Here is a 227,680-nt window from a genome sequence, read left to right on the forward strand (position 1 = left end):
GCGCCGGCTCGGTCACGGCCACTGACTCCGCCGGAAACAGTTGGCCGCTAGAGTTCGGCCATGATCCCGTTCGAGAACCTCGTCGCCTTCGTCGTGACGTCGGTGGTGATCATCGTGATCCCCGGGCCCAGTGTGCTGTTCGTCATCGGGCGCTCGATCGCGCTCGGGCGTCGGGCGGGCGTTCTCAGCGTCGTCGGGAACGCCCTCGGCACGGTGCCCGCGGTCGTGGCGGTCGCCTTCGGCGTCGGCGCGATCGTCGCCGCATCCGTCGTCGCGTTCACGATCATCAAGATCGCCGGTGCCGCGTACCTCGTCTGGCTCGGGATCCAGGCGATCCGCCACCGCCGCGCCCGCGTGGACGGTATCGACCGCGCCCCGGTCTCGACCTTCACGCTCCTGCGCCAGGGGTTCGTCGTGGGGCTCACCAACCCCAAGACGATCGCGTTCTTCGTGGCGGTCCTGCCGCAGTTCGTCGACCCGGCGGCCGGGGCCGTATGGCTGCAGCTGCTGCTGCTGGGGCTCATCTTCCAGACGCTCGCGCTCGTGTGCGACAGCGGGTGGGCGCTCGCCGCGGGGACGGCGCGTGCCTGGTTCGCCCGTTCACCGCGCCGTATCTCCACACTCGCCGGCGCCGGGGGCGTCATGATGATCGGCCTCGGCGGAGTGATGGCCGTCAGCGGCTCGAAGAGCTGAACCGCGCTCACTACTCGTTCTCGAGCACCATTCCGAGCGAGGTCGCACAGGCGTCGCCGCGCCATGCCTCGACGCCCTCTCGGACGGCGAACGCGGCGATCGTGAGGCCCGCGACCGCGTCGGCCCACCACCCATCCGAACGCACTGTTGAGAACGAGCCCGAGCAGCACCGCGGCGGAGAGGTACGTGCACAGCAGCGTCTGGGTCGAGTCGGCGACGGCGGTGGCGGAGCCCGCTTCCCGACCGGCGCGTCGCTCGGCGAGCGAGAGGAACGGCATGATTACGACGCTGAGCGCCGTGAGGATGATGCCGATGAGGGAGTGCTCCGCTTCGACGCGCGTCGTCAGTGCCCACGCCGACGAGGCGGCGACGTACGCCGCGAGCGCGAAGAAGGCGACGGCGATCACCCGCAGTGTGCCGCGCTCCCAGCGCTCCGGGTCTCGGCGGGTGAACTGCCAGGCGACCGCCGCCGCCGAGAGCACCTCGATCGTCGAGTCCAGGCCGAACGCCACGAGCGCCGCCGAGGAGGCTGCGGCACCGGCGGCGAGTGCGACGGCCGCTTCGACGACGTTGTAGGCGATCGTCGCCGTCACGATCCAGCGGATGCGGCGCCGGAGCACACGGAGGCGTCCGCTGCTGGGCGGGGCCGTCGTGCTCATGCGCAGGTGCAGCTCTCGCCCGCGCAACAGCCGGGTTCGACATAGAGGACGACCTTGAGCATCTCGTCCAGCGCGGGGGTCAGGTGGCTGTCGGCGAGGCGGTACCAGGTGCGACGCCCCTCAGGGATCGCTTCGACCAGGCCGCATCCACGGAGACATGCGAGCTGGTTGGACATCACCTGGCGCGAGACGCCGAGGGCGTCGGCCAGGTCGGACGGGTACGCCGGGGCCTCGCGCAGGGCCAAGAGGACGCCTGCCCGCGTCGGGTCCGAGAGGGCGTGTCCGAGCCGTGCCAGCGCGGCGGTGTGCGTCGCGGTGGCACGGTTGAGCACGGAGGTCATGGAAGGGATAGTACACGCATTCGTGAACTATAGAGAAGGAGGGGCGCGATCAGGCCCGAGCGGTGAGCCATTCGTCGAGGATGCGCCGGAACTCGTCCGGCTTCTCCACCCAGGGGTAGTGCCCGCAGCCGCGGATCATGACGAGCTCGGCCCCCAACGCCGCGGCGTATTCCTCGACGGGTCGCCGACCGGTGAGCAGGTCGAGGTCCCCGCCGACGACGAGCGTGGGTGGCAGCGACGCGTCGCGGATGAGATCGAGGGCGTCGGCGGGGATGTCTCGGAACCAGGCCTCGGCCGCTGCGAGGTTCATGCGTCCGATGCCGGCGTGGGCCTGCTCTGTCGCCGTCCACCGTGCATACGTGGCAGGGGCCTGCCGGCGGAACACCTCCTCGAACGCGTCCTGCGTCTCGGGCTCGTCGGTCAGGATCGATGCGTAACCCGCGATCCCCTCGGCGTCCTCTCGCATCGCGGCGATGTCGTCGCCGTCGTGCGCGGTGCCGGTCAGCCAGGTCGCGGGCGGCGTCACGAGGGCCAGGGAGCGGACACGGTCGGGGAAACGCGTCGCGACCGCGAGCGAGAGGCGCGTGCCTGCGGAGTGGCCGATGATGTCGGCCGCGTCGAGGCCGAGCGCGTCGATCGCCGCGACGACGTCTTCGGCATCGGTCCACCAGCCGCGCGAGACGCCGCCGGATGCGGGCGTGCCTCGTGGGTGGAGCACGACGAGGGGATGCTGTTCGCCGAGGTCCGCGAGGTCGGTGAGGTATTCCGGCGGGCGGCACGGTCCGCCCGGGATGACGAGTGCCGGGCGGCCATCGGCGGTCCCGAGCGGGGTGAGGGCAACGGGCAGAGAGGCGGGGCGGAGATCCACCCGGTCAGTTTCCCAGCTGCCATGCATCTCATCGCATACGACCTGGGGTTGAATCGATGAGGGCGAGGCTGCTCGCCGCGAACGCCGGCGACACCCGCTCATCCGACCTCATCCGAGACGAGAGAAGTCCATCGTGACCTACGGTTCGATCACCACCTTCCCGCAGGCCGCGGACGTCGCCGCCGAGGCCGCCCGCGACGCGGTTCGCACGCTGGGCGCTGCGATCGAGGCGAACGGCAGCGCCGTGTGGGTACTCGCCGGCGGAAGCTCGCCGATGGCGGCCTACGCGATCCTCGCAGCCCAGGATGCGGACGCGATCGACTGGTCGAAGGTCACCGTCTTGATCGGTGACGAGCGCTCGGTGCCGATCAGCGACCCGCAGTCGAACTGGGGCACGATCGCTCCCGCGCTCCTGGATCAGCCCGGCTTCGACACCATGGTGCAGCTGCGTCCCGACACGGACGTCGACGAGCACGAATCCGCTCGTCGCTACGCTGCGGCGATCGCTGCGCTGCCCAAGACGGATGCGGGTGCTCCGCGCCTCGATCTGGTCTGGCTCGGCGTCGGCGAAGACGGTCACACGCTGTCGCTGTTCCCCGGGCACCCCGACTTCCGACCGGTCGACGAGCTCGTGATCCCGGTCCACGACTCGCCCAAGCCGCCGCCCACACGCATCACGCTCACGCTGAAGGCGCTGGACGGCGCGCAGCATGTGGTCGTCTTCGCGACGGGCGCTGGCAAGAAGGATGCGCTGGCGGAGGCGCTCACCGATGGCGCGCTGCCCATCGCGGTCGTCGCGGCTCACGTCACCGCCGCCGGAGGGTCCGTGCAGTGGCTGTTCGACGAGGCAGCGGCCAGCTGAGCCGCACGCTGCGCACGGGAGGAATGGACATGACCGCGGACACGATCTCCGGCTCGCCGCTGGAGTCCCGCCCCTGGATCGCTTCCTACGCAGAGGGAGTGCCCGCCGAGATCGAACCCGTCACCGAGACGCTCGTCGACCTCCTCGACGCGTCCGTCTCGCGTTACGGCGACCGCGTCGCGCTGGAGTTCTTCGGCGCCGAGACGACGTACGCCGATGTGGGCGAACAGGTCTCCCGCGCCGCGAACGCCCTGCGCAAGCTGGGTGTGCAGGCCGGCGACCGGGTCGCGCTCATCCTGCCGAACTGCCCCCAGCACATCGTCGCGTTCTACGCGGCTCTGCGCATCGGGGCGATCGTCGTCGAGCACAACCCGCTCTACACGCCGCGTGAGCTGCGCCACCAGTTCGAGGTGCACGGCGCGGTGGTCGCGATCGTCTGGGACAAGGTCGCCGACACCGTCGCCGAGTTCCCCGAGGACGTCGCGCCCTCGGCCATCGTGTCGGTGCGGATGCCGGATGCGCTGCCCTTCGGCAAGCGCCTGGCGCTGCGGCTTCCGGTGGCCAAGGCTCGCGAGACGCGTGAGGCGATGACGACCCGCCCCCGCGCCCGCGGCCTGCTCGAATGGTCCGATTTCGTGCGCGTGCGCAAGCTCCCGCGCAAGTGGCCGAAGCCGCGTCTGGACGACACCGCGCTGCTGCAGCTGACCAGCGGTACGACGGGCACGCCCAAGGCGGCGATCCTCTCGCACCGCAACCTCCGCTCCAACGCCGCGCAGGGGCGCGCGTGGGTCCCGGGGCTCACCGAGGGTGGCGAGGTGTTCTACGCCGTGCTGCCGTTGTTCCACGCGTACGGGCTCACCCTCTGCCTCACCTTCGCGATCTCGCTGGGTGCGCGCGTCGTGCTCTTCCCGAAGTTCGACGTGGATGCGGTCGTCGCCGCCTCCGCGAAATCGAGGCCGACGTTCCTGCCCGCCGTGCCGCCGATCTACGATGCGCTCTCGCGGGCGAGCACCCGCAAGGGTGTCGATCTCTCCAGCATCCGCTTCGCCATCTCCGGAGCGACCAGCCTGCCGGTGCCGACGGTGACGCGCTGGGAGGAGGCGACCGGCGGACTGCTCGTGGAGGGCTACGGGATGACCGAGACCTCTCCGGTCGCCCTGGGCAATCCGATCGGGCCGTCGCGGCGCCCCGGCACGGTGGGTGTGCCCTTCCCGAGCACCGAGATCCGGGTCGTCGACCCCGACGATCCGCGCGTCGACCGGCCGGTCGGGGAGGCGGGGGAGCTGCTCATCCGCGGCCCGCAGGTGTTCCAGGGCTACTGGCAGCAGCCCGACGAGACGGCGGCAGTGCTGCTTCCCGGAGGCTGGCTGCGCACCGGCGACATCGTGACGGTCAGCGAGGACGGCTTCGTCACCGTCATCGACCGGGTGAAGGAACTCATCATCACCGGTGGCTTCAACGTCAGCCCGACCGAGGTCGAGCAGGTGCTGCTGCTGCACCCGGATGTGGCAGAGGCGGCCGTCGTCGGCATCCCGCGCCCTTCCGGTGGAGAGGATGTGGTGGCCGCGATCGTCACCCGCGAGGGCGCGGTCTTCGACGCGTCCGCGCTGCGGGACTTCGCGCGCACGCACATCACCTCGTACAAGGTGCCCAAGCGGATCGTGGAGGTGGAGGATCTGCCGCGGTCGCAGATCGGCAAGGTTCTGCGCCGGGTCGTCCGCGAGCGCCTGTCGGCCCGCTGAGTCAGCCGCGCGAGAGGGTCACCAGGCCGCGGCGCGAGGTGGTCTTCTCGAGCCCTTCCGTCTCGGCGAGGCGAAGGGTTCGCCCCGGGAGCGGGGGAAGCTCGGAGGCGAGGCCGTCCGCCTGCTTCGCGATGCCCACCAGCAGCGCCAGATCGATCCCCGGTGCGGTGACCTCGAGCCGCGCGTAGTCGCTGCTCATGCCCCATCGCAGCCGCTCGATCTGGTTCAGGCGCAGCGCGTGCGTCGTCTCGCCTGCGGTGATCCACATCCGGTCGCGCGATACGCGCACGGCAGCGTCGACCGAGCGCCTGCGCAGCAGCGCGGTGACGATGAGATACGCGGGCAAGCCGAAGAGCGCCCCGAGCGCGAGGATCAGCATGCGGGGTCCGAGTCGCTCGACGATGGTGCTGAACATGATGAGCGCCGTCGTGACGATCGCTCCCGTCGCGACGATTGTGGCGACCATCCACAAGGTGAGCTCCCGCATCCGCATCGGGATCGCTCGGAAGCGAACGACGACGGCATCGCCGTCGTTCTCCCACGCCAGCGGCGCCCGCACCCGGGGCTTGCCCGGCAGGAGGTTGATCACCCGGTTGAGCAGCGTGATCCACACCCAGCCGGCCGCGGGCGGCAGTGCGAAGAGGACTCCCGTGTAGATCGCGCGCGGCGCGCCGGGTGTCAGCAGCTGCGGAACGACCTCGATCGACGCATACAGCGCCGGTACGAGCGCGACCGCCGCGAGCAGATGGACGATCGCGCCGGTCGGATGCGGCATGCGCACCGTGAGGCTCACGAACCACATCCCGCACAGCGCACCCGCGATGATCGACATCAGGTACGAGAAGAACCCGCCGTCCGTGAGGTATCCGGGCAGCGCCGCCAGCGTGCAGGCGGCCGCCCAGACCAGCGGATTCAGGGCGATCCTCCGCAGCAGAGGCGGCTTCTTCGCCGTCTCGGCGGGGTGGTTCACCCGCCGATTCTATGAGGTCGCCGACATGCTCCAGAGGGGGTCTGTGAGAACTAGCACTCTCGATAGGAGAGTGCTAATCTGTGATTGTTGAGTCAAGGGGGCTCAACTTAGGGACTACGGGTCGGATCCCGCATCCGATCCCGCTCGAGAGGAGACGACTATGGCTGCATACGACTCGCTCCGTGACCTGGAGCGCATGGCGAACACGTTCTTCGACACCGCGCGGCGCGGGCCTCGGCAGATGCCGATGGACCTCTACCGTGACGGCGACCACTACGTCCTGACCGCCGACCTGCCGGGCATCGACCCCGGATCGGTCGACGTCGACATCGACGGTCAGCTACTCACCATCCGCGCCGAGCGCACGCTGTCGGCCGGTGACGGAGTCACCTGGATCACGCGTGAGCGGACGTCGGGCACGTTCCTGCGTCAGCTGAGCCTCGGGCAGGGGCTCGACACCGAGAAGATCTCGGCGAGCTACCGCAACGGCGTACTGAGCGTCACGATCCCCGTCAGCGAGAAGGCCAAGCCGCGCAAGGTCGAGATCGCCACGGGTGACGACGCCCCCGCGCTGCAGGTTTCGGAGTCGCAGAGCTGACGCACCGCGGACAGCAGTAAGGGCCGGTCGGAGAGGCTTCCGACCGGCCCTTGTCCCTTTGCACCAAGAGTGTCCTGCAATCACATGTCGGTAGCTGCCACAGCAAAACAACTACCGTGCGAGCACTCTATAACGGTGCGATAACGGAGGGGAAGAGGTTTCCGTTACCTTTTCGTGATTCTTTGCCGACGCATAGCCGACTACCGGGTCAGCTCTCGCGGACGGGCGTGATCAGCACCCCGCCGAAGCGCGCCTCGGAGTACTCCCACTCACGTCCGTCGACCCACACCCGCGCCGAGGCGCACGGGAGGGACTCGTGCTCGCCGTCCGGCCAGTGCAGGACGAAGCCGCCGCCGAAGGAGGCGTTCGATCCGGTGACGCGGGCGCCGTCCGCATCCACGGCGCGAGCCTCGCACTCGCCGCAGAGATACTCGGGGTACCGGTCCGACTGCGCGACTTCGGCGCCGCAGTTGGGGCAGGGTTGCGTGCCGCGGGAACCGGGGAGGAAAGCACTCATGGCACGAGTGTAGGTCGGGAGCTCACGCCGCCGGCGGGAGCCACATCGTCAGGCGCACGGCGTCGTCCGGCAGGTGGAGGATCTCGTAGCTCCGCTCGACGACGATGCCGTCCCGCCCCCGGATGCGGGTGGTCGCGCCCCGGCGCCGCTCGACGATGTGCCCGCCCCACCACGCGGCGAACTGCGGACTCTTCGCCCCGAGCTCGCGTACGAGATCGTCCAGTCGAGGATCGTCGAGGCGGTCGACGTTCGCCGCGCGGAGGTGGGCGACGGCGCCGCGGGCGAGCTCCTCCCAGTCGAGGAACGTCTCGCGGGCGCGCGGGTCGGTCAGCAGGTAGCGGCACGTGTTTCGCTGCGCCGGCGGAAGCTCGGCGAGCCCGGCGTACAGCGACATGCCCTCCTCGTTCGCCGCGACGATCGTGCTGAGCCGGTCGAGCACGTACGCGGGCTGCGGGCGGACGGCTGCGACGAGCGCCGACATCCGCGGGACGAGATCCGCGTCGAAGGTCGGCTCCGCCGGAGCGGGGTCGACGTCGCGAAGCCGCGCGAGGTGTCGCGCCGCATCCTGCGACAACGCGAGCGCGTGGGCGAGGGCGGTGATCACGGCGTCGCTCGGGTGGGATTCGCGCCCCTGCTCGAGCCGGATGTAGTAGTCGACGCTGATCCCGGCGCGGGTCGCGACCTCTTCCCGACGCAGGCCCGGGGTGCGTCGGGCGCCGGGGGAGCCGTGCCCGGGCGCGAGCGCGCTGTCCTGACGGCGAGCGCGGAGGAAGTCGCCGAGTTCGTTCGCGATGACCGGCTCCTCTCGGCTGGGTGGGTGGACCGCTCCTATGAACAGTACGGTCTTCCGCCGGGGCGGCTCGAAGTCCGAACGTGGAGGCATGTCCACCTATACCCACGGTCACCACGAATCAGTCCTGCGATCGCACCGCTGGCGTACCGCCGAGAACTCCGCCGCCTACCTCCTGCCGTTCCTCGGACCCGACGACCGGCTGCTGGATGTGGGCGCGGGCCCCGGCACGATCACGGTCGATCTCGCGGACCGCGTGGCCCACGTGACCGCCACCGAGATCGGCGAGGACGAGGCTGCGCTGACCCGTGCGACCGTCCGAGAGCGGGGAGCCGGGAACGTCGACGTGCGGATCGCAGACGTGCACGCTCTGCCCTTCGACGACGACTCGTTCGACGTGACGCACGCCCATCAGGTGCTGCAGCACATCGCGGATCCGGCGCAGGCGCTGCGGGAGCTCGCGCGGGTCACCCGGCCCGGCGGAATCATCGCGGTGCGCGACGCCGACTTCTCCGGGTTCGCGTGGTGGCCGCAGCTGCCCCAACTGGAGCGCTGGCTGGAGTTGTATCAGGCGGCGGCGCGTGCCAACGGCGGCGAGCCGGATGCCGGCCGACGCCTCCTCTCCTGGGCGCGGGCGGCAGGACTCACCGACATCAGCGCGTCGTCGAGCACGTGGTGCTACGCGCGCGCCGACGAGCGGATGTGGTGGGGCGATCTGTGGGCGGACCGCATCCGCCAGTCCGCTCTGGCGCGTCAGCTGGAGAGCGGCCCCGACACCGACGCCGACGAGCTCGACCGGATCGCCGCCGGGTGGCGTGAGTGGGCCGCATCCGATGACGGCTGGTTCTCGCTCCTGCACGGCGAGATCATCTGCCGCGTGTCCTGACGGGATCCGACGGGGTACGGTGGCACTTCCGACCCATCGATGCCGGAGGGCGACATGAGCTCAGCCCAGCGTGGTCGCCCGCGTCCTCCGCAGGCGTTGAATCTCGTTCTCGCGTACCTCGCCTTCGTGCCCTTGGCGATCATCTGGGCGTCGTTCTCGTGGATCATGCTGACCACGAGCGGAGCGAGCAGCATGGCCGCGCTCATGCCGATGGCGGCGTTCCTGTTCACCTCGTGGCTCTGGGTGCTGCTGGCGATCATCGCTCTGGCGCGCTCCGCGCGATACGGGGGCAACGCGCATGCCCTCGTGGTCTCGCTCGCGGCGCTCCTGCTCGCCGTGCTCGGACTCTTCTTCATGCTGCCTCGCTAGCAACGAGGACTAGGCTTTCGCGAGCTACGGCGAAGGAGGCCTCATGGCGGGCAAGACGATCGTGATCACCGGCGCGAGCGACGGCATCGGACGGGAGGCTGCGCGGGTGCTGCACGCGCAGGGGCACACCGTCATCCCCGTCGGGCGCAATCGGGAGCGCACGGCGCAGATCGCCCGGGAGATGGGTGCGCGAGTGCACCTCGCGGACTTCGCCGATCTCGCGAGCGTCCGGGAACTGGCCGACGATCTGCTCGCGCAGTACGACCGCATCGACGTGCTCGCCAACAACGCCGGTGGCATCTTCGGCAAGGTGCGTGAGAGCACGATCGACGGACACGAGATGACCTTCCAGGTGAACTACCTCGCGCCGTTCCTGCTCACGCAGCTGCTCATGGAGCGGCTCATCGCCTCGACGGCCACGATCATCAACACCTCCAGCGTGGGCGCACGACTGTTCGGTCAGCTGGATATCGACGACCTCGACAACGAGCGCTCCTTCAGCGCCACGCGCGCCTACGGCACCGCCAAGCTCGAGCAGATCCTCCACGTGAAGGAGCTCGATCGTCGCTACCGCGCGCAGGGCATCGGCGCCGTGGCGTTCCACCCGGGCAACATCGCCACGAGCTTCTCGAACGCGCCCAGCTCACCGATGCGCCTGATCTACCAGACGCCCCTCAAGAAGCTCTTCCTCACGAGCATCCCGAAGGGTGCCGACACCCTCGTGTACCTCGCGGAGGGCGCTCCGGGCCGCGACTACGCGACGGGCGAGTACTACGTGAAACGCAGGCCTGCGCGCACTCATGCGCAGGCGGCCGATCCCGCTCTGGCCCGTGAGCTCTGGGAGCGCAGCGAGCGCATGCTCGCGCTCTGAGGCGGAAAGCTCAGAGCGCGATCGTTGCGAGCAACGTCTCGAGAATGCGGCGCTGGCCCACGAGAGTCGGGTGCACTCCGTCGGGCAGTAGCTTGTCGACGGGATCGTCCGCGAGAGTGGAGTGCACATCGACCACGACGCCTCCGTGACTGCGCACCGCATCCGCGATCTCAGCGACGTCCTCTTCGCGCCAGGTGATGAGTTCTTCGCGGAACGGCTCCCACGCGTCCGCATCCGCTCCGGCGACGGGCGGCGGAGTCAGACAGATGTGCTGGGCGGCGAGTTCTTCGTCGACCAAGCGGGCGAGCAGGTCGAGGTTGCGGCGCGTCTCCTGGATCGACTGCATCCGCACCTGCGTGCGCCCGTGGCGCCGTGCGTCGTTCGTTCCGAGCAGCTGGATGACCCAGGAGGGGCGTTCCGCGCTCAGGCGATCGATGCGCGCGATGGCCTCCTGCGTCGTGTTGCCGGTGATCCCGGCGTTCACGACTTCGATGTCGTCGTGGGGACGATGCGTGTCGAGATAGGACTGCAGGTGCGATGCCCATGACAGCGAATCGTCGGTGATCGAGTCGCCCAGGGCGAGAATGCGCTCGCCCGGACGGAAGGGTAGGTGTGCGGCGAACCCGGGCTCGATCTGTGAGGCCGATACTGCGACGGCCGCGGCGAACTCGGCGTGATAGCGCGCCAGTTGTCCCGGTGTGACGCCGGCCAGCTGTGCGGCGAAGATCGAGGCGGCGGCGTCGTCGACTCTCGCACGCTGCACGAACGCCTGCTTGTGCGGATGGACGAACCGCGCTGCGAGTCGCCGGGGATCCGCCACCTCGTCGTGTGCGGCGTCGGTGCCGGCGTGTGCGGGGACATTCATGGTCGGTTTCTCCTTTCTGACGGACGGATGCCGGTCGCGTTCAGGCGGAGCGGACGGCGAAGCGGCGCTTGCGACGCAGGTGATCGACGGCGACGGCGGTGACGAGGATCACCCCGGTCGCGACGTTCTGCCACTGCGGGTTGGTGTTGGTCAGCGCGAGCGAGTTGTTGATGACGGCGAACAGCAGGGCGCCCAACGCCGTTCCGGGGATCGTGCCGACTCCTCCGAAAAGGCTCGTCCCGCCGATGATGACGGCGGCCAGCACCTGGAACGCGAAGCCCGTTCCGCCTGCACCCGGATCCGCCGTGGCGACGCGCGACGCGAGGAGCACGCCGCACAGCCCCGCGACGACCGCGCTGATCACGTAGAGGGAGATGTTCATGCGGGAGGCGCGGATGCCGTTGGCCCGCGCCGCGGCTGCGCTGCCTCCGAACGCACGAATGTTGTATCCGAACACCGTGTGCTGCAGAACGACGTGTGCCGCCACGCCGATTCCCAGCGCGTAGAAGACCAGAAGCGGGACGCCGAAGAGGTTGAGCTGCGCGAGGTCGGTGAAGCCCGTGGGAAACCCGAACCGGGGCACGCCGCCGGTGACGACGATCACGATGCCGCTCGCGGCGAAGAGCATACCGAGTGTCGCGATGAAGGGCGGAACGCCCACCCACGTGATGAGGGCGGCGTTCACGAAGCCGAGGACGGCGCAGATGAGCAGCGCGAGCAGGATGGCGAGTGGCCATGGCACGCCGACGTTCATCGCGATGCCGGCGGATACGCCGCCGACGGCGAAGAGCGAACCGATCGACAGATCGAGCCCGCCTCCGACGAGGACGAGGGTCGCGGCGCTGGCGCCGATGAAGTACAGCGCGCTCGAGCGCAGGATCTCGACGATGTTCGCGGGTGCCAGGGCCTGTGGGTTGGCCGCCTGGGCGATGAGGATGAGCGCCACGATGATGACGATGATCCCCAGTTGCTGGGCGCCTGCCACGCGGCGGACGATGTTCTTCACGAACGGACTCGCTCTCTGGGGTGGGGCGGGGCCCGGCCAGCCGACCGGGCCCCGGGTCGGTCACTTCGCGGGAAGGTTGCTGAGGTCGTAGAACGTGCTCGTGGTGGGGATGAATGCGGGAACCGTCTCGCCCTCGGACAGGCTCTTGACCGCTTCGACGGACTTTGTGCCCGCCTCGCACCAGCCCTGCTCGCCGACGCCGAGCAGGGTGCCGTCCTCGATCGAGGCGCGATGGTCGTCGGTGAGGTCGTTCGCGACAACGTTGACCTTGCCCGTGAGTCCACGCTCCTTCACAGCGGTGATCGCCGCGGCGACCGACGTGCCCTCGATGGGGAACAGCGCGGTGATGTCGGGATGCGCGGTGAGCATGTTGCTGAACAGCTCGGGAGCCTTCGTCGGGTCGCCGTTGGTGTAGTCGCTCGCGACCACCGTCATCCCGGGGAAGTGCTCCTTGGCGTACTCCGTGAAGCCCTCGATCTCCTGCACGTGCGGCGTGGTGCTCGCCGAGCCCGACAGGATGCCTACCTGGGCGTTGGGATCGGTCTTGCCGAGGCCTTCGGCGATCAGTGCGCCCAGTTCCTTAGCATCGGTGCCCACCTGCGTCTGCTGCCCCGTGCTCGGGTCTCCTGCGTTCTGGGCGACGACGTAGATGCCCGCATCCCGCGCCTGCTTGATGACGGGGGTGAAGAGTTCGGGGATGGTCGGGAACACGACGAGCGCGTCGGTGCCGTTCGCGATGGCCTGTGATATCAGGTCGATCGCGCCCTGATTGTCGACGGCGCTGCCGGAGGTGCCGACCTCGACCGCCTTCCACCCGTTCTTCTCGGCGGCCTCCTGGAAGCACCGGCCCACATCGTCGAACGCGGGGTAGAAGGGGGCGGGGTTCACGTATGTGATGGTCTTGACCTCGCGCAGGGTTGCTGAGGCGTCGGGGCTGGCAGCGATCGAACCGCCGGAGAGAGCCCCGCAGCCGCTGAGAGCGAGGGTGAGAGTGGCGGCAGCAGCCGCCGTGGCGGCGATGCGCCGCGTCGTGATGAAGGACATGTCGGTGACCTCGTTGTCGGGTGGGTGGATGGGTGGGTGGGGGAGCGAGCCTTCGGGCAGCTCAGCCGAGGTGCGCCTCGGTACGTCGGGTGTCACCGGGCACGGCGCCGGTGATGAGGCCGATGATCTCGTCGCGGGTCGTCTCGGCGCGCCGGCGGACACCGGCGACACCGCCCAGACGCATCACCTGGATCCGGTCGGCCAGTTCGAAGACGAGCGACATGTCGTGGCTGACGATGATGACGGTGTTGCCGCGCTCCCGGAGGGTGCGGATCATGTCGGCGGCCTGCGCCGTCTCGCGCACGCCCAGGGCTGCGGTCGGTTCGTCGAGCAGGACGATGTGACCGCCGGTGCGCATCGCGCGCGCGATCGCGACGATCTGGCGCTGGCCGCCCGAGAGCATGCCAATCTCGGTGCGGACCGAGGCGACGGAGACCCCCAGCTCGTCCAGGAATGACCGGGTCTCGCGTTCCATCGCCTTGCGTCGGACGAAGGGCCCGCGTCGGGGGTACTGGCCGATGAACATGTTGGTTGCGACATCCAGGACCTCGACGAGAGCGAGGTCCTGGAATACGGTCGCGACGCCGGCGGCTCGTGCGGCGGCCGGGTTCGTGAAGACCTGTTCGCGCCCGTCGACGCGCAGCATTCCCTCGTCGGGGCGATAGATGCCGCTGATCGTGCGGATGAGGCTCGACTTGCCGGCCCCGTTGTCGCCGACGACGGCGAGAATCTCGCCCGCGTAGGCCTCGAGGTCCACCTCGCGCAGCGCCGATACGTGGCCGAATCGCTTCGTGATCCCGACGAGTTCCAGGGACGGATCGTGCGCGGTCATGGCTGCCTCTCGAGCGCGGGCGGCGCCGTCGATGCACATCGGCGTGCCACCGGATGGTTTTACCGGAGTGCGGTCAGTAAATACTTCGGCAGCAGAATATGTCAAGCAAAATCTGGGGAGAAAAATGGTCATGAACTTCGCGAGGCGAAGAAAATCCTCGCCCTGGCGTGGGCGGGGAGGTATGGTGTGCGGACATGAACACGTTTGGGGACGTCGCTGGCGAGGATGCCGCGAGTACGAGGCGACGCGTGCTGGCCGCCGTCCGCGACGACGGGCCGATCAGCCGCGCCGACCTCGCTCGCGCGACAGGCCTGGCCGCATCCACCATCACGGCCGTGACGAAGGCACTGGTCGCCGAGGGAGTCCTGCATGAGTCCGGAGACGGCGGCGAGGGCGGTCGGATCCGTACGGGGCCCCGCAGCCGAGGCCTTGTCATCGCCCCGCGCCTGGCCTCGGTCGCCGGCGTCGATTTCGGCTTTCGGACGGTCCGCGTGGCGATCTGCGACCTCGACGCGCAAGTGCTGGCGCTGCGCGAGAGCAGACTGACCGAGCGGTACTCGAGTGACGAGGGGCTGTCGGCGGCGGCCCGACTCTACGCCGAAGCGCTGGAGGAGGCAGGACTGCCGCCGAACGACATCGTCACGATCGGCGTGGCGCTTCCGGGTCCGATCGACTCGGTGGCGCAACGGATCATCGGCTCCTCTGTGCTGCCGGGATGGTCGGACACCACGGTCGAGACCATTTCCCAGGCCTTCGGTGCTCCGACGGTGATCGAGAACGACGCCAATCTCGCCGCTCTCGGCGAGCACACCTTCGGCGCCGGTCGTGATGTGCAGGACTCGCTCACAGTGAAGTTCCACAGCGGCGTCGGCGCCGGGCTCATCATCCAGGACCGACTCGTCACCGGCGCAGGGTCGGGCGAGATCGGCCACTTCACGGTGTCGGCACAGGGCAGTATCTGCCGCTGTGGGAAGCGCGGCTGTCTCGACACGTTCGCGGCGATCCCCGCGCTGCTCGACGCGATGCCAGCCGAGGGCGCCGCGGATGTACGGACGCTCCTCGCGCTCGTCGCAGACGGAGACGCGCGGGCGCGTCGTGTGGTCTCCGACGCCGCCGACCTCGTCGGAGACGCGGCCTCCCGCGCCTGCCTGCTGTTCGCGCCACAGCGCGTGATCATCGTCGGTGCGATGGCCCAGGCGGGCGATGCGGTGATCGACCCGCTGGCGCGCGCTCTGCGCCGCGGCTTGATCCCTGACGCCGAGGCCGGACCCGCGGTCGTGCGCGGGGAACTGGCGGAACGGTCGACGCTCATGGGAGCGATCGCCCTCGCCCTCGCGTCGTCGGGATGGCTGCCGCTGTCCGGCTGAACGTCCTCAGCGCGCGTCCAGCGCCTCGGCCCAGGCATCCGCGTGCTCTCGTACGTAACGGGATGCGGCAAGCCAGTGATCGCCGTGACCCGACAGGAACATGGATCCCCAGGGTTCACGGCCCTCGGCGTGCGACGACCGCAGAAGCTCGTGCATCGCCTGAGCACGCGTGGCCATCGCCGCGGGCAAGGCCGCGCGCAGACCGGTGTCCGCGCCGTAGCCGTCCGCGAATGCGGCCAGATCGGCCGCGGCATCGGCGGGTGAACGCGACGGATCGTTGAGCGTGAACGCCTGTGCGGCGTAGGCGAGATCCCACAGTCGAGTGCTGGGAGCCGCTGCATCCCAGTCGATGAAGACCCACCTCTCGCCCGTCACGAGATTCCACGGCGCGAGGTCGTTGTGGCAGATCAACTCGGCCCCCGGTGCCGGGATCGCCGAGTCCCACACCGCATCCGCCGGCAGCGCGAATCCCGCGCTCGCCTCATGGATCGCCCGCACCATGGCACCCACACGATGAAGCTCCGACGGCGTCAGAGCTTCGCCCGCCAGCGGGCCGGGGACGAACTCCCACACCTGACGGCCCCGCTCGTCGCGGCCGAGAGGAGCAGGAGCGTCGACACCCGCTTCGCGCAGCGCCGCGACATACGCGTGCACGTGCGGGGAAGCCGGCGTCCAGGGCTTGCGGACCGTTTCGCCCGCGCGGAAGACGGCGCCCGCCGAGTTCCCGCCCGAGAGGGATCGCTCGTCGTGCATCCTTCGAGGCTATCGCCTGGATGCGGCTCCCCCCGGAGCAGTGGGCGATTCGCCGCCGCGCACCTCGTGGTGCCAGGTGTCGCCCTGCCGCGCGTACATGATGCGCGTATGGCGGCGGTCGGGAGAGCCCTGCCAGAACTCGACGTGCCTGGGCGCGAGCCACCAGAGCATCCAGTCCTCGGGCGTCCGGCCGGCACGCGCAGACTCCGGGCGAGCCTCGAAATCCGCCGCGATCTCGGCGGCGGTGGCGGACTGCATCCCGCCGCGCAGCCGCACGGCGCGGACGATCGGCTGCCACCAGAAGCTGAGCGCTGCCACCGGGTGCGCCGCGAGCTGCTCGGCCTTCGCGGACGACCGAGGTCCCGCGACCGCCCACCCGCGCGGACCGGCGTCCTTGAGGATGAGCGCGCGGGCGTCGGGGAGCCCGTCCTCGTCGACGGTCGAGAGCGTCGCCACATGCGGCTCGGCGACGCCGGCGGCCGCCGCACCGCGCAGCCACTGTTCGAAAAGCACGTGAGGCTCTTCGGGAAGACTCGCCGTGTCGAGACCGGGCGCCGCCCCGGCGAGTGACGGCTGCGCGCGCAGCCACGAGGCGAAGGAAGAAGACGTCACACCCCCATCATCGCCCCGCGCTCGCCGAGTGAGCACGCCTAGTGCGGGTGAGCACCCGATCGGATGCTCACCCGCACAAGGATGCGCTCTCGCGCCTAGCCGTTGTCGCGGAGGGTCACATCGCCTGCGGAGACGCGGACCTTGACGGGGATGCTGGGGCCGCTGCCGGCGGAGAGCCGGTTGTCGACGCCGCCCGCCTCAAGGTTGGAGCGGACGTCGTAGTTGCCGCGCGGCACAGTGACATCCGCGGATCCGGCGCTGACGCCGATGTCGATGCTGCGGGGGGCGTCGCCGGTCAACTCGGCCGTGAGATCGCCCGCCGAGAGCTCGAACTCGGCCTCGGTGACACCGGACAGGCGGATGTCGGAGCTTCCGGCGCTCATGGAGGTGTCGATCGTTCGGGCCTCGCCGGAGACGATGAGGCTGCCGGCGGAGAGGTGCGTGTCCAGATCGCCGAACGTGCCCGTGGCGCGAAGCTCTCCTGCGGAGAGGGTGAGCGACGCATCGACGCCCTCGAGCGAACGCGGGAGCGTCAGGAGCACCCGCGGCTGCTGGCCGATCCAGCCGATGCCGAAGAACCCATCGGGAGCGGTGACCTTCAGCTCGTCACCGTCACGCTCCATCCGCCATGCGGACCGGCCGGAGGTGACTTCGAGTCGTGCGTCGTCGACATCGTCGAACCGCAGCTCGAACAGCGCCGCGCTCGCATCCACATCGACCTCGGTGACGCCGGCGGTCGAGACGGTGAGGTTCTGCGAGGAGGTGGGCAGCGAGGACGTGACGGCATTGGCGGCGCCCGAGACCACGGTCCCGCCGAGGATCACGGCGCCGATCACGATCGCGGTGATCGCGACCGCTCTGCCGCCCGGGTGCCGGGGCGGCGTCGCCGGGCTCGAGGGGGCCGCTCCGCTGGGAGTCGCGGGGGGAGGGGTGAGCGTTGTCATCGTGCTGCTCCTGTCTGAGGTGTCTGAGGGCCGGCGTCGCCGGCGCCGTGCTCGACGTGAGCGAGCGCGGCGAGGACACGGCGGTTGCCCGACTCTCCGGGCTCGAGTTCGAGCTTCTGGAAGATGGCGGTGATGTGCTTCTCGACGGAGGCCTCCGAGAGGAAGAGCGTCGTTGCGATCGACTGGTTCGACCGCCCCTCGGCGATGAGAGCGAGGACCGTCGACTCGCGTTCGGTGAGCCGCCGCATCCGTTCGTCGCGCGTGCGACGGTTCAGCAGCTGCGCGATCACCTCGGGATCGAGCACGGTCGCTCCGCCGCCGATGCGGCGCACCGTGTCGAGGAAGTCGGCGACATCCGCGACGCGATCCTTCAGCAGATAGCCGAGCGCTCCGCCGTTCGCGGCGATCAGCTCGCTCGCGTACCGCTCTTCGACGTACTGCGAGAGCACGAGCACCGGCAGCTGCGGGTGCGCCGCGCGCAGGCGCAGCGCCGCTCGGATGCCCTCGTCGGTGTACGTCGGGGGGAGGCGCACGTCGAGGATGCACAGCTCCGGGTCGGTGGTGACCACGCTCTCATCCAGCTCGCTCGCATCCGGGAGGGCTGCGACCACGTCGTGTCCGGCGTCCGCCAGCAGTCGGACGAGTCCTTCGCGCAGGAGGACGGAGTCCTCGCAGATCAGGATGCGCACGGCACACTCACCTCCAGAGCGGTCGGCCCGCCTTGCGGGCTGTCGAGGGCGGACGTCGCCGCCGGCGGCGAGGATGCGGTTCGAGATCCCGTCGAGGCCGCCGCCGGGCAGGACTCGCGCTCCGCCGATGCCGTTGTCCTCGATGCGGGCCCAGAGGGTGCCGCCGTCGCGGACGCGCACGACCACGCGGCACTCGGCGGCGCGCGAGTGCTTCGCCGCGTTCGTGAGCGATTCGGCGATCGCGAAGTACACCGCCGTCTCGGCCTCTCGGGAGCATCGGCCGTCTACGCGTACGTCCAGCGCCACCGGCACGTGCGAGCGGGCGGCGAGGGCGGAAAGAGCCGCATCCAGTCCACGGTCGTCGAGGACGGAGGCGTGGATGCCGCGGGCCAGCTGACGCAGCTCGGTGATCGCGGCCTTCGTGGAGGTGTGCGCCTCCTCGAGCAGCGCCTTGGCGGCCGCGGGGTCGTCGTCGATCTTCTGCTGGGCGAGTCCCAGGGTCATGCCCACCGAGACGAGACGCGGTTGGACACCGTCGTGGAGGTCTCGTTCGATGCGGGTGCGTTCGACGTCGGCGGCGCGGATGGCTCCGGCCCGCTGCGCGTCTGAGGTGCGTGCCGCCTGCGCCAGCATCGCTGCGCGGGAGCGGCCGAGGATGGCGCGGCTGATCACGCCGTGCAGCAGTCCGAGGCCGATCGTCGCCGCGATCGCAGCCAGCGCGGTGGCGATGCCCACCACGGGTGCCCAGCCGGCGGGGATCATGCCCACCCCGACCCACACCTCGTCCACTCCGGAGAGGGGCGCGAAGGCGACGCCGATGGCGCCGGTGGCGATCGAGACGAGGCTGATGACCGTGACGCCCATGACGGTGGCGATCGCCGTGTTGGCCAGCGCCCGCCACATCGAGGGATCGATGAACTGGTGCCAGAGCGAGACCAGATAGCCGCCGAAGCCCGGTCGGAGCCGAGGGCTGAAGCTCGGCGCGGGAAGGCCGAGTCCGTACAGCCCGTCGACCCGCGCGATCTCCAGCCACCCGACCGCGTACATGACGTAGACGAGCCCGACGAGCACGACCAGACCCACGCCGAGGGCGGGCACGAGACCGAGTCCGGTGCCGAGCAGGCCGAACAGGGTGCTCAGGATGAAGGGGCCGATGAGGCCGAGCGCGGCGAGCTGGGCGATCGCCCCGGCGGTCTGCGCCGGGGCGAAGCGCCTCGCGCGTCGCGCGGTGGGAGCTGCGGAAGTCATGTCTCCAAAGTAGGGGCGCGCGGGGCGGGCCACATCGGAGCAATCCCGACGACCGGGTTCGGGAAAACCCGAACCCTCGCGCATGTCGGCGCCCGGCGTCATGATGGACCCACCATCCAGCGAAGCGGAGCCCGCCATGCTCGAAAGCCCCGACACGGCCGAGCACGCCCGCACCTCACGCATGCGCAGCTTCTACCAGGTGCTGGCCAACACGCTCGTCGCCAATGTGACCACCAGCTACCTCTGGTTCGCGCTCACGTTCTGGGCGTATCTCGAGACGCGCAACGTGCTTGCCACATCGATCATCGGCGGCAGCTACATGCTGCTGGTGGCCGTGTTCGGCGTCGTCTTCGGGGCGATCGTCGACCACATGAAGAAGAAGGCCGTGATGGTGCTCTCCAGCCTCATCACCCTGGCCGCCTATCTGCTCGCGGGCGCCCTCTTCCTCGCGCTCCCCGCATCCGCTCTCATCGACTGGGGAGGCCCGTGGTTCTGGCTGTTCGCGGGGGTGATCCTGATCGGCGGAGTCGTGGAGAACCTCCGCAACATCGCGTTGTCGACGACGGTCACCCTCCTCGTCCCCGCGGAGCGTCGCGACCGTGCGAATGGGCTCGTGGGTACCGTGCAGGGCGTCGCGTTCATGGTCACGAGCGTGTTCTCGGGGCTGTCGGTGGGTCTGCTGGGGATGGGGCCGACCGTCTTCATCGCGATCGTCGCGACCGCCGTCGCCTTCACCCATCTGCTGTTCGTGCCGATCCCCGAACGGGGCGTCGCGCACGATCTCGACGCCCCGCCGCGGCGCCTCACGTTCCGCGGGGTGCTTCCCGCCATTCGCTCGGTGCCAGGGCTCATGCCGCTCCTGCTGTTCACGACCTTCAACAACCTCGTCGGCGGAGTCTTCATGGCCCTCATGGACCCGTACGGGCTCACGCTCTTCAGCGTGGAGATCTGGGGCGTCGTGCTCGGCGTCACCAGCATCGGCTTCATCATCGGTGGCGGTCTCGTCGCCAAGTTCGGCCTCGGCAAGAACCCCGTGCGCACGCTCCTGTGGGTGAACGTCGGCGTCTCGGTGCTGGGACTCACCTTCGCCCTCCGCGAGTGGTGGTGGCTGTACGCGGTGGGGATGTTGGTGTTCATGGCGCTCATGCCCGTGGCCGAGGCGGCCGAGCAGACGATCATCCAGCGGGTGGTGCCGTACGAGACGCAGGGGCGCGTCTTCGGATTCGCCGCGAGCATCGAGTCCGCCGCGGCGCCCGTCTCCGCCTTCCTCATCGGCCCGCTCGCCGAGTTCTGGCTCATCCCCTACATGCGCACCGACGCGGGTCGCGACGGGTGGCGCTGGCTGCTGGGCGACGGCGAAGCGCGCGGGATCGCGCTCGTGTTCGTGGCTGCGAGCCTGGTGATGCTGGTGATCGTCGTCATCGCATTCCTGTCGCCGCAGTACCGGCGTCTCTCGCGCAGTTATGCCGAGACGCCGGCCCCGCTCGCAGGCCAGGCGGCGGCGACCGCCTGAGCGCCATCTCGGCTCCGCCGGATCGGGGAGGATGGAGGGATGAGCGAGCCCGCATCCGACATCCGCCTGGTCGCCGTCGACATGGACGGGACGCTCCTCGACGGCGAGGGCCGGGTCCCGGAGGGGCTGTGGCCGATCCTGGAGCGGATGCGGCGCGCCGGTGCCCTCTTCGCGCCGGCCAGCGGCAGGCAGTACGCGACTCTGCGCCGCGAGTTCGAGGATCACGCCGACGGGATGGTCTTCATCGCCGAGAACGGCACGTATGTCGTGCGCGACGGCGAGGAACTGGCATCCGACACCCTCGACCGTGCCCTCGTCGCCGACGTCCTCGGCCGCGTGCGGGGGATGAGCCACGATGTCGGTGTCGTGCTCTGCGGCAAGCGGTCCGCCTACATCGAGCGCGACGATCACGCGTTCCGAGCCGAGGCGGAGAAGTACTACGCCCTGCTCGAGCGGGTGGGCGACCTTCAGCAGATCGACGACGACATCCTCAAGATCGCCGTCTACGACTTCGGCGATGCAGAGACGGGCGCGGCGCCGGCGCTGTCTGAGATCGCCCGCACGCACCAGGTCGTCGTCTCGGGGGCGCACTGGGTCGACGTCATGAACCGCGGCGTCAACAAGGGCGTCGCGCTCCGGCGGCTCCAAGAGGTGCTGGGCGTCTCGGCAGAGCAGACCGCGGTCTTCGGCGACTACTTGAACGACCTCGAGATGATGGATGCGGCACACCACTCCTACGCGATGGCCAACGCGCATCCGGATGTGGCAGCCCGCGCCCGCCTGCGTGCACCCTCGCACCTGGAGCACGGCGTCGTCCGCGTGCTGGAGGAGCTCTTCCCGGCCTGACGATCGACACGTAGAGGGCCCCGGAGCGTGCGCTCCGGGGCCCTCTACGTGGTGTTGCGGTCAGGCGCCCTTGAAGCTCTGCAGCTGCGCGAGGAGGGCAGGCGCGTTGCGGTCGAAGACGCGTCCGCCCACCAGCACCCCGACGATCGCGAACACGACGCCGAGAACGAGGCCCGCCGCCAGCGCAACGAATCCCCACACCGCGTCTCCCGTCACACCGGCCAGGATCGCGGGGATGAGGGAGGGCAGCGAGAGGATGGCGATGCCGATCCAGATCAGGAACATGAGCAGTGCCGTCACGACGCTGGCCCCGGGAACCCGCTTGAACGGGCTGTCGCCCGGCGCAGGAACAGGCTGCACGATCGACGCCGAGCTGACCGCGCACACGCCGTATCCGGTCAGCAGCAGGCCGAGACTCGCGCCGAGCACCGGAAGCAGCAACGACCACTCCGTGGACAGTCCGACCGTGATGACGGCGATCACAATGGTGACCGGCACCCCGAGCGCCGCCGCCGCGAGCAGGCGCCCCGCGCGGTCTTGTCGGCCGCGCACACCGGTGGCGAGCACGGTCGCGAAGGCGGTGCCGTCGTACGACACATCCGCGTAGGAGACGATGCTGAGCACGAAGGCGACGAGCACGGCGGAGTACGCGAACATCGGACTGCGCACGTCGCCGCCCGAGTAGAACAGCATGAGCACCGGGAACACCGGCACCACCAGGAGCTGACGGAGGTAGCGCGGGTCGTGCAGCCAGTACGTCAGCGCACGGGCCCACGTCGCTCCGGTGCCGCCGGTGGGCATGCGCCCGAACCAGCCGATCTTGCCCGCCTTGACCGTGGCGGTGCGCGCACGCGGCGGTGAGACCAGGGCCGCAGCCAGCGATCGTCGCCACAGCCACCAGAGGAGCACCAGGGTCGCGGACCCGATCAGCAGCTTCAGGATGCCCCCGAGGATGTCGCCCGACGCCAGCGTCGCCGGCACTGCCCACGCGGCCGCGATCGGGGTCCACGAGGCCGCGGAGATGATGCCGCCGATGCGGTCGGTGGGATTGCCTGCGGCGCTCACTCCCGCGTCGAGCAGGTTCATGATGCCGATCGTGATGGGCCCGGCGAGCATGATCACGAGAAACGCGAGACCCCCGAGGAGCTCCCGCGTGCGGCGGTTCCCGCCGGCGCTGCTGCTGAGCGCGGCGATGAGCCGCGACACGACGACGCACGTGAGGATGCCGAGCGGGATGCACACGAGGGCGGCGACGAGAGCGATGGGCCACCGCCAGAGCGCAAGGAAGAGGCCGAGTGCGCCCGCGATCGAGGCGATGCCGGGGATGCCGGTGAGTCCGGCGGCCGTGAGGGCGACCATCATCTTGTTCGTCGTCAGGGGGAACGGGGCGAGCTTGACGGGATCGAGCGTCGTGTCGACACCCGCGACGAACAGCGGTCCGAGAGCCCAGCCGAGCACGAGGATGCCGCCGCCCGCGGTCACCACCATCGTCACCACATCGAGGCCGGCGAAGCCCGCCGCGAACAGCCCGATCCACACGCCGATCAGAAGCCCGACGGCCCAGAGCCCGCCGAGGATGAACCCGACGAGCTGCCAGGGGTTGGCGGCGAGGGTGTTGCCGAGGACGCGGAAGCGCAGCTTCAGGAGAGTCGCAACCACTGCGGTCCCTCCGAATGGTGACGGCCGCCGACGAGGTCGACGAAACGGTCCTGCAGGCTCTGGCCGGCCCGCACCTCGTCGATCGTGCCCGCCGCGAGCACGCGTCCGCTCGCGATGACCGCGACATGGTCGCACATACGCTGCACGAGGTCCATCGAGTGGCTCGAGACGATGACCGTGCCGCCGCTGCCGGCGTAGCTGCGCAGCACGTCCTCGATGTTCGCCGCGGAGACGGGATCCACCGACTCGAACGGTTCGTCGAGCACCAGGATGCGGGGCGCGTGCACGAGGGCGCAGGCGAGCGCGACCTTCTTGGTCATACCCGCGGAGTAGTCGACGACGGCGGTGCCGGCGGCTTCCGTCAGGTCCATGAGGGTCAGCAGGTCGGCGGTGCGAGCGGCCACCTCGTCGCGCGCCAGGCCGAACATCATGCCGGTGTACGTGATGAGCTGCTCGCCGGTGAGGCGGTCGAACAGGCGCACGCCGTCGGCGAGGTTGCCGATCATCGCTTTCGCGGCGACCGGGTCGCGCCACACGTCGACCCCGTGCAGGACGGCGGTTCCCGCATCCGGGCGCAGCAGACCCGTGGCCATCGACAGCGTCGTCGTCTTGCCCGCGCCGTTGGGGCCGACGAGCCCGTAGAAGGAGCCGGTCGGTACGTCGAGGTCGATCCCGGCGACGGCCACCTTGTCACCGAAGCGCTTGGTCAGGCCGCGCAGCTGCAGAGCAGGTCCGGATGCGGCGGGGGGATCGATCGGTGGCAGGGCAGGATCTGTGGTGGTCACGCGCCCCATCCTAGGAGCGAGCTGTGCGCGCCCTCCAGGGGTGGCGCGCGATTCGGCCCGCGGCTCTCACTCCAGCGAGACGATCCATTCGGCGAAGCTCTGGCGCCCGATCGTCGCGCCGGCCGAGGGCAGCAGTCGACCGTCGCGCATCGCTCGTCCGAACGATCCGGGCAGAGACACCGCGGGGATCCACCCGCGATGACCTGTGGCGCGTGCATAGCGTCGGATCATGTCGACGAGGTTCTCCTCGTGCGGCCCGGCCAGGTCCGGAACGCGTCCGCACGCCGGCATCTCGGCGAGATCGACCAGGTGACTGGCGACCTCGTCAGCCGCGATGGGCTGCGTGCGCATGCGCGGCGCGAGGTGGATCCGACCGCGGGCGGCGACGGTGAACATCTGCGCCGCGAACTCGTGGAACTGGGTCGCTCGGAGGATCGTCCACGGAACGGGGCCCTCGTGCACCGCGCGCTCCTGAGCCACCTTGCCGGCGTAGTAGGCGGTGGGCGCCCGGTCGACGCCGACGATCGAGAGGGCGATGTGGTGGCCCACCCCCGCCCGCCTCTCGGCGGCCAGCAACGCGCGCGTCGTGGACTCGAAGAAGGCGATGGAGGCCGCATCGTTCTGGGTGCCGATGCTGAGGACGTCGATGACGGCGTCGCAGCCCTCGATCTGTGCAGCGGCGGAGACAGCGCCGTCGGGTCGTGTGAGGTCGATGCCGGTCGCGCGCGAGAGTAGCCGCACCTCGTGTCCTCGTCCCTCGGCCTCGTGCGCCAATCTGCCGCCCAGCAGCCCGGTTCCTCCCGCGATCGCGATACGCATGTCCGTCCTCTCCGCCCCGTCTTCCGGGTGCTTCTGTGTGGTCGACGACGTAGCGGGGCAGAACGTGAGGTCACAATCGGAGAGGTTGTGTCGTCGAACGGATGAGAGGGGTGCAGCCATGCGCGATGTCGAGGACGAACGGGTGTCGTTGGTGGCTCTCGCCTACCGGATGCTGGGCGACGTGGGCGAGGCCGAGGACGCGGTGCAGGAGGCCTACCTGCGCTGGGTGTCGCTGAGCGAGCAGGAGCGCGCCGGCATCGACAGGCCAGGAGCGTGGCTCAATCGCGTCACCTCGCGCATCTGCCTGGACGTGCTCGGTTCCGCTAGGTCTCGTCGGGAGCGCTACGTCGGCCCGTGGCTCCCGGAGCCGGTGCCGGCCCGGGGGCCGATCGGTGCGGCCCGGCCGGCGACGGATCCGCTCGATTCGGTCACGCTGGATGACTCCGTGAGTCTCGCGCTGCAGATCGTCCTGGATGCGATGACGCCCGCTGAGAGGGTGGCCTTCGTGATGCACGACGTGTTCGGCGTCCCGTTCGCCGAGATCGCCGAGACGGTCGGACGTTCGCCCGCAGCGGTGCGCCAGCTCGCCGCATCCGCCCGGCGCAAGGTCGGCGAGGAACGGGGGCGACGCGCGTCGCGTGCCGTGCACGATCAGGTGGTCGCAGCCTTCGCCGCGGCGTGTGCGAGCGGAAGGCTCCAGGAACTGGTCGTCGCGCTGGATCCGGAGGTCGTACTGACCTCCGACGGTGGAGGCCGGGTCTCCGCCGCGCGTCGCCCCGTCGTCGGCGCGGACAACGTCGCGAGGTTCGTCCTCGGGATCCTCACCAAGCAGCCGGATGCGAGCCTCGAGCCCGTCGAGACGGCGGACGGTCTCGGCTATCTGCTGCGCCAGGGTGGCGAAGCCATCGGGCTCGCCGCTTTCGGCGTCGACACCGCCGGGAGGATCGTGGACGTCTGGCTCGTGCGCAATCCCGACAAGCTCAGCCTGTGGGCGTGAGTCTCAGAGCTGGGCGCCGTCGTCGTCCCTGTCGTAGATGCCGACGTTGCGACCCCGCCACGACTCGTAGGCGATGAGCCATCCGATGGACACGATCAGAGCGAGGAGCAGGCCGATCCAGACCGAGCCCAGGGCGATGCCGACCACGACACCCGCCGCGAACAGTGCCAGCGTGCCGAGGATCCACATGGTGCGACCGCGCGGCCAGCCCGTTCTCGAGTTCGTCATGCGCCCAGCGTAGGGGGTGGAAGACTCAGCGCGAGCGGTGGTCCTCGGGCGCCAGGCGCGCACCGCGGCGCTGCTCGTGCACGCCGCTCGCTGCCAGCAGCCGGATCACCCGCTGACGCTGCCCCGCCCACGGGGCGAGCAGCTCCAGCATGGCGTCGTCGTCGACGCGGTGACCGGTCAGCGCGTGCCCGACCTCGTGTGCGAGGTGGTAGTCGCCCACGCTCACCGCATCAGCGTCGCCCCAGGCGCGGATGCGGGTCTCGGCCGAGGTCCACGGCCCGATGCCGGGAAGGCTGGTGAGGATGCGGTCGCGCCGGGTGTTGTCCGAGGTTTCGTCCAGCGCCCGCACGATGCTGTCGCCGTGTGCAGCGGCCTTGACCACGGCGCGCGACTGCGGCGGCTCGAGTCCTGCGCGGTGCCACGCCCAGGAGGGGATGCGTCGCCACTGGTCGATGGTGGGAGGCGCGAACATGGGGCGCGGGGTGGGGCCGGGTGCGCGCTCGCCGAACCAGGTGACGATCCGGCGCCAGGCTCCGAACGCCTGCAGGCCCGTGACCTTCTGCTCGAAGATCGCGCTCGCGAGGGCGTCGAAGACGAGATCGGTTCGGCTCAGGCGCAGTCCGGGATGGCGATGGTGCGCCGACGCGATGAGCGGATGCCGGGATGCGTCGAAGTCGCCGCGGTCGTCCTCCGCGCCGCACAGAGCGGGTGCCTGGTCGAGCGCCCATCCGGCGCCGGGGCCCCAGGCCGCCAGGCGGATCCCGATGCCGCTCGCGCGGAGGGCGAGGGTGGCGATGCCCTCGGGAGTTCGGCTCGCGCGCCAGATGACGTGGCCGTCCACGACGAGGGTGGGATCGTGAGCCCCGCGCCGTTGGAACACGACGGTGCGGTGCAGGTCCAGCTCGAGGCGAGGGCGGTAGAGGCTCTCGCGGGATCGCGGGTGCGCCGATGGGTCGGACCGCGGCGGACGGCGCCCGATCATCGACGTGCCCGCATCCATGTGCACACCCTACGTCGGCCCGCCGACAGCGGGCCGACCGGCTCAGAACCGGTCGGGGGAGGGCGTGCCGTGGCCGTATCGGATGGCGACGTCGGCGTGCCGGTCGAAGCGGTAGCCGACTCCGCGGACCGTGCGCACGATGTCCTCGAAGCGCCCGAGCTTGGCGCGCAGGCGACGCACGTGCACGTCGATCGTGCGCTCGCCGGGAGCGTCCGCGTCGCCCTGCTGCCAGAGCGAGCCGACGAGCTCCGCGCGCTCGATCGTGCGGCCCTCGCGCAGCACGAGGTACTGCAGCAGCTCGAACTCCTTGAAGGTGAAGGCGGCGGACTCGCCGTCGATCAGGACGCGCTTGCGCGAGATGTCGACGACGACGCCGGCCTCGGCGCGCTCCTCGACGTCGATCTCGGGCTTCGTGCGTGCGACGGCGGAGGGCTCGTGCAGTGCCAGGCGCACCACGTCGACGTCGCGGCCGCCGGCGCCGACGGGGGCGAGAGCGACGGTCGCATAGGTCTCTGCGGCGGGGGCGAGATCGTGCAGCGTGCGGCGGAGCGCCTCGACGATCGTGCCGAGGGAGACGCCGGAGGCGGCTGCCTTCGCCTCGTCGAAGCCGACGTAGAGCGCGAAGCCCCGCGGCGCGGTGCCGGCGGGCAGGCTCCGCTCGGCGGCGACCGGCGCAGGAGCAGGCGCTGCGGGAGCGTCGGTGACCAGGCGCAGGGCGGGGCGGGCGGTGGAGCGGTCGTCGAGAGCAACGGGAGTGGACATGTGCGGATTCCTTGCCGGAAGAGGAACCGGGACTCGTGCCCGATTCGCGTGTTGTCAGTCGCGGCCCAGGGTCAGGGCCGGGTGCGCAGCATCACGGAGCGGATGCAGAGGACGCGCGGCGTTTCAGATACGCGGCGACGTCGGACGGGGTGACCGAGTCAGCGGCACATTCGACAACACATGACAATGCGGCCGGCCATCATGGAGCCGGCAGTCCCGTTCGCCTCCCAGGCGGACAGAGAACGTGCATTGTCAGTCATGTGGCCGATTATGACGTGTCGGGCGTGCCTGCGTCAAACGGGCCGTGGCGGCGATTTTGTTGTTTTCTCCGCGAAACATGTTGCGCTGCCATCCGATCGTGTTCTACAGTCCTGGACGAAGCAGCGTCGAAGCGCTTCGACCAACCCGGCGAAGAGGATGAGATGGTCACGATCAACGAGGTGGCACAGGCCGCCGGTGTGTCGATCTCGACCGTCTCCTACGCGCTCAGCGGCAAACGACCCGTCGCCGTTGACACCCGCCGGCGCATCGAGAAGGCCGTCGCCGAGCTCGGCTACAGCCCGAACGCCGGCGCGCGCATGCTCGCCGGGCGGCGGACGCAGATCTTCGCGCTCACCGAGCCGCTGCGCATCGACACCCACGCCCCGACGCACATGGCGTTCGTGCTGGCCACGGCTGTCGCGGCACGGCGCAACGACTACGACATCCTGCTCCTGACCGACGAGGACGCGCAGGCGGGGATGCGGCGGGTGGCCGCCAGCGGCTTGGTCGATGCGATCCTGGTGCTCGACGTCGCCCCCGACGACGCCCGCGTGGCGTTGTCTCGCGAGATCGCCCTTCCCAGCATCTTCATCGGGGTGCCGAACGATCGGGAATCGCTCGTGTGCGTGGACCTCGACTTCGAACGCGCCGCCGCTCTCGCGGCCGATCGGCTGATCGATGCGGGCCATCGCTCGATCGGCATGCTCGGCCACCCCGAGATCTCCTACGAACGCTCGAACTTCCCGCCGCGCGTGCGCGCAGGCTTCGAGCGAGCGGCCCATCGCCGCGGGGTCACGACCGCCTTCCGCTACGCCGGGCAGTCGCGTCCGACGACCGCGACGATCCGCGACGCGGTGCGGGGCCTGCTGGCCGAGGGTGTGAGTGCGATCGTGCTGCACTGCGCGGAAGACGTCCACCAGGGCGTGCTCGACGCGCTCGCGGATGCGGGACTGAGCGTTCCCGGCGACATCTCGATCGTCTCCGTGGGCTCCTCGTTCGACACCGCAGCCCTGAGCACGCCGCTCGACTCCATCCCTCTCGTTCCCGCCGAAAGCTGCGAGCTCGCCGTCGAGCTCGCCGTCGCCGCCCTGTCCGGATCCGCTCCGGAACCGGGCGTGCACCTCATCGCCCCTCACTACCTCGACGTCGGATCCGTCGCCGCCCCGTCGAGATGACCCACCTCTCTCCGTCCCTTCTCCTGTGCGTTATCGAAGCGCTTCGATAGGTCGCTTCGCCCGTCCCGCAACACCTGACCACCGACGGTCACCATGAAAGGAGTGCCGAAGATGGCACGCATCACATCACGCACCACACACCGCTCCCTCATCCTGCTCGGCGGCGTCGCCGTGGCTGCCCTCGCCCTCAGTGCCTGCTCGGGCGGCGGCGGCAGCCCGGAGGACTCCAACACCCTCACGCTCTGGCACTACGAGGGTGAAGACAGCGCCATGGGCAAGGCCTGGGACGAGGCGATCAAGGTCTTCGAAGACGAGACCGGCGCCAAGGTCGACTTCGAGGCCAAGGGCTTCGAGCAGATCCGCTCCACTGCCAGCCAGGTGCTGAACTCGGACGAGGCGCCGGACATCATGGAGTACAACAAGGGCAACGCGACCGCCGGTCTCCTTGCCAGCCAGGGTCTGCTCACCGATATCACGTCGGCGGTCGAGGAGAACGGCTGGGCCGACAAGCTCGCCCCGTCGCTGCAGACCACGGCCCGCTACAGCGAGGACGGCGTCATGGGCGGCGACGCCTGGTACGGCATCCCGAACTACGGCGAGTTCGTCACGGTCTACTACAACAAGCAGGCCTTCGCGGATGCGGGTCTCGAGGTGCCGACGACCTACGACGAGTTCGTGAAGGTGCTCGACGCGTTCGTCGCCAAGGGCATCACGCCGCTCGCCGAAGCGGGCGCGGAGTACCCGCTCGGACAGCTCTGGTACCAGTTGGCGCTGAGCAAGGCCGACCGCTCGTGGGTCGACGACTACCAGCTCTACAAGAACCCGGTGGACTGGAACGACGAGCCCATCACCTACGCGACCGACACCCTCAAGGAGTACGTCGACGCCGGCTACATCTCGCCGGACGTGGCGGGCATGAAGGCGGAGGATGCGGGCACCGCGTTCATCGCCGGCAACTACCCGATCTTCGTGTCGGGCAGCTGGTGGTACGGCCGCTTCACCGAGGAGATCAGCGGGTACGACTGGGGCATCTTCAACTTCCCCGGCAGCAAGCTGAGCCTCGGCTCCTCGGGCAACCTCTGGGTCGTTCCGGAGAACGCGAAGAACAAGGATCTGGCCTACAAGTTCATCGACATCACGCTGCGCCCCGAGATCCAGGCGATCATCGGCAACAACGGCGGCGTTCCGGTGGCGGCGAACGAGTCCGACATCACGGATGAGAAGAGCAAGGAGCTCATCACCGCGTTCAACTCGATCCTCGACTCCGACGGCCTCTCGTTCTACCCGGACTGGCCCACGCCGACGTTCTACGACACGCTCGTCGCCCAGCTGCAGAACCTCGCCAACGGCAGCTCGACGCCCGAGCAGGTGCAGACCGGACTCGGTGACGAGTACGAGTCGTACGTCTCGAGCCTGCGCGGCTGACCTCCGGTGGCGGAGGGGCGACCGCCCCTCCGCCACCCCCATCCCTTCGACCAAGTGAGGAGACGGTCATGTCCGCCGTCCCGTTCGTGCGGCCGCCCAGAGCGCGGCGCACCAAGCCCCTGCCCGAGGAGCCGCTGATCCCGCAGCGCGGGCGCGGATCCGCCGGCTACTGGCTCTACCTCATCCCCGGCCTGATCCTGCTGAGCGTCGTGATCCTGATCCCGCTCGTCTGGAACATCTACCTCTCCTTCACGAGCTGGCGCGGCATCAAGCCGCCGGAGTGGATCGGCGTCGAGAACTGGGTGCGCCTGTTCGGCGACACCAAGTTCTGGACCTCGTTCGGCAACAGCATCTGGATGATCGTCGCCATGGTGATCCTGCCCACGGTGCTGGGCCTCATCATCGCCGCCCTCCTGTTCGACGTCGTCGGCCGCAAGTACGGCGGGCGTCTCGCGAGCTTCCTGCGCGCGACCTACTACCTCCCGCAGATCCTCCCTGCGGCCATCGCCGGCATCGTCATCGGCTGGGTGCTGCGCCCCGACGACGGCGCGCTCAACACGATCCTGGAGAGCATCGGTCTCGGATCCCTGGCGCACAACTGGCTCGGCAGCCCCGACACGGCCCTCGGCGCGATCATGGTCGTGCTCGTCTGGGTGCAGCTCGGGTATCCGATCGTCGTCTTCATGGCGGCCCTGCAGCGCGTCGACCCCGAGCTCTACGAAGCCGCCGAACTCGACGGTGCGAACTGGTTCCAGCGCTTCCGCTCGATCACGATGAGCATCATCCGCCCGGAGATCTTCGTCGTCACCCTCACCTGCACGATCGCCGCCCTCAAGGTCTTCGGCCCGGTCTACGTGCTGACTCGCGGCGGGCCCGGCACCTCGACGATCGTGCCCGCCTACTACGCCTATAGCGAGTTCTTCCAGGCTCAGCAGGTCGGGTACGGCGCCACCATCGCCACCGCACTCACCATCGTCATCGCGATCGTCGCCGTGCTCTTCATCCGCGCGCAGAACGCGGCGGAGCGCAAGGAAAGGGAGGGTCGCTGATGGCCGTCACCATGGCTGTGACCACCACGAAGGGCGAGGGGCGTCGCGCCCCGCGCACGCCGCGTCGCGGTCGCGGGGGCATGACCCGCCCGCGCGGCATCGACTGGCTGATGCTCGCCTTCGTCATCGTCGGGGCGATCGTCGTGATCGCGCCGTTCTACCTGATCCTCGTGAACTCGTTCAAGTCGCCCGCCGACTACTCGAACGGGGGACCCCTCGCGCTGCCCAGCCAGATCGACTTCACGGGTCTCGCCGCGTTCTGGGAGCGCGTCAACTTCCCCGAGAAGGTGTGGAACTCGTTCTTCATCTCCGGGATGGTGGCGCTGCTGGCCGTGCTCATCTCGGTACTGAACGCGTTCGCGATCGGCATCGGCCGGGTGCGCGGGCGCAGCTGGATCGTGCTGCTGTTCCTGCTCGCGAACCTCCTGCCCCAGGAGGCGCTGCTGTACCCGCTCTACTACCTCTCCAAGGCGGTCGGGCTCTACAACAACGTGTGGTCGGTGATCATCATCTTCACGGTGATCCAGGCCGCCTTCGGCACCTACCTGCTCGCCTCGGTCTACGGCACCTTCCCCAAGGAGGTCCTGGAGGCCGCGGCGATGGACGGCGCCAGCCGCTGGCAGATCCTGTGGCGCGTCGTCTTCCCGATCAGTCGTCCGACGCTCTCGGTGCTGGTCATCTTCTTCTTCATCTGGACGTGGAACGAGTTCCTCATCCCGCTGACGTTCCTGGTGTCCAACGCCAACCAGACCGTGCCGGTCGCGATCAGCGTCCTGCAGGGCGATCGGCTCATGGACGTCACCACGACCAGCGCCTCCGCACTGCTGGGTCTGATCCCCACCCTCCTCTTCTTCCTCATCTTCCAGCGCACCCTCACGCGCGGCATCACCGCAGGAGCAGTCAAGTAATGAAGTTCACGGATGGTTTCTGGCAGCTGCGCCCCGGGGTCACGGCCCTGTACGCACAGGAGGCGTACGACATCTGGGAGACCGAGACGCTGGACGGTCCCGGGCTGGTGATCACCGCGCCGACGAAGGTCATCGAGCGCCGGGGAGACACCCTGAACCGCGCGACGCTGACGGTCACGCTCTCCTCGCCCGCCGAAGGAGTGGTGCGCGTGCGCATCGTCCACCACGACGGCGGTACCCCGCCGCTCGCCTTCGGCATCGCGGCCGTGGCGGGTGCCGCCGAGGTCGAAGCGGATGCGGCAGGTGCGCGCCTGCGCACCGGATCCCTCACCGCGCGCATCGCCGCGGGGGCGCCGTGGTCGCTGGAGTTCTTCTCCGGCGACAAGCGCCTCACCGGCAGCGGGCACAAGGCACAGGGGTACATCACCCTCGCCGGCGACGCCCAGGTCGATCCGGGGATCGTCGACAACGCCAGGGCGGGCGGCAGCAGCGCCCGCGCGCACACGTTCGTGCATGAGCAGCTCGATCTCGGCGTCGGTGAGCTCATCTACGGTCTCGGCGAGCGCTTCGGTCCCGTCGTCAAGAACGGGCAGAGCGTCGAGATCTGGAACGCCGACGGCGGGACCTCCAGTGAACAGGCGTACAAGAACGTCCCGTTCTACGTGTCCAGCCGCGGCTATGGCGTGCTGGTGAACGATCCCGGACACGTCTCCTACGAGATCGGGTCCGAGACCGTCGAACGGGTGCAGTTCTCCGTGCCCGGCGAGGTGCTCGAGTACTTCGTGATCGACGGCCCGACCCCCAAGGATGTGCTGACGCGCTACACCGCGCTCACCGGGCGTCCGCCGATCGTGCCCGCATGGTCGTACGGACTGTGGCTGTCCACGAGCTTCACGACGGACTACGACGAGGCGACCGTCACGTCGTTCATCGACGAGATGGCCGCGCGCCAGCTGCCGGTGTCGGTCTTCCACTTCGACTGCTTCTGGATGCGCGAGTTCAACTGGTCGGACTTCGAGTGGGACCCGCGGGTGTTCCCCGATCCGGACGGGATGCTGCGGCGGCTGCACGAGCGCGACCTCCGCGTGTGCGTGTGGATCAATCCGTACATCGCGCAGCGCTCGCCGCTCTTCGCCGAGGCGGCCGCCCAGGGCTTCCTCGTGCGGCGCGCGGACGGCTCGGTCTGGCAGTGGGACCTCTGGCAGGCGGGCATGGGGCTCGTGGACTTCACGAACCCCGACGCGACCCGGTGGTACCAGGACAAGCTGCGTGCTCTCGTCGCGCAGGGCGTGGACTGCTTCAAGACCGACTTCGGCGAGCGCATCCCGCTCGATGTCGTCTACGCCGACGGCAGCGCTCCCGATCGGATGCACAACCTCTACACCCACCTGTACAACGCGGCCGTGCACGAGGTGCTCGTCGAGGCGCGCGGCGCGGACGACGCGGTGCTGTTCGCGCGGTCGGCGACGGCCGGCGGGCAGTCCATGCCGGTGCACTGGGGCGGCGACAGCACGTCGACGTTCGTGTCGATGGCGGAGACGCTCCGCGGCGGTCTCTCGCTCGCGTGGAGCGGCTTCGCCCACTGGAGTCACGACATCGGCGGGTTCGAGGGCACCCCCGACCCCGAGGTGTTCAAGCGCTGGACGGCCTTCGGCCTGCTGAGCTCCCACAGTCGCTTCCACGGCTCGGAGTCCTACCGCGTGCCGTGGAACTTCGATGACGAGGCGGTCGAGGTCACGCGCATCTTCACCCAGCTGAAGATGCGGCTCATGCCGTATCTCTTCCAGCGCGGCGTGGAGGCCGCATCCGACGGCGTGCCGCTGCTGCGCCCGATGGCGATGGAGTTCCCCGACGACCCGACCTGCGCCCACCTCGATCGCCAGTACATGCTCGGCGGCGACCTGCTCGTCGCGCCGGTGTTCTCGGCGGACGGCGACGTGGAGTTCTATCTGCCGGAGGGCGAGTGGACCCATCTGCTGACCGGGGAGAGCGCCGGGGGCGGGTGGCGCCGCGAGCGTCACGGCGTCGATTCCCTGCCGCTGTACGTGCGTCCGGGTGCCGTCCTGCCCTGGGGCGCCCGGAGCGACCGGCCTGACTACGATTACCTGGAGGGGCTGACGCTGCGGGTGTTCCCCGGCGGAGAAGGCGTCGCCGAGGTGGTCGTGACCACGCCCGACGGACGCAGCCAGACGCTGCGCGCAGACCTTGCGGAGGTGACCCGATGAGCACGGGCAACGCGGATTTCCGAGACAGCGGCCTGGTGTTCCCTCCCGGATTCACGTTCGGGTCGGCGACGGCCTCGTACCAGGTGGAGGGGGCCGCCGCAGAGGACGGTCGCGGCCCCTCGATCTGGGACACCTTCAGCCACACGCCCGGCCGGGTGTGGAACGGCGACACCGGTGATGTGGCGTGCGACCACTACCACCGCTGGGAGAGCGACCTCGACCTGATGGCCGAGCTGGGCCTGGACGCCTACCGGTTCTCGATCGCGTGGCCGCGGATCATGCCCACCGGAACGGGCGAGGTCAACCGAGCCGGCATCGACTTCTACTCGCGACTGGTCGACGGGCTCCTCGAGCGTGGCATCCGTCCGGTGGCGACCCTCTACCACTGGGACCTGCCGCAGCCGCTGGAGGATGCGGGCGGGTGGCCCGTGCGGGCGACCGCCGACGCCTTCGAGCGCTACGCCGAGGTCATGGGTGCGGCCCTCGGCGACCGGGTGCACACCTGGACGACGCTGAACGAGCCGTGGTGCTCGGCCTACCTCGGCTACGGACAGGGCGGTCACGCGCCCGGCCGCCACGAGCCCGCGGCGGCTCTCGCCGCCGTGCATCATCTGAACCTCGCCCACGGGCGCGCCCTCCAGGCGCTGCGCGCGACCTCCACGGGCGACCCGCAGTACTCCGTCACCCTCAACTTCCATGTCCTGCGTGGCGTGGGCGAGCGGTCGGGGGAGGCGATGCGCCGCATCGACGCGCTCGCGAACCGCGCCTTCACGCATCCCATGCTGAAGGGCGAATACCCCGCCGATCTGCTGGAGGACACCGCATCCGTCACGGACTGGTCCTTCGTGCGAGACGGCGACCTGGAGCGGATCAACCAGCCGATCGACGTGCTCGGCGTCAACTACTACTCGACGGCGACCGTGCGTCTGTGGGACGGCTCCTCGCCGCGCCAGCAGAACGACGGGCACAAGGCGAGCGCGGGCGGGACGGCCTGGCCCGGCAGCGACCAGCTGGTGGAGTTCGTCGAGCAGCCGGGCCCCTACACGGAGATGGGCTGGAACATCGCGCCGGAGGGACTCGAAGAGCTGCTGCTCGCGCTTCGCGACGAGTTCCCCGCGCAGCCGCTCATGATCACGGAGAACGGTGCCGCGTTCGCGGACGACGTCGCGCCGGACGGCGCGGTCCACGACGCCGAGCGCGTCGACTACCTGCAGCGCCACCTCACCGCCGCGCACCGTGCCCTCGAGCAGGGCGTGGACCTGCGCGGATACTTCGTGTGGTCGCTCCTGGACAACTTCGAGTGGGGTTACGGCTACGCCAAGCGGTTCGGCGTGGTGCGGGTCGACTTCGACACCCTCGAGCGCACCGTCAAGGACTCGGGACTCTGGTACCGGCGTCTCGCGCGCACCCGCGCGATCCCGGCCGCCGACGAGCTCGGGTGAGACGGCCTCGGTCACCTCGTCGACGGCGTAGCCTGGCGGGGTGACCGAGTTCCGCTTCGAAGACCAGACGGATGCATCCCGCTACGCGCTGTACCTCGGCGACGACCTCGTGAGCGTCCTCGACTACCGCGACGACGGGCGCAGCGTCTCGATGACGCGGGCCTTCACCGTGCCCAGCTTCCGCGGCCACGGTTACGCGGGCGAGATCGTCGAGCGCGCCGTCAGCCTGCTCGAGCAGGCGGGCGACCGCCAGATCGTGCCGATGTGCTGGTACGTCGCCGACTGGTTCGCCGCTCATCCCGAGCGTGCGGGCATCCTTCAGCAGCGCGTCTGAGCGCCCTACCGTCGCGGTCAACGGGCGTCAATCCCCTGAGCGTGCTCTCGTCGGTTCCGGGATGCTGAGACCCGACGAAAGGGAGTGCGCCATGGACGATCGCGATCTGCCCGAGGGCGTGATCAACGCCGACCCGCCCGGCGGCTGGGAGGGCACCTCCGACGAGGAGGCCGCCGAGCAGAACGAGCGCGCCGAGGCGTCGCCGGAGCTGGTGGAGTCCGACGAGCCGTCGCAGGGCGCCGACCCCGACCTGGCGACGGGAGACGCCGAATGAGCACCGAATCGTTCCCCGAGGGCACGCAGGACGAGCCGGTCATGGACCAGCACATCGCGACGCGTCAGGACAAGGTCGACGGGATCATCGCCCAGACGCGTGTCGACGTGAGGGGCCTGCCGATCGAGCGCGTCATCGACGTGCTGCGTCAGCGCTTCGACGACGCCGCCATCGAGACCGACGACGAGGAACTCGCGCGCCTCGCGGAGCAGGTCAACGCCTGAGCCTCACGCGGCGGGCGTGCCCGGCGACTCGGCTGCGGTCTGCGCGACGCGACGATCGGCGCAATAGCGCTCGATGAGATCGAGGATCCCCTCGAGCCCCTGCACGAGCAGCGCATTCGAGAGGTCCGGATCGTCGATGGCGCGCGAGAGCTGCAGCGTGCCGATCATCGATGCGAACAGTCCCGCGGCGCGCACGCGTGCATCCTCCGAGGGGAGGAATGCGGCGACGTCGTCGATCATCGCGAGCATGCCCTCGGTGTAGTGGTGCCGCGTCCGTGCGTCGCTGTGGACGACATCCTCGAGCATCGCCGCGGAGGGGCAGCCGCCCTCGTGGTCTGCGCGATGCTCAGGCGACAGGTAGGCGCGGGCGAACTGCTCGAAGCGCTCGCGCGTGAAGGGCGTCCTGCCGTAGGCGTCTCGCTGTCGCTGCAGCTGGTCGCTGATCACTGCGCAGACGAGATCCGCCTTCGATTCGAAGTGGGCGTAGAACGCGCCATTGGTCAGCGACGCGTCGGACATCAGCGCGGATATCCCCGCCGCGTCGACACCTTCGCGTTTGAATCGGCGGCCGGCGCGATCGATGATGCGCTGCCGCGTGGCTTCCTTGTGGGCGCTGTTGTACCGGGCCATCAGATCTCCAGGATCGCACCTTCCGGGTGAAATCCGCATCGCGCGGACTCCGTGCCAGCATGATTAGATTACGATCGTAATCCAATCAACCGGCAGTGATCCAGAGGTGGAACGGAATGAACGAGCGAATCGATGCGGAGCGGCGTGTGGCAGTGGTCACCGGAGCGAGCGGAGGCATCGGGCAGGCGAGCGCACGCGCGCTCCGCGAAGCCGGCTTCATCGTGGTCGGTACCAGTCGCAACAGTGACTCGGACACGGCGGCCGACGGCGGGGGGCTCGCCCGCCTGGATGTCGCCGACGACAGGTCGGTCGAGACTCTCGTCGCCGACGTCATCGCACAGCACGGCCGAATCGACGTGCTGGTGAACAACGCGGGCGCGGGGCTGGCGGGCGCAGCGGAGGAGGCGTCGATCGCGCAGGTTCAGCAGACGATCGACATCAACCTGACAGGGGTCATCCGGATGACCAATGCGGTTCTGCCCCACATGCGTGACGCGGGCCGTGGACGCATCGTCAACGTCTCGTCCGTGCTCGGCGTCATCCCCGCTCCGTTCATGGCCCTGTACGCGGCGACGAAGTTCGCCGTCGAGGGATACTCGGAGTCCCTCGACCACGAGGTGCGCACACACGGCATCCGGGTCTCCCTCGTCGAGCCGGGCTACACCAAGACCGGGTTCGAGGCGAACACTCGTTGGGGTGACTCGCCGCTTCCCGCCTACGAACAGCAGCGCGCATCCGTGCGCAAGGTGCTCGCCGAGGCTATGCGCACCGCCGATGCGCCGGAGATCGTCGCCGAGGTCGTCCTGACAGCGGCGACGGTTCTCCACCCGAAGGTGCGCTACACCGCCGGCCGCACCGCGAAGGCCGCCAGCCTTCTGCGACGCGTGGCGCCCGCATCCTTCTTCGATGCACAGATCCGCAAGCTCAACGGGCTGACGGCGTAGGGCGAGGACACCTGAGTCTCACGCGGCGGGCGTGCCCGGCGACTCGGCCACGACGGTCGCGAGGTCGTCGCCGAACGTGTAGCTGCCGTACGCGGTGCCGCCGCGAAGCACCGCGGGCAGCCACCGGCGCGCGTCGTCCCACATCCGCTCGTAGGGCACCTCGTCGAGGCCGAACCAGGCCGGCACGATCTCTTCCGTCTCGACGGGCTCGGTCACCGGCGCTCGGTAGACGAAGACGTGCGAGCGCTGCGACCAGCTGTCACGGGAGGGGAAGCGGTAGACGAGCCGGCCCACCGGCTCCAGCAGGGCGGGATCGATCGCGAGTCCCGTCTCTTCGCGCACCTCGCGCACGGCCGCATCGACGATGCTCTCGCCGGGTTCTGCGTTGCCGCCGATGCCCACGACACGACCCAGGCCCATGCCGGTGCGCTTGTAGCCCAACAGCACCTGCGCATCCGACGCGTGCCCGCGCAGGATGTAGACGACGCAGACGTCGCGGATGGCCATGCCCGCCACCTTACGGCGGCAATGTTTCGGAACTGTGGCGAGCGTCCGACGCCGTGTCCGAGGCCGCCCGTACCGTGAATGCATGCGGATCCTGCACACCTCGGACTGGCACATCGGGCGCACCTTCCACGGGTACACCACGATCGACGCCCTGCGCGGTGTGCTGAGCGAGATGGTGTCGATCGTGCGCGAGGAGGCGATCGATCTCGTCATCGTGGCCGGCGACGTCTTCGACTCGGCCGCCCCTGCCCCCGAGTGCTACACCGTGCTGACCGATGCGCTGGTCGGACTGCGCGAAACCGGAGCGCAGGTTGTCGTCACGAGCGGCAACCACGACTCGGCCGCGCGCCTCGGCTTCCAGGCGCGGCTGCTGCGCGACGGGATCCACGTGCTCACCGATCCCGCCCGTCTGGCCGCGCCCATCACGGTCGACGACCGGCACGGCCCGGTGCACGTCTACGGCATCCCTTACCTCGCCCCGGCACAGGTGCGTCACCTGTGGCCGGAGGCCGAACTGCGCACCCAGGCGCAGACCCTGCAGCACGCGATGGACCTCGTTCGCGCCGACCGCGACGAGCGCGGCGGTCGCTCGGTCGTCGTCTCGCACTGCTTCGCCGCGGGGATCGAGGCGACGCCGGGGCTCGAACGCGAGATCCGACAGGGTTCTCTCGACGTCGTGCCGCTGGCGGTGTTCGACGGTCCCGACTACGTCGCGCTCGGCCACATCCACGGACGCCAGCAGCTCAGCGACCGCGTGCGCTATGCGGGCGCGCCGCTGCACTACGGCTTCGGTGAGAAGGGGCGCCGTCGCGGCGTCTGGATCGTCGATCTCGATGAGGCGGGGCTCGCGTCGGTCGCCTGGCGTGATGTGAGCGTTCCGCGCCGCCTCGAGGTGCTGCGCGCACCGCTGGACGACCTGCTGGCCGATCCGCGCTTCGCCGACGCCGAGTCGGCATGGGTGAGCGCGGAGTACACCGATGCGCTGCCGCAGCGCGACGTCATGCGCCGGCTGCAGCAGCGATTCCCGTTCTGCGCGAGCGTGGCGCACGTCCCCGACCGCGCCGATGCCGGGGTGGTGTCCAGCTACGTGCAGCGCGTCCGCCAGGCACGCAGCGACCGGGAGCTCATCGACGCCTTCCTCGGCCACGTCCGCGAGGGCGAAGCCGCGTCGCCCGCCGAGGCCGAGCTGCTGCGCGCGACGCTCGCCGAGAAGCAGGACGCCCTCGTCGAGGCCGGGGCGTGAGGCTCCACCGGCTCGAGCTCGCGGGTTTCGGTCCGTTCCGCGATCGGCAGGTCGTCGACTTCGACGCGTTCGCCGACGACGGCATCTTCCTCATCACCGGTCGCACGGGCGCCGGGAAGTCGAGTGTTCTCGACGGCGTCGCATTCGCCCTCTACGGCAACGTGCCGCGTTACGACGGCCCCGACAAGCGCCTGCGCAGCGATCACTGCGCGCCCGACGACCCCACTGAGGTGAGTCTCGAGTTCACGATCGGCGATGTGCGCTGGAAGGTCGTCCGCTCGCCCGACTATGCGCGCCCGAAGCTGCGCGGCGGTGGGATGACGACCGAGCCGGCGCGCGCCGAGCTGTTCGAACTCGTCGACGGCGTCTGGATCGGCCGCGCCTCGCGTCCGCGCGATGTCGGCGAGATCCTCGATCGGGTGCTGGGATTGAACCTGCAGCAGTTCCAGCAGGTCATCCTGCTGGCGCAGAACAAGTTCTCCCGCTTCCTGCTGGCCCGAAACGACGAACGTCAGGCGCTGCTGCGCACGCTGTTCGGCACCCGGCGCTATGAGGATTACGCCCGCGAGCTCGACGACCGGCGGCGCGAGACGCAGCAACGGCTGCGGGAGCGGGCAGTGCACGCCGATGCGCTGCTGGCCGAGGGCGAGCTGCTGATCGACGACGAGGCCGAGCCGCCCGCATCCGACGACCTCGCCGCGCGGCGCGAGGCGGTGCGCACCGCGACGGAGCGGGCACGCTACCGGGTCGAGACCGCGGAGATCGCGCGGGCGAACGCCCACGAGGCCTGGACCGCCGCCGCCGCCGACCTCACGCTCCGCGAGCGCCAGCGACAGGCCCAACGCGCCCGCGACGAGGCGGCTGCACGCCTCGCGGCCCTCGAGGCCGAGGCGGACAGCGTCGCCGACGCACGCGTCGAACGTGATCGCGCGGTCGCCGCCGAGGCGCTGCGCGGCGCCATCGAGCGCGCCGCGCGGACGGGTCTCGCCGCCCGCGCGGCCGAGACCGAGTCCGCGGCGGCCGATGAAGAATGGCTCGTCGCCGGTGAGGACCCGGCGGCGGATCTCGAGGCGACCGACGAGGAGTTGACGGGCGAGCTCGCCCGCGTGGATGCGGCGGCCGAGAGCGAGCGTCAGCTGCACGACCTGGATGCGGAGCTCGCGCTCGCGAACGGCGCCCTCGACGATGCGGGCGCGACGCTCCGACGCCTGACAGCCGAGACGACCGAAGCGCCGGCCCGCCGTGAGGCTCTTCTCGCCGCCCGGACCGAAGCCGCCGTCGATGCGGGCCGTATCCCCGAGGGGGAGAGCGCTGTGGAGGGCGCGCGGCTGCGGCGGGAGGCAGGGAGGCGGGCAGCGGATGCGGATGCGAGGCTCACCGCAGCCGAGGCCGCCTACACCGCAGCGCTCGACGCGTCGGCGGCGGCATCCGCGACGCTCGCACGTCTGATGCGTCGACGTGTCGCGGAGCGCGCGGGCGAACTCGCGGCTGCGCTGGTGCCCGGCGAGCCCTGTGCCGTGTGCGGTTCCACCGAGCATCCTCATCCCGCGCCGCGCGCGCACGACGCCGTCACGGACGACACGATCACCGACGCCGAGGCCGCCGTCGTGCGCGCCCGGGCGGAGGAGACGCGGGCCGCGGATGAAGCGCGCCGTCTGCGTGACGAGCTCACCGAGGCCCGCGCGGTCGCGGGGGGCGCCGGCGCCGAAGCGCTCGACCGGGCTCTCGCCGACGCCGAGGAGGCACTGCAGCGCGCACGCGACGCGCAGGCGCATCTCGGCGGTATCGAGCGCGACCTCGCGCGCATCGACGCGCAGCAGGCCGAGCTCGCTGCGGCGGTCGAGGGCGCGATCCGTGACGAACGGGAGACCGCGACGCGCGTCGCCGCGCTGTCGGCGCGCCGGGAGGAGATCGTGCAGACCGTCGAGCGTGCGCGCGAGGGGTTCGAGAGCGTCGCCGACCGCCGCGCCGCCCTCGTCGCGCGACGCGAGCGCGCGCGTCGCCGACGCAGCGCGCAGGCGGCGCTGATCATCGCCCAGCAGGCGGCGGATGCGGCGGTGACCGAGGTCACAGAGGCTGCCGAACAGGCGGGCTTCACGGATCCGCTCGACGCTGCCGACGCCCTGCGCTCGCGCACGGACATGGCGGCGCTCGTCGAACGGGTCGAGACGCACGAGCGCGATCTCGCGCTGGTGCGCGCACAACTGCTCGAACTGCAGCTCGAGCTGGCGGGTGTGCCGGAGGCGCCGGTCGAGCTCGACGAGGCGCGGCAGAAGGCCGAGGAGGCGGACCGGGCGCGCGGCCATGCGATCGCGGAGCTCAGCCGGGCACAGTCCACGGCGGATCGGCTGAGCGATCTCGTCGTGCGCATCGACGAGGCCTACGCGGCGGTGGCCGAGCTTGCCCAGGAGACGGCGGTTGTGACGCGGCTCGCCGACACCCTGCTCGGGCGCGCGCCGAACACGCGGCGCATGACGCTCGAGACGTTCGTGCTGGCGGCCGAGCTGGAGGAGATCGTCATCGCGGCCAACGGTCGCCTGGCCGAGATGTCGGCGGGGCGATACAGCCTTCACCACTCCGATGCGCTGGCCGCGCGTGGCGCCGCATCCGGACTCGGGATCGAGGTCATGGACGCCTTCACAGGCCAGCTGCGCCCGCCGCAGTCGCTGTCGGGCGGCGAGACGTTCCTCGCATCGCTGTCGCTCGCGCTGGGGCTGGCCGAGGTGGTCACCGCGCGCGCCGGCGGGATGCGGCTGGACACCCTTTTCATCGACGAGGGATTCGGCTCGCTCGACGCCGAGACTCTCGAGCTCGCGATGAGCGTCCTCGACGAGCTCCGCGCGGGAGGCCGCACGGTGGGGGTGATCAGCCACGTCGAGGCGATGAAGGACCAGTTGCCCGCCCAGCTGACGATCGAGGCGACGCCGCAGGGGCCGAGCATCATCCGGCAGCGATGACGACGATCGACGAATCCTCGTCAGACGCAAGCCGGGACCCCGCATCCGCACGCGCGCCTAAGGTGGAGGAGTGAGCAAGAACACCCTGTGGACGGTGCTGGCCGTCATCGCGTCGATCGTGATCGGCTGGTTCCTCGTCAACCTGCTGTTCTCGGTGATCGCCTTCGTCTTCAAGCTCGTCATCGTCGCCGCTGTCGCGCTCGTCGTCTTCCTCGTGCTGCGCTCGGCCCTCAGCCGCAGCGGGGACTGAGCGTGGCGGCCGACGGCGCATCCGAGGCGCACCCGGTCACGACCGACATCCCGCTGAGCTCCGCCGCACGTTGGCGGGCCTTCTGGGTGTGCGTCGCGGTCGCCGGTCTCACGATCCTCGACCTGTCGAAGGTCAATGTGGCTTTGCCGTCGATCGAGACGGCCTTCTCCGCAGGGGCGACCGAGCTGCAGCTCATCGTCTCCGGTTACGTCCTCACGTTCGGTCTGTTCCTCGTGCCGATGGGACGCATCGGCGACCAGCGCTCCCGTCGCGCCCTCTTCCTGATCGGGCTCACGCTGTTCACCGCCATGAGCGTGGTCTGCGCGATCGCGCCGAACTCCACCGTGCTCCTGATCGCCCGTCTGCTGCAGGGGGCGGCGGCCGGCATCCAGATGCCCCAGGTGCTCGGTCTCATCCAGCAGCTGTTCCAGGGCAAGGAGCGCGGCCGCGCCTTCGGCTTGTTCGGTGCCACGATCGGTGTGGCGACGGCGTTCGGGCCGACCCTCGGCGGGCTTCTCATCGCGGTGGGCGGTCCTCAGGACGGGTGGCGGTGGATCTTCTGGATGAATCTGCCGCTCGGACTGATCGCCATCCTGCTGGCAGCCCTCCTGCTGCCCGCCACACGCACCCGCTCGCACCGCAAGCTCGCCCTCGATCCGGTCGGCGTCATCCTGTTCGCCCTCACCGTGATCTCGCTCATGTGGCCGTTCCTGTTCACCACGGGTGCGCCGGGGGACGACCCGCGACGGTGGTGGCTGCTCGTGTTGTTCGTGCTGTTCGCGGCCGGGTTCGTGGCGTGGGAGCAGCGCTACACCCGAGTCGGCAAGCAGCCGCTCATCCCGCTGAAGCTCTTCCGGATCGGCTCGTACCGCAACGGCACGCTCCTGCAGACGACCTACTTCGCCGCGGTCCCGTCGATGTTCCTCATGACCACCCTCTACCTGCAGAGCGGTCTGCACATCGAACCCGTCTTCGCTGGCATGGTGACGATCGGCTTCGCGCTGGCCAGCGCCGTCTCCTCCTACATCGGAGGGTCGCTCGTCGTGCGGTTCGGCAGGCCCGTCGTGGTCGTGGGGCTCGGGTTGATGCTCGCCTGCGTCGCCGGCCTCGTCGCCACCGCGCTCTACGTCCCCGACTCCGTCACGCCGTTCGTCATGGCGGGCGCTATGCTCCTGGGCGGCATCGGCGGCGGCCTGGTGGTCTCGCCGAACCAGACCCTCACCCTCGCCGACATCCCCGTGCGCGAGGGCGGGCTCGCGGGCTCGGTCGGACAGCTCGGCCAGCGCATCGGCACCGCGGTGGGAACCGCGGTCGCGCTCGCTCTCTTCTACGCGACGGTCTATCGCGAAGACGGCCACGCGGCGGAGGATGCGGTCGTCTTCCACGACGCGTACGGCTTCGGGATGGTCACCGTCGCGCTGTTCCTCGCCGTCGCCTTCGTCATCGCCGTCGCCGACCTCGGCGCGAGACGTCGCTCCCAGAAGGTCGCCGACGCGGCATCCTGAGCCGGGGTCAAACTCCGTAGTCGGCGCGGATGCGCTCGCGCAGGATGTGGCTGCAAGCGGTGACGGCGGCATCCCAGTCGGTCATCGCATCGTCCTGGGCGTTGTCGGAGACCGCCTTGAGGACGCGGATGGGCACACCGAACTCGGCGGCCACCCAGAAGTACGCGTACGTCTCCATATCGACGAGGCCCGCGCCCAGCGACCGGATGAGCGTCACGGTCTCGGCGTCGTCGACGAACGAGTCGCCCGTCGCGATGACGACGCCCTCGCGGTCGTGGCCGACCCGCGCGGGAAGCGACAGATGCTGACCGACGACGCCGTCAGGGTCTGTCACGTCGTGCTGGATCGCACCGGCGATCTCGTGCAGGTCGCCCTGCAGCAGCGGATCGATGCAGCCGGCGGTGCCGACCACGACGATCTCCTCGTAGTCGGCGGCGCTGAGCGCACGTGTGAGGTTCACGGCGGCCGGCAGCTTGCCGGGGCCGGTGATGAGCCGATCGAAGCCCTCGAGCTCCGCGGGAAAGGCGACGACCTCGCTCTCGAGCGCGGCGACGAGCAGGCGCATCAGTTCCCGCCCCCGCTGACGATGCCGATGATCCCCGAGATGAGGAAGAAGACGCCGACGCCGGCGACGGCGATCCAGATGCCGATACGGGTGGCGGAGGGCTTGCCCTGGTCGTCGCTGGGGCCGGAACCGAAAAGACTCACCCTGCGAGCGTAGACGAGCCCGCGGTGATCGTGGTCGTCGCGGGCTCGACAGGCGTGCTCAGGAGGTGGGCTGCCAGGTGGAGAGGCGGTCCAACTCGGCGATCTGCTCACTGGTCAGCACCACGCCGACACTCGTCAGCAGATCGGGGACCTGCGACGCGCGAGAGGCGCTCGCGATGGGCGCCACGACGGTGGGTCGCTGGCGGAGCCAGGCGAGGGCCGTCGCCGCGATGGACGCGCCGTGCTCGCCGCCGATGCGCTCGAGCGCGTCGATGATCGCGAGGCCCTGGGGTGTCGCATACTTGGCGGCGCCCTCGGCGCGCGGGGAGCTCGCCCCTGCCGCATCCGCCGAACGGTACTTGCCCGTGAGGAACCCCGAGGCCAGGCCGTAATAGGGCACGAGCGCGAGGTCGAACTCCTCGGCGACGGGGATGATGTGCTCCTCGACGTCGTTACGGTGCACGAGGTTGTAGTGGGGCTGGACGGCGATCGGGAGCGGCCCGCCTGCGGCCTGCGCGAGCTCGATCCACTGACGGATGCGCTCGCCCGAGTAGTTGGAGACGGCCGTGTAGCGGACCAGGCCGTCGTTGACCAGGTCGGTGAAGGCGGCGACGGTCTCCTCGAGCGGCGTCTCGGGGTCGTCGAAGTGGGCGTAGTAGAGGTCGATCGTGTCGACGCCGAGCCGCTTCAGCGACGCCTGGGCGGCCGCACGGATGTTCTTCGCGGACAGACCGCGGAACTCCGGGTGCTGGCTCACCTTGGTGGCGATGACGAGGTTGCGGGGCTTGCGTGCGGCCAACCACTCGCCGATGAGCGTCTCGCTCTCTCCTCCTCTGTTGCCCGGCACCCACGCGCTGTAGGCGTCGGCGGTGTCGATGAAGTTGCCGCCGCCGTCGTGGAACGTGTCGAGGATCTCGAAGGAGGCGTCACGATCGGCCGTCCAGCCGAACACGTTGCCGCCGAGGGAGAGGCCGAAGACGTCGAGGTCGCTGCGTCCGATACGGGTCATGATGTCCTTTCGTCGCTGCCGCGCACGGTCAGTGTGCGCGCACTCCTTATGAACAAGACGGGGATGCCGCCGCCCATTCCCATTACTTCCGGGATCGACCGGTGGCCGCGCGGCGGGGCCGGGCTAGGGTCGAAGACAGGGCGCAGACGGTTGTGCCCGCGATCTCGGGAGGCAGCGATGGAATCGGTCGTTCTCGACACACCGGCGGGAATCGACGCTCGACTCGGGTGGGACCCCTCGGTCACCGCGCACGACCGCAAGCGTCTGCTGGCCCGGGCGATCATCGGTGCGCGACTCGGCGTCGACCCGGCAGCCGTGCGCATCGAACGCGAGGCGCCCACGACGTTCGGCCATCACACGCGCCTGATCGCCTCGCTCGACGGCGAGGAGCTCGATCTCGTCGTGACCGTCGCCGAGTACCGCGCGGCCAACGTCGTCGCGGTGAGCGAACCTGGCGTCCGCGTCGGGATCGACCTGCGCGACCTGCATCCCGACACGCACACCCGCGCGGTGATGCGGGCGCAGAGCCAGCTGTGGGAGGGAGCGACCGACCTGGATCTGCTCACGCACTGGAGTCGGGCTCAGGCGGTGCTCGCCGCCGACGGGCGCGGACCGCGGCTGTCGGCCACATCCGTCAAGCTCGACCAGGGCGGCCACCGCGGATGGGTGCGGGATCGGCCGACGAGCTACACGATCCAGGATCTCTCCCGGAACGCCTTCGTGATCACGCTCGCCTGGGCTCCCGAGGAGGACTGAGCATCCTCGGCCCGCTCAGTCCTCGAGCGCGGCATCCAACTCGCTGAGCCAGGCGGCGGCGTTCCCGTCGCTCGGCGCTCGCCAGTCCCCGCGCGGCGACAGCGATCCTGCGGGGGACACCTTCGGGCCGTTGGGGATCGCGGTGCGCTTGAACTGGGCGAACCCGAAATAGCGCCTGAGGAACACCCGCAGCCACTGCACGATCGTCTCGCGGTCGTAGACGTACCGCTCGTCGTCGGGGAATCCGGCCGGCCAGAGTCCCGCCTCCGCGTCCGCGAAGGCGACCTCCGCCAGGTACGCGATCTTCGACGGCCGCATCCCGAAACGCAGGACGTGGAACAGCGTGAAATCATGCAGCGCGTACGGGCCGATGGCGTCCTCCGTCGACTGCACCTTGCCGTCCTCGCCCGCGGGAACCAGCTCCGGGCTGATCTCGGTGCCCAGGACCGCCTGCAGGACGGCGGCCGTGCGCTCGTCGATCCCGACGCCGTCTGCGATCACCCAGCGGATGAGGTGCTGGATCAGCGTCTTGGGAACGCCGGCGTTGACGGCGTAGTGGCTCATCTGGTCGCCGACGCCGTACGTGGCCCAGCCGAGCGCCAGTTCGGACAGGTCCGAGGTTCCGATGACGACGCCGCCGTGACGGTTCGCGAGGCGGAACAGCAGATCGGTGCGGACCCCCGCCTGCACGTTCTCGAACGTGACGTCGTAGAGCGGCTCGCCCTCGGCGGCGGGGTGGCCGATGCCGCGCAGGATCTCGGTGGCGGCGGGGCGGATGTCGATCGTCTCGATCGTCGCGCCGATCGCCTCGGCGAGTTCGATCGCGTTGGACTTGGTGCCGTCGCCGGTCGCGAAACCGGGCATCGTGTAGGCGAGGATCTCGCTGCGCGGACGCCCCATCCGGTCCATCGCACGGGCGACGACCAGGAGCGCGTGGGTGGAATCGAGACCCCCCGAGACACCGATGACGGGGCGCGGGGATCCGATCGCCCGCATCCGCTGCTCGAGTCCGGAGACCTGGATGCTGAAGGCCTCGTAGCAGTCCTGCGCGAGGCGCGCGGGGTCGGCCGGCACGAAGGGGAACCGCGCGACCGGGCGGCGCAGGCCGGAGAGCTCGGCGGGCGGGTCCAGACGGAAGTGGATCGTGCGGAACGCGCCTACGCGGTCGGCGAGGGAACGCCGATTGTCGTCGAAGGTGCCCTGGCGCAGGCGGTCCTGGCGCAGGCGGTCCAGGTCGACGTCGGCGACGCTGCGGCGAGCCGCGTCCGGGAACCGATCGGTCTCGACGAGCAGCTGGCCGCCCTCATAGATCATGGTCTGGCCATCCCACGAGACGTCGTTCGTGGACTCGCCCTGGCCCGCCGCCGCATAGGCGTAGGCGGCGAGGCAGCGCAGCGACTGGGACTGCGAGAGCAGCTTCCGGTCGTCGGCTCGGGCGATCGTGATCGGGCTGCCGCTGAGGTTCAGGAGCACCGTCGCCCCGGCGAGCGCCGCCTCGGACGAGGGCGGGACGGGAACCCACATGTCCTCACAGACCTCGGCGTGAACGACGAGCCCGTCCACGTCCAACGCCTCGAACAGCAGGTCGGGTCCGAAGGGGGCGTAGAGGTCGCCGATGCGGATGTCGCCGCCGCGCTGGTCGTCGCCCGGTGCGTACCACCGGCGCTCGTAGAACTCCCGGTAGGTGGGGAGCATCGACTTCGGGGCGACCCCGAGGAGCTCACCGCGGTGGATGACGACCGCGCAGTTGTAGAGGCGGTTGCCGTGGCGCAACGGCGCGCCGACGACCAGCAGGGGCCGTAGGTCGACGGATGCGGTGACGATCCGCTCGATGGCCGCGGCCACCGCATCCAGCAGAGGTTCCTGCAGCACGAGGTCCTCGATCGCGTAGCCGCTGAGGCTCAGTTCGGGAAAGAGCGCGACGGCGACGCCGTCGTCGTGGCAGGCGCGCGCCTCGGCGAGCACGGCCTCCGCATTCGTCGCGGGATCGGCCACGCCGACCGGGATCGTGACGGCGGCGACGCGGGCGAAGCCGTGCCGGTAGGGGTTCGTGAAGGGCAGGTGCGTGCTCACGTGTCCAGTCTGGCACCCGTACGCGGGCGCAGAACGGGGTTGCGTCGCCGGGAGGCGCTGTCGGCGGCCGCAACTAGGGTCGATGAAGGAAAGGGAGCTGATGCGATACATCGAGCCTGCGGGGTCCGACAGCGGGCGCCTGGTGTGGAGCGCGAGCGACCTCAAGGCCGCCGCGGAGTGCGAGTTCGCGTGGCTGCGCCAGCTCGACGCGCGGCTGGGCCGCATCCCCGCGGTCGTCGAGCCCGAAGACGTCATGCTCGAGCGGGCGGCCAGGCTCGGCACGCGGCATGAGTTGGCCGTGCTGCAGCGCTATCGCGACGAGTTCGGCGACGCGGTCGTCGAGATCCCCGACACCCGCTCGGGCGATGAGGCGGCGATGTCGGATGCGGTCGCCGCGACCGTCGCCGCTCTCGCCGACCCGCGTGCTCACGTCGTCTACCAGGCGGCGTTCCGCACCGATGAGTTCGTGGGCTTCGCCGACTTCCTGGTGCGCGCAGACGACGGCGCGTGGATCGTGCAGGACACCAAACTGGCCCGCCACGCGCGCGTGACCGCCTTGATGCAGCTTGCGGCATATGTCGATCAGCTCGACGCGGCGAGGGTTCCCCGTGCCGACCGTGTGGAGCTGCTGCTGGGCGACGGCTCGGTCAGCACCCATCGGGTGCGCGATCTCCTGCCGGTGTACCGGCAGCGTCGCGCACGCCTGCGTGCGCTCATCGCCGACCGCGATCTGGCCGCCGGTGCCGCCGGCGAGCCGATCGTGTGGGCAGACGGCCGCGGAGCGCTGCGTGTCGTGGCGTGCGGGCGTTGCGCGACGTGCGTGACGGAGGTGGCCGCGCATCGCGACCTGCTGCTCGTCGCCGGTATGCGCCCCGTGCAGCGTGAGCGTCTGCGCTCCGCCGGCATCACGACGATCGATCAGCTGGCGGCGGCAGCGGGGGCGCCCGAGCGCATGAGCGACGACGTCTTCGCGTCGCTGCGGACGCAGGCCCGTCTCCAGCTGGAGAGTCCCGCGGGCGTGCCCGGACCCGACGGAACGGTGCCCGCCGACGCCGTGCCGCGCTACGAGGTCGTGCTGCCGCAGGCGCTCGCCGCCCTGCCACGACGCGACGCGGGCGATCTCTTCTTCGATTTCGAGGGAGACCCGCTGTACACCGAGGGGGCCGGCGACTGGGGGATCGACTATCTCTTCGGGTGGATCGACCCCGAGCAGCAGTACACGGCGCTGTGGGCGCACTCGTTCCCCGACGAGAAGGCGGCGCTCGAGACGTTCATCGACTTCGTCGATCTGCGTCGGCGCGCGCATCCGGGCATGCACATCTACCACTACGCGCCCTACGAGCCGACACACCTGCTGGCGATGGCCGCGCGTCACGGCACCCGCGAGGCAGAGGTCGACCGTCTGCTGCGCGACGGCGTCTTCGTCGACCTGTATCCGATCGTCCGCCGGGCGCTGCGGGTCGGGTCCCGGTCGTACTCCATCAAGAAGCTCGAGCCGCTGTACATGGGGGCCCAGCGCCGTACGAGCGATGTGCAGCGCGGCGACGACTCGATCGTGCGCTACGTCGAGGCGCGTGCGCTGCTCGAGGCGGGGCAGGGTGCCGAGGCTCAGCTCGTGCTCGATGATCTGGCCGAGTACAACCGCGATGACTGTGTCTCGACCCTCCGCCTGCGCGACTGGCTCGTCGACCGCGCGCGCGAGGCGCAGCTCTTCCCGTCCGCGGATCCCGTCGTCGGCGAGGACGTCTACGAGCCGTCGTTCCGTTCCGTCGCGCTCCAGCGCCGCGCGGCCGTCACCGACGACGAGGCGGACGCGGCGGCTCTGCGTCTCGGGGCTGCGGCGATCGACTACTACCCGCGTGAGGCGAAGACCTTCTGGGCCTCGCACTTCCTCCGGCTCCGCGAGCCGGTGTCGCTGTGGGAGGACACCCGCGACGTCGTCGTGCTCGACGGCGCGCGCACGCGTGTCGTCGACGACTGGCAGCCGGGTCAGGGGCGCCAGCGCGCCCTGCGACGCCGCCTCGAGCTTCGGGGGGAGCCCGCACCGGGCACGCGGCTGAGCGTCGGCACTCAGCCCTTCCTCGTGTATGCCACGCCGGCGCCGTTCGGCGAAGCATCCCCGCGATGGATCCACGCGGCGCGCGCGGTGCGCATCGTCGAGGCGCTCGATGACGGTGCCGTCGTAGAAGAGCTCGCCGCCGACGGCGAGACCTGGCCGGATCTGCCGATCGCCCTCGCGCCCGCAGCTCCGCCCGCGGCCGGCAACCAGCAGGCAGCGATCGACGCGTGGGCGGACGCGCTGATCGACGCCGATCCGCACTTCCCGCTCGACGCGGCCACCGACATCCTGCGTCGCGTCGCGCCGCGCACCACGACGGACGCTCTGACACCCTCTGCCGGCGACGACGTCGCGGCCATCGTCCGCAGCGTCGTCGACCTCGATGACAGCTATCTCGCCGTCCAGGGCCCTCCCGGCACGGGCAAGACCTACGTGGGCTCCCACGTGGTCGCGCGCCTCGTGGCCGAGCGTGGCTTCCGGGTGGGTGTCGTCGCGCAGTCGCACGCCGTCGTCGAGCACATGCTGGATCGGATCGTGGCTGCGGGCCTGGCGTCGACGCTCGTCGGCAAGGCGCTCAAAGACCCGAGCCAGGCGGATGCCGTGTCGTTCACCGTGTTCGAGAAGAACGCTCTCGCGGCGTTCACCGAGGACCGGCCCGGCGGTTTCGTCGTCGGTGGAACCGCGTGGGACTTCAGCCACGCCGGCCGCGTTCCCCGTCGCAGCCTCGATCTGCTCGTGATCGACGAAGCGGGACAGTTCTCTCTCGCATCGACGATCGCCGTGTCCCGGGCCGCTCGCCGCCTGCTGCTGCTGGGCGATCCCCAGCAGCTGCCGCAGGTCAGCCAGGGCACGCATCCCGAACCCGTCGACGAGTCGGCGCTGGGGTGGGTCATGGACGGCGCCGCGGTGCTGCCCCCATCCCACGGCTACTTCCTCTCACACACCTGGCGGATGCATCCCGCGCTCGCGAGCGCCGTGTCGGAGCTCTCCTACGACGGTGAACTCGCCTCCGCGCCCGTGACGGCCACTCGCCGGCTGGACGGCGTCCAGCCGGGCGTGCACCCGGTCCCGGTGGTGCACGCGGGCAACGCCGTCGCCTCACCCGAGGAGGCGGCGGAAGTGGTGTGCATCGTCCGCGACACGATCGGCCGCACGTGGACAAGCCGGGATGACGGCGAGGCGCTCGCACGGCCGCTCACCGCCGCGGACGTCATCGTCGTGACGCCCTACAACGGCCAGCAGGTCGAGGTGGAGAACGCGCTGGAGGCGGCGGGTCTCACCGGCATCCGGGTGGGCACGGTGGACAAGTTCCAGGGTCAGGAGGCAGTCGTCGCGATCGTGTCGCTGGCCGCGTCGTCGGGTCGCGAGGCTCCGCGCGGACTGGAGTTCCTGCTGCTGCAGAACCGGCTGAACGTGGCCGTCTCTCGCGCGCAGTTCGCCGCGTACGTCGTCTTCTCGCCCGACCTGCTCGACGACCTGCCGCGCACCCCCGAGGGGGTGGCGCGGCTGAGTGCGTTCGCGCGACTGGTCGGCGAGGACGAGCCGTCACCGGCCACGGCGACACGGATGCGAAGCGGTCACCCGGGAGAGGTATGATCGCCCGGGCCCGCTGAGCGGGCGGAGCGCGGGCACGTCCCGCGCGGAGATCTCACCCGAGAAGACCGAGAGGCGGTGATGGCCATGGCCGGCGATAGTTCGTGCGCCACGGCGCACACCGCCGCATCCCTCCGGTAGCGACGGGATCCGGTGGCCGCGCCCTGGCGAGAGCGCAACCACATCCCCTGGCGCCGTGTCGCGCCCGCAACATCGGAGAATCTCATGACCCTGATCGACAACGCCATCTACGTCCAGGGGCACCGCGTGGAGACCCCGCGCAGCCTCGACGAGACCTACGAACTGCTCGACGCCCACGACGGCTTCGCCTGGATCGGGATGTATCGGCCCGGCCCCGCCGAACTCGCCAGCGTCGCGGGTGAGTTCGGCCTGCACCCTCTGGCGGTCGAAGACGCGCTGCAGGGCCATCAGCGTTCCAAGGTGGAGCGGTACGGCGACACCCTGTTCGTCGTCCTGCGTCCCGCGCACTACGACGACGAGCTCGAGCACGTCGAGTTCGGCGAGCTGCACCTGTTCGTGGGCCCCCGTTTCGTGGTGACCATCCGCCACGCCGAGTCTCCGAACCTCGCGGCCGTCCGGCAGCGGCTCGAACGCCAGCCGGAGCTGCTGGAGCTGGGGCCGGAGGCCGTGCTCTACGCGATCCTCGACCGTGTCGTCGACGAGTACGAGCCGGTCGTAGCCGGTATCGAGAACGACATCGACGAGATCGAGGATCAGCTCTTCGGCGACAGCGACGACGATGCGCTCTCGCGCCGCATCTACGAGCTGTTCGGTGAGGTCATCAGCTTCGGGCGTGCGGTGCAGCCGATGTCGGGGATGCTGGAATGGCTGCGCCGCGGCTACGAGAAGTACGACGTCGACCTCGAAGTGCAGCGCAACCTTCGCGACGTGCTCGACCACGTCATCCGCATCGCGGATCGCATCGAGGGGTTCCGTGCGCTGCTGGACAAGGCGCTGACGGTGCACTCCGCGCTCGTCGCGCGCCGTCAGACCGAGGCGAGCCTCGCGCAGAACGACGAGATCAAGAAGATCTCGTCGTGGGCGGCGATCATCTTCGCGCCGGGGCTCATCGCGGGCATCTACGGGATGAACTTCGAGAACATGCCCGAACTTCACTGGGAATACGGCTACCCGCTCGCCGTCGGCGGCATGGGGGTGTTCGCCGTCGCCCTGTGGGTGATCTTCCGCAAGAAGAAGTGGCTCTGAGCTCTTCTCAGACCGTGCCGTAGAGGCGGTCGCCCGCGTCACCGAGGCCGGGCACGATGTAGCCCTTCTCGTTGAGGCGCTCATCGAGCGCACCGAGAACGAGGGTCACATCGCGGTCGCCGACGAGTTCCTCGATCTTCGCGACGCCCTCGGGTGCACCGAGGATGCAGATCGCGGTGACGTCCTGTGCTCCGCGGGCGAAGAGGAAGTCGATCGCCGCGCCCAGCGATCCGCCGGTGGCCAGCATCGGGTCGAGCACGAAGCACTGGCGGTCGCTGAGGTCGTCGGGCAGGCGCTCCGCGTAGGTGTACGGCTGCAGGGTCTCCTCGTTGCGCGCCATGCCGAGGAAGCCGATCTCGGCCGTGGGCAGGAGCTTCACCATGCCGTCGAGCATGCCGAGGCCCGCGCGCAGGATCGGCACGACCAGCGGGCGCGGCTCGGAGATCCGCACGCCCGTCGTCGAGGTCACCGGCGTCTCGATCTCGAGCTCCTCGACCCGGACGTTGCGCGTCGCCTCGTAGGCGAGGAGCGTCAGCAGCTCCTCCGTCAGCTGACGGAACACCGGGGAGGGGGTGTTCTTGTCGCGCAGCACCGTGAGCTTGTGCGTGATGAGCGGGTGGTCGGCGACGTGCAGGCGCATGGGTCCAGATTACGTCACGCGGATGCGGGCCGCGGAGCTAGTCTGGCCGGGTGAATCTGCCCACCCGACCCGCGGACGACGCTGCCATGGCGCGTGCGCTGGAGCTGGCGCGGCACGCCTCGGCGGACGGCGACGTCCCCGTCGGAGCGGTCGTGCTCGATGCCGAGGGGCGAACGATCGCCGAGGGGCGTAACGAGCGCGAGCTCACGGGGGACCCCACCGCCCACGCCGAAGTCGTCGCCCTGCGCCGGGCGGCAGCATCCACCGGGTCCTGGAACCTCAGCGGCTGCACGCTCGTGGTCACGCTCGAGCCCTGCGTCATGTGCGCGGGCGCGATCCTGCAGGCGCGCGTCGACCGCGTCGTCTTCGGCGCGTGGGACGACAAGGCGGGCGCTGCGGGATCCATGTACGACCTCCTGCGCGATCGCCGCCTGCCCTATCGCGTCGAGGTCATCGGCGGAGTCGCGGAGCGGGCCGCATCCGCGCAGCTCCAGGAGTTCTTCACAACCCGGCGCTGACGCGATCGCGCAGCGCGCTACGCTCGAGTGGCCTCGTCGCAGAGGCACGGGTACGGGGTTGTTACCGCAAGGGCAAGACCTGGAGACCGACGATACGCATCGTCGTGCTCCGGGTCTTTTTTGTTGTCACCCCGGCCTCCGTCATCACTGAAGAGAGGGAGACTCCATGACTGAGTACCGCACGTTCCTGCGTCGCGGCGTCGCGTTGACCGTCGTGGCACTGGCCGCGCTCGCCGCCGCCGGCTGCGCGGCCGACGCCCAGTCCGACGCCGTGCAGACCCCGTCGGCTGCCTGTTCGCCGGCGTGGGAGCCCGGCCGCACCGACGTCGACTACACGTTCGAGGGCGCTGAGCGCCACGTCTCGGTGTTCATGCCGGAGGGGGCGGACCCGTCCGCGGCGGTGTTCGCGCTGCACGGGTCGAACAACAACGTCGATCTGATCCTGGGCGTCAGCGAGCTGGAACAGACCGCGGACGAGGAGGGCTTCGTCCTCGTCGTGCCACAGGGGTCGGTGCCGGGCAACGCCGATGGCCTCTGGGCGTGGAACGTGCCGGGCGTGGTGACGACGGCCGAGGTAGGTGCGCCGACCGCGAGCGCCGACGACGTGAGCTTCCTCGCCGATCTGGTCGACCGGGTGAAGACGGAGGGATGCGTGGACGCCGTGTTCGCGACGGGCTACTCGGGCGGTGGTCGCATGATCTCGGCGATCGCATGCGAACGGCCGGGCCTGTTCGACGCGATCGCTCCCGTCGATGGGCTGCGCGCCGGAGTGCCGATGCCGCAGAGCGATGGCAGCTGGGTGCCGGATCCCGCGACGTGCGATCCCGCCGAGGGCACTCCGGTGCTGGGCTTCGCCGGCACTGCCGACCCCATCAACCCCTATGACGGCGGCGGTGCGGGCTATTGGCAGTACAGCGTGCCGACAGCTGTCGAACGGTGGGCTGCGATCGATGGATGTGGCGAGCCGAGAGTCGATTCACCCGCCGCGGGGGTGAGCGTCACGACCTACACCGAGTGCGTGGACGGGCCCGTGGTGTCGTATGTGGTCGATGGCATGGGACACACCTGGCCCGGTCGCGCGCTCGAGACGCAGGCGGGCTACGCGTCGGTGCTCGGTGCGACCACCGACCTCGTCGACGCGAACGCGATCATGTGGGACTTCTTCTCTGCGCAGCTGAGCTGAGCCGGATGAGGGTGGCGACCCGCGCGGCCGCCACCCTCATCGAGGCAGCAGCGGCAGCGTCTCGGAACCCAGCAGATCGAGGTGCGCGAGGTCGCGCATGTCCATGAGCTGGAAGTAGACGCGATCGGCGCCCAGCGCACGCAGTCGCTCGACCCGGCCGAGCACGGCGGCCGGATCGCCGATGATGTTCGCTCCGTTGTCGAAGCTCGTCGCATCCGTCCCGATCGCGGCAGCGCGTCGTTCGCGTTCGGCGGCGGTGCGCCCGACGATGGTGGGCAGTGCGACCGAGAGCTTGAGGCTCGCGGGGTCGCGCCCGATGCTCTCGCAGGCGGCGCGCACCGTGCGGAACTTCTCCGCGATCACCTCGTCCGTCGCGAACCCGATGTTGAACTCGCTCGCGTAGCGCGCCGCGATGGCGGGCGTCCGCCGCGGTCCGCCGCCGCCCACGATGACCGGCACGCGCTCCTGCGCCGGCTTCGGAAGCGCGGGGCTCTCGTCGAGCCGGTAGTGCTCGCCGTCGAAGGAGAACGTCTCGCCGACGGGGGTCTGCCACATCCCGGTGAGGATCTCGAGCTGCTCCTCCAGCAGCCCGAACCGCTTCTCGGGAAACGGAATGCCGTACGCGGCATGTTCCTCGGCGAACCAGCCGGTGCCGAGGCCCAGCTCCACCCGACCGTCACTCATGTCGTCGACCTGCGCGACCTGGACGGCGAGCACGCCCGGCACGCGGTAGGTGACCGAGGAGACGAGCGTGCCGAGGCGGATGCGGGAGGTCTCCCGCGCGAGGCCCGCGAGGGTCGTCCAGGCGTCCGTCGGCCCGGGCAGCGGATCGCCGGGGGCCATCCGCATGTAGTGGTCGGAGCGGAAGAACCCGTCGAAGCCGAGCTCCTCCGCGCGCTGCGCGAAGGCCAGCTGGTCCCGGTAGCCGAATCCCTCTTGCGGTTCCGTGAAGACGCAGTACTCCATGGGGTCAGTCTGCCCCCTCGCGGCGCTCAGTCCGAGGACTTGAGCACGATCGTCTCGGTGGGAGGTGCCGGGTTCGGGGCATGCCCGATGTATCCGATGACCTCCAGCAGCGCCTGCCGCACGGCGGCGGGGCGCTCGAGGTGCACGAGGTGGCCGGCCCCCTCGACGATGAGCTCGCGCACATCCGCCCCGGTCGCGGCGTCCGCATCCAGCACGGCACGCGTCTGCGACACCATGGGCTGGCTCGGTGCCGCATCCGCGCCCGGCCAGTCCGGCAGGATGCCCAGTGAGCCGAGGTGCGCCGGGTCCAGGAAGGAGGCGTCCGACACGATCGCGTCGAGCGCGCCGTGGATCCACAGCACCGGCGTGCGAGCGCCGAGGTGCGCGAGTGCGGACTGGTCGAAGTGGGTGGGGGCGAGCGCGTTGAGCACGCCGAGATCGCCGGATGCCGCGCCCGGCCAGTTGGGGCTCGGCACGGTGTCGCCCGGGTAGTTGCCGCCGGCCGTGGAGGTGGAGAGCATCGCGTCGATCCAGACATCCTCGCGAGCCGTCCGATACGACTCCGAGACGAACTCGGCGCGGAAGACGCTCCGAGGCGATGCAGGCGACTCGTCGCTCTTGTCGCGGGCGGTCAGTCGGCGCACGAACTCCGCGTTGGCCGTGGCGGCACCGGTTCCCGCGCCGTCGTCGCTGAGAAGGGTGCCGTCGAGGCGGGTGCCTCCCAGACCGTAGGGGGAGATGGGCGCCTGCAGGGTGAGTGACAGGGCGCCGTGGCCGTCGAGCGCATACTGCGTAGCGATCGCTGCACCGAGATCGGTGCCGACGAGGTGCGCCGCACGGATCTCGAGCGCGTCGAGCACGGCGTGCAGGTCGTCCACGAAGTCGCCGACCCCGCGCGTGGCATCGACCGGCAGCGACTCCGTGCCCCCGAAGCCGCGCAGGTCGATCGCGACGACGCGCAGGTCGCTCGGGAGGTCCTCCATGAACTCCTGCCAGATCAGCGACGACGACAGCAGACCGTGCAGGAGCACGACGGTGCGGTCGGCGGGGGTGTCGCTGCGATCGCCGTCGCGCAGCAGAACGCGCGCGGAGATACGGGCGGTGTCCACCTGTCGGGCGGTGATGCCGTCGAACAGGGGGCTGGTGGGTTCGATCATGGACGCCTCCAGGAGGGGGCACATCACGGCCCCGGCCGTTTCGATGATAGCCGGGGCACCTGGAGCGGCCCCGGGTCGTAGGGTGGAAAAATGAGCCAGCTCCCCCCTCTCGCGATCCTCGGCGCCGGCTCCATGGGCGGCGCCATCGCCCAGGGAGTCGCCGCCTCACCTCTTGCCGGCGAGGTCGTCGTCACCAACCGCAGCCGCACCAAGGCCGAGCTGCTGACCGGTCCCGGCATCCGCTCGCTCGCGCTCGAGGACGACGCCGCCGCGAACGTCGAGGCGGCGGCAGCCGCCGACGTCGTGCTGATCGGTGTCAAGCCGGGAATGGTCCCGGATCTGCTCGCCGAGATCGGCCCGCAGCTGCGTCCGGGCACGATCGTGGTGAGCCTCGCCGCGGGCGTGACCATCGCCACGTTCGAGCGGATCCTGGGACCCGCCGCGATCGTCGTGCGCTCCATGCCGAACACGCCGGCCGTGGTCGGCAAGGCCGTCACGGGGCTCGCCGCGGGCTCGCTCGCCGACGATCGCGTGATGGGCGTCGTGCGGGCGGTGTTCGAGACCGTGGGCGCCGTCGTCGAGGTGGCGGAGGAACAGATCGACGCCCTGTCGACCATCTCCGGCTCCGGCCCCGCCTACGTGTTCCTGCTCATCGAGAAGCTCACCGAGGCGGCGGTCGGAAAGGGCTTCGACTCCGCCACGGCCCGGCTGATGGCGGAGCAGACCTTCGTCGGGGCCGCGGCGCTGCTCGATGCCACGGGCGAAGACCCCGCCGAACTGCGCCGACGTGTCACGAGTCCGAAGGGGACGACCGAGCGGGCCGTCGCCGTGCTGCAGGACGCCCATCTCGACCGCGTCTTCGCCGAGGCGACGGATGCCGCCCTCGCCCGGGCGAAGGAGCTCGCCGCCGGCGGCTGAGGCTCAGCGGTCGGCGCCGGGTGTGATTCCGAACCGCTCGCGATAGGCGCGGTGGAACGTGCCCGCGTCCGCGAATCCGTTCGAGCGCGCGATCGCTGCGACGGATCGTGCACGTCCCGCGCCGCGCAGCTCCTCGCGCGCCCGGTCGAGCCGCTCGGCCCGGAGCCATCCCGAGAACGTATCGCCGTCCTGCGCGAACGCGTTCTGAACGGTGCGCGGGGTGCAGCCGAACGCGCGCGCCACGGCGGCGATGTCGAAGCGCGGGTCCACGAGCCGGGAACGCGCGTAGATGCGCAGCGCGTGCGCCCTCACGGGCGTTGAGGGGTCGCGATCATCGACCGCGAACGCGTCGAGCAGGTCGATGACGCAGCTGCTCATCGATGTGGCGACTCGCGCCAGGTCCGCCTTCGCGGCCTGCGCCAGCAATCCCACCTGCGTGCCCAGCTGTGCTCCGAGCGGCGTGCGCGCGAGGCGGTCGCCGAGCGAGGGGAGCGCCCGCACGGTGCGCGGCGAGAGGTGCTCCCGTGGGATGCGAACGGTCACGAGGTCGAGCCGTCGGCGCTTGTCGGCCAGCACGTCGAAGGGCAGCCCGTTCTCGAGCACGGTGGCGGAGCGGGCGGCGACGTCCCACGTCCGACCGCGCTGTGAGAGCCCCCACGGCTTGAGGCTGTGATTGATGAAGACGGCGTCGTCGGGCACCCGCGCGATCGATGCGCGGTCTCGGCGGGCGTCCACGCCCGGTGTGGAGATCATGCCGACATCCGTGAGGCCCGTGCGGTACAGCGAGAAGTCCGCGTCGAACGGACCGAGTCTGGGGCGACGCGGCTGCACACCGACGTACACGTCGGCGAGGCTGGCGCAGAAATGGTCGTAGTCGGCACCGGGGGGAAGGCCGCGGGTCGTGCCGCGCACGCGCACGCCGGAGGCGTTTTCGCCCATCGATACCTCTTTTCGCCGAGCGCCAGTGCTCGGTCTCCGCGGGTGCTCCTATCGTGAGCCTCGTCTGCGGCGCGGTCAAGGATGCGCCGACCCGAACGAGAGCGAGACGACGATGTCCGTACGACCGACCCTGCTCCTGGTCCACGGCGCCTGGCACGGCGCCTGGTGCTGGGAACCGCTCATCCGCGTGTTGACGAACCGGGGATGGGAGGTGCGGGCGATCGATCTTCCGACCGTGCACGCGCCGCACAAGGAGAATCTCGGGATGCAGGACGACGCGGATGCGGTTCGCGCGGCGATCGACGCCGTCGCCGGCCCTGTCGTCGTCGTCGCCCATTCTTACGGCGGCGTCCCGGTGACGCAGGGAGCCGATGCGCCGAACGTGCAGCACATCGTCTACGTCGCGGCGTTCGTGCTCGACGCGGGGGAGTCGTTGCTCGCCGCGGTCGGCGGACTCGAGCCCGACTGGTGGCACGTCGACGGGCTGCTCGCGACCGCCGGTGACGAGCTCCGTCCGCCACGGGAACTCTTCTTCGCCGATGTCGCGCCCGATCTGGCCGCCGCCGCGAGCGCCAGGCTCCTGCCCCAGGCAGTGCGCTCGTTCCACGATCCGGTCACCTCGGTGGCCTGGCGGAACAAGGAGACGACCTACGTCATCACCGAACAGGATGCGATCTTCCCGGTGCCGGCCCAGGAGGCGTTGGCCGCACGGTCAGGTTCCGCCGCACCTCGGCTCGACACGAGCCACTCGCCGTTTCTCTCACAGCCCGACGCGCTGGCCGACATCATCGAGCTCGCCGCCGGCGGCTGAGGCTCAGCGGTCGAGGGAGGCGAAACGCTCGATGTCGCTGTTCGTCCCCGAGACGATGATGAGGTCGTGGTTGGTCACGACCGTGTTGGCCTCGGCGTAGCGGAACGGCTTGCCGGGGCTCTTCACGCCGACGACCGTCACCTTGTACTTGGTGCGCACGCCGGACTCGTTGAGGCCGACGCCGCGAATGAAGCGCGGCGGGTACATCTTCGCGAGCACGAAGTCGTCGTCGAAGCGGATGAAGTCCAGCATCCGACCGCTCACCAGGTGCGCGACGCGCTCGCCGGCCTCGCGCTCCGGGTAGATGACGTGGTTCGCGCCGACGCGGGCGAGGATCTTGCCGTGCGACTGCGAGACGGCCTTCGCCCAGATCTGAGGAACCTTCAGGTCGACGAGGTTCGCGGTGATGAGCACGGACGCCTCGATCGACGAGCCGACCGCGACGACCGCCACCTGGAAGTCCGCGGCGCCCACCTGCGTCAGCGCCTCGATGTTGCGGGCGTCCGCCTGCACCGTGTGGGTGACCCGCTCCGACCACTTCTGCACCAGATCGAGGTTGTCGTCGATCGCCAGCACCTCGCGATCCAGCCGGTCGAGCTCGCCCGCGCAGGCGGCGCCGAAGCGACCGAGGCCGATCACGAGCACGGGGGCGTCGTTGCGGAGCTTCTCAACCATGGGCAACAGATTACGGCGATCACTCAGCCCGCATCGACCGTGATCCCCATTCGGATCGTGCCGTTCAGCCGACGATGGGGCGCTCGACCGGCAGCGAGTAGAGCTGCGAGCGGGAGGATGCGGCCACCGCCGCCGCCAGGGTCACGGTGCCGACGCGGCCCATGAACATCGTTGCCGCCAGCACGTACACCGCCGGATCCGGAAGGTCGCTGGTCAGCCCCGTCGACAGCCCGACCGTGGCGAAGCCCGACACGACATCGAAGAGCACCTTGTCCACATCCGCCTTCGTGATCTGGGCGATGGTGATCGTGGAGAGGGCGACGATCGTCGCGCCCCAGGCCACGACCGAGAGCGCGACGCGCTGCACGTCGCTCGGGATGCGGCGGCCGAACGCCTGCACCGACGGACGGCCCTTGGCCTCCGACCAGACGCTGAGGGCGAGCACCGCGAGGGTCGTGACCTTGATGCCGCCCGCCGTCGACGCCGACCCGCCGCCGACGAACATGAGCATGGAGCCGACCAGCAGCGAGGAGCCGTGCAGGTCGCCGATCTCGACGACCGAGAAGCCGCCCGAGCGTGTCATCGCCGACAGGAAGAACGATTGGAAGGTCGTGTCCCAGGCGTCCATCCCGCCGAAGGTGAGGGGGTTGTCGTACTCCAGGCTCACGAACACCACGGCCCCGGCGAAGAACAGGATGACGGTCGTGATGAGGGTGAGCTTGGTGTGCAGCGACCAGTGGCGCACGTGCCACTGATGCCGCCAGAGGGTGAAGATCACCGGGAAGCCGATGGAGCCCAGGAACACGCCGATCATCAGCACCGTCATGAACAGGTAGTCGTGCGAGAACGGCGCGAGGCCGTCGGCGTTCGGAGTGAAGCCGGTGTTCGTGAACGACATCGCGGCGAAGTACGGCGCCTCCCAGAGGGCCGTGATCGGGTCGACTCCGCCGGCGAGCAGCGACGGGTAGAGCAGGACGGCGAGACCCGCCTCGATGACGAGCGTGGAGAGGGCGACGGTGCGAAGAAGCGCACCGACCTCGCCGAGGCGGACGGTCTGCCCCTCGTTCACGGGGCCGCCGTGCACGCGCATCGGGTTGCTGTCGCCGGCAGCGATGAGCTTCGCGCGCAGCCCCAGCCTGCGGGAGATGATGAGCCCGAGGATCGAGGCGAGGGTCAGCACACCGAGCGCACCGACGTTGACGCCGATGTAGATCACGACCTGCCCGAGCGGCGACCAGTGCGAGCCCATGTTGACCGTCGACAGGCCCGTGACGCAGATCGTGGAGACGGCGGTGAACAGGGCGTCCGCGAGCGGGGTGACCCGGCCGTCCGCCGCCATCGCGGGCAGCGACAGGAGCGCCGTGAACACCAGGATCAGACCCGAGAAGATCAGGACCGCGAAGCGCGCCGGCGACGAGGTCGTGAAGGTCTTGGCCGCATCGCTGATGCGCTCCCACGCGGTGCTGAGCCGACGCCGCGTCGCCGAACTCGCGGAGTCGGACGTCATCCGTGGGACCCTTCGGAGATGCGGAGCGGTCTGCGACCGGAACGCGTGTCATGGTACTCCGCTCGGAGCCCGACTAACCTAAGGCGCATGGCGGACATCTTCGGCGTGATCGCGGACGCGACCCGGCGCGACATCCTGCGCCTTCTGCTGGATCGTTCGACGTCCGGCGAAGACGGCACGAGCGTCTCGCACATCGTGAGCGAGCTGGGCGTGAGCCAGCCGACGGTGTCGAAGCACCTCAAGGTGCTCCGCGAGAGCGACCTCGTATCGGTGCGCGAAGAAGGCCAGCACCGCTACTACAGCCTCTCCCGTGAGCCGCTCGACGAGATCGACGCGTGGCTCATGCCGTTCCTCACAGAGGACGAGGATGCGACGGCCGCGTTCGTCTCGACGCTGCCGGAGCCGGCCGCGAACGCGGCTGCAGCCGTCGGCCGCGCGGCCGCATCCGTCAACCGCGCGGTCGCGGCGGCGTTCGGCAAGCGCGGTCGCTGACGCCCGCCACGTTCGTCACACAGGTCACTCCGGTTTACACGCGTCTATGCGTCGCCCTAGAGTGTGCTGAACCCCGGGGAGGATGGGACATGGCCGAGTTGCCCGACGTGCGCTTTCTCACCGTCGCCGAAGTGGCGCAGATCATGCGCGTGTCGAAGATGACGGTGTACCGTCTCGTGCATGCGGGCGAACTGCCCGCTGTGCGCTTCGGGCGCAGCTATCGGGTGCCCGAATCCGCCGTCACAGAGGCCGTGCAGCGGCCGATCGCCGACGTCGGCTAGACTTATCCGAGGCATTTTTTCGGTGCCTCGTTCCCGGGAGCAGGTCATCCTGCGCCCAGACCGCCAACCAGTGAGGTTTTCCGTGGGTTCTGTCATCAAGAAGCGCCGCAAGCGCATGGCGAAGAAGAAGCACCGCAAGCTGCTTCGCAAGACTCGCCACCAGCGCCGCAACAAGAAGTAAGCGGCATCGACACAAGCGCCTGTCCCCTGGACGGGCGCTTCGTGTCTGCGGTCTAGCCTGGTGACATGAATTCGATCACGGTGCAGCAGCTGCGCGAGCGCGAGGGCGTTCCTCTCATCGACGTGCGAGAGGTGGAGGAGTTCGCCTCCGGCCACGTGCCCGGCGCGGTCAACGTTCCCATGTCGACCATCGGCGACAACCTCGATCGTCTGCCCGAGGGGCCCTTCGACGTCATCTGCCAGATGGGCGGTCGCTCGGCGCGCGTGGTGCAGGCGCTCGAAGCCCGCGGATACGAGGCCACGAACGTCGACGGCGGCACGGGCGAGTGGATCGCCGCGGGCTACCCGGTCGAGTCCTGAGGTCGTATACCCGATCTAGGATGTGAGCGTGAGAACCATCACGCTCATCGGCAAAGAAGGCTGCCACCTCTGCGACGTCGCCCGCGGGGTGATCGAGCATGTCCTCGCCGAACTCCCCGACGAGGCGGCCGACCGCATCCAGCTCGAGGAGAAGTCCATCCTGGACGACCCGGCGCTGCATGAGCAGTGGGCCGAGAAGATCCCCGTCGTCATGATCGATGACGATCTGCACGCGTACTGGCGAGTGAACCCCGAGCGGCTGCGTACCGCGGTCGAGGAGGCCACCCGCCCCGAAGGAGCATCACTGTGACCATCCGCCACATCGTCGCCTGGAAGCTCGCCGCCACCGATGCCGATCAGCGCGCCGAGCACGCGGCCGGCATCACCACGCGGCTCCTCGCGCTCGAAGGGGTCGTCCCCAGCATCCGCGCCATCTCCGTGGGCGCCGACGTTCTCGGCGGCGAGAACTGGGACGTGGCGATCGTCGCCGACTTCGACGACCTCGACGGTCTGCGCGAGTACATCGACCACCCCGCCCATCAGGAGGTCGTCACCTACGTGCGCTCGGTGGTCTCCTCGCGCGTCGCGGTGGACTTCGAGCTCTGAGCCTGCGCGTCCCCTGAGACGACGGGGATCGCCTGCGTGAAGGTGTCGGCACGGGCCTCGGCCTCGGCGCTGCCGGTGAACAGCCCCGCATCCTGCGGCGTCGGCTCATGCGTCTGCGCCGCCGTGTCCTCGGGCTCCGTCATGAGCAGACGCTGGACGGGCAGGGCCGCGGGCATGGCTGCCTGGGTCCACGTCACCATCGCCTCCCGCACGAGGCAGCGCAGATCGAACAGCGTCGGAGCGTCCCGTGCGGTCACGAGGATGCGCACGCGCACGTAGCCGCCGGTGGCCTCGGTCACCTGGAGGACGCTGGCGCGGCCGTCCCAGAGGTCGGTGTGCGCGAGCACCTCGTCGAGGTGTTCCCGCATCCGGGCGGGGGAGACGCGCCAGTCCAGGTCGAGTTCGACGGCACCGAGCAGTTCGGAACCGCGACGGGTCCAGTTCTGGAAGGGCGTGGTCGTGAAGTACGTGCAGGGCAGCACGAGCCGTCGCTCGTCCCACAGATCCAGCACGACGTAGCTCAGGGTGATCTCGCCCACGCGGCCCCACTCGCCCTCGACGACGACCACGTCATCGACGCGCAGGGCGTCGCTGAAGACGATCTGCAGGCCGGCGAAGATGTTGGCCAGCACCGACTGCGCCGCGAGTCCGGCGACGATAGACGCGATGCCCGCCGAAGCCAGCACGCTGGCGCCCACCGCCCGGACGGCGGGGAAGGTGAGCAACGCCGCGCCGATGGCGAGCACGACGATCAGCACGATCGCGAGGCGCTTCACGATGAGCGTCTGAGTGCGGATGCGGCGAGCGAGCCGATTGTCGGGCACGTCGATGCGGTAGCGGCCCAGAGTGAGATCCGTGCTGAAAGCGACGAGAGCGCCGAGCAGCCACGCCGTCGCGCCGATGACGAGGATCGTGAACGCCTGGTCGAGCATCGGACGCCACTCCCGCAGCGGGAAGGCCGCCGTCACGGCGATCCACGTCGCGACGAGGAAGGCGAGCGTGCGAAACGGCGCGCGAGCGCGGCGGACGAGGCCGGCAGGCCAGGATTTCCGCCGTCCGGTGAGTCGGGTCGAGACGGTCGCCGCGACCGTCACCAGGGCGGCGGCGACCAGGGCGATGGCCAGGATCAGGGCGAACTGCGCCCAGGGGTTGTCGAGCATGGTCCTCCTTCGGGTCCGACCACGCTAGAGGGTGCGCCCGAACCCGCCCCTCGACTCGACAGCCGGTGCCGGCTCGGGTGATACTTCGTGGCCTCGGCGACCGTGGGGTGCCGGCGACCCCTGGGTGCGGTGGTCTCCGCATCCGCATCCGCACTCCGTCGCGTGGCGCCGCACTCTTCCGCATCCGCGCTAGAGATTCACTGTCGCGGATGCGGAAAGCTGTGGCAGCTGCGCACCTGCGTCGCAACTCGGGCAGGGACAGGTGTGGTCGCGGCGGGCGGTGGTACCGGCTCGTTCCGGTCAGTCGCGCGGGCGCGTGGCGACCGGCACGGGATAGAGGGTGATCCGCACGGCGTCGCCGTACTGCACGCGCTCGCCGGCGTCGTGCTGCACGTTCAGCAACGTGCCGTCCGCCGTGCGCACGACCGATCGCCGGAAGCTGCCCAGGAAGGTGCTCTCCTGCACGGTCGCATCGATGCCCGGGGCGTCGGACGCGGTGAAGCGCACGTTCTCCGGGCGCACGAACACGTCGACCGAGCCCGCATCCGCCGGGGTCTGCAGCGGGAGGCGTTGACCCCAGACATCGACGAACTCACCGACGACGGTGCCCGGGACCAGGCTCGAGACGCCGACGAAGGCCGCCACCTGCGCCGTGGCGGGCTTCAGATACAGCTCCTCCGGCGTACCGATCTGGTCGATGCGGCCCGCGTTCATCACGGCGATGCGGTCGGACACCGCGAGCGCCTCCTCCTGATCGTGCGTCACGAACACCGTGGTGATCCCGAGGCGCAGCTGGATGCGGCGGATCTCATCGCGCAGCTGCACGCGCACCTTCGCGTCGAGCGCCGACAGCGGCTCATCGAGCAGCAGTACCCGCGGCTCGGTCACAAGCGCACGCGCGAGCGCCACACGCTGCTGCTGACCGCCCGAGAGCTGGTGCGGGAACCGGTCGGCGAGGTGGCCGAGGCCGACGAGTTCGAGCGCGTCCGCCGCGCGCCGGGCGGCCTCGGCCTTGCCGACGCCGCGACGCCGGAGGCCGAAGGCGGTGTTCTCTAGCACCCGCAGATGCGGGAAGAGGGAGTACGACTGGAACACCATGCCGATGTCGCGCTTGTTCGTGGGCACGCCCGACACGTCGTGTCCCGCGAGGAGCACTGCGCCGTCGGTGGCGCGCTCGAGGCCGGCGAGGACGCGCAACGCGGTGGTCTTGCCGCAGCCCGACGGCCCCAGCAGCGACACGAACTCGCCGGGCGCGATGTCGAGGTCGACGCCGTGCAGCACGCGCGTCGCGCCGTAGTCCTTGACGACGTCGCGGAACTGCACGCGGGTGCCGGCGCCCGCCTCCGCGAGCAGCATGTTGTCGGAGGTCGAGGGGAGCCCCCGCAGCGGGGTGTCTGCCGTGGTCATGAGTTCTTCCTTCCGGCGCCCAGGCGCCCGGCCCGGCCGATGATGAGCAGCAGCACGAACGCGAAGGCGAGTGCCAGCAGGGTGAAGATGGCGGCGGCCCACGCATCCTGTCGGTTGATGAGCACGAGCGCCGTCTGGAGCACCTGGCGGTTCAGCAGAGAGGCGATCGTGAACTCGCCGAGCACGACGGCGACCGAGATGAGGGATGCGGCGAGCAGCCCCTGTCGGAGATTGGGGACGATGACCCGCACGAGCACGGTGAACCATCCCGCACCGAGGGTGCGCGCGGCCTCCGACAGCGTCTTGATGTCGATCGCGTCGATCGAGGCCTGGACCGAGCGGTACGTGAACGGCAGCACGAGGACGCCGTACGCGAAGGCGAGCGTCCACGCGCCGGTGCCGAGGGTGCGGCCGATCTGCAGGTAGATCGGGGCGAGACCGACGACGAGCACGATCGCGGGGATCGAGATCGGCAGCAGGGCCAGGAACTCGAAGCCGCGACGCAGCTGCGGGAACTTCAGGGCGACGAGCACCATCGTGGGCGTGAACAGGAACAGCACGAGGGCGACCGTCACCGCCGCGAGCGAGAGCGAATTGCCGAGACCCGTCCAGATCGGGGCGTACTTCGCGGCGTTGGCGGGATCGAAGACGGCCAGCCACCGCGTCGGGGTGAGGGCGTCGGTGCCGGGCAGCGGCGCGAGCGTGAACAGCACCGTCGCGGCGAACGGCACGGCGAAGACGACGCCGACGACGACGCCGATGATCCAGCGGGTGAGGGGCGAGGGGGCGAAGGTCTTCATGCCTGCCACCTCGCTGCCCGACGCTGGATGAGGGCGTAGACGCCCATCACGACGGCGACGACCACGATCATGCCGAACGCGAGCGCACCCGCGAGGTGCTCGCGTCCGAGCAGCGTCTCGCTCGTGAGCGCCGTGCGGATCTGCAGCGGCACGATCTGCGAGCCCTGGCTCGCCAGCGCCGCCGCCGTCGCGTACGACGAGAACGCGTTCGCGAACAGGAGCAGGAGGCTCGCGAGGAAGGACGGCGCGAGCACCGGGAACCCGATGTGCAGCCAGAAGCTACGCGGCGTGCCGCCGAGGGTCTGGTGGGCCTCGGCCCACTGGGGCTTCAGCGCCGCAAGCGCCGGCATGAAGGTGATGATCATGAGCGGCACCTGGAACACGATGTACGCGGGGATGAGGCCGGGAACGGAGTAGATCCACGCGCCGTCTGCGTAGGGGTCGATGCCGAGCACGTTCTTCAGCAGCAGCGTGACGACTCCCTGCGTCCCGATGGCGGCGACCATGACGAAGGCGAGCATCACGCCGCCGAACTGCGCCAGGACGCCGGATGCCGCATCCACCGTGCTGCGCACGAATCCGGTCTCGGCAAGCCCCAGCATCGCGTAGCAGACGACCGCGCCCACGACCGCGCCCAGCACCGCCGTCAGCAGCGATACCCAGGTCGAGTTCCAGAAGGTCATGAGGATGACGGGATCGCCCAGCGCCGCGACGTTGTCGAGCGTGAACGCACCGCGAGCGTCGAAGAGTCCCGAGCCGACGGCGAGCACGGTGGGCAGAGCGAGGAAGAGGGCGATGTACGCGGCGAACGGGGCAAGGCCGAGCCACGAAAGGTCACGGGCGGCGCCCCGCCGCCGGGAAGCCTGGGGCTCCTCGGCGACGGGGCGCGCATCCTGCGTGTCGCGGTCGGCCACGACGGATGAGATCACGAGACGGCCGCGGCCCACTTCTCGCCGAGCAGGGTGCCGGCGTCGGTGCTCTGCTGCTCGGTCGGCACGACGGTCTTGTCGGGCGTCGCGGGCAGGGATGCGGCCAGCTTCTCGTCGAGCGTTCCGGCGGTCTGCATCGCGTCCATGCGGGCCGGGCGGGCGCCGCCGGCGAGCCACAGGTTCTGCACCTCGTCGCTGTAGAGGAACTCCTGCCACAGACGTGCCGCTGCCGGATGCGGTGCGTTCTTGTTGATCGCCTGGTTGTAGTACCCGGCGTAGCCCGTGCCGTCGAAGACGACGACCTTCCAGTTGGGGTTGCTCTGGGTGTGGGTCGCGTTGAGGTAGTCCCAGTCGAAGACGACCGGCGTCTCGCCGCTGGCCACGGTCGCGCTGGTCACGTCGAGCTTCAGCATGTTGCCGGCGGCGTTCAGCTTGCTGAAGAAGTCGATGCCGGGCTGGTAGTCGTCGAGCGTGCCGCCGGACTGCACCGTTGCCATGCCCACCGCGGCGAAGGCCGCGCCGGCCTGCGTCGGGTCGCCGTTGATGGCCACCGCGCCGCGGTACTCGTCGCCGAGCAGGTCGTCCAGGCTCTTCGGGGCGGGGAAGCGCGACGAGTCGTAGCCGACCGACATGTACCCGCCGTAGTCGCCGACGAACAGGCCCGTCGGCTCCTTGACGGCGTCGGGGATGTCATCCCAGGTCTGCACCTTGTACGGCGCGAACGACGCCGTGTTCTGCAGGGCGACGGTGAGTCCGAGATCGAACACGTCGGGGGCGGTGTCCAGGCCCTCGTTGGTCTTCGCGGCCTGGATCTCCTCGGCGCTTGAGATGTCGGGCGACTGCTCCTCGATGGAGATCTCGGGGTAGCGCTGGGTGAACAGGTCGATGATCGCGCCGTAGTTGGCCCAGTCGCGAGGCAGGGCGATCACATTGAGCTTGCCCTCGGCCTTCGCCGCGGCCTCGAGGTCGGCGAAGGTGCCGAAATCGGCGACGCTCGTGGCGGACTGGGCCTTCGAGGAGTCGTCGGAGGACGCCTCGGCGTTGCCTGCGCAGCCGGCGAGGACGACGGCGGCGATCGCCGTCAGAGCGATCCCAGCGGCGGCGCGGCCGCGGCGGGTGGAGCGGATGGTCATGCGGATTCCTCTCGGGTGATTCGATGCGCTCGCGCGCGAAGCGCGCCACACATCGGGACGAGAGGAAGTTATGAGGGGGCGGTGACGGGGGTCGGCAGCAGCGGTGAACGGGCCGTGTACGCAGCGTGGCGAGTGCGGTGGGCCCCGGCGGCGGGGTCGCCGCACCCTGTGGTCGCCGCATCCTGTGCTCGCCGCATCCGCCGCATCCGCCGCATCCGCCGCAATGCACGAGCGCCACCTCTGCGCACCTGCCACAGGATCAACCTGTCGCGGCTGCGCAGAAGTGGCGCATCTGCTCACATGCGTCGCAACTCGGGCACCGGGATGGGGCCGAGCGCGGCGCCGGGTCAGGGGGCGAGGCGCGTGGGCCCGCGGAAGAGGAAGGTCACCTCACGGATCGAGTCCTGGCCGAGCATCAGCATCAGCACACGGGCGAGACCCATGCCGAAGCCGCCGTGGGGCGGGATGCCGTAGCGGAAGAAGTCGAGGTAGTGCTCGAGGCCCTCGAGCGACAGGCCCTTCTCCAGCGCCTGTGCCTCGAGCACCTCGATGCGGTGCTCACGCTGCGCGCCGGTCGTGATCTCGGTGCCGTTGAACAGCAGGTCGTAGCTGTTCGTGAGCCCGGTCTCGGCGTTTCGCATGTGGTAGAACGGGCGGATCTCGGGGTGGTAGTCCGTGATGAACACGAACTGGTGGTCGTACGTCTCGCGCACGTGCGCGGAGATCTGACGCTCGCCCTCCGGGTCGAGGTCGCCGTCGGTGCGCGGGATGTCGTAGCCGCGCGCCTTCACGATCTCGCGCGCCTCGGCGAGCGGGATGCGGGGGAACGGGAGCGTCGGCACGACGACGTCGATGTCGAACAGCTCCTTGATCTCGTCGCCGTGCTTCTCCTTCACCGCGGTGAAGGCGGCCACCAGCAGCTCCTCCTGCATCGCGGCGACATCCTCGTAGGAGTCGATCCACGACAGCTCGGCGTCGACAGAGGTGAACTCGGTCGCGTGGCGGCTGGTGAAGCTGGGGTCGGCGCGGAACACGTCGCCGATCTCGAACACCTTGCCGAATCCGGCGGCCTGCGCCATCTGCTTGAAGTGCTGCGGGCTCTGCGCCAGGTACGCCGTCTGGTCGCCGAAGTACTCGAGCGCGAACAACTCCGCGTTGCCCTCGGCGGGCGTGGACATGAGCTTGGGCGAGTGGATCTCGACGTAGTCGTGCTCCACCCAGTAGGTGCGCATGGCGTGCTCGAGGGTCGTCTGGATGCGGAAGATCAGGTTGTTGCGGCGCTGACGCAGGTCGATGAAGCGCCAGTCCATGCGCTTGTCGAGGCCGCTGTCGGCGGCGATGGGCGTCTCCGGGAGCGCGGCCGCCGCGATCTCCAGCGACGCGATCTTGATCTCGACGCCGCCGAGCTTGACGCGCTCGTCGTGCTTGAGCTCGCCGGTCACCGTCAGGAACGTTCCGGTCGCGAGGTTCGAGATCGTCTCGGTCAGCGCGAGCGCCGCGGCCTGCTCGCTCGTCGCGTCCTCGGCGAGCTCACGGGTCGCGGGGTTCACGAGCTGCACCGCGCCGGTCTCGTCGCGCAGGATGACGAACTGCACCTTCTTCTGATCGCGGACGGTCTCGACCCATCCGGACACCGAGACACCTCCCGCGGGGAGGGACTTCAGCTGCTTGACCAGAACGCGTTCACTCACGAGAGAGCAGTCTACGGGCCGTGCCCTGCGCCCGTACGATGGCCGCGTGAGCAGTGAGCGCCCCGGCGAGGAACCCGCGATCTTCCGGTTGCCGCCCGAGTCGTTCCGCGTCGGCTCCGACGAGGCGCCGGCCGCCGACCGTACGGATGCGGCCCCGCGCCCGGAGCGCGCCGCCCCGCAGCCGCAGCGCGACGCGGGGAGCACGTCCGCCCGTCGGCGGCGGAAGGCGTGGGACGTCGCCCTGACGACCGTGCTGCTGGTCGCGACCGCCGCCGTCGCTGCCGTCGCGTCGACGCTCGCTCTCCTGCTGGCCGATTCCTCCACCGGATGCGGTGCCGACGGACGCGTGTGCCGCACGGAACTCCTGCAGGGCGGAGTGTGGACCATGCTCACGGTGCCGTGGATCGTCTTCGTGCTGACCGCATTCTCCGCCGTGCTCCTGCTGGTCGTGCGTCGCCGTGCCTTCTGGGTGCCGTTGGCGGGAAGCGTTCTCGCCGCACTGAGCTGGCTCGTAGGCGCCTTCCTGCTCTGGGCCGCGGTCTGAGGCGGCGGCGATGAGGCCGCGGGCTGTTTCCCAGCCGCGGTTCACCGGGGACGGATACCGTGTGCGCGACGCACGACATCCTTCGCCCGATCACCGAGAGTCTCGAGGACCCCGATGACCCAGGTCGCCCTGCCTGTCCGCGCCTCGTCGAATGAATCCTGGCTCAGTCAGCTGATGGACGCGCTGGTCGGGCTGATGGAGTGGATCGGTCCGATCGGAGCCGGGATCGCCATCGCCCTGGAGAGCGTCTTCCCCCCGTTGCCGAGCGAGGCGATCCTGCCGATGGCGGGGGTGACGGCCAGTCGCGGCGGCTTCACGCTCGCCGAGGCGCTCCTGTGGACGACGGCGGGCTCCGTGGTCGGTGCGCTCGCCCTCTACGGCATCGGTGCCTGGCTCGGCGTCGAGCGGTTGCGCCGGGTCGCGGCGAAGGTGCCGCTGCTGCATCCGGAGGACATCGACCGCACGGTCGCCTGGTTCCACAAGCACGGCGGCAAGGCCGTGTTCTTCGGGCGGATGGTGCCTCTGTTCCGCAGCTTCATCTCGATCCCTGCGGGCGTGACCCGCATGCCGCTGTGGCGCTTCGTGCTGCTGACGGCCGCCGGCAGCCTGCTGTGGAACGCGATCTTCGTGCTCGCCGGCTACTTCCTCGGCGAGTCGTGGCACATCGTCGAGCAGTACGCCGAGGTGTTCCAGGTGATCGTGATCGTGGGCGTCGCGGCGGGCGTCGCGTGGTTCGTCTACGCGCGGGTGCGGTCGCTGCTCGCGCACCGGCGCCGCGTGGACGCCCGCGAGTGACCGCTACCAGCTGACGCTCAGTCTCTTCATATCCGGCATCCACGTAAAATCGGGGGGTGCCCGCCGAACGCCTCCACCTCGTGCGCCATGGCGAGGTCCACAATCCCGGCCGTGTCCTCTACGGTCGGCTGCCCGAGTTCCGGCTGAGCGCGGCAGGTCGTCGGATGGCGCGCCAGGCCGCGGAGCACGTGCAGGCCGAGGGTCGTCCCCTCACCGCGCTGGTCTGCTCGCCGTTGCAGCGCACGCGGGAGTCGGCTGAGCCGTTCACCGAACTCTTCGGTTTCGAGCCCGTCGTCGACCCCGATGTGATCGAGCCGTGGAACGTGTTCGAGGGCAAGCGGATGCGGCGGGCACTCGCCAACCCCCTGAACTGGCGACACGTGACGCGTCCCTCCGTTCCGAGCTGGGGAGAGCCCTACGCCGAGGTCGTCGCGCGGATGCAGCGGGCCATGGCCAAGGCGCGGAACTCTGTTCCCGCGGGCGACGTCGTCATCGTCAGCCACCAGCTGCCCATCTGGGTGACCCACCTCGCGATCGCCGGTCTGCCTCTGCGCCACGACCCGCGCGCCCGGCGCTGCGCGCTGTCGAGCGTGACGAGCTTCGAGGGCGGCCCGGGGGCCTGGCGCGAGATCGCCTATGCGGAGCCCGCATCCGCCGAAGGCGCCGTCGATGTAGGAGCAGTATGAGATTTCGTCCCCGCCGCCTCGCCGCAGCACTGATCGCCGGCGCGCTCGCGGTCAGCCTCGCCGCCTGCTCGGCCAACGATTCCCTCGCCGACCAGTACCGGGAAGGCTCGAACAAGGGCTACATCGGTGCCGACGGGGTGCCGATCGTCGAGACCCCGCCGGCGGAGCGCTCCGACCCCATCGTGTTCACGGGGGTGAGCGACAGCGGCAAGACGGTGACGAACGAGGACTACGCCGGCCAGGTTCTCGTCGTGAACTTCTGGTACGCCGCGTGCGGTCCGTGCATCGTCGAGGCGCCGCGCCTGGAGAAGTCGTACGAGGACCTGAAGGGCGAGAACGTGTCGTTCCTCGGCATCAACACCTACGACCAGGCGCCGACGGCCGCATCCTTCGCTAAGGACAACGGCATCAGCTACCCCAGCCTGATGGCGGTCGACGACAGCAAGCTCAAGCTGTCGTTCGCCGAAGCCACCCCGCTCACCGCGACGCCGACGACCCTCGTGCTCGACAAGCAGGGCCGGGTCGCCGCACGCATCGTCGGCGAGCTCGGCGATGCCTCGATCCTCACGACGCTCGTGCGCGACGCGCTCAAGGAGGGTTCGTGACCGGCATCGTCGCCGAAGGAGCGCTCTGGGTCGCGATCCCGGTGGCGCTCGCCGCGGGGCTCGTGTCGTTCCTCTCGCCCTGCGTGCTCCCGCTCGTGCCCGGCTACCTCGGCTTCCTCGGCGGGGCGGCGGGTACCGCATCCGGTCGCAAGGGGCGCGGGCGCCTGCTGCTGAGCGTCTTTCTGTTCATCGCCGGGTTCACGGTGGTCTTCATGGCGATGACGGTGCTGGGCGGCTCGCTGGGCCGGTTCTTCCTGGAGTACTCCGGCATCATCACGCGCGTGCTCGGCGCGGTCGTGATCATCATGGGGCTCATCTTCATCGGCCTGTTCGGCTTCGCTCAGCGCACCTTCAAGCCGAACGTCCGGGGCAACCTGGGACTCGTGGGTGCGCCACTGCTGGGCCTCGCGCTCGGCATCGGCTGGGCGCCGTGCATCGGCCCGACGCTGGCGACGATCCTCGCCCTGTCGTGGAACATGGGCGACCCCGGCCGCGCCGCGGTGCTCGGACTCGCATACTCGCTCGGGCTCGGCATCCCCTTCCTCCTGCTGGCGGCCGGCTTCGGCTGGGCCAGCAAGTCGGTGTCGTTCCTGCGTCGCCACATCCGTGCCATCAACATCTTCGGCGGCGTCCTGCTCATCGTTCTCGGTGTGCTGATGGTCACCGGCGTCTGGAGCTCACTCATGTCGCAGTTGCAGGGGGTGCTGGTCAATGTCCCGCTCCCCATCTGATCGAGCCGACGTCTCGGAGCCGCTCCGGCCGTCGGACCACGTCGACGGCCGTCCCGCTCCGGCGCGCGACGACGATGTGACGTCGCCGCGCCTCGGGCCGATCGAGTGGATGCGGTGGGGATGGCGGCAGCTGACCAGCATGCGCACCGCCCTCGTGCTGCTGCTGTTGCTGGCGATCGCCGCGGTTCCGGGCTCGATCTTCCCGCAGCGCTCGGCCGACCCGAACGGCGTGACGCAGTTCCGGTCCGACAACCCGGACCTCTTCCCGGTGCTCGACTGGTTCAAGCTGTTCGACGTCTACAGCTCGCCGTGGTTCTCGGCGATCTACATCCTGCTGTTCATCTCGCTCATCGGATGCGTCATCCCGCGCACGCGCCACCACTGGAAGGCGCTGCGCGCGCGCCCGCCGCGCACGCCCGCGCGCCTTTCGCGCCTCGACGACCACCGCGAGATCGTGGTGCGCCTGCCCGAGGGCACGGACGTCGACGCCGCGGCGGAGGACGCGGTCGCCTCGGCCTCGGCGCAGCTGCGCACCGCCCGCTACCGCGTCGAGCGCTACGACGGCCGCGGCGCGCTGTCGGTGTCGGCCGAACGTGGATACCTCCGCGAGACGGGCAACCTGCTCTTCCACATCGCCCTCGTGGGTGTGCTCATCGCGGTGGGCGTCGGCGGCGCGCTGACCTACACCGGTCAGCGGGCCATGGTGCAGGGCACGAGCTTCGTGAACGCCCTGACGGACTACTCGTCCTTCAACCCCGGACGCTTCGTCGACGCCGACCAGCTCTCGCCGTACTCGATCACCCTCAACAAGTTCGACGTGACCTATCAGCCTTCCGGCACCGCGGCAGCGGGGCAGGCCGGCGACTTCGTGGCGCACGTGACCACGCAGCTGCCGGGCCAGGAACCGCAGGACGGCGAGGTGCGCGTCAACCACCCGCTCGACATCGCCGGAGACCGCGTGTACCTGATGGGCAACGGCTACGCACCCATCGTCACGGTGCGCGACGCCGACGGCGACGTCGTGTTCCGCGACGCCGTGCCCTTCCTGCCCCAGAACAACAACATGACCTCGCTCGGCGTGGTCAAGATCGCCGACGGGATGCCGCAACAGCTCGGGCTCGTCGGGTTCTTCTATCCGACCGCGCAACCGCTGGACACCGGAGCGTACACGTCGGTCTATCCCGATCTGATCTATCCCGTGCTGAGTCTCGACGTCTACGAGGGAGACCTCGGCATCGACGACGGCACGCCCCGCTCGGTCTACACCCTCGATCCGACCGGGATGACCAAGCTCACCGGCATCGACACGGACAAGTCCTCGATCCAGCTGCTTCCGGGACAGACGACCGATCTGCCGAACGGCCTCGGCACGATCACGTTCGAGAACGCGGCCGACCCGGGCCAGAACGAGGTCACCGACGGCACCCTGGACTCTGGCTCGCCGGGCGCCGACTACTCCCAGGCCGTACCGCGATTCGTCTCGCTCTCCATCCACCACGACGTCGGCGCGCCCTGGGTGCTGCTGTTCGCGGTGATCGCGCTCGCCGCGCTCCTGCTGGCGCTGTTCGTGCCCCGCCGCCGGATGTGGGTGAAGGTCACCCCGCGCGATGGCGCGCTGCTGATCGAGTACGCGGGCCTCGCACGCGGCGAGGACCCGCAGATCGCCGTCGCGGTCGACCAGCTCGCCGATCGGCACGGACGTGCCTTCGCCGAGGCTGCAGAGGGCGAGATCATCGACGCGAATCGGCCGACCCCCGACGCACACCCGAAAGTAGACTGACCCCATGCCCGAACAGCTCTCGCTCGACGCGGTCTCGCTGCTCACCGTCTGGACGGCGGTCGCGATCTACGCCCTCGCGTTCATCGCGTACACGATCGACCTCGCCCGCCGCTCCGCCGACGCCGTCGACCGGCAGGACGCCCACGTGCGCGAGCGTGAGCTCGTCGGCGCCGGCGGCGAGACGATCTCGCAGGTGCGCGCGAGCGAAGAGCGCGCCGCCGCATCCCTCTCCGCACGCGGACGCGACCGCTCGCGTCCGGTGTGGGCGCGCATCGGCACGTCGCTGACGTGGCTCGCGTTCCTCTTCCACGTGACCGGAGCGGTGCTGCGCGGCATCGCCGCCGAGCGGGTGCCGTGGTCGAACATGTACGAGTTCGCTCTGACGGGCACGGTGCTCATCGTCGCCGTGTATCTGGGTGTGCTGTTCCGCTACGACCTGCGCTTCCTGGGCGCGTTCATCACGGGACTGGTCGCTGTGCTGATGGGCTGGGCGACGCTGCTCCACGTCGATGTCGTGCCGCTGGCCGACCCGCTGAAGAGCGTCTGGCTCGTGGTGCACGTGTTCGTCGCCTCACTGGCGACGGCGTTCTTCGCGCTCGCCTTCGCGCTCTCGGTGACCCAGTTGCTGCAGGCGCGACGCGAACGCAAGGCGGCCGCCGCCGACGCGAAGACCGGCCCGCGGTTCCTGCGCATCCTCCCCGGTGCCGACGCGCTGGAGTCGCTCGCCTACCGGTTCGCGATCGTCGGGTTCATCTTCTGGACCTTCACCCTCATCGCCGGGTCCATCTGGGCCAACGACGCGTGGGGTCGGTACTGGGGCTTCGACACCAAAGAGGTGTGGACCTTCGTGATCTGGGTGCTCTACGCCGGTTACATCCACGCCCGCGCAACGCGAGGATGGCGCGGCACGCGCTCGGCGTGGCTCTCGATCATCGGCTTCAGCGCCGTGATGTTCAACTTCACGATCGTGAACCTCTTCTTCAAGGGCCTGCACGTCTACAGCGGCCTCAGCTGACCCGCATCCCCTGCACCTCGTGCCCCGGCGCCTTCGGGCGGCCGGGGCACGCTGCTGTGCGGCGCGGGGCGCTGCCCGCATCCCCGCGTCTGGGCGTCCCGCGCCCCCGCGTCGGAGAATCGGCCGAATGTCGGAGGATGCGGCGCTGATTCTCCGACGGGGGTGCGTTTCTCCGACCGGGCGTGGCGGCCGGCTCAGGGGCACGCGCGGGCGGCGCCCCGCCACCGGTGACCGCCCGTGCCGGCCGGCCCCGGGTCAGGCGAGGGCGGCGCGGGCCGAGACGGTACGGCGACGGGAGACGACGATCGTCGTCGCCACGAGCGACAGCAGCAGCCACACGACGAGGACGGTGATTCCGGCCGTCACCCCGCCGGCGCTCGTGAGAGCGCCGAGCATCGCGGCGTAGGCGGGTTGCACCGGCAGCACCGAGGCGATCGAGGTCAGCACGCCCGGGACCGTGGAGACGACCCCCGTCGCCACGACGAAGGCGCCGATGATGGCGCCGATCCACCGACCCGCGCCGCCGAAGACGGCCACGAGAGCCTGGTTGACAGCGGCGAAGGCGACGCCGGCGACCACGCAGATCGCCGCGAAGATCGACCAGTCCGCCCAGTCGTAGCTCGCTGCGAGCTGCACGACGCCGGCCACGAGCAGACCTTGCACGGCGCCCAGGACGGCACCGGGTGCGAAGGCGCGCAGTGCGAGCGTCACCGAGGATCGGCGGCTCGTGAGTGCCCGGGCGGACACCGCCTGGAACGCCACGTACGATCCGAGACCGCCGAACCAGAGCACCAGGGCGGTCAGCAGCGGGATGGCCGCCGCCCCGAACAGGTTCGAGCCGATTCCCTGCGCCGAAACCGGCTCGGCGACGACGGATGCGGTCTGCTGCGCCTGCTCGTCGGTGTAGGTCGGGACCTGGTCGACCGCGGTGTCCAGTCCGTTCGCGAGCGAGCCTGCACCGCTCGAGAGCTGGTTCACGCCGTCGGCGAGCGACACGGCGCCGGTGGATGCCTGGTCTGCACCGCTCGCCAGGGCGCTCGCCCCGCCGGCCAGCTGCGAGACGCCGCCCGAGAGCTGGGCAGCGCCCGCCGCGAGCTGGTCGGCGCCGGTGGCGAGACCGCCGGCACCGGACTGCAGATCGCGCGCACCGGCGGCGGCCTGTGCGATGCCCGCGCTCGTGTCCGTCATCAGCTTGTCGATGCCGTCGGCCGTGCCCTGGCCGTAGCCCGCGGCGGTCCCCGCGGCCGTGCCGATCCCCGCCACCGTGCCGGGGGTCGGGTTCTTGGCGTCGCCGATGGTCGCGGCGAGCTCGGCGCACAGGGGCGCCGTGGGGCCGTACGTCACGGCGCACTCCTGGACGAGGCCGCCGAGTGTCGTGCCCAGGGTCTGCGTCTGGGTCAGCGCGCTGTTCGCGGCCGTCGTCGTGGCGGCGGCCGCGTTCTTGAGGTCCTGGTTCACGACGGCGCGGGATGCGGCATCGAGGCCGACCGCGAGGGTGCCGGCGCCGTCGGAGAGCTGGCGCGCACCGGATGCGAGCTGCTGCGCGCCCCCGGGCAGTGCGGCCGCTCCCGTGGCGGCCTGCGAGGCGCCGGAGGCGAGCTGGTCGGCGCCCGTGGCAAGCTGACCGACGCCGCTGGACAGCTCGCTCGCGCCGTGTGCGGCGCTCGCGGAGCCGTCGGCCAGCTGCTGCGCGCCGCTCGCCGCGTCACCCAGCTGGTCGTGCAGGGTCGTGAACCCGAGCAGCACGTTCGTGAGGTACTGCTTCGAGACGGCGCTGCCGAACACGGATGCGGCCGTCTGTGTGATCTGCGCCGTGATCGCCTGGTCGACCACGCGTCCGTCCGGTGCGCTCTCGACCGAGATCGTCGCTTGCTCCGGGGTCGAGCCGGGGGCGGTGGAGGTGGCGGCGGCGGAGAAGTTCTCGGGGATCGTGATGACCGCACTGTAGGTGCCGTCGGCGAGACCCGCGGCCGCATCCTCGTCGTTGGAGATCGTCCAGTCGATGTTGCTCGGTACGTCCGACGAACCCTCGACGAGACCCGCGGTGAGCTGGCGTCCGAGCGGCGCCAGCTGCCCGTCGATCTCCACCGGCTTGTCGTCGTTCACGATCGCGGCCGACATGTTCTCGAGTCGTTCGACCGGGTTGTAGAGGGCCGCCACGAGGAGCCCGCCGATGACGACGGGCAGCAGCACGATCCCGAGGACCGTCAACCAGGTGACGGGACGTCGGGCGTGGGAGCGTTCGATGGGGACGGTCATGCGAGCACCTCCGCGGGAGCCGTGGGAAGGGTGACGGGTTCGCCGGTGCGGTACCCGGCGTCGGTGAGCAGCGTGCGTGCGGCGGCGATGTCGGATGCGGACCCCACGGCGGTGGCGACGAGCGTGAGCTGTCGCGCCGCGGCGTCGCGCAGCAGCGCCAGTGCCGTGTCGCGTTCGGTGTGGGGCAGTCGCTCGAGGCGGTCGATGCCGTCGATCACGACGACCGCGGGCGAGCCCGACAGCGCGTGTCGGAGGTCGTCGACGGGGTCGGATGCGGTGGCCAGCAGCGCCATCCCGGCGCGCGCCCGCACCCAGGCGCCGCGTTCGGGCAGCAGGTGGCCCGCGACCCGGAGGCGGCCGCCGCTCGGGCTCAGCCGGCCCGCCAGGACGAGCGTCAGCGCGTGCGTCGCTGCGGGATCCTCTGCCGCGACCACGAGCGCCTCGCCCGGGCCGACGGTCGCATCCACCGGCCCGAACACGGGCCTCGCCTCGGTGCGCAGCGCGAGCTTGTCGGCGACGACGACGGCCGAGCCGCTGCTCGCCCACTCGCGCAGCGACAGCTCCCGTTCGACGGCCTCGCCCTCGATGTCGAAGTGCGGCAGGACGCGCTCCAGCCACTTCGGCATCCACCAGGCCTTGTCTGCGAGCAGCGCCATGACGGCGGGCACGAGCGTCATGCGCACGAGGAACGCGTCGATGGCGATTCCCGTCGCGAGCCCGAGCGCGATCGGTTTGAGGTTCGAGTCGCCCTCGGGGACGAAGGCCGCGAACACCGCGAACATGATGATGGCGGCGGCCGTCACCACGCGAGCGGATGCGGTGTAGCCGCTGCGCACGGCCTCGAGTGCGATCTCTCGCGCCGGACGATCGGGGTTGTCGCGGCGGGCGTGCACGAAGTCCTCCCGCATCCGGGAGACGAGGAACACCTCGTAGTCCATCGCGAGACCGAACAGCACGCCCATCAGCACGATCGGCATGAAGCTGATGACGGGCCCGACACGCGCCACGTGCAGGAGGTCGGCGAACCAGCCCCACTCGAACACGGCCGCGACGACGCCGAACGAGGCGGCGACCGAGAGCAGGTAGCCGAGAGCGGCCTTGACCGGTACCCAGATGGAGCGGAAGACGATCATCAGAAGGATGAGGGAGAGTCCGACGACGAAGATGCCGAAGGGCAGCAGAGCCGCCGACAGGCGGTCGGAGATGTCGATGGCCACGGCCGTGAAGCCGGTGACCTGGAGATCGACGCCGTATTCGTCGAGGAGGCGGTCGTGCTGGGCGCGGAGCTCCCGCACGAGCTCGGCCGTGGCCGGGTCGTCGGGGGCGGTCTCCGGCACGATCTGCACGATGCCGGTGTCGGCGGCCTGGTTCGGGGTCGCGAGGGCGACCTCCTTCACGCCCGGGATGCGGGAGATCTCGTCGCCGAGGTCCTTCATGAGGGTGAGCGGGTCGGTCGAGGTCACGATCGTCCCGGTCATGATGAGCGGCCCGTTGGCGCCGGGGCCGAAGTGCTCGCTCGTCAGGTCGTACGCGACGCGTGCCGCGTCGCCCTTGGGCAGCTGACCTGCGTTGGGGAGGGCGAGCGCGAGGCTCGTCGCCGGGATGGCCGCCACCCCGAGCGCCGCCACGACCGCGACCGTCGTCACGACGGGGTGGCGTGTCACCATGGCCACCCACCGCGCCGAGAAGCCGCGTCGGGCGGGGGCGGCCGCATCCACAGCCGGGCGCCGGTCGCGTCTGCTCCAGCCGCGCACGCGGCCCTTCACGAAGCCGAGCATCGCCGGGGTCAGGGTGACGGCCACCAGCACGGCGATCGCGACGGCCACCGCGGCCGCGACACCCATCGTCGTCAGGAACGGGATGCCGGCGAAACCGAGGCCGATGAGTGCGATGAGCACCGTCATCCCGGCGAAGAGCACGGCGGAGCCGGCCGTGCCGGTGGCCCGGGCCGCGGACTCCTCGGGGTCCGCGCCCTCACGGACCTGATCCTGATGCCGGGAGATGATGAACAACGCGTAGTCGATGCCCACCGCGAGGCCGAGCATGAGTGCGAGCAGCGGCGTCGTCGAGGACACCGAGGCGAATGCGGTGGCCACGAAGATGAGCGCCATCGACAGGCCGACCCCCAGGATCGCCGTCATCAGGGGAAGCCCCGCGACGACGAACGAGCGGAAGGTCACGATCAGCACGACGAGCGCGATGAGCAGGCCGACGAGCTCGGTGACGGTGACGCCCGGCAGTGAGACGGCGAACAGGTCGCCGCCGAGCGCCACCTGCGATCCTGCGGGGAGCTCGGGCTCCAGCGCGTCGACCGTGGACTGCAGATCGGTGCGTGTGGATTCCGGCACGTCGGTCACCTGACCGTTGAACTGCATCCGCACGATCGCCGCACTGTCGTCGTCGGAGATGCTGCCGGTGATCGACGCGTCATAGGGGTCGGTCACCGCCAGCACGCCGTCGAGCTTCTCGATCGTCGAGATCGTGTCCTCGATGCGCGTGCGGTAGTCGTCGTCCGTGATCTTCGTGCCATCGGCGGCGACCACGACGAACTGGGCGTTGGTGCCGCTGACCTGGGGGAAGGTGCGCGACAGCTGTTCCAGGCCCGCCTGCGACTCGGTGCCCGGGATCGAGAAGCTGTTGTCGGTGCCCTGCGAGAACACCGCGGCGCCGCCGCCGGCCAGGGCGAGCAGCAGGAGCCACGCGATCAGGACGCGCCACGGGCGACGGTACGACCAGCGGCCGAGCGAGTACAGGAGCGTGGACACCAGCGCCTCCGTGGGTCGAAGTGATCGGGCGGGTTCGATACGGGAGTGTATCCGATACAACTGTGTATCCTAGAGTCGCCTCCGTGGTGAACCTGGGCGATCGATGAAAGCCACATGGATGTGGTGGAAGGAGAGATCGTGACGCAGCCTGCCGTGCCCCGCAGCCGCGAGAACACCCGTGCGCGGCTTCTCGCGGCCGCATCCGAGGTCTTCGCCGAACTGGGCCTGGAAGGTGCATCCGTGGAGGCGATCTGCGAGCGCGCCGGCTTCACGCGTGGTGCTTTCTACTCCAACTTCGCCTCGAAGGAGGAGCTGCTGCTGGGGCTCATGCAGCAGGTCGCCGATCAGAAGCTGGAGCGGGTCACCGAGCGGGTGCGAGAGCTCGGCGAGGACGCGTCGGTTCACCGGACCGTCGCCGAGCTGGTCACGAGCATCCTCGACGTCGGAACCGACGGGCCTACGGGGGTCGTGCTGATGAGCGAGATCCGCACGAACGCGATGCGCGACGAACGGCTCGCCGCGGCCTACCTCGCCTGGGAAGCCGCCATGGCGGAGCGGGTCGCGGAGCTCGTCGCCGATGTCGCGGATGCGTACCGGTTGCGGCTGCGCATCCCGGCGATCGAGTTCGCGCGCCTGGTGCTCGATATCTGGGACGCCACCTGCGCCTTCGCGGTGATCTCGGGCCTCGCCCCCCTGGCCGCCAAGGATCTGCTGACCCAGCGCACGGCGACGCTGGCGGCGGCGGTCACCGACTCGGAGTGAGACCGGACCCGCTCGCAAGCCCGAAGCAGCGCTCGAGGCGCTCTACCCACCACTCGCGGCGGGCGGGCGGAGCGGCATACCTGCCCAACAGGTCGGCGTCCGGCACCGCGCGCCGCACCTCGATCGCCCCGTCGACGGCGCGCAGCGGCTCGGCGGTCACGTCGGCCGCCAGCAGAGAAGCGGTCCCCAACCCGCAGTCGTGATCCAGCTCGGGCAGCGCCGCGGCGAGCGCGAGCCCCATGCCGAGCCCCACCGAGGTGTCCAGCGCGCTGGAGACCACGGCGGGGAGCCCCGCATCGGCGACGATCCGCAGCGCCCGGCGCACACCGCCGAGCGGCGCGGCCTTCACCACCAGGAGATCGGCCGCCTGCTCGCGGGCGACGAGCAGCGGGTCCGCGGCCTTGCGTACGCTCTCGTCGGCCGCGATGTCGATGCCGGAACGATGCACGCGCCAGCGGAGCTCGGCGAGTTCCGACACGCTCGCGCACGGCTGTTCCGCGTACTCGAGGTCGTACTCGGCCAACTCGCGCAGTGCGTGCTCGGCCTCGTCGACGTTCCAGCCGCCGTTCGCGTCGATGCGGATGCGGCCGGCCGGCCCCATCGCCGCGCGCACGGCGGCGACGCGTGCGATGTCGTCGGCCAGGGTCTGGCCTGCCTCGGCGACCTTCACCTTCGCGGTGCGGCAGCCGTCGAAGTGGCTGAGGACCTCGGCCACCGCGGATGCGGCGACGGCGGGAACGGTGGCGTTGACCGGGATGCGGGTGCGCACCGCATCCGGTTGCGGGTTCTCGGCGAAGTCGATCGCCGCGGCCAGCCAGGTCGCCGCCTCGTCGTCGCCGTACTCGGCGAAGGGGGAGAACTCCGCCCACCCGGCGGGCCCCTCGAACAGGAGCGCCTCGCGCACCTCGATGCCGCGGAAGCGGGTACGCAGCGGAAGGGCGACGACGTGGAGGTTCGAGCGGATGTCGGCGATGGTGAGTGTCACCGCTCCATTGTGCTGGCGGTCGTAGGCTGACGGCATGCCTCTTCTCGATACTCCGGTCCGCCTCGGCCTCCAGCTCCAGCCGCAGCACGCCACCTACTCCGACATCCGCGACGCCGTGGTGCGGTTCGAGGACATGGGCGTGGACATCCTGTTCAACTGGGACCACTTCTACCCGTTGTTCGGCGACCCGGACGGCGCGCACTTCGAGTCCTGGACCATGCTCGCCGCCTGGGCCGAGCAGACCGAGCGCGTCGAGTTCGGCGCCCTCGTGAACTGCAACAGCTACCGCAACCCCGACCTGCAGGCGGACATGGCCCGCACGATCGACCACATCAGCGCCAAGGGCGGCGAGGGACGATTCATCTTCGGCACGGGCTCGGGCTGGTTCCAGCGCGACTACGACGAGTACGGCTATGAGTTCGGCACCGCCGGCTCGCGGCTGAACGACCTCGCGGACGGCCTCGGGCGTGTGACGACCCGCTGGGACAAGCTGAACCCGGCGCCGACCCGCCGCATCCCGATCCTCATCGGCGGTGCGGGCGAGCAGAAGACGCTGCGCCTCGTCGCGCGTCATGCCGACATCTGGCACAGCTTCGTCGCGCCGGAAGACATCGCGCACAAGATCGGAGTGATCGAGAAGTGGGCTGAGACCGAGGGCCGCGATGTCTCGAATCTGGTGATCTCGAACGAGCTCAAGGATCGTGACGAGGAGTACGCCGACGCGCTCTTCGCCGCGGGCGTGCGCACCTTCACGCTCGGTCTCAACGGCCCCGACTACGACCCGGAGATCGCTCGCCGCTGGCTGCGCTGGCGCGACGCGAAGAACGGCTGAGCGTGAGCGTCTCCGAGCTGTTCGACCCGGCGGAGTGGGAACTCGCCCCCGGGGCGGATTCCTACACCGACATCACCGCGCACGTCTCGCGCGACGGCCGCATCGCGCGCATCGCGTTCGATCGACCCGAGGTGCGAAACGCCTTCCGCCCGCACACGGTGGACGAGCTCTACCGCGCGCTGGATGCGGCGCGCCAGAACCCCCGCATCGGGGTCGTCCTGCTCACGGGCAACGGCCCGAGCCCGAAGGACGGCGGGTGGGCCTTCTGCTCCGGCGGCGACCAGCGCATCCGCGGGCGCGACGGCTACAAGTACTCCGACGACCAGGCGACGGTCGTCGACCCCGCACGGGCCGGGCGCCTGCACATCCTCGAAGTGCAGCGCCTGATCCGCTTCATGCCGAAGGTCGTCATCGCCGTGATCCCCGGGTGGGCGGCAGGCGGTGGACACTCGCTGCACATCGTCGCCGACCTGTCGATCGCCTCGGCCGAGCACGGACGCTTCAAGCAGACGGATGCGGATGTGGGCTCCTTCGATGCGGGCTACGGGTCGGCGTACATGGCCCGCCAGGTGGGGCAGAAGATCGCGCGCGAGGTGTTCTTCCTGGCGGAGGAGTACTCGGCTCAGCGCGCCTACGAGATGGGCGCGGTCAACCGTGTCGTGCCGCACGCCGAGCTCGAACGCGAGGCCATCGCGATGGCGCGCACGATCCTCACCAAGTCGCCGACGGCGATCCGGATGCTGAAGTTCGCCTTCAACGCCGTCGACGACGGGCTCGTGGGCCAGCAGGTGTTCGCCGGTGAGGCGACCCGTCTGGCGTACGGTACCGACGAGGCTGTCGAGGGCCGGGACGCGTTCCTCGAGAAGCGCGAGCCGGACTGGTCGCCGTACCCGTGGCACTACTGACCGCCCGGCCCCCGTCGGCGCCCGGCGCCCGCGGGGTGCTGGGCGCGGTGCGGGCGGCACTCGACGGTGCCGGCCCGGCCGTGCACCTCGGTGGCGCAGCGTCCGTGCCGGTGCCGGCGGGGGTCGCTGCGGTCGTCACGACCTCCGGGTCCACCGGTTACCCGAAGGACGTGCTGCTCAGCCGCAGCGCGCTCATCGCGAGTGCGAGCTCCACCGCCGCGCGGATCGGGGAGGGTGCGTGGTTGCTGGCGTTGCCTGCGACCTATGTGGCAGGGCTGCAGGTGCTCGTGCGCTCGCTGCTGGCCGGCCACGAACCGGCCATCCTCGAGGGCCACTTCTCGGTGGAGGGCTTCATCGCCGCCGCGCGGGGCATGGCCTCGGCCGCGGGCGGCGCGCGCACGCCGACCTACACCTCTCTCGTTCCGGCGCAGGTGAATCAGTTGATCGCGGCGGCCGACGCTCTGGAGGTGCGCGCCGCCCTCGCCTCGTTCGAGGCGATCCTCGTCGGCGGACAGGCGCTTCCGGATGCCGTTCGCGAGCGGGCCGCGTCGCTCGGGGCGCGCATCGTGCGCACCTACGGGGCGAGTGAGACCAGCGGCGGATGCGTGTACGACGGCGTGCCGCTGGACGGCGTGCGCGTGCGGATCGCGGACGGCGAGGTGCAGCTGTCGGGGCCGGTGCTCGCCGAGGGGTACCGCGACGACCCCGAGCGCACGGCTGCCGCTTTCGTGCGCGACGATGCCGGGATGCGCTGGTACCGCACGGGAGACGCCGGCTCGTTCGAGGCCGGACGCCTGCGGGTCACCGGCCGTCTCGACAACGTCATCGTCTCCGGCGGGGTCAACGTCTCGCTCGACCGGGTCGAGCGCGTCGTGCGCGGGCTCTCCGGATTCGCGGACGCGGTCGTGGTGGGCGCGGCGCACGAGCGCTGGGGCGAGTCGCCCGTCGTCGTCGTGTCGCCGGATGCGGCCGCATCCGCACGTCTGGACGAGGTGCGCTCGGCGGTCGGCGCCGAACTCGGAGCACCGGCGCGACCCGATCGCATCGAGATCGTCGAGAGCATTCCGCTGCTTCCCAGCGGCAAGCCGGACCGCCGCGCACTGCGGGCGCTCGTCGAGCGCTGAGAGCGTCGCAATAGGATTACTGCTCGTGGCCAGTAAGACCAGGAAGAAGCGACCCGGCGTCTCGGGCAACCCCCAGAAGGCGCGCGCGCAGGTCGGTCCGCGTCCGGTGCGGCGTGCCGGCGTGGGGGATTGGATCGAGGGCGCGAGGCTCCGCACGCTCCCGCTGGCCGTCTCGCCGGTGCTGTTGGGCACGGGGGCGGCCCTCGTGATCGACAACGCCCTGCACTGGCTGCTCGCGCTCGGCTGCCTGGCCGTGGCCGTGCTCCTGCAGATCGGCGTGAACTTCGCCAACGACTACAGCGACGGCGTCCGCGGCACGGACGACTTCCGCGTCGGCCCCGCTCGCCTGACGGGCGCAGGCAAGGCCAAGCCGCGCACGGTGCTGATCGTCGCCCTGACCTTCTTCGCTCTGGCCGCGCTCGCGGGGCTCGCGCTCACCATCCGCACGCAGCAGTGGTGGTTCCTGGCCGTGGGCGCCGTCTGCATCGTCGGGGCCTGGTTCTACACCGGCGGCAAACGGCCCTATGGATACGCCGGTTTGGGTGAGGTCGTCGTCTTCGTGTTCTTCGGTCTCGTCGCGACCCTCGGCACGACCTGGGTGCAGGTGCAGGCGCTGCCGCAGGAGGCCTGGTTCGGTGCGGTCGCCGCGGGTCTGTTCGCCTGCGCCGTGCTGCTGGCCAACAACCTGCGCGACATCGAGCCCGACAAGAAGGCCGGCAAGAAGACGCTGAGCGTGCGGATCGGCAAGCGGGCGACGCAGGTGCTGTTCACCGTGATCGTGCTCGTGCCCTTCGCGATCTCGATCTTCCTGGCGCTGTTCTACCCGCCGGCATGGCTCACGCTGCTCGTGCTGCTGCTGGTGCTTCCCGCGGTGCTGATCGTGTGGACGTATCGCGAGCCGAAGGAACTGGTCGTTGCGCTGAGTCTCACCTCGCTCGGCTCGCTGGCGTACGCGGCGCTCGTGTTCTGGGCTCTTCACGGCTGAGCGGCGGACGCAGATGGTCTTCGTCGCGGATGTCGATCCGGCACGGCTCGATCGTGCCTGGATCTGGCGGATGCTCTCGAGCGAGGTGTACTGGCATCGGTGGCGTTCGCGGGAGCAGATCGAGCAGCAGATCGACGGGGCGTGGCGCGTGGTCGGCGTCTACGACGAGGCGACCGGGGCGCAGGTCGGCTTCGCACGCGCCGTCTCTGACGGCGTCAACGACGCGTACCTGGCGGATGTGGTGGTCGATCCCGCCGCTCGTGGCGCCGGCGCCGGCAAGATCCTCGTGCGCACGATGATCGACGAGGGGCCGGGGGCGGAGTTTCGCTGGACCCTCTTCACCGGAGACGCGCACGGCCTGTACCGGCAGTTCGGCTTCGACACCCCTGACGCGACCGCAATGGTCAGGCCCGGCTCGCGTCAGGTGCGCGAGAGCTGAGGACTCAGTCGCCGGATGCGGCGTCTTCAGCCTCGGCGTCGTCGGCACCGAGCGGGCGGCGGGGCTCGCGCGGCTTGCCGAGATCGGCCGTCGCCTCGGCCAGGGGCCGGCGCAGGAAGAGGATCGACAAGCTCAGCCCGATCAGGGCGGCGAAGATGGCCGCGAGCCAGTACAGCTCCTGGAACACGGGCAAGAGCATGAGGATCGCGAACGGTACGAGGAACGCGAGAACGCGCAGCACCGAATAGACGATCGCGGGACGGGCCTTCACCCCCTCATCCTACGCGTGGACCGTCGGCGCTCTCGGGGCCCGTGCAGGCCACGCGGCCTAGGATGGGGGAATGGTCCGGCTCCTGCTCATTCTGGCGCTGGTTGCCGTCGTCTTCTGGGTCTACACGGTCGTGGACTGCGCGGTGCAACCGGCCTCGCGTCACCGCGGCGTCAGCAAGGGCACCTGGATGGTCATCGTGATCCTGCTGCCCGTCGTCGGCGGCATCCTGTGGTTCGTGACCGGGCGCACGCGCAAGAACGCGGCGCCGGTGCGCCGGGCACCCGACGACGATCCGGACTTCCTCCGCACGATCGGCTCGATCAGCGATCAGGACGAGCGCATCCGCCGTCTGGAGGAGGAGCTGGCTCAGCTCGACTCCGACGAGCAGGCGCCCGGTGCGCCCGAGCGGCCCGCGCCGCATCGGCCCGACGAGGACGAGCCGCGCTGAGATGACGATGTCCGAGGACGCCGGCCGCGCGCCGGCGACGGATGCGGCTGCGGCGCTGATCGCACGGTTGATGGAGCGTGGCGTCGAGCACATCGTCGTGAGCCCCGGTTCGCGATCGCAGGCGCTGGCACTGGTCGCCGCAGCCGCCGAGACATCGGGTCGGGTGCGGGTTCACGTGCGTATCGACGAGCGCGTCGCAGGTTTCACCGCCCTGGGGATCGGGCGGGAATCCGGTGTCCCTGCGGCCGTCGTGTGCACATCCGGAACCGCTGTCGCGAACCTGATGCCGGCAGCCCTCGAGGCGCACCACGCGGGTGTTCCGCTACTGCTTCTCACCGCCGATCGACCGCCGGAGCTGCGCGGCGTCGGAGCGAACCAGACCACGCGGCAACCGGGGCTGTTCCAGCCCGCGACGCGTCTCGACATCGACGCGCCGGTGCCCGACGCGATCGACGCCGACGGTTCGTCCGAACAGAGCCGGATGTTCCGCCGGCTCGCCGATGACGCGTTCGACGCCGCCCTCGGTGCCGGCACCCGCCCCGCCGGTCCCGTGCACGTCAACCTGCCGTTGCGCGAACCGCTCGCGGGTGCTCTTCCCGCGTGGTTCGCCGTCTCCGGCGCCGACGAATCGTCCGCCGCGCGGGAGGAGGAGCCCGTGTCCGGGGCGCTCTACCAGGGCGGCGGCGGGATCGGCGAGTCCGACGTTCCCGAAGAGCCCGGACCCGCTCCGCTGCTGCTGGCCCGCGGGCCGCGCACGGTCGTGATCGCGGGGGCGGATGCGGGAGGCGATGCCGAGCGCGTCTCGCACGAGGGCGGCTGGCCGCTCATCGCCGAGATCGTCAGCGGGGCCCGGTTCGGGCGCCTGCTCGTGCACGGCTACCGCCAGGCGCTGTCGGATCCCGAGCTCGGCGGACGCGTCGAGCGTGCCGTCGTGTGGGGACACCCGACGCTCAGCCGCGAGGTCACCGCTCTGCTTCGTCGCGATGACGTCGAGGTCATCGCGGTCCGCGGGCCGGGCGAGCCGCTCAACCTCAACGGCCGCACGACCGCCGTCGATGCGGTCGCCGTAGAGCCCGGCGACGCCGACCGCGCGTGGCTGGGGGAGTGGATGCGTGCCTCCCGCGCCGCATCGGTCGACCTTTCGCCACCCGCGCCCGACGCGGACGGGCTCGCTTCCGCCGTCCCGCGCGAGCGGCTGTCGGCGGTCTCTGCGGAACTCGACGTGCTGCGCGCCCCGCTCGATCGCGCGGCGCTCGTGGATGCCGTGTGGCGCGCGAGCTGGCCCCACGACCGGCTGGTCTTCGGGTCCTCCCGACTCGTCCGCGTCGCCGATCAGGTGCTCGGCGGCAAGAAGGTCCCGGTGCACGCCAACCGCGGGCTCGCCGGCATCGACGGCACGGTGGCGACCGCGACGGGCGTGGCGATCGCGAGCCAGGACGAGGGGCGTCCCGGCGTGACCCGCGTGCTGCTGGGAGATCTCGCCCTCCTGCACGATGTCGGCGCCCTGCTGCTGCCGGCGGCTGAGGCGGAGCCGCGCATCCAGGTCATCGTGGGCAACGACGGCGGCGGCACGATCTTCGACGGGCTCGAAGTCGCGAGCGTCGCGGATGCGGCCGCGATCGACCGCGTGCAGTACACGCCGCAGTCGGTGCGACTGGAGCATCTGGCTCTCGCCTACGGGTGGGAGTACCGCCGGATCACGACGCGTGCCGCGCTCGATCAGGCGCTCACCTCTCCCGCCGGCGGCCGGCAGCTCATCGAGGTGCCGCTGGAGCGCTGAGCGCTCAGGCCAGCGCTTCGACGATCGGACGGAACTTCACCCGAGTTTCGAGCAGCTCGGACTCGGGATCGCTCGCGGCCACGATGCCCGCACCGGCATATGCGGTGAGGGAGACATCGCCGTCCGAGTCGGGGGTGTCGAACTGTGCGCAGCGCAGGGCGATGGCCCACTCGCCGTCGCCGGCCTGGTCGATCCATCCCACCGGTCCGGCGTAGCGACCGCGGTCGAAGGGCTCCAGGCGGCGGATGACATCGAGCGCCGCCTGCGTCGGCGTGCCGGCGACGGCGGCGGTCGGGTGCAGTGCCGCGACGAGATCCAGCGACGACGCCGTGTCGGAGAGCGTGCCCTCGACGTCGGTCGCCAGGTGCCAGACGTTCGGCAGCTTGAGGGTGAACGGCTGCTCGCTCGATCGCAGCGCGCGGGTGTGGGGGTCGAGCGCGGCCAGAACGCTGCGCACCGCGAACTGATGCTCGTCCTGATCCTTGGTGCTCGTCGCGAGGGCGAGGGCGGCCGCCGCATCCGTGTCCGGATCCGCGCCGCGTGCCGTCGTGCCCGCGAGCACGCGGGCGGTGACCGTGCCCTGCTCGACGGTCACGAGGGTCTCGGGGCTGGCGCCGATCAGCCCGTCGACGGCGAAGGCCCAGGTGTCGGGGTAGCCGGATGCGAGGGCGCGAACGAGGCGGCGCAGGTCGGAGCCGGCGGGAACGGTGCCGGCGAGGTCTCGCGCGAGCACGACCTTGCTGACCTCGCGCGCCGCGATCGCCGCGACGGCCTCGCGCACCGACGCGATGTAGCCGGCGGGATGCTGGCGGCCGGGGCCGAGGGTCGCCGACCAGTGGGCGCCGTAGGGCGTCGCCGCGGGAGCGAGGGCGGCATCGTCGCTCCAGCTGATGCGGGTGAGCCACGAGCGCCCGTCGCGGCGTCCGATGACGACGGGAGGAACCAGCAGGGCGCCCGCTCGTTCGGAGCGGCGGTCGAAGGGCAGGGCGCCGAAGGCGACGAGGCCCGTGCCGGGGATCTCGAGCGGGTCGTCGACGACGGCGGCGGCGGCGAGCTCGCGCCAGCGGTCGGCGCGCGCGCGGGCGTCGGAGGCGAAAGGCAGGGCGAGCGGCTCGCCGAGACCCACCATGCCCTCGCCCCGGCGCTGCCACACGAGCGGGCGCGCGGGGTCGGTGAAGGCGAGCAGATCGTCGATCGGGTCGATCTCGCGGGTCTCGACCAGCAGCCGAGGGCGCGAGGCACGAATCACCCTCCCAGCCTAGACTCGCCCCGCTCGAGGAGGGCTCAGCGAGAAGGCTGCAGGGTCACGCCTTAGGCTGGTGGCGTGAGTGAGAGCCCTGACCAGCACCGCGCCGACCTCGGCAAGGATCCGGGCCGTGTCAGCGGCATGTTCGACGAGGTCGCCGCCGGCTACGACCGCACCAACACGGTGCTCAGTCTCGGCAACGACCGGTTGTGGCGCGTCGCGGCGACCCGCGCCATCGCGCCACGCGCCGGGCAGCGCATCCTCGATCTCGCCGCCGGCACCGGCGCGAGCGCCGTGGCGCTGGCCCGCAGCGGCGCAGAGGTGGTCGCCGCCGACTTCTCGCCCGGGATGATCGCCGAGGGCGTCAGGCGTCACGGGCACATCATGAACCTCACCTTCCAGGAGGCGGATGCCACCGCCCTCCCGTTCGAGGACGCGTCGTTCGACACGGTCACGATCTCGTTCGGCCTGCGCAACGTCAACGACCCGCACGCGGCGCTCGCCGAGATGCGACGCGTCACCAAGCCCGGTGGCCGGCTCGTCGTCTGCGAGTTCTCACACCCGCCGCACCCGCTTTTCGCCGGCCTCTACCGCTTCTACAACGACCGCGTCCTGCCCGTCGTGGCGCGTGGCGTCAGCTCGAACGCGGACGCCTACGACTATCTCAACGAGTCGATCAAGGACTGGCCCGACCAGCGCACGCTCAGCGGCTGGATCCGGGATGCGGGGTGGGTCGATGTCGCGCACCGCGACCTGACGTTCGGCATCGTGGCGCTGCACCGCGCGCGCGCACCGTTCGCCGAGTCCACACAGAACTGAGGGTCCGCAGCGGGGCGAGCCTCTCCGGCCCGCGGGTAGGCTAGAAGAGTGACACGGAGCCCCTCTGCGCCTGGCGCGCACCTCGCGAGCAGACTCGGCCTCGCCGACCGTGTCTTCGCCGGTCCGGTCTCCCGCCGACTGCAGAAGACCGTCGAAGACGGCCTGGCCAAGGTCGAGACCCACCTCGCCGACGAGCTGCACGTGGCCGACGCGCTCGCCGATGCCACCAGCCGTTACCTCTACGAGGCCGGCGGCAAGCGCGTGCGCCCGATGCTGACGGTGCTCACCGCCCAGCTGGGCGACGGCGTCAACGAGCAGGTCATCGACGCCGCATCCGCTCTCGAGCTCACCCACCTCGGATCGCTCTACCACGACGACGTCATGGACGGTGCGGACGTGCGCCGAGGCGTGCCCGCCGCGCACTCCGTGTGGGGCAACAGCGTCGCCATCCTCACCGGAGACCTGCTGTTCTCCCGCGCGAGCCAGATCATGTCGCGCCTGGGCGACAAGGCGATGAAGCTGCAGGCCGACACCTTCGAGCGGCTCGTTCTCGGGCAGATGCACGAGACCGTCGGCCTCCAGGCGGGCGATGACCCTGTCGACTTCTACCTGCAGGTGCTGAGCGACAAGACGGGCTCGCTCATCGCGGCCTCCGCGCAGGCGGGAGTCCTGTTCTCGCACGCGCCCCTCGCCTACGAGCAGCCGCTGCTGACCTTCGGCGAGAAGGTCGGCGTGGCCTTCCAGCTGCTCGACGACGTCATCGACCTCTCCGCGGATGCGGCCGAGACCGGCAAGGTGCCGGGCACCGACCTGCGCGCGGGCGTGCCGACCATGCCGTATCTCCTGCTCGGACGCCTCGACGATGCGGCATCCGTCGACCTGCTCGCGCGCATCGACGCCGGCGTGGCGCAGATCGCCGACGGGGCCGACCCGGCGCTGCTGGACGATCCGCTGGCCGAGCTGCGCGAGCACGCCGCCACCGAGCAGACCCTGGCGCTCGCACACGAATGGTCGGACGCGGCGGTCGCAGCCCTCGAGCCGCTCCCGCGCGGTGCGGTGCGCGAGGCGCTCACGCGCTTCGCCGACGCGGTCGCCGACCGCAGCAGCTGATCCTCGCGCCTGCGACACAGAGCGCCCGAGGCGTCGCCACCGACGCCGTCGTACCCCTCGAAAGGACTCCCATGACCAAGCTCCGGCTGGCCATCGTTGGCGCAGGACCCGCGGGTATCTACGCGGCCGACATCCTGCTGAAGGCCGAGCGGGCGTTCGACGTCTCGATCGATCTGTTCGAGCACCTCCCCGCCCCCTACGGCCTCGTGCGCTACGGCGTCGCCCCCGACCATCCCCGGATCAAGGGCGTGATCAGCGCGCTGCGCGACGTGCTGGACCGCGGCGACCTCCGCCTGTTCGGCAACGTGCGCTTCGGTGAGGACATCACCCTCGACGACCTCAAGAAGCACTACAACGCCGTGATCTTCGCCACCGGCGCGATCCGCGACGCTGACCTCGACATCCCCGGGATCGACGCTGCGGGCTCCTACGGCGCCGCGGACTTCGTGAGCTGGTTCGACGGGCACCCCGACGTGCCGCGCACCTGGCCGCTGGATGCCTCCTCGGTCGCCGTCATCGGCAACGGCAACGTCGCCCTCGACATCACGCGCATGCTCGCCAAGCACGCCATCGATCTGCTGCCGACCGAGATCCCGGAGAACGTGCACGCGGGGCTGGAGGCCTCGACCATCACCGACGTCCACGTGTTCGGCCGCCGCGGCCCCGCGCAGGTGAAGTTCACCCCGCTCGAACTGCGCGAGCTCGGCGAGCTGCGCGACGTCGACATGGTCGTCTACGACGAGGACTTCGACTACGACGAGGCGTCGCTCGCCGCGATCGCCAGCAACAAGCAGGTCAAGGTCATCGATCGCGTGCTGCAGGAGTGGCGCACCCGCCCCGGCGCGAACGGCGCTGGCGGTGAGGCTTCTCGGCGCCTGCACCTGCACTTCTGGGCGAAGCCCGTCGAGGTCAAGAAGGATGCGGCGGGCCGCGTCGCCGCGCTGGTCTACGAGCGCACGCGTCCCGACGGAGAGGGCGGTGTCGCCGGTACGGGCGAGCTGCGCGAGGTCCCGATCCAGCAGCTGTACCGGGCGGTCGGCTACTTCGGCTCGCCGCTTCCCGGTGTCCCGTTCGACGAGCGCCACGGCGTCATTCCGAACCTCGAGGGCCAGGTGCTCCACCCCGACTCGAACGAGGTCGTGCCCGGTGTCTATGCCACCGGGTGGATCAAGCGCGGACCGGTGGGCCTGATCGGACACACGAAGTCCGACGCCATGGAGACCGTGCGCCACCTCAACAACGGGCAGGCGTCGTGGTGGCAGCCCGAGGACGCGTCCCCGGAGGCCATCCCCGCCCTGCTCGCCGAGCGCGGCGTGCGCTGGACCGACCTCGAGGGGTGGCATCGGCTCGACGAGCACGAGATCGCCCTCGGTGCCCCGGCCGAGCGCGCACGCATCAAGGTCGTGCCGCGCGACGAGATGGTGGCGATCTCGCGCGGCGAGTGAGGTCATGGCCGTTCGGTCATTTCCGGGACGCGCGTCGCTAGGCTGACGGCATGAACGCCTGGGTCCCCGACATCCTCGGGCCCGGGTTCGCGCAGCAGACTCTGCCGCTTGACCTGGCTGCGGACGACGGCCCGCTGGTGGCCACCCTGGTGCGGCACCTGCCGCATCCGGTCGGACGGCTGGTCGCACCGCTTCGCGACGTCGACGTGCTGTACGTCCACGGCTGGTCGGACTACTTCTTCCAGACTGAGCTGGCGCGGTTCTGGGCCCGCCTCGGGGCGCGCTTCTTCGCCCTCGACCTGCACCGCTACGGTCGGAGCCTGCGCGAGGGTCAGGTTCCCGGCTACGCCGACAGCCTCGACGAGTACGACGCCGACATCGCGGCGGCGCTCGCCGCGATGGGGCCGCGCGGCAACAGGCGTCTCGTGCTCCTCGGGCATTCCACGGGCGGGTTGACGCTGTCGCTGTGGTCGGCGCGCCACCCGGGCACCGCATCCGCCCTCGTGCTCAACAGTCCCTGGCTGGAGTTCCAGATCGGCTCGTTCGGGCGTCAGGCCATCGCGCCCCTCATCCAGGCGAGGGCCCGCGTGCAGCCCCGCGGAGCACAGCCCGTCGTCGACCTCGGGTTCTACACGCGGGCGCAGACCGAGCTCGGCGTGCTGCCGGTTCCGGGCTACCGCGAGCAGTGGCGCCCCGCACAGGGGTTCGCGACGCATCCGGGCTGGCTGCACGCCGTGCTGGAGGGGCACGCGCGCATCGCCGCGGGCGTGGATGTGGGAGCGCCCGCGTTCGTCCTCCTCTCCGCGCGCTCGTCGTCGCCCATCCGCTGGAGCGATCAGATGACCTCGACCGACTCGGTGCTCGTCGTCGACGACATCGCGCGCGCCGCGCTCAAGCTCGGTCCGCTCGTGACGATCGCGCGCATCGAGGGGGCGGTGCACGACGTGTTCCTCTCGGCGCCCGAGCCGCGACGCATCGCGTACGCGGAGCTGGAGCAGTGGGCGCGCGCACGCTTCCACTGATGTTGGGGAAGCCGAAAAGCTGACAATCGCGCGGTGGAGTTGAGTTCGGTTTTCCGAAATCGGCAGGCTGGAGGATGCAGGCTGTCGCCCGCATCCTCCCACCACCCCCACCAGGAGCGTCATGTCGTTCTGGGCATTGCCTCTGCTCGCCGTCGGCGTCTCCGCCGACGCCTTCGCGGTCGCCCTGGGCAAGGGGCTGCAGCTGCGCTCGCAGATCGTGCGCAACGCCCTCGTGCTCGCGCTCGCCTTCGGCCTCGCGCAGGCGCTCATGCCGCTGCTCGGATACCTGCTCGGCAGCGCGTTCGCCGCGTTCATCGAGCCCTTCGACCACTGGGTCGCGTTCGCCCTGCTCGCCGCCGTCGGCGTCAAGATGCTCTGGGAGGCGCTGACCCCCGACAAAGACGGCGCAGAGGCCGCAAGCTCCCGCCTCTCGACGCGCGAGACGATCGTGCTCGCCGTCGCCACCTCCATCGACGCGCTCGCGGTGGGGCTGAGCTTCGCGTTCCTCAACTTCCCCGTGTGGATCGCGGTCATCGCGATCGGTCTGGTGACCTTCGTGCTGTCGTTCGCCGCGGTGCTCATCGGGCACCGCATCGGCACCCGCTTCCGTCGTCCGGCCGAGATCGTGGGCGGCCTCGTGCTCATCGGCATCGGTACGCAGATCCTGATCTCGCACCTCACGGCCTGACGGTGCCGTCTCCCCTCCCGTCATAGAAACGGGGCGGGGCGATGCGGATGTGACCCGCGGACGGTTGGCTGGAGGACATGCAGCGTCGTACCTCCCTCTCTCTCGGGCTTGCCGCCATCCTCCTCGCGGCGGGGACGGCGCTCAGCGCGTGCAGCGCTCCGGTGGCACCCGCCGTCCCTTCCGCGGCCGTCTCGTTCGCCGAGATCGAGTCGATGAGCGCAGCCCAGGCGATCGACGCACTGCAGGCGGTCCCGGTCTCCGATCGGGCGACCGACTACTCCGCATCGGTGCGCCCGGACGCACTGGTGCTGACCGCCGACGACGGCCTCGAGGTCGACAAGCCCCTGCCCGAGGATGAGTTCCACCTGTCGGTGGCCCCGTACGAGGTCTCGACGCACGAGTGCTTCTTCCACAACCTGACGAGCTGTCGTGGCGAGCTCGCGGGCCGCACGTTCGAGGTGACGGTGGTCGATGACACCGGCGCCACCATCCTCGATGAGACGCTGGTGGCGGCGGACAACGGCTTCGTCGGCTTCTGGCTTCCCCGCGGCATCGAGGCGACGCTGACCGTCCGCAGCGAAGGCGAGGTCGCCGTCGCGTCCATCGCGACCGGGCCCGAGGATCCGACCTGCCTCACCGATCTGAAGCTGCAGGCCTGAGCCCGGCAACGAGAAAGCCCCTCCCGCGAGGGGAGGGGCTACACGACACGACATCGCGCTTCACACGACGACGATGACCCGAACATCCCCGGCGCGCGGTGTTGCTTCGCCCCAGGCTCTCATCCCGCGCCGGATCTCGGCAGAATGTGAAACGACTCTCATGACGTTCTCACGCGGGTCGCGCGCTCGCCCGTCCCGGCCCCGGTTCACGCCTGCTCAGTCCTCTTCCTCCATGCCCGCCTTGCGGCACGCGGCGAGTGCCTTGCGGGCGCGGGCCACGCGCTGACGCGCGGCGGCGGCGGTCAGGCCCAACCGCTCGGCGATCTGGGTGCTGGACAGGCCGTCGACGACGCTCAGCAGAAGCGGCCGGCGGAGTTCGTCCGGGAGGTCGTTGATGGCCGACAGGGCGCCGGCGAGCAGGAGCCGCGTTTCGACGTCGATGGCGGTGTCGGCGTCGTCGCTGCGGTCGTCGGCGATCGGAACGACCGGATGCCGGCGTCGCTGTCGGGCGAGGTCGTAGGCGGCGTTCCGGGCGATCGTGTCCAGCCACGAGCACATCTGTCCGGGCTCGGGCGAGTGGATGCGTTCCACCGCGCGCCAGGCGCGCATCACCGCATCCTGCGCGACGTCGTCCGCATCGGACGGGTCGATGCCCAGCGAGATCGAGCGCCGGCGCAGTCGCTGCGGGTCGGAGCGGATCATCGCTTCGAGGGCGGCGTGCGTTCCGGAGGGGCGGGAGGACGCTGACGGCATAGGGGAGTTCATTCGTTCGGGAGGATGTCGCAGAATCCTACCGACGCGACCGGTGAGCTTGAGCGGGGACGGCGACCGAGCACCATCCCCGCTCCCTCGCACTCAGGCGGTGCCGAACGGGTTGTCGATCGCGTAGCGCCAGCCGTGCTCCTCGTCGTACACGGCGACGTCGGCCGTGCTGCCGCCGAGCGAGACGCGGTTGCCGTCGGCGGCGGTTCCCTCGAGCTTCCAGTCGGCGATCGCGAGGCCGACGGAGCCGTTGACGAACACGTTGCGCACGGTCATCGAGATCGGCAGGCCGATCGCGAGGAACTGCTCCAGGGCGCCCGCGACCGCCTCGTCGCCCGTGACGGGCTGCCCCGGTGCGGGCACGAAGACGGCGCCGGGGGCGTTGAGTGCGGTGAGAGCAGCGAGATCGCGTGCGTTGAAGCGGCGGGCGAACTCGGCGGGCAGTTGGTCGAGCGAGGTGACGGGAGCGGTCATGGTCTTCCTTTCGATACGACCGTGAAATGCGGTCACCGAGGAAGACGTCGCAGCCGCCCGGCTGTGACGAGAAAGCTCGTCAGCGGTGGCTTACCGGTAGTTGGTGAACTGCAGGTCGACGTCGAGGTCCGCGGCCTTCAGCAGCCGCTGCACCTCCTGGAGGTCGTCGCGGGACTTCGACTGCACGCGCAGCTCGTCACCCTGGATCTGGGACTTGACGCTCTTGGGGCCCTCGTCGCGGATGATCTTGCCGATCTTCTTCGCGATCTCCTGCGAGATGCCTTCCTTCAGCGTCGAGACGATGCGGTACTCCTTGCCGCTGGCGGTGGGCTCACCCGACTCCAGGCTCTTGAGCGAGATGCCGCGCTTGATGAGCTTGGTCTGGAACACATCCAGCACCGCGTTCGCGCGGTCTTCGCTGTTGGCCTTGATGAGGATCGTCTCGCCGCTCCACTCGATGGAGGCATCCGTGCCCTTGAAGTCGTAGCGCTGCTCCACTTCCTTGCGGGCCTGGTTCAGAGCGTTGTCGGCCTCCTGCCGATCGATCTTGGAAACGATGTCGAACGAGGAATCTGCCATGCCGCGATTCTTCCATGGGCGGATGCGGCCCGCATCCGGCGTCGCACCGATTCGTAGACTGATCCCATGCGGGCTCTGACGGAGGAACAGGTGCGCGAGTCGTTCGTGAACGCCGCGCCGGATGAAGTCCGGGTGGCTGCCATGCCCCACGACTTCTTGCTCACCGACTGGGACCACCTCGACTTCCTCGCGTGGCGCGATCCGCGTTCGCGCGGCCGGGGCTACCTCGTGACCGAGTCCGAGGGCCGTCCGGCGGGTGTGGTGCTCCGCGCCGCGGAGGGCAATGGTCGCGCGCGGTCGGCGATGTGCAACCTGTGCCACACCATGCAGCCCGGAGATCAGGTCGCGCTGTTCACCGCGCGCCGAGCGGGCGAGGCGGGGGAGAGCGGTGACAGTGTGGGCACGTACATGTGCGCCGACCTGTCGTGCCACGAGACCGTGCGGTTGGCGGCCCCCCTCGCGCCGAGCGAGATCCGGGCGAGCGTCGATCGCCGCATCGACGGCACCCGCGCACGGGCTGAAGCGTTCGTCGGGCGTGTGAAAAGGGGAGCAGGCATGACTGCAGCAGGACGGGTCGCCGTCGTCGGAGACGCGCTGATCGACGAACTCCGCGACGACACCGGCGTGCGCGAGTTCGTCGGGGGAGCGGCACTGAACGTGGCCGTCGGATTGGCCCGGCTGGGGCTTCCGACCACGCTGATCGCCATGGTCGGCGACGACGAGCCCGGCGACCGTATCCGCGCCTACCTCGACGACTTCGGCGTGGAGCTGGTGGCGACGCCCTCGCCGCACGGCTCGTCGCGCGCGGTGAGCACGCGCAACGCCCATGGTGAGCCGGTCTACGTGTTCAACGAGGCGGCCTGGAACCGCCGCATGCACTTCGGCGAAGAGGAGCGTCGCGTGATTGCGGATGCGGCGATCACGGTCGTCAGCTGCTTCCCGTTCGACGACGCGGCGCAGGCCGCCGCGCTCGCGGATGCGGTGCGCGACGCCGACGGGCTGCTCGCGGTCGATCCGAATCCGCGCGAGGGGATGATGCACGACCGGGCCGCCTTCGTCGAAGGCTTCGAGGCGCTCGCCGCGCTCGCCGACCTCGTGAAGGTCGGCGACGACGACGCGGAGCTTCTGTACGCGGCGCCGCTGGACACCGTGCGCGACCGGATGCGGGAGCTCGGTGCGGTGGCTGTGCTGACGACGCGCGGTGCGCAGGGTGCGGGCGTCGTCACGGATGCGGTCGCGATCGAACGTCCGATCGCCTCGGTCCCCGGCGTCATCGTCGACACGATGGGAGCGGGAGATGCGGTGCTCTCCTCCGCCGTCGCGTCGCTGCTGTCCGAGCATCCGAGCGACGCGGCCGCCTGGGCGACGCTGGTCGACACGGCGATGGAAGTCGCGGCCGCGACCTGCCGTTTCGAGGGTGCCCTCCTGCGCTTGCCCTCGGCGCTGTCGGGGCTCGACCAGGGCTCCTGAGCCGCCGCGCGCGGGCCCGCCGCGGATTTCTGAGTACGTCGGCGAGGGGGTAGTATCGGAGATCGCGCCTCTGGTCGACTGTACAAGCTGGGCAGGTGCGCACTTGGCGAGTTACCCAAGCGGCCAAAGGGATCTGACTGTAAATCAGCCGGCGTAGCCTTCGGGGGTTCGAATCCCTCACTCGCCACCACAAAAGCCGAGAGCCCCCGCATGGGGGCTTTCGGCTTTTCCGTGCTCTGCCGGTCTGATGGAAGAAGACACATGACGCGCGACACCTTCTCCGTTCGAGCGCTACGCGTCGAGGAGCTGGACCGCGCCGCAGAAACGCTCGCTGTGGCATTCGAGGATTACCCCTGGATGCGCCAGGCGATCCCATCAAGCGGTTACCGCGACCGCCTGCGAAAGCTCCAACGTCTCTACCTCGAGTACGCGTTGGAGCACGGGCTCGTCGCTACAGCGGGCGAGTCCGCCGGGGTGATCGCTCTGTTGCCGCCCGACGCGCCTCCTCCCTCGGCGCCGATGGTCCAGCAGATCATCGATCTTCACGGCGGGCAGGTCTCCGCGTCCGGCGCATCGCATCATTGGCCGACGGCGTGGCGCGTGGAGACGTTGGGCGTTCGGCCTGCGGATCGCGGCCGGGGCATGGCCGGCCGACTGATCGAGCATGCGCTGACGGCCATTCGAAATGCGGGGGCCAGTGCGGTCGTCTTGGAGACCTCGGATGAGCGGAACTGTCGGCTTTACGCGCGTCATGGCTTCGGGGTCGTCTCCAGGGACGATGTGAGTGACCCGCTGTCGGTGTGGACGATGCTTCTGCGACTGGACGACGTGGTCGAGCCGGCCTGCTGAGAGCGATCCGGAGCGTGTGGTGCTCCCCTGTCTAAGATCGACGGATCCTGCGCAGTCTGCGACAGGTGAGCAGAGGGAGCGCTTGCCGCCGCCCACAACCCTCCTCGGCGGATCGGCGCGGCATGCCAGGATGAGGGGGCGGGCGAGGGGCGCCCGCGAAGGGAGCCGTGATGTCCGCGCCGCAACCGCCCGTCGCACCGTCCGCTGCGCCGACCACCGAGTCGTCGAGCCCGAACCGTCTCGTGCGGGCCGGCATCTGGGTCGCCATCGGCGCTCTGATCGCCGCGGCGCTCGTGAGCGTCGTCTGGGTGCTCATCGGCTCTCAGAACGGCATCGTCGGGCGTGCCTTCCTCACGATCTTCCTGCTGGCCGCCTTCGCCGGCGTCTCGATCCTCGACGCGCATCTCGCTCCGCGGCGTCCCGGATGGTTCGTGCTGACCAGCATGATCGCGTGGGTGCTGATCCTCATCGTCGGCGCCTTCCTCATCTGGATGCCGGAGCGGCCCTCCTTCGACGCGTACCGCTACGGAGAGGGGCTCACCAGCTTCACGCGCTTCTTCTCGTTCCTGTTGATCGTGCTGATCGTGCAGCTCGCGGTGCTCCACGTGCGTCTGTACACCAAGGCCATCGTGCGCGTGCCCACCCTGTTCAACCGCATCGTCGGGTACGTGACCGTTGGCCTCGTCGCAGCCCTCGTCGTGCTGCTCGTGCTGCCGCTGACGATCCAGGAGTGGGTCGACTTCTTCGACGTGTACTGGCGCATCGTCGTTGCCGTGACCATCCTGGCCGCCGTCGGCACCGCCCTGGTGCCGCTGGTCAACCTGCTGTTCGGCCCCAAGACGCCGCGCCCCCAGGCGGCGCCTGCGACCTGGCCGGTCGCCGCTCCGCAGGCGTGGCCGACCTACGCCGACCGCGTCACCCCGCTGCCGGCCCTCCCCGACGGCTCGCCCGACTGGCAGGCGTACTACACGGGATACCCGACGGGTTGGCACCAGGCGCCGCCGGCGGTCTCGCCCACGGCGGAGGCGGCGTACGGCGCCCCGCCGCCCGCATCCGCAGCGCCGGTGACGCCGTCGGAGCCGCCCGCGGCCCCCGGCTACGAGGGCTTCCCGCCTCCGCCGCCGCTGCCCCCGCGCTGAGCGTACGCGGTCGACGCAACAGCGCAGCGGCTCGTGCTGCGTTGCGTGCTGAGCAGCCGTACCCCGCAGCCCAGGGCGTCAGCCGGGCAGCAGCGCCAGCGCGGCCATCGCCGCGTTGTGACCGCCCAGCCCGCTGACGGCACCGCCCCGCGCGGCGCTCGAGCCGCAGCGGAGGATGCGGGAGTGCGCCGTGTCGACGCCCCACGCCTCGGCGGGGGAGGCCGCATCCGTCTCGTCCTCACGCCACGGCCACGACAGCGGACCGTGGAAGATGTCGCCGCCGGTCATGCCCAGCGACTCCTCGAGGTCCGCGGTGGTGCGCGCCTCGATGCAGGGCGCCCCGGTGGGGGTCTCCCAGATGCAGCCGGCGAGCGGCTCGGCGAGCACGGAGTCGAGTGAGCGCTGTGCGGCCGCCAGCAAGGTGGCGCGCATCGCGTCGGGGTCCGCGCCGTTCAGGAGTCGGTGCGGCACCTGAAGCCCGAACAGGGTGAGCGTCTGTGCGCCCGCCTCCCGCAGCTCCGGCCCCAGGATCGAGGGATCGGTGAGCGAGTGGCAGTAGATCTCGGCCGGCAGCGGATCGGGGATGCGGCCGGCGACCGCTTCCGTGTACGCGGTGTTCAGCTGGGTCATCGTCTCGTTCACATGGAACGTCCCCGCGAACGCCGCCGCCGGTGCGACGTGGCGGTCGTGGAGTCGGGGGAGCCGTCGCAGAAGCATGTTGACTTTGACCTGCGCGCCCTCGGGTTCCGGCCGTTGCGGGGCGTCGGCCCCCGCCGCGGCGAGCAGGTGGTCGAGCACGGCCGGCCCGACGGCGGAGAGCACGAGCCGCCCGGTGACGACCCCCGCATCCTTCCCGCCGTAGCGAACCTCGCCGTCGGGGCTCACGCTCGTGACCGTGGCGCCGGTGCGGATCTCGGCGCCCGCGTTGCGTGCGGCACGTTCGAGTTCCGCACTGACGTGACCCATTCCGCCGACCGGGACGTCCCAATCACCCGTGCCGCCGCCGATCACGTGGTACAGGTAGCAGCGGTTCTGCCGCAGGGAGGCATCGTCGGCGTGCGAGAACGTGCCGATGAGCCCGTCGGTGAGCGCGATGCCGCGCACGAGATCGCTCTCCAGGCTCTCTCGCATCAGCGTTCCCATCGGCTGCGCCGTGACCGCATCCCACAGTGCGTCGTCGCCGAGCGCTGTGCGCAGAGCGGATGCGGTGGGCAGCGGCTCGGTCATGGACGGGAAGACCGTGCGCGCCAGCGGTGCGAGCCGCGCATTCAGCCTTCGGTAGCGATCCGACTCCGTGTCGCTGCCCGTCGTGCGGCGGAAGCTCGCATCGGTCGCCTGCGCGTCACCGGTGTCGACGAGCACGCCGCGCGCCGGGTCGGCCGGGTCGGGTGTGTACGAGGAGTAGCGCCGGCGCCGCAGGGTCAGGCGCAGCCCGAGGTCGTCGACGATGCGGGCGGGCAGCAGGCTCACGAGGTAGGAGTATCGCGACAGGCGGGCGGAGACTCCGGACCACGGAGACTCGGAGACGGCCGCTCCTCCGGTGTGGTCGAGGCGCTCCAGCACCACGACCGAATGCCCGGCGCGGGCGAGGTAGGCGGCGGCGACGAGGGCATTATGGCCCCCGCCGACGATCACGACGTCATGGGTCGGCGCGATGACGGTCATGCGGCCACGCTAACGGCCGACGGGCGACCCGCGCGAGGGTAGCGTGGGGGCATGCCTTCCGCTCTGGATCTGCAATCGCTCGCCATCGAGGTCGCGAAGGAGGCGGGGGCGCTGGCCGCACGGCGGCGCCGCGAGGGCGTCCAGATCGCCGCGACCAAGTCCGCGCTGGCGGACATCGTGACCGATGCCGACCGCGAGGTCGAGCAGCTGGTGCGCGAGCGCCTCGCGGCAGCGCGCCCCGACGACGGTTTCCTCGGCGAGGAGGGCGGCGTGGCCGCATCCGCCTCCGGCATCACGTGGGTCGTGGACCCGATCGACGGCACCGTCAACTACGCCTACGGCATCCCGGCCTACGCCGTGAGCATCGCGGCCGTGTCGGGGGAGCCCGACCCGCAGAAGTGGGAGGCGCTGGCTGGTGCCGTCTACAACCCCGCCGTCGATGAGCTCTTCACCGCGGCGCAGGGCGAGGGTGCGCGTCTCGTCTCGGCGATCGAGGGCGAGCGGATGCTGCGCGTCGCCGAGCCTTCGAACGCGGGTGCGCTGCTGGCCACGGGGTTCGGGTACGACCCTGCGACCCACGCGCCGGCGCTCGAGCGACTCGCCGGGGTGATGCCGCTCGCGCGCGACCTGCGCAGGATCGGTGCGGCCTCGCTCGATCTGACGGGTGTCGCGGCCGGCCGCATCGACGGCTACTACGAGAAGGGCCTGTGGCCGTGGGACCACGCGGCGGGGGGCCTCATCGTCACCGAGGCCGGCGGCGTCGTGGCGGGACTCGGCGGCAAGCGCGCCGACCGTGAGATGACGATCGCGGCGGCACCGGGGCTGTTCGCAGCTCTCCTCGCCCGTCTCGAAGACTGATGCGTGCGCATGGCATTCTCAGGCTCCGGGTTGTAGTGTTTACCTATTCGTTATCTTCGTCACCCGAGCGAGGATGAGCATCTCCTTCCGTTTTTCCTGTCGCTGCCCGTGCGACCGAGACCGAGGCTGACTACGTTTTGACCCCCCTAGATCCTCAGGCCGAGACCGCTTCCACGCGACGCTCAGGCCGGAACCGCGCTGCTGAGGCGGCTTCTTCGGGGACCTCGGATGCGGTCGCTCCGCTCACGCGCGCCGAGCTCCGGGCTCGTGCGGCGTCTATGCGCCCCGCGCCGGTCTGGTCGGCACAGCGCGCCGAGACCCCCGTCGCTGAGCCCGAGCTGGTGCTCGAGGTCGTGCCGGAACCGGTCGCCGCCGCCGAGGTCACCCTGTCGGTGCCCGCAGCGCCGGTCGCCGCCGCCGAGGTCACGCTGTCGGATCGTCAGGCGCCCGTCGCCGAAGCGCCGCTGACCCGCCGCCGCGCGCGTTCGCTCGCCCAGGCCTCCCTCGCCGCAGCGACGCCGATCGACGTCGCACTGGACGCCATCGACGACGAGCCGGTCGCGCTGCCGGTCGTCGACACCGTCGCGGTGGTCTCGGAGACCGAGACGGGCCCGGCCGAGCTGCCCGTCGCGGATGTCGCGGCGGATCTCCACGACGAGGCACGCGTGTTCGCCGAGGCGGTTCTCGCCGACGAGGCCGATGCGCACGCCATCGCCGACGAGTTCGAGGCCGCCGCCCGGTTGTTCTCGTTCACGGGTGAGACCCCGATCCAGGTCGCCGCGGCCGCGATCGCCGACGAGCCGGTTGTGGCGCAGGATGCCGCCGAGGCCGCTCCCGCGAAGCGTCGCCGCTTCAGCGGTGCGGCGTTCAAGCGTGCGACGGCCGCATCCGCCACCGTCGGTGCCATGGGAATCGTCGGGCTGCTGGCGATCGGCATGACGACGCCGGCTGAGGCCGTCTCGGGCGCAGGTAACTCCGCCGCCGCATCCGTCTCGATCGCGACCGGCTCGAAAGCCGGCACCTCCAGCGCGCTGTCGAGCGACGAGATCCAGGCGTACGTGGCTCCGGCCGATGCGCAGGTCACGGCTCTGAACCGTAGCGACTACTCCACAGCGTCGACCGCGGAGCTCGCGGCCGAGTCGGGCATCACGCACTACTCGAACTTCTTCACCAACAACGCGAACAGCCCGATCCAGTGGCCGTTCAAGGTCGGCGTCTCGATCAGCTACGGCTTCGGGATGCGCGACGGCACGATGCACGAGGGTCTGGACTTCACGCCGGGCGAGGGTGCCGAGATCCAGGCCGTGGCCGACGGTGTGGTGCGCACCGCGACGGAGAGCGGCGGCGGATACGGCGTGATGATCATCATCGATCACGTCATCGACGGCAAGCTCGTCTCGACCCGCTATGGCCACATGCAGTACGGCTCGTTGCAGGTGAAGACCGGCGACACCGTGAAGGTGGGTCAGTTCATCGGCCGCGTGGGCGACACCGGGCACTCGTTCGGTGCGCACCTGCACTTCGAGGTGCTCGACAACGGCACGACGGCGATCGACCCGCTACCGTGGCTGCGTCAGCACGCCGGCGGCTGACCGGCCGTGTTTCGTCGGGGCCCTCGGCTCTGATATTCTTTTCTGGTTGCCCGGATTGCTCCGGGCAGCGCCCCGATAGCTCAGTGGCAGAGCACTTCCATGGTAAGGAAGGGGTCGTCAGTTCAATCCTGACTCGGGGCTCGCAGCATCCGGTGGTCCGCCGCCGGAACGTCGCGGCAGGGTAGCTCAGTTGGTGAGAGCGCACGACTCATAATCGTGAGGTCGCGGGTTCAAGCCCCGCTCCTGCTACAGGCAGAAACCCCCGGTTCCGCCGGAGGTTTCTGCGTTCCGGGCTCGGTCACGCGTCAGCCACGCTGCACGACGAAGAGCGCAGCCGCCTCCGCAGCGACGCGATCGTGGATGCGCCGCCGTGAGATGCCCGGTCTGTCCGCCACGAAGCGCCGGGCGATGAGCCGCCCGGCGAGGGTGCCTTCGCTGAGAAAGGTGTAGTGCCCGGCGCCGTCGATGATGGTGAGCTCACCGCTCGGCAACGAGCGGACGAGCGGTCGGACGTCTGCGTCGAAGGTGCTCTGATCGTCATCCGAGGCGGCGAACACGTGTACCGGGGCGGTCACCGTCGCCAGCGATGTCTCCTCCAGCAGGGGAACGGTGACGGGCGCGATCGCCGCGACTGCTTTCACGCGTTCGTCCCGGTAATCGAGGTCGGCTCGGGTCAATGATTCGATCGCGAGCGGATCGTTGTCCAGGAAATCCCACACCTCGTCGATGCGGAACCCGGCCTCCGGCGGGACCCGGCACAACGAGGAGTCTGCGCCGTGGGCGCCGCAATACGGCCGCCACCGATCGATCTGCAAGCGTGCGCCGGCGACAGCGAGGGCGGTGTACGCGCCGATCGAGAATCCCGCCACGGAGATCCGTGTCGGGTCGATGCGGGCGCCGAACGCGGGGTCGGCGAGCACCCTGTCGAGCACGCGTGAGAGGTCCGTGGCACGCTCCCACCACAGGACGGCGCCCGGGAGCGTCAAACCTCCGTGCTCGGCGGCCGTACCGCCGTGGTGATTGACGGCGGCGGCGATGAACCCGGCTGCGGCGAGCCGCCGGCACAGCCAGGCGATGCTGGCGGCGGAGCCGCCGGTGCCGTGCGAGACCACGACGAGCGGATGCGGCCCGTCGGCCAACCGGGGGACATCGCGATCCACGGCGTACCGACCGGTCCGAAAGATCGCGATGCGCTGCTCGGTGACGCGCGCCTGACCGTGGGTCGGGTACCAGATCATCGTTTGCAGGGGACGGGTGGGCGCTCCGTTCCAGGCCGGCCGGGTCGGATCCGACCACTGTCGCACGATCGCTCCGACGGGACGGGGGCTGGCGTGCATCGCGTTCATGCGACGCGGGGTGCGCCCGCCGGGCCGAGCGCCGTGCGGGCGGCGGCGACGAACGCCTCGACGTAGCGCTGCTCCACCGGCAGCAGGCGTTTCGGACCCGCGTGCGAGAAAGCGATGTCGTAGATCGTGCCATCTGTGAAGGTCAGCCTCGCAAGGGGGTTCATCACCCCTCCCAACATGCGCAGAACCGTCACGCGCTCGAGGCCTCCTGCGCCGTAGGCGGCGGCGAGCTGCGCACGGCGTCCCGTGCGGATCTCGAACGATCCGGCCGTCAGGCGTACGAAGCCCCGACGGATCCGCTTTCCGGTGCGCGGCTGCGTTCCCGCGGGCCAGCTGCGTGCTCCGAGGATGAGGTACCGCTCGCCGTCGAACTTCTTGGCAGCGTGCCTGATGAGGCTCAGATGGCTCAGCCAGCAGATCACCGGGACGCCGACGAGAAGGGTCGACGCGGTGAAAAACAGGACGGGTTCGACTGTCCTCTCCCAGGCGATGCCGAGTGCACCGAGCGCGGCGCAGACGAGAGCCGCGAAGAACGCGACCGCGATCGCGACGAGGTCTTGACCCCGGAGTCGGATGGGGGCGTGAGAGTACGGCGCCTCCTCGACTTCGACGACTTCCGTCACCACGCCCCCCGTTCCGCCTGGTTCCGCACGAGCCCCCTACCCCAACACTTCTACACCGAAGCCGGACACCACCGCGCGTACTTCGTCGAGGTAGCGCTGCGCCTGCTCGGTGAGTCCGAGGGCGGCCTGACCGATCCAGCCGATCTCGATCCTCACGTCGACCTCGAGGGGGACGGCGACGATCTCGGGATCGAGGTCGTCGCTGATGATGCCGGTGGAGATCGTATAGCCGCCGAGACCGATCATGAGATTGAAGATGGTCGCGCGGTCGGACACCCGGATCTCCTGCTTCGCGGAGAGGGTCGAGAGGATCTCCTCGGCGAGGTAGAACGAGTTGTTCGCGCCCTGATCGAACGTGAGCCGCGGCAGGTCGGCGAGGTCGTCGAGCGTCGCGCGACCCCGTGCGGCGAGCGGGTTCTTCCGCGAGATGAAGATATGCGGCTCGGCGAAGAACAGCGGATGGAAGGCGAGCCCGGCGTCGCGGAGCAGCTTGTTGATCACGTTCCGGTTGACGTCGTCGCGGTACAGGACGCCGATCTCGCTGCGCAGGGTGCGGACGTCCTCGATGATGTCCCACGTGCGCGTCTCGCGCAGCGAGAACTCGTACTCGGCCGCGCCGAAACTCCTCACCATCCGCACGAACGCGTCCACGGCGAACGAGTAGTGCTGCGTCGAGACTCCGAGCAGTCGCCTCGCCGGCGGCCGGCCGAGGTAGCGCTGCTCGAGGAGCGCGACCTGCTCGACGACCTGCCGGGCGTAGCCGAGGAACTCGGTGCCGTCGGCGGTGAGAGTGACACCTCGCGCCGACCGGATGAGGAGGGCCCGTCCGACGCGCGCCTCGAGGTCCTTCATCGCCGCCGACATCGTGGGCTGCGAGACGTAGAGCAGATCGGCCGCAGCCGAGATGGAGCCCTCCGCCGCCACCTCCACGAAGTAATGGAGCTGTTGCAGCGAGATGCCCGCGTGGGTCTTTGCCATAGGCCAAGACTATAGGAGCGCATAGTCACGCCGAATTACCCGATGGTCGCAGATTCTCGGCACCATGGCACGACACCCCGCGACCCACCCGCCGCGCGAGACCCAGATTGGCTGCGCATGACGAACGAGCTCACGTTCCGCATCTCCACGACACCGTTCGACGAGGACTACTCGCCCTCCGCCGACTCCCGCGCCACGACGAACTTCGCCAACCTCGCGCGCGGAGAGGACCGGCAGCAGAACCTCCGGAACGTGCTGACGATGATCGATCGCCGGTGCAACGACCTCGCGCGGTGGGACAACCCGAACGGTGACCGCTACACCGTCGAGCTGGAGATCGTATCGGTGGATGCGGCGCTGACCGCCGACGGCGAACAGCGCCACTTCCCACTGCTCGAAGTGCTCGACGTCCACATCCGCGACTCGCACACCGGCGTCCGCCATCACGGGATCGTCGGCAACAACTTCTCGTCGTACGTCCGCGACTTCGACTTCAGCGTGCGCTTGCCCGCCGCCACTGCGGATGCCGGCGCCTTCACCGTCCCCGACGACTTCGGCGCCCTGCACGGTGCGCTGTTCCAGGCGTTCCTGGACTCGGACGCGTACCGTGAGCGCTTCGAGGCGCCGCCGGTGATCTGCATCAGCGTCTCGACGAGCAAGACATACCGTCGCACCGACAACACGCATCCGGTGCTCGGTGTCGAGTACCTCCAGAGCGAGTACTCGCTGACCGACGAGTACTTCGCCCGGATGGGGCTGCGGGTGCGCTACTTCATGCCCGCGGGCAGTGCGGCGCCGCTCGCGTTCTATTTCCGCGGCGACCTGGCCAACGATTACACGAACCTGCAGCTGGTCGGCACGATCAGCACGATGGAGAGCTTCCAGAAGATCTACCGCCCGGAGATCTACAACGCGAACGCGGCTGCGGGCAGCGTCTACCGCCCGAGCCTGGAGCACGGCGACTTCTCGCGCACGCAGGTCGACTACGACCGCGTCGAGCGCGCGCAGCTGGCGATCACCCAGGGCACGTACGCGGCCGAGCACTTCCTGACGCCCTACGGCGATGTGCTCGCACGATGGGCCGGCCTCGAGCCGGCGCTCGCGCTATGACCCGCGCCGACGCGCCGACCGCGCCCGTGCTGCTGCCGACCGCCATCGTCGGGAGCCTGCCCAAGCCCTCGTGGCTCGCGAAGCCCGAGGTGCTCTGGTCGCCGTGGGAGCTGGAGGGCGCGGCCCTCGTCGAGGGCAAGCAGGATGCGCTGCGCATCGCCGTCCAGGAGCAGCAGCGCCGAGGCATCGACGTCATCAGTGACGGCGAGCAGACTCGGCAGCACTTCGTGACGACGTTCATCGAGCACCTCGCCGGGGTCGACTTCGCGCGGCGGGAGACGGTGCGCATCCGCGATCGTTACGACGCCAGCGTGCCGACCGTCGTCGGCGCCGTCAGCCGAACGAAGCCCGTCTTCGTGGACGACGCGCGGTTCCTCCGCCAGCAGACGGACCGCCCTCTGAAATGGGCGCTTCCCGGCCCCATGACGATGATCGACACGCTCGCCGACCGCCATTACCGGAGCCGCGAGAAGCTGGCGTGGGAGTTCGCCGTCATCCTCAACGAGGAGGCGAAGGAGCTGGAGGCGGCGGGCATCGACGTCATCCAGTTCGACGAGCCCGCCTTCAACGTCTTCTTCGACGAGATGCGTGACTGGGGCGTGGCCACGCTGGAGCGTGCGGCCCAGGGGCTGAAGGCCGAGACCGTTGTGCACATCTGCTACGGCTACGGGATCGAGGCGAACACCCGGTGGAAGCAGACGCTGGGGTCCGAGTGGCGCCAGTACGAGGAGTCGTTCCCGCTCCTGCAGCGCTCGGCGATCGACATCGTCTCCCTCGAGAGCCAAGGCTCCCGCGTGCCGATGGAGCTCATCGAACTGCTGCGCGGCAAGAAGGTCATGCTCGGCGCCATCGACGTCGCCACCGACGAGATCGAGACGCCCGCGGAGGTCGCCGGCACCCTCCGTGACGCGCTTCGCTACGTCGACGCCGACAAGCTGATGCCCAGCACCAACTGCGGCATGGCGCCGCTGCCTCGCGATGTGGCGCTCGCGAAGCTCAGCGCGCTGACCGCCGGCGCCGCCATCGTGCGCCAGGAGCGAAGCTGACCCGCGCCGTCACGCGTTCGCGCGACCCGAACCCTCCCGCTTCGCGTCGGCCGCCGCGGCGGCCTCTCGCCGTGCCTGTTCGAGGAACACCGCGGTGAGAACCGCGCCGATCCGCGCCGACCCCGGCTCGAGGGGGCCGAGGACGCCGGTGATGCGCTCGAAGCGCTGGTAGAAGGTCTGTCGATGGATGCCGAGGGATGCGGCCGCATCCGTCTTGCTGCCAAGGTTCGCCGCCAAGGCGCGCAGCGTGTCGAACAGCTCGCCGTGCGAGACCGCGTCCCGATCGAGCAGGGCTCCGATCTGCTCGTCGATGAACTCCGCGACCGGCTCGATCTGCGCGAGCAGCGGCCAGAGTCGCGTCACGGCGATGCTCGCCGCATCCACCACCGGGTCCGCATCCGAGGTGTACGGCACGCTCTCCCGCGCGGAGCGCACGGCGCGTACGGCCCGGTCCACGCTCGCGCTGGTGGGTCCGACCGCGGCGCGCACGCCGCCGCGAGAGGCGAGGCGTCGCAACGCATCCGTCACCGCGTCGCGCACGTCCTGCGCGTCCCATGACGGCGCGAATCCCACGATGCCGACGTACTGGCCGTCGGCGAACTGCCCGGTCGAACGCGGCGAGATCGAGGAGATCGCCTCCTGCACCGCCGTGACGGTCGAGGCGTCGTCGAGTTCTGCGACGAACGGGATGAACCGATCGTCGGACTCGAATCCCAACCGCACGGCCAGCGTCGTCAGCTCACGCGCGTGCTCGGCGGCGGAGGTGCGCGGCCCGCTCGACGCCAGCAGTGAGATGAAGCGGCTGCGGCGCCGATCGTGAGGAGAGAGCGGATGCGTGCGCAGCAGCGCGATGGCGAGGATCTCGGGCGCCCGCGACAGCGCGCCCGAGATGAGGTGGATGTCGGCGTCCGCCGCCGGGCGCAGCGTCAGCGTCGCAACGACCGTGCCTCCGAACGACACCGGTGCGGTGTACTCGATCCCGAGCGAGGACGTGTCGGCATCGACGAGCGCGACCCCCAGCGTCTGCCCGGACAGCGACGTGAGCTGCGCCGACGAGTTCGCCTGATCCCGGATGAGGGCGAGCAGCTGATCGATGCTCGCCAGGTTCTCGATCGCCTCGGAGAGTGCCAGGGAGATCTGATCGGCGATGCGAAGGCGCCGAAGGCTCACATCGGCGAGCTGGCTGTTGATGCTCTCGCAGATCTGCACGAACGGCACGCGGCGCCGCAGGTGGATGACAGGCAGGCCGCTCGCCTCCGCGTGCTCGACGAGCGCCTCGGGGATGCGGGGGAGCCGGGGTGTCGTCTCCACGGCGAGCGCGGCGATGTCGCGCGCGACCAGGGTGTCGACATACGTGCGCAGCTGCGCCGCATCCGCCGTGACGAGGTTGACCCCCTCCATGAGGATGAGCTCCCCGCCGCGCAGGAGCGGCGCGATGTCGAGCTGTTCGCTCGCGTGCACCCAGCGCACATCCACCTCGGATGCGGCGCCGCAGACGAGTTCGGGTTCGGTCTTCTGGACGACGGCGTCCGCGAGGATCTGATCGAGCAGGAGAGGCATACATTCTGTCCATTCGCTGTGACCGCGAGTTTACAGAGCGCCGCGAGTGCGGAAACACCGTCGCCGCATGCTGGGTGGCGACCCGCTCCACTGATCGCTCCACCTCGCGAGAAGGACACCCCCATGTCTTCTGCCAGTCCGCACGATATCGAAGAGACCCTCCAGCCGATCCCCGAGTCCGCCCGCACCACCCGCGTCTCCGGTCAGTTCTGGATCTGGATGGGCGCCAACATCGCCCCCATCAACTGGGTGCTGGGAGCGCTCGGTATCAGCATGGGACTCAGCCTCCTCGACACGATGCTCGTGCTCGTGATCGGCAACCTGATCGGCATGGGCCTGTTCGGCATCTTCGTGCTGTTCGGTCAGAAGACCGGCGTCACCGGCATGCTCCTCGGCCGCGCCGTGTTCGGCCGCCGCGGCAACTACCTGCCCTCGGCGATCCAGGCGGTCGTGGTCATCGGATGGTGCGCCGTCAACACGTGGATCGTCCTCGACCTCGTGACGGCGCTGCTCGGCGAGCTGGGCTGGCTGGATCCGACCCAGGCGAACATCGGCTGGAAGATCGGCATCGCCGCCCTGATCATGGCCATCCAGGTGGGCGTGGCGCTCGCGGGATACAAGGCGATCGCGGCGTTCGAGCGGTGGACGGTGCCCCCGACGGTGCTCGTGCTGGTGATCATGTCGATCGTCGCGTGGTTCTTCCTCGACATCGACTGGGGCTACTCCGGCCCCGCGGGCGCGGAGCTCTCCGGCGGCGACCGCATCGTCGCCATGTCGGCGGTGATGACCGCCATCGGCATCGGCTGGGGCATCACCTGGCTGACCTACGCGGCGGACTACTCGCGTTTCATCAGCACGAGCGTGCCCCGTCGCAAGCTCTATCTGGCAAGCGCACTGGGCCAGTTCATCCCCGTCATCTGGCTCGGTCTGCTCGGGGCCTCCCTCGCCACGAAGAACGGCACGGTCGATCCCGGCCAGCTCATCGTCGAGAACTTCGGCGCCCTCGCGATCCCGGTCCTGCTTCTCGTGCTGCACGGCCCCATCGCGACCAACGTGCTCAACATCTACAGCTTCAGCGTCGCCGCCCAGGCGCTCGATCTCAAGGTCGGCCGCAAGGCGCTCAACATCCTCGTCGGCGTGCTCTCGCTCGCGGCTGCCGTCTTCTTCATCTTCCAGGAGGATGCGGCCCAGACCCTCGACGCATGGCTCGTCGGCGTCGTCGGCTGGGTCGCCACGTGGGGCGCGATCATGCTGGTGCACTACGGCATCTTCGAGCGCCGCTCGCGCCGGTTCGATCACCTGTTCGACGCCGTCGGCTCGAAACGTCTGCCCGACGTCAACCCGCGCGCGATCATCGCCTTCTTCGTCGGAATCCTCTTCACCTGGCTGTTCCTGAACGGCATGGTTCCGGCGCTTCAGGGCATCGGGTCGCAGGCGCTCGGAGGCCTCGACATCTCCTGGCTCACGGGCGGCGTCGCCGCCGGCCTCACCTACTGGCTGCTGGCCCGCACCAGCCACAGGCGATGGATCGAGATGCAGCAGTTCACGGCGACGCCGGAGCCCCGCGAGACCGTATCCACCCGCTGAGGATTCCCGCAGCACCCGCCCCGCCCCTCGACGGAGAACCACCATGAGCACCTTCATCCGCGACGCCCACGTCATCACCATGGACCCGATCTCGGGCAGCACACCGCTCGTGCGCAGCATCCGTATCGCCGACGGCGTCATCGTCGCGATCGGCGAGCACCTGGCGCCGGAGCCCGGCGACGAGATCATCGAGGGGCGCGACCGCCTTGTCGCGCCCGGTTTCGTGAACGCGCACACCCACTCGTGGGAGATGTTCTACAAAGGTCGCTACGACAATCTGCCGCTGGAGATGTGGATGGCGATGTCGTATCCGATCCTCGGCGACAGTCGCGTCGCTCCGGAACTCGTACGTCTTCGCACGACTCTCTTCGGGATCGAGTCGCTCAAGGCGGGCGTCACGACGCTCGTCGACGATGTGCTCGAAACTCCGGGGCAGGATCACGAGCAGCTCGCCGCGGTCTTCGACGCCTACGAGCAGCTGGGCGTGCGGGCGAACATCTCGGGTCACGTGATCAACCGCCCCTTCCTCGACACGGTGCCCTTCGCCGAGGAGTACCTGCCCGGCGACGTCGTGCGCGAGATCCGTTCCGCGCACGTGCCCTCCACCGAGGAGTACCTGAGGTTCGCCCGCGAGGCCTTCGCCGCCCACCACGGCCGCGCGAACGGCCGGCTGCGGTTCATGGTCGCACCCTCCGCCCCGCAGCGGTGCGAGCCCGCGCTGCTGACCGGGGCGACCGAGATGGCGCTCGAGTTCGGGGCGGAGTGCCACATCCACGTGCTCGAGACCAAGACGCAGCTGGTCACCGGGGACGAGTCGTACGGCGGGAGCCTCGTCTCCTACATGGCGTCGATCGGTGCCCTCTCGCCCCACACGACGCTCGCCCACGGGATCTGGCTCACGGATGCCGACATGCAGACGGTCGCTGCGGCGGGAACCTCGATCTCCCACAACCCCATCTCCAACCTCAAGCTCGGCTCGGGGATCGCCGCGTGGCGCACGCTGCAGAACGCGGGCGTCAACCTCGGGCTGGGCACGGACGGCTGCTCGAGCAGCGATTCGCCGCGGATGCTCGATGTGGTCAAGACCGCGGCTCTGCTGCACAAGGTGACCGGGCCGGACATCGACCAGTGGCCGACGGTCGCCGAGGTGCTGGCCGCGGCCACGATCGGGGGAGCGCGCAGCGCCGTGCTCGACGACGTGGTGGGCTCGCTCGAAGTCGGCAAGCAGGCGGACCTGGTGATCTACGACCTCGAGACCATGGCCTTCACGCCCCGTCAGAAGCTGGACCTGCAACTCGTCTACTCCGAGAACGGCTCCTCGATCGACATCGTCATGGTGCAGGGGCGCGTGGTCGTCGCCGGCGGCGAGGTGATCACGGTCGACGAGCGTGCCGCGCGTGCCGAGCTCGCCGAGCGCCTCGACGAGATCATCGAGCGCCAGGACCGCCTCGACGAGCGCAACCAGGCGGTGATGCCCGGCCTCGCGCGCATGTACGAGCGGGCGACGTCCATGCCGGGCGCCGTCAATCGCTTCAGCGGCGACGAGCGCGCCTGGCTCGTCTGATCGCGCAGCGGGTCGGGGGTGAGCGGTAGCCTGCCGGAATGGCCGCCCCCGTCCCGTACCTGCAGTTCGCCGGCATCGCCGCGGACGCGCTGAAGACCTACCGCGACGTGTTCGGCGGAGAGCTGGAGCTTCACACCTTCGCCGAGTTCGGGCGCCAGGACGGCGCGCCGTCCTGGATCGCGCACGGCGAGCTGCGCGGCCCCGTCGACCTGTTCGGCTCGGATGCGGCCGACGGCGCCGCATCCGTCCAGGTGCGCGGCGTGCTCTTCGCGCTGCTGGGCGCCGGCGACGCGGCGACGTCCCGGCGATGGTTCGACGCGCTCGCCGCGACGGGAACCGTCATCGAGGCCATGGGCGAGCGTCCGTGGGGCGACGTCGACGGGCAGGTGCGCGACGCGTTCGGGGTGACCTGGTTGATCGGCTACTCGCCCGCCGCCTAGTCGCGGGCTCTCGGCCGTACGGATGCGCGCACGACGACCGGCATCTCCACGAGGTGGATGCCGGGCGGCGGCCCGTCCGGCTCGAGCAGGAGCTCGACCGCACGGCGGCCCATCTCCTCGTGCGGCAACCCGATGGTGGTGAGGCCCGGACGCAGGTAGGCCGCGAGCTCGTCGTTGTCGAAGGAGACGAGCGACACGTCATCCGGGATGCCGAGGCCCGCCTCGGCCAGCGCCTGTGAGGCGCCGAAGGCCAGCCGGTCGTTGAGGCAGATGATCGCCTTCGGACGCTCGCCCTCCGCCACCAGCCGCGAGATCACCTCGTGACCGCTCGCGGGCTCCCAGAGCCAGATGGACTCCGAGCGCGCGAGGCTCATACCGCGCTCGCGGAGGGTCTCGGACATGCCGCGGATGCGGGAGGCGACCGTCTCGGAGCGGAACACATCGCGTTCCGCCTCGGCGTCGTAGCCGAGCAGCACGATGCCCTCGGTGATGCCGGCGTCGGCGAGCAGCTCGACCGCCCGCCGCCCGCCGGTCTCCTCGTCGGGGAGCACGCTGCAGGTGTGCACGTCGTTCGTCGCGTTGAGCATCACGATGCGCGTGCGGGAGGGCAGGGGCGGCACGAAGGTCTCCCGCGCCCGCATGGAGGCGAAGATGATGCCGTCGACCTGACGATCCAGCAGCGCCGAGACGGCTTCGACCTCGCGTTCCGGCTCGCCCGCCCGTCTCGGCGACCAGCACGACGTGCCCCGCAGCCTCCGCCGCTTCGAGCGACCCCTTGATGAGTCCGCTCGCAAAGCGGGTCGTGGCGACATGATCGGAGACGAAGCCGATCGTGTGGGTCGTGTCGGTGCGCAGCGCCCTGGCGGCGACGTTCGGCCGATATCCGAGCTCGGACGCGGCGGCGTGCACGCGCTCATGGGCGTCGGCCGACAAGCGGGTGTCGGGGCGGCCGTTGAGGATCATCGACGCCGCGGACGGCGACAGCCCGGCTCTGCGCGCGACATCCGCAAGGGTGACTCGCTTGCCCACGCACACCTCCTCGAATGCTCCTCCAGCGTACGCGGAGCGGACATTGACACTGGGGACCCAGTATGCGCACAATGTGCGTGCTAAATCCATTCAGCACATGGATCGGCGAGAACATGACCCGATGTTCCCGTCATCCGCAGCCGTGTTTTGCACCACAGACAAAGGAGTCGCCCCATGATCACGACACCGCACCGCCGCCTGCGTCGCTCAGGGCCGGTCGCCCTGCTGGCGATCACCGGGCTCGCCGCAGCCGCGCTGACGGCCTGCGCCCCGGGGGCTGCCGCGCCGGCCGCCCAGAACGACGTCACCGTCTCGACCGAGCTCACCTCCGACCCGGTCGAGCTGACGATCGCCGACGAGACGGGCTTCCCGGTCACCGACAAGCTGACCGAGGAGTTCACCAAGCAGCATCCGAACGTGACCTTCACCATCACCCGTGACACGTTCCAGAACCTGACGGCCAACGCCCCCAAGCTGCTCGCGAGTGCGACACCGCCCGACCTCATCCGCCTCCCCACCCTGGGCGACACGGTGCGCGACGGTCTCGTCGCCAATCTCGACCCGTACTTCGACGCCTACGGCTGGGATGCGTGGCCCGCCTCGCAGCTCGCGCCGCTGCGGATGAGCGAAGACGGCATCCGCGGCTCGGGTTCGCTGTACCAGCTCGGGCTCGGCTACAGCATCACCGGCATCTACATGAACGACAAGCTCGCCGCCCAGCTCGGGATCGACGCACCGCCGCAGACGCTCGCCGAGCTCGAGGACGACATGGCCAAGGCCAAGGCCGCCGGCATCCTGCCGATCATGGCCGGCGACAAGGACGGCGTCGTCAACTTCGTCGTCCAGGCGGCGATGAACCAGTACGTCGACAAGGACCAGTTCCTGTCGTGGATGTTCAACGAGCCGGGCGCCCGCTACGACGAAGAGGGCAACGTGAAGGGCGCCGAGCTCGTGCGCAAGTGGGCGGATGCGGGCTACTTCCCGTCCGACATCAACGCGATCGACTACTTCACCTTCACGAGCCGGTTCGGTGAGGGCGAGGGCCTGTTCACTTTCAACGGCAACTGGGAGGCGGCGAACTACCAGAAGGCGCTCGGCTCCGATGTGTCCTTCTTCCTCGTCCCGCCGGCCGAGGCCGGCGGCGACCACGTCGCGATGGGCGCGGCGAACTCGTTCTCCGTGGCGGCAGGGTCGGCGCACCTGAACGAGATCGTCTACTTCCTCAACTGGGTGCACACCGACCCCACCGCGCGCCAGATCATCGTCGATGTCACCGGTGCCTCGCCCGGCGGTGACCCCTCGCTCGAGCAGCCCAAGGTCGAGTCCGGCTCCCTCATCGAGGATGCGCTCGCGATGTCCGCACAGATCGGCGCCGAGAACGGCCAGGTCGACTTCATGGCGAACACGACCGCCGGCATCTACGCCGGATCGATCATCCCCGAGTCCCAGCTGCTGGTGACGAGCCAGATCACGGGCAAGGAGTTCGTGGACCGCGTTCAGGCGTTCTACGAGAAGGAGGTCGGCGGCAAATGACCGACCGTGCGGTCGCCGCTGTGGCGGCACCCCGACCCGACGGCAAAGCCGCGGCGACGACCGCACCCCCGCGCCGGGCCGCCGCCAAGGCGGCCGCCCGGCGCGGGACCCTCGCCGGTTGGCTCCTGCTGGTTCCGGCGCTGGCGGCTTACGTGTCGTTCGTCGTCTGGCCCCTCATCCAGGGGGTGCAGTACTCGTTCTACGACTGGAACGGCATCGGCGTCGCCCGCTGGGTGGGCGTGGACAACTACCTCACCGTCTTCACGGACCCCGACCTGCTCGGTGCCATCCGCAACGCCTTCGTGCTGATCGCGTTCTTCACGATCATCCCCGTGGGTGCGGGGCTCGTGCTCGCGACCCTCATCCGCGGACTGCGCTCCAAGGCATTCGCCGCTTCGGCGCAGACAGTGCTCTTCCTGCCGCAGATCATCCCGCTCGCCGCGGCGGGTATCGCCTGGTCGTGGATGTACGCGCAGACCGGCGCCGTGAACCAGATCCTGGGATGGCTGGGCCTCGGGTGGATCACCCGCCCCTGGCTCGCCGACTACGGCACCGCTCTTCCCGCTGTCGGTCTCATCGGATCCTGGGTGCTGACCGGGCTGTGCACCGTGCTGCTGCTCACCGGCCTGGGCAAGATCGACGTCTCGCTCTACGAAGCGGTCCGGCTCGACGGGGCCGGGTGGTGGCGCGAGTTCTTCACCATCACCCTCCCGGGGCTGCGCCAGGAGATCGCCGTTCTCGTGACCGTCACGGTCATCGCCGCGCTGTCCAGCTTCGACATCATCTACACCTCGACGCAGGGCGGGCCGGGCCGGGCCACCCTCGTGCCGGGCCTGTCCATCTTCCGCATCGGGTTCACCCAGAGCGACGTCGGTCTCGCATCCGCCTTCGGCATCGTGCTGATGGTGCTGGTGCTGGTCGTCGTCCTGCCCATCCAACGACTCTCGAGAGCGAGCGACGCGTGATCGCCAGCCGCACCGAGCGAGTGCTCGGCTACCTCCTGCTCAGCATCGCGGTGATCGTCACCGTGCTTCCGCTGGTCAGCATGTTCTCCGCCGCTCTGCAGCCCGCCGATCGCAACCCGACCGGCCTCACCTGGCCGAGCGACCCGCAGTGGGGCAATTTCGCCACGGCGTTCGAAACGGGCCATGTCTGGCAGCTGATGGGCTCCAGCATGCTCATCGTGCTCGGAGTCGTGCCGGCGAGCCTGATCGCCGCCACCCTCGCCGGGTTCGCGCTCGGATCGCTCCAGGTCCGGTTCGGCCGCGGTGTGCTCGTGTTCTTCATCCTGGGCCTGACGATCCCGTTCGAAGCCCTCATCATCCCGCTTTATTACCAGGCGCAGTCGCTCGGCACCGTGAACACCCCGTGGGCCGTGATCTTCCCGCTCATCGGGTTGTACATGCCGTTCGGCGTGTTCTGGATGCGGGCTCACTTCATCAATGTGCCGAGGGAGCTCTCCGAGGCGGCCCGGGTGGACGGGGCATCGCTCTGGCGCGAGTTCCGCAGCATCCAGCTCCCGCTCGCGATGCCCGCGCTCTCCGCCCTCGCGATTCTGTTGTTCATCTGGACGTGGAACCAGTTCCTGCTGCCGGTCGTGCTCATCGCCGACCCGCTGCAGCGGACGGTCGCGGGTGCGCTGACCTTCTTCCAGGGGCAGTACTCGCTCAGCATCCCGCTGCTGAACGCGGGAGCGCTGATCATCATCACGCCTGCGGTCGTGCTCTTCCTCATCTTCCAGCGGCAGTTCATCCGCGCGCTGGTGCAAGGCGCCGTCAAGGGCTGAGCCGCCCTTGCCCATTCACGAGGAGAACTCTGTGACGTTCACGCTGCCCGACCACTGGGTCTGGGACTTCTGGTTCGCCCGCGACGGCGACACCCACCACATGTACTACCTGCAGGCGCCGACCTCGCTCGGCGATCCGGATCTGCGCCACCGCAATGCGACGATCGGTCACGCCACCTCCACCGACCTGCGCACCTGGGCCGTGCACGGCACGGTGCTGCGGCCATCGGGCGGGGAGACGCCGGACGCGACGGCCACGTGGACGGGCAGCGTCGTCCGCGAGGCGCACACATGGCGCATGTTCTACACGGGTTCGCGCTTCCTCGATCCCGCGGCGCAGACGAACGTGGAGACGGTTCTGGCCGCATCCGCGTCGGAGCCGGGCGCATGGACGAAGGACGCCTCGGTCGTCGTCGCTGCGGATCCGCGATGGTACGAGACGCTCGGCGACGGTACCTGGCACGAACAGGCGTGGCGCGACCCCTGGGTCTTCGCCGATCCCGCCGGGGACGGATGGCACATGCTCGTCACCGCGCGCGCCCTGGGCGATGGCGACCGCGACACCGGGGTGATCGGCCACGCCCGCTCGGATGACCTGTCGCACTGGCAGGTGTGTCCGCCGCTCAGCGTCGCGGGCGCGGGCTTCGCGCACCTCGAAGTCCCGCAGCTCGTGCAGATCGACGGCCGATGGGCGCTCATCTTCTCGTGCGATTCCGCACACCTGGCCGGTGCGCGCAGCGGTGCGCGGGGCGGGATCTGGGCGGTGGCCCTCGACGATCCGCTCGGGCCCTACCCGGTGGAGCGGGCCGTGCTCGTCGCGAGCGAGAAGCTCTACAGCGGCCGCATCACGCAGGATGCGGCCGGGCGCGACGTGATGCTCGCGTTCGAGAACATCGGCACGGACGGCGCCTTCGTGGGCGCTCTGTCCGATCCGCTTCCGGTGCGCTGGGAGAACGACCGTCTCATCGTGGAGGAGACCGCAGCATGATCGAGATCAACGGGCACATCGCCCCGGGCTTCGAGGCGATCGGCGACGCCTTCGCGGCGGCGTTCGACGGGCTTCCGCGGATGGGGGGCGCTCTGGCGATCCGCGTGGATGGTCGCAGCGTCGTCGACCTCTGGGCCGGCTCCGCAGACGCGCGTATCCACCGGCCCTGGGAACGCGACACCCCGTCGGTGGTCTTCTCCTGCTCGAAGGGACTGATGTCGATCCTCGTCGCGCGGCTCGCCGCATCCGGACAGGTCGATCTGGACAGCCCCCTGGCCGCTCTGTGGCCGGAGTTCGGCCAGCACGGCAAGGACGCGGTGACGGTCGGTGACGCGCTGGCCCACCGCGCGGGGGTGCCGGCGCTCAGCCGGGACCTCACGACCGAGGACCTGCTCGACTTCGACCGCGTCGCCGCGCTGCTCGCGGCGCAGGAGCCGCTGTGGAAGCCCGGCCAGGCATGGGCGTACCACGCGTTGACCCACGGCTGGATCTCGGGTGAGATCGTGCGCCGTGCGAGCGGTGTCGCCCCCGCCGACGCGTTCCGCGAGATGGCCGATCTGCTCGGTGCGGATGCGTGGCTCGGGCTGCCGGCCGAGCGCGCCGGCTCGGCCGCGCACCTGTTCGTCGGTGCCACCCTCCAGGGGCTCGTGGCGCAGCAGGCCGCTCAGCGCGCACCCGGAGCCGTCGACTGGGGCGACCGCGCCATGACCCTCGGCGGCGCGTTGCCGCCCACTCTCGTCGGCGAGGCGGAGGGCTTCAACACGCCGGCGGTGCAGGCCGCCGTCATCCCGGGCGCCGGGGTCGTCGCGACGGCGCGCGCCGTCGCCGCGATGTGGTCGGCGACCGTGGCGGAGACCGACGGGGTGCGGCTGATCGATGACGACACCGTCGTGGCCGCCACGCGCGAGCGCACGGCGGGCGCGCCGTTCTTCGACGCGCCGGCGCCATGGCCGCGCTGGGGTGCCGGGTTCCAACTCGACTCCGAGGCGCGGCGCTACCTCGGACCGTCGAGCTTCGGTCACGACGGCGCGGGCGGGCAGGTCGCGTTCGCCGATCTCGACAGCAGGGTCGGATTCTCGTTCGTCACCAACTGGATGGAGGCCGTCGACGATCACCGGGCGACGCGGATCGTGGACGCGCTCCGCGAGGTCGTGGCCTAGTCGCCGCCCAGCTGTCCCGGGTGGGTGAGCCGCCACCACTCGGTCGGCGGCTCGATGTCGCCCGACACGACGACGTCGGCCGTCGTGGTGTTCGGCCCCGCGGTCCAGGTGATGGTGCCGACGACCTCGCCGTCGGTGTACGTCGTGGGCTCGGAGACGTCCATGTCGACCGTGATCGCGGTGTCCGACCAGGTCAGGATGCTGGGGGTCGAGGCGACGACCAGCGCCGCACGTGAACCCCAGCGGGTGGAGAGGGTGCCGATCTGCTGCCCCTCCTCGGCGAGCTGCACCGCGTGGAACCCCTCACGGATGCTCTGCAGCTGCGCACGCACGACGCTGTCCACGGTGCTGCGGGAATACACGCCGAGCACGACGCCGGTGATGTGCAGCGGCTCGCCGATTCCGACATCCAGGGTCGACGTGTACAGCAGGTTGTAGTTGTCGGGCCCCAAGTTCCCCGTCTTGAGGCCGGTGATCCCATCGACGCCCAAGAGGTTGTTGGTGTTGCTCACGGTGCCGAGATCTCCCAGCGAGGCGGACGGCATCGCCGTGATCGCGGCGATGGTGGGCTCGGATGCGGCCAGCTTGCCGAGGGTGATGAGGTCGCCGGGCGTGCCGGTGTTGCTCGCGCTGATCCCCGTGGGCTCCACGATCGTGGTGCCGGTCATCCCGTGGGCGTCGAGCCAGGCGCGCGCGGCCGCGACGAATCCGCTGCGCGAGCCGAACGCCCAGGTGGAGACGGCGTCTGCGTAGTTGCTCGCGGAGGGAAGCAGCATCGCGGTGAGCGCATCGCGCAGCGACATCGAACTGCCGGTCGGCATCGCGAGGATCGTCGCGCCCTGCACGTAGTAATCGTCGTACAGGTCATGGTCGGCCTTCGAGAACGTGATCGTGGGCCCGGGGTCGTCCGGCCCGCTCAGCGGTGACGCGTCGAGCACCACGAGCGCCGTGATGAGCTTGCTGACGCTCGCCAGCGGGCGGGCGTCATCACCGCCGCTCGAGGTCCAGATGCCGCTGGCTCCCGCGCCGAGGTAGGCGTCTGCGCCCGATACGCTCAGCGCCGACGCGCCCTCCGTCGGCATCGCGATACCGGTCGGTCCGGGCGTCGACACCGAGGGCTTCTCCGCCGTCATCACCGGGGCGGGCAGGGGCGCAGTCAACGCCCAGATCGCGTATCCGCCGCCCGCCGCGAGGGGGAGCGCCACGAGGATCAGCAGCACGATCGCCACGATCCAGCGGCGCCGGCGACGCGCCCGGCGATCGACGGGGAGCGGCTCGTCCGCGCCGGCGTCGAGCAGCTCGGCGAACGGGACCAGCTGATCGGTCGGGTCGTCGTGCGTCGTCATCTCGGGCCCCCATCCCTCGCGCGCAGCACCATCCTGCCGCATCCGGCGCGGGAGCGGTGCCGCGCACTCAGCCGCGGACGGCGGCGCGCAACGGGTCGGTCACGCCGTCGATGCAGGCGTAGCGCGCGATGTCCCACCCGGCCAGCTCCGCGCCGGCGCGATACGCGGCCTCGAAGAAGTCGAGCGCGGCCTGTTGCGCGTCACCCGTCTCCTGGGCGCGCGCGAGCGGATACACGGCGAGGTGCGAGGTGCCGCGGTCCAGCCACTGCGCTCCGTCCGGGAGCGGGCGCTGGGCGATGCCCGCCGGCTCCGGTGACGTGTAGGAGTAGAACGCGGGCTCCGGCACGCTCGCATCGCCGAACCAGAAGCCCGACGAGACCACCTCTCGCGAGTATGCCTCGCGAGTGACGCTGTCGGCCTGGTCGGTGTGCGGCACGACGGTGTCGGAGAAGCGCGTCGCGGCGATGTCGAACGTGTGCCAGAAGTGATGCACGGGACTCGTCTTGCCGCTGAAACGACCGCAGAACTCCTCGAGCACGAGACCGGCATCCGACAGCAGCCGCCAGTATGCCGTGACGGATGCGGGGTCGTACGCGTCGTGCTCGGTGTCGTCGCGGAACGGGCGAGCGGCGTCGGGCAGGTCGAACGGCGTCGCCGCGAGGATCGGCGTGGTGTCGATGCCGGCGCCCTCGAGGGCCCGGACGACGTGAGCGTGGAAGTCTGCGACGGAGAGCCCCGGCAACGAGAACGACGTGCGCACGCCATCGCTCGTCGCCACTTCCAGGCGGTGATCGATGAAGTCGAAGTCGACCGCGAAGGCCGGGTCCGTGCCCATCGGACGCGTCGTGATCCCGGTGCCGGTGAGGTGGAACGGGACGTTCCACCAATGGTTGCGTCGCACGCTACGCGCGAGTCGCAGTTTGCCGACGAGCTGCACGAAACGGTGCAGAGTCTCTTTCGTCGGCTGCCAGTGGTCGTAGGGCAGACGCGCCTCGAGCATGCGGACCCCTTCCGGGGGACGGATGCGGCCGCCGTGGCCGCGATGTCGTGCTTCGAGCATGGCATCCCGGCCGTGCGTCACGGGTGGAGGACGCCTCGACACCTGTCGGAGCAGTGCGGCCCCATCCGTTCCTATCGTCGTCGCACAGGCCACGTCTCGCGATCTCGGAAAGGACATCGGACATGCAGGAGCGACTGCGGATCGGCATCGCGGGCGGATCTCTCGGCGGACTCGGCGTCGCAGCGCTGCTCACTCGCGCCGGGCACGACGTCGCCGTCTTCGAACGTTCGGCGAGCGGCTTGTCGGGCCGCGGGGCCGGCCTTGTCGCCCAGGATGAACTCCTCTCGCTCCTGCGCGCGGCGGGACGCCCGGATGCGGCCCGCGGCACCGTGACCTCCGAGCGGATCGTCCTCGATCGCGCGGGGCGGATCGTCTCCCGCGACCCCACGCCGCAGACGCAGCTCTCGTGGGACGTGCTCTACGAGACCCTGCGCTCGACGCTCCCGGACGCGGCGTACCTCACGGGGACGCGCGTCGCGGGGGCGGGGTGTTCCGACGGCGCTGCGTACCTCGATCTCGGCCCGCGGGGTCGGCGCGAGTTCGATGTCGTGGTCGGAGCGGACGGTCTGCACTCGGCGGTGCGTGGATTCGTGGCGCCCGAGCAGAAGACGAACGCGTACAGCGGCTATGTCACGTGGCGAGGGCTCCTGCCCGAGACGGCGCTGCCGACGGAGGCCGCCGAGGTGCTGCTCGGACGGTTCGTCTTCTTCACGGGGCGCGGAGGGCACGCGCTCGGCTACCTCGTGCCCGGGCCGCGCGGCGAGACCGAGCCGGGCCTGCGGCGCTACAACTGGGTCTGGTACCGCACGCTTGCCGCCGGCGCGCTGAGCGAGATCCTCGCCGCATCCGGAAGGCGCCGCGACGCGGCCTCGCTCGCACCGGGCGAGCTCCCGGTCGGTCTACGCGAGAGCCTGGTGGATGACGCGGAGCGGCTGCTCCCGCCACCGTTCGCCGATGCGGTGGCTGCGGAGCCTCATCCCTTCCTGCAGGCCATCTACGACTACGTCCCGCCGCGGATGACCGCCGGCCGTGTCGCGCTGCTCGGCGATGCAGCCGTGGTCGTGCGCCCGCACACCGCGATGGGTGCGGCGAAGGCCGCGGCTGATGCGCTGGCCTTGGCGAGCCTGCTGGACGAACGGAAGCCCACTGAGGCGTTGCGTGCGTACGACGCAACGCGGCTCCCGGTAGGGCGATGGATCGCCGACTACGGGCGCAGGCTGGCAGCCGCCCTGCCGTTGTGAGCGGAGCGAGTCGACATGGTCGGGCGGGGGCGTTCAGAACGGCGGGTCGCCTGGCGGCGAGGCATCCGGAACGAAGGCGGGCGTGCGGCGCTCGGGCACGACGGTGTAGATGCGGCCCGTCGGACTCGTCCATTCGGTCGACGCATCCGCGAACTGCCGCACCTTCCATCCGCCGTGGTGCTTGACGGTGTGGTGCCCCTTGCAGAGCGGGGTGAGGTTGTCGGCGGTGGTCGAACCCCCGTGCTCCCACGCGATGGTGTGGTCGATCTCGCACCGATTCGCCGGAACCATGCACCCCGGAGCGCTGCACCGCGCGCTGCGCCACCGTGCGAGCCGTCGCAGGCTCGCCGGCGGACGGTACTGCGTGCGCCCGACCGACAGGACGAGGCCCGTCTCGGGGTGGGTCAGCACGCGCATCCATCCGTCTGCCGCGCCGCACAGCTCGCGAGCCTTCGCGAGGGGGATCGGGCCGACGCCGTCGACGACGGCCGGCACCTCGCTCGCGCCGAGAAGGGTGAGCGCAGGTACGGTGACCGCGACTGTCGCGCGGATGCCGCGCGCCTGCTCGCCGTGCTGCGGCACTTGGCCGTCGATCAAGAGGTCTGCCGCGACATCGGCGCGTGCCTGATCGAGCGTGCGCCGCGGATTCGCCTCGTCGCCCACGGAGCTCTCGGCGGCCTCGGATGCGGCCGGCTCCGCGGCGATGAGGGCTGCGGCGGTGCGGGTGAGGCGGTCGAAGATCGCCCTCGCCTCGACGGCGGGCAGGTACACCGTGAGCCACGCCATCCCGTCGCGGTCGTCGTCGACCGCGACGCGACGCGTGTCGAGCGCCTCGCGCTGCCGCTCGGACAGCGTGGCGGCACGGGCATCGTCGACGAGACGGCGCACGGCGTGCCGGAAGACACCGATGGGGAGGCGCATGGCGAGCTCGAGCGCGAGCGGGGCCAGCTCTTCGCGCAGCCACGGCTCGGCGCGATCGACGGCGTCGACCAGAGCCTCGGCGTGCCGCTGGGTGATCTGCGCGCGGCTCAGCGCGGTGAGGGTCTCGGGGTACCGCTCGACGAGCGCCACAGCGTGGGAGATCAGGCGGTCTGCCGCAGCCTCGGTGGCCCCGATCGCCTGCGCGAGCTCGAGGCGCAGCGAGCGCTCCACGATGCCCCGATCGTTCCGGCCCGCGCGCTTCGCCTCGGCGTGCGCGTCGGCGCGCATCTCGGAGATCGCCCACACCTGCTCGGCGGCGAAGACGGACAGCATCGCGGAGACCTCGACCACGCGATCGATCGCGTCTTCGGGCTCGAGCGGCGCCCTCTCGACGTCGCGCGCGAACGACGCGTCGGGGTCCTCTTCGAAGAGGGGCGCATCGTCGGACATACCTTCACAGTAGGCAGGGCCTCCGACATCGCCGGCGGGCGCGACGGCCGAGAACGCGCCGTGCGGCTCACCGCGTTCCGGCGGCTCGCAGCGGGGGCAGATGACCGGTCGCCGCCGCGAGCGCCCGCGCGACGACGAGCGGCGGATCGACGATGACCCCCTGAGAGATCAGTGCATCCAGCTCGACGAGCGGCATCCGCGCCAGCGCTACCTGCTCGGCGGGATCCGACGCGTCCGGGCGCGCCCAGGTGAACCCGGCTCTGGAGATGAACAGGTGAGTCGGCCAGGCGGCGCGGCCGGGGTTCATGAAGAACGTGTGCAGGTGCCGAAGGTCGTCGGGCACGATGCCGAGCTCTTCTTCGAGCTCGCGCTGCGCCGCTGCGAGAGGGGTCTCGTCCGGCTGGCCGCCGCCGCCGGGAAGGTCGTAGATCCAGCGGTCGATGGCGTAGCGGTACTGACGCGAGAGCAGAACGTCGGATCCGTCGACGACGAGGGTGGCGACGGAGAAGGGCACGCTCTCATCGACTTCATAGGAGGTCTGGGAACCATCCGGAAGCAGGACGGTGTGCTCAACCAGCCTCACCCGCCCGTCGTAGGCGACGGAACGACCGATCGCTGTCCAGCGGGGTTCGGAGTGATCGTCCATCTCCCCACCCTACGAAGGCCGCGGCAGCGATGATGGAGTCATGGTCGACGTCACCTTCCGCCGCTTCTCGGACGACGAGTTCCCCGCGTGGATCGCCGTTCAGCATCGCGCGTACGCGGAGGAACGCGTGCGCGCCGGCGATGACCGTGCCACCGCCGAGCGCATCGCAGCCGAGTCGTACACCGAGCTGTTCCCCGGCGGGCTTCCCGCCGCGGGGCACGACGTGCTCCACGTCGAGGCGGCGGGACGCGCCGTCGGGGTGATGTGGCTGGGTCCGCATCCGCGGGGCAACGAGGGCGTGTGGTGGGTGTGGGACGTCGAGATCGACGAACCGCATCGAGGACGCGGCTACGGGCGGGCGGCGATGATCCTGGCCGAGCGGTATGTCGCCGAGAGGGGAGGGCGAGAGCTCGCGCTCAACGTCTTCGGCTTCAACGAGCGCGCCCGCCGACTCTACGAGTCGCTCGGCTTCGGCGTGACGGCGGTGCAGATGAGCAAGCCGGTGCGGGCGGAGTCCTGACTCTCAGGCGTGATCGCGCCAGGAGTGCTGCGGCGCGTAGCCGAGCAGGCGCTGCGCCTTCGCCGTGGAGAACAGGCTGTCGTTCACGCCCATCTCGCCGCGCACCTCGGTATCCGGGAACACCTCGGCGACCAGCTCGGCGTTGGGGCGCGACATGACCGTGTCCGCCGCGGCGATGAGGAAGTGATCGAAGCCGGTCGGAGCCGTCTCGAGCGCCCGGAGCACGGCCTGCGCTCCGTCGCGGGCGTCGATGTAGCTCCACAGATTCCACTTGCGCGCCCGTGCGTCGCCGTCGAAGGAGGGGAACTCGGCGTAGTCCTCGGGAACCATGACGTTCGAGAAGCGCAGCGCCGTGATCGAGAGCTCCGGATGCCAGCGCACCAGCTCGATCGCCATCCGCTCCTCGAGGTGCTTGACGAGGGAGTACACCGACTCGGGCCGCGCGGGGTAGTCCTCGTCGACGGGGATGTAGGGCGGCGGGACGTCGAAGGGCAGCCCCTGCACGGTCTCGCTCGACGCGGTGACGATCCGGTGGATACCGAGCCGGGTCGCCGCGTGCAGCACATTGAACGACACCGTCATGTTGTTGTGGAAGACGGCGACGTCCGCGCGCAGACCGGGAGCGGGGATGGCCGCAAGATGCACGAGTGCGTCGACGCCGTCGTGCTGGTCGTTCACCGATCCGAGCGCGTCGACGACCTGGCCGTAGTCGGTCAGATCCACCTGCACGAAGCCCGGACCGCGCTCGCCGACGACATCCAGGCCGATGACCTCGTGTCCGGCCGCGGCCAGTTCGCGAACGACCACGCGTCCGAGCTTTCCCGATGATCCCGTCACTGCGATCCGCATGTCTCCAGCGTGCCACAGGGAGCGCCGGATAGCGGCCGCAGCCGTGGAGGGCAACCCCGTCGGAGCCGGCAGCGAACGCGCTTAGCGTGGCGCAACGACGATCGGAGGCCCGCCCATGTCACGCAATGTCCGTCGCATGTCCTGCACGCCCGAGGATGTCTTCGCCGTGATGGCGGACGGTTGGCTGTACCCCTCATGGGTCGTAGGGGCCTCGCGGATGCGGTCGGTCGACGATGCCTGGCCGGCCGAAGGGGCGCAGTTGCACCACTCTTTCGGCGTGTGGCCCGTGCTGATCGATGACACCACCGAGGTGCGCGAATACGACGCGCCGCGGCGGATCGTGCTGCGTGCGCGCGGTTGGCCGATGGGGGAGGCGCGCGTCGTGATCGAGGTGCGGCCGAGCGATGACGGATGCGTGGTGCGCATCACGGAGGACGCGGTCGCCGGTCCCGGAGCGTGGGTTCCGCGTTGGATCATGAACCCGCCGCTGCACCTGCGCAACGCCGAGACCCTGCAGCGATTGGCGTTCCTGGCGGAGGGCCGGGCCGCGAGAGGGGGATGATCGAAGAGTGAGCGATCTCGACGTCATCGTGGTCGGGTCGGGTCCGAACGGACTCGCCGCCGCCGTGACCCTCGCCAGGGCCGGACTCTCCGTCCGTGTCTACGAGCGCGCCGCGACGCTCGGCGGCGGCGCGTCCTCGGCGGGCCTGACGCTGCCCGGCTTCCTCCACGACGTGTGCTCGGCCGTGCATCCGCTCGCCTTCGAGTCCGCGTTCTTCCAGGCCTTCGGCCTCACCGAACGCGTCGACTTCGTCGTTCCCGAGGTCTCGTTCGCGCATCCGCTCGACGGCGGGCGTGCCGGCCTCGCGTACCGGGACCTCGACCGCACGAGTGAGGAGCTGGGGCGCGACGGCGCCGCCTACGCGCGACTCATGCGCCCGCTCGCCGAGAACACCTCCCGGCTCGCCGAACTCACCGGCGGACCGCTGCTGCGCTTTCCCGCCGACCCCGTGTTCGCCGCGCGATTCGGCCTGCGCGTTCTCGATCAGGGATCGCCGCTGTGGGGATGGAGGTTCCGTGAGGATGCAGCGCCCGCCCTCGTCACCGGCGTGGCCTCGCACTCGATCCTGCCGCAGCCGAGCCTCGCCGCCTCCGGGGCCGGGCTCGCCCTGGGCGCCTACGCACACGCGCACGGCTGGCCGATCCCGATAGGCGGCAGCCAGGCGATCATCGACGCGATGGTCGCGGACCTGCGCGATCACGGAGTCGAGGTCGTGCGCGATCACGAGGTCCGCTCGCTCGCGGAACTGCCTCCTGCCCGCGCAGTGCTGCTGGACGTCACGCCCGCGGCGCTCCTGCGCATCGCCGGCGACGACCTGCCGCCCTCGTACCGGGCCGCGCTCGGCCGGTTCCGTTACGGCGCCGCCGTCGCCAAGGTGGACTTCGCGCTCTCCGCCCCGGTCCCGTGGGCTGATCCGGCGGTGGCGCAGGCCGGCACGGTTCACCTGGGCGGCACCCGTGCCGAGATCGTCGCCGCCGAGAACGACGTCGTCCGCGGGCGGATGCCGGAACGCCCGTATGTGCTGATCTCGCAGCCCTCGCTCTTCGACCGCACGCGCGCCCCCGACGGCGCACACACCCTGTGGGCCTACACGCACGTCCCCGCCGGCAGCGACGTCGACCGGGAGGAGGCCGTCGTCTCGCAGATCGAACGGTTCGCCCCCGGTTTCCGCGACACGATCCTCGCCGCCCGCTCGCGTACCGCCGTCGACCTCGCCCGCCACAATCCGAACTATCCGGGCGGCGACATCGCCGCGGGCAGTCCCGACGTCGCGCAGCTGCTCAAGCGTCCCGTCCTGCGCAGCGACCCCTGGCGCACGCCGCTTCCCGGGGTCTATCTGTGCTCGGCCTCCACCTCGCCCGGCCCGGGTGTGCACGGCCTCGGCGGGTGGTGGGCGGCGCGGAGCGCACTCAGGCACGTGTTCGGCATCCCGGAGGCACCGTCGCTGTCACCGCGTTGAGCGCAGCCGTTCCCAGTCCACGTCGATCGTGCGGGGAAGCGCGCGGGAGAACCGCGCCGGCAGGACCCGGCCGGGCTCCGGCCAGTAGCGTGTGTCGATCACGACCTCGGCCGACGCCGTCGCGCCCTCGAAACCCTCCGCGGCCAGAGCCAGCTCGACCGTGCAGCTCTGGTAGCGCCGCCGAGACGTCGGCGGGGTCGCCGACAGGATGCGGGCGGTGCCGATCCAGGGTGAGCCGAGCCCCGACTCGGTCAGCCTGTCCAGCGCCTGGGCTGCTTCCTCGGTCCAGTCCTCCATGTCACCGACGATAGCGACCGGCCGGTGTGCGCCGACGCACACCGACACACGGATCGGAGCCGCGCCGAGCGGCCGGTAGGCTGCGGGAAACCCGCATCCCCCCTTCGAAAGGGCCCTCATGGCCGACCGTGAATACGGCTTCCGCACGCGCGCCATCCACGCAGGCAACATCCCCGACGCCGTCACCGGTGCTCGCGCGCTTCCGATCTACCAGTCCTCGGCGTTCGTCTTCGACGACACGGAGGATGCGGCCGCGCGCTTCGCGCTGCAGAAGTACGGCAACATCTACAGTCGCCTCGCGAACCCCACGACGGCGTCGTTCGAAGAGCGCATCGCCTCGCTCGAGCAGGGGCTCGGCGCCGTCGCCACCTCCAGCGGACTCTCTGCGCAGTTCATCACGTTCGCCTCGCTCGCGGGGGCGGGCGATCACATCGTGGCCAGCGCCAATCTCTACGGCGGCTCGATCACCCAGCTCGACGTGACGCTGCGCCGCTTCGGAGTGGAGACGACGTTCGTCGCCTCGGCGGACCCCGCCGACTACGCCGCCGCCATCACGGACCGCACCAAGGCGGTCTTCGCGGAGACCGTGGCCAACCCCTCCGGCGAGGTCGCCGACATCGAGGGGCTCGCGGCCGTGGCGCACGCCGCCGGTGTTCCGCTCGTGATCGATTCGACGGTCGCCACTCCCTACCTGTGTCGTCCGATCGAATGGGGCGCCGACATCGTCGTGCACTCCGCCACCAAGTTCCTCGGCGGCCACGGCACCTCGCTGGGAGGCGTCGTCGTCGAGTCGGGTCGCTTCGACTGGTCGGGCGAGCGGTTCCCGCTGTTCACCGAGCCGGTGCCGAGCTACGGCGGTCTCGAGTGGTCGGGCAACTTCGGCGAGTACGCCTTCCTCACGCGCCTGCGCGCCGAGCAGCTGCGCGACATCGGCCCGGCGCTCGCGCCGCACTCGGCGTTCCTGCTGGCGCAGGGCGTGGAGACGCTGCCGTACCGGATGAAGGCGCACGTCGAGAACGCCCGTGCCGTGGCCGAATGGCTCGACGCCGACCCGCGCGTCGAGTACGTGACCTGGGCGGGGCTGCCCGGCCACATCCACCACGACCGGGCGAAGAAGTACCTGCCCGAGGGGCCCGGCGCCGTCTTCAGCTTCGGGGTCAAGGGTGGCCGTGCGGCCGGTCGCACCTTCATCGAGTCGGTCGATCTCGCCAGCCATCTCGCCAACATCGGCGACGCGAAGACGCTCGTCATCCACCCCGCGTCCACGACCCACGCGCAGCTGACCGAGCAGCAGCTCGTCGACGGCGGTGTGCTGCCGGGGCTCGTGCGCATCAGCGTCGGCATCGAGGATGTCGACGACATCATCTACGACCTCGACCAGGCCCTCGCCGCGGCGCAGGAGGCATGATGAACGACGTGACCGCCCTCGAGGAGACCGTCGAGACACGCCTGCCGAACGGGCTGACGTGCGCCCTGCCCGCCAGCTCGCCCCTCGCCAAGCTGCTGCGCTCGCAGCGCACCTGGGAGGGGCCGGGTGCGAAGGAGCGCCTCGCGATCCTCCGCGCCGCGAAGAGCATCGCGATCGTGGGCGCCTCAGCGAATCCCGCGCGATCCAGCTACTTCGTCGGGACGTACCTCCTGCAGTCCGGCGACTACCGGGTGTACTTCGTGAATCCCAACGCCACCGAGATCCTCGGTCAGCCGGCTTATCCCGACCTCGCCTCGCTGCCGGAGGTGCCCGACATCGTCGACGTCTTCCGCCGCGCCGACGACATCCCCTCGGTCATCGACGATGCGATCGCGATCGGTGCACCCACCGTCTGGGTCCAGCTCGGGATCTGGAACGAGGATGCGGCGCGCTACGGCGAGAGCAAGGGACTGACCGTCGTCATGGACCGCTGCATCAAGATCGAGCACGCGCGCTTCCACGGCGGTCTGCACCTCATGGGATTCGACACCGGCCAGATCAGCTCCCGGCGTACGCTGCGGTGAGCGCGACGCGGCTCGGCCCCGCCGTCGGCCACCTCACGCGGATCGGCACGGCGACCGTCCTCGCGGGGGTGGGCACCGGCCTCGCCGTGCTGTTGCTGGTGTGGATCGTCCACTCGATCGAGCACCTCGTCTGGGGCGACGGCCGAGGCCCCTTCCTCGACGGACTCGCCGCACCGGCGGAGTCCTGGCTGCCGCTGGTCACCGTCAGCGCGGCCGGCGTCATCGCGGCCGTCGGCTGGTACCTCATCCGCCGCTTCGGGAGGCCGGTCGCGAGCGTCGAGCAGGGCGTCGCGGGGCGACGGATGCCCGTGGTGGAGACCCTCGTCGACACCGTCCTGCAGGTCGTCTCCGTCGCGCTGGGCGCATCGATCGGCAAGGAGGTCGCCCCGCGCGAGCTCGCCGCGATGGCGTCGTCGAAAGTCGTCGGGTGGTTCCGCCTGACGCCGCGCTGGCGCCGCATCCTGATCGCGTCGGCCGCGGGGGCCGGTCTCGCGGCCGTCTACAACGTGCCGTTGGGCGGCGCGGTGTTCGCGGTGGAAATCCTCCTCGGCGAGTTTTCGATCGCCGCCGCCGTGACCGCGCTCGCGGTCAGCGCGATCGCGACCCTGGTCGCGCGGCCGCTCGTGGGCGACCAGTCGCTGTACGACCTCGGATCGATCGAGGTCAACGCGTCGCTGCTCGTGGCGGCTGTGGTCATCGGACCGCTGATGGGAGTGGTCGCCACCAGTTTCGTGGCGGCGACGAAGCGTCTGAGCGCCTTCCGGCCCACCGGCTGGAAGCTGCTCGTCGTGCTCCCGATCGTGTTCGCCGCCGTCGGCGCCGTGGGGATGTTCTTCCCGCTCATCCTCGGAAACGGGCGCGCACTGGCGACCGCCGGCTTCGAGCTGAGCGAGCCCGTCGTGTTCCTGCTCATCCTCGCGGTGCTCAAGTACGTCGCGACCACGCTCTCCCTCGGAGCGGGCGCCATCGGCGGAACGCTGCAGCCCTCCGTCGCGATCGGCGCCGCACTGGGCGCGGCAGCAGCGGCGGGATGGGCGCTGCTCTGGCCGGGAGCGAGCGGCACAGGACTCGCGGTCGTCGCCGCGGCCGCCTTCCTCGCTGCGAACATGCGCGCCCCGTTCACCGCGATCGCCCTGATCATCGAGTTCACCAACACGGGCTTCTCGCTCCTGCTGCCGATCTTCCTCGCGGTCGCCGGTTCGCTCGCGGTCGCGGGGCTGCTGAAGCGCGGCGGTCTCGCCGGCTTCACGCCCATCGACCCCGGTCGCGAGTAGCCGCGCGTCCCGGGCGCTGAGGCTCCGCGATGCGTGCCGCGACGGCGGCGATGACGGCATCGACGTCGAAGGCGAACTGCGCGTCGCCGTAGGCGTCGAAACCGCTCTCATCGAGCCGGCGCAGCACGCCGAGCTCCGTGGCGCCCGTCTCGCGGAGCATCCCGCGGAACTGCGCGACCTGCGGGTGCCCGCCCGCCCCCGCGGCCGCGACCTCCTCCCGGGCGAAGCCCGTGGCGACGGTCGTCAACAGCAACAGGGTGCGCCCCGCGGCGACCTCGTCGAGTCCGCCGTCGAGCAGCCGTTCCAGCACGATCTCCGCAGGCCGGACCGCGGCGAGCGTCGCCCGAGACAGGGTGCGGAAGTGCTCGACGAGGGCACCCGAAGCGACCAACGACTGCCGCATCCCCTCGGCGAACGCGCGGCACGCATCGGGCCAGGGGGCATCGGCGGGGACCTCGAGCGCCGAGAGGCGGGTGAGGAACACATCTTCGGCGAGAAGCTCGAGAAGGCCCTCGCGCCCGTGCACGTAGTGGTGCAGCGCCTTGCGATCGACCCCGAGGGCGTCGGCGACGCCCTGCATCGTGAGCTCCTCCGCGGGCAGCCGCCGCGCAGCGTCGAGGATGGCGGCGCGGTCCAGGCCCGCCCGTTCGCCGCGTCCTCGACGCGAGGGGGATTCTGGCGTCACGTCGGCTCCGTCTCCTGGATCTTCCCGGGCGTATGGGTCCTGACGAGCGTAGTATTTCCCGTGCGGGATTATCCGTCGAACGGCGACGGCCCGCTCGAGAGAAGGGCTCTGCAATGTCGGAGAGTGTGGTGTTGACCGCGAACAGCACGATCGCGCAATGGCTGGAACACCCCGTCGGGGGCGATCTCATCCGGGGGCTGCTCGCGGCATCGGGGACGTCGGAGGACGCGCTGGGCCCCGTCCGGTCGCAGCCGCTCCAGCAGCTCGTCGCGCTCAGCCAGGGGCAGCTGCCGCAGTCGGTCGTCGACGACCTCGTCCGCCAGGCGAACGGCGGCACGATGCCCGAGCAGACGGGCCCTGCGCCGTGGGTCGAGCGCGTGGTCGCAGGCCGCTTCGCCGGTCGCACGGTCATCGTCACGGGCGCCGCATCCGGGATCGGGCGCGCCGTGGCCTCGCGGGTGCTCCGCGAGGACGGCCGCGTCATCGCCGTCGACGTCTCCGCCGATCGCCTCGACGAGCTGGTGGCGGCGCATGACGGGGAGAAGCTCGTGGCGGTCGCCGGCGACATCACCGACCAGGGCGCTGTCGACCGGATCGTCGCGGCCGCCGGAGAGCGGATCGATGCGCTCGCCAACGTCGCCGGGATCATGGACGACTTCTCGCCGCTCGGCGAGACGACGGATGCGGTCTGGGAGCGCGTCATGTCGGTCAACGTCACCGGCACTTTCAAGCTGTCGCGCGCGGTGATCCCCGCGATGACCGCCGCCGGGGCCGGTGCCATCGTCAACGTCTCCTCGGAAGCGGGGCTGCGCGGCAACGCGGCAGGGACCGCCTACACCGCCTCGAAGCACGCCGTCGTCGGGCTCACCAAGTCGGCGGCCTTCATGTACGGCCCCGCCGGGATCCGCGTGAACGCCGTGGCGCCGGGCGCCGTCGCCACCGGTATCGCTCTGCCGCCGCACCTCTCGGAGAGCGGCCGTGCACGGGTGGCACCCTTCGAGCAGCTCATCCCGACCGTGGCCACGGCGGAGCAGCTCGCCGCATCCATCACCTTCCTGCTCTCGGACGATGCGGCCAACATCAACGGCGTGATCCTCGCGTCGGATGGAGGATGGTCGGTGCAGTGACGCCTCGGGGGCGGCGGTAGGCTCTCCCGGTGACCGACGCCCCCGCACGCGTGCTTGCGCCACGCACTCCGGCCTTCATCCTCACCTGCATCGGGACGGGGCTGCTGGCCGGCCTGCTGTCCGGGCTGTTCGGCGTGGGCGGCGGCACCGTGATCGTTCCGCTGCTGGTGCTGTTCCTGAAGTTCGACCAGCGTCTGGCTGCGGGAACCTCGCTCGCGGCCATCGTGCCGACGGCGGCCGTCGGCGTGATCTCCTACGCCGTACACGGGTCGGTCGCGTGGGTGCCGGCGATCCTTCTCGCCGTGGGCGCCGTCGTGGGCGCGCAGATCGGCACGTGGCTGCTCCCGCGCATTTCGCAGACCGCGTTGCGCTGGGGATTCGTCGCCTTCATCGTCGTGGTGATCGCGAGCCTGTTCTTCGTCATCCCCTCTCGCGACGCACACATCGAGGTGACGGTGGTCTCCGGCATCGCCCTCGTCGTGGTGGGTGTGTTCACGGGCATCATGGCGGGTCTGATCGGTGTCGGCGGCGGCGTGATCGTCGTCCCGATCCTCGTGCTCGTCTTCGGCGCCAGCGACCTGGAAGCGAAGGGGACCTCGCTGCTGTTCATGATCCCCACCGCCCTGTCGGGAACGATCGGGAACCTGCGTCGAAAGAACGTCGACCTGGTCGCCGCGGCCCTCGTCGGCGTCGCCGCCTGCACGACCACGGCGCTGGGCGCGTGGATCGCGACACTGCTCGACCCCTTCGTCGCCAACGTCCTGTTCGCCGCGTTCCTGGTCTTCATCGGCACGCAGATGGCGATCAAGGCCGTCCGCGGGCGCAAGCGCTGAGCGATTTCTGACGGCGGCCGCTCGCGGGCCGCTCGGTAGGATGGGGCTGTGCCCGTGAATCCCACCCTCGTCGAGCGCGCCTTCGAGCCGACACCGCCGTATCTCGTCGGCCGCGAGAAGGTGCGCGAGTTCGCCCGCGCCGTCTTCGCCACCGACCCCCAGCACACCGATCCGGCCGCAGCGCAGGCGCTCGGCTACGCCGACGTCGTCGCGCCGCCGACCTTCGCCATGGTGATCCAGGACCTCACTCTGCAGCAGCTGCTGGCGGAGCCCGACTCGGGAATCGCCCTCGAGCGCACGATCCATGCCGAGCAGCGCTTCCGCTACTCGCGGCCCATCGTCGCCGGTGACGAGCTCACCGCGCAGCTGCGCGTGACGGGCGTGCGTGCCGTGGGCAAGGGCGCCATGGTCACGAGCGAGGCCGAGGTGACGGATGCGACCGGCGCGCACGTCGTGACCGCCACATCCATCCTGCTGATCGGGGGCGAGGAATGACCGCGTACGAGATCGGGCAGGTCGTCGCCGAGCGTGACGTGCACCTGACCCGCGAGTCGCTCGTGCGCTATGCGGGCGCGTCGGGCGACTTCAACCCCATCCACTTCCGCGACGACGTCGCCGCCCGCGTCGGACTGCCCGGTGTCCTCGCCCACGGCATGCTCACGATGGGCCTGTCGGTCGAGACGATCGTGCCGTGGCTCGGAGATGCCGGCCGCATCCGCGAGTATGGCGTGCGCTTCACGCGACCCGTCGTCGTCGATGCCGAGACGGGAGCCGACGTGCGCGTCGTCGCCACCGTCGGCCAGATCGACGACGAGACGCTGCGCATCGACCTGACGGTGACCCACGCCGACACGACCGTGCTGGGCAAGGCGCAGGTGCGGGTGACCCGCGAGGCATGACCGCCGTAGAACCGCTGCCGCTCGCGCAGCTGACCACGCTGGCCACGGGCGCCGCCCCCGCGCGGATGCGCGAGGCGCGGTCCCGCAACGAGCTGATCGCCGCGCTGCGCGAGGTCTGGGCCGATGGCGACGACTGGTTCGTGCTCGGCGGCGGGTCGAACCTCCTGGTCGGCGACGAGCCCTTCGACGGCACCGTGGTGCGTGTGCTGACCCGGGGCATCGAACGGCTGGCCTCGCCCCGCGCGGGCTTCGTGCGTCTGCGGGTGCAGGCGGGCCACGACTGGGACGCGCTGGTCGCCGACACCGTGACGGCGGGGCTCGCCGGCATCGAGGCGATGAGCGGCATCCCCGGCACCGTCGGTGCTGCTCCCGTGCAGAACGTCGGAGCGTACGGGCAGGACATCTCGCAGACCCTCGTCGAAGTCGAACTCATCGACGAGTCGACCGGCGATGTCTCCACGGTGCCCGCCACCGACTTGAATCTCGGCTTCCGCACCTCGGTGCTCAAGCACCACTACGGATCCGTCGCCGCCCGTCGGGCCGTGATCCTCTCGGCCACCCTCGAACTGCAGCAGGTCGGTCATGGCGTGGGGCCGGTGCGCGGCGAGCAGCTGCGCCGGGCGCTGGGACTGGGAGCGGATGCGGTCGTCTCGCTCGCAGAGGTGCGAGACACGGTGCTCGCCACCCGCCGCAGCAAGGGCATGGTCCTCGACCCCGATGACGCCGACACGCGCTCCGCGGGTTCGTTCTTCCAGAACGCGGTGGTGTCGCAGGAGTTCGCGCGCACCCTTCCGGCCGAGTGCCCGAGATGGCCGCTCGAGCCCGAGATCGAACCGGTGCGCGTCATCCCGCTCGACCAGTTCGACGGCTACGTCCCGCCGGCCCCGGTGCGCTCGATCGACGTGAAGGTCAGCGCCGCATGGCTCATCGAGCACGCGGGGATCGGCAAGGGCTTCCGCATCGGACGTTCGCGCGCCGCGGTGTCGAGCAAGCACGCCCTCGCGCTGACGAACCGCGGTGGGGCGACGGCGGGCGAGATCGCCGAGCTCGCGCGCTTCATCCAGCAGCGGGTGCAGCAGGAGTTCGGACTGATCCTCCAGCCCGAACCCGTGCTCGTCGGCGTCGAGCTCTAGCCGATCGTCACCGCATCGCGCGCGGCGCGGCGGGCGATGATCACCACGCCCGCGGCCGCGGCGCCGAACATGACCGCGAGGATCGCCCATCCGGCCGTGCCGAGGTTGATCGCCGTCATCGTCACGACGGTGGGGGCGATCATCGCGCCGAGGGCGTAGCCGGTGCCGTAGACGCCCTGGTAGCTGCCCATCCGCTCCTGCGAGGCCAGATCGAAGCTCAGGCTCCAGCCGGCGGCGCTCGAGGTGATCTCGGCGAGCGAGTGCACGAGAGCGGCGGCCAGCAGGATGACGGCGGCGACCGCGATCGGCCCCCACCCGTCGCCGCCGACCCACCCGGCCCCCGCCCACAGCGCGCAGGCGAGCACCATCAGCACGCCCGCGTTGCGCATGGCGCGTCCGGCCCCCGCGAAGGTGCCGGTGCCGCGGCTCATACGCACCTGCAGCAGGACCACGACGACCGTGTTCACGAGCAGGAGCGGGCTCACGAGCACGTCGGGGGCGACGGTGTGCGCGACGACCCAGAGCGGCACGCCGACCTCGTACAGCCCGAACTGGATGCCGAAGACGCCCATGAGCGCGGTCAGCGACAGGAAGCGCGCATCGCGGTAGGGACTGCGTCCCTTCTGCGATGCGCTGTCCGCATCCGCCGCGTCGGACGACGCCCGCGGCGCGTCGACGCGCTCCGCCGACAGGCCGCTCACCAGCACCGCGGAGACGAGGAACAAGGCGCCCGCGATCGACATCGTCAGCTGGAACGCGAACGCCGTACCGAGCGCGAGGGGGATCGCGGCGACCGCGGTTCCCACGCCGATGCCGACGTTGGTGACGGTGCGCATCGTCGCGCGGATGCGGACACGGTCCTCGCCGAGGAACGCGCGGCCGACGACGGCGGAGCGCACACTCGCGTTCCCCTGCTGGGCGAGGGTGACCAGCGACGCCGCGATCACGAGGGTCAGCAGGTCGTGGACGACGACGTAACCGATGAGGGCGGCCCCCTGCAGCAGGTGCAGCCACAGGAGCATCCGACGGGCACTGAAGCGATCGGCCAGGTGCCCGAAGGTGAGCGAGCTCGCCACGCCGACGGCGCCCGCGATCGTCAGGCCGATGCCCACGGAGAGCACCGGCACGCCCACGATGATCGTCAGATACAGCGTCGTGAGCGTGAAGAAGGCGCCTCGGCCGAGCGTGTCGACCAGCGTGATCGTCAGCAGGCGCCGCAGGGTCTGGTCGTCGGAGATGAGGGTGCGCAGGGGAACGGTGGGGGTGGTGCTCGTCACCGCTCCATTCCCGCAGCGGCTTCGCGTTCGTGCAATCGATGTAGATTATGGCTTCATGATCCGGTACGAGATGGAAGCAGCGGATGTGTCCGCCATCCGCTTCGGCGTCTCGCCGCTGTCTGAGCTCGGACTCGCGCTGCGCGCCCTCTACGAGCCGGAATGGTTCCCGCTGCAGCGCCCGTGGGTGCAGCGCATCGCCGGCGTGCGGTCGCTGCTCGACGAGGAGATGCTGCTCGCGCTCGTCAACGACAGGCGATGGGTCGCGGACTTCGTGAACCCGCGTCCCTCATCGCCGCTGACGTCCTTGGAGGACGAACTCGCCGACCTCGGCAGGATCAGCCGGACGCATCTGTACGCGGACCTCGAGAAGGTGCACGGGAGCGTGCCCCGCGTCTTCCGCGGGCGCCACGATGTCGTCGTCGCGCGCCTGCAGCGCGCTCTCGCGACGGCGTGGGATCTCTGCTTCGCCCCGCACTGGGCGCGCATGCACGCCGTCATGCAGGCCGACATCGCCTATCGCGGACGCATCGCCGCCCAGGCGGGCATCGGGGCCGTGCTGAACGGACTCTCGGATGCGGTGCGCTACGACGGCCGGCACCTGGACGTGCGGCTGTGGAACCCGCAGGTGCGTCATCGGCCCGTCCTCGGCGACGGTCTGACGCTCGTGCCGTCGATCTTCACGGCGCGCGTGTCGACCCCGATCGACGACGATCTGCCGCCGACCGTGATGTACCCCGCGCGCGGCCAGGGCGCGATGTGGTCCGCCGCCGTCGGCCCGGACGCCGCGGCCGTCACCGACCTGCTCGGCCGCACGCGCGCGGTGCTGCTCGCCGAGCTCGGCGAGCCTGCATCCTCGACGGACCTGGCGCTGCGGCTGGGGGTGTCGACCTCTGCCGTGAACCAGCACCTGCGGGTGATGGCGCGGGCGGGGCTGCTCAATCGCGCCCGCTACGGCCGCGCCGTGCTCTACTACCGCAGCGCCGCCGGCGACGCCCTGTGCGCCGAACCCTCCCGCGCGTAGCCCGCGCCCCGGCCCGCCCCGGGAGGCAGGTGCCCGAGTTGCGTCGCTGTTGCGCGGATGCGGCAGGTATCCGCATCCGCGACAGTTCTTCTCTGTGGCGGGTGCGCAAATGTGTAGCGGTCCGCGGGGCCGCGGGCAGCGACCCATGCGTAGGCTCGGTGCCATGACCGATCTCACCCGCCCCCAGACGCCGGACCCCTATCCGCTTCTTCCCGCGGTGGCCTCGTTCACCGTCACCAGCGACGACGTCACCGACGGTGCATCGCTGAAGGACGACCAGGTCGCCGCCCTCGGCAACACCTCGCCGCAGCTGTCGTGGTCGGGCGCTCCCGAGGGGACGCAGTCCTACGTCATCACGTGCTTCGACCCCGACGCTCCGACCCCCAGCGGCTTCTGGCACTGGGTGCTCGTCGACGTTCCCGCATCCATCACGTCTCTCGACGCCGGAGCAGCCGCGGCGGAACTGCCCGCGGGTGCGTTCCACGTGCGCAACGACGGCGGGCAGCCCGGCTTCATGGGCGCCGCGCCGCCGGAGGGCGACCAGGTGCACCGGTACTACTTCGTCGTGCACGCCGTGTCCGAGCGGACGCTCGGAGTGGATGCGGACGCCTCACCCGCCGTGGTCTCGTTCAACCTCGCGTTCAAGACCCTCGGCCGCGCGATCATCCACGGCACGTACCAGCACTGACTCCTCCGACATGAGCGAGGTGCTGGGGTGGGGGACCATCGTCCTCGTGCTGAGCGTCCCCGTGATCTTCGTGCTCGTGAGCGTCTCCACCCATCGCCGCCAGCGATCGGGCGGTGCGGATGCGGGCTCGTCGGGCGGGCTGCTCGGATTCGACGAGCTGTTCCATCCGTCCGCGCACGAGGCGCGGCTCGTGTGGGAGGCGGAGCAGGAGATCCCGGTTCCCGCGCCCACGCCCGACAAGGGCCACGGCGTGATCGAGGATGGCTCCCGGATCACGATCGAGGTTCCGGGAGCCTCCTCGCCGAACGCCGCGAGCTGAGCCGTTTCAGGGACGCGCCCCTCAGGCGAACAGGCGCTGCAGGCGCTGCACGCCCTCCAGCAGCGCGTCGTCGCCCAGCGCGTACGACAGGCGCAGGTACCCGGACGGGCCGAACGCCTCGCCCGGGACCACGGCGACCTCTGCCTTCTCGAGGATGAGGTCGGCGAGCTCGAGCGTCGACGTCGGTGTGACGCCGTCCCACTCCCGGCCGAGGAGCCCCCGCACGTCGGGGTAGACGTAGAACGCGCCGAGCGGGTTGGGAACCGTGACGCAGTCGATCTTCGACAGCTCGTCGACGATGAGGCGGCGGCGACGGTCGAACGCGACCCGCATCGCCTCGGCCTCGTCCTGCGGGCCCGTGAGGGCGGCGAGGGCGGCGCGCTGCGCGATGTTGTTGACGTTGCTCGACAGGTGGGACTGGAGGTTTCCGGCGACCTTGATCGCGTCGGCGGGGCCCACCATCCAGCCCACGCGCCAGCCCGTCATGGCGTACGTCTTCGCGACTCCGTTGACGAGGATGGTCTGGCCGGCGAGCTCCGGCACGGCCTCGACGATCGACACCGCACGGGCGCCCTCGTAGACGAGGTTCTGGTAGATCTCGTCGGTGATGACCCAGATGCCGTGCGCGAGGGCCCACTCGCCGATCGCGCGCGTCTCCTCCGGCGTGTAGACGCTGCCGGTCGGGTTGGAGGGGGAGACGAACACGAGCACGGTGGTGCGGTCGGTACGGGCGGCCTCGAGCTGGTCGACCGTGACCTTGTAGTCCTGGTCCGCACCGGCGAACACCTCGACCGGCACACCGTCGGCGAGACGGATGGTCTCCGGGTACGTCGTCCAGTACGGCGCGGGCAGCAGGACCTCGTCGCCCGGGTTCACGACGGCCTGGAATGCCTGGTAGACGGACTGCTTGCCGCCGTTGGTCACGATGATCTGAGAGGGGGAGACCTCGAGGCCGGAGTCGCGGAGCGTCTTCGCCGCGATCGCCTCACGCAGCGCCGGCAGACCGACGGCGGGCGTGTAGCGGAAGTTCGCCGGGTCCTTCAGCGCCTCCGCGGCCGCATCCACGATGAACTGCGGCGTCGGGAAGTCGGGCTCGCCCGCGGCATAGGAGATGACGGGGCGTCCGGCGGCCTGCAGGGCCTTCGCCTTCGCATCGACCTTGAGGGTCGCGGATTCGGCGATGGCGGAGAGCTTGCGGGAGACGGGAGCGCGTTCGGTCACCCTCCGAGCCTAGCGGGGGAGCGTCCGCCGCAGCAGGGCCGAAGGCCCCGGGCGGGTGTGGAAACATGATCGGGTGAGCGCACCCCGCATGCAGGTCTGGGCCCTCGACGGTATCGCCGAGGTCGCCGCAGGCGACGACCTCGCCACGATCATCGGAGACGCGCTCGCGGCGGATGCGGACGGCATCGCCGACGGTGACATCCTCGTCGTGACCTCCAAGATCGTCTCGAAGGCGGAGGGGCGCCAGCTGGCCGCATCCGATCGTGAGGACGCGATCACGGCGGAGACCGTGCGGGTCGTCGCGGTGCGCGGCACGACCCGGATCGTGGAGAACCGACTCGGCGTCGTGGGAGCAGCGGCCGGCGTCGACGCCTCGAACACCCCCGAGGGAACGATCCTGCTGCTGCCGATCGACCCGGATGCGTCGGCTCGCGCGCTGTGCGCCGCGCTGCGGGCGCGCTTCGGCGTGCGTCTGGGCATCGTCGTGAGCGACACCCTGGGCCGGGCATGGCGTATCGGGCAGACCGACATCGCGATCGGCGCGGCGGGGATGCGGGTCGTCGACGATCTGCGCGGCGGGACTGACGCGCAGGGACGCCCCCTCGTGGTGACCGTGCCCGTCGTCGCGGACGAGATCGCGTCGGCCGGCGACCTGGTGAAGGGGAAGGCGACGGGGCGCCCCGTCGCCGTCGTCCGCGGGTTGGAGCGCTACGTCACCGACGAGGTCGACGTCCCTGGCGCGCGCACGCTGCCCCGCACGGGCGAGCACGACATGTTCCGCCTCGGTACCGACGAGGCGATCGCGATGGGGCGCCAGGTCGGCTACGCCGACGGGTTCGCCGCCGGGCGCGCATCGCGCGGCTGAGCCCGAACTCCTGCAGAACGGGCGTTCGCCGTGGGGCGGCCGGCTGATCGGGGCGATCCTGCAGGAGTCCGGCGCGCGGATCGTTAGCGCTTCGTTGCGCGGGGAGGCCTGCCGCGTGCCTAGCGTGGAGGGATGCGGAAGACGGGGGCCTTCATCGCGGTGCTGCTGGCGGCGACGCTGACCGGCTGCGCGGGGGCGCTCCCGTTCGTGTCGGGCGAGCCGCGCGGCGACGCCGTGCCGATCGAAGAGTTGCGCTGCGGCGACGGGTTCGGCGGAGTGGATCCGGATGTGGTCGCCGGCGCCGTGCCCGACGGCTTCGAATCCGTGGCGCTGCACCGCTGCGAGGGATTCACCACGCAGGCGGATGCCGAAGGCGTCTGGGCCGGCTCCCGCGTCGAACGCTTCGAGGGGGATCTGAGCGAGCTGCTCGCGGCCCTTGCCGAGCCGAACGCTGCGGCGGCTTTCGCCTGCCCGGCGTCGATGTGGATCGGTCCGGAGCTGTGGCTGGAGGGCGCCGACGGCCGATTCATCCGGGTGCCGTATCCGTCGGACGGCTGCGCGCAGCCGCGACTCGACGTGCTGGATCGCATCGAGGCCGCCGTGTCGCGGCTCAGTCTCGTCGAGGAGCGGTTCCAGCGCGGCGGCCTCATCGAGTCCGCCGAGGCGACGGCCGCGGGCTGCACATCGACGGCGGGCCTGCTGGTGCGGACCGATGTGCTGGCCGGCGTGGATATCGACCAGGCCACGGTCGTCCCGGAGGTCGGCGCGACGGCCGTCCCCGTGCCGCCGCCTCCGCTTCCGGGCGCCGACGAGGTGACGGGGATGCGGGTCTGCCGATACGCACCGGCGCCGCTTCCCGCAGAAGGGTCGGTGCTGAGCATCCGCGGCGTGTTGCCGTTCTCGGGCGTCGACGATCTCGACCGCGAGGGCGCGGCGCGAGTGCTCGCCCTCTTCGGAGAGGCGGGTCCCGCGGGGGCGTGCGAGGCGGAGGCGACATCCACGGTGGTCCTGCATCCGTTGCCGGAGACGCAGGCCGGTGCGACGGTGACCGTGGAACTCGACGGATGCCGGCGCGTGGTGGGCCCGGATCTGCGGGCCGTTGTCGCGCCGGAGGAGATGCTCGCCCTCCTCGCGCCCTGACTTCCATGGCGCCCCGCGAGCGGTGCGGGTGCTGTCGACGCCCGAACTCCTGCAGATCCGCCGGTTCGGCGGCGCCGACGGCGGTCCGGTCGTCTTTTGCAGGAGTTCGGGCGTGGGCACGCGCAGTCCCCGGCCGCCCCGCGGGGAGCGAAGCGACCGGGGATTGCGGAGCGATCAGCGTTCGACGAGGAACCGGGAGTACGCGCCGAGCGTCAGGAACGACGGGAACTCCGCGCCCAGTGCCACATCGCGGAACACCTCGGCCGCGTCGTCGAACCGGTCGCCGTCACGCCGTTCCACCTCGCCGAGCACCTGCGCGATCAGCCCCTCGATGTATTCGCGGGTGATGCGGGTGCCGTCCTCGGTCGTGCGGTCCTGGTGGATCCACTGCCACACCTGAGAGCGGCTGATCTCGGCGGTCGCCGCATCCTCCATCAGGTTGTCGATCGCGACGGCGCCGAGACCGCGCAGCCACGCCTCCATGTAACGGATGGCGACCGACACGTTCCCGTGCACTCCCGCCGTCGTGATGGGGCGTCCGATGTGCACATCGATGAGCTGCGCGGCCGTCACCTCGACGTCGTCGCGCTGACGCTCCAGCTGGTTCGGGCGGTCGCCGAGCACGGCATCGAACTCCGCACGGGCCACGGGGATCAGGTCCGGATGCGCCACCCATGTGCCGTCGAAGCCGTCACCGGCCTCGCGCTTCTTGTCGGCGGCGACCTTCTCGAAGGCGCGCTCGGTGACCTCGAGATCGCGGCGATTCGGGATGAAGGCGCTCATGCCGCCGATGGCGAAGGCGCCGCGCTTGTGGCAGGTCTTGACCAGCAGTTCGGTGTAGGCCCGCATGAACGGCACCGTCATCGTGACCTCGCTGCGGTCGGGGAGCACGAAGCGCGCGCCGCGGCCGCGGTAGTTCTTGATGATCGAGAAGATGTAGTCCCAGCGTCCGGCGTTCAGCCCCGCGCAGTGGTCGCGCAGCTCGTAGAGGATCTCCTCCATCTCGAACGCGGCGGGCAGCGTCTCGATCAGCACGGTCGCGCGGATCGTGCCGTGCGCGAGACCCAACCGTCGCTCGGTGAAGCTGAAGACGTCGTCCCAGAGCTTCGCCTCTTCGCTCGATTCGAGCTTCGCGATGTAGAAGTAGGGACCCGCGCCGTTCTCGATCAGCCGGTGCGCGTTGTGGAACGCGTAGAGACCGAAGTCCACGAGCGAACCGGATGCGGCGAGCGTGCGGCCCGAGCGGTCGGTGAAGCCGAGGTGCTCCTCGACGAGGTGCCAGCCGCGCGGGCGCATCACGATCGTCGGGGTCTCGGTCGCCGTCACCTCGTAGCGCTTGCCCTCGTTGCTCGTGAACGACAGCTGCCCGCGGATGGCGTCGAAGAGCGACAGCTGCCCCCTCGATGACGTTGCGCCAGGTGGGGCTCGTGGCATCCTCCTGGTCGGCCAGCCAGACCTTCGCCCCGGAGTTGAGGGCGTTGATCGTCATCTTCGGATCGGTCGGTCCGGTGATCTCGACCCGGCGGTCCTCGAGCCCGGGGCCGGCGCCGGCCACGCGCCAGGAGGCGTCGTTGCGGATGCGGGCCGTGTCGTCGCGGAAACGGGGGTCGTGTCCGTTGCCGATCTCGTAGCGCCGCCGCATCCGGTCTGCGAGCCGGTCGTGCCGGCGCCCGGCGAAGCGGTCGTGCAGTTCGGCCAGGAAGCCGAGGGCTTCGGGGGTGAGGATCTCGTCGTACCGCTCGCGGAGCGGGCCGCGGACCTCGATGGCGGGGCTGTGGGTTCCGGTGGCGATCGGACCGGTGCCGGGGTGGCGTTCGTCGCCGCGGATGCGGGTGGTCTCGGGCGCGAGGCCCGTGGCGGTGGGGGTCATGGCACTGCCTTTCGAAGGCGGGAGGAAACGGAAGGGGGGTCAGTGGAACTGGGCGGTCTCGGTGGAGCCGGCCAGTGCCAGGGTCGCGCTGTCGGGGTTGAGCGCGGTCGAGACGTGGTCGAAGTAGCCGGTGCCCGCCTCGCGCTGGTGGCGGGTGGCGGTGTAGCCGCGCGCTTCTGCGGCGAACTCGGCCTCCTGCAGCTCGACGTAGGCGCTCATGGCGCGCTGGGCGTAGCCGGCGGCGAGGTCGAACATGGCGTAGTTGACGGCGTGGAATCCGGCCAGGGTGATGAACTGGAACTTGTAGCCGAGATCGGCGAGGTCCTGCTGGAACGTCGCGATCTGCTCGTCGCTCAGGTGCCGCTTCCAGTTGAAGCTGGGCGAGCAGTTGTAGGCGAGGAGCTTTCCGGGGTAGCGCTCGTGGATGGCCGCGGCGAACGCGCGGGCGAGCTCGATGTCGGGCTCGCCGGTCTCGACCCAGATGAGGTCGGCGTACGGCGCGAAGGCGAGGCCGCGGCTGATGACCGCGTCGATGCCGGGGCGCACCCGGTAGAAGCCCTCGGAGGTGCGCTCGCCGGTGGTGAACTCCTGATCGCGCGGGTCGACGTCGCTCGTGAGCAGGTCCGCGGCGAGAGCATCCGTGCGGGCGATGATGACCGTCGGCACGCCCGCCACATCCGCCGCCAGGCGCGCGGCGTTGAGGGTGCGGATGTGCTGCTGCGTGGGCACGAGCACCTTGCCGCCGAGGTGGCCGCACTTCTTCTCGCTCGCGAGCTGATCCTCCCAGTGGATGCCGGCGGCACCGGCCTGGATGAGCGACTGCGCGAGCTCGTAGGCGTTGAGCGGCCCGCCGAAGCCGGCCTCGGCGTCGGCGACGATGGGGGCGAGCCAGTCCTGCGTGATCTCGCCCTCGGCGTGCTCGATCTGGTCCTGGCGGATGAGCGCGTTGTTGATGCGGCGCACGACCGCCGGCACCGAGTTGGCGGGGTAGAGGCTCTGATCGGGGTAGGTCTGGCCGGCGAGGTTGCCGTCGGCGGCGACCTGCCATCCCGACAGGTAGATCGCCTTCAGGCCCGCGCGCACCTGCTGCACGGCCTGTCCGCCGGTGTAGGCGCCGAGTGCGCGGATGTAGTCCTCCGTGTGCAGCAGGTTCCAGAGGTTCTCGGCGCCGCGGCGGGCGAGCGTGTTCTCCTCGCGCACCGAGCCGCGCAGGCGGATGACGTCCTCGGCCGAGTAGGTGCGCTCGACGCCGTCCCAGCGCGGATCCGTGTTCCAGATCTCCTGCAGCTCGGCGGCGGTCTGCGTCATGTCACCCGCGCGCAGCGGGCCCTGGGCGAAGGGGGCGGTGCTGGTCATGTCGGTCTCCTGTGATCGAAGGGACGGTCGTCGTCCCGAGGCGTGTGACCACTGTGGGTGAAGATTGCGGACACGAACCGAGGTTTTCGGGGAGAAGATTGCTCGTTCTTCTGTTCTTGTGACACAATCCCGATCCATGACGATCGAAGAAGATCCGATGACCGACGACGCCGACGCCCTGACGATCGGGCGCCGCATCCGCCAACTGCGCACGGCGCAGGGCATGACGCTCGACGCGCTCGCGTCCGCTGTGGAGCGCGCACCGAGCCAGCTGTCCATGATCGAGAACGGCAAGCGCGAGCCCCGTCTCACGCTTCTGCGGGCCATCGCGAAGGCGCTCGGGACGACGGTCGACGCGCTGCTGGAGGCCGAGCCGCTCGACGAGCGCGCCGCCATGGAGATCGCGCTGCAGCGGGCGATGAAGGGGCAGACCTTCCAGGCGCTCGGCATCGACGCGTTCCGCATCGGCAGGTCGGTGCCCGACGAGGCGCTGCGGGCGATGCTGGCGCTGCACGGCGAGATCGATCGGCTGCGCGATGAGCGCTCCGCGACGCCCGAGGAGGCGCGGCGTGCGAACGTCGAGCTGCGCGATCTCATGCGCGAGCAGAACAACTACTTCGCCGATCTCGAGACCGAAGCGCGGGCGATCCTGGATGCGGTGGCGCACCCCGGCGGCCCGCTGACGCAGCGATCGGCGAGCGACATCGCGGCGCACCTGGGCTTCACGCTGCACTACGTGCCCGACCTGCCGCAGACCACCCGCAGCGTCGCCGACCTCAAGCACGGGCGCCTCTACCTCTCGAGCCGGGTCGCCGCGAAGGGCGATGCGCGCACGGCGGTGCTGCAGGCGCTGTCCAGCCGCATCCTCGGGCATCGCGAACCCAAAAGCTACGCCGAGTTCCTGCGCCAGCGGGTCGAGACCAACTACCTGACGGGCGCCCTGCTCGTCCCCGAAGCGCACGTCGTTCCGGTGCTCACCGATGCCAAAGGCGACAGGGCGATCTCGATCGAGGATCTGCGCGATCTCTACTCGGTCTCGTACGAGACCGCCGCCCACCGCTTCACGAACCTCGCGACGGTGCACCTCGGCATCCCGGTGCACTTCCTCAAGGTGCACGAGTCGGGCACCATCACGAAGGCGTACGAGAACGACGACGTGAACTTCCCGGCCGACCGACTCGGCGCGATCGAAGGGCAGATGTGCTGCCGGCGGTGGACCAGTCGAGTGGTCTTCGACGTCGACGATCGCTTCAACCCCTACTACCAGTACACCGACACGGGCAACGGCACGTACTGGTGCACGGCCCGTGTCGAGTACTCGAGCGAGGGGGCGCACTCGATCAGCGTCGGCGTGCGCTTCGAGGACACGAAGTGGTTCCTGGGGCGAGACACCGCCAACCGCGGAGTCTCACGGCACTCGGTCGAGGTGTGCTGCCGGCGCGCGCCGGCCGAGCTCGAGAGCGCCTGGCGCGAGAACTCCTGGCCCAACGTCCGTACGCCCCGCACCCTGCTCGCGACCCTGCCCACCGGAGCCTTCCCCGGCGTCGACACCACCGAGGTCTACGAGTTCCTCGAGGCGCACTCACCGGGCTGAGGGAGCGGGGTCCTCATTCGACCGCGTTCCAGCGCAGTCGGGGAGGCCCCGCGTCGATGGCGGCGAGAGTCTCGGCGGGGGAGGAGATCGGGAACGTCGTCACGAGGCGCTCACCTGCCCCGCGATCGATCGCGTAGGCGAGGGCGAAGGGCCCGGATGCACTGCGCCGCCCGATGGCGATCCGCGCGCGTACCGGCCCGATCCGCTCCTCGCGCACCGGGTGCTCGGCCAGCAGGGCGCGCGCGGCACCCGTGATGCGCGCGAGCGGCGTGACGGAGACGGCTCCGCCGCTCAGGGCCTCGGCGTGGAAGAGCGTGCGCTCGCCGTAGGCAGCGGCCAGCCCCGCATCCAGCCACCGCTCGCGCTTGAGTCCGTAGGGCGTCTCGGCGAGGGAGAAGAGGTACCCGTAGACGTGCACGAGGCCCGCGTTGCCTGCGGGCCAGGTCGCATCCAGACCGGCCGCGGCGTGCAGGTGGTGGAAGAGGGCCTCGGGCACGACCGGCTCCTGGGTGTTCTCATCCACCGCCGAGGAGAGCTCCCACGCGTCGAACAGGCCGCCCGCGGCATCCCGGCGAATGGATGCGGCGACGCCGGGCAGGAGCGCGAGTGCCGCGGTGGGGTCGTCGATGGCGCGGCGGGCCGCCGCATCCACGTGATCGGTCGATGATTTAACCGGCTGTTCATCGGGCGTGGTCATTGCGTCCACAATCCTCCTTCACCATGGACGAAGCGTCCACCTGAAGGAGCCCCGTGCCACGTCCTGTTCTCATCTTCGACTTCGACGGTACCGTCGCCCTCGGCGACGGACCCGTGCTGGCCTACGCCGCATCCGTGGCCGCGGCCGGTCGTCTGCCGGAGAGCTTCGTCGCCGAGGTGCGGCGGGGGCTCGACGACCCGAGTGCGCACGACGCCGTCGACGGCTACGACCTCGTGCGCATCCTCGCCCTGCGCGAAGGCGCCGACGAGACGCACCTGGCGTTCGGCTACCGCGCGAGCCGCGGGATGCTGGCCACCTCCGCCGCTCCGATCGGCACGCCCGCGGGGCTCGCGCGGCTGCTCGACGAGGTCGATGCGGAGCGGATCCTCCTCACGAACGCGCCCGATGTGCGACTGGCCGAAGCGCTCGCGGCGGTGGGGCTCGCCGGGCGCTTCGACCGGATCGTCACGGATGCGGCCAAGCCCGCGGGACTGGAAGCACTCCTCGACGAGCTCGACCCCGCCCGGCCCGTCCTGAGCGTCGGCGACATCTGGCGCAACGACCTCGCCCCCGTTCACGCCCGCGGCCACGCCACGGCGCTCGTGGGCGCATCCGCCGCTCCCGACGCCCGACCGACCTATCGCGCCGCGCGCCTGGACGACCTCCTCGACGACATCTCCCGCTGGGCGCTCGCCGCCCGCGTCGACTGAGCCCACCGACCCGCACACCACCCCGATCCGAAGGACACCACATGAACATCACCCGCCTGCGCCTCGGCGCCGCAGCCGCCGTCGTGGCGGCCGCATCCCTGCTCCTGGCCGGCTGTGCCGGCTCGGCCGACCCCGGAACGAGCGGTGCCGCGGCCGACCCCGACTCCCTCGTGCTGGCGCTCGTTCCCTCGCAGGACCAGAACGGCCTCGTCGACACCGCGAAGCCCCTGACCGACATGCTCACCGAGAAGCTCGGCATCCCGGTCACGGGCGTCGTCGCGAAGGACTACCAGGCGGCGGTCGAGGCGATGGGTGCGGGCCAGGCCCAGATCGGCTTCCTGCCCTCCCTGCAGCTCTGGCAGGCGAGCGACAAGTACGGCGCCAAGGTCGTGCTGCAGACCGAGCGCAACGGCAACATCACCTACCCGGCGCAGTTCATGACGAACAACCCCGACAAGTACTGCGAGGACACTCCCGTCGAGCGCGACGGGATGCTCTTCTGCAACGGCGCCGACGCGATGACGGGGCCTGCCGGTCTGGACTCCATCACCAAGGTGAAGGGTGCGAAGGTCGCGATGCTCGGTCCCGGGTCTCCCGCCGGCTACATCTACCCGGTGCTGGCGCTGCAGGAGGCCGGCATCAACACCGACAGCGACATCGAGAAGCTCCCCGTCACCGCGAACGACGCATCCGTCCTCGCGGTCTACAACGGCGACGCCGAGGTCGGCTTCAGCTTCTGGGACGCGCGCACGATCGTGAAGAAGGACGTCCCGGATGTGGGTCAGAAGGTCGTCGTGTTCGCGATGACGGACGAGATCCCCAACGACGGCGTCGCCCTCACCTCCGACCTCTCGCCGGAACTGCAGCAGAAGATCACCGACGCACTCGAGGAGTACTCGAGCTCCGATGAGGGCTCGAAGGTGCTCCAGAGCATCTACTCCATCACCAAGCTCGCTCCCGCCGACCCGTCGTCACTCGACGTGGTCGCCCGCGCGGCGCAGCAGCTGGGTCTGCAGTGACGTCGTCTCTCCACCGGGAGGCCGGGGCTGCGGCCCCGGCCTCCTGGCCCATCCGCCTCCGCGACGTCCAGGTGCGCTACCCGAACGGCACAATGGGACTGCGGGGTGTGAGCCTGGACATCGCCGCCGGCGAGATGGTGGCGATCGTCGGGCTCTCCGGATCGGGCAAGTCCACCCTCATCCGCACGATCAACGGACTCGTCCCCATCTCCGCGGGTTCGCTGACGGTCGGCGACACCGAACTCGCGGGCGCGAGGCCCCGCACGCTCCGGCGTCTGCGCGGCGGCATCGGCATGGTGTTCCAGGGCTTCAACCTCGCCGGGCGCACGAGCGTCCTGAACAACGTGCTCGTCGGACGACTCACGCACACCCCCACCTGGCGCACGCTCCTCGGCGCCTACACGCCGGCCGACAAGCAGCTCGCCTACGAGGCGCTCGAGCGCGTCGGCATCCTGGCGAAGGTCTACGACCGCGCCTCGGCGCTCTCGGGCGGTCAGCAGCAGCGCGTCGCGATCGCCCGCGCCCTCGCGCAGCAGCCGCGGATCGTGCTCGCCGACGAACCCGTCGCGAGCCTCGACCCGCCCACGGCGCACGGCGTGATGGGCGACCTCCGCCGCATCAACCGCGAGCTCGGCATGACGGTGCTGGTGAACCTCCACCTTCTCGACCTCGCACGCGAGTACGGCACACGGCTGATCGGGATGCGGGCGGGCGAGCTCGTCTACGACGGCTCGGCCGCCGATGCCACGGATGCCGACTTCGCCGGGATCTACGGCCGGTCGGTCACGGCCGAGGATCGGCTGGGTTCGTGAGCACGTCGTCGCTCGAGCTGCCGCCCAGGCCCGGCGGCAGATGGCGGGGGTGGGCGATCGCCGCCGTCATCGCCGCGGTCACCGTGTTCACGTGCCTGCCCGTCGTCGGGATCGACTTCGACCTGAGCGGCATCGCCCGCAACTGGCAGCACGGCGCGAGCAAGGTCCTGGGACTGTTGCAGCCCGACTGGTCGTTCTTCCCGCGCACGGTCGGACCGCTCCTGGAGACGCTGCAGATGGCCGTCATCGGAACCGCCGTCGGCGCGCTCGTCTCGCTTCCGCTCAGCTTCCTCGCCGCCCGCCCGACCAATCCGCATCCGTGGCTGCGCGGCGCCGTGCGCACCGTGCTGAACGTGGTGCGTGCCGTCCCCGACCTGCTGTCGGCCGCCGTGCTCGTGGCCATGGTCGGCGTCGGTGCGCTTCCCGGCATCCTCGCTCTCGTGCTCTTCAACGTCGGGATCATCGTCAAGCTCGTCTCCGAGTCGATCGACGCGATGGATGCGGGCCCGATCGAGGCGGGCCGCGCGGCCGGCGGCACCCAGCTGCAGGTCAACCGCACCCTCGCCCTGCCGGATACCTGGCCGGCGTTCGTCGCCCAGACGCTCTACGTGTTCGAGCTCAACGTCCGCGCCTCGTCGGTGCTGGGACTCGTCGGTGCCGGCGGGCTCGGACTGCTCATCGACGCCGTGCGCACGTACTACCGCTACGACCAGCTCTCGCTCATCATCCTGGAGATCCTCGTGCTCGTCGTCCTTCTCGACGCCCTGAGCGCCGCCGTGCGACGGAGGCTCGTATGAGCGCGGTCGACACCTCGCCGGCGCGCACCGCGCCCGCCTTCGCGCTGCCCGAGCGACCGCGTCGACCTCTCGTGCTCGGCATCGGCGTCGGCGTGACGGTGATCGTCGTCGCCGCCTTCTGGTCCGTCGACATCACATGGTCGCGGCTGGGGGAGCTTCCCGCCGCGATCGTGCGCTACATCTGGCTCATGTTCTCGGCCCCGGACTGGTCGAAGCTTCCCGAGGCTCTCTGGCAGACCTGGCGCAGCGTCGAGATGGCCTGGGTCGGCACCGTGCTCGGCGTGATCGTAGCGACGCCGCTGAGCCTGCTCGCCTCCCGCGGGTTCGGACCGGTGTGGCTGCGCGGGGTGCTGCGCCTCGTCTTCTCCGTCATCCGTGCGGTTCCGGAGATCATCTTCGCGATCATCATCCTGTCGATGACGGGACTCACGCCGCTCACAGGCGCCCTCGCTCTCGCGATCAACGGCGTCGGCACGCTCGGCAAGTGGGGATACGAGGCGGTCGAGGCTGTGCCGCAGGGGCCGATCGAGGCGGCGCGTGCCGCCGGCGGAAGCACGCTGCAGGTGTTGCGGTGGGGTGCGTGGCCGCAGGCCGCCCCGGCGTTCCTGTCGTTCTGGCTCTACCGGTTCGAGATCAACGTCCGCTCGTCCGCCGTCCTGGGCCTGATCGGCGTGGGCGGAATCGGCGACATGCTGACCACGTACACCCAGTACCGTGAGTGGTCGACGGTGGGGATGCTGCTGATCGTGGTCATCGCGGTGACGATGACGATCGACGCGATCAGCGGCGCGGTCCGCCGCAGGATCATGGAGGGTGCGCGTGTCCGCTGACGCTGCCACGACCGTGCGCATCGCCGCGCTGCGCAACGTCCTGCAACCCACCGAACGGCGGGTGGCCGACCTGATCATGTCGGAGCCGGAGATCGTCGTGGAACTGACGGCGCAGCAGCTCGCGGATCGGGCGGGGGTCGCGCGCTCCTCCGTCGTGCGGGCGTGTCAGCGCCTCGGCTACCGCGGGTATCCCCAGCTGCGGGTCGCCCTCGCCGCGGAGCTCGGTGCGCAGCCGGATGCGGCGACCGATCACGGCGTGGGGGTCCTCGGTCGCATGCGCACGGCGATGGACCGTGCGGCGCAGGCGCTCGTGGGGTCGGCCGGACTCCTGACCGAGGATGCGGTCGCCGCCGCCGTGTCGCGCATCGTCCGCGCCCGGCGGGTGCTGGTCGTCGCCAACGGCCTGTCGTCCCCGCTCGCGAGCGATCTCGCGATGCGGCTGACCGCGGTCGGTCGTCCCGCCGAGATCGTCGCCGACCCGATCGCGCAGCAGATCTCCGCGCGCCAGCTCACGAGCGACGACGTCTGCCTCGTGATCAGCGGCTCGGGGGCGAACGAGGCGAGCGTCCGCGCCGCCCGCGCCGCCGACGCCGCCGGCGCGGCCGTGCTTCTCATCACCTCGTTCGTCGCGTCCACGCTGACCGAGATCGCCGGCCTCTCCCTCGTCCTGGCACCGGCGGGTGCGACGTTCCGCGACGAGCTGGAGCACACATCCCGCGCCGTGCACGCCGTCTTCGGCGAGGTGCTCGTGGATGCTGTCGCGGCGGAGCTGGGGGAGCGCTCGCCCCGCGTCCGTGCCCAGGTGCTCGAGATCCTCTCCGAGAACCTCGCCGACCCCGCCGAGTGAGCACGGGTGCTCGTCCGGCGGACGCGGCCGCCGGTGTCCGGGGGTCTTGAATGAAAACCAATCACGTGTAAGGGTTTTGGGACTCGGTTCCCCCCGGAGCCGCTTTCGATGAGGAGAGCGACGATGAGAAAGACGACCCGTTTCGTGCTGGCCACCGCATCCGCGGCGGTGCTGGCGGTGACGACCGCGGCGCCCGCGCTGGCGGATGCGGTGCCCACAGGTCACGGCCACGGCCACGGCCATGACACCAGCGAGACCCGCACGTTGGAGCGCTACGCCGCCGACACCTGGGCATCGCTGGTCGCGATGACGGACCCTGACACCGGCCTGCCATCGGATAACATCGACGGCGCACTGCAGAGCGCGGGGGCGCCTACACCTCGCCGACGAACATCGGCGGCTATCTGTGGTCGACGGTGACCGCCCGCGACATCGGGCTGATCGATCGACGGGAGGCCCGTGATCGGATGCGGGCGACCCTCGACACGCTCGACCATCTGGAGCGCAACGACGCCAGCGGCATGTTCTACAACTGGTACGACCCGGCTTCCGGCGCCAAGCTGACGACGTGGCCCGATTCGGGCGACCCCGTCGAGCCCTTCCTGTCCACGGTCGACAACGGCTGGCTCGCCGCATCCCTGCGCATCGTGCGCGAGGCGGAGCCGAGCCTGGCCCGCCAGGCGGACGCCCTTTACCGGTCGATGGACTTCGGCGCCTTCTTCGATCCCGCGGGTGCGGCCGGGCTTCCGGCCGGCACGAACCGCGGCGGGTTCTGGGACTCGCCGCCCACGGGCTGCAGCGTCGAAGCGCCCATGTACAACGGCTCGGGCGAGACCGCGTACTACACCTGCCACCACTACGACACGACCGTGAGTGAGAGCCGTATCGCGACGTATCTGGGCATCGCGAACGGGCAGATCCCTCCGACGGCGCTGTACGGCACGCACCGCACGATGCCGCCCGGCTGCGACTGGGCTTGGCAGGAGCAGCTGCCCACCGGCACCACGCGCACGTACGCCGGCTTCGACGTCTGGGAGGGGGTCTACTCCTACGACGGCATGAGCTTCGTGCCCAGCTGGGGAGGCAGCATGTTCGAGGCGCTCATGCCCGATCTGCTCATTCCCGAGACCGAGTGGGGAGAGAGCTCGTGGGCGCTGAATCATCCGATCACCGTCGCGGTGCAGGAGCGCCACGGGCAGGACGCCGGCTACGGCTACTGGGGCTTCTCGCCCGCCAGCGATCCGTTCGGCGGCTATGCCGAGTACGGCGTCGACCTCGCGGGGATGCGCTCGGACGGCTACACCTCCGATCGGGAGAAGACCGACGTCGACATCGACCGGCCCGGCTGCTCGGTGGGCACCAATCCCGACCCGCAGTTCGGCGACGGCGTGGTGACCCCGCACGCGAGCTTCCTCGCCCTGCCCTACGACCGTGAGGGCGTCCTCGACAACCTTTCGCGCATCGAGGACGACCTCGGCGCGTACGGGCCCGGCGGCTTCTACGACGCGGTCGCAGTGCACAGCGGCACGATCGCCGAGCGCTACCTCTCACTGGACCAGTCCATGATCATGGCCGCCATCGGCAACGAGCTGACCGGCGATAGCCTCAAGGACTACGTCGTGGATCGTGACATGGAGCGCACGCTCCGGCCCGCGATGCGGGCGCAGGTCTTCAGCTCGAGCTGGGGGGAGCCCGGCGGTCGATGACGAGAGGGATGCGGTGAGCACACCCGATGACCGGAGTCGGGAGGAGACGGCGCAGGACGCCGTCTCCTCCCGGACCCGTGGCAAGCGCGGCAGCTACGCGAAGGGGCAGGCCCGTCGCCAGCAGATCGTCGAGGAAGCACTCATCGTGTTCGCCCGCAGCGCGCTTCGACGCAGGGTCGCTGCGGGCGATCGCCCGGGGCGTGGGGATGACCCCGGCGGGGCTGCTGCATCACTTCTCGAGCAAGGAGGAGCTCTTCGTCGAGGTCCTCCGCCAGCGCGACGAGCGCATCCGAGCGGCGGTCGGGGATCCCGCCGAGCACAGGCTCATCGAGCAGAGTGCGGATGTGGTCGCCTACAACCAGAGCGCACCCCGTGGTCTCTCCGCGCTGTACACGACGGTGGCCGCGGATGCGATCGATCCCGCCCACCCGGCGCACCGGGAGTTCGTCGACCGCTATCGCGACTCGGCCGCATCCGCCGAGCGCATCATCGCAGCGGGGCAAGCCGCGGGAGAGATCCGTACAGACGTCGATCCCGCCCGTGCCGGCAGGCTCATCAGTGCCGTGATGGACGGCCTGCAGCAGCAGTTCCTCCTCGACGAGGAGATCGACATGGTCGCCCTCTTCGACGAGTTCGTCCGCGGTTATCTGCGCCCGCTCTGAGCGTGCTCTCCACGGTTCTCCACGACGGGGTTGCGTTCGTTTAAGCGCTTAAGTACCGTAGTGACGACGCCATCAGGTGTGTCTCGTTCAAGGAGGAACCATGAAACATGTTCGGCTCGGCGCCGTCGCGCTGCTCGCCGTCGCCGCCCTCAGCCTGGCGGGATGCGGACGAGCAGATGACGCAGGAACGGCGGCCCAGGAAGCGACGACCATCGGAAGCGAGCCCGCGACGGGCAAGATCACGATGTGGGCGATGGGGACCGAGGGCGAGGCCCTCCCTGACTTCGTCAAGACGTTCGAAGAGGCCAACCCCGGCGTCGAGGTCGACGTCACCGCCATCCCGTGGGATTCCGCGTACAGCAAGTTCCAGACCGCGATCGCCAGCGGCAACACCCCCGACATCGCCATGATGGGCTCGACCTGGATGGCCGACTTCGCCGACGCGTTCCAGAGCGTCCCCACCGATCTCGACACGTCCGGCGCCTTCCCGGGTGCCGTCGAGTCCAACAAGGTCGGAGATCGCGCGGCGGGCGTGCCGTGGTACGTCGACACGCGTGTGCTCTACTACCGCACCGACATGGCAGAGCAGGCCGGCTGGACGAGCGCGCCCACCACCTGGGACGAGCTCAGCCAGATGGCCGCCGACATGAAGTCCAAGGCGGGAGCGGAGTACGGCATCCGCCTGCCCGCCGGCAACGACTCCTTCCAGGGCACGCTCTGGATGCCCTGGTCAAACGGTGCCTCGCTCGAGGACGGCTCGGCGTGGACGCTCGACACCCCGGAGATGGTCGAGGCGTACGAGTACTACCAGAGCTTCTTCACGGACGGACTCGCCAACCCGTCGGCGGATCGCTCCTCCGGCGCACAGGAGGCGGACTTCGTCGCCGGTCGTACTCCGATGCTCGTCGACGGTCCGTTCATGATCGGCTCGCTCGAGAAGCTCGGCGGTGCGGACTTCTCCTCGAAGTTCGCGACGGCGGTGCTCCCGGCGAAGGAATCCTCCACCTCCTTCAGCGGCGGCTCGAACCTCGTCGTGTTCGACGGGTCCGACAACGCCACCTCCGCGTGGAAGCTCGCCAAGTGGCTGAGCGAGCCCGAGACGCAGGCGCGCTGGTACGACCAGACCGGCGACCTTCCCGCCGTCCAGGCGGCGTGGAAGGACGAAGCGCTCGCCTCCCAGCCGACGCTCGCCGCCTTCGGCACACAGCTCGAGACCGCCAAGTCCGTCCCCGCGACGACGACCTGGGTGAAGGTCGCCGCGGCCGGAGACGCCGTGCTCGAGAAGGTGCGTCTGGGAGCCATGACCCCCGCCGACGCGATGAAGGAGCTTCAGAGCAAGGCCGACGCGGTGGGGCTGGACTGATCCCATGACGCAGACATCACTGGCCGCGACCGGGGCGGCCATCGCCGGCTCCGGTCGCGCCGGCGGTGGCCGCCGCCCGAGCCGTCGTCGGCGTCAGGGCCTCATCGCCTGGGGGTTCGCGCTCCCGTTCGTCCTGGTCTTCGCCGCCTTCATGGTCGTGCCGATCGTGGGCTCGTTCGCGATGTCGTTCACCGACTTCCGCGCGCAGGACATCCGCTCGCCGTTCGCGGTCAACTTCGTCGGCCTCGACCAGTACCTGGCCGTGCTGGGAGACCCCACCTTCCTGAAGTCGGCCGGCGTCACCGCGACGTTCGTCGTGATCGGCATCCCCGTCACGATGGCGGTCGCGCTCGCGCTGGCTCTGGCACTCAACTCGGGCGGTGGCCGGATCGTCTCCTTCCTCCGCGTGGGGTTCTACGCGCCGGTGGTCACGAGCATCGTCGCGGTCTCGGTCGTGTGGCGGTACATCCTGCAGCCGGAGGGGCTGCTGAACGCCGCACTCGCCGTGGTGGGCATCCAGGGGCCCGACTGGCTCAACGACACCACCTGGGCCTTGCCCTCGCTCATCGCGATGGCGGTCTGGCGAAACGTCGGAACGCTCATGGTGATCTTCCTCGCGGGGCTCCAGGCGATCCCGACCGACGTCAAGGAAGCCGCCGTCATGGACGGGGCCTCCGCCTGGCGCCGCCTGACCGCGATCACCCTGCCGCTGCTGCGCCCGACGCTCCTGCTCGGTGCCGTCCTCATCTCGGTCGGCTTCCTGCAGTTCTTCGAGGAGGCCTTCGTGATGACGCAGGGCGGACCGCTCGACTCGACCCTGTCGGTCGCCTACTACACGTTCAAGCAGTTCGGCTTCGGCGAGTACGGCACCGCATCCGCTGCGAGCTACATCCTGTTCCTCGCGATCGCGCTCGTGAGCCTCGTGCAGTTCCGGCTGCTGCGTTCGAAGGACTGAAGGAGGAGATCATGACCTCGACGACGATGGCCTCCCGCCGCGCTCGCCGCGCGCTGACCGGGCGCGCCCTCACCTACACCGTGCTGGTCGCGGGGCTGATCGTGTGGGTTCTCCCGTTCGTCTGGATGCTGCTGGGCTCCGTCAAGACGCAGAGCGAGATCCTGCAACGCCCGCCGACCTGGCTGCCGCAGCAGATCACCTGGGACAACTTCGCCCAGTGGTTCGGCCCCCTCGACATCGGCCGGTTCTTCACGAACAGCGTCGTCGTGGCCCTGCTGACCGTCCTCGGCAACCTCGTGTTCTGCTCGATGGTGGGCTACGCGCTGGCGAAGATGGACTTCCCCGGCAAGAAGGTGCTCTTCGCCGTCGTGCTCATCACGCTCATGGTGCCGGGCATCGTGACCTTCGTGCCGCTGTTCGTGATGGTGTCCTCGTTCGGGCTCACCAGCAGTTACGCCGCGCTGATCCTGCCGTTCGTCACGACGCCGTTGGGCGTGTTCCTCATGCGGCAGTTCATGCTGGGCATCCCCGACGAACTGCTCGAGGCGGCGCGCATCGACGGCGCGGGGGAGCTGCGCATCTTCGCCCGCGTGGTGATGCCGCTGTGCGGGCCGCCGCTGGCGACGCTCGGCATCCTCACCTTCCTCGCATCCTGGAACAACTTCCTCTGGCCGCTCGTGGCCGCCCAGAGCGAGGACATGTACACCCTTCCCGTCGCCATCTCGCTCTATGCGACGGGGCAGAACGCGACCGACTACGGACTCCTGCTCGCGGGCTCCGTGCTGGTGATCGCCCCGATCATCCTCCTGTTCGTGTTCCTGCAGCGCTACTTCATCCAGGGAGTCGCGACGACGGGACTCAAGTGAGCACCGTCGACACGCACCCCAGAAAGGCCCCCATGTCCGCGACCTTCTCGACCGCCCCCGACGGCACCCGCTACCGCGACCTGAACGGCAACGGCGTGATGGATCCGTACGAGGATCCGCGCCTGTCGCCCGAGGAGCGCACGGACGACCTGCTGGGTCGGCTGAGTCTCGAGGAGAAGTGCGGGCTCATGTTCCAGACGGTCATCGAGGTCGGCGAGGACGGCGCGCTCCTCGAGCACCCCGGACGCATCTCGAAGTCGCCCACGACGACCGTGGTGCGCGGCAAGCACATGAACCACTTCAACGTGCACGCCATCCGCACCGCGCGGCAGGCGGCCACCTGGAACAACGCCCTCCAAGCCCTCGCGGAGACGACACCGCACGGCATCCCGGTGACCATCAGCACCGATCCGCGCCACGCCTTCGTCGAGAACACGGGGGTCGCCTTCTCGGCCGGCCCGTTCTCGCAGTGGCCGGAGGGGCTCGGTCTGGCCGCCATCGACGACGTGGAAACCGTGCGCGCCTTCGCCGACATCGCGCGGCAGGAGTACGTGGCCGTCGGCATCCGCGCCGCGCTGCACCCGCAGATCGATCTCGCGACGGAACCGCGCTGGGGGCGTCAGGCGCAGACGCTGGGTCAGGATGCGCAGCGCGTGGCCGAGTTCACCGCCGCCTATCTGCAGGGGTTCCAGGGCGATCGGCTGGGGCCGGACAGCGTCGCCTGCACGACGAAGCACTTCCCGGGCGGCGGTCCGCAGAAGGACGGCGAGGACGCCCATTTCCCGTACGGTCGGGAGCAGGTCTACCCCGGCGGCATGTTCGAGTACCACCTCGAGCCGTTCCGCGAGGCCATCCGACGCGGGACGGCAGGGATGATGCCGTACTACGGGATGCCCGTGGGCCTCGAGCGCGGCGGTGAGCCGATCGAGGAGGTCGGGTTCGGTTACAACCGGCAGATCGTGACCGACCTGCTGCGCGGCGAGCTCGGCTACGACGGCGTCGTCGTCACCGACTGGGAGCTCGTGAACGACAACCACGTCGGCGACCAGGTACTCCCGGCGCGCGCGTGGGGGGTCGAGACGCTCACCCCGATCGAGCGCATGGCCAAGATCCTGGATGCGGGCGCCGACCAGTTCGGCGGCGAGGAGTGCGTCGAACTGCTGCTGGAGCTCGTGCGCTCGGGTCGCGTGAGCGAGGAGCGCATCGACGAGTCGGCGCGCCGGCTGCTGCGGGTCAAGTTCGCCCTCGGCCTGTTCGACGACCCCTACGTCGACGTGGACGCGGCAGAGCGGATCGTGGGCAACGCCGACTTCCGCGCCGCCGGGGAGCGCGCCCAGGCGCGCTCGCTGACCGTCCTGCTCAACCGCGAGGGCCCCGAGGGGGCGACCCTTCCGCTGACGAAGGCGGCAGCGCTGTATGTCGAAGGGTTCGCCGACGAGGACGTCGCCGAGCTCGGAACGACGGTCGACGATCCCGCATCCGCCGACCTGGCGATCGTGCGGATCAAGGCTCCGTTCGATGCCCGCGACGACCTGTTCCTCGAGGCGTGGTTCCACCAGGGCTCGCTCGACTTCCCGCCCGGGCTCGTCTACCGCCTCCAGCAGATCGGACGGAAGTGCCCGTTGGTGCTGGTGGTCACGATCGACCGCCCCGCGATCCTGACCCCGCTCGTGGCGGATGCGGCGGCGATCGTCGTCGACTACGGCAGCTCTCCGCGCGCGGTGATCGACGCCTTGACCGGTCGCGTGCGGCCCGAGGGGCGGCTGCCCGTCGAGCTGCCGCGTTCGATGGCCGCCGTGCGCGCGTCGAGGGAGGATGTACCGTCGGATACGGGGGATCCGCTGTTCCCGGTGCGTCACGGGTTGCGACTCGCGTAGCGCACCGCAGGGGCCGCCTGAGGGAAGGATGTTGCACGCGTGAGTGAACGCCCGCGGACGCGCCGCACGACCGTCTACGACGTCGCTCAGGAAGCGGGCGTGTCCATCGCCTCCGTCTCGTTCGCGTTCCGCCGCCCCGAGCAGCTCAGCGAGGCGACGCGCGAGCGCGTGCTGGAGGCCGCGAGGCGGCTCGGCTACGCGCCGAGCGCGTCGGCGCGAGGGCTCGCGCGCGGGCGCACCGGCATCCTGGGTCTGCACGCGTTCGACCTGATGCTCGAGCGCGCCCACGAGCCGGAGGCGCGGGTGCGGGCGTTACGCGACCTGCACAGCCCCGATCTCGAGGGGCCGCGCATCATCCCGTGGGCCGAGACCGACGACGAACTCCTGGCCGACCCGAGGGCGTTCCCGCTCTACGTCGACGAGGTCCAGCGCGGATTCGCCCTGGAGTGCTGGGTGATGGGCAGGCCCGTCATGCTCAGCAGCGGCTCGGACAGCGACGTCTCGGTCGCGGACACGGCGGGGCGCGTGGACGGGCTCGCGATCTTCCCGTCCGAGGGGTCTGCGGCCGTCCTGTCGCGCTTCTCCTCGTCCATCCCGATCGTCCTCTTCTCCGCGGCGCCCGCGGCGGACGGGCACCACCGGGTGCGCATCGACAACATGCACGGGATGCGCGAGATGATGACGCATCTGATCGTGGAGCACGGCGTCCGCTCGTTCGCGTTCGTCGGACGACTGGACTCCTGGGACGGTCAGGAGCGCTTCGCCCAGTACCGGGCCAGCCTTCTGGAGGCGGGGCTCGCCCCGGAGGACGAACCGGTCGATGCCACGGTGCGCGGACCCGACCGGATGGCCGAGCACCTCCACGCGCTCGCCGCAGCCGGCCGGATGCCGCGGGCACTCGTGTGCTCCACGGACCAGAACGCGCTGGCCGCCATGGATGTCGTGCACGAGCTGGGGTTCCGTGTGCCCGACGACGTGCTCGTGACCGGGTTCGACGGCATCCTCGCCGGGCGGCTGAGCACGCCGGCTCTCACCACGGTGCGTCAGCCGATGGAGGCGATGGGCAGAGCTGCGGCCCGCATCCTCGCGGGGACGGCAGGCCCGCTCCCCGAGGACGGTTCGCCCTTCGACGCCGTGTTCGCCCCGGCACTCGTCTTGCGCGCCAGCTGCGGCTGCGACTGACGTCTCGCCCGGATGCGGCCGGTCAGTCCAGTGCGCGCAGCGCGAGCCAGAGCTGGGCGCGTACGGCGAAGGAGGACAGGTCCACACCGAGCACGCGCTCGGTGAGCGCGAGACGGGCCCGCACGGTGTGTCGATGCACACCGAGTGCCCTGGCGGCGGCTTCATGAGCGGTGTCCGCCGCGAGCCAGGCGTCGAGGGTGGTCACGAGGGCGGTCGCGTGCTCGGCGTCGTGGCGCAGCAGCGGCTCCAGCTCCGCGCGGGCGATCGCGCCGACGCGCTCGTCGTCGAGAACGGAGAGCAGGCCCCCGCGCACCTCCGCGAACGCCGCGATCGATCCCGCCGAAGCCCGCTCCCGGGCCACCCGCGCCTGCGAGAGCCCGACGGGAGCCGTATCGAGCGTCGCGGGAGCGGAGACGCCCATGCGCAGGCCGAGCTTCGCGGCGAGCTCGGCGAACACCCCGTCTCCCACGGGCGCCGCCAGCAGCAGTCCGTCCTCGATCCGGCCGAAGAACAACGAGCCGCCGCGGGCGGCGACAGCGCTCTCCAGCCATTGGAGGACGTCCTCGCGCCGGGCGGCCTCGGCATCCGTCAGACCGATCGTGATCGCCCCCGCGGCGAGCGAGCCCCACAGCGGCTTCGACACGCGCCGCACGAGCGTGCTGTCGCCGGCCAGCAGAGCCTCCGCGAGGCCCGCTCGAAGCACGGCGGTGGCCTGGGCGAGGGCCTGTCGCTGCTCGAGCGCGAGCCCCGCCATCGCGACGGCCGTCGTGACGACTCCGCGCGCCTCGCGGTCGAACACCTCGGCCGACACGGCGATCGCGCCGCGCAGACGTCCGCCGCGGCCGAGGGTCTGCACGTGGAACCCGGTGGAGCCGATGTGCAGCGAGGATCCCGCCCGTGCCCCGCGGCGCAGCAGCGCTGACACCTCGTCGCGCAGGTCGTCACGCGTGGCCGCATCCAGAGACGCCGCCGGATGCTCGTGGGTCAGGGCTCCGGCGGCATCGAACATGCCGACCCAGCCGCTCAGCTGTCTCGCGAGCTCGTCCAGGGTCGCCGCGAGCCCATCCGCACGCAGCGCCGCCAGCGAGAGCGCGCGCCCGGCGGCGAGCGCCCAACTGCGCCTCGCGTACTCCTCGGCCGCGATGGCCTGAGCGTTCGCGCGGGCGACGGCGATGAACGGGGTGCGGTAGGGCACCTCGAACAGCGGCAGCCCGTGGGCGCGGCATGCCGCATCCAATCCGCGGGGGATGCCCTCGCGCACCACCTCGGTCCCGAAGCCGAGGGCGGTGATGCCGCGTCCTCGGAGTCTTGCGACGTAGGCGTCGAAGTCGGGTGAATCGTCGTCGGAGCCGAGGAACTGCGTGCCGGTCGTGAGCAGCACGAGCCCCTCCGCCAGGAACGGCGTCGGATCGGCGAGGTCCGAGCTGTGGACGCCCTGTACGCGCGCCGCCCGCGTGGCGGCGTCGAGCTCTCCCGCCGCACGCAGGTCGAGGTCCCGCCGGGCGAGAAGGGAGCCGAGGGTCGGGCTGTCCCCGAGAGACGTACTCATGTTGTACATCGTGGCGCATCCCATCGGCGTGCGTGTACGTTCAGGCGAGTGCAGCGCGCTCCGCGTTCGCCCTACGCTCGCGGCCATGAGCATCGCCGACGTCACCACTGCGCCCCTGGGCGGACCCTCGCTGCCGCAGGAGCGGCGCCTCGTCACCGCCATCCCCGGCCCGCGCTCGCAGGAGCTGCTGGCGCGCAAGGCCGCGGCGGTTCCCGCCGGCGTCGGTCACACGGTGCCCATCCACGCGGTGGCCGCGGGCGGCGGTGTGGTCGTCGATGCCGACGGGAACTCGCTCATCGACCTCGGCTCCGGCATCGCGGTCACCTCCGTCGGCAACGCGCACCCCGGCGTCGTGGCCGCCGTGCAGGCACAGGCGGCCCAGTTCACGCACACCTGCTTCATGATCTCGCCGTACGACTCGTACGTCGCGGTCGCGGAGGCCCTGAACCGGCTCACCCCGGGTGAGCACGAGAAGCGCACCGCGCTGTTCAACTCCGGTGCCGAGGCCGTGGAGAACGCCGTCAAGATCGCCCGCAAGTACACCGGCAAGCCCGCGATCGTCGCCTTCGATCACGGCTACCACGGCCGCACGAACCTCACGATGGCCCTCACCGCGAAGGCGATGCCGTACAAGAGCGGCTTCGGTCCCTTCGCCGGCGAGATCTACCGCGCCCCTCTCTCGTACCCCTTCCGCGACGGCCTCGGCGGAGCGGATGCGGCCGCGCGCGCGATCTCGATGATCGAGAAGCAGATCGGCGCGGACAACCTCGCGGCGCTCGTCATCGAACCCATCCAGGGCGAGGGCGGCTTCATCGTTCCTGCCGACGGTTTCCTCCGAGCTCTCGTGGACTGGTGCCGCGCGAACGACGTCGTCTTCATCGCGGACGAGGTGCAGACGGGCTTCGCCCGCACCGGCGAGATGTTCGCGAGCGACGGGTTCGGCATCGTGCCCGACCTGGTCACGACCGCCAAGGGCCTCGCGGGCGGACTGCCGCTCGCCGCCGTCACCGGCCGGGCGGAGATCATGGACGCCTCGCACGCCGGCGGGCTCGGCGGCACCTACGGCGGCAACCCGATCGCCTGCGCCGCGGCGCTCGCGGCGATCGACGCGTACGAGCACGAGGGGCTGGTCGAGCGTGCCCGCGAGATCGGTGCGATCCTCACCGCCCGCCTCGAGGCGCTCCAGCAGGCCGACCCGCGCGTCGGCGACGTCCGCGGCCGGGGCGCGATGGTGGCGGCCGAGTTCGTCGACCCGGCGACGGGGGCTCCGGACGCATCCCTCGCCGCCGCAGTCGCGAAGGCTGCCATCGCTGAGGGAGTGATCCTGCTGACCTGCGGCACCTACGGCAACGTGATCCGATTCCTGCCGCCCCTCTCGATCGGCGACGACCTTCTCGGCGAGGGACTCGACGTCCTCGCCGCATCCCTCGCCGCCGTCTGAGACGTAACACCCGAGCACCACGAAGGAGTGAGATGAGCACCACCGAGATCATCAGGGACGTCGTCGTCATCGGAGCGGGAGCCGCCGGGCTGACCGCCGCGAACGACCTCCGCAAGGCCGGTCTGTCGGTCGCCGTGCTCGAGGCGCGCGATCGCGTCGGCGGGCGCCTGTGGACCGACACGATCGAGGGCGCGATGCTCGAGATCGGCGGCCAGTGGGTGTCGCCGGATCAGCAGGCGCTCATCGACACGGTCGCAGAGCTCGGGCTCTCCACCTTCTCGCGCTACCGCGAGGGAGACAGTGTCTACGTCGGCCCCGACGGCACGGTCTCCCGCTTCACGGGAGATGTCTTCCCGGTGGCCCCCGACACGGCGGCCGAGATCGAACGCATCACCGCCGAGCTCGATGCGATGGTCGCCGAGATCGACCCCGACCGTCCGTGGGAGCACCCGAAAGCCGCCGAGTGGGACACCATCTCATGGGACGGGTGGCTGCGTTCGCAGACGGACGACGACGAGGCCGTGCGCAACCTGGCCTTCGCCACCGGCTCGGCGATGCTCACCAAGCCGACGCACGCCTTCTCTCTGCTGCAGTCGCTGCTCATGGCGGCCAGCGCCGGCAGCTACTCGCACCTCGTCGACGCGGACTTCATCCTCGACAAGCGCGTCGTGGGCGGACTCCAGCAGGTGCCGCTGCTGCTCGCGGAGCGCCTGGGCGAGGACGTGCTGCTGGACCAGCCGGTGCGCTCGCTCACCTGGGACGAGGACGGGGGGTCGTGGCCGAGGCCGCATCCGTCACGGTCCGCGCGCGCCGCGCCATCCTCGCCCTCGCGCCCGTGCTGTACCCGCGCATCTCCTTCGTGCCGCCGCTGCCGCGCCTGCAGCAGCAGATGCACCAGCACATCTCGATGGGCTTCGTCATCAAGGTGCACGCCGTCTACGACCGTCCGTTCTGGCGGGAGCAGGGCCTGTCGGGCACGGCGTTCAGCCCGTACGAGCTCTCGCACGAGGCGTACGACAACACGAACCACGGCGACGAGCGCGGCACGCTGGTCGGATTCGTCTCCGACCGCAACGCCGACGACCTCTTCCGCCTCGACGCCGCCGAGCGCAAGGAGCGCATCCTGGAATCGCTCTCGCACTACTACGGCCCTGAGGCCAAGAACCCGATCGTCTACTACGAGAGCGACTGGGGAAGTGAGGAGTGGACCCGCGGCGCGTACGCGGCGAGCTTCGACCTGGGCGGGCTCCACCGCTACGGCGCCGACCTGCGCACGGCGGTCGGTCCCATCCACCTGGCCTGCAGCGACATGGCGGGCGCCGGGTACCAGCACGTCGACGGCGCGATCCGGATGGGGCACCGCGCCGCATCCGAGATCCTCGAGGAGCTGCGCTGATGGCCGCGCCGGTGGTGGTCGGCTACACCGCGACGGATGCAGGCGCCGACGCGCTCGCGTTGGGGGCACGGCTCGCGGTGGCGACCGGGTCGGTCCTGGAGATCGTGATGGTCCTGCCGGGGGAGCGGTCGGTCATCACGCCGCCGGACGCGGGGTACGACCGGCTCGTCAGGGAGCGGGCACGGGAGTGGCTGGCCCGGGCCTCGGAGACGCTCAAGGACACCGTCGCCCACGGTCGTCACGTCCGCTACGGCGAGTCGTTCGCCGAGGGCCTCATCGCCGCCGCTGCCGAGTTCGGCGCCGGCATGATCGTGGTGGGCGCCGCGAACGGCGGGCTCCGCGGACGCCACCGTCTCGGCACCGTCGCCAACGAGCTCATGCACTCCTCCGACGTCCCGGTCGTGCTCGCTCCGGAGGGCGCCCGCGAGGTCGCCGCATCCGTGGGCGTCGAGCGGGTCACCGCCGCGATCGGTACCCGACCGGGCGGCGACGTGCTCCTGGCCGAGGCGGCGGGTCTTGCCACCGCGTCGGGTGCGCCCCTGCGGCTGCTGTCGCTCGCGACGGTCGATCTGCCGGCGGGAGTCGACACCGGCGTCATCCGACTCACCGAGGCGACGCACGCCGAGACGGTGCTCGCCCAGGCGCGCGCGTCGCTCGGCGAAGGATCCGTGGCCGACGTCGTCAGTGCACAGGGCGCGGACATCGAGGATGCGGTGTCGCAGATCGAATGGCTCCCCGGTGAGATCGCCATGGTCGGATCGAGCCGGCTGGCGCAGCCGCGGCGGCTGTTCCTGGGCTCGACGGCGGCGAAGATGCTGCACGTGCTGCCCGTTCCCATGATCGTGGTGCCACGCACCCGCAACGCAGAAGGGGCTCGATGATGAGCGCACCCGAATCACAGGCCGTCGCCGCCGAGACCGGCGGACTCTCCAAGAAGGGGCTCTCCGCGGGAACGGTGGGCCTGATCGGCGCCGTCGTCATCGGTATCTCCTGCATCGCGCCCGCCTACACCCTGACCGCGGCGCTGGGACCGACGGTCTCGGCGGTGGGCGTGCAGGTGCCGGCGATCATCCTGGTCGGCTTCATCCCGATGCTGCTGGTGGCGTTCGGCTACCGCGAGCTGAACCGGCGTATGCCCGACTCCGGCACGTCGTTCACGTGGGCCACGCGCGCGTTCGGTCCGTGGATCGGCTGGATGGCCGGGTGGGGACTGGTGGCCGCCACCATCCTCGTGCTCTCCAATCTCGCCGGAATCGCCGTCGACTTCCTGTTCCTGCTGATCGCCCAGATCAGCCAGAATCCGTCGATCGCCGACATCGCGGCGCAACCGGGGGTGAACGTCCTCGTGTGCCTCGCGTTCATGGCGGCGGCGACCTTCGTCTCGTACCGCGACATGCAGACGACGCAGAAGCTGCAGTACGTGCTGGTCGGATTCCAGGTCGTCGTGCTGGTCGTCTTCGCGGTCGCCGCGATCATCGAGACGGTGAACGGCAACGGGTTCGATGCGACGCCGTTCGACTGGTCGTGGTTCGACCCGTTCGCCGTCTCGTCGTTCAGCTCCTTCGCCGCAGGTCTCTCCCTGTCGATCTTCATCTTCTGGGGGTGGGACGTCACCCTGACCATGAACGAGGAGACGAAGGACCCCGACAAGACGCCGGGGCGGGCGGCGACCATCACGGTGCTCGTGATCGTGGCGCTCTACCTGCTTCTCGCCGTCTCGCTCATCATGTTCGCCGGTGTCGGCACGGGGGAGTTCGGACTCGGCAACCCCGACATCCAGGACAACGTGTTCTTCCACCTGTCGGGTCCGGTGCTCGGTCCGCTCGCGGCCCTCGTGTCGCTCGCGGTGCTCACCAGTTCCGCCTCGTCGCTGCAGTCGACGTTCGTGTCACCGGCGCGCACGTTGCTGGCCATGGGGCACTACGGCGCGCTGCCGGAGCGCTTCGCGAAGGTGAGCCCGCGCTTCTTCACCCCGGGGTTCGCGACGATCATCGCCTCCGTCGTGGCGTCGGTGTTCTACGCCGTCATGCGCTTCGTCAGCGAGAACGTGCTGTGGGACACCATCACCGCCCTCGGCATGATGATCTGCTTCTACTACGGTCTGACGGCCTTCGCCTGCGTCTGGTACTTCCGCAAGCAGTGGTTCGACTCGGTGCGCGCCTTCGTGTTCACGTTCCTCTTCCCGCTCGTGGGCGGGGCCATCCTCGCGGTGCTGTTCGTGACGACGCTGGTCGACTCGATGGACCCCGACTACGGCTCGGGCTCACAGGTCTTCGGCCTCGGACTCGTGTTCGTGCTGGGGGTGACCGTCATCCTCCTGGGCGTCGTGATCATGATCTGGCAGGCGGTCAAGCGTCCCGACTTCTTCCGCGGGCGCACCCTCAGCCTGGACGCGCCCGAGAGCCTGCGCCGCCGCCGGCGGTGACGGCAGAAGACTGAGACCACAACCAAGGAGGACGAATGAGCAGCGAATACGCGGTCGTGAACCCGGCCACCGGTGAGCAGCTGGCCACCTACCCCGCCCTCAGCGATGCCGAACTCGAGCAGAAGCTCGCCCAGTCCGAGCGCGCCTACCGCCGCTGGCGCGGGATGCCGGTCGCCGAGCGCGCCGCTCTCGTGCGGCGCGCCGCCGAGCTGCACCGGGAGCGTCGCGAGGAGCTCGCGGCCATCGCCGTGCGCGAGATGGGCAAGCCCCTCGCTGCGGCTCTGGGCGAGGTCGACTTCGCCGCCGACATCACCGAGTTCTATGCCGACCACGCGGAGCAGATCACGTCGGACCGTCCGATCGACATCCTCGGGGAGGGCTCGGCCGTGATCCGCCCGACGTCGCTCGGGGTGCTGCTGGGCATCATGCCGTGGAACTTCCCCTACTACCAGGTCGCCCGCTTCGCGGCTCCGAACCTGGTGCTGGGAAACACCATCCTGCTCAAGCATGCGCCGCAGTGCCCGGAGTCGTCCGCGGCGATCGAGGCGATCTACCGGGATGCGGGTCTGCCGGAAGGCGCGTACCTGAACCTCTACGCGAGCAACGAGCAGGCGGCCGCGATCATCGCCGACCCGCGGGTGCAGGGGGTGTCGGTCACAGGCTCGGAGCGGGCCGGCGCCGCCGTCGCGGAGATCGCCGGTCGCAACCTCAAGAAGGTCGCGCTGGAGCTCGGCGGATCGGACCCGTTCATCGTGCTCTCCACCCCGGATCTGGATGCCACGGTCGCCGCAGCCGTCGAAGCGCGCATGGACAACAACGGACAGTCCTGCAACGCGCCCAAGCGCTTCATCGTGGTCGACGAGCTGTACGACGCCTTCCTCGAGAAGTTCACCGCCGCGATGGCGGAGACGCCCGTGGGCGATCCCTTCGCCGAGGAGACCCTGCTCGGTCCTCTCTCCTCTCTCGCGGCCGCCGAGCGGCTCGAGGCGCAGGTCGACACCGCCGTCGCGCAGGGCGCTCGCCTGGTGACCGGCGGCACCCGTGACGGCGCGTTCTACGCGCCCACCGTGCTCACGGACGTCACGCCGGAGATGGACGTCTACCGCGAGGAGCTCTTCGGTCCCGCCGGCGTCGTCTACCGCGTCTCGGGCGAGGAGGACGCCGTGCGCGTCGCGAACGACACGAGCTTCGGGCTCGGCTCCTACGTCTACACGACGGACCCCGCGCAGGCGGAGCGTGTGGCGGATCGGATCGAGGCCGGCATGGTCTACGTCAACTGCGTGCTGGCCGATTCCCCCGAGCTGCCGTTCGGCGGCGTCAAGCGGTCCGGTACCGGCCGCGAGATGGGTCTGCTGGCGGCGGACGAGTTCGTCAACAAGAAGCTCATCCGCATCGCCGATTGAGCCGCAACGAGGGCGGGGGCGAGGATCTCGCCCCCGCCCTCGTCATGCCGGAAGCGTCGCGCGGACCTCGGCCGCCTCGGCGGGCCGGCCGAGGCTCTCCAGCACGTCACCGAGCTCGAGCGCAGCGGTCTGGCGCAGTGCCTCGTCGTCACCGGCGTGCTCGAGCGCCGCGCGGTAGAGAGCAACCGCATCCGAGGGGCGCGCCGCGCCCATCAGGATGCGCGCGGCGACGAACTCGGAACGGCCGGCGGAGGTCGCGTCACCAGCCTGGACGAAGCCGTCGGCCGCCTGCAGGGCGGTGGCTACGGCCTCGTCCGTGCGCTCAGCGGCGGCGAGAGCGCGTGCGCGCGTGTCGAGCACGTCGGCCACGAACCACGCTGCGTCGTTCGCGCGGCCGAGCTCGACCGCCTCGTCCAGCAGGGCGAACACCTTCTCGAGGTCGCCGCGCTGCTGGTGTGCCTGCGCGAGCGTGTGGAGGCCGTCGGCCAGCAGGCCCACCTGCTCGTCGTCCCCGCGCACGATCTCCACGGCCTGCGTCAAAGAGTCGATCGCGTCGTCGATCTCTCCGAAGCGACCGAGCAGCCGTCCGTGCTCCTTGAGGGCGTACGCACGCGCAGCAGGCTCATCCGCCTCCTCGTGCAGCTGCGCGACGAACTCCCAGCCGCCCAGCGCGTTGCCGAACTGTCCCGCCTGCTCGAACGCACGAGTCAGCAGCCCGACGGTGATCGCACGCGAGCCGGCGGGCTCTTCCGCGGCCGTCTCCTCCTGCAGCACCTGATCGAGCACCTCGATGGCCTCCTCGCTGAGGCCGGCGCCCAACAGGGCGCGGCCGAGCCGGAAGCGCAGATCCGTCGCCGGGGCGCCCGTGGCCTCCCGGCGCTCGGTGGCCACCCGGTAGCGGGAGACAGCCTCGACCATGGCGCCCGCATCCTCGTGCAGCGCGCCCGCGAGGAAGAAGACATCGCTCACCAGCCGGTCGTCGGCTCCCGCCAAGAGGTGGATCCGCGTGGCCTCGTCGGCGTCGGCCGCGCCGGCGGCGTACTCGGCCAGCCCGCCGCGGGTGCGGGCGCGCAACAGCAGTGCCCGCGCGCGACGTGCCTCGCTGAGCTCGTCCTCCGCGAGGAGGGCCTCCAGCAGGGCGACGGCCTCGGGCAGGTCGCCGGCCGCGGCCGTCATGTCCGCCTGCATCCAGCGCTGCGAATGCGAGGGGCCTGCCTCGCCGGCCTCGGCGAACAGCCCCGCCGCCTCGGCGAACATCTCCGCGGTGCGGCGACGGTCGTCGGGCTCGGTGGCCGTCTGATCCTTGAGCCGGAGGAAGGCGAGCGTGGCGAGCAGGTCCGCGCGCACCTCGGCGGGAGCGTCGTGGCGCTCCGCGAGCGCGCGCCGCAGGATCTGGGGTGCGTCCTCGGCCTCGGCGCCGTAGAGCAGGAGCCCCAGCTCCTCCTCCAGCTGCGCCTGTGCGACGCGCCCCGCCGCGCGGAGGGCGGCGAGTCTTGCCGGCAGCGCGGCCTGCGCCTCGTCGAGTCGACCGAGCGCGACGAGCACGGCGAGCAGCCCGTGCGTGAGCGAAACCCGCTGCTCCACGTCGGCGTCGCCCAGCGCCTCGCGGATCGCCTCGAGGGAGGCGATCGATCCCAGCTGGTGCAGCGCCAGTGCCCGCTCGACGCGCTCCGCGGGGGTGCGGGGAGCGGGAGCGGCGGACCGCGCAGCGAAGTCGTGGGAGCTGACCGGCACCTCGTAGCGCTCGGCGCCGACCGCGCGCTGTCCGGCGAGCCATGCGGTCTGCGCGTCGGTCGCGTTCCGAGCGTCGAAGGCCTGGGCGATGTTCTCGGCGGCGGCCCACATGCGCGCGGCGAGCTCGGCCGCCGGCCAGGCGCCCTCGTGGGCGCCGATCAGGGGGACGAGCGCCTCGGCGTCGGAGCCGCGCACCGCCGCATCGGGGTGACCCGCGGCAGCGACCGCATCCAACGCGACGGCGAAGGCCGCGAGGGCCTCGAGATGCGCACCGGCGTTCAGGCCGTCGTGGGTGAGCCACGGCAGATGCCGCTCGACGAGTGCGAGCGCGCGTGCCTCGTTGCCCGTGACGGCGCAGAAGACGATGTTCTTCGCGATGATCGAGAGGTTGTCGGCGTTGTCCTTCGCCAGGCGATAGCTGCGCAGGTGCGCGGCCCGTGCCTCATCCGGACGTCTCGCGTGCAGGTAGGGCAGGAGGGAGCGTGCCAGGGCGTGCTCGGGCTCCTCGCCGCAGGTGAAGCCGCCCTCGACGAGCTCCTCCACGAGGCGGATCGCCTCCGCCTCGTCGCCGGTCTCCGCGAAGAACCCGGCGAACTGGCTGCGTGTGCAGGCGTCGCAGTGGCTGTACTCGTCGCGAGGGGTGGCCTCGAGCCGGCGTCGCAGTTCGGCGGCCTCGTCGATGCGTCCCGCCGACCACGCGTCCTCGAAGCGCGCCATCAGCACGCCGCTCATGCCGTGACCGGCGCGCTCGTAGTGGGCCTGCATGTCATCGAGCACGGCCGTGATCTGCTCGGATGAGAACTCCGGCGAGCCCCGGAGGGCGCCCGCCATCCATTTGTAGTGCCACATGAGGTCACCCGCGGGCTCCAGCTCTGCGGGGAAGCGCTCGGGGTCGGCGTCGTGCTGGCCCAGGCACCACGCGAACGAGGTGAGCATCAGGTCTGTGTCGCCGCCCATGTTGGCGCTGGCGGTCTGGCGCATCCGCGCCTCGTACTCGAGGCGCTCGTCACCGCTCTCCTGCGCCAGCGCCACCGCCTGGGCGACCAATGCCCTCTCGGCGGGCCCCCAGGGTGTGCGATCGATCTCGTCGAACAGCGATCGGATGCGGGTCGCGTAACCGGTCATGATGCTCCTTCCGGGTCGGGGGTGGCGGCGAGTGCTCGCTCGAGCAGCTCTGTGAGCGAGGTGCTCATCACGGCGCGATCGCGCGGGCTGAGCGGGTGGTGGCCGGCCAGCAGCGACTGCACGTGCAGCAGACGGATGCCGCTGTCGAAGACCGCTGTGTCGCCGGCCGCGGCGAGGGCGCGGACGGTCTGGTTTGCCCAGTTCAGGCACAGTCTGGCGGCGGGCGGTGCCGCATCCGCGTCTGCTCCGGAGACGACCTTGCCCGCGCGGTCGAGGACTCCCGACCACAGTGCGCCGGCGGCGCCGCGGGCGCGTCCGCGATCGAGAGCCCGGAGCACCTGCGGATCCGCGACGAACAGGCCCGGCAGCTCCCGGCGCTCGAACGATCGCACCGAGACGTCGATGTCGCCGAGGGCAGCGCGAGCGCGTCGCTCGAGGTCGAGGGCGGCGTTGCGGTCGTCGAGCGGCGGCAGCTCGAGCCGGTCCATCTCGGCGCCGACCTCGACGCGCTCCACGGTGACCTCGGGGAAGATCTCGGGCAGGAGGCGGATGAGCTCGGCGTCGTAGAGATAGCCGCCGTCGACCAGGAGCGTTCCCGGCCGCACGATGCTTGCCAACTGACGGAACTCGTCGACGGTCTCGGCGTAGCGCACCTCGGACGAGCGGCGCACGAGCTCCTCGATCCGCACGCGCCCCGCGGTCGTCTCCACCGAGAGCCAGCGCACGATGAAGCGTGCGAGCTCGTCGTCGTGGCGAACCAGGGACTTCAGGGCGACCTCGTGGACGGCGACGAACTGGGCGAGCCTTGCCGGCTCGCGCAACGCCAGCTCCAGGATCCAGCGCCGGATCGCATCGCCGATCTCGCCGCGGGTCTGTTCGAGCGCGTCGTCGTCGACGAGCGCTTCCCGGCTGGCGGTCGGATGCAGCCCGCCCGAGTCGATGACCGCGCGCGCGAAGAACGCCCAGTCGGGGAGCAGATCGTCGGCGCGCTCGGCCAAGAGCATCCGGCGCAGGTACACGCGTGTGCTCTGGCGCGCCGAGGGCGGCGGCGCGAACGGCAGCACGTAGGCGACGCCGCGGGTCTGGGTGGCAGCGACCGTCAGCTCGATCGCATCCAGCGGTTCGACGCCGATGAGCTCGCGGCCGTATGCCAGTCGCGCCTCGAGGTCGCCGTCGAGGAAGGGTGCGGGCTCGGTCACGGTGATCTCGCCGCCGCCGGGCAGGTCCACCACGACCGAGACCGGCAGGTAGCGGCCGAACGTCTCGGCGAGCTCTCGCACCGTGGAGCCCGTGAGCAGGGCCGCGCTGTCGCTGCGGGGGGTCAGGTGCACGCTCGTCCCGACCGGCATCTCGCCGTCGAAGGGCTGCACGGCGAAGGTCCCGTCCGAGCGCCCGACCCACTCGACCGCTGGTCCTCCGGCGGCGCTCCGCGAGCGGATCACGATGGTGTCGCACACCATGAAGCACGACAGCATCCCGATCCCGAACTGACCGAGGAAGTCGCTGCGGGGAAGGTCGAAGATGTCGCGCTTGGAGCTGCGCCCCACCGTCGCCAGGAGGTCGGCGACCTCGCTCTCGGTGAGGCCGATGCCGTCGTCGCGGATGATGAACTCGGGTGCTTCCAGCCCTGCGGGTGTGATGCGGATGCGGCCGCCGCCGCCATCGAGCGCGCGACGCGCGGCGATCGCGTCGACCGCGTTCTGCAGGAGCTCGCGGAGGAAGACGCGCGGGCTCGAGTAGATGTGCCGGCTGAGCAGGTCGATCACCCCGCGAAGATCCACCTGGAACTGCTGGGGGGCCGGCACCTCGTTCACCGTCGCTCCTCGAACCTCGTCGCAGCGCCGCCCATCGGGTGGTGGGCGGCGACCGATTCAGCGTACTCCGCGAGCGCGAGCGCACCGGAGCGCCTGGGGAGAGAACGATCCCGTGCGTGCGCGGTCCGGTTGGGCCAGGATGGGCTCATGAGCGACACGACGCAGGCGGACGGGGTTCGGGTGCTGGACGAGGAGGCGATGTGGCGCCTGCTCGCCTCGCAGGAAGTCGGTCGGCTGGTCACCAGGATCGGGGACCGCATCGACGTGTTCCCTGTCGGCTACGCGCTCGACGGGCGCAGCATCCTCTTCCGCACCGCGCCGGGCACGAAGCTGCTCGAGCTCACCGCCCGTGACGAGGTGCTGTTCGAGGTCGACGACCACAGTGCGCGCGATGCGTGGAGCGTCGTCGTGCGCGGGACCGCGGCGGCCGTCGACCACTCCGACGAGATCGCGGCGCTCGAAGCCCTCGCCTCGGCGCCGTGGGCGCCCACCGTCAAGGACGTCCTGGTGCGCATCACGCCGTCGGTCACCACCGGACGCGCCTTCGAACGGCGAGCGGCCGATCCCGCCGAGGGGGCGATGGCGTGACGGTGGACCCGGCCCCGTCGGCGGCCGGATCGCCGCCCGTCCTCCCGCCGGCCGTTCCTCCCGCCGCACCGCGCCGTCGCGGCGCGGGCTGGATCATCGGACTCTCGCTGAGCCTCGTCCTCCTTCTCCTGCTCGCCGCCGGCACGGGCGGCGCCTGGCTCATCTGGCAGCAGCGGGAGCGGGTGCTCGCGTCGCGGGTGATGAGCCCCGAGCAGCAGTCGACGATCGCCGACGCGTTCGCCGCTGCCTCCGACAAGGTGACCGCCACCCAGCAGGCGACGACCGACTATGAGAGCGATCGTCGCGCCTGGGACGACGAGCACGCGCAGGTCGAGGAGTGGAAGACGAGGACCGACTCGCCGCTGCTGGCCGTGCCGAACCCCGGCGGCAGTGCCATACCCGGGCCGGACCCGGACGGGAGCGCCTTCCTCTCCTCGATCGGCGCGGACCGTGTTCAGGTCGCGTTCGATGCCGGGGACGACAACTGCGGCTACCACCTCTCCGAACGCACCGGGTACGAGATCGTCGTCGGCGGCTGCTATTCCACCCGGTATCCCAGCTGGCTGTTCCTCGCGTGGGATCCGGGCATGGAGTCGTCCGTGTGGCCTGTGTTCGTGCACGAGGCCATGCACTGGTACCAGTACCAGAACTACTATCCGGCCTTCCTCGCAGCCGACCGGGCCGGCGTCACCGACGACCAGTACGGCCCCGAGCTGGAGGCCGACGCGAGCTGTCGGGCCGTGTACGTCTACGGCATCCCGGCATCCGATTACGTCGACACCTCCTCGCCCTGCGACATCGAGGGCTGGTACGACGGCTGGCTGCTGGATCATCTCGCGTCGCTCGGCGTCCAGGTGACGGAGCCCGTGGCCTCGGACTACGAGGTGCTCGAGGTGGTGCGACCGTGAGGGCGCGCTCGGGCCTCGCCGCCGTCCCTCTACTGGCCGTGCTCGTGCTGACCGCGTGCTCGTCGGTGGATGCGGATGCGGCGGATCGCCGGATGAACGAGGTGTTCGACGATCTCGTCGCTCAGGCGTCGGCGGTGGATCCCCAGGTGCTGCGCACGCTCGAGACCGCCGCGCCGCGTACACAGGCATGTTCCCGGCCCGCCGACACCGAGCAGGTCGTGCTGACGGCGACGGGAGTCCTGGCGGTCGCCGCCGACGTCTCCGAGGCGGACGGTGTGCGAGACGACCTCGGCGAAAGCCTGGATCCCGAGGTGTGGCGACCTCTCGCCGACGCCGATCCCGGCGCGGAGAGTCAGGGCTGGATATCGGAGGACGGGGTCACCGTGACCCTGGCCTCCGACGGCCCTGCGGTGGTGATCGCGGTCTTCTCGCCGTGCCTCCCAGGGTGAGCGCGTTCGCGCCCTCGTGTGCCATGCCGTACACTTGTGCGTGCAGTTGAAGTCTGCATTCTTTCGCCGTGCCCGTCATCGGGACGACACATCCCTTCGGATCAGGTCACGGCAGGAGTGCGGGCGCGAGACCTCCGGGTCTCTAGGGCGGTAGCTCAATTGGCAGAGCAGCGGTCTCCAAAACCGCAGGTTGCAGGTTCGATTCCTGTCCGCCCTGCGCGCCAGCGCATGCTGGCACGACGTAAGCGATTCAGGTGGGTGCATGGTCCAGGACGAGCCGAAGGGCGAGGTCGTCGCCGCTGGCGGTGCCGCGCGCGAGAAGAAGCCCAACTTCTTCCTGCGCATCGTCATCTTCATCCGCCAGGTCTTCGCTGAGCTTCGCAAGGTCGTCACCCCGACGCGCAAGGAGCTGGTGAAGTTCACCGGCGTCGTCCTGGGCTTCGTCATCGTGATGATGGCGGTCGTCTACGGACTCGATGTCGTGTTCGTCTGGCTGACGACAGTCGTCTTCGGAATCCCCGGAGCCTGACATCGCGAGGCGCGGGTGTCGCCACCCGCAGACCAGAACGAGAGAGTACGTAAGTGTCTGAGAAATACACCGACGACGCCGATTGGGCGACCGCCGCCGAGCAGTCCAGTGAGGACGACGAGGCGCAGGAGGGCAACACCCTCGCCGCCGAGGAGCGCTCCGTCGAGGCCGCCGAGCACGTCGCGCTGCACATCGAGGGCGACGACGAAGACGAGGACTCGGACACCGGCTACGACGCGGATGCCGACGTCGAAGACCCCGAGGCCGACGCGATCGTGAACGACGCCCTGGAGATCGACGAAGCAGCCGAAGCCGAAGCGGCAGCCGAGGTGCTGACCGAATCGCTCGCCGAAGAAGAAGCAGAGCGCGCAGCCGAGGAGGCCGACGAAGTGACGCCCTACGACGGACCCGACATCAACGGCGAGCCGGACGCTCCCGTGCTCGACCCCGAGTTCGTGGCCGAGATCGATGACGCGGCCGCCGCCGTGGACGAGGTCGAGGAAGAGGTCGACGCGGACGCCGACCCCTACGAGGCGTTCCGTCAGGAGCTGCGCTCGCTCGAGGGCAAGTGGTACGTCATCCACTCGTACGCCGGCTTCGAGCGCAAGGTGAAGGCCAACATCGAGCAGCGCAAGTCGACGCTCGAGGTCGAGGACGACATCTACCAGGTCGAGGTGCCGATGGAAGACGTCGTCGAGATCAAGAACGGCCAGCGCAAGATGGTCACCCGCGTGCGCATCCCGGGCTACGTGCTCGTGCGCATGGAGCTCAACGAGGACACCTGGTCGGTCGTTCGCCACACGCCCGGCGTCACCGGGTTCGTCGGCAACGCCCACAACCCGACGCCGCTGCGGTTCGAAGAGGCGTTCAACATGCTGAAGAGCCTCGTCGAGATCAAGGACGTCGCCCCGGCGAAGTCCGGTGGCGGCAGCTCCGCTCCGGCGGCTGCCCGTGTCATCGCGGCAGAGGTCGACTACGAGATCGGCGAGACGATCACCATCAAGGAGGGCTCGTTCGCGGGTCTTCCCGGATCGATCAGCGAGATCAAGCCCGAGAGCGGCAAGCTCACGGTTCTCGTCTCGCTCTTCGAGCGCGAGACGCCGGTCGAGCTGTCGTTCGACCAGGTCTCCAAGATGGTCTGACCCACAGGTCTCCTCGAACGCCCCGCCCGGCTCAGCCAGGCGGGGCGTTCGTCGTTCGACCATGGCGCATGCCGGCATGGCGCCCCTTGGGATGAACCGATCGGTACATCTTTTACCTGGCGGAAACACCCGCGCGCCCGAGCGGGAAATCCGCGCCTGTGACGCTGCAGGAGCACCAGACGTCCTCCGCGACAGCGCACCCGAGCGCGTCGCGGGCCCTCAGGAAGGATCCGCTCCCGCATGCCCAGATTCATCCCGCGCCGCCTTGCGGCGGCCACAGCCGCTGCGGCGGCGCTGCTCGGTGCGACGCTGGTCGTCGCGCCCGCCGCCCACGCCGCCCCCGCCGTGACGGACGTCACGATCACCGCCACCGGCGCCGCCGAGGTCGGAGACACGATCACCGTCACGATCGCCGCAGCGAACGTCGAGGATCTCTATGCCTACGACCTCGCGCTCGGCTACGACTCCGAGCTGGTCGCGTTCGACGAGGGCGGTGCCACCTTCCCGGGCGGCGGATTCAGCGACGCGACGGCGGACGCCGACCGCGGTCTCGCCTACCTGACGCACACCCGGCTCGGTACCTCGCCCGGGCTCGTCGGGGCGCAGCCCCTCGTCACCTTGACCTTCACGGCTCTCGCCGCAGGCGACGCGGTGATCGAGCTCGTGTCGGCCGACCTCGTCGGTGCGGCGCGCGACACCGCCTCGCTCGACGTCTCGGCGATCGAACCCGCCACCTCCGCCATCACCGCGGTCGTTGCCCCGCCGTCGCCGTCGCCGTCGCCGAGCGCGCCGTCGCCGAGCACCTCGACGCCTGCGGCCGTGCCGGCCGCGGCTTCGAGCGGACCGCTCGCCGCCACCGGCGTCGATGCCGCGCCGTGGCTCGTCGTCGGTGCGGCCGCTCTCGCCGTCGTCGCCTTCGGCGTCGTGCTGCTCGTGCGCCGCCGGGCGGTGACCCGATGAGTCCTCGCGCCGCCGTCGTTCCCGCAACCTTCGCGTCCTCCAGGAGAGCGTCCATGTCCACCCGCACCACACGCACGATCGCCGCCGCGGCGGTACTGGGCACCGTCACCGCCGTCATGGCCGTGGCGCCCGCCTTCGCCGAGCCGGAGCCCACCGCATCCGCCGCGATGCTCGCTCCGTACTACACCGAGCTCGATCTCACCGGTGACCGTCAGGTCGACGCCGACGACCTCGCCGTCGCTGCGCGCCATCTCGGGATCACGGCCGCTGACGCCGGGTGGTCGGAGATCGCCGTGATCGATACCGACGCGGACGGTGCGATCACGATCGCGGATCTCGCCGCCCTGTCGCAGCGCATGATCTACGACGACGGCCCGTTCGAGCTGGTCGAGGCCTCCACCGTCGACATGCAGGCGGCGATGAACGCCGGCGTGATCACCTCGGTGGAGCTCACCCAGGCCTACCTGAACCGCATCGAGGCCTACGACGACAAGGTGGTCACGTACCCGGTCGACCCCGCTGCCCCCTCCGGGGCGACGGCGACGACCGCCCGCCCCCTCAACTCGATCATCACCACGAGCAGCACCGCCCTCGCTGCGGCCGCCGCCGCCGACGCGGAGCGCGCCGCGCACGGCATGACCAGCATGCTGCTGGGCGTGCCCGTCGCGGTCAAGGACAACTACAACACGAAGGACATGGTCACGACCGGCGGCTGCGGTTGCTGGAACGACAACCAGACCGCCGGCGACGCCCACATGGTCGAAGGGCTCCGTGCCGATGGGGCGGTCATCATCGCCAAGGCGAGCCTCGACGAGTTCGCCTACGGGTTCAGCTCGCAGTTCTCCGCCTTCCAGCCGGCCGGCTCCTCGTTGTACGTCGCGAGCCCGTACGACACGACCAAGACGGCGGGTGGCTCGTCGGGCGGGACGGGAGCCGCCATCGCGGCGAACCTCGCCGGCATCGGTTTCGGCACCGACACGGGCGGCTCGATCCGCGTGCCTTCCTCCTACAACCAGCTCGTCGGCATCCGGCCCACGGTGGGCCTCGCGAGCCGCGACGGCATCATTCCCCTCGCCCTCTCGCAGGACACCGGCGGTCCGATCGCGCGCAGCGTGACGGATGCGGCGCTGGCCCTCGATGCCGTCGTCGGCGTGGATGAGAACGACGCCATCACCCAGCGCCAGGTCGGCAAGGTTCCGGAGTCGTACGCGTCCTTCCTCGACTCGGGCGCTCTCAAGGGCGCGCGGATCGGCGTGATCGGCTCGCTCAGCGGCACGGGGGAGACCGCGGCGCGCTTCGCGGCGGCTCGCGACCTGCTGACCGCGCAGGGAGCGACCGTCGTCACGATCACCCCGCCCGCCGAGTTCAGCGCCGTCACGGGCGAGAACTCGGGCTCGACCAACGAGTTCAAGCACGACCTCGACGAGTACATCGCGTCGTACCTGAACCCGAACGTCACCGCCCGCAGTCTGCAGGCGATCATCGACAGCGGGAACTTCGTGCCCGGCTACCGCAGCATCTACGTGTCCCGCAACGCCGTCACCCCCGAGACGTACGAGGCATGGGCCGGCGCCGAGGGATCGCACACGCGTCAGATCGCCGCGGGCAAGGCGCTCGTCACGCAGATGATGGACGATGCCGACCTCGACGCGATCATCTACCCGAGCACGAGCGCCTACGGCACGTTCAGCAGCAGCTACATGCGGCTGAGCCCCAACACCGGGCTCCCCGCGGTGACCGTGCCGATGAGCGCATCGGGCACGGCTGAAGGCGGGCAGACGGTCGGGACGAACATCGAGTTCCTCGGACGTGACTTCTCCGAGGGCACGCTGATCGGTCTGGCGTACAGCTACGAGCAGGTCACGCACGCTCGCACATCGCCGCGCATCTTCGGCGCGCTGCAGTAGTCCGTCCTGCGCGACCGCCCCGCCGGAACCTCCGGCGGGGCGGTCGTCTTCCCGCGCCCGTCCGTGATCCGGCGCGCCCGGCGATGCGGTAGAGTGTTGTGGTTTGCGTGCCGCTCCGGCGCGCTGCGACAACCGCTTCCCTCGACGGGATGCGGGAGAGCCGATGCATCCGGCATCCGCTCGATGAAAGGAAAAAAGAATGGCACCGAAGAAGAAGGTGACCGGCCTGATCAAGCTTCAGATCAACGCCGGTGCAGCCAACCCGGCGCCGCCGATCGGCCCCGCGCTCGGTCAGCATGGCGTCAACATCATGGAGTTCTGCAAGGCGTACAACGCCGCGACCGAGTCGCAGCGCGGCAACGTCATCCCCGTGGAGATCACCGTCTACGAGGACCGCAGCTTCACCTTCATCCTGAAGACCCCGCCCGCCGCGGAGCTCATCAAGAAGGCCGCCGGCGTCGCCAAGGGGTCGAAGACCCCCCACACCGTCAAGGTCGCGAAGCTCACCAAGGACCAGGTGCGCCAGATCGCCGAGACGAAGATGCCCGACCTGAACGCGAACGACATCGAGGCTGCCTCGCTGATCATCGCCGGCACCGCCCGCTCCATGGGCATCACGGTCGAGGACTGAGGGAGATAACGAACATGGCTACCAAGTCCAAGGCATTCCGCGCGGCCGCCGAGAAGATCGAGGCTGACAAGTTCTACACCCCGACCGAGGCCGTGACCCTCGCGAAGGAGACCGGGTCGAAGAAGTTCGACTCCACCGTCGAGGTCGCCCTCAAGCTGTCGGTCGACCCCCGCAAGGCGGACCAGATGGTGCGCGGCACCGTCATCCTCCCGCACGGCACGGGCAAGACCGCCCGCGTCATCGTCTTCGCGACGGGCCCGGCCGCTGAGGCCGCTCTCGCTGCGGGCGCGGACGAGGTCGGCGGCGCAGAGCTGATCGAGAAGGTCGCGGGCGGCTACACGTCGTTCGACGCCGCCGTCTCGACCCCCGAGCTGATGGGTCAGGTCGGTCGTCTCGGTAAGGTCCTCGGTCCCCGCGGCCTCATGCCGAACCCGAAGACCGGCACGGTCACCCCGAACCCGGCCAAGGCCGTCGAGGAGATCAAGGGCGGCAAGATCGAGTTCCGCGTCGACAAGCACGCCAACGTGCACTTCGTCGTGGGCAAGGCGTCGTTCTCGGCCGACCAGCTCGACGAGAACCTGAAGGCCGCTCTCGAGGAGATCGTCCGTCTGAAGCCGTCCAGCTCCAAGGGCCGTTACATCCAGAAGGGTGCGGTGTCGACCACGTTCGGCCCCGGCATCCCGCTGGATGTCAACGCTCTGGTCTGAGACACGTCTCACAGGAAGGGCCCCGTCTTCGGACGGGGCCCTTCCTGCATGCTCAGGCGTCTTCTCGGATGTCGAAGCTGAGTGGTCCGGTGGGCGTGGTCTCCGAGACCTCCACGCGCTCGACATGCGCTGCGGTCGGTCCTTTGCGAAGCCAGTCGATCATCCGGTCCACGCGCCCTTCCTCGCCGTGGAGCTCGGCCTCGACCGTGCCGTCCCGACGGTTTCGCACCCAGCCGGCGACGCCGAGGCGAGCGGCGGCGTCGTGGGCGGCGTAACGGAAGCCGACGCCCTGCACGGCGCCGCTGACGATCACTCGGACATGACGCATGTGCACATTGTGCCGTGCACGCACCGACGGCGCTCTGGGCTGTCGCGAACGACGAGCGGGTGGGAGGATGCGTCGGGCGTGCGTCCGCATCAGCCTCCCAGGACGAGGCTGAGCGCGATGAGGGCCATGACGACGGCGATGATCGCGTCGAGGATGCGCCATGCCGCCCGGGAGTCGAACAACCGCCCGAGAAGCCGGGCGCCGTACGCGAGCGAGAAGAACCAGGCCAGGCTCGCCGTCATCGCGCCGGCCGCGAACCACCACCTCGTGTCGCCGTGCGTGCTCGCCACGGATCCGAGCAGGAAGACCGTGTCGAGGTACACGTGCGGATTGAGCCAGGTCAGCGCCAGGCACGTCAGCAGCGCCGCGGTGCGCGAGGTGCGCGCCGGGACGGATGCGGTCGCCGCGGGCGGGGCGGCGCGCGACGTCTGCACGGTGGCACCGCCTTCCCTCGCCTCATCTGCCCCATCCGGCATCGTGGTCACCACCTCTCGTGCAGACGTCGCGTCGGCGGAGGGCAGGCCGCCGCCTTGCCATGCCCTGCGCGCCGCGAGCAGGGCGTACGCGAGCAGGAACGCCGCCCCCGCCCATCGCGCGACCTGCACCGCCCACGGGGCGGCCTCGAGTACGAGCCCGAGGCCCGACACGCCGACGGCGATGAGCGCCGCATCCGAGGCGGCGCAGACGAGCGCGACCGTGAGAACGTGCTCCCGGCGGATGCCCTGGCGCAGGACGAACAGGTTCTGCGCGCCGATGGCGACGATGAGCGAGAGGCCGAGGCTGAGGCCCGCGGCGAGCGAGGGGAACACGCTCCGACGCTATGGTCGGTCGGGCATGAGCACCAGTTCGGATTCCTTCATCGTCATAAGCTGTGCTCATGATCGATCTCCCGGCTGACCTCGCGGCGACGCTCGCGGCGGTGGTCGACACCGGCACGATGGATGCGGCGGCTCGCCGATTGCACATCACCCCCTCGGCGGTCAGCCAGCGCATCCGTGCGCTCGAGGAGCGGCTGGGCCGTGTGCTGCTCGTGCGGTCGAAGCCCGCCCGCGCGACCGCCGACGGTGAACGTGTCGTGCGTCTGGCTCGGCAGTACGCGCTGCTCTCGCACGATGTGATGCGGGAGCTCGGAGAGCCGGGCGAAGGGGAGGGGCGGTCGGCGGTCAGTCTGTCGCTCGCCGTCAATGCGGATTCGTTGTCGACCTGGTTCGTCGCCGCCCTGTCACAGGTCGCCGCGGTGCACGACGTGGTGTTCGATCTCCATCGGGACGACCAGGACTTCACCGCCGAGCTGCTGGCGTCGGGGCGCGTGGTCGCCGCCGTCACGTCACGGTCCGACCCCGTGGCCGGATGCCGGGTACGACCTCTCGGGGCGATGCGCTACCGGGCCGTGGCGACACCGGCGCGCGCGCGGGAGATCGAGCGTCTGGGGGCGGAGCGCGCACCGGTCGTCGATTACGACCGCCGCGACGAACTGCAGACCAGGTGGTTGCGCGAGCGGGGTGTCGATCCCGCGGCGCCGCCCCGCAGCTTCGTGCCCGGCTCGCACGCCTTCGCCGATGCGGTGCGCGGGGGTCTCGGATGGGGGATGCTGCCAGATCTCCAGACCGGGACGGACCTCGCCGACGGCGCGCTCGTGCTGCTTCCCGGGTCGCCCGTCGACGTCCCGCTGTACTGGCAGCAGTGGAACCTGACGTCGTCGCTGCTGGATGCGGTCGCGGACGCGGTGGCGGAGACCGCGACGAGGGCGCTGAGGATCACGCCTCGGTGATGCGCAGCACCGACTTTCCCCGTGTGCGGCCGCGCTCCAGCGCGCGGTGCGCTTCCGCCGCATCCGCGAGCTCGTACACCGTGTCGATGTAGACCTGGATCGATCCGGTGTCGAGCAGCCGCGCGAGCGTCGCGAGAACGTCCCCGTCGGGGATGACCTTGTAGCCGGTGGCGCGCACCCCGGCCTGCGCCGCAGCCTCAGCGAAACCGGGCCAGCCGCCGCTGGGCACCATGATGTACAGGCCGCCGGGGCGGATGACGCCGAGCGAGCGCGTTCCGACCTCGTCCTCGGTGTTGGCGACGAGGTCGATCACGACGTCCATGTCCGCCACGACGTCCTCGAACCGCGTTGTGGCGTAGTCGATGACCACGGACGCGCCGAGTTCCCGAAGCCACGCGGCGTTGCGTGCGGAGGAGGTGACCGTCACGTGCGCGCCGAAGTACGCGGCGAGCTGCACCGCGAAGTGGCCCACGCCGCCGCTCCCGGCGTGGATCAGCACGCGCTGGCCCTCGTGGGCGTGCGCGGTCTCCACGACGACGCCCCAGGCGGTGAGGGCGGCGAGGGGGATCCCGGCGGCTTCGACATGCGAGAGCGATGCGGGCTTGCGGGCGAGCGACTGCGACGGCACGACGACGTACTCGGCGTAGGTCCCCCCGGTGCGTGGGAAGGGGACCATCCCGAAGACCTCCGTGCCCGCGGGCAACGGGTGCGCTTCGAACGGTGAGGCGACCACCACGCCGCTGAAGTCGAAACCCAGCGCCGCGGGGTAGGTCGCGATGGCTCCGCTCACTCCCTGGCCTGCCCGCGTCTTCGCGTCGATGGGATTCACTCCGGCGGCGACCACGCGTACGAGCAGCTCCCCGAGCACCGGCTGGGGAACCGGCAGCTCGGTCTCATGGAGGAGCTCCGGTGCTCCGGTCGAGTCGATGACGGCGGCGCGCATCCGGGTCGGGACGTCCTCGGCCCGCATCGGCGCGGGGGAGGGGGCGTCATGTCTCAGCGGTCGGGGGATCATCGGCCGCTCCTTTCGCTGCGAAGGCATCGGCCATGCGATGCGGTGACTGCCCTCAGTCAATCGCGGCTATGTCTCGTGGGCGTTACCCCGGTGTCACCGTGCGGAGAACCTCACACCTCCGCTGCCGGCCTGGGCGGCACATCCGGAAGCTCGACGCGGATGATCTCGGCCAGGCGCTCGCGCAGGCGGCCGGGCATGTCGACGGCCGTCGGCGAGAGCAGCCACTGGATCTGCAGGCCGTCCATGATGGCGATGATCTCCTCCGCCAGGCGGAGTCCGTCAACGGAAGGGTCTCGGAGCAGGCCGCGGGAGCGAAGGTCCTCGAAGGCCATCGTGAGGTGGTGGCGTGAGTTCTCGTACCGACGCACGAAGTGCGCGTGGGCGGGGTGGGCCGGGTCGGTCGCTTCCGCGGAGAGCACGGCATACAAGCTCACGATCCCCGGGGTCGTGGCATTGGCGCCGGTGAGCGCGACGAGCCGGGCGAAGTGGTCGAGTCCATCGCGGCCCGGGCCTGGCGCACCCTCGAAGAAGCGCAGCGAATGACGCCGATCCCGCTCATCGAGGACGGCCTCGAGGAGCGACTCCTTCGTCGGGAAGTGGTGGAAGAGTCCGGCTCGGGAGACGCCGCAATCGGCGGCGATCTGGCTCATGCTCGCCTGCCGGTAACCGACGGTGCCGAATGCGGCGAAGGCCGCGGAGACGACCTGATCGCGGCGGCGTCGACCGCTGGCGTAGCCGCGCGGAGAGGGTTCGGGCATGGGGATGACCTTATAGGGACTGGACGAAACCAAAAACCGGCACTACTGTCGGTTTTCGTCAATTCCATCGCGTGGCATCGCCGCCCGTGCGCCTGCGCATCGTCGCGTCAGAGAAACGAGGACCCCCATGACCGAAGCCGCACTATCCGTTCAGCTGTACTCCCTGCGCGAGGCGCTGTCCGTCGATCGGGAGGAGACGCTGGCGCACCTCGCCCGGCTCGGGGTGCGCCGGGTGGAGGCCTACGACATCGTGGGAGGGGGTGCGGCCCTGGCGGAGTCCCTCGCGCGTCACGGCCTACGCAGCCCGAGCGTTCACGCTTCGCTGGTGGGTGCGGGAGAGGACGGTGCTGCGACGCTGGGCGAGGTGTTCGATGCGGCTGTCCGCCTCGGCGCACACACGGTCTTCGAGCCGATGGTGTGGGGCGAGCACTGGCGCGACGAGGATGCGGTGCGTCGTACGGCCGATCGGCTGAACCACGCGGCGGCGGTCGCCGCATCCCGAGGGCTGCGCGTCGGGTACCACAACCACTCGCAGGAGTTCCATCACACGATCGGCAGCCGGAGCGCCTACGAGTTCTTCGTCTCGCTGCTGCGGGAGGATGTCGTCCTCGAACTCGACGCCTACTGGGCGGCTGTCGGGCGGCAGGACGTGCCCGCGCTGGTCACCCGCCTCGGGCGGCGGGTGCGAGCCTTGCACGTCAAGGACGGCAGCACGGCGTTCGATCCCTTCCTCCCGGACGCACCTCAGGGCGCCCTGGATCAGGTGCCGGCGGGACAGGGTGAGGTACCGCTCGCGGCGACGCTGGCGGCGGCGAGCGCGCTCGAGCTCGCGGTGCTCGAGTTCGACGAGTACGACGGCGATCTCTTCGAGGCGCTCGCGGCGGGCATCGCCTTCCTGGCAGAGGCGGGCATCCGATGACCGGCACGGGGCCCGTGGCTGTCGGCGTCATCGGCGCCGGCATGATCAGCGACACCTATCTCGAGAACCTCGGCTCGTTCCCCGACCTCCGCGTGACAGCGATCGGCGACCTCGACACGGCTCGCGCGGCGGCGCAGGCGGCCCGCCACGGGGTGCCGCACGCCGGTGCGCCCGAGGACGTGCTCGCCCACCCCGACATCGAGATCGTCGTCAACCTCACCATCCCGGCCGCGCACGCCGCGGTCAGCGCGGCGGCCATCGCCGCCGGCAAGCACGTCTGGTCGGAGAAGCCCCTCGGTATCGACCGGGAGAGTGCGCTCGCCCTGCTGGCCGCCGCTGATGCCGAAGGCCTACGCGTGGGCGTCGCCCCGGACACGATCCTCGGCCCGGGGCTGCAGACCGCGCGGCGCGCCGTGCTGCGCGGCGACATCGGCGTCCCCCTGTCGGCGCACACGGCCATGCAGTACATCGGCCCCGACACCTTCCATCCCAACCCGGAGTTCCTCTTCGCCCGCGGCGCCGGACCCCTCTTCGACATGGGCCCGTATTACGTCTCGGCTCTCGTGAGCGTCTTCGGCGCGGTCGATCGGGTGATGGCGCTCGGAACCCGTTCCCGCACCACTCGCGAGATCCGAGTGGGGAACCGGGTGGGGGAGAGCTTCCCCGTCGAGGTGCCGACACACGTCCAGGCGCTGACCCGCTTCGAGAGCGGCGCGGCCGCCGACAGCGTCTTCAGCTTCGACGCCGCGCTCGCCCGCAGCGGAGTCATCGAGATCAACGGCACGGAAGGTGCGCTCATCGTGCCCGATCCCAATACCTTCGGAGGCGAGGTACGCGTGGGGCGCGTGCACGGTGGCGCAGACCCGGTCTGGGAGACGGTCGCGCCCGTCGGCGTCGAGGCGGGTCGAGGGCTGGGCGTGCTCGACATGGCGCGGGCGATCCGCTCGGATGTCGCACATATCGCCACGGGCCGGCTGGGCTATCACGTGCTCGACACCCTGGTGGCGATCGACGAATCCGTGCAGACGCGGGCGGCTGTGGCCGTTGCGAGCACCGTCGACGCCCTGCCCCTCGTGCCCGAGGACCGTGACCCGCGGCAAACGACGCTGTGACCGGGTTCGCTCCGGTGCGCGCCGGGTTCCTGGGCGGCGGCTTCATGGCGGCGGTGCACTCCCGTGCGGCGCGCGCCGCCGGTGCGCGGCTGGTCGCCCTCGCCAGTTCGTCGCCCGGGCGCGCAGCGCAGGCCGCGGATCGCCTCGGGATCGGACGTCCGGCCAGGGATGCAGCAGAGCTCATCGCTGCGCACGACATCGACGTGGTGCATGTGTGCACCCCCAACCGCGACCACGCGGAGCAGACGCTGGCCGCGCTCGCCGCGGGCAAGCACGTGATCTGCGAAAAACCCCTCGCCACCTCGGTGGACGACGCGCGCGCGGTCGTCGTCGCGGCCGAGGAGGCCGGCGTCGCGGGGGCCGTGCCGTTCGTGTACCGGTACCACCCCGTGGTGCGCCAGGCGCGTGAGCTCGTCGCCACGGGGACCGTCGGGCGCATCCTCACGATCGACGGCGCGTATCTGCAGGACTGGTTGCTGGATGCGGGCGACACCGACTGGCGGGCGGATGCGGTCGCCGGCGGGGCGTCGCGTGCGTTCGCCGACATCGGCTCCCACCTCTGCGATCTGCTCGAGTTCGTTACCGGCCGACGGATCGTCGCTCTCTCGGCGCGCACCTCGACGGTGTTCGACACGCGCGCGGGTGCGCCGGTCGAGAACGAGGACATCGCCGCGGTGGTGGTCGAACTCGAGGGCGGGGCGCTGGGGACGCTGCTGGTCAGCCAGCTCGCCCCCGGTCGCAAGAACGGGCTCGTTCTCGAGCTGCACGGCTCGTCCCGCAGCCTCCGCTTCGCCCAGGAGCGGTCGGAGGAGCTGTGGATCGGCTCCCGCGAGGGATCGCAGCTCGTGCTGCGAGATCCGGATGCGCCGGGCGACCGCGGGCTCTCGCTCGTGCCGGCGGGTCACCCGATGGGGTACCAGGACGCCTTCAACGCCTTCGTCGCCGACGCGTACGCGGTGCTCGAGGGCGCGAGCCCGGACGGTCTGCCCACCTTCGCCGACGGTCTTCGGGCCGCCGAGATCACCGAGGCCGTGCTCACGTCCGCCCGCGAGCGTCGCTGGATCGACGTCGCCCCCGTCCCCGCATCGACCGGCATCCCCCTCGCATCGAAGGAGTCCCCATGACCGGCATGCATCCCGTCACCTTGTTCACGGGTCAGTGGGCGGATCTGTCGTTCGAGGAGGTCGCGCGCCTCGCCGCATCCTGGGGCTACGACGGGCTCGAGATCGCGGCGTCGGGTGATCATCTGGATCTGCGTCGTGCGGATGAGGATGATGCGTATGTCGCGTCGCGGCGGGAGATCCTCGACAGGCACGGTCTTCAGGTCTTCGCGATCTCGAACCACCTGGCCGGTCAGGCGGTGTGCGATGCGCCGATCGATTTCCGGCATGAGGCGATCTTGCGCGAGTACGTGTGGGGTGATGGTGATGCGGAGGGGGTGCGTCGGCGGGCGGCGGAGGATATGGCGCGGGCGGCGCGGGTGGCGCGCAAGCTCGGTGTGGACACGGTGGTGGGTTTCACGGGGTCGTCGATCTGGCCGTATGTGGCGATGTTCCCTCCGGTTCCCGCGTCCGTGATCGAGGCGGGTTTCGAGGATTTCGCGGCGCGGTGGAATCCGATCCTGGACGTGTTCGACGCGGAGGGGGTGCGTTTCGCGCACGAGGTGCATCCGGGGGAGATCGCGTACGACTACTGGAGTTCCGTGCGGGCGCTGGAGGCGATCGATCACCGCGGGGCGTTCGGGTTCAACTGGGATCCGTCGCACATGATGTGGCAGAACATCGATCCGGTCGGGTTCATCTGGGACTTCCAGGACCGGATCTATCACGTGGACTGCAAGGACACCAGGATGCGGCCGCGTAACGGGCGTGCGGGGGTGTTGGGTTCGCACCTGCCGTGGGGGGATCCTCGCCGGGGGTGGGACTTCGTGTCCACCGGTCACGGTGACGTTCCCTGGGAGGACTCCTTCCGCGCGCTCGAGGCCATCGGCTACACCGGGCCGATCTCGATCGAATGGGAAGACGCCGGCATGGACCGCCTCCACGGCGCCGCCCAAGCGGTCCAGTTCGTCCGGAGCCTGCTCTGGCCCACACCCACCGCCTCCTTCGACGACGCCTTCCGCAACCAGTAGTCCCGAAGAAGTCCGGCTGGGGTCTTGACTTCGGCCGGGCTACTTCATAACCTCGTGCTCATACGTAGAAGCATCCATTCGAGAGAGCTGAATCGGCTGCTCATACGAATGAACACAAGGTGGCCTCCGGAGCACAACAGCGTGCTTCCCGCATCAGAGCATCGCGGCTCGCCGCCACGGTGACACCCCGAGAACATCCAGTCGAAGGAGACAGGAATGCGCACCACCCGACGAGTCCTCGCCGCCGTCCTCGCGGCATCCGCCCTCGTCGCCGTCGCCGGCTGCACGGCCGGCACGACGTCAGCCGGCGGAACCAGAGCCGACACGATCATCTTCGGCAAGTCCGACGGCGGCACCACCTACGTCCGCAACTACAACGTCCTCGGGCCCGCCACTGAGAAGGCTCCGAACGCCGAGCTCATCTACGAGCCGCTCGCGCGCATCGACTATGCCAACGGCGCCGTCGTCGAACCGTGGCTCGCCGAGTCGCTCGACTTCGACGAGTCCGGCACCACGCTCACGATCGACATCCGCGACGACGTCACCTTCTCCGACGGCGAGGCGCTGACGGCCGATGACGTGGCCTACTCCCTTTCGCTTCCGCTCGAGCGTCCGGAGCTCAACCTCGCCGGCGTCACATACGCCGGTGTCGAGAAGGTCGACGACGACACCGTGCAGGTCTCCTTCGACGAACCGTCGTTCGCCGCTCTGAACCAGTTCGCATCCAGCTCGCTGCCGATGGTGCCCGAGCACATCTGGAAAGACCAGGATCTGACCACCTGGACCAACCCCGACCCGGTGGGCACGGGTCCCTTCACCCTCGACGCCTTCGCCGCGCAGCAGGTCACCCTCAAGGCGCGCGAGGACTACTGGGGTGGCGCGCTGCCCATGGCCTACATGAAGATCCTCGCGACCAGCGGCGAGACGGTGAAGGCGCAACTGCTGCGCGGCGACGTCGACTGGGCCCCCGTGGGCTGGCCCAATGCAGAGCAGGAGTTCGTCGCGCAGAACCCCGAGACGAACCTCTACCAGCTCTACGCCACCGGCGGTGCCTACTCGATGATGTACAACACCGCCCAGGCGCCGTTCGACGACGTCAACGTGCGGCGCGCGTTCGCGATGTCGATCCCCCGGTCGGACATCACCGCCACTTTGAATCGCCCGGGCACCGAGGCCGGTCCCACGGGCCTCGTCGACCAGATCTACTCGGACTGGATCGCTCCGGAGTACCAGGGGATGGTGCAGGAGGTCGACGCCGACGCTGCGGTCGCCGCCCTCGCGGCGAGCGGCTACGAGGTGGTCGACGGGGCGCTGGTCAAGGACGGCAAGACCTTCACGCCGCGACTCTCGTTCAACCAGGACTTCGGCTGGAACGCGTACGCCGACATCATGATCAACAGCTGGAAGAAGGTTCTCGGTGTCACCGTCGCCCCCGCGGGCGCACCGGGTGCGACCCTGTACGACCAGCAGAAGACCGGCGACTTCGATCTGACCATCGCGACGACCGGTGGAGCGGGCGTGTACGGCGTGTACAGCTTCCTCGACAGCCGTTACGTAGAGCCGCTCGGTACGGCCGCGGCCACCAACATCGGCCGCTGGAACGACTCCGAGACCGATGAGGTCCTGGCCCAGATGACCCGGGCCGCCGACGAGGCCACCATGAAGGACCTCGGGATGCAGATGCAGCGCATCGTGGTCGACGAGGTGCCCTTCTCACCGCTGTACAACTCGTACTGGTTCGTCGACGTGAACGCGTCGCACTGGAAGGGTTGGCCGACGCCGGAGGACTTCGACGCCGTGCCCTTCCCGAGCCTCGGGCCCGACACCATCCGCACCCTCCTCTCGCTCACGCCCGCATCATGAGCCTGGCACCGGGCGCCGTCACCTCCGCCACGGTCAGCGTGGCGCAGGTGACGGCCAAGAAGAGGCCCCGGCGCGGCCGGAGCATGTTCCTGCTGCGCAGGCTCGGCTTCTATCTGGCCGCGGCGTGGGCGGCGATCACGCTCAACTTCGTGATCCCCCGCCTGATGCCCGGCGACCCGTCTGCGGCCATCATCGACCAGCTGGAGCGGGTGAGCGGGCAGGCGCTGCCCCCGGCGACGCTGCAGTCCATCCAGGGCCTGTTCGGCAACCCGCAGGAGAACCTCTTCGAGCAGTACGGCGCATATCTCGTGCAGCTGTCGCGGTTCGACCTCGGCGTCTCGATCGTGAACTTCCCCGTGCCGGTCGCGGATCTCGTGGCCGCGGGCCTGCCGTGGACCCTGCTGCTGGTGGGGACGACGACGATCGCTGCATTCCTGTTGGGCACGGCCCTCGGGGTGGCGGCCGGGTGGCGGGCGGGATCGCGGTTCGACTCGATCGTCACCCCGCTCACCACCTTCCTCTCCTCGGTGCCCTACTTCTGGATCGCGCTGCTCGCGGTCTGGTACTTCGGGTTCATCCTCGGGTGGTTCCCGCTCGCCGGCGGGTACGACCCCAACCTCCCGGTGGGCTTCAACCTGCCCTTCATCCTGAGCGCGCTCCAGTACGGGGCGCTGCCCGCGGCGACGATCGTGTTCTCCGCCTTCGGTGGCTGGATGCTCGGCATGCGCAACATGACGGTGACCACCGTCGGCGAGGACTACGTGCTGCTGGCCCAGGCGAAGGGGCTGTCGTCGGCGCGCGTGCGCTGGCGGTACGCCGCCCGCAACGCCATGCTGCCCCAGTTCACGGGCTTCGCGATGGCGCTCGGCGGAGTCGTCGGCGGCGCGCTGCTGACGGAGATCGTCTTCAGCTACCCCGGCATCGGCTACCTGCTCTTCTCGGCGCTCCAGAAACGCGACTACCCCGTCATGCAGGGCGTCTTCCTCCTCGTGACGCTCACCGTGCTGCTGGCGAACCTCATCGCGGACTCCGTCTACGCCTGGCTCGACCCGCGCGTGCGAGAGGAGAAGTGACATGAAGTACCGCCTCTTCGCCAACGGCAAAGTGACCTTCGGTATCGTCGTGCTGGCCTTCTTCGTCCTGCTGGCGCTGTTCGGACAGCTGCTGCTGGACATCTTCGGACTGGATGCGCGCGCGAACGACATCTCCGCCATCTCGCAGCCGCCGAGCCCGCAGCACCTTCTGGGAACGACGCAGTTCGGCCAGGACGTGCTCGCCCAGGTCGTTGAGGGCGCTCGCGGTTCGATGTTCGTCGGCTTCCTGTCGGCGGCGATCGGCACTCTGCTCGCCATCCTCGTGGGCGTGCCCTCCGGTTACTTCCGCGGCGTCACCGGTCAGGCACTCAACTTCGTCACCAACCTCTTCCTCGTGATGCCGGTCCTGCCGTTGATCTTCGTGGTCGCGGGATATCTGCAGGGCACCGGCCTCGTCATGATCGCTGTCATCATCGGCGTCTTCGGCTGGGCCGGCGGTGCGAGGACACTCCGTGCGCAGGCGATGAGCGTGAGCAGCCGCGACTTCGTCCAGGCGATGCGGATGATGGGCGAGTCCCACACGCGCCTGATCTTCACCGAGGTGCTCCCGCACCTGTACGGGTGGATCGCCTCGATGTTCCTCGGCGGTCTGATCGGCGGCGTGATGGCCGAGGCGGGCCTGGCCTTCCTCGGGGTCTCGGACTCCTCCGCTGTGAGCTGGGGGACGATGATCCAAGCCGCCCAGCAGCAGAGCGCCGTGCTGCGAGGACTCTGGTGGTGGCTCGTGCCTCCGGGCCTTTGCATCGCGCTGGTCGGCACGGCCGCCGCACTCATCAACTTCGGCGTGGACGAGCTCGCCAACCCCAAGCTGCGTTCGGCATCCCGCCTCGTCGCCAAGCGCACCGCGCGCGTGCGTCGCGCCGCGGTCGCCGTGGAAGGAGCCTGAGATGACCATCGCCGCCGAGAGCCGTGCGGAGGCCGCATCCGTGTCCGAACACGACGACGACGTCCTGCTGGAGGTCGAGCAGCTCAGCGTGGAGTACGCGTCCCTCGGCGCCCCCACCCGTGCCTGCGCCGACGTGACGTTCTCCCTGCGCCGCGGGGAGATCCTCGGGGTCGTCGGGGAGTCCGGATCGGGCAAGTCGACGTTGATCACGGCGCTCACGCGCCTCCAGCGTCCGCCGGCCGTGACGACCGCCGGCCGCATCATGTACCACCCGCGTGAGGGCGGCGAGGCCATCGACCTCGTGACCCTCGCGCCCAAGAGACTGCGGGAGCTGCGCTGGACGCGCCTGTCGATCGTGCTGCAGAGCGCGATGGATGCGTTGAATCCCGTCATGAGGCTGGGTGCGCAGTTCGTGGATGTGCTGCGCACCCACGACCGTTCGCTCTCGAAGGCGGCGGCCTGGGATCAGGCGCGCCACCTGCTGTCGCTCGTCGGCATCTCCGCCGACCGCGTGCGCAGCTATCCGCACGAGCTCTCCGGCGGGATGCGGCAGCGTGCCACCATCGCCCTGGCGCTCGCGTGCCGTCCCGAGCTCATCGTCATGGACGAGCCCACGACGGCCGTGGATGTCGTGATGCAGCGGCAGATCCTGGCGCAGGTGCTGCGCCTGCGCCGGGAGTTCGGCTTCGCGGTCGTGTTCGTCACCCACGACCTGTCACTGCTGCTCGAGCTCGCCGATCGCATCGCCGTGATGTACGCGGGCCGGGTGGTGGAGCTGGCCGCCGCGTCCGAGATCTACCGTTCGCCGTTGCACCCCTACACGAAGGGGTTGCGCGACTCGTTCCCGCCGCTGCATGCGACGGCCACGCGGCTCGAGGGGATCCCCGGAACGCCGCCGGACCTGCGGGCGCTGCCCGCCGGGTGCTCGTTCGCCCCGCGGTGTCCGCGCGCGTTCGAGAAGTGCGCGCGCGAACTGCCGCTGCCGCGCACCCGTGGCGGGCGCGAGGTCGCCTGTCACCTGCACGATGAGGAGGTCCCCGCATGAGCGAGGCGGTTCTGGAGGCCATCGATGTCTCCAAGCACTTCACGGTGACCGGCGCCGTGGGTCGCTCCGCGACCGTGCGCGCCGTGGAGGGGGCGAGTATCCGCCTCGTCCCGGGGCGCGTCACCGCGGTGGTGGGGGAGAGCGGCAGCGGCAAGACCACGCTTGCTCGGATGCTGGCCCGCTTCTACGAGCCGACCTCGGGCGAGATCCTGCTCGACGGGCGGCCGGTGGCGACCGGACGAAACGTGGACAAGGCCTACCGCAAGGCCGTGCAGCTGATCTTCCAGGACCCGTTCGGCTCGCTCAACCCGCTTCACCGAGTGCGGCACAACCTCGACCGGGCGCTTCGGCTGCACCAGAGCGCGACCACGCGTGCCGAGCGCGAGCAGCAGATGATCGCCCTGCTCGAACGGGTCAGTCTCAGCCCCGCCCGCGATTTCCTGGACAAGTTCCCGCACGAGCTCTCCGGCGGTCAGCGCCAGCGTGTGGTGATCGCGCGGGCGCTCGCCGTGAAACCGCGCGTGCTGCTGGGCGACGAACCGATCTCGATGCTCGACGTGTCGATCCGGCTCGAGATGCTCAACCTGCTGAACCGCCTGTGCCGCGAGGACGGCCTCGCGATGCTCTACATCACGCACGACATCGCGAGCGCCCGCTACCTGTGCGACGACATCGTCGTCATGTACGCCGGGCAGATGGTCGAGGCGGGGCCCAAGGACGAGGTCATCTCCCGCCCCCAGCATCCGTACACGAAGATGCTCGTCGAGTCCTCTCCCGATCCGCACCGTGCCACGACCCTCGACCGTGACGAGCTGTTCGGGACGGCCGACGACCTCGGCGAGCCGCCCAGCCTGATCGAGCCGCCGGAGGGGTGCCGGTTCCATCCGCGGTGCCCGTTCGCGATGGAGCGCTGTCGCACCGAGGCGCCCCCGCGCACAGTGCAGCCGGACGGACACTGGGCCGACTGCTGGCTGCATCAGGTCGGCCGCGCCGACCTGATCGACGACACTTCGATGACCGCCCCCACCCCCGAGACGCCGACGGAGGCATCCGCATGACCGATCAGTCCTCGCTCCCCCCTCGTGGGCGCGTCGCGCGCCAGGCCGATGTCGCGCGACTCGCGGGGGTCTCGCAGTCCGCCGTGTCCCGGGTCATCAGCGGCGACGCGTCGTCGTCCCGGATCCCCGAGGAGACGCGGCGTCGGGTGCAGGATGCGATCGCGCAGTTGGGATACGTCCCCAACCCGGTGGCGCGGAACCTCCGCGGCAAGCGCACCCAGCTGCTGGGCGTCCACACGTTCGAGCCGTTGTTCCCGCACGCGCGCGAGTCCTTCTACTTCGAGTTCCTGCTCGGCATCGAGGAGCGGGCGGAGGAGAGCGGACACGACCTCGTCCTCTTCAGCTCCACGGGCGACGGCTCGGGCACCCGTCGCATCTATCGCGCCGAGACCAACCGCCTCACGATCGCCGACGGCAGCATCCTGCTCGGCATGACCCCCGACCGTGCGGAACTCGCCAGGCTCTGGCAGGACGGATATCCCTTCGTCCACATCGGCCGCCGCGATGTTCCGGGCGCGCCGTTCCCCTGCATCGTCCCCGATTACTGGAGCGCCGCCGCCGAGATCGTCGAGCGGTTGCACGCGCTCGGCCACCGCAGCATCGCGTACGTGAGGGACTCCATCGGCGGCGAGCCCTACGACGATCGCCGCGCCGGTTACCGGGAGGCCGTGGAGCACCTGAAGCTCCGCGACGACTCGCCCGGATACACCGACGAGGTCGCGGGGCTTCCCGACACCGTGGTCGACGCCCTCGCGACCGGCCGAGCGACCGCCGCGGTCGTGGAATCCGAGCGGATCGCCGATACGCTGCGAGCCCGGCTCGCGCAGCGCGGGGTCTCCATCCCGGTCGACGTGTCGGTCGCGGTGCTGGAGGACACCGCGGCGACGGGCGCGGGGTGGAGCGATCTGCGCATCCCGCGGAAGGAGATCGGCCGCATCGCCGTCGACCGGCTCATCGCCATGGTCGAGGATCCCACCGCGCCCCGGGAGAGCGTCTTGGTGCGGTGCGAGCTCGTCGCGGGCGCCACGGTCGCCGAGGCGCGAACGGAGCGTGGCGTATGAGCGGCCCGGACGCGGACCTGCTCGTCGTCGGCGGCGGATGCGGCGGTGTCGCGGCGGCGCTGACGGCGCTGCGGCTGGGGCTGCGGGTGCTGCTCACCGAGGAGACGGACTGGCTCGGCGGCCAGCTCACCGCCCAGGCCGTGCCGCCGGACGAGAACGCCTGGATCGAGGGATCGCACGCCTCGCCCGGCTACACCGACTTCCGGCAGCGCGTGCGCGCGTACTACCGCCGCAACTACCCGCTGACCCCGAAGGCCGCCGCGGACCCGCTGCTGGATCCGGGGCTGGGGATCGTCAGTCGCCTCTGTCACGAGCCTCGTGTCGCCGCCGCGGTGATCGAGGAGATGATCGCGCCGTGGTTGGCCTCGGGTCGGCTGCGCGTGCTGTTCGAGCATCGACCGGTCGCCGTGGAGGTGGTGGCCGACCGCATCCGCTCGGTCACGGTGCGCGCCGCCGACCGCACGGAGAAGGAGCTGCGGGCGCCGATCGTCGTCGACGCCACGGAGCTGGGGGACCTGCTCGAGCTCGGCGGCGTCGAGCACGTCGTGGGAGCGGAGGGCCGTGACGACACGGGCGAGCTGCATGCGCCGGAGACCGCCGACCCGATGGACCAGCAGGCCATCTCGTGGTGCTTCGCGCTCGAGCACCGACCCGGGGAGGACCACACGGGTGACAAGCCCGCACGGTACGACCACTGGCGCACGCACGTGGATCCGTTCTGGCCGGGGCCGCAGTTGTCGTGGGTCGATGTCGAGCCCATCGGCTTGCGCGTGCGCACCCGGCCGATCTTCCAGCTGCGGCCGACGCCCGACGTGCCGTTCGACCTCTGGCGCTTTCGGCGGGTGGTCGCGGCGGAGAACTTCCGTGACGGCACCATCGACTCCGACGTCTCACTCGTGAACTGGCCCCAGATCGACTACTGGGAGGCGCCGCTGCTGGGCGTCGACGAGCAACAGCGCGAACGCGCGCTCGCCGCCAGCCGGGAGCTCTCCGCCTCGTTCCTGTACTGGATGCAGACCGAGGCGCCCCGCGAGGACGGCGGGCACGGCTATCCGGGGCTGCGTCTTCGCGGCGACGTGACGGGCACCTCCGACGGCTACGCGAAGGCGCCGTACATCCGAGAGGCGCGACGGGCGCTCACTGAGTTCCGAGTGCTGGAGCAGCATGTCGGCGTCGAAGCGCGAGGGGCGGGGGCCGGCAGCGAGCTCTTCGCCGACAGCGTCGGCCTCGGTCACTACCGGATCGACCTGCATCCCAGCACGGCCGGTCGCACCTATGTCGACATCGAGTCGTACCCGTTCCAGATCCCGCTGGGGGCCCTCTTGCCGGTGCGCGTCGACAATCTGCTGCCGGCGGGCAAGAACATCGGGACCACCCATATCACGAACGGGTGCTACCGGCTGCATCCCGTCGAGTGGGCCATCGGCGAGGCCGTCGGGGCGCTCGCGGCATTCAGCCTGCAGCGGGCCACGCCGCCGCGCGCCGTCCGCGCCGATCCGCGGCTGCGGGAGGACTATCAGAGCCTTCTCTCCGGCACGCTCGGGATCAGTCTGCGCTGGCCCGAGGAGGTGCGCACGCATCACTGGAAGCCGGAGTCCGCTTCGCGGGATGCGGCGGTGCCCACCGGCTGAAGGGTCTTCCCGGCTCCGGCCGGAAGCGTCGTAGGCAACGAGGCCCGCGACGAACAGGAAAGGGAACACACCATGCACCGATCCTCCTCACGCGCCCCTCGGCGCTGGGCGTTCGGATTCGCCGCGGCGCTCGCCGCCGCGGTGCTGTCCGTACCGCTCGCCGCGCACGCGGTCGCGGAGCCCGAAGCCGCAGCGGCGGATGCGGCGGCGACGCTGCCCGCACTGCAGGTCGAAGGAAACCGCATCGTCGACGCGAACGGCCAGGATGTCGCTCTCCGCGGCGTCTCCGTTCTCGCGCCGGAGCAGAACGACCTGTGTGAGTACTGCAACGCGCGCCCCACATCCGAGCTCATCGATGTGGCGGTGGACTGGAACTCACGGGTCGTCCGGCTCCCGGTCACCGAGATCGGCGCGACGACGGATCTCGCCGCCTACGACGCCCAGTACATCGCCCCCTACGTGGCTCAGGCGGTGGAGCGCGGTGTCTACCTCATCATCGACCTGCACCTCGTGCGCAACTACGGGGATGCAGCCGGCGCCGTGCCGCGTTCCACGGTCGAGCGGTTCTGGGACTACATCGCGCCCCTCTACGGCTCGAATCCCAACGTGGTGTTCGAGGTGTTCAACGAGCCGATCTCTCCGGCGAGCTGGACGACCTGGAAGGACTACATCCAGCCGGTCGTGGACGGCATCCGCGACGTCGCACCGAACACCCTCTTGCTCATGGGCTCTCCGCAGTGGAGCACGATGCTCAACGGTGCGCTGACCGACCCCATCGTCGGTGGCAACATCGCCTACGTCTACCACCTCTACCCCAACCAGGGGTCACCGACGACAGCCCTGCTGGACCAGAAGTTCGGCACCGCTGCCCAGACGCTGCCCGTCGTGGTCAGCGAGTTCGGCTGGAACCCGCCGGGTGAGTTCTCGGACTCCATCACCGCGGGCACCACGACGAACTGGGGCGTGCCGTTTCGCTCATACATGGACGCGCGTCCCTGGATCGGATGGCAGGCCTGGATCCTCGACAACTTCTGGAAGCCGCAGATGTTCGACTACGACTGGAACATCCTCGCGGGCGAGCATCAGGGGCAGTTCGTGAAGGACTGGCTGGCAGGCGCCCCCAACACGTCCCCGTGCGCGGATCATGATGCGATCGGTGCGAGCGTGCAGGTCTCCTCGCAGTACAGTGCGTCCACGCCGGGCACGAAGCTGGTCGACGGCGACTGCTCGGACGCGGGCCGCTGGCTCTCCGCGGTGGGGGACACGGCACCCACGGCCACACTCACCTTCGCCCAGCCGCTCGATGTGGCTTCGGTGGGGCTGTACAGCGGATACGGCAGCAGCGTCGGCACGGTGCTGGTGGACTTCTCGGTCGAGGTCCACACGAGCGCCGGATGGCAGACGGCGGCCACGGTCACCGGCAACACGCAGGGTGCGCGGGAGATCGCCGTCGGCGTCGCCGGCGTCGACCAGCTGAGGCTCGTGGTGACCAACCCCTCCGCATCGACGACGGAAGCGAAGATCGCCCGCGTGCACGAGATCGCCGTGCACGCCGGCTGACCTCACCCACGAAGCAGGAGCCCCCGCACCGGATGCCGGTGCGGGGGCTCCTGCTGATCGTCAGGAGACCGTGTCGGGGTTGATGCCGGCCATCAGCGCTTGGAGCAGGCGGCGCAGGTTGTCGATGTCCGAGACGTCCCAGCTCTCGAGCGCGCGTACCAGCACGCCCTCCTGCGGTGCGCGCGCGGCGGCGAGCCGCTCGAGCCCGTACTCGGTGGGGGAGAGCAGGCTCGAGCGTCCGTCGGCAGGGTCCGGGGAGCGCGTGATGAGACCGAGGGCCTCGAGTTCGCGCACGGTCCGACTCAGCTGGCCCTTGTCCAGCAGCAGGTGATCCGCCAGCGTCGCCTGCGTCACGGTCTCGTGGCGCGCGATGGTCGTGAACACCTTGTACGCCCCGGGAAGGAGTCCCGGGCTGACACGATGCGCGTTCTCGCTGATGACGCGTCGGAACTGTCCGATGAGGTCGCTGAACTGGGCCTCGAGTGCACGCACGGCCTCGGTGCGCTCCTCGTCGCTCGACTTCTCGGACATCGTCATCACTCTACTTGCGCTCGTCGCCCGCATCCGGCGTACCCGACTGCGTCGTGACGGCGCCGGTCGCGGTCAACGTGGCCATGGCCTCGGGCACCGAGACCGTCGCCAGATCGGCCTCGGAGGCATGCGCCCGCTCGGTCGTGGTCATCCGCGTCAGCGGGGTGTTCGGGAGGAAGACGATCGCCAGCACGCTGAGAACGGCGACGGGCACCGCGATGAGGAATGCGTGTGAGATGCCGTTCGCGTACACATCCTCGAAGATGACGCGCAGCGGCTCCGGCATCGCCGCGACCTGCGGCAGAGTGCCCGAGCTCAGTTGCGTGGCCCACTCCGCGCCCGCCTTGCCCAGCCCGGCCAGCGCCGTGCGGACCTCGTCCGCCCGATCGGCGAGCAGGTCCGTCACCCGGGCCGCGAGGGCTGCGCCCATCACGGAGACACCGATCGTGCCGCCGAGGCTGCGGAAGAACGTGACGCCCGAGCTCGCGGCGCCGATCTCGCTCGGGTGCGACGTGTTCTGCACGACGAGCACGAGGTTCTGCATGGTCATGCCGACGCCGGCGCCCAACAGGAACATGTACACGGACACGAGGGCGAACGGGGTGTCGTAGTGGATCGTCGACAGCAGCGCGGAGCCTGCCGTCAGCAGCACACCGCCCGCGATGAGGTAGGGCTTCCAGTGGCCGAACCGGGTGATCAGCGCTCCGACGCCCATGGAGGCGACGAGCAGTCCCGCGATCATCGGGATGGTCATCACGCCGGCCTCGGTCGGCGTGGCCCCGCGAGCCGACTGCATGTACTGGCTCAGGTACACGGAGGCGCCGAACATGGCGATGCCGGTGGCGATCGAGGCGATCACGGCCAGGGTGAAGGTGCGGTTGCGGAAGAGCGTCAGCGGGATGAGGGGTTCGCGCACCCGCAACTCGACGACGATGAACAGCACGGTCGCGAGGATCGCGCCGCCGACCATGAACAGCGTGTTCAGGCTCCACCAGTCGAACGACTTTCCGGCAAGGGTCACCCAGATGAGCAGAAGCGAGACGGCGGTGGCCAGCAGAACGATGCCCGTGTAGTCGATCGAGACCTTGCGCGGCGTGCGCCGGGGCAGGTGGAGGGTGCGCTGCACGATGAGCAGGGCGGCGACGGCGAAGGGAAGCGCGACGAAGAAGTTCCAACGCCAGCCCCAGGCGTCCGTGATGACGCCGCCGAGCAGCGGGCCGCCGACGGTCGCGACCGCCATCACGGCGCCGAACAGGCCCATGTAGCGCCCGCGCTCACGCGGGCTGATGATGTCCGACATGATGACCTGGCTGAGCGCGGCCAGACCGCCCGCGCCGATGCCCTGCACCGCGCGGAATGCGATGAGCATCTCGGGGCTCTGCGAGAACCCGGCGGCCGCCGTGGCGAGCACGAAGATCGCGATGGCCAGCTGGTAGAGCACCTTGCGGTTGGTGAGATCCGCGAGCTTGCCCCAGATGGGGGTGGTGATCGCGGTGGTCAGCAGGGTCGCGGTGACGACCCAGGTGAACGAACTCTGGTCCCCCGAGAGGTCGTGGATGATCACGGGGAGCGAGGTCGAGACGACGGTCGAGGCGAGCATCGAGACGAACATGCCCAGCAGCAGGCCGGACAGGGCTTCGAGGACGTGACGGCGCGAGGTCTTGCTCGACGCGTCCGTCGGTCGGGAGATGGTGGTGGTCACAGCGGCATCCTTCAGTGGGGCGCGGCGTCATCGGCGCAGTAAGTTGATGTATGTCAACGATTGAGTTGGGTCAACTATATGGTCAATCGTTGAGACGCGTCAACTATTCCCGATCGTGCGGATGCGGGGCGGGTGAGGTGTGCCGGAGGCGCGCGACGGCGGGGTCAGTCGCTGAAGACGAGCGCGCGGTACTCGCGACGCGGCGGAGCCTCGGGAATCGGCGCGGGCACGCGACCGCGGGTGGTGCGCAGGTGCAACTCGTCGATCAGGGCGGTCGCAAGGCGAACGAGCTTGTTGATCTCGACCTCGTCGCGCTCGACCCATGCGCATCGCGGCTCGTCGTCGACGGGGACGAAGCCATCGTGCTGCTCCCAGGCGACGAGCGTGCGTTCTGCGCCGAGCACGTGCTGCTGCCACCACACCTGTCGGAGGTAACCGCGCGGGATCGACCGCCACGACTTGTTGGTCGTCTTGATCTCCGCCAGCGTCACCCGGCCCTCGGCATCGACCGCGATGCCGTCGGGGGTGGCGAGGTGCCGCTTCTCGACGACCGCGTGGAACAAGGCCGACGAGGGCTGGATGCCGTGTGTCGCCGCGACCCAGGCAGCGATCTCGGGCTCTCGGCGCCGACCGTGATCGGTGTAGGCGTTCCCGGAGAACCTCGAGCCGCCCAGTTTCTGGTCGGCAGCCTTCGCGATCGCCCGCTCGCTCGTGAGCGAGGCCACATCCGTCGCCGTGATTCCACGCGAGCGCGCCCGGATCCACGCGACCCGATCGCGGGAGTCCGCCACGATGCGGGCGGCGAGTTCGGGGGTCACCTCTCGAGGGTACGCCCGGTCGCCGACCCCCTCGAGAGCGACATGCGCGCGGCGGCGCACGGCGGCTGACTTTTGGAATGGCTGGGAAACGGTTAAGAAATATCTGAACCCTAGGGTCGGCTCGTTGCAGCTTTCTTGCGCTCCTCGCGCCCGTGTCGACCCAGGGGGACCATGTCCGACTCCACTCTCCGACCGCATCGTCGTGGCCGGATCCTCACCGCAGCCCTCATCGTCGGAGCCGTTGTCGCGGCCTCGGCGGTCGCGACCGTTCCCGCCGTCGCTGCGGACCCGACGGTCGGTGCTCGCACGGCGGGCGACCCGCTCTTCCCTCACGTCGGCAACGGCGGTTACGACGTCACCCACTACGACCTGGACCTGACGTATCGCGCGAACGACGACGTGAGCGCGGTCGCCACGATCGCCGCCACCGCCCCGGCGCCGCTGTCGGGCTTCTCGCTCGACTTCGAGGGCATGAGCGTGGACAGCGTGACGGTCAACGGCGTGCCCGCTCAGTTCTCTCGCGAGCAGGATGTGGACGCCACGCTCTTCAAGCTCGACATCACCCCCGCGACGGCGGTCAGTGGTCCGTTCACGGTCGCGGTGGCCTACTCGGGTGCGCCCGTCCGGCACATCGACGCGGACGGTTCGTCGGAGGGGTGGGTCAAGACATCGGACGGCGTGACGGCGCTGGGGCAGCCGATCGGCGCCATGACCTGGTTCCCGCAGAACAACGCGCCGGCGGACAAGGCCACCTACGACATCAGCGTGACCGCACCCACCCTCGTGGGCGGCAACCCGCTGAGCGTCGCGAGCAACGGCGAGCTGATCGGCAAGACCGTCGACGCACAGGCGGGGACCACCACCTGGGACTGGCAGCAGCGCAACCCCATGGCGACCGAGCTCTCCGTCCTCTCGATCGGGCGCTTCAACGTCCTGGAGAGCGACATCACCCTCGCGAGCGGCCGGACGTTGCACGAGTGGAGCTTCGTCGATCCGACCATCAGCGTGAACGTCCAGAACACGATCAACACGCGTCGCGGTGAGATCACGCAGATCATCGACTGGCTCGAGACGAAGCTCGGCCCCTATCCGGGCAACAGTGTCGGCCTCATCGTCGACCGTGTCGGCGTCGGGTACGCCCTGGAGACCCAGGACCGGCCGTTCTTCGACGGCAGTGTCTCCGCCAACACGCTCATCCACGAGCTCGTCCACCAGTGGCTGGGCAACGAGGTCGCCCCGGCCGACTGGTCTCACATCTGGCTCAACGAGGGCGCGGCGGAGTTCTTCACCACCTACTACCGCTACGGCGTCGGTCTCAGCCAGACCACCCCGGAGAACGACTCGTTCGGCAGCTGGAGCTCCGCGTCGGCCTCCCGGTGGCTGACGCCCACCGTCGGTTTCACCGACCCGGCCGAACTGTACGACTGGCAGGTCTACAACCGCGGAAAGTACACCCTCGGCGCGCTCATGACCGCCATCGGCCGCGACGCCTTCGATGCGACCTACGCCGCCTGGACGAAGGCGCACGCCGGCGGTTCCGCCGACACCGACGACTTCGTCGCGCTCGCCGAGCAGGTCTCGGGCCGCGACCTGGGTGCGTTCTTCCAGGACTGGCTGTTCGACACGGACAAGCCCGCGTGGCCCGCGATGTGGACCGCCGCCGTCACCACCGATGTGCCCACGGGTGAGACCGTCCTCCCGGGCGACACAGCGACTCTGACGCTCACGGTCGAGAACACCGGCCGAGTGGACCTGGCCGGCGCGACCGTCGTTGTCGACGCGACGCAGCTGTTGACCCAGGCGTCGTTGCCGATCCTCCCGAAGGATGTCGCACGTCAGGACTCGACGCTGACATGGTCGATCCCCACGACGGCGCCCGGCGCAACCGCATCCGTCGAGATCGCGGTCGACGTGGCCGCGGATGCCCCCGGCGGCGCGATCACGGTCCCGATCACCGCTCCGCAGCTCGGCTCGACCCTGACCGCGGCCGAAGCCGTCTTCCAGATCGCCGGACCCGTCGCGCTGAACCTGCTCAACATCAACGACTTCCACGGACGCATCGACCAGAACACGGTGAAGTTCGCCGGGACGATCGAGCAGTTGCGCGCGGAGTACGGCGAGGACAACACCCTGTTCCTCTCCGACGGCGACAACATCGGTGCCTCCGTGTTCGCCTCGTCGTACTTCAAGGACGAGCCGACCCTGGAGGTCTTGAACGCACTCGGCCTGAAGGCGTCCGCAGTCGGCAACCATGAGTTCGACAAGGGGATCGCCGATCTCACCGGCCGTGTCGCCGAGAGCGCCGACTTCACCTACCTCGGCGCGAACGTCTACGACGCGAAGACGGGAGAGGTGCTTCTCCCGGAGTACGCGACGTTCACCGTCGACGGGCTGACGGTCGCCGTCATCGGCGCCGTCACGGAGGAGACGCCGAGCCTGGTGTCGCCCGACGGCATCACGGGAGTCTCCTTCGGCGACCCGGTCGCGGCCGTCAACCGTGTGGCCGCCCAGCTGACTGACGGCGACCCGGCCAATGGCGAGGCGGACGTCATCATCGCGGAATACCACGAGGGTGCATCGGCGGGCACGCCCGACAAGTCGACCCTCGAGCAGGAGGTCGACCACGGCGGGGCGTTCGCCTCGATCGTCGAGGACACCTCCGCGGCGGTCGACGCCATCTTCACCGGCCACACCCACAAGCTCTACGCGTGGGAGGCGCCGATCCCGGGCACGGATCGCACCCGTCCCGTCGTTCAGACCGGAAACTACGGTGAGAACATCGGCCAGGTCGTGCTGCAGCTCGACCCGGTGACCGCAACGGTGGAGTCGTACACGGTCAACAACGTCGCCCGCACGACCGCGGCGGATGCTGACCTGGTCGCCGCCTATCCCCGCGTCGCCGAGGTGAAGCGGATCGTGGACGCCACGCTGGCGGATGCGGCTGCCGTCGGCAACCAGCCGGTGGGATCGGTGACCGCCGACATCACGACCGCCTTCAGCGGCGGCGCGTACGTCGACGGCGTGTATCGCGGGGGACTGCGAGACGACCGCGCAGCCCAGTCGACGCTGGGCAACCTCGTCGCGGACTCGATCCGCGACGCGCTGGCCGACCCGGCCCGCGGCGGAGCCGAGATCGGTGTGGTCAACCCGGGCGGGTTGCGAGCCGACCTGAGCTACGCGCCCGATGGCGTCATCACGTACGCCGAGGCGAACGCCGTTCTGCCCTTCGTCAACAACCTCTGGACGACCACTCTCACGGGAGCCCAGTTCACGAAGGTGCTCGAGGAGCAGTGGCAGCTCGATGACAAGGGTCAGGTCCCGTCACGGCCGTACTTGCAGCTCGGACTCTCCGAGAACGTGTTCTACACCTACGACGCCGCGGCGGCGCAGGGCTCGCACATCACGGGCGTCTGGATCGACGGACAGCCGATCGACCCGAACCGCGAGTACCGCGTGGGCTCGTTCAACTTCCTCTTGACCGGCGGCGACAACTTCCGCACCTTCAGGGAGGGGGCTCAGACGCGCGACTCGGGTCTCGTCGACCGCGACGCCTGGATCGACTACCTGGCGGCGCATCCCGCACTGACGCCGGACTTCTCCTCCCGCAGCGCACAGGTGTCCGGTGTCCCGGCATCCGTCGTCGCGGGCGAGGCCGTCACCTTCCAGGTGTCGCGGTTCGACCTCACATCGCTCGGCAGCCCCGCCAACGCGGTGCTGGAGCCGGCGATCGGTCAGGCTGCCTACACGCCCGTGGCCGTCACGAACGGTGTGGCGAACGTGTCGTTGACGACGCCCAGCGATGTCGCCGGCCCGGCGGTCATCTCCCTCGCGGCTCCGGCCTCGGGCACCGTCATCCGCGTTCCGATCGACGTGCGCCCGGCCGTGCCGGGAACGGGCGGAGGAGCGGTCGAGACGCCCGCGCCCGAGTCGGCGCTCACGCCCGCCACGCAGAACGCGGTCCAGATCCAGGGCGGGACGACGCTCCAGCCCGGACAGACGATCACGATCCACGTCGGTGAGGAGTACGCCGGTGACTGGGTGAGCGTCTGGTTGCGCTCCGACCCGCTGCTGCTGGGCTGGTACCGCGTGGACGAGCTCGGCAACATCACGCTCACCCTGCCCGCGGGCGTCTCGGGGGCGCATCGACTGGTCGTGCAGGACGCCCAGGGCAACGTGATCGGGTGGCAGCAGGTGCAGATCGGCGCGCTGCCCAGCACAGGCCAGGACGGCGGATCGATTCTGGGGCTGTCGCTCGTGGCCCTGCTGCTGGTGGGTGCGGGAGTCTCGGCGCGCACCATCCGCCGCAGGCGAGCCTGATCGAGCGTCGGCACTGACGTACGACCCCCGCCTCCGGGCGGGGGTCGTACGCTGCGCGGACGGATTTGGGGCCGCGGGCGACGTGGCGTAGCATGGGGACAAGCCAAAGACCGCTGGTCATCGCCGCGCGTGCAAACGCGACGCGATCGAAGCTCTGCAACGCAGGGGCCCGCGCAGGTGACACTGAACTTCCTCCTTCGGGAATCGAGCTCCGTGCGCTTGCGCCGGAGCTTTTGTCATGTGCGGGTGGTCGAGGCCGACGCTCCGCCACCGCGGGGTGTCACGTTCACATCAAGGAGTGACCATGGCGCAGAAGGATGCATCGGTCGCCGAGCTCACGAAGAACTTCGAGGACTCGACTGCCGTTCTGCTGACCGAGTACCGCGGTCTGACGGTTGCCCAGCTCAAGCAGCTGCGCAACAGCATCCGTCAGGACGCGAGCTACGCCGTGGTGAAGAACACGCTGACCAAGATCGCCGCGAACAACGCGGGGATCACGGCGCTGGACGAGGACCTCAAGGGTCCCTCGGCCGTGGCGTTCGTGCACGGTGACTTCGTCGCCACCGCCAAGGCTCTGCGTGACTTCGCCAAGGCCAACCCGCTTCTCGTGATCAAGGGCGGCATCTTCGAGGGCAACGCCCTGAGTGCCGACGAGGTCAACAAGTACGCCTCCCTGGAGAGCCGTGAGGTTCTGCTGGCGAAGGCCGCGGGCATGATGAAGGCGACGATGGGCAAGGCTGCGGCCACCATCGACGCGCTTCGCGAAAAGCTGGAGACCGCCGAGGCCGCGTAAGCGTCCGGCGAGCTCTTTCCCACACACCCCCACCTATCTAGGAGATACATCATGGCGAAGCTCACCACTGAGGAGCTGCTCGAGCAGTTTGCCGGCCTGACCCTCGTCGAGCTCAGCGAGTTCGTGAAGGCGTTCGAGGAGAAGTTCGACGTCACCGCTGCCGCCCCCGTCGCCGTTGCCGGCGCTGCGGGTGCTGCCGGTGGCGCGGAAGAGGTCGAGGAGAAGGACTCCTTCGACGTCATCCTCGAGGCTGCTGGCGACAAGAAGATCCAGGTCATCAAGACGGTCCGCGAGCTCACCTCGCTGGGCCTCGGCGAGGCCAAGGCTCTCGTGGACGGCGCCCCCAAGCCCGTTCTCGAAGGTGCCAACAAGGAGACCGCCGACAAGGCGAAGGCCGCTCTCGAAGAGGCCGGCGCGACGGTCACCCTCAAGTAAGGTCCTCACCTTCTTCACGAAGGCCCCGGATGCGGTTCGCCGCGTCCGGGGCCTTCGTGCGTCCGCGCGCGTAGCACGCGCGGATGAGAGCAATCTCATCGAACCGTCATCTTCTCGTAAGCCGCGGAAGGGCTCTCTCTTCGTAGTCTCCTGGTGTCCCCCAGCAGAACCTCAGGAGATCCATGTCCCCCTCCCAGCCGAGGCGCCCCCTCGCGGCGCTCGCCTTCGGGATCGGAACCGCGGTCGTCGCAGGCATGTTCGTGCCCGCCGTCGCCGTCGCCGCCGAACCCGCCGACGTCATCATCAACGAGGTGTACCTCAAGGGCGGAAGCGCCAACGCTCCGTTCAACAAGAAGTTCGTCGAGCTGTACAACGCCGGCGAGAGCGCGCAGAGCCTTGACGGCTGGTCGCTCCAGTACCGTTCCGCCGATGGAACAGGCGGGCCGTCGGTCACCGAGCCGCTGAGCGGCGTCATCGAGCCGGACGATTACTACCTGATCGCGTGGAACGGCAACGGCGCCGTGGGTGCCGCGCTCCCCGTCACCCCGGACCTGTCGTTCGACAAGGGCTTCAACGCCTCCGGCACGACGGGCACGATCTACCTCGCAGACACCACGCAGGCGCTGACGCTTCCCACCGGATCCGTCGTCGAGCAGGAGCACGTCGTCGATCTCCTCGGCTACGGAGCATCCAAGACGTTCGAGACGAGCGTGGTCCCGGTGACCGGCGCGAACAACGTCCCGAACTCCCTCGCCCGTGCGAACTTCGCCGATACGGACGACAACGCGGCCGACTTCAGCCACCCCGCGCAGATCACGCCGCAGGCATCCGCGACCTCGGGCACCGATCCCGATCCGGGTACCGACCCCGATCCCGGCACGGACCCGGATCCCGGCACCGACCCCGGCACTCCTGCGATCAGGACGATCGCCGAGATCCAGGGCACCGGCGACGCGACGCCGCTGCTCGGCCAGACGGTCACCACACGCGGCATCGTCACCGGCGCCTACGCGGAGGGCGGCTTCAACGGCTTCACCATCCAGACGCCCGGCACGGGCGGCGCGGTGGACGCTTCGCACGCCGCGTCCGACGCCGTCTTCGTCTACGCAGGAAGCGGGCAGGCGGGAGCAGCCCTCGCCGCGAAGGCCCCGATGGGCGCCTACGTCGAGGTGACCGGCGTGGCCGGTGAGTACTCGAGCGTCGCGAACGACTCCCAGACCCTCACCCAGCTCAACGTCTCGGCCGGCTCGGTCACCACGATCGACGAGCAGGTCGCGGCGGTGACGCCGGTGCCCCTCGCCTGGCCGATCGCGCCCGCGGACCGCGAGAAGTTCGAGAGCATGCTCGTCGCCCCCCAGGGCCGCTTCACGGTGAGCAACACGTACACGACGAACCAGTACGCCGAGATCGGGCTCGCCTCCGGCGAGAAGCCGCTGATCACGCCGACCGACGTCGCGCGCGTGGGCACCCAGGAGTACACGGATGCCGTCGCCGACAACGCCGCGCGCGGTGTCGTGCTCGACGACGGTGCGTCGATCAACTTCCTCGGCGGTTCGACCAACAAGGCGATCCCGCTGCCGTATCTCACCGACGTCGACGTCACGGTGGGCGCAGAGGTCTCGTTCGCCCAGCCGGTGATCCTGGACTATCGCAACGGCGCCTGGAAGGTGCAGCCGACCACCCAGCTCAAGGCCGGCGACCCTCTGCCCGTCACCATCGGGTCGGCGCGCGCCGCATCCGCACCCGATGTCGTCGGCGGCGACATCTCGATCGCCAGCTTCAACGTCCTGAACTACTTCACGACGACCGCCGCGGAGGTCGGTTGCACCTCGGTCTACACCGACCGTGACGGCACCCCCATCACGGCGAACCAGTGCCCCGACAACGGTCCGCGCGGCGCCGCGACCGACGTGAGTCTGAAGCGTCAGCAGGACAAGATCGTCGACGCGATCAACGCGCTCGGCACCGAGGTCGTCTCGCTCGAGGAGATCGAGAACTCGGCGGCGTTCGGCAAGAACCGCGACACCGCGCTGTCGACCCTCGTCGACGCACTGAACGCAGATCTCGGCGCGGACGAGTGGGCCTACGTGCCCTCGCCCAGCCAGGTGCCCGCCGGTGAGGACGTCATCCGCACCGCGTTCATCTACAAGGCGGATGCGGTATCGCCGGTCGGCGACTCCGTCATCGATCTCGATGCCGCCTTCGTCAACGCGCGACGCCCGCTCGCTCAGGCGTTCGCGCCCAAGGGCGAGACGGATGCCGCCTTCCTGGCGATCGTGAACCACTTCAAGTCGAAGGGGGACAACCGCGACAACCCGGCCACGGGCGACAACGCCAACGGACCGCAGGGCGCCTACAACGGCGACCGCGTGCGCCAGGCGCAGGCGCTCGTGGACTTCGCCGACGAGCGGAAGGCTGCCGCCGGGACCGACCGCGTGTTCCTGCTCGGAGACTTCAACTCGTACACGCAGGAAGATCCCATGCAGGTCTTCTACGCGGCCGGGTACACCGACCTCGGATCGCGCACGGGCAAGCACACGTACTCCTTCGACGGCGCAAGCGGGTCGCTCGACCACGTGCTCGCCTCGCCCGCCGCGGCCAAGACGGTCACCGGCGTCGATGTCTGGAACATCAACGCGGGGGAGTCGATCGCGCTCGAGTACAGCCGCTACAACTACAACGCGACGAACTTCTACGAGGTCTCGCCCTACCGCTCCAGCGACCACGACCCGGTCGTGGTGGGCGTCGCGTGGCAGCCGACAGTGCCGATCAACCTGCTGAACATCAACGACTTCCACGGTCGTATCGATGCCAATACGGTCAAGTTCGCCGGCACGGTGGAGCAGCTGCGCGCCGAGTACGGCGACGAGAACACGCTGTTCCTCTCGAGCGGCGACAACATCGGCGCCTCGCTGTTCGCCTCGTCCTTCGAGGACGACCAGCCCACGATCGACGTGCTGAACGCCCTCGGGCTGAAGGCGGCGGCGGTCGGCAACCACGAGTTCGACAAGGGCTTCGCGGATCTGAAGGATCGGGTGCAGCCCGCCGCCGACTTCACCTACCTGGGCGCGAACGTGTACATGAAGGGAACGACGACGCCGGCTCTTCCCGAGTACGCGACCTTCGAGGTCGACGGGCTCACGGTCGCTGTCATCGGAGCGGTGACCGAGGAGACGCCGACGCTGGTGACGCCCGCAGGCATCGCTGACATCGAGTTCGGAGACCCGGTGGATGCGGTCAACCGCGTCGCCGCCAAGCTCGAGGCCGAAGGCGACGTCGATGTGATCGTGGCCGAGTACCACGAGGGTGCGGCTGCGGGTGATGCCGAGAAGGCGAACCTCGCCGACGAGATCGCGGACGGCAAGGCGTTCGCCGACATCGTGCAGAACACCTCCGTATCCGTCGACGCGATCTTCACGGGTCACACGCACAAGAAGTACGCGTGGGATGCCCCGATCCCCGGCGAGTCCGGCGCAACGCGACCTGTCGTCCAGACAGGTAGCTACGGCGAGAACATCGGCCACGTCGTGCTCAACGTCGACCCGCAGACGGGAGACGTCCTCTCGTACGAGAAGGAGAACGTCGCTCGCACGACGACGGACGACGCTGCGCTCGTCGCAGCGTACCCGCGCGTCGCCGAGGTCAAGGAGATCGTGGACGGCGCGCTCGCTCGGGCGAAGGTCGTCGGCGACCAGCCGATCGGATCCGTCTCGGCGGACATCACGACGGCCTTCGAGGGCGGGTCCTTCGTCGGTGGCGTCTATGCCGGCGGCACGCGGGACAACCGCGCGGCGCAGTCCACGCTCGGCAACCTCGTCGCCGACTCGCTCGTCGCGACGCTGTCCGATCCGCTTCGTGGTGGCGCCGAGATCGGTGTCGTGAACCCCGGTGGCCTTCGTGCCGAGCTGCTGCGCGGCGACGACGGCGTGATCACCTTCGCCGAGGCGAACGCGGTGCTGCCCTTCGTGAACAACCTCTGGACGACGACCCTCACGGGTGAGCAGTTCACGCAGGTGCTCGAGGAGCAGTGGCAGACGAACGCGGACGGGTCCATCCCGTCTCGTCCGTACCTGGCTCTCGGCCTGTCGAAGAACGTGACCTACACGTACGACGCGGACGCGGCTCAGGGATCCCACATCACGGGGGTCTGGATCGACGGCGAGCCGATCGATCCGAAGGGCTCGTACCGCATCGGCTCGTTCAACTTCCTCCTGCAGGGCGGCGACAACTTCCGCACCTTCGCGGAGGGGACCGACACGCGCGATTCGGGCCTCATCGACCGGGATGCCTGGATCTCGTACCTGACGGCGAACAGCCCGGTCTCGCCGAGCTTCGCCACGCGCAGTGCCGAGGTGACGGGCCTCCCGGCATCCGTCGCGCCCGGTGCGCAGGTCTCGTTCCAGGTGGGCGGGCTGAACCTCACCTCGCTCGGGAGCCCGGAGACGACCTCTCTGCTGGTGAGCATCGAGGGCAGCACGGCCGTCATCGATCCGGTCACCGTGACGGGCGGAGCGGCAACGGTCGCCTTCACGGTGCCCGCTGACGCTCCGGCGGACAGCACGATCGTCCTCCAGGCGCCGCAGACGGGCACGGAACTCCGCCTGCCGCTGAAGGTGAGCTCCGCCACCCCGCCGACCACGACGCCGCAGCCCGTGGACCCGAGCCAGCTCGTGCCCGCCCTGCAGGATCTCATCAAGGTCATCACGGGCGAGCTGCGCGCCGGAGCCACGATCACGATCCACGTCGGCACGCAGTACGCGGGCGACTGGGTGACGGTGTGGCTGCACTCGACGCCGCGTCAGCTCGGCGGCTGGCATCAGGTGGATGCAGCGGGCAATGTCACGGTCACCCTGCCCGCCGATCTCACGGGCGATCACCGGCTCGTGGTGCTCGATGCGAACGGTCAGGTCATCGGCTGGCAGGCGGTCTCCATCGCCCCCAGATCGGGGTCGCTGGCCGCCACCGGCGCGCAGACGCAGTGGATCGCGGGCGCACTGCTCGCCGCATCCCTGCTGCTCGCGCTCGGTATCGTCGGGCGGGCCGTGCCGGTGCGTCGACGCAGCTGATCGACGACGGATGACGCGAGGGCGTCGGCGCTTCGGCGCCGGCGCCCTCGTTCACACCGTGGCGTCGGCCGTGGCGCGATCCGAGCGCAGCGGGCCGGTGGAGCTGCGCACGATCAGTCGCGGCTTGAGGCGCTGGATGACGGGGGCGAGCGTCGGGTCCTGGATCTGCCTCATGAGCAGTTCGACGGCCGCGGCGCCCTGCTCCCGCGGCACTTGGCGGAACGTGGTCAGCGCGAACATCTCGGCGAACTCGTGGTCGTCGATGCCGATGACGCTCAGCGCCGCCGGAACGTGCAGGCCGAGACGTCTGGCCGCGATGATGGCGCCGATGGCGACCTCGTCGCAGGCGGCGACGATCGCGGTGGGACGCGTGCGCGCGTCGCTGAGCAGCTCGACGGCGGCGTCGTAGCCGGCGGGCAGTGTCAGCTCCGACTCGGTGTGGGTCGCTTCTTCCGCCAGACCCGCATCCGCCATGGACTGCATGTAGCCGTCGAGTCGCGACGACTCCACGTGCGGCCAGCGGGTGCGCGAGCCCGCACCCAGGAAGGCGATGCGGCGGTGCCCGAGCTCGATCAGATGCTCGGTGGCGCGCCGGGCGGTCAGCGCATCGTCGAGGGTCACGACGCTGGTGCGCTCGTGGTTGCCGACGACGCTCACGACGGGCTTGCCGAGGGCGAGCATGCTGTCCAGCTCGTCCTCCTCGGGCTCCAGCCCGACCGCGATCAGGCCGTCGAACCGCTTGCGCGTGAGGAAGCTCTCGAAGATGCGCTCGCGGGTGTCGCTGCCCGGTTTGGCGTCGTAGAGCGTCAGATCCAGCCCTCTCTCGAGAAGCGCGGCCTGGATGCCCTCCAGCACCTCGGCGAAGAACCACCGGTTGACGTAGGGCATGACCACGCCGATGTTCTGGGTGCGCCCGGTCGACAGGCTCTGTGCGTTGGTCGACGGGACGTAGCCCAGCATCTCTGCCGCGCGAGTGACCCGGTCTCGCGTCTGCTGAGAGACGTAGCCGGAACCGCTGAGCGCGCGTGACGCCGTGGACTTGGAGACACCGGCCTGACGCGCGACGTCGGCAATTCCGCTCATGAGAGCCGCCCTCTTCCTCGACGGGTGATGTGGGGACGTTCCACATGGTAGGCGAAATCCCCGCCGATAGGGAACCGGTTCCACATGGGACAGACGCAGCGGGAGCGCTCCCATCGCCCCGCTCGGCCTCTTCGGGAGCGCTCCCATAGCAGGTTATCGAGTTGTGATCGTTCGCTGTTGTGTCGGATGCGGGATTGGATTACGGTGGCGTGGAATCGGTTCCTGAGTGAAGCCGATACGCGGGGCAAGATGCTCCTGCGTGCTCAAAGAGGAGGAATCACATGACCAGGTCACAGCGACGTCGGGTGCTTGTCCCGATGGCTCTGTTGGGAGTCGCCGGCCTTGCGCTCGCAGGCTGTGCCGAGACCAGTTCGTCCCAGGGTGGCGGCTCGGTCGAGGGCGCGACGGTCCAGATCGCCGGCGGTATCACCGGTGGGGAGGCGGACGCGCTCAACAAGTCCTTCGAGCAGTTCACCGCCGACACCGGCATCAAGGTCGTCTACACGGGTGACAAGAGCTTCGAGGGCAACATCGTCACGAAGGTGACGGGTGGCTCGGCCCCCGACATCGCGATCGTCCCGCAGCCGGGTCTGCTCAAGTCGCTCATCGACACGGGCGAGGTCAAGGAGGGCTCCGACGCGGTCTCCAAGAACGTCGACGAGTACTGGTCCGCGGACTGGAAGAACTACGGCTCGGCCGACGGCACCTTCTACGCCGCGCCGATGCTCGCGAATGTCAAGGGCTACGTCTGGTACTCGCCCGCGAGCTTCAAGGAGTGGGGTGTCGAGGTCCCCAAGACGTGGGACGACCTGCTGACGCTCACCCAGACGATCCGCGACAAGACGGGCGCCGCACCGTGGTGCGCGGGCTTCGCCTCCGACGCCGCATCCGGCTGGCCGGGTACGGACTGGATCGAGGACCTCGTGCTGCGCCAGTCGGGTGCCGACGTCTACGACCAGTGGGTCGCGAACGAAGTGAAGTTCACCGACCCGCAGATCAAGGAGGCCTTCGAGGCCGTCGGCAAGATCCTCCTGAATCCCGACTACGTCAACGCGGGCTACGGAGATGTCAAGAGCATCAACTCCACCGCCTTCGGCGATGTCGCGGCCGCTGTCGCCGACGGTCGCTGCGCGATGACGCACCAGGCGTCGTTCCTGTCGGCGAACTTCCTCGAGGCCAAGACCGCCTCGGGCGCCACCCCGACGGTCGCCCCCGACGGTGACGTCTACGCGTTCCTGCTGCCCGGCATCACCGCCGAGGGTGAGCAGAACGTCGAGGCCGGTGGCGAGTTCGTCGCCGCGTTCAGCGACGACGAGGCCGTGCAGAAGGTCGTGGAGTACATGTCGACTCCCGAGTTCGCGAACGCTCGCGTCAAGCTGGGCGGCGTGATCTCCGCCAACAAGGGCGCCGACCCGTCGCTGGCTTCCAGCGAGTTCCTGACGGACGCGATGAAGACGCTGCAGGACCAGTCCACCGTCGTCCGCTTCGACGCCTCCGACCTGATGCCGGCCACGGTGGGCAACGGATCGTTCTGGAAGGGCATGGTCAACTGGATCGACGGCCGTCCGCTCGACCAGGTGCTCAGCGACATCCAGGCGGGATACGACAACTAATCCCGTCGGCTCGCTCGCGACCGCGGGGTCGCTCGGCACTTCTGCCGGGCGGCCCCGCCCGCGGGCGGCCGCCCGGACGACAAGGACCCAGATGTCCCAGACGAAAACGACGGAGCCGCTCGTCTTCCATGACGAGCTCCAGCCTCCGAAATCGCCCCGCGCGCGCAGGATCGCGACGATCATCGCCATCGCCGCCGCGGCTCTCGCCGTCGTGGCGGCCCTTCTCCTATGGCTGAGCCCGCAGGTCGACGACGCACCGCCGACCTCGCTCGGCTTCTCCCTCAACAGCTTCTTCGTCTGGCTCGGTGGCCTGAACCCCATCGTGCAGATCCCGATCGTCCTGATCGTGTTCGGCGCCGTGGTCGGACTCGTCCTGCTGCTCATCGAGTTCGCGCCTCGGCGCGGTCGCGGCTACATGTGGCTGCGCGTCGTCGCGTGCTTCGCGATTCCGCTGCTCGCCTTCATGCTGCTGCGTCCGTACCAGAACGCGCTCGTCTACGTGCTCGCCATCGCGCTGGGCGTGGGTGCTCTGCTCTTCTTCGCCGACTATCGTTCCCGCGAAGGAGCGGGATACGTGTTCCAGCTCGTCGTGTTCCTCGCGCCGGCGATGCTGCTGCTTCTGCTCGGCCTCATCTACCCGGCGATCTCGACCTTCTTCCAGTCGTTCTTCGACAAGACGGGCGACAACTTCGTCGGTCTCGAGAACTACATCTGGACCTTCACGAACCCCGAGGGCTTCTGGTCGGTCATCAACACGATCATCTGGGCGTTGTTCGCGCCGACGCTGTCGACCATCATCGGCCTCGCCTACGCCGCCTTCATCGACCGCGCCCGCGGCGAGAAGATCCTGAAGGTGCTCGTGTTCATGCCGGTCGCGATCTCGTTCGTCGGCGCCGGCATCATCTGGAAGTTCGTGTACGACTACCGGCAGGGCGAGCAGATCGGTCTGCTGAACGCGATCGTCACCATGTTCGGCGGCGACCCGGTCGGCTGGCTCGATGCGCAGCCGCTCATCAACACCTTCGCCCTGCTGGCCGTGTTCGTGTGGACGCAGACCGGCTTCGCGATGGTCATCCTCTCGGCGGCGATCAAGGCGATCCCGACCGAGCAGCTGGAGGCCGCGCAGCTCGACGGCGCGTCGGCCTGGCAGCGGTTCACGAACGTGACCGTTCCCGGCATCCGCTCCTCGCTGATCGTCGTGCTCACGACCATCACGATCGCCTCGCTGAAGGTGTACGACATCGTCGCCGTCATGACAGGCGGCCGGTCGAACACCTCGGTGCTGGGCTTCGAGATGGTCAATCAGCAGCAGCGGTTCCAGAGCTACGGGCACTCCTCGGCGCTGGCCGTCGTGCTCTTCCTGTTCGTGCTGCCGCTGATCATCTACAACGCGCGTCAGATGCGCAAGCAGAAGGAGATCCGATGAGCGCCGCCGCCCCGACCACGCCGGCGTTCGACGCCAAGACTGCGCGCAAGGTCGCGCGCGACACGCGCCGCAACGAGAAGACGGCGCAGAAGCGGATGACGTCGAAGACGGCCACGTTGATCGCGATCATCATCGCGATCTTCTGGACCATCCCGACCTTCAGCCTCTTCGTCACCTCGTTCCGCCCCGGTGCCGACTCCCAGACGAGCGGATGGTGGACGGTCTTCGTCGACCCCGCCTTCACGCTCGACAACTACTTCGACGCGCTCACCTCCGGTGGCACCGCGTTGACACTGGGGGAGTCGTTCCTCAACTCGCTCGCCATCGCCATCCCCGCCACCGCCATCCCGATCGCGCTGGCATCGCTGGCGGCGTACGCGTTCGCCTGGATCGACTTCAAGGGCAAGAACGGCCTGTTCATCTTCGTGTTCGCGCTGCAGATCGTGCCGATCCAGATGGCTCTCGTGCCGCTGCTCAGCCTGTTCTCGCGCGGCCTCGAGATCAACGGTGTCCCGGTCTTCCCCGGCTTCGAGCTGCGCGGGGTGGAGCACAGCTTCGCGACGGTGTGGATCGCGCACGCGATCTTCGCCATGCCGCTGGCGATCTTCCTCCTGCACAACTTCATCTCGGAGATCCCGAGTGAGGTCATCGAGGCGGCACGCGTCGACGGCGCCGGTCATGGGCAGATCTTCTTCCGGATGATCCTGCCCCTGGCGATGCCGGCGATCGCGTCGTTCGCGATCTTCCAGTTCCTGTGGGTGTGGAACGACCTGCTGGTGGCCACGATCTTCGCGCCGAGCTCATCGCTGCCGTTGACGCAGACGTTGAACTCGCTGTCCGGATCGTGGGGCGACCGCTGGTATCTCCAGTCGGCGGGCACGTTCATCTCGATCATCGTTCCGTTGATCGTGTTCTTCGCCCTCCAGCGGTTCTTCGTGCGCGGCCTGCTGGCCGGCGCGACGAAGGGCTGACGCCCCGCGCGACGCAGATCAGGGGGCCGCATCCGACAGGGTGCGGCCCCCTGATGCGTTCACGCGGCAGGCGGATAGGGTGAGCGCATGCACCAGGGGGCGGGCCCATCCGAGCAGGCACTGTCGATCGCCGATCCGTACACGGGCCTCGACGCGGACGAGGCTGCCCGACGTCTCGCCGCGGGGCTGGGCAACGCGGTCGAGGCCGACACATCGCGCAGCGTGTGGAACATCGTGCGCGCCAACGTGTTCACCCTGTTCAACGGCATCGTCGGAGCATGCTTCCTCGTGCTGCTGCTGGTCGGCCGGTGGCAGGACGCCCTGTTCGGCCTGGCTGCCTTCGCCAACGCGATCATCGGCACGGTGCAGGAATTCCGTGCCAAGCTCGCCCTCGACCGTCTCGCCCTGCTGAACGCGCCCCGCGCCCGCGTGCGACGCGAGGGGCGCGAGGTGGAGATCGCGCCCGCGGAGGTCGTGCTCGGCGACGTGCTCGTGCTGCGGGCGGGCGATCAGATCGCTGCAGACGCGGTGCTGCTGCGAGCCGTGGCGCTGCAGGTCGACGAGTCGATGCTCACCGGCGAATCGGATGCGGTCGACAAACGCCCCGGGGACGAGGTGCTCTCGGGGTCGATCGTCGTCGGCGGCGAGGGCGACGCGCGGGTCGACAAGGTCGGCGCGGACTCCTACGCGAATCGCTTCCAGTCCGAGGCCAAGCGCTTCTCGATGGTGCGCAGCGAGCTGCGCACCAGCATCGACCGCGTGCTCAGGTGGGTGAGCTGGGGGATCGGACCGATCGGACTGCTCGTGCTCAACGCGCAGGTCATGGTCGCCGGCGGCTGGGGGGTGATCTTCTCCGAGGGACGCTGGGAGCAGGCGGTGGTCAACACCATCGCCTCGCTCACGGCGATGATCC

Annotated in this window: 212 protein-coding genes, 4 tRNA genes and 6 pseudogenes (2 of these 222 only partly in view); 145 read left to right on the forward strand and 77 right to left on the reverse strand. The window is 70.1% G+C overall.

The window, feature by feature from the left end:
• A protein-coding gene (locus tag QE374_RS11830; protein WP_309735093.1) for a phosphatase PAP2 family protein crosses the window boundary here: on the forward strand, positions 1-25 show its 3' portion. The gene continues 599 nt to the left of window position 1, outside the view; the window shows 25 of its 624 coding nt (coding positions 600-624); its start codon lies beyond the left edge, outside the window; its stop codon occupies positions 23-25.
• 35 nt (positions 26-60) lie between these two features.
• Positions 61-693: a LysE family translocator gene (locus tag QE374_RS11835; protein WP_309735095.1), complete on the forward strand. Its 633-nt coding sequence runs from the start codon at positions 61-63 to the stop codon at positions 691-693.
• A 10-nt stretch (positions 694-703) separates the two neighbouring features.
• On the opposite strand, the pseudogene QE374_RS11840 reads toward QE374_RS11835, so the two are convergent.
• From QE374_RS11840 to QE374_RS11850, 3 genes and pseudogenes are all read right to left on the reverse strand, one after another.
• A pseudogene (locus QE374_RS11840) lies at positions 704-1,352 on the reverse strand (cation transporter).
• Positions 1,349-1,693: a metalloregulator ArsR/SmtB family transcription factor gene (locus QE374_RS11845; protein WP_309735097.1), complete on the reverse strand. Its 345-nt coding sequence runs from the start codon at positions 1,691-1,693 to the stop codon at positions 1,349-1,351. Before QE374_RS11845 ends, QE374_RS11840 begins: the two are co-directional and overlap by 4 nt.
• 49 nt (positions 1,694-1,742) lie before the next feature.
• A complete protein-coding gene (locus tag QE374_RS11850) occupies positions 1,743-2,561 on the reverse strand; it encodes an alpha/beta hydrolase (protein ID WP_309735099.1) in 819 nt (272 codons plus the stop codon).
• A gap of 133 nt (positions 2,562-2,694) precedes the next feature.
• Between QE374_RS11850 and pgl the strand changes: the two genes are divergently transcribed.
• Positions 2,695-3,423, forward strand: coding sequence for a 6-phosphogluconolactonase (gene pgl / locus QE374_RS11855; protein ID WP_309735101.1), 729 nt, complete (start codon positions 2,695-2,697; stop codon positions 3,421-3,423).
• A gap of 29 nt (positions 3,424-3,452) precedes the next feature.
• Complete coding sequence (locus tag QE374_RS11860) at positions 3,453-5,165, forward strand: long-chain-fatty-acid--CoA ligase (RefSeq protein WP_309735103.1); 1,713 nt, start codon at positions 3,453-3,455, stop codon at positions 5,163-5,165.
• Between the two features lies 1 nt (position 5,166).
• Here QE374_RS11860 and QE374_RS11865 read toward each other — a convergent pair whose 3' ends face one another.
• Positions 5,167-6,135: a hypothetical protein gene (locus tag QE374_RS11865; protein WP_309735105.1), complete on the reverse strand. Its 969-nt coding sequence runs from the start codon at positions 6,133-6,135 to the stop codon at positions 5,167-5,169.
• 160 nt (positions 6,136-6,295) lie between these two features.
• On the opposite strand from QE374_RS11865, the gene QE374_RS11870 reads away from it, so the two are divergent.
• On the forward strand, positions 6,296-6,733 hold the full coding sequence (locus QE374_RS11870) for an Hsp20/alpha crystallin family protein (protein WP_309735107.1): 438 nt from the start codon (positions 6,296-6,298) through the stop codon (positions 6,731-6,733).
• 208 nt (positions 6,734-6,941) lie between these two features.
• On the opposite strand, the gene QE374_RS11875 is transcribed toward QE374_RS11870, so the two are convergent.
• Positions 6,942-7,250 carry a hypothetical protein gene (locus tag QE374_RS11875; protein WP_309735109.1) on the reverse strand — a complete coding sequence of 103 codons (309 nt, stop codon included), beginning with the start codon at positions 7,248-7,250 and terminating at the stop codon, positions 6,942-6,944.
• A gap of 22 nt (positions 7,251-7,272) precedes the next feature.
• A complete protein-coding gene (locus tag QE374_RS11880; protein ID WP_309735111.1) occupies positions 7,273-8,133 on the reverse strand; it encodes a helix-turn-helix transcriptional regulator in 861 nt (286 codons plus the stop codon).
• Between QE374_RS11880 and QE374_RS11885 the strand changes: the two genes are divergently transcribed.
• Genes QE374_RS11885 through QE374_RS11895 form a run of 3 tightly spaced genes read left to right on the forward strand, consistent with a single transcriptional unit; the run spans position 8,132 to position 10,166 of the window.
• Positions 8,132-8,926: a methyltransferase domain-containing protein gene (locus QE374_RS11885; protein WP_309735113.1), complete on the forward strand. Its 795-nt coding sequence runs from the start codon at positions 8,132-8,134 to the stop codon at positions 8,924-8,926. The two genes, QE374_RS11880 and QE374_RS11885, sit on opposite strands and share 2 nt — an antisense overlap.
• A 54-nt stretch (positions 8,927-8,980) precedes the next feature.
• Entirely contained in the window at positions 8,981-9,295 is a 315-nt protein-coding gene (locus tag QE374_RS11890) for a hypothetical protein (RefSeq protein ID WP_309735114.1), read from the forward strand.
• A 43-nt stretch (positions 9,296-9,338) separates the two neighbouring features.
• Entirely contained in the window at positions 9,339-10,166 is an 828-nt protein-coding gene (locus QE374_RS11895) for an SDR family NAD(P)-dependent oxidoreductase (RefSeq protein WP_309735116.1), read from the forward strand.
• Positions 10,167-10,176: 10 nt separating this feature from the next.
• On the opposite strand, the gene QE374_RS11900 is transcribed toward QE374_RS11895, so the two are convergent.
• From QE374_RS11900 to QE374_RS11915, 4 genes are all read right to left on the reverse strand, one after another.
• Positions 10,177-11,031 carry a GDSL-type esterase/lipase family protein gene (locus tag QE374_RS11900; RefSeq protein WP_309735118.1) on the reverse strand — a complete coding sequence of 285 codons (855 nt, stop codon included), beginning with the start codon at positions 11,029-11,031 and terminating at the stop codon, positions 10,177-10,179.
• A 40-nt stretch (positions 11,032-11,071) separates the two neighbouring features.
• The gene (locus QE374_RS11905; RefSeq protein WP_309735121.1) at positions 11,072-12,037 is read right to left on the reverse strand and encodes an ABC transporter permease; all 966 of its coding nucleotides are present in this window, start codon (positions 12,035-12,037) and stop codon (positions 11,072-11,074) included.
• A gap of 60 nt (positions 12,038-12,097) precedes the next feature.
• Positions 12,098-13,081, reverse strand: coding sequence for a sugar ABC transporter substrate-binding protein (locus tag QE374_RS11910; RefSeq protein WP_309735123.1), 984 nt, complete (start codon positions 13,079-13,081; stop codon positions 12,098-12,100).
• 61 nt (positions 13,082-13,142) lie between these two features.
• On the reverse strand, positions 13,143-13,913 hold the full coding sequence (locus tag QE374_RS11915) for an ATP-binding cassette domain-containing protein (protein WP_309735125.1): 771 nt from the start codon (positions 13,911-13,913) through the stop codon (positions 13,143-13,145).
• Positions 13,914-14,107: 194 nt separating this feature from the next.
• Here QE374_RS11915 and QE374_RS11920 point away from each other — a divergent pair, with 194 nt between their 5' ends.
• Positions 14,108-15,280: an ROK family transcriptional regulator gene (locus QE374_RS11920; RefSeq protein WP_309735127.1), complete on the forward strand. Its 1,173-nt coding sequence runs from the start codon at positions 14,108-14,110 to the stop codon at positions 15,278-15,280.
• Between the two features lie 6 nt (positions 15,281-15,286).
• Here the strand turns inward: QE374_RS11920 and QE374_RS11925 are convergent, their stop codons facing one another.
• From QE374_RS11925 to QE374_RS11945, 5 genes and pseudogenes are all read right to left on the reverse strand, one after another.
• A complete protein-coding gene (locus tag QE374_RS11925) occupies positions 15,287-16,033 on the reverse strand; it encodes a phosphotransferase (RefSeq protein WP_309735129.1) in 747 nt (248 codons plus the stop codon).
• Between the two features lie 9 nt (positions 16,034-16,042).
• A complete protein-coding gene (locus QE374_RS11930; protein WP_309735131.1) occupies positions 16,043-16,645 on the reverse strand; it encodes a pyridoxamine 5'-phosphate oxidase family protein in 603 nt (200 codons plus the stop codon).
• Between the two features lie 95 nt (positions 16,646-16,740).
• Entirely contained in the window at positions 16,741-17,589 is an 849-nt protein-coding gene (locus tag QE374_RS11935) for a hypothetical protein (protein ID WP_309735133.1), read from the reverse strand.
• Positions 17,586-18,278 carry a response regulator transcription factor gene (locus QE374_RS11940; RefSeq protein WP_309735135.1) on the reverse strand — a complete coding sequence of 231 codons (693 nt, stop codon included), beginning with the start codon at positions 18,276-18,278 and terminating at the stop codon, positions 17,586-17,588. The genes QE374_RS11935 and QE374_RS11940 overlap by 4 nt, the downstream gene beginning before the upstream one ends.
• Positions 18,266-19,526 (reverse strand): annotated as a pseudogene (locus QE374_RS11945) (sensor histidine kinase). The gene QE374_RS11940 and the pseudogene QE374_RS11945 overlap by 13 nt, the downstream one beginning before the upstream one ends.
• 136 nt (positions 19,527-19,662) lie before the next feature.
• On the opposite strand from QE374_RS11945, the gene QE374_RS11950 reads away from it, so the two are divergent.
• Positions 19,663-21,039 carry an MFS transporter gene (locus QE374_RS11950; RefSeq protein WP_309735137.1) on the forward strand — a complete coding sequence of 459 codons (1,377 nt, stop codon included), beginning with the start codon at positions 19,663-19,665 and terminating at the stop codon, positions 21,037-21,039.
• Between the two features lie 39 nt (positions 21,040-21,078).
• Positions 21,079-21,885, forward strand: coding sequence for a Cof-type HAD-IIB family hydrolase (locus QE374_RS11955; RefSeq protein WP_309735139.1), 807 nt, complete (start codon positions 21,079-21,081; stop codon positions 21,883-21,885).
• Between the two features lie 60 nt (positions 21,886-21,945).
• Here QE374_RS11955 and QE374_RS11960 read toward each other — a convergent pair whose 3' ends face one another.
• From QE374_RS11960 to QE374_RS11970, 3 genes are read right to left on the reverse strand one after another with little or no spacing between them, the layout of a single operon-like run.
• On the reverse strand, positions 21,946-23,544 hold the full coding sequence (locus QE374_RS11960; protein WP_309735141.1) for a hypothetical protein: 1,599 nt from the start codon (positions 23,542-23,544) through the stop codon (positions 21,946-21,948).
• Positions 23,526-24,338, reverse strand: a complete 813-nt coding sequence (locus QE374_RS11965) for an ABC transporter ATP-binding protein (RefSeq protein WP_137417963.1) — start codon at positions 24,336-24,338, stop codon at positions 23,526-23,528. Before QE374_RS11965 ends, QE374_RS11960 begins: the two co-directional genes overlap by 19 nt.
• Positions 24,339-24,395: 57 nt before the next feature.
• Positions 24,396-25,148 carry an NAD(P)H-binding protein gene (locus QE374_RS11970; protein ID WP_309735145.1) on the reverse strand — a complete coding sequence of 251 codons (753 nt, stop codon included), beginning with the start codon at positions 25,146-25,148 and terminating at the stop codon, positions 24,396-24,398.
• A 118-nt stretch (positions 25,149-25,266) separates the two neighbouring features.
• Between QE374_RS11970 and sigJ the strand changes: the two genes are divergently transcribed.
• Positions 25,267-26,145, forward strand: a complete 879-nt coding sequence (gene sigJ / locus QE374_RS11975; protein ID WP_309735147.1) for an RNA polymerase sigma factor SigJ — start codon at positions 25,267-25,269, stop codon at positions 26,143-26,145.
• Positions 26,146-26,148: 3 nt separating this feature from the next.
• On the opposite strand, the gene QE374_RS11980 is transcribed toward sigJ, so the two are convergent.
• From QE374_RS11980 to QE374_RS11990, 3 genes are read right to left on the reverse strand one after another with little or no spacing between them, the layout of a single operon-like run.
• Positions 26,149-26,373: a hypothetical protein gene (locus tag QE374_RS11980; protein WP_307322803.1), complete on the reverse strand. Its 225-nt coding sequence runs from the start codon at positions 26,371-26,373 to the stop codon at positions 26,149-26,151.
• A gap of 25 nt (positions 26,374-26,398) precedes the next feature.
• Positions 26,399-27,373, reverse strand: a complete 975-nt coding sequence (locus QE374_RS11985; protein WP_396653332.1) for a DNA-3-methyladenine glycosylase family protein — start codon at positions 27,371-27,373, stop codon at positions 26,399-26,401.
• A 42-nt stretch (positions 27,374-27,415) separates the two neighbouring features.
• Complete coding sequence (locus QE374_RS11990; protein ID WP_309735150.1) at positions 27,416-28,135, reverse strand: winged helix-turn-helix domain-containing protein; 720 nt, start codon at positions 28,133-28,135, stop codon at positions 27,416-27,418.
• A gap of 422 nt (positions 28,136-28,557) precedes the next feature.
• Between QE374_RS11990 and QE374_RS11995 the strand changes: the two genes are divergently transcribed.
• From QE374_RS11995 to QE374_RS12035, 9 genes are all read left to right on the forward strand, one after another.
• Positions 28,558-29,571, forward strand: coding sequence for a LacI family DNA-binding transcriptional regulator (locus QE374_RS11995; RefSeq protein ID WP_309735153.1), 1,014 nt, complete (start codon positions 28,558-28,560; stop codon positions 29,569-29,571).
• Between the two features lie 111 nt (positions 29,572-29,682).
• Positions 29,683-30,996, forward strand: a complete 1,314-nt coding sequence (locus QE374_RS12000) for an extracellular solute-binding protein (protein ID WP_309735154.1) — start codon at positions 29,683-29,685, stop codon at positions 30,994-30,996.
• A gap of 68 nt (positions 30,997-31,064) precedes the next feature.
• Positions 31,065-32,045: a sugar ABC transporter permease gene (locus QE374_RS12005; protein WP_309735156.1), complete on the forward strand. Its 981-nt coding sequence runs from the start codon at positions 31,065-31,067 to the stop codon at positions 32,043-32,045.
• A complete protein-coding gene (locus QE374_RS12010; RefSeq protein ID WP_192900635.1) occupies positions 32,045-32,953 on the forward strand; it encodes a carbohydrate ABC transporter permease in 909 nt (302 codons plus the stop codon). Before QE374_RS12005 ends, QE374_RS12010 begins: the two co-directional genes overlap by 1 nt.
• Positions 32,953-35,178: an alpha-xylosidase gene (gene yicI, locus QE374_RS12015; protein ID WP_309735160.1), complete on the forward strand. Its 2,226-nt coding sequence runs from the start codon at positions 32,953-32,955 to the stop codon at positions 35,176-35,178. Before QE374_RS12010 ends, yicI begins: the two co-directional genes overlap by 1 nt.
• Positions 35,175-36,620, forward strand: a complete 1,446-nt coding sequence (locus QE374_RS12020; RefSeq protein ID WP_309735163.1) for a family 1 glycosylhydrolase — start codon at positions 35,175-35,177, stop codon at positions 36,618-36,620. Before yicI ends, QE374_RS12020 begins: the two co-directional genes overlap by 4 nt.
• A 40-nt stretch (positions 36,621-36,660) precedes the next feature.
• A complete protein-coding gene (locus QE374_RS12025) occupies positions 36,661-36,954 on the forward strand; it encodes a GNAT family N-acetyltransferase (RefSeq protein WP_234074575.1) in 294 nt (97 codons plus the stop codon).
• 91 nt (positions 36,955-37,045) lie between these two features.
• The gene (locus tag QE374_RS12030) at positions 37,046-37,228 is read left to right on the forward strand and encodes a hypothetical protein (protein WP_309735165.1); all 183 of its coding nucleotides are present in this window, start codon (positions 37,046-37,048) and stop codon (positions 37,226-37,228) included.
• Positions 37,225-37,452: a hypothetical protein gene (locus QE374_RS12035; protein WP_309735167.1), complete on the forward strand. Its 228-nt coding sequence runs from the start codon at positions 37,225-37,227 to the stop codon at positions 37,450-37,452. Before QE374_RS12030 ends, QE374_RS12035 begins: the two co-directional genes overlap by 4 nt.
• 3 nt (positions 37,453-37,455) lie before the next feature.
• Here the strand turns inward: QE374_RS12035 and QE374_RS12040 are convergent, their stop codons facing one another.
• On the reverse strand, positions 37,456-38,082 hold the full coding sequence (locus tag QE374_RS12040) for a TetR family transcriptional regulator (RefSeq protein ID WP_309735169.1): 627 nt from the start codon (positions 38,080-38,082) through the stop codon (positions 37,456-37,458).
• A 116-nt stretch (positions 38,083-38,198) separates the two neighbouring features.
• Between QE374_RS12040 and QE374_RS12045 the strand changes: the two genes are divergently transcribed.
• Positions 38,199-39,026: an oxidoreductase gene (locus QE374_RS12045; protein WP_309735170.1), complete on the forward strand. Its 828-nt coding sequence runs from the start codon at positions 38,199-38,201 to the stop codon at positions 39,024-39,026.
• Positions 39,027-39,044: 18 nt separating this feature from the next.
• On the opposite strand, the gene QE374_RS12050 is transcribed toward QE374_RS12045, so the two are convergent.
• Positions 39,045-39,533, reverse strand: coding sequence for an 8-oxo-dGTP diphosphatase (locus QE374_RS12050; protein ID WP_309735172.1), 489 nt, complete (start codon positions 39,531-39,533; stop codon positions 39,045-39,047).
• 82 nt (positions 39,534-39,615) lie between these two features.
• On the opposite strand from QE374_RS12050, the gene QE374_RS12055 reads away from it, so the two are divergent.
• The 4 genes from QE374_RS12055 to QE374_RS12070 all read left to right on the forward strand — a co-directional run bounded on the left by QE374_RS12055 (position 39,616) and on the right by QE374_RS12070 (position 45,488).
• Entirely contained in the window at positions 39,616-40,776 is a 1,161-nt protein-coding gene (locus QE374_RS12055; protein WP_309735173.1) for an exonuclease SbcCD subunit D, read from the forward strand.
• On the forward strand, positions 40,773-43,733 hold the full coding sequence (locus tag QE374_RS12060; protein WP_309735175.1) for an SMC family ATPase: 2,961 nt from the start codon (positions 40,773-40,775) through the stop codon (positions 43,731-43,733). The genes QE374_RS12055 and QE374_RS12060 overlap by 4 nt, the downstream gene beginning before the upstream one ends.
• Positions 43,734-43,803: 70 nt before the next feature.
• Positions 43,804-43,983 carry a hypothetical protein gene (locus QE374_RS12065; protein WP_243233624.1) on the forward strand — a complete coding sequence of 60 codons (180 nt, stop codon included), beginning with the start codon at positions 43,804-43,806 and terminating at the stop codon, positions 43,981-43,983.
• Positions 43,984-43,985: 2 nt separating this feature from the next.
• On the forward strand, positions 43,986-45,488 hold the full coding sequence (locus tag QE374_RS12070) for an MFS transporter (protein ID WP_396653333.1): 1,503 nt from the start codon (positions 43,986-43,988) through the stop codon (positions 45,486-45,488).
• A gap of 7 nt (positions 45,489-45,495) precedes the next feature.
• Here the strand turns inward: QE374_RS12070 and QE374_RS12075 are convergent, their stop codons facing one another.
• The 3 genes from QE374_RS12075 to QE374_RS12085 are packed head-to-tail and all read right to left on the reverse strand — an operon-like array spanning position 45,496 to position 47,205.
• Positions 45,496-46,053 (reverse strand): nucleoside phosphorylase, encoded by a 558-nt coding sequence (locus QE374_RS12075; RefSeq protein ID WP_309735178.1) that lies wholly within the window; start codon positions 46,051-46,053, stop codon positions 45,496-45,498.
• Positions 46,053-46,196, reverse strand: coding sequence for a hypothetical protein (locus tag QE374_RS12080; RefSeq protein ID WP_309735180.1), 144 nt, complete (start codon positions 46,194-46,196; stop codon positions 46,053-46,055). The genes QE374_RS12075 and QE374_RS12080 overlap by 1 nt, the downstream gene beginning before the upstream one ends.
• A 58-nt stretch (positions 46,197-46,254) precedes the next feature.
• Complete coding sequence (locus tag QE374_RS12085; RefSeq protein WP_309735181.1) at positions 46,255-47,205, reverse strand: aldo/keto reductase; 951 nt, start codon at positions 47,203-47,205, stop codon at positions 46,255-46,257.
• A gap of 177 nt (positions 47,206-47,382) precedes the next feature.
• Here QE374_RS12085 and QE374_RS12090 point away from each other — a divergent pair, with 177 nt between their 5' ends.
• Positions 47,383-47,961: a hypothetical protein gene (locus QE374_RS12090; protein WP_309735182.1), complete on the forward strand. Its 579-nt coding sequence runs from the start codon at positions 47,383-47,385 to the stop codon at positions 47,959-47,961.
• Positions 47,962-47,976: 15 nt separating this feature from the next.
• Here QE374_RS12090 and QE374_RS12095 read toward each other — a convergent pair whose 3' ends face one another.
• A complete protein-coding gene (locus QE374_RS12095; RefSeq protein WP_309735184.1) occupies positions 47,977-50,034 on the reverse strand; it encodes an NAD(+) synthase in 2,058 nt (685 codons plus the stop codon).
• A 100-nt stretch (positions 50,035-50,134) separates the two neighbouring features.
• On the opposite strand from QE374_RS12095, the gene QE374_RS12100 reads away from it, so the two are divergent.
• Positions 50,135-53,689 carry a TM0106 family RecB-like putative nuclease gene (locus QE374_RS12100; protein ID WP_309735187.1) on the forward strand — a complete coding sequence of 1,185 codons (3,555 nt, stop codon included), beginning with the start codon at positions 50,135-50,137 and terminating at the stop codon, positions 53,687-53,689.
• Positions 53,690-53,911: 222 nt separating this feature from the next.
• Complete coding sequence (corA, locus tag QE374_RS12105) at positions 53,912-54,913, forward strand: magnesium/cobalt transporter CorA (protein ID WP_309735189.1); 1,002 nt, start codon at positions 53,912-53,914, stop codon at positions 54,911-54,913.
• Between the two features lie 7 nt (positions 54,914-54,920).
• Here the strand turns inward: corA and upp are convergent, their stop codons facing one another.
• Complete coding sequence (upp, locus tag QE374_RS12110) at positions 54,921-55,553, reverse strand: uracil phosphoribosyltransferase (RefSeq protein ID WP_137417940.1); 633 nt, start codon at positions 55,551-55,553, stop codon at positions 54,921-54,923.
• Positions 55,554-55,639: 86 nt separating this feature from the next.
• Here upp and tadA point away from each other — a divergent pair, with 86 nt between their 5' ends.
• Both tadA and QE374_RS12120 read left to right on the forward strand, forming a co-directional pair.
• On the forward strand, positions 55,640-56,071 hold the full coding sequence (gene tadA, locus QE374_RS12115) for a tRNA adenosine(34) deaminase TadA (protein WP_309736692.1): 432 nt from the start codon (positions 55,640-55,642) through the stop codon (positions 56,069-56,071).
• A gap of 166 nt (positions 56,072-56,237) precedes the next feature.
• The gene (locus QE374_RS12120; protein ID WP_309735192.1) at positions 56,238-57,254 is read left to right on the forward strand and encodes a PHB depolymerase family esterase; all 1,017 of its coding nucleotides are present in this window, start codon (positions 56,238-56,240) and stop codon (positions 57,252-57,254) included.
• 36 nt (positions 57,255-57,290) lie between these two features.
• Here the strand turns inward: QE374_RS12120 and QE374_RS12125 are convergent, their stop codons facing one another.
• Together QE374_RS12125 and QE374_RS12130 are read right to left on the reverse strand one after the other, a co-directional pair.
• Positions 57,291-58,220, reverse strand: a complete 930-nt coding sequence (locus QE374_RS12125; RefSeq protein ID WP_309735194.1) for an LLM class F420-dependent oxidoreductase — start codon at positions 58,218-58,220, stop codon at positions 57,291-57,293.
• A 26-nt stretch (positions 58,221-58,246) separates the two neighbouring features.
• Positions 58,247-59,377: an alpha/beta hydrolase gene (locus tag QE374_RS12130; protein ID WP_309735197.1), complete on the reverse strand. Its 1,131-nt coding sequence runs from the start codon at positions 59,375-59,377 to the stop codon at positions 58,247-58,249.
• Positions 59,378-59,467: 90 nt separating this feature from the next.
• Here QE374_RS12130 and proC point away from each other — a divergent pair, with 90 nt between their 5' ends.
• On the forward strand, positions 59,468-60,295 hold the full coding sequence (gene proC / locus QE374_RS12135; protein ID WP_309735199.1) for a pyrroline-5-carboxylate reductase: 828 nt from the start codon (positions 59,468-59,470) through the stop codon (positions 60,293-60,295).
• Between the two features lie 3 nt (positions 60,296-60,298).
• Here the strand turns inward: proC and QE374_RS12140 are convergent, their stop codons facing one another.
• A complete protein-coding gene (locus QE374_RS12140; RefSeq protein WP_309735201.1) occupies positions 60,299-61,234 on the reverse strand; it encodes an AraC family transcriptional regulator in 936 nt (311 codons plus the stop codon).
• A 112-nt stretch (positions 61,235-61,346) separates the two neighbouring features.
• Here QE374_RS12140 and QE374_RS12145 point away from each other — a divergent pair, with 112 nt between their 5' ends.
• Complete coding sequence (locus QE374_RS12145) at positions 61,347-62,045, forward strand: alpha/beta hydrolase (protein ID WP_309735204.1); 699 nt, start codon at positions 61,347-61,349, stop codon at positions 62,043-62,045.
• A gap of 3 nt (positions 62,046-62,048) precedes the next feature.
• Here the strand turns inward: QE374_RS12145 and QE374_RS12150 are convergent, their stop codons facing one another.
• Positions 62,049-62,720, reverse strand: a complete 672-nt coding sequence (locus QE374_RS12150; RefSeq protein WP_137417935.1) for a TrkA family potassium uptake protein — start codon at positions 62,718-62,720, stop codon at positions 62,049-62,051.
• Positions 62,721-62,784: 64 nt separating this feature from the next.
• Positions 62,785-64,227, reverse strand: a complete 1,443-nt coding sequence (locus QE374_RS12155; protein ID WP_309735208.1) for a potassium transporter TrkG — start codon at positions 64,225-64,227, stop codon at positions 62,785-62,787.
• 87 nt (positions 64,228-64,314) lie between these two features.
• Between QE374_RS12155 and QE374_RS12160 the strand changes: the two genes are divergently transcribed.
• The 6 genes from QE374_RS12160 (at position 64,315) to QE374_RS12185 (ending at position 66,146) form a co-directional block, all read left to right on the forward strand.
• Entirely contained in the window at positions 64,315-64,719 is a 405-nt protein-coding gene (locus QE374_RS12160; RefSeq protein WP_309735210.1) for a metalloregulator ArsR/SmtB family transcription factor, read from the forward strand.
• Positions 64,720-64,808: 89 nt separating this feature from the next.
• On the forward strand, positions 64,809-65,000 hold the full coding sequence (locus QE374_RS12165) for a helix-turn-helix domain-containing protein (protein ID WP_137417931.1): 192 nt from the start codon (positions 64,809-64,811) through the stop codon (positions 64,998-65,000).
• 82 nt (positions 65,001-65,082) lie between these two features.
• Positions 65,083-65,181 (forward strand): 30S ribosomal protein bS22, encoded by a 99-nt coding sequence (locus QE374_RS12170; RefSeq protein ID WP_003792170.1) that lies wholly within the window; start codon positions 65,083-65,085, stop codon positions 65,179-65,181.
• A gap of 65 nt (positions 65,182-65,246) precedes the next feature.
• A complete protein-coding gene (locus QE374_RS12175; RefSeq protein WP_137417930.1) occupies positions 65,247-65,540 on the forward strand; it encodes a rhodanese-like domain-containing protein in 294 nt (97 codons plus the stop codon).
• Positions 65,541-65,568: 28 nt separating this feature from the next.
• Complete coding sequence (locus tag QE374_RS12180) at positions 65,569-65,850, forward strand: glutaredoxin family protein (RefSeq protein ID WP_309735213.1); 282 nt, start codon at positions 65,569-65,571, stop codon at positions 65,848-65,850.
• Positions 65,847-66,146 (forward strand): Dabb family protein, encoded by a 300-nt coding sequence (locus QE374_RS12185; protein WP_309735215.1) that lies wholly within the window; start codon positions 65,847-65,849, stop codon positions 66,144-66,146. The genes QE374_RS12180 and QE374_RS12185 overlap by 4 nt, the downstream gene beginning before the upstream one ends.
• On the opposite strand, the gene QE374_RS12190 is transcribed toward QE374_RS12185, so the two are convergent.
• The 6 genes from QE374_RS12190 to aspS all read right to left on the reverse strand — a co-directional run bounded on the left by QE374_RS12190 (position 66,095) and on the right by aspS (position 73,266).
• Entirely contained in the window at positions 66,095-67,306 is a 1,212-nt protein-coding gene (locus tag QE374_RS12190) for a mechanosensitive ion channel family protein (protein ID WP_309735217.1), read from the reverse strand. The two genes, QE374_RS12185 and QE374_RS12190, sit on opposite strands and share 52 nt — an antisense overlap.
• A gap of 300 nt (positions 67,307-67,606) precedes the next feature.
• Positions 67,607-68,713 (reverse strand): ABC transporter ATP-binding protein, encoded by a 1,107-nt coding sequence (locus QE374_RS12195; RefSeq protein ID WP_309735219.1) that lies wholly within the window; start codon positions 68,711-68,713, stop codon positions 67,607-67,609.
• Entirely contained in the window at positions 68,710-69,513 is an 804-nt protein-coding gene (locus tag QE374_RS12200; RefSeq protein ID WP_309735220.1) for an ABC transporter permease subunit, read from the reverse strand. Before QE374_RS12200 ends, QE374_RS12195 begins: the two co-directional genes overlap by 4 nt.
• Complete coding sequence (locus QE374_RS12205) at positions 69,510-70,439, reverse strand: ABC transporter permease (protein WP_396653351.1); 930 nt, start codon at positions 70,437-70,439, stop codon at positions 69,510-69,512. Before QE374_RS12205 ends, QE374_RS12200 begins: the two co-directional genes overlap by 4 nt.
• Complete coding sequence (locus QE374_RS12210; protein WP_309735221.1) at positions 70,439-71,575, reverse strand: extracellular solute-binding protein; 1,137 nt, start codon at positions 71,573-71,575, stop codon at positions 70,439-70,441. Before QE374_RS12210 ends, QE374_RS12205 begins: the two co-directional genes overlap by 1 nt.
• Positions 71,576-71,922: 347 nt before the next feature.
• Complete coding sequence (gene aspS, locus QE374_RS12215) at positions 71,923-73,266, reverse strand: aspartate--tRNA(Asn) ligase (RefSeq protein WP_309735222.1); 1,344 nt, start codon at positions 73,264-73,266, stop codon at positions 71,923-71,925.
• 46 nt (positions 73,267-73,312) lie between these two features.
• On the opposite strand from aspS, the gene QE374_RS12220 reads away from it, so the two are divergent.
• The 7 genes from QE374_RS12220 (at position 73,313) to ccsB (ending at position 79,422) form a co-directional block, all read left to right on the forward strand.
• Complete coding sequence (locus QE374_RS12220) at positions 73,313-73,810, forward strand: DUF6264 family protein (RefSeq protein ID WP_309735225.1); 498 nt, start codon at positions 73,313-73,315, stop codon at positions 73,808-73,810.
• 114 nt (positions 73,811-73,924) lie between these two features.
• On the forward strand, positions 73,925-74,605 hold the full coding sequence (locus tag QE374_RS12225) for a DedA family protein (protein ID WP_309735227.1): 681 nt from the start codon (positions 73,925-73,927) through the stop codon (positions 74,603-74,605).
• A 56-nt stretch (positions 74,606-74,661) separates the two neighbouring features.
• Positions 74,662-75,291 carry a histidine phosphatase family protein gene (locus tag QE374_RS12230; protein ID WP_309735229.1) on the forward strand — a complete coding sequence of 210 codons (630 nt, stop codon included), beginning with the start codon at positions 74,662-74,664 and terminating at the stop codon, positions 75,289-75,291.
• Entirely contained in the window at positions 75,288-75,896 is a 609-nt protein-coding gene (locus tag QE374_RS12235; protein ID WP_309735230.1) for a TlpA disulfide reductase family protein, read from the forward strand. Before QE374_RS12230 ends, QE374_RS12235 begins: the two co-directional genes overlap by 4 nt.
• Positions 75,893-76,627 carry a cytochrome c biogenesis protein CcdA gene (locus QE374_RS12240; protein ID WP_309735232.1) on the forward strand — a complete coding sequence of 245 codons (735 nt, stop codon included), beginning with the start codon at positions 75,893-75,895 and terminating at the stop codon, positions 76,625-76,627. Before QE374_RS12235 ends, QE374_RS12240 begins: the two co-directional genes overlap by 4 nt.
• The gene (locus QE374_RS12245) at positions 76,608-78,407 is read left to right on the forward strand and encodes a cytochrome c biogenesis protein ResB (RefSeq protein ID WP_309735234.1); all 1,800 of its coding nucleotides are present in this window, start codon (positions 76,608-76,610) and stop codon (positions 78,405-78,407) included. Before QE374_RS12240 ends, QE374_RS12245 begins: the two co-directional genes overlap by 20 nt.
• A 4-nt stretch (positions 78,408-78,411) precedes the next feature.
• Complete coding sequence (ccsB, locus tag QE374_RS12250; protein ID WP_309735236.1) at positions 78,412-79,422, forward strand: c-type cytochrome biogenesis protein CcsB; 1,011 nt, start codon at positions 78,412-78,414, stop codon at positions 79,420-79,422.
• Positions 79,423-79,677: 255 nt separating this feature from the next.
• On the opposite strand, the gene QE374_RS12255 is transcribed toward ccsB, so the two are convergent.
• The gene (locus QE374_RS12255) at positions 79,678-81,681 is read right to left on the reverse strand and encodes a YhgE/Pip family protein (RefSeq protein WP_309735237.1); all 2,004 of its coding nucleotides are present in this window, start codon (positions 81,679-81,681) and stop codon (positions 79,678-79,680) included.
• Positions 81,678-84,446 carry an efflux RND transporter permease subunit gene (locus tag QE374_RS12260; protein WP_309735239.1) on the reverse strand — a complete coding sequence of 923 codons (2,769 nt, stop codon included), beginning with the start codon at positions 84,444-84,446 and terminating at the stop codon, positions 81,678-81,680. Before QE374_RS12260 ends, QE374_RS12255 begins: the two co-directional genes overlap by 4 nt.
• Before the next feature lie 138 nt (positions 84,447-84,584).
• On the opposite strand from QE374_RS12260, the gene QE374_RS12265 reads away from it, so the two are divergent.
• Positions 84,585-85,208, forward strand: coding sequence for a helix-turn-helix domain-containing protein (locus tag QE374_RS12265; RefSeq protein ID WP_309735241.1), 624 nt, complete (start codon positions 84,585-84,587; stop codon positions 85,206-85,208).
• Here QE374_RS12265 and QE374_RS12270 read toward each other — a convergent pair.
• Entirely contained in the window at positions 85,192-86,193 is a 1,002-nt protein-coding gene (locus tag QE374_RS12270) for an o-succinylbenzoate synthase (protein ID WP_309735244.1), read from the reverse strand. The two genes, QE374_RS12265 and QE374_RS12270, sit on opposite strands and share 17 nt — an antisense overlap.
• A gap of 34 nt (positions 86,194-86,227) precedes the next feature.
• On the opposite strand from QE374_RS12270, the gene QE374_RS12275 reads away from it, so the two are divergent.
• The 5 genes from QE374_RS12275 to QE374_RS12295 are packed head-to-tail and all read left to right on the forward strand — an operon-like array spanning position 86,228 to position 90,478.
• Positions 86,228-87,025, forward strand: a complete 798-nt coding sequence (locus QE374_RS12275; protein ID WP_309735246.1) for an LLM class F420-dependent oxidoreductase — start codon at positions 86,228-86,230, stop codon at positions 87,023-87,025.
• A gap of 2 nt (positions 87,026-87,027) precedes the next feature.
• Entirely contained in the window at positions 87,028-87,930 is a 903-nt protein-coding gene (locus QE374_RS12280; RefSeq protein WP_396653334.1) for a 1,4-dihydroxy-2-naphthoyl-CoA synthase, read from the forward strand.
• Positions 87,927-89,054 carry an AMP-binding protein gene (locus QE374_RS12285; RefSeq protein ID WP_309736698.1) on the forward strand — a complete coding sequence of 376 codons (1,128 nt, stop codon included), beginning with the start codon at positions 87,927-87,929 and terminating at the stop codon, positions 89,052-89,054. The genes QE374_RS12280 and QE374_RS12285 overlap by 4 nt, the downstream gene beginning before the upstream one ends.
• A 25-nt stretch (positions 89,055-89,079) precedes the next feature.
• Positions 89,080-90,039 carry a 1,4-dihydroxy-2-naphthoate polyprenyltransferase gene (locus QE374_RS12290; protein ID WP_309735248.1) on the forward strand — a complete coding sequence of 320 codons (960 nt, stop codon included), beginning with the start codon at positions 89,080-89,082 and terminating at the stop codon, positions 90,037-90,039.
• A gap of 13 nt (positions 90,040-90,052) precedes the next feature.
• Entirely contained in the window at positions 90,053-90,478 is a 426-nt protein-coding gene (locus QE374_RS12295) for a GNAT family N-acetyltransferase (RefSeq protein WP_309735250.1), read from the forward strand.
• 4 nt (positions 90,479-90,482) lie between these two features.
• Here the strand turns inward: QE374_RS12295 and QE374_RS12300 are convergent, their stop codons facing one another.
• Positions 90,483-90,749 (reverse strand): DUF4229 domain-containing protein, encoded by a 267-nt coding sequence (locus QE374_RS12300; RefSeq protein ID WP_307322924.1) that lies wholly within the window; start codon positions 90,747-90,749, stop codon positions 90,483-90,485.
• A 70-nt stretch (positions 90,750-90,819) separates the two neighbouring features.
• On the opposite strand from QE374_RS12300, the gene QE374_RS12305 reads away from it, so the two are divergent.
• Both QE374_RS12305 and menD read left to right on the forward strand, forming a co-directional pair.
• Positions 90,820-91,197: a PLDc N-terminal domain-containing protein gene (locus QE374_RS12305; protein ID WP_309735254.1), complete on the forward strand. Its 378-nt coding sequence runs from the start codon at positions 90,820-90,822 to the stop codon at positions 91,195-91,197.
• 7 nt (positions 91,198-91,204) lie between these two features.
• The gene (gene menD / locus QE374_RS12310; RefSeq protein ID WP_309735257.1) at positions 91,205-92,977 is read left to right on the forward strand and encodes a 2-succinyl-5-enolpyruvyl-6-hydroxy-3-cyclohexene-1-carboxylic-acid synthase; all 1,773 of its coding nucleotides are present in this window, start codon (positions 91,205-91,207) and stop codon (positions 92,975-92,977) included.
• A gap of 4 nt (positions 92,978-92,981) precedes the next feature.
• Here the strand turns inward: menD and QE374_RS12315 are convergent, their stop codons facing one another.
• Entirely contained in the window at positions 92,982-94,223 is a 1,242-nt protein-coding gene (locus tag QE374_RS12315; protein ID WP_309736700.1) for an isochorismate synthase, read from the reverse strand.
• Between the two features lie 141 nt (positions 94,224-94,364).
• Between QE374_RS12315 and QE374_RS12320 the strand changes: the two genes are divergently transcribed.
• From QE374_RS12320 to QE374_RS12345, 6 genes are all read left to right on the forward strand, one after another.
• Entirely contained in the window at positions 94,365-95,042 is a 678-nt protein-coding gene (locus QE374_RS12320) for a class I SAM-dependent methyltransferase (protein ID WP_309736702.1), read from the forward strand.
• A gap of 48 nt (positions 95,043-95,090) precedes the next feature.
• On the forward strand, positions 95,091-96,152 hold the full coding sequence (locus tag QE374_RS12325) for a polyprenyl synthetase family protein (protein WP_309735260.1): 1,062 nt from the start codon (positions 95,091-95,093) through the stop codon (positions 96,150-96,152).
• A gap of 71 nt (positions 96,153-96,223) precedes the next feature.
• A complete protein-coding gene (locus tag QE374_RS12330; RefSeq protein ID WP_309735262.1) occupies positions 96,224-97,597 on the forward strand; it encodes an FAD-dependent oxidoreductase in 1,374 nt (457 codons plus the stop codon).
• A 50-nt stretch (positions 97,598-97,647) separates the two neighbouring features.
• The gene (locus QE374_RS12335; RefSeq protein WP_309735264.1) at positions 97,648-98,619 is read left to right on the forward strand and encodes an alpha/beta fold hydrolase; all 972 of its coding nucleotides are present in this window, start codon (positions 97,648-97,650) and stop codon (positions 98,617-98,619) included.
• A gap of 121 nt (positions 98,620-98,740) precedes the next feature.
• The gene (locus QE374_RS12340) at positions 98,741-99,307 is read left to right on the forward strand and encodes a manganese efflux pump MntP family protein (RefSeq protein WP_309735266.1); all 567 of its coding nucleotides are present in this window, start codon (positions 98,741-98,743) and stop codon (positions 99,305-99,307) included.
• Positions 99,308-99,384: 77 nt separating this feature from the next.
• Positions 99,385-99,966 (forward strand): CueP family metal-binding protein, encoded by a 582-nt coding sequence (locus QE374_RS12345; RefSeq protein WP_309735268.1) that lies wholly within the window; start codon positions 99,385-99,387, stop codon positions 99,964-99,966.
• Between the two features lie 216 nt (positions 99,967-100,182).
• On the opposite strand, the gene QE374_RS12350 is transcribed toward QE374_RS12345, so the two are convergent.
• From QE374_RS12350 to QE374_RS12360, 3 genes are all read right to left on the reverse strand, one after another.
• Positions 100,183-100,719: a sigma-70 family RNA polymerase sigma factor gene (locus tag QE374_RS12350; RefSeq protein WP_309735270.1), complete on the reverse strand. Its 537-nt coding sequence runs from the start codon at positions 100,717-100,719 to the stop codon at positions 100,183-100,185.
• Between the two features lie 102 nt (positions 100,720-100,821).
• Complete coding sequence (locus tag QE374_RS12355; protein WP_309735273.1) at positions 100,822-101,202, reverse strand: nuclear transport factor 2 family protein; 381 nt, start codon at positions 101,200-101,202, stop codon at positions 100,822-100,824.
• Positions 101,203-101,292: 90 nt separating this feature from the next.
• The gene (locus QE374_RS12360) at positions 101,293-101,781 is read right to left on the reverse strand and encodes a YajQ family cyclic di-GMP-binding protein (RefSeq protein WP_309735275.1); all 489 of its coding nucleotides are present in this window, start codon (positions 101,779-101,781) and stop codon (positions 101,293-101,295) included.
• A 66-nt stretch (positions 101,782-101,847) separates the two neighbouring features.
• Here QE374_RS12360 and QE374_RS12365 point away from each other — a divergent pair, with 66 nt between their 5' ends.
• The 4 genes from QE374_RS12365 (at position 101,848) to QE374_RS12380 (ending at position 105,239) form a co-directional block, all read left to right on the forward strand.
• Complete coding sequence (locus QE374_RS12365; RefSeq protein WP_309735278.1) at positions 101,848-103,251, forward strand: PfkB family carbohydrate kinase; 1,404 nt, start codon at positions 101,848-101,850, stop codon at positions 103,249-103,251.
• Between the two features lie 105 nt (positions 103,252-103,356).
• Positions 103,357-103,441 (forward strand) — tRNA-Tyr (locus QE374_RS12370).
• A gap of 71 nt (positions 103,442-103,512) precedes the next feature.
• Positions 103,513-104,100 (forward strand): GNAT family N-acetyltransferase, encoded by a 588-nt coding sequence (locus QE374_RS12375; protein WP_309735280.1) that lies wholly within the window; start codon positions 103,513-103,515, stop codon positions 104,098-104,100.
• Positions 104,101-104,270: 170 nt separating this feature from the next.
• On the forward strand, positions 104,271-105,239 hold the full coding sequence (locus QE374_RS12380) for a hypothetical protein (RefSeq protein WP_309735283.1): 969 nt from the start codon (positions 104,271-104,273) through the stop codon (positions 105,237-105,239).
• 78 nt (positions 105,240-105,317) lie between these two features.
• Here QE374_RS12380 and QE374_RS12385 read toward each other — a convergent pair whose 3' ends face one another.
• The gene (locus QE374_RS12385; protein ID WP_309735284.1) at positions 105,318-106,904 is read right to left on the reverse strand and encodes an NAD(P)/FAD-dependent oxidoreductase; all 1,587 of its coding nucleotides are present in this window, start codon (positions 106,902-106,904) and stop codon (positions 105,318-105,320) included.
• A 51-nt stretch (positions 106,905-106,955) separates the two neighbouring features.
• Here QE374_RS12385 and QE374_RS12390 point away from each other — a divergent pair, with 51 nt between their 5' ends.
• The 4 genes from QE374_RS12390 to QE374_RS12405 all read left to right on the forward strand — a co-directional run bounded on the left by QE374_RS12390 (position 106,956) and on the right by QE374_RS12405 (position 109,603).
• Positions 106,956-107,762 (forward strand): inositol monophosphatase family protein, encoded by an 807-nt coding sequence (locus tag QE374_RS12390; protein WP_309735286.1) that lies wholly within the window; start codon positions 106,956-106,958, stop codon positions 107,760-107,762.
• Between the two features lie 278 nt (positions 107,763-108,040).
• Complete coding sequence (locus QE374_RS12395; protein WP_309735288.1) at positions 108,041-109,354, forward strand: peptidoglycan DD-metalloendopeptidase family protein; 1,314 nt, start codon at positions 108,041-108,043, stop codon at positions 109,352-109,354.
• Positions 109,355-109,423: 69 nt separating this feature from the next.
• Positions 109,424-109,495: transfer RNA gene (locus QE374_RS12400), tRNA-Thr, on the forward strand.
• 34 nt (positions 109,496-109,529) lie between these two features.
• Positions 109,530-109,603 (forward strand) — tRNA-Met (locus QE374_RS12405).
• A gap of 56 nt (positions 109,604-109,659) precedes the next feature.
• On the opposite strand, the gene QE374_RS12410 is transcribed toward QE374_RS12405, so the two are convergent.
• The 3 genes from QE374_RS12410 to QE374_RS12420 all read right to left on the reverse strand — a co-directional run bounded on the left by QE374_RS12410 (position 109,660) and on the right by QE374_RS12420 (position 112,301).
• Positions 109,660-110,592, reverse strand: a complete 933-nt coding sequence (locus tag QE374_RS12410) for a hypothetical protein (protein WP_309735289.1) — start codon at positions 110,590-110,592, stop codon at positions 109,660-109,662.
• 104 nt (positions 110,593-110,696) lie between these two features.
• Positions 110,697-111,323: a hypothetical protein gene (locus tag QE374_RS12415; protein WP_309735291.1), complete on the reverse strand. Its 627-nt coding sequence runs from the start codon at positions 111,321-111,323 to the stop codon at positions 110,697-110,699.
• Positions 111,324-111,359: 36 nt separating this feature from the next.
• Positions 111,360-112,301: a LysR family transcriptional regulator gene (locus QE374_RS12420; RefSeq protein WP_309735293.1), complete on the reverse strand. Its 942-nt coding sequence runs from the start codon at positions 112,299-112,301 to the stop codon at positions 111,360-111,362.
• 117 nt (positions 112,302-112,418) lie between these two features.
• On the opposite strand from QE374_RS12420, the gene QE374_RS12425 reads away from it, so the two are divergent.
• Positions 112,419-113,411, forward strand: a complete 993-nt coding sequence (locus tag QE374_RS12425; protein ID WP_309735295.1) for a putative oxygenase MesX — start codon at positions 112,419-112,421, stop codon at positions 113,409-113,411.
• On the forward strand, positions 113,408-114,457 hold the full coding sequence (locus QE374_RS12430; protein WP_309735297.1) for a methionine synthase: 1,050 nt from the start codon (positions 113,408-113,410) through the stop codon (positions 114,455-114,457). The genes QE374_RS12425 and QE374_RS12430 overlap by 4 nt, the downstream gene beginning before the upstream one ends.
• Positions 114,458-114,466: 9 nt before the next feature.
• On the opposite strand, the gene QE374_RS12435 is transcribed toward QE374_RS12430, so the two are convergent.
• Positions 114,467-116,017, reverse strand: a complete 1,551-nt coding sequence (locus QE374_RS12435) for a PucR family transcriptional regulator ligand-binding domain-containing protein (RefSeq protein ID WP_309735299.1) — start codon at positions 116,015-116,017, stop codon at positions 114,467-114,469.
• A gap of 123 nt (positions 116,018-116,140) precedes the next feature.
• On the opposite strand from QE374_RS12435, the gene QE374_RS12440 reads away from it, so the two are divergent.
• The 3 genes from QE374_RS12440 to QE374_RS12450 are packed head-to-tail and all read left to right on the forward strand — an operon-like array spanning position 116,141 to position 119,608.
• The gene (locus tag QE374_RS12440; RefSeq protein ID WP_309735301.1) at positions 116,141-117,604 is read left to right on the forward strand and encodes a cytosine permease; all 1,464 of its coding nucleotides are present in this window, start codon (positions 116,141-116,143) and stop codon (positions 117,602-117,604) included.
• 43 nt (positions 117,605-117,647) lie between these two features.
• Positions 117,648-119,168 carry an amidohydrolase family protein gene (locus QE374_RS12445; RefSeq protein ID WP_309735303.1) on the forward strand — a complete coding sequence of 507 codons (1,521 nt, stop codon included), beginning with the start codon at positions 117,648-117,650 and terminating at the stop codon, positions 119,166-119,168.
• Positions 119,169-119,206: 38 nt separating this feature from the next.
• Entirely contained in the window at positions 119,207-119,608 is a 402-nt protein-coding gene (locus QE374_RS12450; protein WP_309735305.1) for a VOC family protein, read from the forward strand.
• Here QE374_RS12450 and QE374_RS12455 read toward each other — a convergent pair.
• Together QE374_RS12455 and QE374_RS12460 are read right to left on the reverse strand one after the other, a co-directional pair.
• Entirely contained in the window at positions 119,605-120,420 is an 816-nt protein-coding gene (locus tag QE374_RS12455; protein WP_309735307.1) for a substrate-binding domain-containing protein, read from the reverse strand. The genes QE374_RS12450 and QE374_RS12455 overlap by 4 nt on opposite strands.
• Positions 120,421-120,538: 118 nt before the next feature.
• Positions 120,539-120,727 (reverse strand): annotated as a pseudogene (locus tag QE374_RS12460) (hypothetical protein); the annotation flags it as partial.
• Between the two features lie 84 nt (positions 120,728-120,811).
• Between QE374_RS12460 and QE374_RS12465 the strand changes: the two are divergent.
• The 5 genes from QE374_RS12465 to QE374_RS12485 are packed head-to-tail and all read left to right on the forward strand — an operon-like array spanning position 120,812 to position 126,104.
• On the forward strand, positions 120,812-122,170 hold the full coding sequence (locus QE374_RS12465) for an extracellular solute-binding protein (RefSeq protein WP_309735308.1): 1,359 nt from the start codon (positions 120,812-120,814) through the stop codon (positions 122,168-122,170).
• Positions 122,167-123,135 (forward strand): sugar ABC transporter permease, encoded by a 969-nt coding sequence (locus QE374_RS12470; RefSeq protein ID WP_309735310.1) that lies wholly within the window; start codon positions 122,167-122,169, stop codon positions 123,133-123,135. The genes QE374_RS12465 and QE374_RS12470 overlap by 4 nt, the downstream gene beginning before the upstream one ends.
• Positions 123,132-123,956 carry a carbohydrate ABC transporter permease gene (locus QE374_RS12475; RefSeq protein WP_309735312.1) on the forward strand — a complete coding sequence of 275 codons (825 nt, stop codon included), beginning with the start codon at positions 123,132-123,134 and terminating at the stop codon, positions 123,954-123,956. Before QE374_RS12470 ends, QE374_RS12475 begins: the two co-directional genes overlap by 4 nt.
• Before the next feature lie 31 nt (positions 123,957-123,987).
• Positions 123,988-124,944, forward strand: coding sequence for a glycosyl hydrolase family 32 (locus QE374_RS12480; protein ID WP_309735313.1), 957 nt, complete (start codon positions 123,988-123,990; stop codon positions 124,942-124,944).
• Positions 124,941-126,104 (forward strand): serine hydrolase domain-containing protein, encoded by a 1,164-nt coding sequence (locus QE374_RS12485; RefSeq protein WP_309735315.1) that lies wholly within the window; start codon positions 124,941-124,943, stop codon positions 126,102-126,104. Before QE374_RS12480 ends, QE374_RS12485 begins: the two co-directional genes overlap by 4 nt.
• Here the strand turns inward: QE374_RS12485 and QE374_RS12490 are convergent.
• Together QE374_RS12490 and QE374_RS12495 are read right to left on the reverse strand one after the other, a co-directional pair.
• Positions 126,101-127,450 (reverse strand): serine hydrolase, encoded by a 1,350-nt coding sequence (locus QE374_RS12490; RefSeq protein WP_309735316.1) that lies wholly within the window; start codon positions 127,448-127,450, stop codon positions 126,101-126,103. The two genes, QE374_RS12485 and QE374_RS12490, sit on opposite strands and share 4 nt — an antisense overlap.
• A gap of 67 nt (positions 127,451-127,517) precedes the next feature.
• On the reverse strand, positions 127,518-128,450 hold the full coding sequence (locus tag QE374_RS12495; RefSeq protein ID WP_309735319.1) for a DUF5996 family protein: 933 nt from the start codon (positions 128,448-128,450) through the stop codon (positions 127,518-127,520).
• 182 nt (positions 128,451-128,632) lie between these two features.
• Between QE374_RS12495 and QE374_RS12500 the strand changes: the two genes are divergently transcribed.
• On the forward strand, positions 128,633-129,751 hold the full coding sequence (locus QE374_RS12500) for an FAD-dependent monooxygenase (RefSeq protein ID WP_309735322.1): 1,119 nt from the start codon (positions 128,633-128,635) through the stop codon (positions 129,749-129,751).
• Positions 129,752-129,784: 33 nt separating this feature from the next.
• On the opposite strand, the gene QE374_RS12505 is transcribed toward QE374_RS12500, so the two are convergent.
• Both QE374_RS12505 and QE374_RS12510 read right to left on the reverse strand, forming a co-directional pair.
• Complete coding sequence (locus tag QE374_RS12505; RefSeq protein WP_309735324.1) at positions 129,785-131,122, reverse strand: DUF222 domain-containing protein; 1,338 nt, start codon at positions 131,120-131,122, stop codon at positions 129,785-129,787.
• A 67-nt stretch (positions 131,123-131,189) separates the two neighbouring features.
• Entirely contained in the window at positions 131,190-131,768 is a 579-nt protein-coding gene (locus QE374_RS12510; RefSeq protein ID WP_309735326.1) for an NUDIX hydrolase, read from the reverse strand.
• Positions 131,769-131,808: 40 nt separating this feature from the next.
• Between QE374_RS12510 and QE374_RS12515 the strand changes: the two genes are divergently transcribed.
• Complete coding sequence (locus QE374_RS12515; protein WP_309735328.1) at positions 131,809-132,288, forward strand: GNAT family N-acetyltransferase; 480 nt, start codon at positions 131,809-131,811, stop codon at positions 132,286-132,288.
• 3 nt (positions 132,289-132,291) lie between these two features.
• Here QE374_RS12515 and QE374_RS12520 read toward each other — a convergent pair whose 3' ends face one another.
• Complete coding sequence (locus tag QE374_RS12520; protein WP_309735330.1) at positions 132,292-133,137, reverse strand: NAD(P)-dependent oxidoreductase; 846 nt, start codon at positions 133,135-133,137, stop codon at positions 132,292-132,294.
• A gap of 115 nt (positions 133,138-133,252) precedes the next feature.
• Between QE374_RS12520 and QE374_RS12525 the strand changes: the two genes are divergently transcribed.
• Positions 133,253-133,699 (forward strand): SRPBCC family protein, encoded by a 447-nt coding sequence (locus QE374_RS12525; protein WP_309735331.1) that lies wholly within the window; start codon positions 133,253-133,255, stop codon positions 133,697-133,699.
• A 7-nt stretch (positions 133,700-133,706) separates the two neighbouring features.
• Positions 133,707-135,158: an NAD(P)/FAD-dependent oxidoreductase gene (locus QE374_RS12530; RefSeq protein WP_309735333.1), complete on the forward strand. Its 1,452-nt coding sequence runs from the start codon at positions 133,707-133,709 to the stop codon at positions 135,156-135,158.
• On the opposite strand, the gene QE374_RS12535 is transcribed toward QE374_RS12530, so the two are convergent.
• The gene (locus QE374_RS12535; protein WP_309735335.1) at positions 135,147-135,455 is read right to left on the reverse strand and encodes a hypothetical protein; all 309 of its coding nucleotides are present in this window, start codon (positions 135,453-135,455) and stop codon (positions 135,147-135,149) included. The genes QE374_RS12530 and QE374_RS12535 overlap by 12 nt on opposite strands.
• A gap of 118 nt (positions 135,456-135,573) precedes the next feature.
• Between QE374_RS12535 and QE374_RS12540 the strand changes: the two genes are divergently transcribed.
• The 3 genes from QE374_RS12540 to QE374_RS12550 are packed head-to-tail and all read left to right on the forward strand — an operon-like array spanning position 135,574 to position 138,721.
• Positions 135,574-136,863: an O-acetylhomoserine aminocarboxypropyltransferase/cysteine synthase family protein gene (locus tag QE374_RS12540; protein ID WP_309735337.1), complete on the forward strand. Its 1,290-nt coding sequence runs from the start codon at positions 135,574-135,576 to the stop codon at positions 136,861-136,863.
• The gene (locus QE374_RS12545; RefSeq protein WP_309735338.1) at positions 136,863-137,447 is read left to right on the forward strand and encodes a CoA-binding protein; all 585 of its coding nucleotides are present in this window, start codon (positions 136,863-136,865) and stop codon (positions 137,445-137,447) included. Before QE374_RS12540 ends, QE374_RS12545 begins: the two co-directional genes overlap by 1 nt.
• Positions 137,444-138,721 carry a chloride channel protein gene (locus tag QE374_RS12550; RefSeq protein ID WP_309735340.1) on the forward strand — a complete coding sequence of 426 codons (1,278 nt, stop codon included), beginning with the start codon at positions 137,444-137,446 and terminating at the stop codon, positions 138,719-138,721. Before QE374_RS12545 ends, QE374_RS12550 begins: the two co-directional genes overlap by 4 nt.
• On the opposite strand, the gene QE374_RS12555 is transcribed toward QE374_RS12550, so the two are convergent.
• Entirely contained in the window at positions 138,693-139,406 is a 714-nt protein-coding gene (locus tag QE374_RS12555; protein ID WP_309735342.1) for a hypothetical protein, read from the reverse strand. The genes QE374_RS12550 and QE374_RS12555 overlap by 29 nt on opposite strands.
• Positions 139,407-139,519: 113 nt before the next feature.
• On the opposite strand from QE374_RS12555, the gene QE374_RS12560 reads away from it, so the two are divergent.
• The 5 genes from QE374_RS12560 to QE374_RS12580 are packed head-to-tail and all read left to right on the forward strand — an operon-like array spanning position 139,520 to position 143,398.
• The gene (locus QE374_RS12560) at positions 139,520-140,533 is read left to right on the forward strand and encodes an SDR family NAD(P)-dependent oxidoreductase (RefSeq protein ID WP_309735344.1); all 1,014 of its coding nucleotides are present in this window, start codon (positions 139,520-139,522) and stop codon (positions 140,531-140,533) included.
• A 29-nt stretch (positions 140,534-140,562) separates the two neighbouring features.
• Positions 140,563-141,366, forward strand: a complete 804-nt coding sequence (locus QE374_RS12565; protein ID WP_309735346.1) for a sulfite exporter TauE/SafE family protein — start codon at positions 140,563-140,565, stop codon at positions 141,364-141,366.
• 48 nt (positions 141,367-141,414) lie between these two features.
• Positions 141,415-141,861, forward strand: coding sequence for a MaoC family dehydratase N-terminal domain-containing protein (locus tag QE374_RS12570; RefSeq protein WP_309735348.1), 447 nt, complete (start codon positions 141,415-141,417; stop codon positions 141,859-141,861).
• Complete coding sequence (locus QE374_RS12575) at positions 141,858-142,265, forward strand: MaoC/PaaZ C-terminal domain-containing protein (RefSeq protein WP_234074700.1); 408 nt, start codon at positions 141,858-141,860, stop codon at positions 142,263-142,265. Before QE374_RS12570 ends, QE374_RS12575 begins: the two co-directional genes overlap by 4 nt.
• Positions 142,262-143,398, forward strand: coding sequence for a UDP-N-acetylmuramate dehydrogenase (locus tag QE374_RS12580; protein ID WP_309735351.1), 1,137 nt, complete (start codon positions 142,262-142,264; stop codon positions 143,396-143,398). The genes QE374_RS12575 and QE374_RS12580 overlap by 4 nt, the downstream gene beginning before the upstream one ends.
• Here the strand turns inward: QE374_RS12580 and QE374_RS12585 are convergent.
• The gene (locus QE374_RS12585) at positions 143,395-144,675 is read right to left on the reverse strand and encodes an MFS transporter (protein WP_309735353.1); all 1,281 of its coding nucleotides are present in this window, start codon (positions 144,673-144,675) and stop codon (positions 143,395-143,397) included. The genes QE374_RS12580 and QE374_RS12585 overlap by 4 nt on opposite strands.
• A 55-nt stretch (positions 144,676-144,730) precedes the next feature.
• Here QE374_RS12585 and QE374_RS12590 point away from each other — a divergent pair, with 55 nt between their 5' ends.
• The 3 genes from QE374_RS12590 to QE374_RS12600 all read left to right on the forward strand — a co-directional run bounded on the left by QE374_RS12590 (position 144,731) and on the right by QE374_RS12600 (position 146,703).
• Complete coding sequence (locus QE374_RS12590; RefSeq protein ID WP_309735355.1) at positions 144,731-145,696, forward strand: DUF5937 family protein; 966 nt, start codon at positions 144,731-144,733, stop codon at positions 145,694-145,696.
• Positions 145,697-145,859: 163 nt separating this feature from the next.
• Positions 145,860-146,384 carry a YbhB/YbcL family Raf kinase inhibitor-like protein gene (locus tag QE374_RS12595; protein ID WP_309735358.1) on the forward strand — a complete coding sequence of 175 codons (525 nt, stop codon included), beginning with the start codon at positions 145,860-145,862 and terminating at the stop codon, positions 146,382-146,384.
• Positions 146,385-146,394: 10 nt separating this feature from the next.
• The gene (locus QE374_RS12600) at positions 146,395-146,703 is read left to right on the forward strand and encodes a hypothetical protein (protein ID WP_309735359.1); all 309 of its coding nucleotides are present in this window, start codon (positions 146,395-146,397) and stop codon (positions 146,701-146,703) included.
• 21 nt (positions 146,704-146,724) lie between these two features.
• Here QE374_RS12600 and QE374_RS12605 read toward each other — a convergent pair whose 3' ends face one another.
• Entirely contained in the window at positions 146,725-147,924 is a 1,200-nt protein-coding gene (locus tag QE374_RS12605) for a pyridoxal phosphate-dependent aminotransferase (protein ID WP_309735361.1), read from the reverse strand.
• 73 nt (positions 147,925-147,997) lie between these two features.
• On the opposite strand from QE374_RS12605, the gene QE374_RS12610 reads away from it, so the two are divergent.
• Together QE374_RS12610 and QE374_RS12615 are read left to right on the forward strand one after the other, a co-directional pair.
• Positions 147,998-148,789 (forward strand): coenzyme F420-0:L-glutamate ligase, encoded by a 792-nt coding sequence (locus QE374_RS12610; RefSeq protein WP_309735363.1) that lies wholly within the window; start codon positions 147,998-148,000, stop codon positions 148,787-148,789.
• 132 nt (positions 148,790-148,921) lie between these two features.
• Positions 148,922-149,929: a hypothetical protein gene (locus QE374_RS12615; RefSeq protein ID WP_309735365.1), complete on the forward strand. Its 1,008-nt coding sequence runs from the start codon at positions 148,922-148,924 to the stop codon at positions 149,927-149,929.
• Between the two features lie 174 nt (positions 149,930-150,103).
• Here QE374_RS12615 and aceB read toward each other — a convergent pair.
• Positions 150,104-151,799, reverse strand: a pseudogene (gene aceB, locus QE374_RS12620) (malate synthase A).
• Positions 151,800-151,838: 39 nt separating this feature from the next.
• Entirely contained in the window at positions 151,839-153,155 is a 1,317-nt protein-coding gene (gene aceA, locus QE374_RS12625; protein ID WP_309735367.1) for an isocitrate lyase, read from the reverse strand.
• Positions 153,156-153,291: 136 nt separating this feature from the next.
• On the opposite strand from aceA, the gene QE374_RS12630 reads away from it, so the two are divergent.
• Entirely contained in the window at positions 153,292-154,749 is a 1,458-nt protein-coding gene (locus QE374_RS12630; RefSeq protein ID WP_309735369.1) for a helix-turn-helix domain-containing protein, read from the forward strand.
• Between the two features lie 13 nt (positions 154,750-154,762).
• On the opposite strand, the gene QE374_RS12635 is transcribed toward QE374_RS12630, so the two are convergent.
• The gene (locus QE374_RS12635) at positions 154,763-155,446 is read right to left on the reverse strand and encodes an amino acid deaminase (RefSeq protein WP_309735371.1); all 684 of its coding nucleotides are present in this window, start codon (positions 155,444-155,446) and stop codon (positions 154,763-154,765) included.
• 53 nt (positions 155,447-155,499) lie between these two features.
• Between QE374_RS12635 and QE374_RS12640 the strand changes: the two genes are divergently transcribed.
• The 13 genes and pseudogenes from QE374_RS12640 (at position 155,500) to QE374_RS12705 (ending at position 169,072) form a co-directional block, all read left to right on the forward strand.
• Positions 155,500-156,156 carry a hydrolase gene (locus QE374_RS12640; RefSeq protein WP_309735374.1) on the forward strand — a complete coding sequence of 219 codons (657 nt, stop codon included), beginning with the start codon at positions 155,500-155,502 and terminating at the stop codon, positions 156,154-156,156.
• 41 nt (positions 156,157-156,197) lie between these two features.
• A complete protein-coding gene (phnD, locus tag QE374_RS12645; RefSeq protein ID WP_309735376.1) occupies positions 156,198-157,175 on the forward strand; it encodes a phosphate/phosphite/phosphonate ABC transporter substrate-binding protein in 978 nt (325 codons plus the stop codon).
• Entirely contained in the window at positions 157,172-157,987 is an 816-nt protein-coding gene (phnC, locus tag QE374_RS12650; protein ID WP_309735378.1) for a phosphonate ABC transporter ATP-binding protein, read from the forward strand. Before phnD ends, phnC begins: the two co-directional genes overlap by 4 nt.
• Positions 157,984-158,784 carry a phosphonate ABC transporter, permease protein PhnE gene (gene phnE, locus QE374_RS12655; RefSeq protein ID WP_309735380.1) on the forward strand — a complete coding sequence of 267 codons (801 nt, stop codon included), beginning with the start codon at positions 157,984-157,986 and terminating at the stop codon, positions 158,782-158,784. Before phnC ends, phnE (QE374_RS12655) begins: the two co-directional genes overlap by 4 nt.
• Positions 158,781-159,614: a phosphonate ABC transporter, permease protein PhnE gene (gene phnE / locus QE374_RS12660; protein WP_309735384.1), complete on the forward strand. Its 834-nt coding sequence runs from the start codon at positions 158,781-158,783 to the stop codon at positions 159,612-159,614. Before phnE (QE374_RS12655) ends, phnE (QE374_RS12660) begins: the two co-directional genes overlap by 4 nt.
• Positions 159,604-160,461 (forward strand): MurR/RpiR family transcriptional regulator, encoded by an 858-nt coding sequence (locus tag QE374_RS12665; protein WP_309735386.1) that lies wholly within the window; start codon positions 159,604-159,606, stop codon positions 160,459-160,461. The genes phnE (QE374_RS12660) and QE374_RS12665 overlap by 11 nt, the downstream gene beginning before the upstream one ends.
• A gap of 123 nt (positions 160,462-160,584) precedes the next feature.
• Positions 160,585-162,167, forward strand: a pseudogene (locus QE374_RS12675) (glucoamylase family protein).
• Between the two features lie 206 nt (positions 162,168-162,373).
• Complete coding sequence (locus QE374_RS12680) at positions 162,374-162,829, forward strand: TetR/AcrR family transcriptional regulator (RefSeq protein ID WP_309735393.1); 456 nt, start codon at positions 162,374-162,376, stop codon at positions 162,827-162,829.
• 100 nt (positions 162,830-162,929) lie between these two features.
• A complete protein-coding gene (locus tag QE374_RS12685) occupies positions 162,930-164,192 on the forward strand; it encodes a sugar ABC transporter substrate-binding protein (protein ID WP_309735395.1) in 1,263 nt (420 codons plus the stop codon).
• A 4-nt stretch (positions 164,193-164,196) separates the two neighbouring features.
• The gene (locus QE374_RS12690) at positions 164,197-165,147 is read left to right on the forward strand and encodes a sugar ABC transporter permease (RefSeq protein ID WP_309735397.1); all 951 of its coding nucleotides are present in this window, start codon (positions 164,197-164,199) and stop codon (positions 165,145-165,147) included.
• 11 nt (positions 165,148-165,158) lie between these two features.
• Positions 165,159-166,013, forward strand: a complete 855-nt coding sequence (locus QE374_RS12695; protein WP_309735399.1) for a carbohydrate ABC transporter permease — start codon at positions 165,159-165,161, stop codon at positions 166,011-166,013.
• 32 nt (positions 166,014-166,045) lie between these two features.
• Complete coding sequence (locus QE374_RS12700) at positions 166,046-167,890, forward strand: glycoside hydrolase family 3 N-terminal domain-containing protein (RefSeq protein WP_309735401.1); 1,845 nt, start codon at positions 166,046-166,048, stop codon at positions 167,888-167,890.
• Positions 167,891-167,929: 39 nt separating this feature from the next.
• Positions 167,930-169,072: a LacI family DNA-binding transcriptional regulator gene (locus QE374_RS12705; protein ID WP_309735403.1), complete on the forward strand. Its 1,143-nt coding sequence runs from the start codon at positions 167,930-167,932 to the stop codon at positions 169,070-169,072.
• A 22-nt stretch (positions 169,073-169,094) separates the two neighbouring features.
• Here the strand turns inward: QE374_RS12705 and QE374_RS12710 are convergent, their stop codons facing one another.
• Positions 169,095-170,621 carry a PucR family transcriptional regulator gene (locus tag QE374_RS12710; protein WP_309735405.1) on the reverse strand — a complete coding sequence of 509 codons (1,527 nt, stop codon included), beginning with the start codon at positions 170,619-170,621 and terminating at the stop codon, positions 169,095-169,097.
• Between the two features lie 85 nt (positions 170,622-170,706).
• On the opposite strand from QE374_RS12710, the gene gabT reads away from it, so the two are divergent.
• The 5 genes and pseudogenes from gabT to QE374_RS12735 all read left to right on the forward strand — a co-directional run bounded on the left by gabT (position 170,707) and on the right by QE374_RS12735 (position 177,286).
• A complete protein-coding gene (gene gabT / locus QE374_RS12715) occupies positions 170,707-172,062 on the forward strand; it encodes a 4-aminobutyrate--2-oxoglutarate transaminase (RefSeq protein ID WP_309735407.1) in 1,356 nt (451 codons plus the stop codon).
• 32 nt (positions 172,063-172,094) lie between these two features.
• Positions 172,095-173,458 (forward strand): annotated as a pseudogene (locus QE374_RS12720) (flavin monoamine oxidase family protein).
• Positions 173,458-174,339: a universal stress protein gene (locus tag QE374_RS12725; RefSeq protein WP_309735409.1), complete on the forward strand. Its 882-nt coding sequence runs from the start codon at positions 173,458-173,460 to the stop codon at positions 174,337-174,339. The pseudogene QE374_RS12720 and the gene QE374_RS12725 overlap by 1 nt, the downstream one beginning before the upstream one ends.
• Positions 174,336-175,883 (forward strand): APC family permease, encoded by a 1,548-nt coding sequence (locus QE374_RS12730; protein ID WP_309735411.1) that lies wholly within the window; start codon positions 174,336-174,338, stop codon positions 175,881-175,883. Before QE374_RS12725 ends, QE374_RS12730 begins: the two co-directional genes overlap by 4 nt.
• A 35-nt stretch (positions 175,884-175,918) precedes the next feature.
• On the forward strand, positions 175,919-177,286 hold the full coding sequence (locus tag QE374_RS12735) for an NAD-dependent succinate-semialdehyde dehydrogenase (protein WP_309735413.1): 1,368 nt from the start codon (positions 175,919-175,921) through the stop codon (positions 177,284-177,286).
• Between the two features lie 42 nt (positions 177,287-177,328).
• On the opposite strand, the gene QE374_RS12740 is transcribed toward QE374_RS12735, so the two are convergent.
• Complete coding sequence (locus tag QE374_RS12740; RefSeq protein WP_309735415.1) at positions 177,329-180,145, reverse strand: hypothetical protein; 2,817 nt, start codon at positions 180,143-180,145, stop codon at positions 177,329-177,331.
• Complete coding sequence (locus QE374_RS12745) at positions 180,142-181,959, reverse strand: HSP90 family protein (RefSeq protein WP_309735416.1); 1,818 nt, start codon at positions 181,957-181,959, stop codon at positions 180,142-180,144. Before QE374_RS12745 ends, QE374_RS12740 begins: the two co-directional genes overlap by 4 nt.
• 147 nt (positions 181,960-182,106) lie before the next feature.
• Here QE374_RS12745 and QE374_RS12750 point away from each other — a divergent pair, with 147 nt between their 5' ends.
• The 10 genes from QE374_RS12750 (at position 182,107) to rplA (ending at position 189,780) form a co-directional block, all read left to right on the forward strand.
• Entirely contained in the window at positions 182,107-182,547 is a 441-nt protein-coding gene (locus QE374_RS12750; protein ID WP_309735417.1) for a pyridoxamine 5'-phosphate oxidase family protein, read from the forward strand.
• Positions 182,544-183,455, forward strand: coding sequence for a hypothetical protein (locus tag QE374_RS12755; RefSeq protein WP_309735419.1), 912 nt, complete (start codon positions 182,544-182,546; stop codon positions 183,453-183,455). Before QE374_RS12750 ends, QE374_RS12755 begins: the two co-directional genes overlap by 4 nt.
• Positions 183,452-183,904 (forward strand): hypothetical protein, encoded by a 453-nt coding sequence (locus QE374_RS12760; protein ID WP_309735421.1) that lies wholly within the window; start codon positions 183,452-183,454, stop codon positions 183,902-183,904. Before QE374_RS12755 ends, QE374_RS12760 begins: the two co-directional genes overlap by 4 nt.
• 144 nt (positions 183,905-184,048) lie before the next feature.
• Positions 184,049-184,121 (forward strand) — tRNA-Trp (locus QE374_RS12765).
• 45 nt (positions 184,122-184,166) lie between these two features.
• Positions 184,167-184,433 (forward strand): preprotein translocase subunit SecE, encoded by a 267-nt coding sequence (gene secE, locus QE374_RS12770; RefSeq protein ID WP_307323145.1) that lies wholly within the window; start codon positions 184,167-184,169, stop codon positions 184,431-184,433.
• Positions 184,434-184,486: 53 nt separating this feature from the next.
• Positions 184,487-185,575, forward strand: a complete 1,089-nt coding sequence (gene nusG / locus QE374_RS12775; RefSeq protein ID WP_307323147.1) for a transcription termination/antitermination protein NusG — start codon at positions 184,487-184,489, stop codon at positions 185,573-185,575.
• 240 nt (positions 185,576-185,815) lie between these two features.
• Positions 185,816-186,535: a cohesin domain-containing protein gene (locus QE374_RS12780; protein ID WP_309735426.1), complete on the forward strand. Its 720-nt coding sequence runs from the start codon at positions 185,816-185,818 to the stop codon at positions 186,533-186,535.
• 53 nt (positions 186,536-186,588) lie between these two features.
• Positions 186,589-188,442, forward strand: a complete 1,854-nt coding sequence (locus QE374_RS12785) for an amidase family protein (RefSeq protein WP_309735428.1) — start codon at positions 186,589-186,591, stop codon at positions 188,440-188,442.
• Positions 188,443-188,641: 199 nt separating this feature from the next.
• On the forward strand, positions 188,642-189,073 hold the full coding sequence (gene rplK, locus QE374_RS12790) for a 50S ribosomal protein L11 (RefSeq protein WP_137417828.1): 432 nt from the start codon (positions 188,642-188,644) through the stop codon (positions 189,071-189,073).
• A gap of 14 nt (positions 189,074-189,087) precedes the next feature.
• Positions 189,088-189,780, forward strand: a complete 693-nt coding sequence (gene rplA, locus QE374_RS12795; RefSeq protein WP_137417827.1) for a 50S ribosomal protein L1 — start codon at positions 189,088-189,090, stop codon at positions 189,778-189,780.
• 52 nt (positions 189,781-189,832) lie between these two features.
• Here rplA and QE374_RS12800 read toward each other — a convergent pair whose 3' ends face one another.
• Together QE374_RS12800 and QE374_RS12805 are read right to left on the reverse strand one after the other, a co-directional pair.
• The gene (locus QE374_RS12800; RefSeq protein ID WP_309735435.1) at positions 189,833-190,108 is read right to left on the reverse strand and encodes an acylphosphatase; all 276 of its coding nucleotides are present in this window, start codon (positions 190,106-190,108) and stop codon (positions 189,833-189,835) included.
• A gap of 89 nt (positions 190,109-190,197) precedes the next feature.
• Positions 190,198-190,917: a LysE/ArgO family amino acid transporter gene (locus QE374_RS12805; RefSeq protein ID WP_309735437.1), complete on the reverse strand. Its 720-nt coding sequence runs from the start codon at positions 190,915-190,917 to the stop codon at positions 190,198-190,200.
• 68 nt (positions 190,918-190,985) lie between these two features.
• On the opposite strand from QE374_RS12805, the gene QE374_RS12810 reads away from it, so the two are divergent.
• Positions 190,986-191,879 (forward strand): LysR family transcriptional regulator ArgP, encoded by an 894-nt coding sequence (locus tag QE374_RS12810; protein WP_309735438.1) that lies wholly within the window; start codon positions 190,986-190,988, stop codon positions 191,877-191,879.
• On the opposite strand, the gene QE374_RS12815 is transcribed toward QE374_RS12810, so the two are convergent.
• Positions 191,866-192,894 (reverse strand): NADP-dependent oxidoreductase, encoded by a 1,029-nt coding sequence (locus tag QE374_RS12815; RefSeq protein ID WP_309735440.1) that lies wholly within the window; start codon positions 192,892-192,894, stop codon positions 191,866-191,868. The two genes, QE374_RS12810 and QE374_RS12815, sit on opposite strands and share 14 nt — an antisense overlap.
• Positions 192,895-193,004: 110 nt before the next feature.
• The gene (locus QE374_RS12820) at positions 193,005-193,652 is read right to left on the reverse strand and encodes a TetR/AcrR family transcriptional regulator (RefSeq protein ID WP_309735442.1); all 648 of its coding nucleotides are present in this window, start codon (positions 193,650-193,652) and stop codon (positions 193,005-193,007) included.
• Positions 193,653-193,779: 127 nt separating this feature from the next.
• Here QE374_RS12820 and QE374_RS12825 point away from each other — a divergent pair, with 127 nt between their 5' ends.
• The 12 genes from QE374_RS12825 to QE374_RS12880 all read left to right on the forward strand — a co-directional run bounded on the left by QE374_RS12825 (position 193,780) and on the right by QE374_RS12880 (position 208,012).
• Complete coding sequence (locus tag QE374_RS12825) at positions 193,780-194,571, forward strand: sugar phosphate isomerase/epimerase (protein WP_309735444.1); 792 nt, start codon at positions 193,780-193,782, stop codon at positions 194,569-194,571.
• Positions 194,568-195,683: a Gfo/Idh/MocA family oxidoreductase gene (locus tag QE374_RS12830; protein WP_309735445.1), complete on the forward strand. Its 1,116-nt coding sequence runs from the start codon at positions 194,568-194,570 to the stop codon at positions 195,681-195,683. The genes QE374_RS12825 and QE374_RS12830 overlap by 4 nt, the downstream gene beginning before the upstream one ends.
• Positions 195,680-196,807, forward strand: coding sequence for a Gfo/Idh/MocA family oxidoreductase (locus QE374_RS12835; RefSeq protein WP_309735448.1), 1,128 nt, complete (start codon positions 195,680-195,682; stop codon positions 196,805-196,807). Before QE374_RS12830 ends, QE374_RS12835 begins: the two co-directional genes overlap by 4 nt.
• Positions 196,804-197,814, forward strand: a complete 1,011-nt coding sequence (locus tag QE374_RS12840) for a sugar phosphate isomerase/epimerase (protein ID WP_309735450.1) — start codon at positions 196,804-196,806, stop codon at positions 197,812-197,814. The genes QE374_RS12835 and QE374_RS12840 overlap by 4 nt, the downstream gene beginning before the upstream one ends.
• A 216-nt stretch (positions 197,815-198,030) precedes the next feature.
• Positions 198,031-199,677 (forward strand): ABC transporter substrate-binding protein, encoded by a 1,647-nt coding sequence (locus tag QE374_RS12845; RefSeq protein WP_309735452.1) that lies wholly within the window; start codon positions 198,031-198,033, stop codon positions 199,675-199,677.
• Positions 199,674-200,750: an ABC transporter permease gene (locus QE374_RS12850; RefSeq protein WP_309735454.1), complete on the forward strand. Its 1,077-nt coding sequence runs from the start codon at positions 199,674-199,676 to the stop codon at positions 200,748-200,750. Before QE374_RS12845 ends, QE374_RS12850 begins: the two co-directional genes overlap by 4 nt.
• A 1-nt stretch (position 200,751) precedes the next feature.
• On the forward strand, positions 200,752-201,657 hold the full coding sequence (locus QE374_RS12855) for an ABC transporter permease (protein ID WP_309735456.1): 906 nt from the start codon (positions 200,752-200,754) through the stop codon (positions 201,655-201,657).
• A 1-nt stretch (position 201,658) separates the two neighbouring features.
• Positions 201,659-202,702, forward strand: a complete 1,044-nt coding sequence (locus tag QE374_RS12860) for an ABC transporter ATP-binding protein (protein ID WP_309735458.1) — start codon at positions 201,659-201,661, stop codon at positions 202,700-202,702.
• Positions 202,699-203,760 carry an oligopeptide/dipeptide ABC transporter ATP-binding protein gene (locus QE374_RS12865; protein ID WP_309735460.1) on the forward strand — a complete coding sequence of 354 codons (1,062 nt, stop codon included), beginning with the start codon at positions 202,699-202,701 and terminating at the stop codon, positions 203,758-203,760. The genes QE374_RS12860 and QE374_RS12865 overlap by 4 nt, the downstream gene beginning before the upstream one ends.
• Complete coding sequence (locus tag QE374_RS12870) at positions 203,757-204,821, forward strand: LacI family DNA-binding transcriptional regulator (RefSeq protein WP_309735462.1); 1,065 nt, start codon at positions 203,757-203,759, stop codon at positions 204,819-204,821. The genes QE374_RS12865 and QE374_RS12870 overlap by 4 nt, the downstream gene beginning before the upstream one ends.
• Positions 204,818-206,452 (forward strand): FAD-dependent oxidoreductase, encoded by a 1,635-nt coding sequence (locus QE374_RS12875; RefSeq protein ID WP_309735464.1) that lies wholly within the window; start codon positions 204,818-204,820, stop codon positions 206,450-206,452. Before QE374_RS12870 ends, QE374_RS12875 begins: the two co-directional genes overlap by 4 nt.
• Positions 206,453-206,524: 72 nt before the next feature.
• A complete protein-coding gene (locus tag QE374_RS12880) occupies positions 206,525-208,012 on the forward strand; it encodes a glycoside hydrolase family 5 protein (RefSeq protein WP_309735466.1) in 1,488 nt (495 codons plus the stop codon).
• Positions 208,013-208,072: 60 nt separating this feature from the next.
• Here the strand turns inward: QE374_RS12880 and QE374_RS12885 are convergent, their stop codons facing one another.
• The 3 genes from QE374_RS12885 to QE374_RS12895 all read right to left on the reverse strand — a co-directional run bounded on the left by QE374_RS12885 (position 208,073) and on the right by QE374_RS12895 (position 211,063).
• Positions 208,073-208,543, reverse strand: a complete 471-nt coding sequence (locus tag QE374_RS12885; RefSeq protein ID WP_309735467.1) for a MarR family winged helix-turn-helix transcriptional regulator — start codon at positions 208,541-208,543, stop codon at positions 208,073-208,075.
• Between the two features lie 10 nt (positions 208,544-208,553).
• Positions 208,554-210,245 carry an MDR family MFS transporter gene (locus tag QE374_RS12890; RefSeq protein ID WP_309735469.1) on the reverse strand — a complete coding sequence of 564 codons (1,692 nt, stop codon included), beginning with the start codon at positions 210,243-210,245 and terminating at the stop codon, positions 208,554-208,556.
• A gap of 164 nt (positions 210,246-210,409) precedes the next feature.
• Positions 210,410-211,063, reverse strand: coding sequence for a YqaJ viral recombinase family protein (locus QE374_RS12895; RefSeq protein ID WP_309735471.1), 654 nt, complete (start codon positions 211,061-211,063; stop codon positions 210,410-210,412).
• 171 nt (positions 211,064-211,234) lie between these two features.
• Here QE374_RS12895 and QE374_RS12900 point away from each other — a divergent pair, with 171 nt between their 5' ends.
• The 4 genes from QE374_RS12900 (at position 211,235) to QE374_RS12915 (ending at position 221,674) form a co-directional block, all read left to right on the forward strand.
• Entirely contained in the window at positions 211,235-215,380 is a 4,146-nt protein-coding gene (locus tag QE374_RS12900; RefSeq protein WP_309735473.1) for a 5'-nucleotidase C-terminal domain-containing protein, read from the forward strand.
• Positions 215,381-215,684: 304 nt separating this feature from the next.
• Positions 215,685-216,173, forward strand: a complete 489-nt coding sequence (gene rplJ / locus QE374_RS12905) for a 50S ribosomal protein L10 (protein WP_137417805.1) — start codon at positions 215,685-215,687, stop codon at positions 216,171-216,173.
• Between the two features lie 51 nt (positions 216,174-216,224).
• On the forward strand, positions 216,225-216,608 hold the full coding sequence (rplL, locus tag QE374_RS12910; RefSeq protein ID WP_137417804.1) for a 50S ribosomal protein L7/L12: 384 nt from the start codon (positions 216,225-216,227) through the stop codon (positions 216,606-216,608).
• A 182-nt stretch (positions 216,609-216,790) separates the two neighbouring features.
• Positions 216,791-221,674, forward strand: coding sequence for an ExeM/NucH family extracellular endonuclease (locus QE374_RS12915; protein ID WP_309735475.1), 4,884 nt, complete (start codon positions 216,791-216,793; stop codon positions 221,672-221,674).
• Between the two features lie 51 nt (positions 221,675-221,725).
• Here QE374_RS12915 and QE374_RS12920 read toward each other — a convergent pair whose 3' ends face one another.
• The gene (locus tag QE374_RS12920) at positions 221,726-222,757 is read right to left on the reverse strand and encodes a LacI family DNA-binding transcriptional regulator (protein ID WP_309735477.1); all 1,032 of its coding nucleotides are present in this window, start codon (positions 222,755-222,757) and stop codon (positions 221,726-221,728) included.
• A 281-nt stretch (positions 222,758-223,038) separates the two neighbouring features.
• On the opposite strand from QE374_RS12920, the gene QE374_RS12925 reads away from it, so the two are divergent.
• The 4 genes from QE374_RS12925 to QE374_RS12940 all read left to right on the forward strand — a co-directional run.
• A complete protein-coding gene (locus QE374_RS12925) occupies positions 223,039-224,370 on the forward strand; it encodes an ABC transporter substrate-binding protein (RefSeq protein ID WP_309735479.1) in 1,332 nt (443 codons plus the stop codon).
• A gap of 91 nt (positions 224,371-224,461) precedes the next feature.
• The gene (locus tag QE374_RS12930; RefSeq protein ID WP_309735481.1) at positions 224,462-225,796 is read left to right on the forward strand and encodes a sugar ABC transporter permease; all 1,335 of its coding nucleotides are present in this window, start codon (positions 224,462-224,464) and stop codon (positions 225,794-225,796) included.
• A complete protein-coding gene (locus tag QE374_RS12935) occupies positions 225,793-226,767 on the forward strand; it encodes a carbohydrate ABC transporter permease (RefSeq protein ID WP_309735483.1) in 975 nt (324 codons plus the stop codon). Before QE374_RS12930 ends, QE374_RS12935 begins: the two co-directional genes overlap by 4 nt.
• Before the next feature lie 87 nt (positions 226,768-226,854).
• Positions 226,855-227,680: the 5' portion of an HAD-IC family P-type ATPase gene (locus QE374_RS12940; RefSeq protein WP_309735484.1), read on the forward strand. The gene runs 1,640 nt beyond the window's last position; 826 of the gene's 2,466 nt are visible here — the first part of the coding sequence; the start codon lies at positions 226,855-226,857; the stop codon falls past the right edge of the window.

This window comes from Microbacterium sp. SORGH_AS_0428, from assembly GCF_031453615.1.
GTDB lineage: Bacteria > Actinomycetota > Actinomycetes > Actinomycetales > Microbacteriaceae > Microbacterium.

Bases quoted from the DNA above. Each gene is read 5' to 3' on its own strand.
- QE374_RS12355 (WP_309735273.1), bottom strand. From the start codon at position 101,202: ATGACCGCTCCCGTCACCTCGCTCGACCAACTGCCCGCCGAGTTCGCC.
- QE374_RS11845 (WP_309735097.1), bottom strand. From the start codon at position 1,693: ATGACCTCCGTGCTCAACCGTGCCACCGCGACGCACACCGCCGCGCTG.
- QE374_RS12810 (WP_309735438.1), top strand. From the start codon at position 190,986: ATGATCGATCTCCCGGCTGACCTCGCGGCGACGCTCGCGGCGGTGGTC.
- QE374_RS12365 (WP_309735278.1), top strand. From the start codon at position 101,848: ATGCGGGCTCTGACGGAGGAACAGGTGCGCGAGTCGTTCGTGAACGCC.
- QE374_RS12275 (WP_309735246.1), top strand. From the start codon at position 86,228: ATGCCTCTTCTCGATACTCCGGTCCGCCTCGGCCTCCAGCTCCAGCCG.
- QE374_RS12435 (WP_309735299.1), bottom strand. From the start codon at position 116,017: ATGCCTCTCCTGCTCGATCAGATCCTCGCGGACGCCGTCGTCCAGAAG.
- rplK (WP_137417828.1), top strand. From the start codon at position 188,642: ATGGCACCGAAGAAGAAGGTGACCGGCCTGATCAAGCTTCAGATCAAC.
- secE (WP_307323145.1), top strand. From the start codon at position 184,167: ATGGTCCAGGACGAGCCGAAGGGCGAGGTCGTCGCCGCTGGCGGTGCC.
- QE374_RS12075 (WP_309735178.1), bottom strand. From the start codon at position 46,053: ATGCGCCTGCTCGTCGCCGCGCTCGAGAGCGAGGTCGTCGCCTTTCCC.
- QE374_RS11860 (WP_309735103.1), top strand. From the start codon at position 3,453: ATGACCGCGGACACGATCTCCGGCTCGCCGCTGGAGTCCCGCCCCTGG.
- QE374_RS11955 (WP_309735139.1), top strand. From the start codon at position 21,079: ATGAGCGAGCCCGCATCCGACATCCGCCTGGTCGCCGTCGACATGGAC.
- QE374_RS12935 (WP_309735483.1), top strand. From the start codon at position 225,793: ATGAGCGCCGCCGCCCCGACCACGCCGGCGTTCGACGCCAAGACTGCG.
- QE374_RS12915 (WP_309735475.1), top strand. From the start codon at position 216,791: ATGTCCCCCTCCCAGCCGAGGCGCCCCCTCGCGGCGCTCGCCTTCGGG.
- QE374_RS12035 (WP_309735167.1), top strand. From the start codon at position 37,225: ATGAGCACCGAATCGTTCCCCGAGGGCACGCAGGACGAGCCGGTCATG.
- QE374_RS12200 (WP_309735220.1), bottom strand. From the start codon at position 69,513: ATGAAGACCTTCGCCCCCTCGCCCCTCACCCGCTGGATCATCGGCGTC.
- QE374_RS12420 (WP_309735293.1), bottom strand. From the start codon at position 112,301: ATGGCAAAGACCCACGCGGGCATCTCGCTGCAACAGCTCCATTACTTC.
- QE374_RS12245 (WP_309735234.1), top strand. From the start codon at position 76,608: ATGTCCCGCTCCCCATCTGATCGAGCCGACGTCTCGGAGCCGCTCCGG.
- QE374_RS12335 (WP_309735264.1), top strand. From the start codon at position 97,648: ATGAACGCCTGGGTCCCCGACATCCTCGGGCCCGGGTTCGCGCAGCAG.
- QE374_RS12165 (WP_137417931.1), top strand. From the start codon at position 64,809: ATGGCCGAGTTGCCCGACGTGCGCTTTCTCACCGTCGCCGAAGTGGCG.
- QE374_RS12575 (WP_234074700.1), top strand. From the start codon at position 141,858: ATGACCGCGTACGAGATCGGGCAGGTCGTCGCCGAGCGTGACGTGCAC.
- QE374_RS12875 (WP_309735464.1), top strand. From the start codon at position 204,818: ATGAGCGGCCCGGACGCGGACCTGCTCGTCGTCGGCGGCGGATGCGGC.
- QE374_RS12175 (WP_137417930.1), top strand. From the start codon at position 65,247: ATGAATTCGATCACGGTGCAGCAGCTGCGCGAGCGCGAGGGCGTTCCT.
- QE374_RS12255 (WP_309735237.1), bottom strand. From the start codon at position 81,681: ATGACCGTCCCCATCGAACGCTCCCACGCCCGACGTCCCGTCACCTGG.
- QE374_RS12860 (WP_309735458.1), top strand. From the start codon at position 201,659: ATGACCATCGCCGCCGAGAGCCGTGCGGAGGCCGCATCCGTGTCCGAA.
- QE374_RS12700 (WP_309735401.1), top strand. From the start codon at position 166,046: ATGTCCGCGACCTTCTCGACCGCCCCCGACGGCACCCGCTACCGCGAC.
- QE374_RS12385 (WP_309735284.1), bottom strand. From the start codon at position 106,904: ATGACCGTCATCGCGCCGACCCATGACGTCGTGATCGTCGGCGGGGGC.
- QE374_RS12040 (WP_309735169.1), bottom strand. From the start codon at position 38,082: ATGGCCCGGTACAACAGCGCCCACAAGGAAGCCACGCGGCAGCGCATC.
- QE374_RS12295 (WP_309735250.1), top strand. From the start codon at position 90,053: ATGGTCTTCGTCGCGGATGTCGATCCGGCACGGCTCGATCGTGCCTGG.
- corA (WP_309735189.1), top strand. From the start codon at position 53,912: ATGACCCTGATCGACAACGCCATCTACGTCCAGGGGCACCGCGTGGAG.
- rplL (WP_137417804.1), top strand. From the start codon at position 216,225: ATGGCGAAGCTCACCACTGAGGAGCTGCTCGAGCAGTTTGCCGGCCTG.
- QE374_RS12865 (WP_309735460.1), top strand. From the start codon at position 202,699: ATGAGCGAGGCGGTTCTGGAGGCCATCGATGTCTCCAAGCACTTCACG.
- gabT (WP_309735407.1), top strand. From the start codon at position 170,707: ATGAGCATCGCCGACGTCACCACTGCGCCCCTGGGCGGACCCTCGCTG.
- tadA (WP_309736692.1), top strand. From the start codon at position 55,640: ATGGCGCGTGCGCTGGAGCTGGCGCGGCACGCCTCGGCGGACGGCGAC.
- QE374_RS12535 (WP_309735335.1), bottom strand. From the start codon at position 135,455: ATGGAGGACTGGACCGAGGAAGCAGCCCAGGCGCTGGACAGGCTGACC.
- QE374_RS11950 (WP_309735137.1), top strand. From the start codon at position 19,663: ATGCTCGAAAGCCCCGACACGGCCGAGCACGCCCGCACCTCACGCATG.
- QE374_RS12030 (WP_309735165.1), top strand. From the start codon at position 37,046: ATGGACGATCGCGATCTGCCCGAGGGCGTGATCAACGCCGACCCGCCC.
- QE374_RS12515 (WP_309735328.1), top strand. From the start codon at position 131,809: ATGGTCGACGTCACCTTCCGCCGCTTCTCGGACGACGAGTTCCCCGCG.
- QE374_RS12785 (WP_309735428.1), top strand. From the start codon at position 186,589: ATGTCCACCCGCACCACACGCACGATCGCCGCCGCGGCGGTACTGGGC.
- QE374_RS11990 (WP_309735150.1), bottom strand. From the start codon at position 28,135: ATGTCCACTCCCGTTGCTCTCGACGACCGCTCCACCGCCCGCCCCGCC.
- QE374_RS12155 (WP_309735208.1), bottom strand. From the start codon at position 64,227: ATGACGTCCGACTCCGCGAGTTCGGCGACGCGGCGTCGGCTCAGCACC.
- QE374_RS12330 (WP_309735262.1), top strand. From the start codon at position 96,224: ATGACCAAGCTCCGGCTGGCCATCGTTGGCGCAGGACCCGCGGGTATC.
- QE374_RS12450 (WP_309735305.1), top strand. From the start codon at position 119,207: ATGGCCGCCCCCGTCCCGTACCTGCAGTTCGCCGGCATCGCCGCGGAC.
- QE374_RS11980 (WP_307322803.1), bottom strand. From the start codon at position 26,373: ATGACGAACTCGAGAACGGGCTGGCCGCGCGGTCGCACCATGTGGATC.
- QE374_RS12495 (WP_309735319.1), bottom strand. From the start codon at position 128,450: ATGCTCGAGGCGCGTCTGCCCTACGACCACTGGCAGCCGACGAAAGAG.
- QE374_RS12235 (WP_309735230.1), top strand. From the start codon at position 75,288: ATGAGATTTCGTCCCCGCCGCCTCGCCGCAGCACTGATCGCCGGCGCG.
- QE374_RS12160 (WP_309735210.1), top strand. From the start codon at position 64,315: ATGGCGGACATCTTCGGCGTGATCGCGGACGCGACCCGGCGCGACATC.
- QE374_RS12005 (WP_309735156.1), top strand. From the start codon at position 31,065: ATGTCCGCCGTCCCGTTCGTGCGGCCGCCCAGAGCGCGGCGCACCAAG.
- QE374_RS12140 (WP_309735201.1), bottom strand. From the start codon at position 61,234: ATGGGCGAAAACGCCTCCGGCGTGCGCGTGCGCGGCACGACCCGCGGC.
- QE374_RS12690 (WP_309735397.1), top strand. From the start codon at position 164,197: ATGACGCAGACATCACTGGCCGCGACCGGGGCGGCCATCGCCGGCTCC.
- QE374_RS12595 (WP_309735358.1), top strand. From the start codon at position 145,860: ATGACCGATCTCACCCGCCCCCAGACGCCGGACCCCTATCCGCTTCTT.
- QE374_RS11920 (WP_309735127.1), top strand. From the start codon at position 14,108: ATGAACACGTTTGGGGACGTCGCTGGCGAGGATGCCGCGAGTACGAGG.
- QE374_RS12410 (WP_309735289.1), bottom strand. From the start codon at position 110,592: ATGATCTGGTACCCGACCCACGGTCAGGCGCGCGTCACCGAGCAGCGC.
- QE374_RS12380 (WP_309735283.1), top strand. From the start codon at position 104,271: ATGTCCGCGCCGCAACCGCCCGTCGCACCGTCCGCTGCGCCGACCACC.
- QE374_RS11835 (WP_309735095.1), top strand. From the start codon at position 61: ATGATCCCGTTCGAGAACCTCGTCGCCTTCGTCGTGACGTCGGTGGTG.
- QE374_RS12685 (WP_309735395.1), top strand. From the start codon at position 162,930: ATGAAACATGTTCGGCTCGGCGCCGTCGCGCTGCTCGCCGTCGCCGCC.
- QE374_RS12635 (WP_309735371.1), bottom strand. From the start codon at position 155,446: ATGACCACGCCCGATGAACAGCCGGTTAAATCATCGACCGATCACGTG.
- QE374_RS12305 (WP_309735254.1), top strand. From the start codon at position 90,820: ATGGTCCGGCTCCTGCTCATTCTGGCGCTGGTTGCCGTCGTCTTCTGG.
- QE374_RS12150 (WP_137417935.1), bottom strand. From the start codon at position 62,720: ATGGTTGAGAAGCTCCGCAACGACGCCCCCGTGCTCGTGATCGGCCTC.
- QE374_RS12425 (WP_309735295.1), top strand. From the start codon at position 112,419: ATGACGAACGAGCTCACGTTCCGCATCTCCACGACACCGTTCGACGAG.
- QE374_RS12885 (WP_309735467.1), bottom strand. From the start codon at position 208,543: ATGTCCGAGAAGTCGAGCGACGAGGAGCGCACCGAGGCCGTGCGTGCA.
- QE374_RS12710 (WP_309735405.1), bottom strand. From the start codon at position 170,621: ATGAGTACGTCTCTCGGGGACAGCCCGACCCTCGGCTCCCTTCTCGCC.
- QE374_RS12050 (WP_309735172.1), bottom strand. From the start codon at position 39,533: ATGGCCATCCGCGACGTCTGCGTCGTCTACATCCTGCGCGGGCACGCG.
- QE374_RS12190 (WP_309735217.1), bottom strand. From the start codon at position 67,306: ATGCTCGACAACCCCTGGGCGCAGTTCGCCCTGATCCTGGCCATCGCC.
- QE374_RS12900 (WP_309735473.1), top strand. From the start codon at position 211,235: ATGTCCGACTCCACTCTCCGACCGCATCGTCGTGGCCGGATCCTCACC.
- QE374_RS12210 (WP_309735221.1), bottom strand. From the start codon at position 71,575: ATGACCATCCGCTCCACCCGCCGCGGCCGCGCCGCCGCTGGGATCGCT.
- phnE (WP_309735384.1), top strand. From the start codon at position 158,781: ATGAGCGCGGTCGACACCTCGCCGGCGCGCACCGCGCCCGCCTTCGCG.
- QE374_RS11910 (WP_309735123.1), bottom strand. From the start codon at position 13,081: ATGTCCTTCATCACGACGCGGCGCATCGCCGCCACGGCGGCTGCTGCC.
- proC (WP_309735199.1), top strand. From the start codon at position 59,468: ATGAGCCAGCTCCCCCCTCTCGCGATCCTCGGCGCCGGCTCCATGGGC.
- QE374_RS11965 (WP_137417963.1), bottom strand. From the start codon at position 24,338: ATGGGGCGCGTGACCACCACAGATCCTGCCCTGCCACCGATCGATCCC.
- QE374_RS12520 (WP_309735330.1), bottom strand. From the start codon at position 133,137: ATGCGGATCGCAGTGACGGGATCATCGGGAAAGCTCGGACGCGTGGTC.
- QE374_RS11895 (WP_309735116.1), top strand. From the start codon at position 9,339: ATGGCGGGCAAGACGATCGTGATCACCGGCGCGAGCGACGGCATCGGA.
- QE374_RS12615 (WP_309735365.1), top strand. From the start codon at position 148,922: ATGCGGAAGACGGGGGCCTTCATCGCGGTGCTGCTGGCGGCGACGCTG.
- QE374_RS11885 (WP_309735113.1), top strand. From the start codon at position 8,132: ATGTCCACCTATACCCACGGTCACCACGAATCAGTCCTGCGATCGCAC.
- phnD (WP_309735376.1), top strand. From the start codon at position 156,198: ATGAACATCACCCGCCTGCGCCTCGGCGCCGCAGCCGCCGTCGTGGCG.
- QE374_RS12360 (WP_309735275.1), bottom strand. From the start codon at position 101,781: ATGGCAGATTCCTCGTTCGACATCGTTTCCAAGATCGATCGGCAGGAG.
- QE374_RS11880 (WP_309735111.1), bottom strand. From the start codon at position 8,133: ATGCCTCCACGTTCGGACTTCGAGCCGCCCCGGCGGAAGACCGTACTG.
- QE374_RS12695 (WP_309735399.1), top strand. From the start codon at position 165,159: ATGACCTCGACGACGATGGCCTCCCGCCGCGCTCGCCGCGCGCTGACC.
- QE374_RS12510 (WP_309735326.1), bottom strand. From the start codon at position 131,768: ATGGACGATCACTCCGAACCCCGCTGGACAGCGATCGGTCGTTCCGTC.
- QE374_RS12825 (WP_309735444.1), top strand. From the start codon at position 193,780: ATGACCGAAGCCGCACTATCCGTTCAGCTGTACTCCCTGCGCGAGGCG.
- QE374_RS12395 (WP_309735288.1), top strand. From the start codon at position 108,041: ATGCGCCCCGCGCCGGTCTGGTCGGCACAGCGCGCCGAGACCCCCGTC.
- QE374_RS12545 (WP_309735338.1), top strand. From the start codon at position 136,863: ATGAACGACGTGACCGCCCTCGAGGAGACCGTCGAGACACGCCTGCCG.
- QE374_RS12800 (WP_309735435.1), bottom strand. From the start codon at position 190,108: ATGCGTCATGTCCGAGTGATCGTCAGCGGCGCCGTGCAGGGCGTCGGC.
- QE374_RS12730 (WP_309735411.1), top strand. From the start codon at position 174,336: ATGATGAGCGCACCCGAATCACAGGCCGTCGCCGCCGAGACCGGCGGA.
- QE374_RS12680 (WP_309735393.1), top strand. From the start codon at position 162,374: ATGACCCCGGCGGGGCTGCTGCATCACTTCTCGAGCAAGGAGGAGCTC.
- QE374_RS12780 (WP_309735426.1), top strand. From the start codon at position 185,816: ATGCCCAGATTCATCCCGCGCCGCCTTGCGGCGGCCACAGCCGCTGCG.
- QE374_RS12130 (WP_309735197.1), bottom strand. From the start codon at position 59,377: ATGATCGAACCCACCAGCCCCCTGTTCGACGGCATCACCGCCCGACAG.
- QE374_RS12120 (WP_309735192.1), top strand. From the start codon at position 56,238: ATGACTGAGTACCGCACGTTCCTGCGTCGCGGCGTCGCGTTGACCGTC.
- QE374_RS12920 (WP_309735477.1), bottom strand. From the start codon at position 222,757: ATGAGCGGAATTGCCGACGTCGCGCGTCAGGCCGGTGTCTCCAAGTCC.
- QE374_RS12880 (WP_309735466.1), top strand. From the start codon at position 206,525: ATGCACCGATCCTCCTCACGCGCCCCTCGGCGCTGGGCGTTCGGATTC.
- QE374_RS12145 (WP_309735204.1), top strand. From the start codon at position 61,347: ATGTCCGTACGACCGACCCTGCTCCTGGTCCACGGCGCCTGGCACGGC.
- QE374_RS12470 (WP_309735310.1), top strand. From the start codon at position 122,167: ATGACCGACCGTGCGGTCGCCGCTGTGGCGGCACCCCGACCCGACGGC.
- QE374_RS12345 (WP_309735268.1), top strand. From the start codon at position 99,385: ATGCAGCGTCGTACCTCCCTCTCTCTCGGGCTTGCCGCCATCCTCCTC.
- QE374_RS12490 (WP_309735316.1), bottom strand. From the start codon at position 127,450: ATGACGACGCACGACGACCCGACCGATCAGCTGGTCCCGTTCGCCGAG.
- QE374_RS12540 (WP_309735337.1), top strand. From the start codon at position 135,574: ATGGCCGACCGTGAATACGGCTTCCGCACGCGCGCCATCCACGCAGGC.
- QE374_RS12735 (WP_309735413.1), top strand. From the start codon at position 175,919: ATGAGCAGCGAATACGCGGTCGTGAACCCGGCCACCGGTGAGCAGCTG.
- QE374_RS12020 (WP_309735163.1), top strand. From the start codon at position 35,175: ATGAGCACGGGCAACGCGGATTTCCGAGACAGCGGCCTGGTGTTCCCT.
- QE374_RS12100 (WP_309735187.1), top strand. From the start codon at position 50,135: ATGCGATACATCGAGCCTGCGGGGTCCGACAGCGGGCGCCTGGTGTGG.
- QE374_RS12375 (WP_309735280.1), top strand. From the start codon at position 103,513: ATGACGCGCGACACCTTCTCCGTTCGAGCGCTACGCGTCGAGGAGCTG.
- QE374_RS12505 (WP_309735324.1), bottom strand. From the start codon at position 131,122: ATGTCCGACGATGCGCCCCTCTTCGAAGAGGACCCCGACGCGTCGTTC.
- ccsB (WP_309735236.1), top strand. From the start codon at position 78,412: ATGCCCGAACAGCTCTCGCTCGACGCGGTCTCGCTGCTCACCGTCTGG.
- QE374_RS12725 (WP_309735409.1), top strand. From the start codon at position 173,458: ATGGCCGCGCCGGTGGTGGTCGGCTACACCGCGACGGATGCAGGCGCC.
- QE374_RS12195 (WP_309735219.1), bottom strand. From the start codon at position 68,713: ATGACCACGGCAGACACCCCGCTGCGGGGGCTCCCCTCGACCTCCGAC.
- QE374_RS11985 (WP_396653332.1), bottom strand. From the start codon at position 27,373: ATGGATGCGGGCACGTCGATGATCGGGCGCCGTCCGCCGCGGTCCGAC.
- QE374_RS12815 (WP_309735440.1), bottom strand. From the start codon at position 192,894: ATGATCCCCCGACCGCTGAGACATGACGCCCCCTCCCCCGCGCCGATG.
- QE374_RS12740 (WP_309735415.1), bottom strand. From the start codon at position 180,145: ATGACCGGTTACGCGACCCGCATCCGATCGCTGTTCGACGAGATCGAT.
- QE374_RS11900 (WP_309735118.1), bottom strand. From the start codon at position 11,031: ATGAATGTCCCCGCACACGCCGGCACCGACGCCGCACACGACGAGGTG.
- QE374_RS12855 (WP_309735456.1), top strand. From the start codon at position 200,752: ATGAAGTACCGCCTCTTCGCCAACGGCAAAGTGACCTTCGGTATCGTC.
- QE374_RS12525 (WP_309735331.1), top strand. From the start codon at position 133,253: ATGTCACGCAATGTCCGTCGCATGTCCTGCACGCCCGAGGATGTCTTC.
- QE374_RS12390 (WP_309735286.1), top strand. From the start codon at position 106,956: ATGCCTTCCGCTCTGGATCTGCAATCGCTCGCCATCGAGGTCGCGAAG.
- QE374_RS12830 (WP_309735445.1), top strand. From the start codon at position 194,568: ATGACCGGCACGGGGCCCGTGGCTGTCGGCGTCATCGGCGCCGGCATG.
- rplA (WP_137417827.1), top strand. From the start codon at position 189,088: ATGGCTACCAAGTCCAAGGCATTCCGCGCGGCCGCCGAGAAGATCGAG.
- QE374_RS12590 (WP_309735355.1), top strand. From the start codon at position 144,731: ATGATCCGGTACGAGATGGAAGCAGCGGATGTGTCCGCCATCCGCTTC.
- QE374_RS12445 (WP_309735303.1), top strand. From the start codon at position 117,648: ATGAGCACCTTCATCCGCGACGCCCACGTCATCACCATGGACCCGATC.
- QE374_RS11995 (WP_309735153.1), top strand. From the start codon at position 28,558: ATGGTCACGATCAACGAGGTGGCACAGGCCGCCGGTGTGTCGATCTCG.
- QE374_RS12125 (WP_309735194.1), bottom strand. From the start codon at position 58,220: ATGGAGTACTGCGTCTTCACGGAACCGCAAGAGGGATTCGGCTACCGG.
- QE374_RS12000 (WP_309735154.1), top strand. From the start codon at position 29,683: ATGGCACGCATCACATCACGCACCACACACCGCTCCCTCATCCTGCTC.
- QE374_RS12600 (WP_309735359.1), top strand. From the start codon at position 146,395: ATGAGCGAGGTGCTGGGGTGGGGGACCATCGTCCTCGTGCTGAGCGTC.
- sigJ (WP_309735147.1), top strand. From the start codon at position 25,267: ATGCGCGATGTCGAGGACGAACGGGTGTCGTTGGTGGCTCTCGCCTAC.
- QE374_RS12485 (WP_309735315.1), top strand. From the start codon at position 124,941: ATGATCGAGATCAACGGGCACATCGCCCCGGGCTTCGAGGCGATCGGC.
- QE374_RS12465 (WP_309735308.1), top strand. From the start codon at position 120,812: ATGATCACGACACCGCACCGCCGCCTGCGTCGCTCAGGGCCGGTCGCC.
- QE374_RS11875 (WP_309735109.1), bottom strand. From the start codon at position 7,250: ATGAGTGCTTTCCTCCCCGGTTCCCGCGGCACGCAACCCTGCCCCAAC.
- QE374_RS12440 (WP_309735301.1), top strand. From the start codon at position 116,141: ATGTCTTCTGCCAGTCCGCACGATATCGAAGAGACCCTCCAGCCGATC.
- QE374_RS12340 (WP_309735266.1), top strand. From the start codon at position 98,741: ATGTCGTTCTGGGCATTGCCTCTGCTCGCCGTCGGCGTCTCCGCCGAC.
- QE374_RS12225 (WP_309735227.1), top strand. From the start codon at position 73,925: ATGACCCAGGTCGCCCTGCCTGTCCGCGCCTCGTCGAATGAATCCTGG.
- yicI (WP_309735160.1), top strand. From the start codon at position 32,953: ATGAAGTTCACGGATGGTTTCTGGCAGCTGCGCCCCGGGGTCACGGCC.
- QE374_RS11890 (WP_309735114.1), top strand. From the start codon at position 8,981: ATGAGCTCAGCCCAGCGTGGTCGCCCGCGTCCTCCGCAGGCGTTGAAT.
- QE374_RS12930 (WP_309735481.1), top strand. From the start codon at position 224,462: ATGTCCCAGACGAAAACGACGGAGCCGCTCGTCTTCCATGACGAGCTC.
- QE374_RS12045 (WP_309735170.1), top strand. From the start codon at position 38,199: ATGAACGAGCGAATCGATGCGGAGCGGCGTGTGGCAGTGGTCACCGGA.
- menD (WP_309735257.1), top strand. From the start codon at position 91,205: ATGTCCGAGGACGCCGGCCGCGCGCCGGCGACGGATGCGGCTGCGGCG.
- QE374_RS11925 (WP_309735129.1), bottom strand. From the start codon at position 16,033: ATGCACGACGAGCGATCCCTCTCGGGCGGGAACTCGGCGGGCGCCGTC.
- QE374_RS12870 (WP_309735462.1), top strand. From the start codon at position 203,757: ATGACCGATCAGTCCTCGCTCCCCCCTCGTGGGCGCGTCGCGCGCCAG.
- QE374_RS11970 (WP_309735145.1), bottom strand. From the start codon at position 25,148: ATGCGTATCGCGATCGCGGGAGGAACCGGGCTGCTGGGCGGCAGATTG.
- QE374_RS12750 (WP_309735417.1), top strand. From the start codon at position 182,107: ATGAGCGACACGACGCAGGCGGACGGGGTTCGGGTGCTGGACGAGGAG.
- QE374_RS11915 (WP_309735125.1), bottom strand. From the start codon at position 13,913: ATGACCGCGCACGATCCGTCCCTGGAACTCGTCGGGATCACGAAGCGA.
- QE374_RS12090 (WP_309735182.1), top strand. From the start codon at position 47,383: ATGGAATCGGTCGTTCTCGACACACCGGCGGGAATCGACGCTCGACTC.
- QE374_RS12010 (WP_192900635.1), top strand. From the start codon at position 32,045: ATGGCCGTCACCATGGCTGTGACCACCACGAAGGGCGAGGGGCGTCGC.
- QE374_RS12500 (WP_309735322.1), top strand. From the start codon at position 128,633: ATGCAGGAGCGACTGCGGATCGGCATCGCGGGCGGATCTCTCGGCGGA.
- rplJ (WP_137417805.1), top strand. From the start codon at position 215,685: ATGGCGCAGAAGGATGCATCGGTCGCCGAGCTCACGAAGAACTTCGAG.
- QE374_RS12455 (WP_309735307.1), bottom strand. From the start codon at position 120,420: ATGTCGCCACGACCCGCTTTGCGAGCGGACTCATCAAGGGGTCGCTCG.
- QE374_RS12560 (WP_309735344.1), top strand. From the start codon at position 139,520: ATGTCGGAGAGTGTGGTGTTGACCGCGAACAGCACGATCGCGCAATGG.
- QE374_RS12580 (WP_309735351.1), top strand. From the start codon at position 142,262: ATGACCGCCGTAGAACCGCTGCCGCTCGCGCAGCTGACCACGCTGGCC.
- QE374_RS12430 (WP_309735297.1), top strand. From the start codon at position 113,408: ATGACCCGCGCCGACGCGCCGACCGCGCCCGTGCTGCTGCCGACCGCC.
- QE374_RS12840 (WP_309735450.1), top strand. From the start codon at position 196,804: ATGACCGGCATGCATCCCGTCACCTTGTTCACGGGTCAGTGGGCGGAT.
- QE374_RS12320 (WP_309736702.1), top strand. From the start codon at position 94,365: ATGTTCGACGAGGTCGCCGCCGGCTACGACCGCACCAACACGGTGCTC.
- QE374_RS12630 (WP_309735369.1), top strand. From the start codon at position 153,292: ATGACGATCGAAGAAGATCCGATGACCGACGACGCCGACGCCCTGACG.
- QE374_RS12925 (WP_309735479.1), top strand. From the start codon at position 223,039: ATGACCAGGTCACAGCGACGTCGGGTGCTTGTCCCGATGGCTCTGTTG.
- QE374_RS12350 (WP_309735270.1), bottom strand. From the start codon at position 100,719: ATGCCGTCAGCGTCCTCCCGCCCCTCCGGAACGCACGCCGCCCTCGAA.
- QE374_RS12845 (WP_309735452.1), top strand. From the start codon at position 198,031: ATGCGCACCACCCGACGAGTCCTCGCCGCCGTCCTCGCGGCATCCGCC.
- QE374_RS11870 (WP_309735107.1), top strand. From the start codon at position 6,296: ATGGCTGCATACGACTCGCTCCGTGACCTGGAGCGCATGGCGAACACG.
- QE374_RS12085 (WP_309735181.1), bottom strand. From the start codon at position 47,205: ATGACCCGTATCGGACGCAGCGACCTCGACGTCTTCGGCCTCTCCCTC.
- aceA (WP_309735367.1), bottom strand. From the start codon at position 153,155: ATGACCAGCACCGCCCCCTTCGCCCAGGGCCCGCTGCGCGCGGGTGAC.
- QE374_RS11935 (WP_309735133.1), bottom strand. From the start codon at position 17,589: ATGACAACGCTCACCCCTCCCCCCGCGACTCCCAGCGGAGCGGCCCCC.
- QE374_RS12055 (WP_309735173.1), top strand. From the start codon at position 39,616: ATGCGGATCCTGCACACCTCGGACTGGCACATCGGGCGCACCTTCCAC.
- upp (WP_137417940.1), bottom strand. From the start codon at position 55,553: ATGCGCCTGCACGTCGCCGACCACCCGCTCATCACGCACAAGCTCACG.
- QE374_RS12850 (WP_309735454.1), top strand. From the start codon at position 199,674: ATGAGCCTGGCACCGGGCGCCGTCACCTCCGCCACGGTCAGCGTGGCG.
- QE374_RS12820 (WP_309735442.1), bottom strand. From the start codon at position 193,652: ATGCCCGAACCCTCTCCGCGCGGCTACGCCAGCGGTCGACGCCGCCGC.